The following is a 230,686-nucleotide window of genomic DNA, read 5'->3' on the forward strand; positions in this document are numbered from 1 at the left end:
CCCCCCCCCCCCCCCCCGCTTAGAACGATGTGTTCATCCATCCAGCGGTCTTCACATCGCCCCAGCCGATATCGAAATAAACGCAGCATGTCCCATTGTATGTTGCCACGATTTATCTGACGTCCTAGAAAAACCATTTTACGCTCCATAATTACGCCCGATATGTCGCTAGCTATATTAGGAAGACATCGGTGCATCGGGCTTGTCCGTATCTGCCGTGACGATGCTGGCCGTCAGCGATGCGCCCGACAGCGTGTTGCCGTCGGCATCTTTAAACTGGGTGCCGGCAGGCAGCGTAATCTGCATGGCCTGCTCCGTCGCGTTATCCAATGGGGTGCTGATCACCAACGTTTGGGCAATGGCATTGTCGGTGAGGGTGGCCGATGGGGTGTATACCGTCACGCCCGCCGGGGCGCTATTGAGGTTTAACAGGCTCACCGCATTGACGCTGGAGAACTGTTGGTCGCCAATGGTAACGGGGATGACCTGCGTGAGGTAGCCATTGCCGCTCAGCTCGATGCGGAACACCACCGGGTTACCGGATGTGGGCTGGTGCTCGGGATGGACGCCAAGGCCCAGCAGGCCATCGTTGAGGCTGAATTGCTTGCGGCCATCGAGGTTGTAGATGTACTCGGCATCACGGCCTGTAATGCGTACGGTAAGATCGGAAAGTGGCGTACCCTCCGTGTCAGATACCTGGAGCATGGTGGTGTATTGCAAAATTTCCGAGCTCACCAGGATGTTGACGTCCTTCAGCGGGTTTTCGCAGCTCTGCGTACCCACAAGGATACCGAGGCAGGCGAGCATATAATAGGTGATTTTCTTCATGGGTTGTGTTTTCAGGAGGTTTACCGAATATGTAGTCTGTAATTGACGCCCAATTGTACCTGCGGCAGTACGCGGTAGCTTTTAATGTTGCGCTCGATGATGGGGGCGTTGGCTTCATTGTCCTCCAGCAACTTGGTGCCTTTCACTCTCACGCTGGGGCTCGATAGGTAGTAGGCGCCCAGGCCTACGTTGAAGCCGAACCGGCTGTCGATGCGCACATCCGTGAGGCCGATGCCGAAATAAGGTGATACCGACTGTTTCCAGTTGACCGTGGTTTTCACCGAACCCACCATGTCTTGGTCGACGAGGATGTCGCCGTAATAGTACGGCTCGCTGAGCCGCGTGTCGATGCCGCCCTCGGCCCGTAGGAGGTAGGACGCGCCGACATTAACCACGAAATGGCGGAGGAAATGGTCGGTTTGGTAAAAGGGCGTCCAACCGAATAGGGCATGGACGTTGTGGAGCCGGGCACGCACCTTCGACTGGGTTTCGTAGTCCCCATAGGTGCCCACGATCTTGGTGCCGAACGGCATGAAGCTTACGCCGGCCTGCACGCCGAACTGGTTGCCCAATGGGTGGTAATACTCCACGCCCACGCCGGTGGTGCCCACCAAAACGCCGAACGATCGGGAAACAGGATTGGTGTATCCTGCGAGGTTGGTGGCTTGCCCATGGGCAAGCAACACACCGAGTAAGCCTACGGCAAAACAGATTGCTTGTTTTCTCATAATTAAGCACTAAGTTGCCGGGGCCGAGCGATGGCGGAACAGCATGCACAGCACAATGCGTAGCACACGGCAATACTAATAATCGAATTGTTGTTTAAGGTTGGTTGAACTGTTCGGATTGGTAGATGCCTAATGGGTTCAAGCCACGAACGGCCTATTTCCTGATGGCGTTCGTATCTTTTACAATAGTTTAAGTGATTACATTCGCTATTTCTTTTTCCTCGAAACCGTTCGGTATCCCACCGTGTCGTTTCGGAAGGCAATTATTAAGTATTTTCGTAAGAAAAAAGAAATTTTCGAATAAAAACGAATAAAATGGTTGAAAAAAAATCAGAATAACCCCATCTGGCCTTTGTCGTCTACCCGGATGTCGTCGGGGTTGGTGATTTCCAAATCCACTTTCGGTCGGGGCTTTGCCTCGGGTTGTTTTTCCTCGGTCTCGGCGGGTTTGCCTCCGGTCTCGGGAGCTTTGCCTCCGGTTTCGGGTAGTTCTGCCTTAGCCGCCGGCTTTTCCTCCGGCTTTGCTTCGGGTTGTTTTACCTCGGTCTCGGCGGGTTTGCCTCCGGTCTCGGTAGCTTTGCCTCCGGTTTCGGGAACTTCTGCCTTAGCCGCCGGCTTTTCCTCCGGCTTTGCTTCGGGTTGTTTTTCCTCGGTCTCGGCGGGTTTGCCTCCGGTCTCGGGAGCTTTGCCTCCGGTTTCGGGTAGTTCTGCCTTAGCCGCCGGCTTTTCCTCCGGCTTTGCTTCGGGTTGTTTGTCCTCGGTCTCGGCGGGTTTGCCTCCGGTCTCGGTAGCTTTGCCTCCGGTTTCGGGAACTTCTGCCTTAACCGCCGGCTTTTCCTCCGGCTTTGCTTCGGGTTGTTTTCCCTCGGTCTCGGTAGCTTTGCCTCCGGTTTCGGCGGATTTGCCTCCGGTTTCGGGTACTTCCGATGCCTCCGCTTCGGCGGTGAGCAGCGTCACTTTCGCTACTTCATGGGAGGTAAGCCGGTTGCCCTGCGCTTTCATGCCTTTTACGTCGACAATGTCAACCAGGTTCTGCTCTACACTTTCGGCCGTGCGCGATTTTCCCTTGCGGATATCTACTTGCACGATGGGCGCTGCGGCATTGGTAATGAGGATCAATTTGGAGCCCGGCTCGTCGTTGATGATCAACGTGCGCTTGCCGATGGGCAGGTCGTCAAACATGAAGCGCTTTACGTAGTATATGCCCGACTTGCCATCGCGGTGCACCACGCTGTATACCCGTTGGGGGTGGTACTGCTCGATGCGGAGCATCTTGTCTTCAAAGTGGTTATTGAGGTCGAAGCTGGTCAGCTCGTAACTGCCGTCGGCCATCACCGTGAGGATCTTGTCGTCGCCGTCGAATTCCCCGAGGTACTGGCCGCGCCCGTCGGCATTGAGCCGCTTGAGTACATCATCGAACCACACTTTGCGCCCAGCTAAGGTGGATACGCCCTTGCTTTTCAACGTGATTTTTTTGAGGGGATATTTGGTCACGATATTGCCCTGCGAACTCCGGCCCTTGATGGCCACCTCGGCAAAATCGATGTCGAATTGCAGTTTGCGGAGTTTCGACTGGGCCTTGAGCTGTATACCCACTACTTCAGCTTCGCCATTGGGGTTAGCCGTAAAATACTGTATGCGCGATCCTTTCTCGCCTTTGGTGAGGTCGTATTCCTTATCGCGCGTAACGCCCATCACCGAAAAGCGTTTTACATAAGAGGTGCCTGTTTTGCCATCGCGGTAAATGAGGTTGTACACCGTGCGGTCGTCGCCCTTTTTGAACACGGCCACGTGGATGACATCTTTGCCCACAAACACCTTGTCTTGCACTTTGGTCACCAGGAATTTGCCGTCGCTGCGGAAGACGATGACGTCGTCGAGGTCGGAGCAGTCGCCCACATATTCATCCTTGCGCAGGCCGGTGCCCACAAATCCATCCACCCGGTTTACGTACAGCTTTACGTTGGCCAGGGCCACCTGTGCGGCTTCGACCCGGTCGAACGCCCGCAGCTCGGTTTTCCGTTCGCGCCCTTTGCTGTATTGTTTTTTGAGGCGCTCGAACCACGCGATGGCATAGTCCGTGAGGTGCCGGAGGTGGTGGCGTACCTTTTTGATTTCTTCGTCTAGCGCGGCCATCTGCTCATCAGCCTTTTTTACGTCAAAGCGGGTGATGCTGCTCATGGGCTTATCGATCAGCTTGCGGTAGTCCTCGGGCAGTATTTCGCGGTAAAACTGGTCGAAAAATGGGGTGAACAGGTTGGTGAGCACCTGCACCACCGTGTCAAAGTCGCCCGAATTTTCGTAGTCGGTGTGCTTGTACATCCCTTCCTGGATGAAAATCTTGAGCAGGCTGCTGAAGAATATTTTCTCCTGCAGCTCTTTGAGGCGGATTTCGAGTTCCTGCTTGAGGAGGGCTTTTGTCTGTTTCGTATTGGCGATGAGGATGTCGTTCACGCTCATGAAGTACGGCTTATCGCCCTTGATCACACACGTGTTGGGCGATATGGATACTTCGCAGGAAGTGAACGCATATAGGGCATCGATGGTCATATCGGGCGAGATGCCCGGTGCGAGGTGCACCATCACTTCCACATGCTGCGCCGTGTTATCCTCGATTTTCTTGATTTTGATTTTGCCTTTATCGTTGGCGGTAACGATGCTGTCGATGAGCCCGCCGGTGGTGGTTCCGTAGGGGATCTCGGTGATGGCGAGTGTTTTTTTGTCGCGCTCTTCGATTTTGGCGCGCACGCGGATTTTGCCACCACGCTGGCCTTCGTTGTAGGCCGAGCAATCGGCATGGCCGCCGGTGGGGAAGTCGGGCAGCAGGTTGGGCCGACCGCCTTGCAGTACCTCGATGGAGCCATCGATGAGCTCGATGAAGTTGTGGGGCATGATCTTGGTGGCCAGTCCCACGGCAATCCCTTCGGCCCCTTGGGCCAGCAGGAGCGGGAACTTAACGGGCAGGGTAACCGGTTCGCGGTTACGGCCGTCGTAGCTGAGTTGCCACTCGGTGGTATCGGGATTGAACACCACATCGTTGGCGAATTTGGAGAGCCGCCCCTCAATGTACCGCGGTGCGGCGGCCGAGTCGCCCGTGATGGGGTCGCCCCAGTTGCCCTGGCGGTCGATGAGCAGGTCTTTCTGCCCGATCTGCACCATGGCATCGCCGATGGATGCATCACCGTGCGGGTGGTACTTCATGGTGTTACCGATCACGTTGGCGGCTTTGTTGAACCGGCCATCGTCCATCTCCTTCAACGAATGCAGGATGCGCCGCTGTACGGGCTTGAAGCCGTCATTGATGTGGGGCACAGCCCGGTCGAGGATGACATAGGAGGCGTAGTCCAGGAACCAGTTTTCGTAAAGCCCCGATAGGGGGATGGTTTGGCTGCCGCCGAGTTGATCTGTCGTATCATTGTCCCCGCTATCGCCGGGTACGGGGTTCGTTTCGTCGCTCATGAAATCGTGTCGCTGTTATCTCCGTTAATCGCGACCCAAACTTAGTCAAAGTTGGTTTTTTTCGCAAGTCTCATTTTTTAACGGGTGCAAGACAGATTACCTTCGGTGGGCACTTCGTGGTTTTCCGTTGCTTGTTTGTTTTTTTACTAAAAATATTATCTAAATATCGATCGAATTACTTATATTTGAAAATCAATTCTGTGTAATAAATTAATTATCAACCCCGCGCAAATATTGTTTGTTTCAATATTAGCATTATATTTGCGCTTAACTTATATGTTAAGTTGTTTGTCCGGTTAGTCAGATTAAGAAGGTTATCCTTTAGGAAAGTCTACTATTATACGGCGCATATAGAAGGTGCTGATCATATCGAGTTTCAGGATTTTCTGATTCGTATGGGCGATAATGTCGAGTATAGCGAACAACTCGGTAAGATATTACAATATATCAAAGAAATAGGAGATAAGTATGGTGCACGTAAGGAGCATTTTAAACATGAGCGGAGTGCAGATGCGCTACCGCCACCATACTACATTCAACCAGGCAAACCAAATAGATATGGTTTACGTTTATATTGTATAAGGCTTAGCAATGGAATCGTCGTCCTGTTGAACGGCGATTTGAAGACGGAGAATAACCCAGAAGGCTGCCCCAATTGCCGCCGGCATTTCCGTTTTGCCAATGCGCTGGCTCGCAAACTTGATGAAGCAATCCGTACTAAGGATATTATTTTAAATGGAAAAGAACTCGGAATGGGAGACGATTTCGACGTGGAATTGTAAAAACAACAAAGACCAACGGAATAAATGAAACGACCAGAAGTAATAAACGATTTACCCCTGTTTGACGAAATTCTTGCCAATACCAGTCAGGAATCCAAGCTTTATGTAACCCGCTCGCTCGCTATTGCCAATCAGATTATTACGGTTTTGGAGGAGAAAGGCATGAAGCAAAAAGACCTTGCTTTATTACTTGGAAAGAAGGAGGCAGAAGTGAGCCGTTGGTTAGCAGGATTTCATAATTTTACCATCAAGTCTATAACAAAGATTGAATCTGCCCTGGGCCAACAACTTATTTTCACCGAATCAGAAATCCGAGCAGGACGGACATCACCGGCTGCGATAGCCTTGCATTCCGGCGTGGGTGCGCAGGAAGTCGATATCCAAACATTAATCAGGAACAAATACCATACAACAGAAGGCTTCTGGGTGTTCCATCCTGTAAAAAAGGAGGAAGATGAAATCACTTATAGCCAGCCTCAACACAAACGCAAAATAGTAGCCTAATGATAGCCAAGCGATCACCGTTAGATTTAGCCGAGTTTGCTTTGCTTAGCCAGCAGTACAAGTTTACGCCACTTGATGATGGAGTAAATGTAATGGCTTTGATGGACGGATACGAAATTGATATCGATTTTTCCATCAGTACCCGTGACGATATCCAATTCCAATTGTATGTATCTATTGGCATTAATAAAAAAGGCGTATTGCCCGGATATACCATTTCGTTAGAAGGTGTGGGATTCTTTGATTTCGCAAACGCCGGCGACATTTCAAAGAAGGAAAAGGGAGAATTTTTGCAATTTTCCGGCATCAGCATCTGTATCAACCAATTGCGCGGCATTATTATTTCACTTACATCCAACGGGCCATTAGGCAAGTACCTCCTGCCTTCTATTGATGTAAATGATTTGCTGGCCGAAAAGCTGAAGACAATATCGAAAGGTGGCGCGAAATCACCCAATGCGTCGAAGACATCCCCAAAAAAATAATGGTACCGGATCCATATTCGAGAAGACATCTTGAACCAATCTCGTCGAACTTCCGACCGATAAAATAACTCACCCAAATATTCGTGTCAAGGATGATTCTTGTCGACATCTTGATACCGTTCTTTCCTCACAGCCGTACTTTCCGCTACAATTTCCGAGAAAGCTATCTTGTTCTTTTTAACTATTCACCACCGCCCGATTTCCAGTATACCGCACACCCGGCTGCCTCCAGCTTCAGTGCATACCCCCGCGTCCCTAATAACGCAGGCGCATCCGCAGGAGCATCTTCCAGCACTACCCATGTCGGAAGGTGCTGAACCGCTTGCCAGTCGATGTTGGCACCAGGGGATACGATCAGCACATCATACCTTGCAAATGCAGGCATGTCGGCAACAAACCGGAGCGCATAACGGTTTACCGTAAATGTATGTTGCGCGGCAGCTACCCGCTCCGCATCACGGTCCCAGCCCGTTACCTGCCGCAGGGCACTGTCATACACCAACAGGAAATCCAATACGCCATAGCCACAGCCCAGGTGTAAGAACGTGCCCTTGAGCGGCAACAACCGCAACAACCGGTGGTAGCTGTCTTTGCACTGGTGGAAAACGGCCTTCACCTCCCGTTGGATGGCTTTCGGCTTGTACACGTAGTTGAGCAGAAGTTTTTTCCTGAAGTAGTCTGCCGACTCCCGCTCATTGCGCAGCGCCCGGAATTCCTGCCTGAAATACGCGGAAATCTTCTTGGTCCGCTCGGCATAGCCGGTACCGAAGGCGGTATCGCTGGGTTTGATCCGCGGCAGGAACTGCATCGTAATCGGCCCCGGCTTGAGCATGTTGTCGTTCTTCGGCAGTGAATGGGCGTTGCCGTGGATCAGTACGGGTTGGATGTCGACCTGCAACTGCTCGGCCAGGTAGAACGCACCCTTGTGGAAACGCTGGATGGCCGTGGTGCGCGACCGTGTGCCTTCGGGGAATACGATGACCGAATAGCCCTGGTCGATTTTCGTGCGCAGCTTCTCGATGTCTTCGGGCTGGTTCCCCGATGCGGGATGGGCACCCACCATGCGCATGGCACGGCCGAAGAAAGGGGAGTTCAGCTGGCGGTCGTTCATCATGAACACCTGCCTGGAATGCAACAGGCCCATGGTGGGCGTATCCAGGATGGAAGTGTGGTTGGCAATGATGATGGCGGGCGACCGGTGCGTGGCGTCGTCGCGGCCGATGACTTCCATACGGATGCCGGGCGTGCGGTACATCAGGTTGTGGAAAAACAGCTGCAGCACCCGGTGGAACGCCCTGAATTTTTTCTTCTTGCTGAGGGGAACAATGGGGATGAGCAGGCGCCCCAAGATGCTGACAGCCATGCCGCCCAGAAAGAAATAACCGAAGGTAAAACACGTGAGGACGAAGTTGACCAGCCGCCATGGGGTGTTGCCATTGGCTTGCGGCCCGCTGATGAACAAGCGGAAAAGATAGGGCTGTATGGAAAACGACATGAGCACCACCACCAACAGCCCGATCAGGGGGATGATGGAGATGGAACGGATAGCGGGGTGCTTGGCGAAGACCAGGATGCCAAAACAGAGGATGGTGGCCAGGGCCGACATGACGACACCCGATTTGTAGGCGGGCATGTCCGCGCGTCCGTAGGTGTATTGTTCGAGCAGGCCCTTGGTGACAAAGATGGAATAGTCGACCCCCAGTCCGAAGATCAGCGTGGTGATGATGATGTTGAAGGCATTGAAGTCGACTCCCAGCAGCCCCATGAGGCCGAGCGTAACCAGCCACCCGAGGAAAATGGGAATGTTGGTAACCAGCGTGAGCTCCAGGCTACCGAAAAAGAGGAAGGTAACCACGAATACGGCGATGGAGGCAATGAAAAAGAGGGTGTTGAAGTCCGCCTCGAGGTTGCCCAACAGCGTTTCCTGCACGTGTTTGCGGTCGATCGCCAGGATGCCGCGCTGTTCGTCGGTAAAGGACTGGGTGAGCTGCGGCGCCCGCTCATCGGTCACCTTCACCACGGTGGTCACCGTGGTGAGTTGTGGCCCGTGGCTCATGAATTCGGCCAGAAAGAGGGTGTCGAGCAGCTGCCGGTCGGCTTCGTCCAGCGGTTCGAACGGCCGTTCCAGGGTTTCGAAAAAGGGCTGGAACAGGTTGTCGTTGAAGCCCGCACGGGCACCTTCGCTCAGGAGCTGCTGCCGGAGGTGCGCTTTTTTGCCGGGCGACCAGAACCGGTTCCACCGCTCGATCTTTTCCTGTTGCTGGTCCGGGGCGGCGGCCATGCCGCCGACCGACTGGAAGCCGAGGATAGCGCCGTCGTCTTCGAGCTGCTCCAGTTGCCGGAAGAGATCTGCATTGCGTGCCAGGACCTCTTCCGGGGTGCTGCCGTAGGCCACCAGGTAAATCGACTTGGCCGCATACTGCGTCAGCGAGTCGAGCCGTTGCTCTGCCCGCTTGAGGGATTCGGGCTGGTAGTTCAACGCCGCCAGATCGTCGTTGAAGCCCACCCGCTGGAAGGTGAACAGGCTCACGAGCGTGAGCAACGCGCCGATACCGAGTATCCACTTGTTGCGACTGAAGTCGTACTGTGCGATGGCATCGATGAAGGTGTTCTGCCGGAGCGTAACCTCGTGCCGCGGCGAATATACCTGCGGGATGAATACCAGCGAGAAAAGTGCGGCCCCCAGCACGCTCACGGCGGCGAAGATGCCAAGATCTTTCAGCACGTCGGAGTGGAGGAACAGCAGGCACAGGAAATCGACGGCCGTAAAGATGGCACACATCAGCAACGGTTTGGTGGTGCTTTCAAACAGCCGCTTCACGTCGCCGGTACCGCGGTAGTGGGTGAGGATGTGCAGGGAATAGTCGAGCGTAAGGCCGAGTAGTACCGAGCCGATGCCGATGGAGATGGCCGATATGGTGCCTTTGAGCCAATAGAGCACTACCATACCCAGCAGGCTGCCGAAGGCGGCGGGAAGGATGATGATGAGCGGGATGGTGGCCCGCCGATAGAAATAGATGAATAGCGCGACCAGGGCAATGAGGGCGATGGACAGCGTATTGCGGATATCTTGTTTGATCTGCTGGGCATTGGCCACCGCCATGGCGGTGGCACCGAAGTATTCGGCGGTGGCACGGCCTGCGAACGTGGTGTTCAGCCGGGCGATGGTCTCGTCGAGGATGCGGATAAACTCGGTGTTCCGGGCCGTTTCGCTGGCGCCGGCGGTGGTGGTGATGAAGGCGAGTAGGTGGTTGCCGCCGTCGGCGATGAGGTAACCATCGTCGAGCGCAATGCCTTCGCCCGATTGCAGGCGCTGCAACTTGCGGAGCCCCAGGAAGGTGAGTCCCAGCGGGTCTCGCCGGAGCATGGGGGCGGTAACGAAGCTTTGCGGGGCGGTGATGGCTTGGTAGGTGCGGTCCACGATGGCCGCTACCGAGTCGGGCCGTAGCAGCGAATCGATGCGCTGGTAGTCGCTTTCATCGAGGAAGAGCGGCAGGTTGTTAGCCACCACGGCCATAAGGTCGGTGAGCTGGTCGTCTTCGAGCCGCACCTGCAGCCGCTCGATGTAGGGAGCGGCGGCGTGCCCGATGGCCGTGGCAAAGCTATCGGCATAGGCCTTCAATGCCGCAATATCGCCCGTATCGGACGCAGCGATGTTGATCACGGTTTTATCGGCAAAATTGGCCGACCGCAGTACGGCACTGATGGTTGCACTGCCCTCGCTGGTGGGGATGAGCTTCGTGATGTCTTCTTCAAACCGGATGCGGCTGGCCCAGTAGGCCAATAGCACAAACAGCAACGGTACGGTGATATGGAACACGGTGCGGTGCTCCTTTAGGTAGCGGTATATAGAATAAAAAAACGAAGCCAACGTGCGTATCTTGTATTTTGGCAAAGGTAGCAGATTTCCGGCAACCGCACGCGCTCACATGCTCACAACTTCACAACCTCACAACCTCACAACCTGCGCCACGTCAGCAGAAAATAACTCCCCGTTCCCAATACGGCCGCACTGGCCGTAGCGAGCACCAAACTTCCCAATACATACTCCTGGAGATGCTGCTGGATGAACGGCCGGTAGGTGTCGATATCCTGCCAATGGAACCCATCAACGGCGGGCGTACCGAGCAGGGCGATGCCGATTTGCAGGCATGCATAGATGATGAATGGGATGAGCGGCGGAAGGCTCACGTTGGAAAACGCAAACGCGATGAGCTTGTTGAGCCTTAGCACTACGGCCAGGAACAACACGAGCACTGTGTGGAACCCCCAGAAGGGCGACAACCCCACCCATACGCCGAGCGCGACAGACGAGGCCTTCTTAAGGGGCGAATCGGCACTATGCAGCAGGTCTTCCAGAAAAAAACGGCGGAACCCTTTCTCGCGGAAGGTGCGCAGGTAGTTGCGTGGCCGGATGTAAAACAGGGTCACCAGCACCAGCCACGTGTTGAGGATGCTGATGCGGGTAAAATCGCGGAAGGGCCGGAAGTGGGATACCCGTTCGGCAGGATCATACAACACCCGGATGGGCACATTGTGGACCGGGACGCCGCGCCAGGCGGCTTTGACGATGACCTCTACTTCAAACTCGAATTTGGTGGTATAGAAGCGGATGCTCTGCAATTCCCTGAGCGGGTACAGCCGGAAGCCCGACTGCGTGTCGGACAGTGTGATGCCGGTTTCAAACCGGAACCAGAAGTTGGAAAACCGGTTGCCGAAGCTGCTCTTGCCGGGGATACCTTCGCGCTCCATGTTACGGTCGCCAATCAGCAGGGCCATGCCATCGGCTTCGATGGCGCGTACGAATATGGGGATGTCGTCGGGGAAATGCTGGCCGTCCGAGTCAATGGTAACGGCGTAGTCGAAACCGCGGGCGATCGCCTCACGGAAGCCGCTGCGCAGGGCGTTGCCTTTCCCTTTGTTGTGTGGCAGGTGGACGATGTGGATGCCGGGATATCCCGTAAGGATCGTTGCGGTGGTATCGGTAGACCCGTCGTTAACGACGATGATTTGCGTGGTGTGCCGAAGGACGCCGTCAATCACCCGCGCCAGCGTTTTCGCGTTGTTGTAGGTGGGAATGATGACACAACCGTTGATGGAAGTGAGTGCCTCGTTACTGGTCATTCAGGTTCATTGTTCAGTCGGTTGAAAACGAATCGAAATAGCCATTTATCATGGCTTTCAAGCCGGCATCGTCCACCGAAGGCAGTGCCTGCTCGATGAATTGGCGGTCGGATTCAATGTTGCTGTTGTATTTCAGGAACTTGGGCAGGTGTTCCTGTACACTGAGCCGGATGAGCCGGATCTCGGCGTTCTCCGGTGCATCGGCAACAGCCTGCTCGATCCAGGGCACCGCCTCTTTCACTTTCGGCCCCCGTGCGGTGAGCTTCTCGTATCGGGCCAGCAGCATGAGTCCGGCCCCTTTGTACGCCACCAGCACCGGTTGGTCATCTTTTGTCACCTCGGCCAATGGCTCGTAAAACGCCTGGGCCTTTTCTTCCGATTGGGTCGCATCGCGGTAAAGCAGTCGCAGCGTATCGAGGTCTTGTGCAGAAACCACAACAGCGTAAGTAACCAGTACAAGGAGCGCAAATAGCTTCTTCATAGCCTAAATTTTTTGGAAAACACCGCTGAACTTCAAGGCAGTGGTGTCTTCAAACGATGTGGTGCTCTTCACGGTGAGCTGCCCATCTTCTTCTTCAACATCCAATTCGACCTGAATGTTTGGATGTTCCTGCGGATTGATGATGGCCATGAACTTGACGTTCCGGGCCTTTTTCAGCATCAGCGGGGCTGCCGCCCACTTTTCGGCCAGTTCCTTGATGATTTGCATCATGCACACACCGGGCGTAACCGGGTTGCCGGGGAAATGGCCCTGGAACACCGCATGGCTGCCATTGAGGGAAATCGATGCCGATACCTTGGATCCGTCTGCGGTGAATGCGTCGAGCGCGTAAAAATCGTGTAACAGCGACATAAAGAGCAAAAGTAAAAAAGAACGGGAATATAAACGGATTTTTGTTAATATTGACCGATTTACGATAACACGCGTATGAAACTGCTGACAATTTGCTCACTTTTAATGATATCCCCGCTGATGATCCTTGCCCAACACATTCACTTACTTGCTGGTACGTACACCCAAAACGGTAAAAGCGAAGGTATCTATGTATATGATTTTGACCTTGAAACCGGCGAAGCGACGCAGGTGAGCAGTATGGCGGCCGAAAACCCGTCGTTTTTGGCGCTGAGTGCCAACGGTACGCATGTGTATGCCGTTAACGAGAACGGCGACGGGAAAGGGGCGGTGAGTGCGTATGCCTACGACGACGAGACCGGTACGCTGACGTTCCTGAACCGGCAGCTGACGCAGGGCGACCATCCGTGCCACCTGACGACCGATAGGGCGGGGACCCATGTCATTGCGTCTAATTATTCGGGGGGTAGCATCAGCGTGTTCCCCATTGGCCCATCGGGCAGCTTGGGCGGCATGGTGCAGCAGATTCACCATGAGGGGAGCGGCCCCGACCTCAAGCGGCAGCTGGCTCCGCACGTACATTCTGCTTTTTTCAATCCAGACGAAACGCAGCTGTTTGTGCAGGACCTCGGCACGGATAAGGTGAACATCTACGATTTCCGGCCGGAGGAAGCCAGCGAGCCGCTGATTGCCGCGGCGCCGCCTTTCATCGCCACCACGCCCGGCGGTGGCCCGCGCCACGTTACGTTCTCGGCCGATGGGCAATTCATCTACCTGGTGGAGGAGATGGCGGCCACGGTGGTGGTTTACCAGAAACAGGGCGACGATTGGGAAGCGATCCAGGAGGAGCCGATAAACGAGGCTGGTTTTGCCGGTGCCGATGGTGCGGCAGACATCAAGCTATCGCCCGACGGCCAGTTCTTGTATGCGTCTAACCGCGGTGATGCCAATACGTTGGCGATTTACAGCGTAGACACCGCATCGGGGAAATTGACGAAGGTGGCCAACCAGTTGGTGCTGGGCCAGGGCCCACGCAATTTTACGCTATCGCCCGATGGTGAGTACCTGCTGGTGGCGAATCAAAATACCGATGAGGTGGTGATTTTTGAACGGGATGGGACTACCGGGCTGCTTTCGGATACCGGTAAGCGGATAAAGGTGGGATCACCGGTTTGTTTGGTTTTTGTGAGTTTGTGAGCATTTTATTGTGAGCAGGTTAGTTTTTTGTGAGCATTTTATTGTGAGCAAGTGAGCATTTTATTGTGAGTTTGTGAGCATGTAATTACCCCTCACAGGTTCACAATCTCACAGTCTCACAAGTTCACAGTCTCACAAGTTCACAATCTCACAAGTTCACAATCTCACAGAGTCTCACAACCTCACAGATTCACAAAACCTCATCCTTCGTCTCCCCACCTTCAAGCTCATGCGTCTCTTCATCATACTTCCCAGCGAGATCATCTTGCACCGTCCCTTCCCATTGCCCCGTCTTAATTAAATACGCCGTACGCGCAATGAGATGAGCGGCCACCGGCGCCGTGAGCACCAGGAAAAAGATAATGGCCAGCGCCTTCGTGGTAACGGACACCTCGTCCGGAAAATAAAATGCAGCACTGAGCAGCAACAGTCCACCACCCAATGTAGCCGCCTTCACGGTAACGGACAACCGCAGGTAGAAATCGGGCATCCGTAAAATGCCAACTGCCGCGATGAGAATGGCCACTGCCCCGATGGTACAAAGCAAGCCGATGAGGATATCGATCATTTACGCCCCCTTTTTTCAATGTAATAGGAAAATGCGATGGTGCCCAAAAAGGCGATGAGGGCCAGGATCATGGCCACATCGATCAGCGTGGACTTGCCGGTGCTGATGCTGTAAACGGTGATGACACTGATGCCGATGGTGATGAGTAGATCCAGCGCGATGACGCGGTCTACGATGTCGGGACCTTTAAACAGCCGGATGAATACCAGCAGCAGCGATACCGCCAGTATCGGTAAAATCACATAATCGATGTAGGTGTCTAATGTCATCGGATAATCTCCAGTAATCGCCGCTCAACGCGTTCCTTAATCTGTTCGATAAAATCTTCCTTACTCTTCATGTACATCGCATGGATATAGATGGCCTTCCGGTCTTTACTCACGTCGATCACCAAGGTGCCGGGCGTTAGCGCGATCATGGTAGACAGCATGTTGATTTCGAAATCGCTCTTGGCTTCCATGGGGTACTTGACGATGCCGGGCCGCATGAAGAACTTGGGTGTTACCACGTCGTACGCCACCTGGATGTTGGCTTTCACCATTTCGTAAAGGAAGTACAAGATAAACCCGATGATTTTGGGTACCCGGTTGAAGTACCGCCGATCGCTTTCGTTGCGGTTCATGAGCCACAGCAGGAAGAAGCCGACGGCAAAACCGAACAGGAAATTCGAGTAATACAATACCCCTGTCAGAGCGACCCAGGTAAAGGCGAGTAACAGGTTCATCAAAAAATGTTTAACCATAGCTGTACCGTTTACCGTGATTCCTCCGTTCCCAAAACTGCCTCGATGTAAGGCGTGGTGTCTTTCATTTCGCCGGCGATATGCTTGGCCACCGCCGTGATGTTTTCGGCGCCCAGTCCGATGTATAGCGTGATGCCGGCCAGAAATATAATCGGCCCCATGAGCAGCGATTTCCGGAAGGTGCTCAACGGCTGGAAATCGTCGGTATGTACCGCCTCGCCTTCCGCCGTGGGCTGGTCTTTCCAGAATACCTTGGCCCACATGGCCGAGATCACATATAACGTAGCAAAGCTACCGATAATGATGGCCGCTATCAATGCATACTGGTTATCCATAAACCCGGCTTCGAATAAATGGATTTTCGGCCAGAAGCCCGACAGTGGGGGGATGCCCACCAACGAGAACAGCACGAGGGCCATGACCAGCGACAAGAGCGGGTACTGGGCGTATAAGCCGCCGAGCCTGTCCATGTTCATCGTGCCGCGGAGTTTACGGATAAGGCCGGCGATGAGGAACATGTTGGTTTTGACCATGATGTCGTGGAACAGGTAGAACAATGCGCCCGTGAGGGCAACTTCCGAATACATGCCCAAGCCGCCCACCATGAATCCGATGTGGCAAACGATGAGGTAGGAAAACATCCGGCGGATGTTGTTTTTGATGACGGCGCCGAAGGTACCGGTAAGGATGGTAAAGATGGCGATGCCGATGAGCAGCGTGCGCGTGAACTCATCGGGGATGAAGATGAGCGTAAACATCCGGAACAGCGCATAGATACCCACTTTGGTCAGCAAGCCGCCGAAGATGGCGGCGACGGCCGATGGCGGGGTGTGGTACGATGAGGGCAACCAGAAATACAGCGGGAATACCGCCGATTTGATGCCGAAGCCGGTGATGAAGAAAATGGCGGTAATGTCTACGAGGGCCTGGTTTTCCAGTGCGGCCACCTTGAGCGACAGGTCGGCCATGTTGAGTGTGCCCGTGATGCCGTACAGGATAGCGATGCCGGTAAGAAAAAACGTCGAGGCCAGGATATTCATGGCCATGTACTTCACCGATCCCTCGATCTGCGCTTTGCGGCCGCCGAGGGTCATGAGCACGAACGATGCGATGATGATGACCTCAAACCACACGTAGAGGTTGAAGATATCGCCCGTAAGGAACGCACCGTTCAGTCCCATCAGCAGGAAATGGAAGATGGGGAAGTAGCCGTAGATGATGCGGCCACGCGCGATGCCGGTAGCGGAGAAGACGGACACGGCGAGCCCCGAGAAGGAGGTGAGGAGCACCAGGCTGCTGCTGAACACATCGGCGACGAACGTGATGCCGAAGGGCGAGTCCCAGCCTGCGGCCTGCATGGTGAGGATGTCGCCTTGCCACACGGTGGTAAACAGCCGGATGGCCACCAACATGCCAACGGCGCTGCCGGCGATGCTGATGATGCGGTGGGCAATGGTTTTGCGCCAGAAAAACAGCAGCAGGATGGCCGTGAACAGGTGGACAACAACTGGAAAAACGATGGTGTTATCAATCATATATCTTCTTCTTCCGGTGTGTTCAAATCATCAAGGTCGTCCGAATTGACCAGCACGTACACCCGTTTGAGCAAAACGATGGCGAACGACTGAATGCCGAAACCAATCACAATGGCCGTTAAAATCAAAGCTTGTGGCACGGGGTCGGCATATATATCGGTGAATAACTTCGCTGCACCATCAATAACCGGCGGCTTGCCTTTGGTGATGCCACCCAGTAGGAAAATGAGCAGGTTGGCACCGTTGCCCAATAGGGTGATGCCCACGAGCAGCTTCACCATGCTGCGCCGGAGGAGCATGAACATGCCGGCGGCGTACAGTACAGCGATCAAGATGATGAATACGATCTCCATGGGTTACTCGCTATATTGGGCAATGGTGAATAAGATGGTGAGGACCACGCCGATGACCACGAGGTAAACCCCGAGGTCGAAAAACAGGGCCGAGCCGATCATGCCGATAACGGGGAATGGCTCGTTGAACCATAGGCCGGTCATTACGGGCTCGCCGCCGAGCATCGGCGCGATCATGCTGAGTGCCGCCAGCCCCAGCCCCAGCGGGATAAACGCATTCGGGTGGGTGCGAAGCAGCTTGAGGGTGGCGGCATTGCCGTGGGTGAAGCTGTGGAGCACAAAGGCAATGGCCGCAATGAGCCCGCCCACAAAGCCACCGCCCGGGTGGTAGTGCCCCCGCAGTAAGATGAATATCGAGAAAAGCAGCAGAATGGGCAGCAGGTAACTCGATGCCGTTTTTAAGATGGAACTGTTCATATCATTCTTTCTCCGATGCTTTAAGTCGTAATTTCAATAAACTGACCACGCCGATGGCGGCAATGCTCAATACCACGATCTCAAACATGGTGTCGAGCCCCCGGAAATCGACGAGAATCACGTTGACCACGTTTTTTCCTTTCGCCAGCGTGTAGGCATTGTCGCCGTAGAATTTGCTGACCTCCTGGTCAACGGGTTGGTTCAGCACCTGTATGGCGATCAGCGCGATCATCAGTCCGAAGGACGACGCTACCAGCCCATCGCGTAATCGTATCCCGCTATTGGCAAAATTGAGGAACGGCGGTAGTCGGAACAAGACCAGTACAAACAATACCACGGTAAGGGTATCGATACTGAATTGGGTCATGGCGAGGTCGGGTGCGCTGTAAAAAACAAACAGCAGGCACACGCAGTAGCCGAGTACACTGGTAGCAACCACCACGGTGAGGCGCGACGAGGCGGTGACCGTGATGTATACCGCCGCGATGAGGATGACCGCTACCACCACTTCGTAGAGGCTTACGGGCGAAAGCTCGTCGAGGGTAAGGTGGATCGGTCCGCCCAGCACCAGCCTTACGGCGAATAAGATGACGGCGGTTACGATAATGCGCAACAGGTATACCCGTAGGTAGCCGTTGTGTAGGGTGCGGGTATACCGGATGGCTATTTTACGGGCGAACCGAGCCAGCTGGCCGATCACGTGCTTGGGTGCTAATGTCTGGTAGCGTTCGATGTGGGCCAGGCTGGTCGCCGATGGCTGCCGGACGAAATACAGCACCGTGCCGCACACGAGGGTGATGCCGCTCAACAGCAATACCAGGTTGAAGCCGTGCCAGAGTTTCAGTGGCGACTCGATGGCCGATTGGTGCATGGCCTGCGCGGCAGGGTTGAGCAGCGCGGCGTCGGCCAGCCAGGGGGCGCAGCCGAAGACGACACCGAGGATACCCAGCAGCAGCGGCGCACCCCATAGGAGGGCGTGGGGCAGGTGCACGTGGTGGTACCGCTCGGGGAGGGTGCCCGTGAACGGCTTGATGCCGGCAAGAAAACCTGCGCACAGCAGCAGCACATTGGTGCTTACCGCCAGGGCGGTAAGCACCAGGGTTAGGATGCCGGTAGTGTGCAGGGTCGCCTCATAGATAAGGTCTTTGCCAATAAAGCCGAAGGTGAGCGGGATGCCGGCGCTGGATAGGGCGGCAAGGGTGCCGGCGATGGCCAGTGGCATCAGCACCTTGCGCAGGCCCGATAGCTGCGTGATGTCGCGCGTGCCCGTCTCGTGGTCGATAACGCCGGCGGTCAGGAAAAGCGCTGCCTTATAGAGCGCATGCACCAGGATAAAAACCGATGCCGCCAGGAGCGACTCGGCAGTGCCGATGCCGATGAGGAAAACCAGCATGCCCAGGGCCGCGACGGTAGAATATGCTAAAATTGACTTGAGATCTGTACGGAAGATGGAATGGAAGGCGCTGTAGAGCATGGTGATGCCACCGATGGCGACGAGCGGGTACATCCATAAGTCGGTGCCGCCCAATACCGGCTGCAGCCGGGCGAGGAGATACACGCCTGCTTTGACCATGGTGGCCGAATGCAGGTAGGCCGACACCGGCGTGGGTGCTTTCATGGCGCCGGGGAGCCAGAAGTGGAACGGGAACTGGGCCGATTTGGTGAAGGCGCCGGCGAATACCAGCAGTAGGATCAATCCATAAAGGGCGTGGCTTTTCAGGTATTCGCTGGTGCCCAACATCTCTTGGATGGAGTAGCTGCCCGACAGGTGGCCCATCAGGATCAATCCCGCCATGAGGAGGAACCCACCACCGCCGGTAACGCCCAACGCAATCAGCGAGCTTTTGCGCGAGGCGGCGTTGTCGTTGTTGAACCCGATAAGGAAAAACGAGCTGATGCTGGTGAGCTCCCAGAAGATGAAGAGCAGCAGCACGTTGTCTGATAGCACCACGCCCAGCATAGCGGCCATGAAGAGGCTGAGGTAGGCATAGAACCGATCGAGGTACTTGTGGCCCTTGAGGTACGGCGCGGCGTAGAGAAAGACCAGCGACCCGATGCCGGTAATCAACAGGCTGAACAACAGGGAGAGGCCATCCAGGTGGAAGTCGAAATTGACGCCCAGCGACGGCACCCACGGGTGATGGAAATGGACGGTTTGGCCCGCTTGGATCGTGGGGATGAAACTCGCAAAATAGGCGAATAAACCGATGGGCAATACCGACGCCAATATGGCTAGCTTGCCCTTGAGGTATTTACCAAACGGAATATATAAAATGGAAACAAGCAGGCCTGCAAGTACAGCTATCAGCATCAATCAACATCGTTTTAATCCTCGTTGTACGAGGGTACTAAAATATATAAATTTATACAAGAGGGCCGTATTAAATTTCAAATAATAGGATTTGTTGCAGGTTCTTCTTAATATTGGGTGTTTTCAAGATACATCATGAACACAAACGACGACAGATGAAGATAACGATATTGGATGGGTACCCATTGAATCCGGGCGACCTGGACTGGGCATATTTGGAGCAATACGGAGACCTGACCATACACGAGCGTACCGCTGCGGCGGAGGTGGTCGAGCGGGCATCGGGCGCATCGGCCGTACTGACGAACAAGGTGCCGCTGGGTGCCGATGTGCTGCGCCAGCTGCCCGACCTGAAGTATATCGGCGTGCTGGCCACAGGGTATAACATCATCGACACGGCCTATGCCAAAGAACACGGCATTGTGGTTACCAATGTGCCGGGGTATAGCACCTCGTCGGTGGCGCAATTGACGTTTGCCCTCCTGTTGGAGCTCTGCCACCACGTGCAGCGGCATAGCGACCGGGTGAAGGAAGGCAAATGGGCGCAGTCGCCCGACTTCAGCTTTTGGGACTACCCCCTGATGGAGCTGGCGGGAAAGACCATCGGCATTGTTGGCTTCGGCGACATCGGTAAACAGGTGGCGGATATTGCCACGGCATTCGGTATGCAGGTGGTGGCCCAAAGCCGTACGGAGACCGACCAGTCGCACCGGAGCAATTTCCGATGGGTGGGATTGGACGAACTCCTGGAGCAGGCCGACGTGGTGAGCCTGCACTGCCCGCTGACACCACAAACCCAGGGGTTGATAAACGCGGATACCTTGTCCAGGATGAAAACGAGCGCCTTCCTGCTGAACACTTCGCGGGGGCCGCTGGTGGAAGAGGAAAGTCTGGCGGCGGCCCTGAATGCCGGTAAGCTGGCCGGTGCGGGGGTGGACGTACTGGGGGTGGAACCCCCGAAAGCCGATAACCCGTTGTTTGCGGCGAAAAACTGTTTGGTAACGCCGCATATTGCCTGGGCGACGAAAGAGGCCCGGGCCCGCTTGATGGGTACTGTCGACGAGAACCTGAAGGCCTATTTGGCCGGCCGGCCCATCAACGTGGTTAATCCCTAGGCGATGCATATCCTGATTGCTCCGAACGCGTTTAAGCACGCCGTAGACGCGGCCACGGCGGCGGAAGCCATCCAGCGTGGCCTGCAAGACAGCCGACTGCCCTGCACCAGCGAATGTTTTCCCATTGGCGACGGCGGCAACGGCACCTGCCGGTTGATCATCGACCGCCTGAAGGGTGAGCTGGTGGCCCTGCCCGTATTGGATCCGCTGGGACGGCCCGTAACGGCTGCGTTCGGCGTGGTCAACGGTGGGAAGACGGCCGTTATCGAGATGGCCGATGCTACGGGGTTACATCTGCTGGAACCGGCGGAGCTGGATCCGCTGCATGCCCAATCGTACGGTACTGGCCAGCTGATCCGTGCGGCCCTGGACCATGGTGCAGGGGAAATTATCGTCGGCATGGGTGGGTCGGCAACGGTGGATGGGGGCAGCGGGATGCTCCGGGCCCTGGGGGCGCGGTTTCTCGACGGTGCGGGGGAGGAGATTACGGACCTGCCGTTTGGGCTGGAGGCGCTGCACACCATTGACCTATCCGGCTTGGACCGGCGGCTGCAAGAGGTGCCGGTAACCGTACTCTGTGACGTGGCGAACCCCCTGTTGGGACCCCATGGCGCGGCCCATGTATTCGGTCCGCAGAAAGGGGCATCCACCGCGCAGGTGAAGCAGTTGGATAAGCTGCTGGCCCGCTATGCTGCCGTGATACGCGACACCACGGGGGAAGATGTTTCGGCGCGCCGTGCCGGTGGCGTGGCTGGTGGGGCCAGCGCCGGACTGGCAGGCCTATTGGGGGCAACGCTGGTCGACGGCATTGATTACTTCCTCGACTTGACCCGGTTTGATGCGGCCTTGTCGAAGAGCCACCTGGTGATTACCGGTGAAGGGAGCATCGATAGCCAGACCTTGCAGGGCAAAGGGCCGTACGGTGTGGCCAGTCGCGCCAAACGGATGGGCCTGCCGGTCATTGGCTTGGCGGGCCATATCCCGACTACAGTGGGCGACGACCTTGCGGCCTATTTCGATACGTTGGTGGCCATTGGCAACGGGCCGTCGTCGCTGGAGGCGGCGCTGGCCGCCACCGCCGATAACCTGACCCGGACGGCAACGCAATTGGGGAACTTGCTGGCCGTTTCGCCGTGAATTTTTATGTTTGCCGGAAATCCATTAACATTGCTCATTCATTAACATTGCTAATTAAGATACTGAAATGAAGAAAAACCGATTGTCGCTATTGATGATTTGCCTGGCGTGCGTTTTCGCCGTGGGCAGCGTTGCGCAGGAAACGCCCTATGAAGCACCCAAGCTGACTAACCCCGATTCGTGGTCGCTCGTGTTGATGCCCGACCCGCAAAGCTATGTGAAGTTTGAACGCAACCAAGGGGTGCTCGAACTGATGACCGGATGGATCAGTGAGCAGATCGAGCCGCTGAATATCGGGATGGTGCTCTGCACGGGAGACTTAGTGGAACACAACGACTGGCTGAACCCGAACGGTACACAAGCCAACCAAGCAGGCAAGGAGCAATGGACGGCGGTAGCGGGGGCTTTTGACCGGCTGGATGGCAAAGTGCCGTATGTGGCGGCAACCGGCAACCACGACTATGGCGTGAAAAGCATCGAGTATCGCCGCACCAATTATAACCAGTACTTTCCGGTGGACAAGAATCCGCAATCGCAAAAGCTGCTGCGCGACGTGGGGATAGACAACGACGGATACCCGTCGCTCACGAATGCGACCTATGAATTTACGTCGCCCCATGGCCGGCAGTTCCTCGTGATGGTGCTGGAGTTTGCTCCGCGCGACACGGTGCTGAAATGGGCGCTCAAAACCGTCAACCAGGAACGGTATGCCAACCATACGGTGATTTTGCTCACCCACTCGTATCTCAACTCGGCGAGCGAGCACATTGTGAAAGAGGGCTATCCGATTACCGATGGCAACTATGGTGCTGCGGTATGGGAAAAACTGGTGAAACCTTCGAAAAACATCCAGTTGGTTTTCAGTGGCCATATCGGCAAGCCCGACGATATATTGGGGCACATCGGTTTCCGCACGGATACCAACGCCGGCGGCAAAAAGGTACAGCAGATGGTGTTCAATGCCCAGGCATTGGGCGGTGGCTGGCACGGCAACGGCGGTGATGGCTGGCTGCGTTACCTGGAATTCCTGCCGGATGGCAAGACGGTGAAGGTGAAGACATTCTCGCCCTTGTTTGCCATATCGCCCGCCACGCGGCACCTGGCTTGGCGTACGGCCGACTATGATGCATTTTCGTTTACGCTGGACTAAGCGTATTGGGATGTGGATGATGCCGGTCTAATGGGTCGGCATCATCCGTATTCTTCCGGTTTTTACCCCCTCAACTTCTCCGCACCTTCCTTGATTTCTTCTACCACGGCGGGGTCTAGCAGCGTCGTGATATCACCCAGATTGGATGTGTCGCCTTCGGCTATTTTCCGGAGGATACGCCGCATGATTTTGCCGGAGCGGGTTTTGGGCAGTCCGGTGACGAACTGGATTTTATCGGGCTTTGCAATAGCGCCGATAATACGGGCTACCGTTTGGTTGATGTCTTGACGGGTAAGGTTTTCGTCTACATGGTGGCCCGAGGCAATGATGTAGGCATATATGCCCTGGCCCTTTACAGGATGGGGATAGCCCACGATAGCCGATTCGACCACGTCGCTGTGCATGTTGATGGCGTTTTCCAGCTCGGCCGTGCCGATCCGGTGGCCCGATACGTTCAACACATCATCCACCCGGCCGGTAATGCGGTAGTACCCGTCTTTGTTGCGCAGGCAGCCGTCGCCCGTAAAGTACATGTTCTCGTAGGTGGAGAAGTAGGTCTGCCGGCAGCGTTCGTGGTCGCCATAGGTCGTGCGGATCATGCCCGGCCACGGGAACTTGATGCACAGGTTGCCGCTCACGTCGTTGCCCTCCAATTCCTTGCCGTTCTCGTCGACCAGTACCGGCTGGATACCGGGGAGTGGCAACATGGCGAAGCTGGGGATGGTGGGCGTGACGCCCGCAATGGGAGAAATAAGGATGCCCCCATTTTCGGTCTGCCACCACGTGTCGACAATCGGGGCTTTGCCCTTGCCGATTTTCTCGTTATACCAATGCCAGGCTTCTTCATTGATGGGCTCGCCCACACTGCCTAACTTACGGATGCTGCTGAGGTCTTTTCCGTCGACATACTCGTCGCCCGCAGCCATCAGTGAACGGATGGCGGTGGGGGCCGTATACAAGATGTTTACCTGGTGTTTCTCAACGATGTCCCAGAAACGTCCCGCATCGGGCCACGTGGGTACGCCCTCGAACATCAATGAGGTGGCGCCTTGCGACAGCGGACCGTAAATGATGTAGGAGTGGCCGGTGATCCAGCCGATGTCGGCGGTACAGAAAAAAACTTCGTCGGGCTGGTATTGGAATACATTGGCAAACGTATAGCCCGTGTACACCATATAGCCACCGCAGGTGTGTACCACGCCCTTGGGTTTACCCGTAGAGCCGGATGTGTAAAGGATGAACAACATATCCTCGGCGTCCATCTCCTCGGCGGGGCACGTGGGATTGCCCTGGGTTTCCACTTTCGTGATTTCGTCTTCCCACCATACATCGCGCCCTTTGATCATGGATACCGGCGTGCGGGTGCGGGTGAGCACGATAACGCGATCGACCGACTTGCACTGCACCAACGCATCATCCACGATGTTTTTGAGCTCGATGGTTTTCGTACCGCGGAACCCGCCATCTGATGTGATGACCAGCTTGCAGCCCGTGTCATTGATACGGTCGGCGATGGATTGTGCCGAGAAGCCACCGAATACCACCGAGTGGATGGCGCCGATACGGGCACATGCCAGCACGGCGATCACCAGCTCGGGTACCATGGGGAGGTAAATGCATACCCGATCGCCCTTCCGTACGCCGTTATTTTTCAGTACGTTGGAAAACTGCTCTACCTTCTCAAGCAGTTGCTTGTAGGTGAGCACCCGGTGGGCTTCGTTGGGATCATTAGGTTCCCAAACAATGGCCGGTTTGTCGCCCAGCTGATAGATGTGGCGGTCCAAGCAGTTTTCGGTGATATTCAGCTTGGCGCCCTCAAACCATTTGATGGAAGGTTCCTTGAAATTCCAGTTTAATACATTGTTCCACTTCCGCCGCCAGTAAAAGTGGTCGGCAATCCCTGCCCAGAATTCTTCAGGTTTTTCTACGCTATTTTGGTAAACCTGTTGGTATTCATCAAATGATTTGATTTGTAAATTCATATTTAGTTTAACTTTTTTGTGTTATTTTGTCGGACAATAAATTGGCCTATTCGGTATATAGAGCGGGCTAATTTACATACTTTTTGCAAAAAAGCGAATTTTCTGCCCGTGCTGCCGAATTACTATCGACGATTTTTGGATACTTTGCTCTTTAGCAATGTGTTTATCGCCTGTTGTGCCGTGGCCCAGGGGGGGATGACGTATCTGGTGCTTTCGTTGCCGGTAGATTATACCGTGCTGGCTATCCTGGGGTGTGCAACGCTGGCGCTGTATAACTTCAGCATGATTTTGGCGCGGCCGCGCCACCCGCAGTCATCCCCATTCCGGCGGGTGCGGTGGGTATTCGGGCATGAGCGGTCGCTGTGGGTGTGGACGGGCGTGGCGCTGGTGGTGGCCTTTGTGCTCGGCTTGCAACTGCACATCCCTTCGTTTATCCTGTTGGGGGTGATGGGGGTGATGGGCGTGGCCTATAACCTGCCGATTGTGCGGGTGGCGGGCGAAGAGCGGCGGGCAGGGCTGCGGCAGATCACCGGATTGAAGCTGTTTTACATCGGCTTGGTATGGGTGATGAGCAGCGTGCTGCTCCCTGTAGCGGAGGCGTACCACGATGACCTCGCTATCGTATGGCCCCACGTGTGGCAGCTGATGGCATGGGTGTTCCTCTTTGTGGTGGCGATTACCATCCCGTTTGATATCCGCGATATTTACCAGGACCGGTATTACAGACTGAAAACCATCCCCGTGTTGTTTGGCGAACGGAAGGCGTTGGTGCTTTCCACGGCATTGCTGGCCGTGCAGATGGGATGGGTGTGGCTTAGCGACCACCCGTTGGACATCCGGCTGGCATTGGTGGCTGCCTCGGGCCTGTGCCTATTCTTTATTCTGGTGCCGCCGGTTAAAAAGGATGAGTATTACTATTTCCTGGTGCTCGATGGGATGCTGATAGTGCAGTTCCTAACGGTGTGGTTGGCCCAATGGGTATGACAGCCGAAGTTATGTTTATTCCGCGGAATCCTCAATAAGACCGATCACTTTCTCCACCAGCACATCAGCGATTTTAAAGTAGCTCTCCACGCTCCAGCCGGCCACGTGGGGGCTGCAAACCACCCTGTCGTGCGCCATGAGCGGCTCGTACCAGGGCTGTTCGGCCAGTGCCGGAAATTTCTCGACGGGCAGCACATCGAAGGCTGCGCCTAATAGCCGCCCGGCATCGAGGGCGCTTAATATGGCGGGTATGTGAACGATTTCGCCCCGGGCACCATTCAGGAAGAAGATGGGTTTGCGGAAGCGGGCGAGGTATGCGGCATCCACCATGCCACGGGATGCGTCTGTGAGTGGAATGTGCAGGCTGAGCACATCGGCTTGGTCGGCCACCTCTTCCATGGTTGCCTCCGTGGCGTATTCGTCGCTGAATCCGGTTTTGTATTTGTCGTAGGCAATCACCTTCACGTCGAAGCCCGCCAGCTTACGGGCCATGGCGCCACCATTATTGCCGTAGCCGATGAGGGCCACCGTGCGCCCCGCCAGCTCCAGTCCGCGGTTCGCTTCGCGCAGCCACAAGCCGTTTCCGATTTCGGCGTTGCCGCGGTAAAGGTTGTTCATCAATCCCAACAGCATGCCGACCATGTGCTCGCCCACGGCGTTCCGGTTGCCTTCGGGAGCGTTGACGAGGGCAATGCCTTTTTTCCGTGCGTGGGCATCGTCGATGTTGTCCATGCCGGCGCCACCCCGTGCGATGAACCTGAGCTCGGGGGCGGCATCCATAAATGCCGCATCGACCTTGAACTTAGAGCGGATCACCAACCCCGTATATTGATGGATGATCTGTAACGCCTCATCTTTTCCGATGGTGGGCAGGTAGTCGAATGCAATATTTTTTGCGGTGAGCTTTTCAGCGAAAACGGGGTGGATGTCGTCTACAATAAGCAGCCGGGTAGGGAGTTTAGTCATATTCGTTGAGCAATGTCGTTGGTTAATGTGATGAAATCGGCTACAGCAAGCCGTTCCGCCCGCAAATCATAAAAGGGGTTTTCGCCCATTTTATCTTTGGGAATAACGCCCGATAGCGCATTCCGCAGGGTCTTGCGGCGCTGGTTGAAAGCGGCTTTGACCACGCGCCAAAACAGCTTTTCGTCGCAGTCTAGCGGCGTTTCCCAATTGCGCGTGAGGCGGATGACGCCCGAAAGCACTTTGGGTGGCGGGTTGAAGGCGCCGGCCTTGACCGTAAAGAGGTATTCGACGTCGTAATAAGCCTGTACCAACACGCTGAGAATGCCATATTCCTTGCCCCCCGGGGGAGCGGCACAGCGCTCGGCTACTTCTTTCTGGAACATGCCCACCACCTCGGCCACCCGCTGGCGCTCGTCTAACACTTTGAACAGGATTTGGGAGGAGATGTTGTAGGGGAAATTGCCGATAATAGCCAACTGACCGGTCATGTACGCATCGAAATCGAAGGTCAGGAAATCGCCATGGATGAGCCTGTCGCCAAGTTCGGGGTACCGCTCATGCAGATACGCTACGGATTCGCTGTCGACATCGATGAGTAACGTTCGGTAACCTTTTTCGGTTAGCAGGAAGTCGGATAGGATGCCCATTCCCGGCCCTACTTCCAACACGGTATCGTAGCCCAGTTGTGGCCGCAGGGCTGCCACGATCTTGGCGGCTGTCTGTTTATCCGTTAGGAAATGCTGCCCCAGGTGTTTCTTTGCGCGGACGCTACTCATGGTGTTGGATTGCTGTAAGCCGAGCAAAAGTAACCTTTTTTTGCAACTTTGCGGATTGCATCCTAAAATTCCTACTTTTCCGCTATTCAAATCGCTTCTCAGCGGCAGCAGAGAGATCGCTAACGTTGCTTTTTTTTTATTAAGGCGATTATAATTGCATATAAAAGCAACTTTATCTAAGTTTGGTAGCCAAAGAATAAAGTTTGGTAGCCAAAGAATACATGGGATATGAGTGATAAACTGAAAATAGGGATATCGATAGGCGACGTCAATGGCATCGGGCTTGAGGTGATTATTAAGTCGTTGATAGACAGTAGGGTGCTGGAATATTTTACGCCGATTGTTTATGGGAGTACGAAAGTGGCGTCGTTCCACCGTAAGGCATTGGGCATTAATGATTTTAGTTTCAATGTGATTGATGAGGTGCAGCAGGCGCATCTGAAGCGGGCGAATATCATCAACTGCTGGCAAGACGACGTAAAAATAACCCTCGGCGAGGAAAATGAAATTGGTGGTAAATATGCATTCCTGTCGCTGAAACGGGCGGTGGACGATCTGGTGGGTGGCGATATCGATGCCTTGGTTACCGCCCCGATCAATAAGCATAATATACAGCGGGAGGAATTTGATTTTCCGGGGCATACCGAGTACCTGCAAGCAAGAACCGAAAGTAGCGATGCCCTCATGTTTATGGTGAGCGACGAGTTGCGCGTTGGGGTAGTTACGGGGCACATTCCGGTGAAAGATATTGCACCGAATATTTCGACGGAAGCGATCGTATCCAAGTTGGCCTTGATGGATGCCAGCCTGAAGCGCGATTTCTGGGTGCGCAAGCCGAAGATAGCCGTATTGGGGTTGAACCCGCATGCTGGCGATAATGGCCTGATTGGTACGGAGGATGAATCGATTATCGCCCCGGCTATTGCCGAGGCGAAATCAAAAGGTATCTTTTGTTTTGGCCCTTATCCGGCCGATGGCTTCTTTGCATCGGAGACCTATACGAAATTTGATGCCGTATTGGCGATGTACCACGACCAGGGTTTGATTCCGTTTAAGCATATTGCTGCCCGTGGTGGGGTCAATTTCACCGCTGGGCTGCCGGTGGTACGCACCTCGCCCGACCATGGTACAGGATACGACATCGCCGGCAAGAATGTAGCGTCTGAAACATCGTTTCTCGAGGCTTTATTCTCGGCCGTACACATCGTCGCCCGTCGGCGTGAGCAAGATGTGCTGTTGTCAAATCCATTGGTCTCTAGGCGCTTGTCGCGCGATCGGGATTAATCCCCGCATTGGAGCAAGGGATTAGCCGACGAATATGTATTTTTGCCGTCAAAATACGAATTGCCGATGGCCGAGACAATCATGAGCGAATACCTGGACCACCCGATATTCGCTCTGCTGAGCGACGTGGCGAGTGAAGTGGGGGTGGACTGCTTTGTAGTGGGGGGATATGTGCGGGACCGCATCATGGGGCGCGATTTCGGGAATGATATCGATGTGGTGGTGGTGGGCAGTGGTATTGATTTTGCCACGCACGTGGGTAACCGGTTGGGGGCGAAAGTGGCGGTGTACAAGAACTTCGGTACGGCCTCCCTCCATCACGAAGGGCTGCAACTCGAATTTGTGGGCGCCCGGAAAGAATCGTACCGCGCCGACTCGCGCAAGCCCATTGTGGAAGACGGCACGTTGGCCGACGACCAGAACCGGCGCGATTTTACCATCAATGCCATGGCGCTGTCGCTCAATACCGCCGACTTCGGCAGGCTGCTCGACCCGTTCGACGGGCGTACCGATATCCTGCACCGCATCATCCGGACACCGCTCGATCCCAATGAAACCTTCTGCGACGATCCATTACGCATGATGCGGGCCATACGCTTTGCCACGCAATTGAATTTTAAGATCGATATGCCGGCCATCAAGGCGATAGCCGATAATAAGGAACGGATTAAAATCATTTCGCGGGAGCGTGTCATCGACGAGCTCAACAAGATGGTGTTGGCAGAGAAACCTTCCATCGGTTTCAAATACCTGTTTGACGTAGGTCTGCTGCAGCTTGTCTTCCCTGCCATGGCCAACCTCTATGGTGTGGAGGTCATCAACGGAAAAGGCCATAAGGATAATTTTTACCACACGTTGGAGGTGCTGGATAATGTGGCCGAGCTTAGTGACGACCTGTGGCTCCGGTGGGCTGCGATTATGCATGATATTGCGAAGCCGGCTACCAAACGCTTTGATAAACGGCACGGGTGGACGTTCCACGGCCACGAGGATAAAGGGGCCCGTATGGTGCCAAAGCTCTTTGCTGAACTCAAGTTACCGCTCAACGAAAAGATGCGTTTTGTGCAGAAGATGGTCGCCCTGCACCTGCGTCCTATTGTATTAGCGCAGGATACGGTGACCGATTCGGCGGTGAGGCGGTTGCTGTTTGAGGCGGGAAACGACACCGATAGCCTGATGCTGCTGTGCCATGCCGACGTAACCACCAAAAACGACTATAAAAAGAAGAAATACCGGCAAAATTTTGAGCTCGTTAAGCAAAAGCTGAAAGATGTGGAAGAGCGGGATCAGATCCGCAATTGGCAACCTCCCGTAACGGGCCAGGATGTGATGGACGCGTTCGGACTAAAACCCGGGAAAATGGTAGGAACCATTAAGAATGCGATCCGCGAAGCGATATTGGAAGGCGATATTCCCAATAGCAGGGAGGAAGCTTATCAATTTATGCTGGATAAAGGGAAAACGCTGGGGTTGAAACCAAAGGTGGAAGTGTAGGGATATTTTTAGATATTTTAGATATTTGTACCAGTTCAGGTAAAACAAACTGAAAGGAAGTATTATGGCTATCTATCGTTTTAGAGTTTCATTTGAAGATTACGATGACGTGACCCGCGAAATCGATGTGCTGCCGAAGCATACCTTTTTAGACCTCCATAAGGCACTGCATGCCACTACGGGCTACGATCCCGAGTTGTCGTCTTCATTCTACGTAAGTAACGACCGGTGGAAAAAGGGAACGGAAATCGCCTATTTGCCCAGTGAATTGAAAAAAGGGCAAGGCGTGGCATTGATGGAAGACTCGAAATTGAACAAGTTCGTGAACGACCCCCATCAGAAATTCTATTATGTATATAACCTTGGCCGCCCGCTTGATTTCCACGTGCAACTGATCAAGATATTGAAAGAGGAGGAAGGCAAGGTTTATCCCGCACTGTTCAAAAGTACCGGGCAGGTTCCGAAATTGCCCGGTGCCAAGGTTGTTGCTGATGATGCGGCCGCGAAGAAGGAAGACGATGCATACGATTTCCTGGGCGAGACGGAATACGGCATCAACGAGGAGGAAGATTTGGATATGCTGGATGAAGAAGAGCAGGAGGGCGGAAAAGAGGATGGGAATGAGGGGTATGAGGAAGAATATTAATGGCTTCGGCGAAGACATTGGTGTGCGTGGTTGGCCCCACCGCAGTAGGGAAAACGGCCGTGGGTATACCGCTTGCCCAGCATTTTCAAACCGCCATCCTTTCCGCTGATTCGCGCCAGTTTTATCGGGAAATGACCATTGGCACGGCCAAGCCTAGCGACGATGAGCTGGCTGCGGCGCCCCACCATTTTATTAACTCCCACCACATTACGGAAGACTATTCGGCGGGCGACTTCGAGCGCGATGCGCTGGCGCTGCTCGAGAAGTTGTTTTTGCATCATGATGTGGTGATCCTGGTGGGTGGTTCGGGGTTGTTCGTCCGCGCGGTTTGCCAGGGGCTGGACGATTTGCCGAAGGCACTGCCGGGTGTGCGCGACCGCCTGAATACCCTTTACCGGGAACAGGGGTTGGAGCCGCTCCAACGCTTGCTGCAGCAGGTGGATCCGGCATATTTCGATGATATGGACAACCAGAATCCGCAGCGGGTGATCCGTGCACTGGAGGTGTACGAAAGTACGGGTACGCCGTTCTCCCATCTCCGGCATGGACAGGCCGCGGAGCGCCCGTTTGATGTGGTTAATATTGGATTGGATACCGATCGGGAGCTGTTGTACCAACGCATCAACTCCCGGGTGGATGCGATGATGGCGGCCGGATTGCTGAACGAGGTGGAATCGTTATTGCCGCACCGTGAAAAGCCGCCATTAAAGACCGTGGGTTATGCCGAATTATTCGACTATCTGGACGGGAAGTGCACATTGGAAGATGCCGTGGATAAGATCAAGCAGAACACGCGGCGATACGCGAAACGCCAGCTCACGTGGTTCCGAAAGGATAAGACCACGGTATGGTTCGCACCCGACGACATAGCCGGGATGATTGCCTATATTTCTTCGCGAATTAGCCTACAATGACGTTCCACCCGAATTCATCATCGATGCGACCGTAGCGGAGGTCGTTGAGGTATTGGAGTACCCGGTTTGAAAACTCGCGTTGCGCGGGGTCGGGTAACGTATATACCTTACCTTCGAAGCCGATTTCGGAAATCGGTGTAAGGGTGGCTGCGGTGCCAGCGGCAAACGCTTCGGTGACGCTGCCATTTTCGATGCCATCGATCAATTCCTGTACAGATACTTTACGCTCTTCGGCCTGGTAACCCCAGTGCCGGGCGATTTCGATGATGGAACGGCGGGTGATGCCGTGCAGTATCGTTTCTGCCGATGGCGTAATGATGGTATCGCCTACCCGGAACAGCAAGTTGGCCGTGCCGGCCTCTTCAATGTATTTGTGTTCGTTGGCGTCTGTCCACATCAGCTGGTCAAAGCCTTCGGCCTGGGCCAGGCGGGTGGGGTGGAGTGACAAGGCGTAGTTGCCCGCATTTTTCGAAAAACCAACACCACCGGAAGCAGCCCGCGTGTAATGCGTTTCGATTTTCAGGCGTAGCGGCTTGTTGTAGTACGCCCCTACCGGCCCGGTGATTACGATAAATTTATAGGAGTCCGAAGGGTGTACCCCTAAGGCGGCCTCTGTAGCAAACATAAAGGGGCGGATGTATAGCGAAGAACCCTCGAGTTGGGGTACCCAATCGCGGTCGACGTCGAGCAACGCTTTAATACCGCCGACGAACAGTTCTTCCGGCAGCTCCGGCATTTCCAGTCGCGCGGCCGATTTATTGAACCGTTCGAGGTTTTTGTCGGGCCTGAAGGTGCTCACCGTGCCATCGGCAAATTTGTAGGCTTTCAAGCCTTCAAAAATGGACTGGCCATAATGGATGGCCGATGTGGCCGGACTCAGCGTCAGATCGCCGTAAGGCACGATATCCGCGTCTTGCCACTGGCCGTTGGCGTAATTTGCCACCAACATGTGGTCTGAAAAAATTTGACCGAATTTTAGGTTGTTGAAATCCACTTGCGGCAGTCTTGACTGTCGCGTTTGCTCCACCCGGATTGCTGTTGTTGCTGCCTCGCTCATAGCTATGTGATTAGGGTGGCAAGTTAGGAAAAAAAGCGGATTGGAAGAAACGATTTCATTCCGATCCGCCTTTTGGTGTTTATTCAGATTGGTCGTCCGTCGACGCGTCGGGGGCATTCCTTTTCACCGACTCGATTCCTTTGTCGCGGCCCGACGCAGATTCGTACATTTCACTCGACCCGATAATTTGGCCGTTGCCGGCTTTGAGGTTGAAGAAGGATTTTCCGTTTTTGGCCTCTTTCCGGTCGTAGCGACCGTCGTCAGTACTGTTTTTCTTTACCGACTCGATACCGTTAAGGCAGGAAGCTTTGGTGGTGTACCCCTCGCTGGTTAGAATAATTTCGCCGTTGCCGGCCTTCAGGTTGAATTGAAATTCTCCGTTCTTGCGTGTTGAGATGACAAATTTTCCCATGGTTTTACTGATTTTGATTTATGATAAGTTAACTAAATACGGATGTTTTGTAGGCTAATTTAAGGAACTGTAGCTAAAATCAAAATTAAATTTCAGGGAAACACCTCCAAGATCCCAGTTGATGGAGCGCTGGGGAGAACGTTACGTGTTGAAGCTTACCACGATAAAAAACAGGATAAGAAGGATAATCGGCAGGAATAAAAACGGAATCCCGAAACAGGATTTTCGTATCTTGAAAGATGACGGTATCAGTGCTATGGTCCCGGGTGAGTTCTTCTACGGCGTTATAATAACGACCCATAAAAGGGAACACCTGCTCCGCATTGGTGAAGACCATATTATTCCCGTCACCCTTACCAAATTCATTGTCGAACGGGGCCTTCTTAAGCCAGGCATGTAGACTTCTTCCGGTACGTGCCTTTACATCTTCATCCCAAACAAAATCTTTTGTGATACGGGTCTGACGATCACACGAAATCAGTAGCGTGCATGCGAACAGCATAACGATGGTGCGGTGAATGTGGGTTGAAATAGTTCTCTTCATGATGGTTTAAAATAATACTCAAGTGCTTAGCTCGCTGCCTTCAATCTACCGTGGTGCCGGCATGGATCGCCCAAAGTAAAATCATAATTTTAAGCATAGGCAACAATGTTCATAGCGACCTGGTTATACTGAGACAAATTTCTTCAAAAAGGAGGACTCGGCCTATCCCCAAAAACCACTATTTTCTTATTCCGATTTTGATATCGTATGGACGTGGTCTACATTTGATGGGTAATAGCGACTGACCCAAAACTGGTTTAACGAAAAAAGCCGATCAATTCCTTGACCGGCTTGCTGGTAGGGACAAGTTGTCGAATGTCGAGCCTTTTGGAGGACTATAAGGCTGTTTTGGACGCGAAGAATTTGTTCCAACAGGTCAATCACTAAACTTCTAAAATTTAACTAATCCGAGAAGTTTGTAAAAACAGGCGAATTAGCCCTGAAAAAAATGTGCAGCCAGCAAATGTTTCCTTAGCTTATTTTGTAGAAGCTAAAAAACAAATTCTTAGGCACCTAAGTGAGCCGATATGAGCCGATAAGAACCGATAATGAACATGCAGGCTTTTTTTGAGATCACGGATGATTTTTATCCACTGAATTTATGATTACGGAGAAATTGATCCATATCGGATATCTCGTCCTATGAAATCGGTTGCCTGTGATTGGCGAAGTAACCCATAAACTGATTGATATTGATCCCCCTTTTCTGCATGTCAATACAAATATACGGCAATAAGAGAAATTTGCTGCCAAAAATTTGTGGGCACGCCCAAATCAACCAGCAACAAGGCAGGGGGCATTTAAAAGTCCCAGCTCCGGCGTATTTAGGTTGCTGTCTTGAAAAATTTATATATTTATTGAATTAGCTTGAAAAGCTTGTACAATATAGTGTGATTGCCTTGAAAAACTTGTGCGTTCACTGGAAATGCAGGTCGTAAGCTTGAAAAATTTGTAACAGGACAGCGATGGACAAGGACACCCCGATACACCTGCAGGAAATTATCTTTTCCTCAGACGAACCCCGTATCAGCAGGGTCATTTTATCCGCATGCTGCAAAGGGCACAGCAATTCAGCGCCACCATCACCGGTGCGGATATGGACATGATGCAGCAGGTATTGGAAGCAAGTAATGCTTTTAAGGAGGGTGAGGAACACATCCTACGCATTGCCTCGCCGCCAAGCAACCCATGGGAACCAGACGAGGACCGGCAGGATAACGGCCGGAGTGTCCAGCGTTAGTTGTAGCAAGAAAACAGATGAAAATCGAACCCCTAGAATAAATTTGTTACTCTGGTATGTCGCTTATTTTTAGAAAGATATAATGAAAAAAGAAAAGGTTATCAGTGTAAAACTGATAACCTTTCTTTCGTGGTAGAGGGAACTTTACAAGTGTCGAACTTTGTGGAGGATTATGAGGCCATATTAAACGCAAAGAATCTACTCGGATAATTCAAATATTTTTATTCCAGCAATTTATTGTTGATTTAGGTCATTAATTACCTAAAAGCATTTTATACGCTTACATGCGCCTTCCTGTAATAAAGAAAGTTATTCTTTGCTATTTAAAAATATAATCGTAATATTGCGATGTTAAAGAAAGATTATGGGGCTTACGAAATCGGAAATATTTACGGCCGAACAGAACAAATTGGCTGCTTTGTTTAAAGCCTTAGGGCATCCGGCTAGGGTTGCCATTCTTCAGTATATCATCAATCAAAAAGCCTGTATCTGTAATGATTTAGTCGATGAATTGGGATTGGCGCAAGCCACCATTTCACAGCATTTGAAAGAGCTAAAGAACATAGGCATTATCCAAGGAACGATTGAGGGCAAAGCAGTTTGCTATTGCATTGATGAAAAACTGTGGAAACAAATCCAAGCGGAATTTAACGCATTCTTTAATCAAGAAGTAAAAGTAACCGGTTGCTGTTCATAATATTTTTTTAACCCTTATCATCGTAATATTACAATATATAATTTAGTATAAATTTTCAACTTACATTTATGAAACTATCAACAATCAAAGAAATCCTGCCAATACTGGACAATGTTGAATTTCAGTTAGCAAACGGAACGTCTGTCCCCGAACACTTCCACGTGACGGAAATAGGGCAAATCACCAAACATTTTATTGATTGCGGTGGTGTAATCCGTACAGAGAAAACGGTAAACTTCCAATTGTGGGACGCCAACGACTATGAGCACAGATTGAAGCCGACCAAGCTATTGAACATCATCAGGTTATCTGAAGAAAAATTAGGCATTGAGGATGGCGAAATTGAAGTAGAATACCAAGGTGAAACGATTGGCAAATTTGACTTGGATTTTGACGGCCAGCATTTCATCTTAAAGAACAAACAGACGGCTTGTTTGGCAAGCGATGCCTGCGGTATTACTGCGGAAAAACAAAAAGTAAGGTTATCTGAATTGAACAGCACTTGCTGTACGCCGAACTCAAATTGTTGCTGATTTACAATAATAGCAGATGAAAAATTTCAATAGAAAAACCCACTGGGAGAATATTTACGAAAGCAAACCTTTGGAAACCGTAAGTTGGTATCAGTCCAATCCGGAAACCTCGCTGAATTTTGTCAGTCAATTCAATTTGCCAACCTCAGCTAAAATTATTGACATTGGTGGCGGAGATAGTTTTTTTGTTGATCATTTGCTTGAGCTGGGCTACGAAGATATTACGGTGGTCGATATTTCAAGCGTAGCTATAGAACGGGCAAAAGTAAGATTAGGGGATAAAGCCAATGAAGTAAAATGGATTGTCAAGGATATCTCCGACTTTATACCAACAGCACATTACGACTTTTGGCACGACAGAGCAACATTTCATTTTTTGACGGACCAAAACGAAATTGATCATTATTTAAAAACCACGACCAAGGCCATTTCCAAAAATGGGATTTTAGTAATCGGTACCTTTTCCGAACAAGGCCCTACTCAATGTACCGGTATAGAGATTAAACAATATTCAGAACAGACTATGACAGATTTGTTTCAAAATCATTTTCAAAAAATGGGCTGTATTACCGTTGACCATACGACACCGTTTAATACTACTCAGAATTTCGTGTTTTGCAGCTTCCGTAAACGATAAATGCCATCAAGATGTTTCAAGCCATATCAGAAACAGCACAGCTATTGCAATTACAAAATGTCAGCAAAGAACGCAAAGACACATTACAGCCTTTAATTGATTTTGTACAGCAAAAAGCAAGCATCGGAGCAGACATAAACCTCAATTTTATCTGTACACATAATTCACGTAGAAGCCATTTGGCACAGGTATGGGCGCAGGTGGCAAGTGTGTACTTCGATATTCCGAATGTACATTGCTATTCTGGCGGTACGGAAGAAACGGCACTATTCCCGAAAGTAGCGGAAACATTGACCGACCAAGGTTTTAATATTTTCAGGATTGCGGAAACCGCTAATCCGGTATATGCCATTAAATACAGCCATGATGCATTGCCTATCATCGGGTTCTCCAAGAAATACGATAGTCCTTTCAACCCTTCATCGGCATTTGCCGCTATTATGACCTGCTCGCAGGCAGACGGCGGATGCCCATTCATTGCTGGTGCGGAAAAGCGGATACCCATCACATTTGAAGACCCCAAGATTTCAGATGGTACGTCCGAACAGGCACGGGTATATGCAGAAAGGAGTTTACAGATAGCGCAGGAAATGTGCTACGTTTTTTCGAGGATTAAAAGATAGCTGATGCAGCCGAAACTAAAGTTCCTTGACCGTTACCTTACTTTATGGATATTCCTTGCAATGGCGGTAGGTGTAGGATTGGGATATTTCTTTCCCAATATTTCCGATGTAACAGACAGCTTGTCCATAGGTACAACTAATATTCTGTTGGCAATCGGATTGATTTTAATGATGTACCCGCCATTAGCAAAAGTGGACTATTCCTTGTTGCCCCGCGCATTTAAAGACACCAAGGCAATCGGCATATCCTTATTGCTGAATTGGGTTATCGGTACGGTATTGATGTTCGGTTTAGCCGTTCTGTTCTTACGGAACGAACCCGATTACATGACGGGTCTGATACTGATTGGTTTGGCAAGGTGTATCGCAATGGTCATCGTTTGGAGTGACCTGGCAAAAGGGAACAGAGAATATACGGCATTGTTGGTCGCATTGAACAGTATCTTTCAGATAATAAGTTATAGTTTCTTTGTTTGGCTGTTCATCAACGTATTGCCGAACAAATTGGGGTTAGCCGATTTCAACGTAAGCGTATCCATGAAAGAGGTAACCGAAAGCGTACTCATATATTTGGGCATTCCTTTCTTCGCAGGCTTTATAAGCCGTTATGCATTGGTAAAGTCAAAGGGTATGGAGTGGTATAATCGGAAATTCGTGCCAAAAATATCGCCCGTTACCTTGTATGCGTTATTATTTACCATCGTATTGATGTTCAGCCTGAAGGGAGACAAGATATTGGAGTTACCAATGGATGTTGTAAAGGTGGCTGTACCGCTGATTATTTATTTCATGCTGATGTTTTTCGTAAGCTTCTTTGTCAACAAATCATTGAAGGTTCCTTATGACAAAAACGCTTCCATTGCATTTACAGCCACAGGGAATAATTTTGAATTGGCGATAGCCGTGTCGATCGCGGTATTCGGCATCCATTCGCCACAGGCATTTGTGGGCGTTATCGGCCCACTCGTGGAAGTACCAATATTGATACTGTTGGTGAGGGCAAGCCTGTGGCTAAAAAAGCGATATTACACATAAATTCCTACGGATCATTCGCGAAACATCTTGTTTACCATAGTGATAGGAGTAGGTTTATTAAGTTTCCAAGAAAATAGTCTATTTTAGACTGGAAATACGATCAATGAGGAAAGCTGTACATAGACACGTTGCCGTAAAGGATAAGACTGAGTCGCACCAGCACATCAAAATCGCGGAGTTCCGGAAAAATGTACGCAAAACGAATCCGCATAAGCACAACAGTTATTTTGAATTCGTCTTATTACTACGGGGCAGCGGTTCGCATACCATTGACGGCAGGTCGTATGCTGTGAATCCCCCAGTATTGTTCATTATCCGCAGGGAGCAGGTGCACCATTGGGAACTTGATGATGAGCCAGAGGGGTATGTACTGATTATCAAAAAACAGTTTATCGACGACAGTGTTGACAAGGCATTGAAGGAGCTCTTGTTGCGGATGAGCGGCCATAGCTGCCTTTACCTGGAAGACGCCACCCCCGTCGCAGCGCTGTTCGGATTGTTGCTGGCCGAATGTCAAAAACCGGCTCATGGAAACGCCGAGGTGAGGGAAGGCTTGCTCAAGGCTCTTTTAGGAATTTCGTTGCAACAAGCACCCTATCCCAAAAAGCAGTCCGGGGCCAAGACGGATATCTATCAGCGTTTTGAAGAGTTGCTCGGGCATACCGACACGCTTCATAACAGCGTGGCCCATTATGCGCTTTTGTTGAATACGACCCCCCAGAACCTGAATGCAGTCTGTCGCAGAGTAACCGGTGAGCCAGCGGCTTCGGTACTGGCCGCGCACCTACTGGGCGAGGCTAAGCGCCTGCTGCTTTACACGGATCTCACTGTGGGCCAGATCGCGGGCTGCCTGAATTTCAAGGATGATTCGCATTTCATCAAATACTTCAGGAGGCATATCGGATCCACCCCCCAAGCATATCGGCAATCGGCATAGGTTGGCCACTATACCGCTAATACCATCATATTTTCAAATACACCATAGATCTCGGTCGGTGCGTGTTAATTTTGTTATGAAAAGCAGACACACAGATGAAAAATATACTGAAAACAGACGGGTCATCAACAACCCTCATTATCCGTTTGATGGTGGGGGTTGTATTCCTGTCAGAGGGCATACAGAAGTTCCTGTTTGGGGAAACACTCGGCGCCGGGCGGTTCGCCGAAATAGGCCTGCCCAATCCGGAGTTCCTGGGACCTTTTGTGGGGAGCTTTGAGATTACCTGCGGTACGCTGGTACTGTTGGGGTTGCTTACCAGACTTGCCGCCATCTCGCTGCTTTGCATCATGCTGGTGGCCATGGCTACCACTAAAGCAGATACCTTTGCCAATGCGGGTTTCTGGGCGATGATGCATGGCAGCCGTACTGATTGGGCCATGTTGTTAGGCAGCCTTTTCCTGCTTATCCGCGGTGGCGGGCGCTGGTCCGTTGATCGTAAAATCGGTGGCTGATGGAAATCCTGATCCTGTCATTGGCCGCTTTCCTTGTAGCGGTGCTCACCTTTTTCTCGGGGTTTGGCTTGGGCACCATCCTCACGCCGGTATTCATGGTCTTCTTTCCGGTAGACCTGGCCATAGCGCTCACAGGCGTGGTCCATTTCTTCAATAACCTGTTCAAGCTGGCGCTGGTAGGCAGGCAAGCTGACCGGTGGGTGACCATACGCTTTGGGGTACCTGCGGTTATTGCCGCTTTTTTCGGCGCATGGCTGATGCTAAGGATGAGCAATCTGCCCCTGTTGTTTTGCTATAGCCTGGGTGGCAATGTCTTCGAGGTTTATCCCGTTAAATTCACCGTCGCCATCCTGCTCATCGTGTTTGCCCTGATTGAGCTGTTTCCCTATTTCAACTGCTTGGCGTTCGGCCGTGATAAGCTACCCCTCGGCGGTGCGTTGAGCGGCTTCTTTGGCGGCCTTTCCGGCAACCAGGGAGCCCTGCGCAGCGCCTTCCTGATCAAGGCCGGGCTGTCCAAAGAAGCGTTCGTGGGCACGGCCGTGGTCGTATCGGCGGTTGTGGACCTTACGCGGTTATCAGTCTACGCCACGCGGTTTGCCGCATCGGACCTTCATGACAACCTCGTGCTGGTGGGTTGTGCCATTGGCGCCGGTATCCTTGGCGCGTATGTCGGAAACCGGCTACTGAAGAAAGTAACGCTGAATTCCATCCAGGTACTGGTAGCGGTTATGCTGATTGCCGTTTCGCTTGCGTTGGGGGCGGGATGGATTTAGCCGCTCCTATTTGACTTAGAACTCCTTCTCTCCGAATTCGCTTGCGGGCAACTTGATTTGACGGGTTAGCCGATTCAGGTTGAACGAAAGGTTGAGCATGATCACATCGGTTTCATAGATGTAATTGGTCGTGGTGTAGAGGTCAGGCGCCCAGGTGGTGATCCGCTGCTCGTTGCTGGGCAAAATACCCATCCCGATGTTCTGCCATTGCACAAGTGCCGTCAGTGCGCCATCCATAAAGGTATGCTTCAACGAGAGGTTGGGCGAAAGGAAACGCGAATCTTCCCCCTGTACCGTCGGCCGGGCAGACAGGTAATTTACGTTGCCCTGGATACTGAACTGCCTGGTCAACTGAAAATTGGCATTGCCGTTGATGGAGTATACCCAGGCCTGGTTTTCACGGGCTTCGGCATAGTCCAGAACGACCCCGGTTGTCCGGCTATGGTACATGTTGGCACCCAGGTACAGCTGCGCCCATTTAGCCGGGGTATAATTGGTGCCGAGTTCAAAGCCGATGCGCCGCGCCCGATCGGCATTGGTGAAAACGCGGTTCAGGATGGTATCCGCGAATACGCTGTTAACGCGCTGGATAGGGTTTTTGATGTCCTGGAAATAGGCGGTTGCAAAAAAAGAACCCTGCTTAAATTCGTTGATAATCCCCAGCTCTGCCAGATAGATAAACTCAGGCAACAGGTTCGCGTCGCCTTGTTCCAGCGTTTCCGAATGTTCCCGTTCGGGAATGGGGTTCAATTCGAAGTTGCTGGTCCGCTGCACCCGCCGGCTGATACCGGCTTTGGCCTTCCATCCGCCATCAAAATTATACAGCGCGCTTGCAGATGGAAACAAGTTGTGCAATGCCAGCAGGTAATTATCATCATCGATGGAGCTGACGTCCAGATCGCGGTTGGCATATTCATAACGTAAGCCGCCTACATACTCCAGTCTATCGGACTTGCCCGAATACTGGGTATAGACCGAATGGATCTGATTGATTGCCTTCACATCGCCCGTAAACTCCGGTACAGTCGTGAAATCCGTTTCACCGGTTTCCTTTACCGAATATACGAATCGGCCATCCTGCATATCCAACCGGTACTGGTAGCCGCTTTCCAGTGTCCCCTGTCCAACAGGCATAGCAAGGTCAACCTTTCCGCGGAATCCATCCAGCGGATTCCGGTACGTGCTCTCCGTATTCTGTATGGTATCCGCGCCCACGATGTTCCGGTTAAGCGTCGAGCCATTCAGGCCGGCGTGTTCATACAACGCAGAAAAACTAAGCTTGGTACCACTTGAAAAGGTATGGCTGTAATCGAGATTTCCCAGGATGAAATCGCCCTGTTTGTTTTGCAGGTTGGCGTTGAAATACCGGTGCCGTCCAATGACAGTACCGGTGCCGACCTCGGTCGTGACGTTGTCATAATCAATATCCGCAACCCGATCCTGGAATTTATGGCCGGCGAAGAAGCCGGCTGATAGCTGGTTGCGGGTGTTCGGCGTGAAGATGACGTTGAACCGGCCGCCGTAGTTGTATTTATCAAAGCTGCGCTCACCATAGGAGGGAAACGACGTTTTCCGGTTACCGATGATGGTAAAGACATCCCCGTCGCGGAGACCGGCGTTGTCGTTGCGGAGGTAGTTGGCCCCAGCCGAAACATCCCATTTGCCTTTCCGGAAGTTTGCCGTTACATCAGCGCCGTAGCGTTGCTGCCTTTCGGCATTGCCGTAGTCATTGGTGGATGGTAGCCCCCCCTGGATATTGGTGATGAGCGCAAACCCATCATCCGCCCCCTTTTTTGTAGTCACGTTGATGATTCCGCCCCTGCCGTCCGGATCATACTTGGCCGAGGGCGAGGTAATCAATTCGATGTTTTCAACCTGATTTGCCGGAAGCTGGCTAAGGAATGTGGCGGCATCGGTCTGTACGGGTTTCCCGTTGACCAGCAAAAGGAATCCCTGGGCACCCCGCATGGTGATCTGGCCCTGACCGTCTACCGAAACCGACGGCATATTACGAATCACATCGATGGCCGTACCTCCTTTGGCGGCCTCGAATTGCTCCGCCCGGTAAACCTGCTTATCGATCTTGTTCGCGCTTTGCAGCTGCCGACCCGTTACCTGCACTTCATTTAAGAATTGCGGGTTCACGTTGAGCGCGATCTGGCCTAAATCGACGGCTTGTTTATCGGCAACCGCGACGCGCAATGATTCAGCCGTCTCGTAGCCTAAAAATTGCAGGCGCACGAAGTAATTACCCGGCTTCACCTTATCAAATAAAAAGCTGCCATCAGCATCGGAAAGCTGGCCGTTAACCAGGGAAGAATCTTTGGCAAGATGCAACGACACGCTGACAAAAGCTAATGGGCTTTCAGCCGCTTTATCGAAGGCGACACCTTTGAGGGACCCCGTTTGTGCGGTAATCTCTCCGGTCAGTAAAACCAGTACGCAGGCGAGCAGTAGGTATATTTTCTTCATTCTCTGTCCAAGATGATATTGATAGCTAATTAATATTGAGCGCCGCAAAGTTAATCGGTTAACCTGCCGATTGATGGTCTATTTGAAAATATGTTGGTACAAACCAACGTAAAGGAGTTGGTCCGAATTGGCCACGGGAAGGTAAAGTTACTGGGGGCGTTACAAAAGATTTCGACCTGTAAAAAGTCACCGCCGGACAGGTGCCTCAGATGGCAGAACTAACCATCGATGAGAACTTTTGTGAACCATGGTCGGGCGTCGCGAGTATTTTTCATAATCCTTTGGCAAAATACCCCTTAGATCCGAATTCTCAGACTTAAACGGCTTTCCCCGAACCGCCATCCTTTTCATCCGCCCGTTCAGTTTTGCCTATCTGCATTGCTAGAAAATCTCTTAAGACATATTGATATTTTGGTGGGTAAATTATCTTAAACCTTTTCCCAGTCGTTATTTGTTAGATAACTGAACTTAATATTTCCCGTCTTATGAAATCAGCTTATTTATACGTGCGAGGCAACACTGACGAACAAAAGAGGAAAGGTTATTCTTTGCCGGAACAGGAAGACCGATTGTTGAAATACTGTGAATCCAACAATATTCTTGTTAAAGGGATTTATCGTGAGGATTTTTCCGCAAAGAACTTCAACCGGCCTGAGTGGAAGAAGCTAATTTCCGTAATTAAAAAGGAGCGTGGCAGGGAAGAGAAGAATATCCTATTTATCAAATGGGATCGGTTCAGCCGTAACATACAATACGCATATGAGATGATAGGAATATTAAGGAAATACCATGCCAAAGTGATGGCTATTGACCAGCCGGTTGATCTGGATATTCCGGAGAGTTCGGTGATGCTTGCCGTTTATCTATCGGTCCCGGAGGCGGAAAATAGCAGGCGTGCAATGAATACCGCAAATGGAATGCGTAGGGCAAGGCAAATGGGGAGACATCCTAACAAAGCGCCAGTAGGATATGTAAATCTTACAACAATGGACGGAAAAAAATATATCGCTCCAAAGCAGCCTGAAGCTGGCATTATCAAATGGATATTCCTTCAGCTTGCAAAAAACATCTACAAAATGACAGAGATAAGAAGGATGGCCGCCACACAGGGCTTTCACTGTTCATCATCCAATTTTTCCAAGCTTATCCGTAATCCGGTCTATTGCGGTCTGATTCCGGTAGTGTTAGGTGATAACGAAAAGGAGATGGTGAAAGGGAACCATCAACCCCTCATATCCACGTCTATTTTTTATCGGGTACAGGATATTATAAATACAAAAGTAAGGGGGTCAAAAAGGTCCGAAGAGCTAAAAGCTGCTTTTTTTCTTACAGGTTTTTTGACTTGTCCGCTTTGTGGTAAAAGGATTTGCGGTAGCTTTTCCAGAGGGTCGAGATATAGGTATCCTTATTACCATTGTCGAGGAAGATGTAGAACCAGAACCAATGCTTTTTTGCTAAACTACAGTTATGAAAGCCAACTTCGACAGCTTAAGCTTTCGAAGTTGGCGGTCCAACTTTTTAATTATATTTTGGATGATGCTAATCTAAATACGAGTAAGACTGCTTGTCTCAACGAAAGAGCTGGTATCCTGAGGCAATTAGCTAGGCAACAATTAGCACTTTCCAAGGCCAGAAAACTATTTGTTGAGGATATGTTGAAGTTTGACGACTATAGCGAATTCAAAAAGGAATACTTGGCAAGTTGTGCTCGCCTAAAAATAGAACTAGGTAATAATATCGAAAAGCTTAAAGGCATTGACCTGCAACGCCAGTTGGATTACGGCGGCTCCTTATTAGAAATTTTCAGGGGATACGAACTATTTGATACGGCAGATAAAAAATACCTTCTTAAATTCATTCCGCCAGCAAAGGTGAATTTCGTAACGGGTGAGCTTTCTTTGGAACTTAGCAGTGCATTATCAAAAATACTGGTATTGAAATAAGGGTTTAAATTATTAGAATGAACTTTGTAGAAAGAAAGGTTTCGGTTAAACGGACAATTTCAATTCTTTCTAAGAATGGTATTGAAGTTGACGAACAGGAAGCCGGTGTTATCTTGGATTTTCTCTATCTAATAGCAAAGAATTACGGAAAGAGAGAGCCTGTACAAGACGCCTATATCCCAAAGGAGATGTCGAACACCCTAAAAACATCATCAGGTCACTGATAATATAACTTTTTAGACTGATTGGGATAAAAGTATAAGGAGTGTTGTAGTGATTGTCGAACTGGCTTTGGCTAACTAGTAATAGTCTGGGCTACAGGCTTTTATTGGCATAAAAAAGGGAAACTACCATGGTATGGTGTTTCCCTATGTAGAGGGAACTTTACAGATGTCGAACTTTCTGGAGGATTGCGAAGCCATATTCAACGCAAGGAATCATCTCGATTAAGCGCCTTATTCAATTGGCGTGTTTCCAGGCCGGAAGCAGGCTATTTTTTGTTACGATAAATTGTGCCGACAATTCAGGATTCTTAAGTTAAGTCAAGTACAGGGCGTTAATACCTTTTGACACAATAATAAGGCTCATCATAACACCTTAAGGAGCTAGGTTTCAAAAAGGTGATTAACGACCATTCTGATATTTTACGGAATGTAGCTGACCTACCAACTTATTTTAACAAACGTTAACGAATGGAAGCTGCTTACAAATATCAATGAGATAATTAAACGGGATCATAAGGTAGCATAGGCAGCCTTATTTGAATCTTTTTAGCAATTTGTAAATCTCAAACCATAATACGGACACCATCGCAATGGCTATACAAATCCCCAATTCGGCTACACGAAGCGGAGTTACTTCAAAGAATCGGGATAGCGGCTCCACGTATAAGATGGCAAAGAGTATGACCAACACTAGCATCGTGATACCGATGAGCAAGGGATTCCGACGCGTGAAGCGCTCGAAAATGCTGTAGAAGAACGAGCGGTTGACGAAACTCAGTAGGATATTTGCGAAAATCAGTGTGGTAAATACCATCGATCTCGTTTTTTCTTCGCTTCCGCCAGTCTGGGCGGTTAGCTGGTAGGCAAATAACACACCGGCAGTAATCGCCAACCCCTGGATAACGCTGATGACCAGTTCGCCTCCGTTCAAAAACGTGTCGGTCATAATCCGCGGCGGCCGCTGCATGGTGTCCCGTTCCATGGGTTCATTTTCATAAACGATAGAGCAGGTTGGTCCCATGACCAGCTCTAGGAAAATCACGTGGACAGGTGTGAAGATCTGCGGGAATATCCAGCCCAGAAATAGGGGAAGGGATACCGTTAAGATGATGGGTATGTGGATGGAAATGATATATTGGATGGCTTTTTTGATGTTGGCGTAAATCCGCCTTCCCGCTGCAATGCCGGTAATCAATTTGTCCAGGTCATCGTTGGTTATTACTAGGGCGGCAGCTGATTTGGCGATCTCCGTCCCTTTGTTGCCCATAGCCACCCCAATATGGGCGGCTTTTAGGGCCGGACCGTCGTTCACCCCATCACCCAACATTGCCACCACTTCGCCCCGTTTTTTAAGTGCATTTATTACGGCCAGCTTGGCTTCGGGAAACATCCGTGTAAACAGTGTGGTACGCGCCGATAGCTCTATCAATTCTTCTTCGGAATGGTTGACTATATCACTGCCATTTACTGTCGGAGCGTTATTGGTAATGCCAGCCTGAGCTGCGATTGCATTCGTAGTGTCTGCGTTATCACCCGTGATGACTTTGACGGTGATCCCGGCATCATAAATCCGCTGGAACACGTCTTTGATGCCTTTCTTGGGTGGGTCGTAAAAGACGGTCAGCCCGAGGAGTTCAAACGGGAAATCCTTCTGTTTTTCCGGAAAATTATCCCCTTCAAACCGTGATGTGGCTACAGCCAGTATGCGATATCCCTGCTGCGCGAATCCTTTGATCCGGTCTCTCACCCGCTCTTTTTGACCAGCTGAAAGCCGGGATACGTTGAGGATGGCTTCAGGGGCACCTTTGGCGGCAATGATGCGGTCTCCGCTGGCATCCCCAAAAAGGTGCGTCATCATCGGGGGTTTCCCTTCGAGGGGATATTCATGGAACATGTGGTAGGAGCCCCGCAGGTCGTTTAGTTGCGTTTGTTCATATACGCTGTGTAGTGTTTTCTCCATGGGGTCAAAAGGAGCCGGTTCACTGCTCCACATGGCATAGCTGATGAGAGTCGACAGGTTTGGATCGTTAAAGGATTGGTTGTCATACGTCTTATCAGCTTGGAAATCATACAGACTAATCAATTGCATAGAATTCTCGGTAATCGTGCCTGTTTTGTCGGTGCAGATAACCGTGGTGCTACCCAACGTCTCCACGATGCTGCTTCGCTTGATGATGATGCCCTGCTGCATCAGTCTCCAGGCACCCAAAGCCATGAAGGTGGTAAATGCTACTGGGATTTCTTCGGGTAGTACCGACATGGCCAGCGTAAGACCGTTGAGCAGGCTCGCAATGAAGTCTCCGGTTTGATAATACCTGAAGAGGCAGACCATCAGGAAAATGATAATACCGATGATGGCCATCGTTTTTACGAATCGGGTGATCTGGATCTGTAGGGGAGAGGGTTGCGCTTTTATGGTCAGCAGCGATTCGCCGATCTTGCCGACGCGGGTTTCTTTTCCGATTTCCGTTACCTTGAAAACAGCCAGCCCGGAAACGGTAAGCGTACCGCTGTATACCCTGTTATCTTCCGACCGGCTGTCCTTGAATACCGAGAAACTCTCGCCGGTAAGCGAAGCTTCATTGACGGAGAAATCGTTGCTGTGTACAATGCGCCCATCGGCATTGATGATTTTTCCTTCTTCGGTGATACAGAGATCGCCCACGGCAATCTCGTGGGTGGGGATGTCAACGACAGTCGAATTCCGGATTACCCGGCTCAGCGGTTCATTGAGCTTTTCCAGCGCTTCCAGTGTTTTTTTGCTGCGGTTATCCTGATAGAAAGAAACGGCAGAAACGGCAACGATGGCCGCAAACATAAACGCCGCTTCGCCGTAATCGCCCACAACCACGTAGATGAGTGAGATGACACCGAGCAGGATCAGCATCGGTTCTTTCAAGATATCGATGAGCAGCGACCGCCAGGAGCTTTTTGGCGCGGCATCTAACCGGTTATAGCCGTATTGCTTCCGGGAAGCGGCTACTTCACTGTCGGTAAGGCCTTTCAGGTGGCCGGGGATATGATAGGGCATACTGCTGATTGTAATGGCACGTTAAAGTTACGGATTATTCGATTGGGTTGGGTATGGGGTGCAACCGAACGGAAGTTCACCGTGTGAAAGCCGTATACACAACGTAAGAATGCAGAAAATAAAGGAAAGGCAGCCAGGGATACTGCCTCTGGCTGCCTGCCATTCAAAACACTTCACGGTTGTTGGCTTATACAGAAATGGATATATTGTCATCCACCTCAGTGACGCCGGGAGAAGCCCACACAGCTTTTTCAACTTCTTGCCGCTCGTACCAAGTACTTGCTTTGCCGCTCAGTATCACCTTTCCTCCCTCGGTACGGACGCGGATGTTATCGGCATTGACGTTGGCCCTACGCTGGAGTGCTTGTCTAATGGTTCTTTCAATGTCGGTTTTTTCCAATTGGGGTTTTAAGTTAATCAGGTTACTTACGCCTCGAATGCCCGAGATATCCCTTACGGCTTTGTACGCTGCATCTTTTTGGAATTGCCAATCAACAGTGCCTTCTAGTGTCACCCAGCTATCGTCGACTTTTATTTTTAGTTGGGACTCAGGCACCAGACTATTCCATTTGAAGGCGTTCAGGATGGTTGCTGCTATTGCGGTGTCATCATGGCGAGCGAGTCCATTGGTTAACCGGACCTCAATGTCCTCGGCAACCGCCTGCACGCCGTTAACCCGCTTCGCCGCTTTTTCGGCTGCGTATTTTTTTGAAAAACTATCCACATATCCGCTGAGTGTAACCACCCCTTCCTTTGCGGAAACACCGATTTCGGAAGCCGAGATCAATGGATCCCACTTCAGTTCATCGATTACATCGCGCTGCAATTGTTCATTGGTTTTCATCGCTTTTTTTGTTTAAATGTTTATAAATATTTACCGCTAAGCTATGTCGTGTTCAGCTTGGATCCCGATGACAATCGTCATGTCTACCTGTGATTTTTAACAGCCTATCAAAATACCGGAAACTTCTCCATTGCTTGGGAATAAATAAGCATGGGTACTTCCATTTTATTCATCAGTTTTTGGGTAATACTGCCTTTTATTAACCGATCCCAGAAGCCATGCTTACTATACACGATGGTGAAAAAATCACATGACGGGTTCTTGCTCAACCTATGCAAGGTGTCCGATACGGAGCGGCCTTTGACACGCCGGTAATATAGCTTAGGATATCCAATATTGGTGGACGCTTTGGTCAGGAATTGCTGGGAGACATCTGAGTGGTGTTCATGAAATCCGTTTTCATTCGACACATATACCAATGAGATCTGCGCGTCGAAATGCGTGCACAGGCTACTCAGCGAACGGAGCACTTCCATATGGGCTTTATCGAGATCCGTAGCAAAGATTACTTTGGTGGGGTTTCGGTAATCCTCACGCTCCGGCACGACCATAACGGGGCAGAGGCCCAACTCAAGCACTTTCAGGACGTTGCTTCCCAGAAAGAGCTGAACTGCTTTACCGGCCCCGTGCATACCCATTATGATCATGGCGATATCCCGGTTAGCCATGATGTTGTTCTGAACGACATCCGCCAGATCACCCACTTCACTGATGCACTTTATTTTCGGGAAAAATCTTGTTGCATCCGGCCGAACAGCATGTGTTATCCGGTCGGCAAGTGCCGAAAGTGATGCCAAAGACTGCTGTTTCAAGGAAAAATAGTCTTCGATCGACCACGCTATACGAGCTGCTGCAGGAGATTGTTCCGGTAATGCAAACGTATGACACAATGCGATATCGGCATTGATGTTCATAGCAAGGCCTACCGCATACATAGCCGCATTGTCGGCCTCATCTGAAAAATCGGTAAGCACTAGGATTGTTTTCATAAAATTGTCGGTTGTGTGTTATACCGTATCTTCGGCCCTTTCCCGGACGACCCTGCTCCGTAAAGAATTTGTACCGTCTCTTAACCGACGGAAAAGGTGAGCCGACGGTCCTTCGGAAAGAATTCCCTTTTTCGTCAGCATGTTGGCATGGGCAATGGCCACGTGGCGCCACGCCGACGGCGCCATCAACTGCAGTGCCAATTTCCCCATCCGCTGACGGATCAACGGCATTGCAAGCAGCTCGGTGATTGCGGCAGTAAATTGTCTGGGTTGCTCAAAGCCCACGAGCGTGCCGATGTCCTCGGTAAGTACTTCCTTTGCGTGGGGAATACGCGTGGAAATCACCGGACACCCGCAGCTCAGGGCATAGGCAAACGTGCCGCTGACGGCTTGGTTGGGGTCTTTGGAGGTAAAAAGATAAAGATCGGACAGCGAAAGGTATTCAAGCAATTCTCCAGTCGGCATATACCGATCAATGAAACGGACATGCGCCTCCAGTTTCAATTCGCGAACAATCGACTTCAGGGTATTGCGATAAGCTTCCCCTTCGCGCTTAATAACTTCCGGGTGGGTTTCTCCGATGACCAGGTACTGGGTGTCGGGAAAGCGTGCAATTACTGGAGGGAGGGCCTGAAGGGCGGTTTCGATACTTTTCCCCTGCCCCAGCAGCCCAAAAGTGGTCAGTATATGTGCATCTTGGGACAATCCGTATCGCTTCCGCAGCTGTTGCTTGGTCTCAACGTTTGGTAGGGTATGGATGCCATGCGGTATAACGGTTATTTTCCGGGGCGCTACGTCATAGTATTCGACCAGGATCTCCGCAGAATGGTTAGTCATCACAATGATGGCATCCACCGCGTTTGTAATTGCGCAGACCGTTTTCTTGAGCGCGGCGTTAGGCGATGGTAATACCGAATGGAAGGTGATGACCACCGGCTTCTCTAGGCGGTAAAGCAACAGCATGAGGTTATCGCCGTAATCCCCGCCGAACAGTCCGAATTCGTGCTGCACAAACACGCCCGTTATCGCTGGATTACCATTGATTTCCCGGGCAATGTCCGCATACGCTTCCTGCGACGATGCACGCAGCACATACCGGACATCTGGCCCGTAGGCGATGCCACCGCCATCGGGGTCCAATGCACAGATTACGGGTTCAAATGATTTGCCGGCATATCGTTGCAGCGAATCGATCAGATCCTTGCAATAAGTCGCTATACCGCACTCGCGGGGCGGGTAGGAGGTGATGAATACGATTTGATCGTTCATGTCAGCAATTATTAACGGTTAATTTTTGATTTCAACAACGCGCCCAGAAGTTCCTTCATGCTCAGCGACGCAACCGCCACCCGGCTATCCGCGGCGCCGTAATAAATATAGAGCCGGTCACCGAATACTGCAGTGCCGGTAGGGAATACCACGTTCTTCACATAGCCATTTTTTTCCCATTCCGCTTCCGGAGAAAAAAGCGGGTGAGGAAGACGGGCAATTTCGCGACGGGGGTTATCCCTATCGAGCAAAGCTGCACATGCATGGTAGACATATCCTTCCGGGCCGTCGTGCACACCGTGGTAGATCAACAGCCACCCTTCATCCGTAAGCAACGGAGGGCATCCGCCGCCGATATAACTGGATTCATGGGGGTAGAGGGGTTCCATTACAACTTGGTCTGAAAAATGGAGCAGGTATTGTTCCCAAAACTCAGGGGTCAGGTCTCGGGGGATATCCTTTGCGAGCACAAGCTGAATACCCGGACGGATCCGGTGAAGAAAAGCCAGGTTTCCATCAATTCGTTCAGGAAAGAAGACAATGTTCTTATCCCATACATTCATGGTATCCGCCGGCAAGCCGCGGACGATGTATTCACGGTATTCCCTGAAGTACTTTTCGTTTATTTTAAGACCGCTTTGCACCAGTTCACCAAACCGCTTAAAGCACAATTGGGGCACGATGATCCCTTTTTTCTCGAAATTCCGGAGGTCATTCGAAACCGCCAATGCGCCCAGGGCGTTAATGCCGTCATAAGCCGTGTATGAGAGATAATAAGTGTCTGCTATCTTAACTACGCGGGGATCTTCCATGCCTTGGCTTTCATAAGGATGCTGTGGTATGATGAGCGGTACCGCATCGCGCTGCACCACATCAAGCGGGCCGTGCAGCCGGCAGTAGCCGATGGTGGAGAAGTTCCCCCTTCGGACCGCCCTATAGAGCAGGTGTACATCGTCTCCCGACTGCCATACCGCCGGGTTGATGACCGCGACATGCTCAAAACCCAGGGCGCTTTTTTCAAGCAAAACACCTTCTTTTTTTACGTTAATCATGTGCTTGGTTCAACCGATAGATATCTTCAAAAATCAGCGTGTCCTGCGCCTGTTTTACTTTCAGGTCATAACGGAAGCGGACTTCCGTGCCTACGGGTGCATGATAGTAGACGTACCATGCATCGCCTTCAGCCGTCCCCACGCAACCATTTGAATAGGCTTTGCCCAGTGTTTCCGGATTGGAGGTAGGATGGATCAGCGCACCTTGGCGTATTCCGTTAATCATGGGTTCGATCCACGGTATCTGTGGCATGGTGGTCCGTTGGCCATCGTCTCTTCGGGTAGTAGTGTACCTGCGGCCGCTCACCGGATCCACAAACCACGGGTTGCGCTCGATACGTACAATTTCCCCCTCGCCGATCGGCGTACGCAGATCTACAGTTCTGCCCGCGGTGGCCAGGTAGCGCTTGGCATTGCGGCCAACACGTACAGGGAACGTATATTTCACACGGTCGTACTCGGTGATCCGAAGTTTGAATTCGGGGATATTTACATCGATTACGGTATGATCCAAGCGTGCCTGCACGTCTGTCGCTGCCGACCGGTCCGGTATCCATAGGGTGTCGCCCTTATGGAATACAGTCATCTCCCGTTGGTCATAAATGAACCTACCGAGCTCCAGTTGTTTATAATAGTCGAGACTGGCCAGTGTATCAATAATCCAGGAGTTGCAGTTAATCAGTTGGTGCTCGCTGATCACGTAATCCAGCGTATCGTTACAAGCGGATAACAGGCTATCCAAAAAGGGGAAATACGCGGCCACCTTGATATCCCGGGGTACAATGACATGCATCCGTTTTACGGAATCTGTTTCTGCCCTCGGCGACAACGGGATATCAGCAACCCGCTGCTCCGCGCACCCGGTAAGGGCATGGCATAAACTAATAAATAGGAATTTCAACAGCATGGTTGCTCCATTTAATACACGTCCATAATCCGATAGGTTTGCGGGCCAAAGGCAAAAGATTCGCCTTTTCTTTTGCCGGACATCGCGCTATATAGCGGACTTTTCAGGGAAACCCCGAAAATCGGCATCCCCTCTGCGTGAAATCGCTCGATGCTGACCGACACATAGAAAATCCCATTGTCCGTTACCACTGTGCTACCCAACCCTACCACATCATGCTTTTCGTTGCACCCGGGGAGCATATCCTCCAAGATTTTCAGTTCTTCCTTGGCAAACGACAACTGGTCGGTTAGCTGGCGGCGTCGCAGGGCCACTTCCTCCACAAGCCCCGGCTGGTCCGCCCCCTCCTCGCGCGATCCACTTCCGGCGAGTTCATCAATCCCCCGGTTGAAGTCGGCGATCAGTTGCCGTTGTTTCGCGAGGCAGGCCTGCAGCATTTTTTCTTTCGCCGGCATTTGTTCTATGATTTGCTTTTCTGTTTTCATCGCGTTTATTTAATGGTGTTATATTCGTGTTCTGACCGTGATCCTGATCGATATCCCCTTAACATGCTGGATATCATTGACGGCATTGAAGGCGGCAACCTTTTTGCAATAGTCGTCTACCTCACCCTCCAGTGTTACCCAAGCGTTATCGACCGTCACGTTGATCCGCTCACCAGAAAGCCGCGGATCCGACATAAACGTATCGGCTATCTCCGTTGCGATCTGGTTGTCGTTGTCAGCTACTGGGCACACCACCTGCAAATCCATTGCTACGGCTTTCACCTCCCTGATCCGACTGACCAATCGCTCGGCCGACCTCTTTTCCGACGTGTCCCGCACGCAACCGCTCAACTTCACCACGCCCCGGTTTACATCCACTTGGATATTGTCGTTTGCCTTGAGCATCTCATCCGATCTGATTAATCCCAGTATGGCTTTCCTTATTGCAGCATCTGATTTCATGATCCTCTTATTTTATCATTTCCAACTCCAAAGGTGACTCAACCCAGCCAAATAATGAACGATGATTATCTGAAGCTTCGATGATTTTCGTCATTTATCTACAGTCCATGCCGCCATACCTTAGCCAAAAAAATACGAGTTATGAGTTTAACAGTTAGAAAAAAGAGCAGTCTGCCATCGGCGATGTCGGACTGGCTGTCGCCGATCTCTTCGCTATGGGATCATGATTTCTTCGATTCAGATCTGGGCTTTTTCAACCGGCGGTTGGGGATAAGCGTCCCATCCGCAAACGTTTCAGAGACACCCAAGGCGTTCATGCTGGAGCTGGCGGCCCCCGGCTTGAAACGGGATGACTTCAAGCTGGAGGTGGAGAACCACACCCTCACGGTGAGTGCCGAGAAACGGGAGGAAAAGAAAGACGAAAAGAACGGTTATAGCCGCCAGGAATATTCGTTCGATTCGTTCAGCCGTTCGTTTACATTGCCAGAGCATGTGAAGGAAACGGATATCAACGCCTCATATGCCGATGGCGTCTTGAAAATCACGGTTCCTAAGATCAAGGAAACCACCGAGCAACCGGTCATTGCCATACCTGTTTCATAAGGATGCAGGCAAGTTGGAGCCGGATCCGAATCCCAAATTCGGATCCAGCTTTTTTACCCCACCGGGGTGACGGACACGCCCTACTTTCCGGCGCCCTTCATGAAGAAAACAGGCACGATTGGCCTATGGGCAACCGCCTTAACCAACTGTTTTGAAAACAGCCGATTGAAGAACGTCTTATCGACAGGTGTCATCACCAATGCATCCAGTTGCTCCCTATACACCATGCGGTTGATGCCCAGCGGGAGGTTGCGAGAAACGGCAAGCGTGAAGTGCAGTATAGAGCCGGATCCGCTGGTTATCTTTTCGAAGCGTCTCTCCCATTTCTGCAGTTTTTTGGTTTCCTCTTGTTTCCCTTTCTCATAGAGGTGGAAGAGCGTGATATCCGTTGGCCGCCCAATCAATTCGGTAAAACTCTCCAGTGCGGTGATCTCTGAGGGGTGGTAGTTGACCGCAAACCCCACCCGGTCCATCAGAAATGTTGAAATCCCACGGGGTATGGCCGCCACCGGAACAGGCGATGACCGGATAACGGCGTAGGTGTTGCTCCCCATCATGGTGTATTTTAGGCCTGTGGCTCCGTGCGTACCCATAATCACCAAGCCTATTGCTTTCTCCGCTGCAACCTTCGCAACGGTACCGCCAACCGTCCCCTCACGGTTCTCTCCGGAAACCGAAATGCTCGGAAACTGTTTCTGTAGCCTCGCGATGAGGCTCGCCAACTGTTCGTCGGCGGCATTCATGATTTCTGCCCACGCCGCCCCGGTAACGCCCGGATAGACCGATACGGCATAATAACCATCGTACACGTGCAACATATGTAATTTCCAGCCGCGTTCGGTGGCCATGCCGGCCGCGTACAATGCGGCGTTAAAGGCATGCTGTGAAAAATCCGTGGGTACAAGCAGTGTTTTCATGTCTAATTGATTTCTAAGGATGTAACTTCATCCGAACCGGGTTTATATGATATAACCTTACGGTTTTCTGGATTGACACTGTGTGAGGTCTGCCACTTCTTCGTTAATGCTCTGCAGCTCGTCTTTCAGCCTGTCCCTTATCTCTTCAAGCTTATCCTTGCCGTCCGCCCATGCATCATTTGCCGAATGGAAAAACCGCCTACCCTTACGGGCAATATACCTTCTCGTTCTTTCCCCTTTGTTCGGCGCGAATAAAGCGCCGACAACCACACCGGCTGCAAAAATGCCGGCGATACCTAATAGTACTGTTTCTGATCGTTTCATGGTTATGCTATATTTTGTTAAACCGACTGCTAATGTAGTCTCGTTTTCGAGTTTTTTGCACTGACATCGGTCATGGAACGTTATGATTTTTGGCAGGCAGGGCGCTGAATACCGATACATGGAGTCAAACCAGCAGGATCTGCATGATTTCGTAGATGGAGAGCGTGCTTTTCAGGTTATGCTTGACCGCGAAATCAACGTAGGCTTTGTCCATTACACTTTTCGTCGCAAGATATCCAGGCGACCATTACTGCTAACCAATATCAGTGGCGATGCTGATTTTTATCACGGACATTGAGGAGCATTCTGAACACCTTTACCGGAAAAAGAAACCATGGGCACCCTTCTTTCATTCAGGATTTTTACGCTGCTCTTTTGCACCGCAGCGATTGTCGCCAGCGGGCAGGTAGCGGTTGACAACGCACCCTCTGCTTCCGATCAGGCCCCATCCATCGGCACGGTAATTAAGCAGAAACTTACCGACAGCCTTGAGGTCCTGGCATTACATTATCCCAAATCGGTAAAGCGATACTATGAACATCGCCGTTTTGAACCCGCTTGGATAAAGCCGCAGGGCGTTACCGGCCAAGCATGGGACGCCATGCTCCTCTTTGATTGCGTGCTGCAATACGGGCTCCTACATGCGGACTACCACCCACAAGAACTCCTTTATGAGCAAATGGACAAATTTGCGAAAGCGCGCCCCTCGGGAAGCAACCTCGAGAAGGCTCACTTCGATATTATGCTGACCGACGCACTATTGGCGTTTATGAACCACCTGCATTACGGCAAACTCAATCCACGTTACCCGGCCGATGCAATAGACAAGGGGTATATGGGCGGATTTGATGCCGGAACTGCTTTAGTAATGGCCTTACAGCAGGACGATTTTATGCGTGCGGTCACCGGAGTGCAACCTTCTTCTGCAGCATACACGCACTTGCAGGAATACATGAAGCTAGTCACCAGCCAATACGCCGGCGATTGCTATGAAGTACCTGAAGGTGATATCCGGAAAATAGCCCTCAACATGGAGCGTCTCCGCTGGGTGGAACGCAGTGATGACACATACATTCATATTAACATCCCATCAGGCACGCTAGTCTTCCACCGACCGGACAGCAGTTACCTTTTCCGGGTGGTCTTCGGAAAGCCGGAAACCCCAACTGCCATGATCCAGAGCCATATCCGGTATTTTTATACGGCGCCCGAGTGGAAGGTCCCCCATCAGCTATTCATCAAGCACCTCCTCCCGATTGCGCTGGAGGATAGCAATTTTCTATCAGAAAATCGTTTCGTAATTTATGACCGTAAAGGAAATTACGTCAGACCGAATGAGCACAACCTTAGGCAAATAAATCGGAATCCCGAATCGTATTATGCCAGGCAGTCAACTGGTACCGACAATTCCCTCGGTCATATCGTATTCCGGTTCGCTAATCCCTTGGGTGTTTATTTGCAGGACACGCCCGATCAGCAGGTGTTTCATCAAGAAAGGAAAGCCGTTAGCAACGGCAATATGCTGGTCGAAAGAGCCGATAGGTTGGCGTCGCTATTATTAGAAACGGAGGGAAAAAAGCGAAATGTTCAGCGATTGCAGAGGTCCTTATCTGGATATACACCCATGACTTTCACGCTGAGAAAGTCGGTCCCCATCTCCATAACCTATCTTACGTGCGAAATAAAAGACGGCTTGTTGGTGTTTTATGACGATGTCTACGGCTTGGATCCGGTGCTGGAGTTGGCCTACTTCCGGTAATCAAGAATACCTAATGGCTTACCCGCTTCAATTTTTCCATATCGAGGATTCCGATACCCCGATCAGTCAAACTGATCAGCCGCTCATCCCTGAAATCAGCAAGTGTACGGTTCAGGGATTCCAGTGCGGTCCCGACGATGTTAGCAATGTCTTTTCTGGATACCGTAATCAGCGCTACCGATTTATCACCTGTGTGTTGCTGGTCAAAAAGGTATACCAGCGATGATGCCACCCGTTGCCGCACCGATTGATACGCGAGTTCCAGCATTCTTTTCTTGGCTTCAAACAGGTTATTGGCCAATATCTTGATAAACCGGGCCGCGACTTCACGGTCTGTATGTATCAGTGTCTGGAAATCCCGTTTGGAGATGACACCAACTTCCGTATCTGTCAGCGCTATCGCACTTTCCGTGTAAAGCGTACCCTCCAGCAGGGTAACATGACCAACAAATTCACCTTCACCCAACATGCCGGTGATCAATTCCTTGCCATCGGGATTCATACTGCTGGTTTTCACCTCGCCGCTGATGATGTAATAAAGTTCGTTGGGGCGTTGTCCCTCCATGAATATATGATCTTTCTTTTTGAAAGCCTTGCGTGGCCGCTCCGGGGAAAGGCCCTGGAACCCCGTGAGCTGGTTTGCTTTATCCAGGAAATCGTCGAGCCCCCCCAAGCGGTTATCGAAGGTCGTTCTCAAGTGCTCAGCCTTTTTCAGGCGCAGGGCAACCGCCTCCAGCAACTCCAACCCGTCAAAAGGCTTTACGATATAATCATCAGCTCCCATGGCCATGCCTTTCCGGAAATCAGCTTTTTCCGATTTGGCGGTCAGGAAAATGAACGGGATATCCGCGGTGTCCGGATGTTTAGCCAGGACGTGGAGTACACCGTAACCATCCAACTCGGGCATCATGATGTCGCATAGCACCAGATCCGGCTTATGCTTGAGGGCCTTCTCCACCCCCGATTTACCATTGAGGGCCGTTAATACGTCGTATCCGCCGATTGATAGGATATCGGCGATATTCTCACAGATTTCTGTGTTATCTTCGATAACTAAGATGTTGACTTCCATAATATTACAATTCGTTTTGTTAGTTTTGTGGTTTTACTTTTGGGAAGAAGCACTTTCATCGGTGATGGGTATCGAAACGGTGAAGGTGGTGCCGCCCGGAGCAGCGCTTGTAAACGAAATCTTGCCGCCCATCATATCCACATAACGTTTCACAATATGCAATCCCAAGCCTGTACCGTTGATATTCTGTACATTACCGGCACGGAAGAACCGATTAAATAGGTGTTTTTGCTCCGCTTCAGGGATACCCATCCCATCGTCGGCCACCTCTAGTATAAAATTGCACCCGATCATACGGGAAACAATGGTAATCCCGCCGTCATCAGGCGAAAATTTTATGGCATTGGAAATCAGGTTCATCAGGGTATTGCGAAGGCCGTGCTCATCTAAAAGGACCGGCGCCGCCTGGCCTTTATGCCGGTATCGGATGGTTTGCCCCGGCTTTTTCACCGCCTCCATTTCGTCGATAATTTCCATGATCCAGCTGCGCACATCGATATAGGTGTACATCGCGTCCACTTTCCTCTCTTCCATCTTGCTGAGCGATAGAAAATCGTTCAGGATGGACGTCATGTTGTTCACTGCCCGCTTGATGCGGCCAATATGCATTGCCTTTTTCTCTTCGAATTTATCGCTCTTGTAATTTTCGAGCAGGAAAAGCGAGGAAAGGATCGTACTCAGGGGCGTCCTGAATTCATGGGAGGCGATGGTGACAAACCGGGATTTCAATTCGCCGAGCTCCCGTTCCTGTTCCAGTGCCGCATTCAAGTCGACCTCCATCAACCGGAGGCTTTCATTGGTTGATTTCAGCTGGACCAGCGCAGCTTCCAGATCCTTGGTTCGTTCGGCAACCCGGATTTCCAGCTCTTCGTTCAGTCGCTTGGTCTGTTCCTGTTCCGTGCGTATCTGTTCAGCGGCCTTTTTACGCTCGGAAATATCGTTTATAAAAGCGATCACGATGGTGTCGGCATCTGCCTTGAAATGACCGAGGCTGATCTCCACGGGGAATTCGTGCCCGTCTTTGTGGAGTGCGAACAACTCCATCCCAAGGCCCATCGGCCGGTTGCGTGGACCTGCACTATAGCTGTTCCGATTTGCAACGTGCTGTGACGCAAAACGCGATGGAATCAGCTTTTCGACCGTACAACCAATCACTTCGTCTCTTCCGTATCCAAACAGGTGTTCGGCATAGCCGTTGACCATGATGATGTTCCCGGCTTGGTTTACCATGAGCATGCCTTCAGTCGCGTTTTCAAACATGGCATCGAGCCTGGCCTTATCCTTCAGCTCTACAGCAAAATGTCGCTTTTGGCGGTGCATGAAATAAACAACCAGCCACACGGTGCAGATCGCGATAAGGCTCCCCGAAAAGGTCGCCATGCTCCAATCGCTCCGGCCGATTGACAGCCCATAGGCCAATAGGACGGCTACCGTAGCGACAGTAGCCAAAACATTGTAGTATTTGCCGCGGACGCCCAACCAAAGGAAATATAAAAAGAAAAGAATATAAGCCACAGACCTTCCCATTCCGCTACCTGGAAGCGCTATCACGCCGATGGAGACGACAACGATCAATAACACGCCGATCGCAAAAAATCGAAAATTCGAATCCATCTTCCGTAATTTCATGTCTGCAGGGTGAGTACCGGAACCCATTACCTTTTATCCACGCGTGGATAGGACTGTTTCGGCCATGTGCTGGGCGTACTTTTGCTGTTGAATTGTTCATAACAAACTTCCGAAAAAACAACCAATTAAAGAAATCTAAAAAACGGGTGATAACGTACATCCAAAAATGGGATAAGAAAAAAAGGTAATGACTGATTTTCGTTACGGTAACCATTGATTTTTGTCATGATCAGCACATAGCTCCATCGCACGTTCAAAATAACTGAAGGGGTACGGTACGGATGATCGAAAAACATGCTGATTAAAATCATCTTGCGATGTGACGTTGATTACCGCCGATCCTTAATGCGATGAATAATTTTGCCTTACGTACAACGGTAAAGGAATTTATACAAACATATCATAATCATTAAAAACATATCACAATGACAAAGCTTACAAACAAGGTAGCTGTTATCACAGGCGGCTCGGGAGCGATCGGTTCCACTACTGCGGGATTATTTTTGAGCGAGGGGGCAAAGGTTGTACTCGTGGACATCAATGAGGAAGCGCTGCAAAAGGTCACGTTGGAACTGAATAGTCCGAATGTAAGCTATGTAGCCGCAGATGTCACCAAGGCGAACGACGTACAAAGGTATGTTAGGCATACGGTAAGCACTTTTGGTAAGATTGACATCTTTTTTAACAACGCCGGAGTTGAAGGGATCGTAAGTCCCATTATCGATTATCCGGAAGAAGCCTTCGATAAATTAATCAGCGTCAATGTAAAGGGCGTTTGGCTGGGCATCAAGTATGTTTTGCAGGAAATGAATGACGGCGGCAGTATCATTAATATGTCTTCCGTTGCAGGCTTGATAGGATTTGAATCCATGAGTGCGTACGTAGCCAGTAAACATGCGGTTATTGGTATTACCCGCACCGCTGCGCTTGAAGTGGCTTCCCGGGGTATTCGCGTTAATACTATCCATCCCTCGCCAGTAGACAACAGGATGATGCGTTCGCTGGAAGAAGGATATGCTCCTGGGGCGGGGGAAAAGGCCAAAAAATCATTCGAAGCTTCCATTCCGATGAAAAGATATGCAACAAACGATGATATTGCCAAGGGTGTCCTGTTTTTGGCGTCGGATGATAGTAAATTCATTACCGGTACGAAACTGGTGGTGGATGGTGGAATGACCATGGCTTAGGATCTTCCGCTAACTAATGGTCGTTTGATGGCTCAATGACGGCAATGGAGAGATTGGGCTGTTTGCGCTTGTGCTGAGCGGCAACCATAATGCCTGCCGTGCCTCCTCCGATAATCAATATTTGATAATGCGATTCCATGTTGAACGGGATCAAGTTATCGTGTTAAAGAAATATAGGTGCGATTGTCATCTGGCGCAGTTCTCACGCATCTGGTTCTTCTGAAAATAAGATACTCCGATTTGATGCGGGGGGCGCTATTCGATCACCGGTTTTCATTCAATAATCGCTCCAGCTCATGAGCGGGAAATACCCCCGATTGACGCCATTTGACAGCGCCGTTTTTGAATATCATCAGCGTAGGTACCCCTCGGATTTGGTATTGCCCTGCTAGCTGCGGATTTTTATTCACGTCGATCTTGATAATCGCTGCGGTGTCACCGATGCGTTGTTTCACTTCTTCCAGAATGGGCGCCTGTATGTGGCAGGGACCACACCATGTGGCAAAAAAGTCGACCAAGACCGGCTTGTCGCCATTAATCAATTCTTGAAATTTATTCATATTCGATTCAGTTAACTTCTTCGTATTCAACATTTGTTTTGCAGGATGGTTTATGCTTCGGCGGGCGTACCGTACAGCCGCCTGCACCACACCCTACGTTGAACAGCGCCAGCGCAGCGAATGCGCCTCCCATTACCGTGAGCGGTATGATATTGCCGCGTAAGCCTTCTACGACAATTAAAATACCCAATGCCAGCCGTATCACGCGCATCGGGTTCCAGTTTGTTAGTAATGTTCTCATCGTTTTATCCATTGAATTCATACAAAGATGGCTATTTCTAGTTGGGGCGCGAGTGACTTTAGTCACGGTTGGTTGTTCCGTCTGGCTGCCCGCGGTGCTGTAGTTCCAGGTCGGTCGTTAGTCTTTCGCTGAACCGATACCGGCCGGTAAACCGGAACCAAGTATTCGTGGGGGTCTGTCCCGACAGCGCGGTAGGGCAGACCAACAGGCAAATTACGGGCAACAGGTATCCCTAATGATAATTCGCAATATTCATTATTGAGTGATGACCGGTTGGCTTTTGCTCCGCCACTGGGACATGCCACCCGAGAAGTTCTGTACATCCTTGAAACCATGGGCTGCCAGTACAGACTGGGCAATGGCTGCACGTGCACCGCTTTGGCAGTGGATGACCAGTTGTTTGTTCCGATACAGTTGATCCAGGTGGTCGGCAATCGTACCGACAAACAGGTTGATGGCACCCGGTATGTGCCCCACCGCGTACTCGGTAGCATTGCGTACGTCTACCACCTGTACATCGTCCCGACCAAGCAACGACTTGAACGTATCGATGTCGATGATGTCGCGCGTTTCCAGTGCAATTCCGAGGTCTTCCTCGCCGGATATATACCCAAGGATGTTGTCCATGCCGATACGCATGAGCTTACGGGTCAGGTCTTCGACTTGGGCATCATCGGCCACAAGCACGAGCTGCTCGTCATATCCGACCAGCCAGCCTACCCAGGTAGCAAATGATTGGCTGTTTTCGATGCTGAGGCTCCCAGGTATGGCCCCAGAGGCATGTAGATCTTTCGGTCGGGCGTCAATGACACGGGCACCACCGCGGTATGCCGACAGGAATTGGTCTTTCGTGAATTTGGGGTGCCGCGGTACTTCGGTCAGCAAGGGGCGATCCACCTTGTTGAGCCTTTTCATCACAGCAAAATACTTCGGCGGCTCGGGCTGGCCCGTCAGTAGGTAATCGGTAAACGCTCGTTCATCGCTTTCGAAACGGAATGCCCAGTTCCGTATCAACTCATAGCCCACGGTGGTGCCGGGTACCGCGCCGAGTGCCTTGCCGCAGGCCGATCCGGCACCGTGTCCCGGCCATACCTGCACATAGGGGGGAAGGCTGCTGAATTTCGTCAGCGACTGGAACAGTTGGTGTGCGCCGATGTCTTGTGTACCCACCAATCCTGCCGCTTTTTCCAGAAGGTCCGGACGACCGATGTCGCCCACGAAGACAAAATCGCCCGTGAAGAGCATGATCGGCTCATCCGTGGCCGGATGATCACGCAGTAGAAAGCTGATGCTCTCCGGTGTATGTCCAGGCGTGTGGATGATGTCCAGGGTGAGGTTGCCCACTTTGATCGCACTGCCTTCCCGCAGTCCCTTGTGTGCGAATTGGTACTGCCAGTCCGGGCCGCCCTCGTCCGAAAGGTACATCGTCGCCCCCGTCAGTGCCGCGAGCTCGCGTGTGCCGGAAAGGAAATCTGCATGGATATGCGTTTCCGTGACGTGCGTAATACGAAGTCCGTTCTGTTTTGCGATGTTAAGGTATGTATCCACATCGCGCTTAGCGTCGATAACGATGGCCTCGCCAGTCGCCTGGCATCCAATCAGGTAGCTGCCCTGGGCGAGTGATTGATCATAAATGTGTTGAAAAAACATAGCTTTTTAGTTAATTGAAAATTGACAATTCAAATGGTCTTTTCCATTAATGCGGCAAGTCATCCCGTAATCTACCGTAAATCCAGGTGCCCGCGATCGCACTGAGCAGCACGATGGCTACCACGGTAGCACCTGTGCCGATCTGGACAAACAAGGGGCCTGGACAAGCACCGGTGAGACCCCAGCCTAAGCCGAAGATCACTCCGCCGTAAATCTGCCCTTTGTTGAATTTTTTCGGTGTAAACGTGATGGGTTCGCCGTATATGGTTTTGATGTGAAACTTCTTGATCAACCAAACGGATAGGATACCCACCACCACCGCCGACCCGATGATCCCATACATGTGGAACGATTGCAGGCGGAACATTTCCTGGATGCGGAACCAGCTGATGACCTCGGCTTTCACAAAGACAATCCCGAATAGGATGCCCACGATCAGGTACTTCATGTTGTGATACCATTTGTGTTGCAGTTGCGATTCATTGATGCACATGGTATCCTGTGTGCGTATTTCGAAATCCGTATGCTTTATTGGTGAATTATTCATTAGCTGTTATCCTAAAATAAATGGTAGAAATAGATTGGCCATTAAAAACCCGCCGACCATAAAGCAGACGGTCGCTACGACCGAGGGCCATTGCAGGGTACTTAACCCCATGATGGCATGTCCGCTGGTGCACCCACCGGCATAGCGGGAGCCGAAACCGACGAGGAATCCGCCACCGACCATCATGATGAGGCCTTTCGCCGACAACAGGTAATCCCAGCTGTAGAGCTGTTTCGGCACCATGCTGGAATAGTCGTTGATGCCATATCCGGCGAGTTCATTAACTAAGGCAGGATTGACCACAACGGGGTTAGGATCTGCCAGTAGCCAGGTGGCGATGGCTCCGCCACCAAATGCGCCGATGACAAAAAAGAGATTCCAGAACTCCTTTCTATAGTCGTATCTAAAGAATTTGATGTTCGAAGGAAAGCACGTTGCACAGGCATGGCGCAGATTGGCCGAGATGCCGAAGTGCTTGTTGCCAAGAACCAGGAGTGTGGGGACCGTGAGACCCACCAACGGGCCTGCGATATACCACGGCCACGGTTGTTTCAACCATTCAATCATAAGCGTTCGTTGATTTTTTCATTATACATGTTGTTTGTGAATTCGTATAAAATCGCGTCATTGTACAAAGATATCGATAGCAGCCGCCTCGATTCAGTGACTTCTGTCACGTTCGGCTATGATGGTTAAAGAAAAAGTTCGTTGATGAGGATATAGATGCTCATGAAAAGCACAAACCACCCAAACCCCTTTTGCAGCTTGTGACCGGATACCTTGCCGGAAATCCCGTTGCCTGCGTAAAACCCCAGGATGGCCAAGCCGGTAACGGCAATCAAAAACGGCCATTCGATAGGTATATTGACTACATCGCCGGTGAATCCAATGAGGGATTTGGCCGCGATAATCAACAAAGAAGTGCCAACCGCCTTTTTCATGGACAATTTGCCCAGCAGTACGAGAGCAGGAATGATAAGGAACCCGCCACCGGCGCCTACCAGACCGGTAAGTGTGCCGACCAGCATTCCTTCCAAAAGGATCATCGGATAATTATAGCGGATTTCAGCATCGTCCGCGCAGTCCTTACAAGGCCTTTTCCGGATCATGGAGATGGAAGCTGCAAACATCATTATGGCGAACAACAGCATGATAGCCATGGGTTTGCCAAAGGCAAAATCGCCGATGGTAAAGACGGTATCCGGGATTGCGGGAACCAGGTATTTGCGCGTGGCGTATACAGCTGCAATGGCGGGAGTGCCGAATAGGAAGGCCGTCTTGATGTCCACCAAACCCTTGCGGTATTTGGGCCATGCACCTACGAGACTAGTAGCCCCCACAATGAATAGCGAATAGGCGGTAGCCGTAATGGGCGGGAGTCCAAAAAGATAGACCAATACAGGTAGGGTGAGTATGGAGCCGCCGCCACCGATAAGGCCCAGGGCAATGCCAATAAACAATGAAGCGAAATAACCGACAATTTCCATTTTTGCGACTGTTGAAAGTAACTACCGCAAAGGTCGGTCATGGTAAAGCCTATGGTCGGTGACCACGGTCACACGGTTCATAGGAAATTGTCACAATCAATCCAGTAGTTGAATGGAGTTGCGTTGGAGGATTACGCTGCCGTGCTGTTCCATCTTTTTGAGCAGCCGGGAGATTACTTCCCTAGAAGAACTTAAGTCGCGCGCAATTTGTTGGTGGGTAATATACAGTTCATTGGAACCCTGCTGTCTGCTAAGCTTTTCTAGGTGGTATTCCAGCCGTTCGTCCATGCTTTCGAACGCGATGTGATCGATGACCTCCAGCAATTCCTCAAAGCGGGAACGGTAGGTTTCCAGGACAAAATAATACCATGTCTTATAGTCCCGCATCAGACCGTCCATCATCGCAATCGGAACCAACAGTGCCGTTGTGTCTTCGACGGCAGTGGCCAGCACTTCGCTTTTTTCCTGTTTGGTGGCGCATATAATTGATAGTGCACATGCACTGCCCGGTTCCAAATGGTAAACGAAAAACTCACCTCCGTCGTCCCCTTGCCGGTATACTTTGACGAGTCCCTCAACAATCAGCATAGTGGATTTGAAATACTGTCCGGTCTGTATCAACTGCTCGCCGGCAGCGAAGGTTTTAAGCTTGCACTGCTCGGTCAATGTATATTTCAGGTCTTTTTCAAACTGATTGAAATGCCGATCCAGAAAAGTTTTTACGGTCGTTTGCATTGTTAAGGGATCAATTGATAATGCTTGTATGCGGAATATCGCCAATCAATTATTGATACAAAAGAACGGTTAATCAATTGTATTAACAAATGCTTGATGGACGCATGATGTCGGAAACGCCCACTTAATTTAACAGGCATGTGGCTGAAGAAAATGCCCGTCAACACCGACGGTCCTTTGGCAGTAGGTTGAATATACCCAGCATGATCCAGTGGCGGATGGTTGTTTTTTCTACCAGGTGGACCATGTCACCAAAATTTGATCTAATAACGTAGCCAGCGTTAAGCAAACAAACCGTCCGCTTATACAAACACCTTGCCCTTTACGATGTTTAACCGATCTTGCTTTTCCATGTGTTTCATGGTCCGGATAAAGTGCTGAAACAGACGAGCGGAAACAGTTCACGGCCATGATTTCCTTCGTGAAGAAGTATAGAGGTAAGATATCCTACATCCTTGTGTACAGCCTTGAGCGCTTCTCGCGCAATGATAATTCTATCTGGCTCACTAATGAGCTGAGGAAACTAGGCATTGAAATTGTCTCCGTAACGCAGCCCATCGATACTTCTAATGCATCCGGACAAATGCAGCAGAAGATGCTTTTTTTGTTCGGCGAGTTCGACAACCAGCTGCGTAGACAGAAGTGCATGGCAGGTATAAGGGAGATGCTCCTTCGCGGAGACTGGCCAACCAAACCACCTCTCGGTTACGATATCATCCGGCAACACGGTAAGCGCAAGATTGTCGCCAATGCCAAGGGTCGGCTCATCCGGCAGGCATTCGAATGGAAAGCCTATGATAACCTCTCCACGGAGAGTGTTAGGGCAAAGCTTGCCGAAAAAGGGTTTAAGGTCGGCAAACAACATATGTCCAATATCCTGCGGAACCCGTTTTATTGCGGCCTGATGGCGCACAACATGCTGGAAGGTAAGGTGGTGGAAGGTAATCACGAAAGACTGATATCTCGGGAAGTATTCCTGAAGGTGAACGGCCTGCTGAAAGAAAACCATCAAGGATACACCGTCAAAGAGGAAAACGCCAATATCCCGCTCAAGCGATTTCTGATTTGCGATCATTGCGGAAAGCCCCTCCGCGGCTATATTGTCCAGAAAAAGAATCTACACTATTACAAATGCTGCACAAAAGCCTGCAATAACAACAAAAGCGCAAAGGTTCTCAACAGCCTTTTTGAAAGGATCCTGGACGCGTTTAAAATCGATAGGGCAACGGATGTTATTGATCTGATAAAGCAGCAGACCGTGGCCGTATTCAATCAGTTGACCGCCGGTAAGCAAGATGACTACCAACATCTGCAGCAACAGCACCGGGAAATCGTAATCAAGATCAATAGACTCGAGGAGAGATATATCGAAGAGGAAGTAGGGGGTGAACTGTACCACAAATACCATCAACGATACAACGATGAAAGGAAAGAAATAGAGGAAAAACTGATGACGCTGTCCCGGCAGGTGTCGAACCTTGATGATAGCATCGGATTCGTTATCAAATTCGCCCTTGAATTGCCTTTAAAGTGGGTTTCTGCCGATTATAACACCAAGCAGCGCATCCAGTTTTTACTCTTCCCTCAAGGCATTAGGTACAGTAAGAAAACAGATGAAAGTCGAACCTCGAGAATAAATTTGTTGTTTTTGTATATTGCTTATTTTCAGCAAATTACAACAAAAAAAGAAAAGAGGCATACCAGAACTGGGTCTGAATTTTGCCTCTTTTTCCACTTTGGTAGCGGGGATTGGACTCGAACCAATGACCTTCGGGTTATGAGCCCGACGAGCTACCAACTGCTCCACCCCGCACTGTTTTTTTCAATTCTTTTTCCGAATTGGACTGCAAAGATATAATTTGTTTCTTTGCAAAGCAAATTAGATTTAAAAAAATGCCCTATAAAGCAGGTTTCGTCAGCATTATCGGAAAGCCCAATGCGGGTAAGTCTACCCTAATGAACGCATTAGTCGGCGAGAAGATGTCAATCATCACCCCCAAGGCCCAGACCACCCGGCATCGTATTATCGGTATCGTCAACGATCCCGACTATCAAATTGTGTTTTCAGACACGCCTGGCGTAATCAAACCGGCCTACACGCTGCAGACATCCATGATGAGTGCGGTGCAGGGTTCTTTGATCGATGCCGATATCATCCTGCTGGTTACCGATATACACGAACGATACGATGAGAGCGAAATCATCGAGAAACTGAAGAAAACAGAATCGCCGGTTGCCGTGCTGATCAATAAAATCGACAAGTCCACGGCAGAGGAAGTGAAAAGTAAAATTGCCTATTGGCAAGAGACGGTGTCTCCTAAGGTAACGCTAGCCATATCTGCGTTGCACGATCACAACATCCAAGCGGTAATGCAATTTATCCTCGACCATCTGCCCGAGCACCCGCCGTATTATGAGAAGGATGCTCTTACTGACAAGAATGAGCGGTTTTTTGTGTCGGAAATCGTCCGTGAGAAAGTGTTCAAATTGTATGAGAAGGAGATTCCATACAGCACCGAGGTAGTCATCACCGCATTTAAGGAAGAGCAATACGTCACACGTATCAGCGGAGAAATTATTGTCGAGCGCGATTCGCAGAAGAACATCATCATTGGCAAGGGTGGCAGTATGATCAAGAAAGTAGGGACCTATGCGCGGCAAGATATCGAGGAGTTCCTGCAAAGGAAGGTGTTTTTGGAGCTTTTCGTGAAAGTGATTCCCGATTGGCGGAAAAAGGACAATTACCTGAGGCGGTTTGGTTATGAGCGATAGGGTGCTATCAAAAAAATAACATACGTAGGGCGCTTAGTTATCAAATAATTAATTACCTTTGCAGCCCCGCAGCATAAGGCTACCGGGAACTATGTTGGATACATAATTAATAAAAAGAATGGCAGTTAAAATAAGATTGCAAAGACACGGTAAAAAGGGAAGGCCTTTTTATCACGTAATAGTAGCCGACTCGCGTTCACCGCGCGATGGTAAATTTATCGAGCGTATTGGTTCTTATAACCCCAACACGAATCCAGCAACCATCGATTTGAATTTCGATAAGGCTCTTGATTGGTTGGATAAAGGTGCGCAGCCTACGGATACTACCCGTGCGATTCTATCGTACAAAGGGGTGCTTTATAAAAAGCATTTGTTGGGCGGTGTGAAGAAAGGCGCTTTTGATGAAGCCGCTGCTGACGCCAAATTTGAGGAATGGCTGAAAGCTAAAGGGGAAAAAATACAAGGCAAGGAAGAAAGCTTAGCCCAAACGCAAGCGGAAGTTAAGAAAGCTGCATTGGCTGCCGAAGCGAAGCGCAAAGCGGCCGTAGCTGCCGCTGTAGCTGCGAAAAACACGCCACCTGCAGAAGAAGCTCCAGAAGCTGAGGAAGCTGCTGCCGAAGAGGCTGTCGCTGAAACGGCACCAGCGGAAGAAACGGTTGTGTCTGAGGCTCCTGCTGCGGAAGCAACCGAAGCTGCTGCGGAAGAAGCGGATGCACCTGAAGCAACCGAAGCTGCTACCGAACCCGAAGCTGCTGCCGAAGAGGCCGCTGCCGACGAAGAAAAGAAAGCGGGAGAGTAGAAGTTTACTCATCGAGCATGGAGAAGGCCGCTCTGGAGGGAGATCAAATCCACCCCGAGCGGCTTTTTGTTTTTTGGCCAATAAAAGCAAGTTAACGGCGTGGCATAATGGAAATCACCGACCACTTTTATATTGGATACATCAGTAAAACCCGCGGACTGAAAGGCGAGGTGCAGCTGTTTTTTGAGTTTGACGACTACAAAAGCCTGGAACTGGATGTATTGTTTCTGCAAGTGGGTGGTAAGCTGGTGCCTTACTTTGTAGAACGCTCGAATGTATTGCCCAACCGTACGGCCTACTTGTTTTTTGAGGATGTAGACCATATCGATGCTGCGAAGGGGTTGGTCCGAAAACCGGTTTACCTGCCCAATGACAAATTTCCCGAACGGGACCCCGACGATTTCCGCCTGACCGATTTGAAGGGGTTTGTGGTGGTCGATAAAACGTATGGCACACTGGGTGAGATCATCGAAGTGCACCAATACCCCCAACAGTACGTAGCTGCAGTCATCCATCAAGAGAAAGAGGTGTTATTTCCACTAACCGATGCGTGGTTGTTATCAATCGATAGAACGAACAACATCCTCGAGGTAGATCTACCCGACGGCCTCATCGACATTTACTCATAAAATCCACGCGATAAATTCACTTTGCTTTAAAGAAGAATTTGGCTAAGTTTGGCGGCTATTTAATAAGGGTTAGTGTATGAAAATAAGCGAACACATTAAAAATGCCAAGGGGAAGACCCTCTACTCATTTGAGATACTACCGCCCATAAAAGGACAGAGTATACAGTCTATTTTTAATGCCATTGACCCTTTGATGGAGTTCGCACCTCCTTTCATCGACGTTACCTACCTGCGCGAGGATTACATTTATAAACAACATTCCAATGGGCTGTTGGAAAAGGTAGCCTACCGGAAGCGGCCAAGTACCGTGGCCACCTGCGCTGCCATTATGAATAAGTACAAGGTCGATGCCGTGCCTCACCTCATCTGTGGTGGGTTTACCAAAGAGGAAACGGAGAATGCCCTTATTGACTTGCAGTTTCTAGGTATTGACAATGTATTGGTGCTACGGGGCGATGCACGTAAAAGCGACAACTCCTTTATCCCCACCCCCGGAGGCCATGCGTACGCTTCGGACCTACTGCAGCACGTGGTAAATCTGAATAACGGCCGATACCTCCACGAAGACCTGGAAAACTCGGAAAAAACCGACTTCTGCATCGGCGTGGCTGGATATCCGGAAAAGCATTTTGAGTCGCCAAACCTGGCTACCGACTTCAACTACTTAAAAAAGAAAATAGATCTGGGAGCCGACTTTATCGTTACCCAGATGTTTTTCGACAACAGTAAATATAAAGCGTTCGTTGACAAATGCCGGGCACACGATATCCATATACCCATCATTCCGGGGTTAAAGCCACTTACCAATAGCAAGCAGCTGGTCAGCCTTCCCAAGATTTTCCACCTCGATATCCCGTTGGAGCTGAGCGAGGCCGTACACGCGTGCAAATCGGAAAAGGAAGTGCGTGATGTCGGGGTTGAATGGATGATCCACCAGTGCAAGGAACTCAAGGCGATGGACGCGCCGGTATTACATTTCTATACCATGGGCAATCCGGGGCCAACTAAACGAATTATAGAGGCGGTTTTTTAAACCGCCGCTCTTTATTTCTTATTCACTTCCTTTGCCCACGTGTCCCGCAGCGTTACCGTCCGGTTAAATACCAGCTTACTGGGTGTTGACTTGCTGTCGAGCGTGAAATAACCTTTTCGGATGAACTGATAGCCTTTTCCTGGGATTGCATGCAGTAAATCGGGCTCCACATACGCGTTTTCGATGACGTGCAGGCTTTCTGGGTTGATGGTTGCCCGAAAGTCTTCTTCGGCTGCTGGATTTTCTACATTGAACAAGCGGTCGTATAACCGCACTTCAACGGTTTTGGCGTGGGGTACACTCACCCAATGGATCGTTCCCTTTACCTTGATGCCGCTGGTGTCTTCACCGCTCTTGGATTCGGGGATATACGTACAGTGGATTTCGGTGACATTGCCTTCCGCATCCTTCAGAAAGTCCTCACATTTGACAATATAAGCATGTTTCAGCCGAACCATCAATCCCGGGCCCAGCCGGAAGAATTTCTTGGGCGCGTTTTCCATGAAGTCTTCCCGCTCAATCCACAACGTGTTGCTGAAGGGGATGCTACGGTTGCCCTCGCCATCGTCGACCTCGGGATTGTTTTCGCCGGTCAAAATTTCCTCCTTCCCTTCAGGGTAGTTGGTGATAACGAGCTTAATGGGGTCGAGCACCGCCATCCGGCGCCATGCCGTTTTGTTGAGATCCTCGCGGATACAGAATTCCAGTAATCCCACATCGATGATGTTTTCGCGTTTGGCTACGCCGATGCGATCGCAGAAATTGCGGATACTTGCCGGTGTATACCCCCGGCGACGCAATCCGCTGATGGTGGGCATGCGGGGGTCGTCCCAACTTTCTACATATTTCTCATTCACCAACTGGAGCAACTTCCGTTTGCTCATCACTGTATAGTTCAGATTAAGCCGTGCAAATTCGTACTGCTTGGACGGGAAGATTTCTAATTTTTCAATGAGCCAGTCGTAGAGCGGCCGGTGGGGCACAAATTCGAGGGTGCAGACCGAGTGCGTGATCTGCTCAATCGAATCACTTTGCCCGTGTGCAAAATCATACATCGGGTAGATACACCATTTATCGCCCGTGCGATGGTGATGCGCGTGTTTGATGCGGTATAGCAACGGGTCGCGCAAGTGCATGTTGGGGTTAGCCAGATCGATTTTGGCCCGCAGTACTTTTGCCCCGTCGCTGTATTTTCCATCACGCATTTCCTCCAGCAGGCGCAGGTTCTCGTCCACGCTACGGTCGCGGTAGGGTGTGGGTCTGCCGGGCTCGGTGGGTGTGCCCTTGGCGGCAGCAATGGCTTCCGGCGAACTGTCGTCCACATAGGCCAGCCCATTTTTTATGAGTTTGACGGCAAAATCGTACAATGTATCGAAGTAGTCGGAAGTGTATAATTCTTCCGCCCATTCAAATCCGAGCCATTTGATGTCGTTTTTTATACTTTCTACGTATGCCGTTTCTTCGGTTACCGGGTTCGTGTCGTCGAAGCGCAGGTTTGTTTTTCCGCCGTATTTTTGGGCCAATCCGAAATTGAGTACAATGGATTTGGCATGACCGATATGCAGGTAACCATTCGGTTCGGGCGGGAAACGGGTAAGTACCCGGCCGTTGTGTTTGCCGCTCTGGATATCTTTCTCGATGATTTCTTCTATGAAATTGAGGGACTTTTCTTCATTTTCCATGGCGCAAAGGTAGCTGTTTTGGTCGAAAGTAAGGCATGGCCAAACGTGGAGGGTATAGTGATAAAAGCAAAAAAATAAACCTTACTGAAGCAATTATGTCTAATTTTACGTCTCTCTTAAAAACAAGCAGGTATGGTTAAATGGTACGCGCTCTTTTGTTGGTTTTTGATGATCCCTTTTTTGGGAAATGCGCAGCGCAAGCGGCCGCAGGTATTGGTATATGGTTACGGGGCGGATGCTTATGCAGCAGCGGTCCAGTCGGCCATGTCGAATTTAAATACCGTTTGGGTGGTCAATGGCGATCGGATCATGCCCGAATTGACCTCGGAGTTCATTTCGCTGACGAATAATGCCCATCTGGATGCGGGGATTTGGGCTAACCTCTTAGCGGGAACCAAAAAGGAAAAGCCGAGCGATTCGCTATTGGCTGTCGTGAAGCGGCGAATAAACCCGCAGCTGGTCCAGAATGCCGTAGACAGTATACTGAAATCGTTCAGTAACCTAACGGTCATCGAAGGGAGCACCCTCCGTTCGGTAAAGAAATCGGGTAAAAACTGGCGCGTGGAACTGGATGACCGAAGCCGTTTCAAGATACGCGCCGTGGTCGATGCGTCTACCGATGCACAGCTGTACCGCATGGCGTATGCCACGGTAGACAGCTTCCGTGTCCGAAAAGATATTCCGGCCGATTATTTCCAGTCGGTACCTTATAGGGGGCTTGCCCGCACGGGGGTAGCGGTTGGCGAGCGGGATGGGCACGGGTACACGCTGCCATTGGGAGCGCTGGTGCCTGCAGGTGAAGAAAACCTGTTTTTGACCCGGTATATACCTGCGGTACAGCAGCTAACTACCGGCGCCGAAACCGATATTCCGTTGTTGATGCATGTAGGACAGGCGGTTGGTGCAGCGGCAGCATATACGGCGTTTTTTAAAACGACACCGGATAAGCTAGACGCCCGCAGTGTGCAAGGCGAGTTGTTGCAGTATGGGGCACGGCTGATGCCGTTTGTGGATGTGCCGTTGGAAAATCCACATTTCGATGCCATCCAACGGGTCGGCGCCACTGGCCTGTTGCTCGGTAAGGTAGGTGAAGATGGGCAGCTCCATTTTCACGGCGAGGCCGCGGTCACTGCTAACGAGGTGCAGCCCGTGCTCAATGACCTGTTTTCGAGGAGCCAGATTTGGTTTATTAACCACGGTGACGTCGATACCCTCACCATGGCCGACTTGTTCAGCTATATCAAGTTTGTGGGTCAACGGGGAGACGAACTGGAAGAGCAGGTGGAAAAATACTGGAAACGCCGATACCATTTCGAAGGCGAATATGATGAAAAGCAGCAAGCCACACGAGCGCATGTGGCGGTATTGCTCGATGCCTACTGCGACCCGTTCGATGTGAAAGTGGGGCTGGATGGTTCCATCCAGCGATAGCTAAGTTAGACTGATTTGCCGTTTTATACTCTCTTCCAAGGAGATGATCGTTTCGGTCCTTTGTATACCTTTTACGGCCTGTATGTCTTCATTGAGTACTTTTCGTAGATGGGTGGTGTCGCGGCACACGATTTTGGCAAACATACTGTAGGTACCGGTGCAGTAGTGCAGCTCAACGACCTCTTTCACTTGTTTCAATTGTTCCACAGCGTGGTTGTATTGCGAGCCTTTTTCGAGGTAAATGCCAAGGAATGCGGTGATATCGAAGCCGATTTTCTGGGGGTTGATGATCAGGTTGGACCCCCGTATAATGCCTAGCTCTTCCATCTTTTTCATGCGCACGTGGATGGTGCCGCCAGAAACAATCAGTTTTTTTGCGATTTCGGTGTAGGGTATGGATGCGTTGTTCATCAAAATAGACAAGATCTGGGTGTCTAAGTTATCTAGCTCGTAATTGTCGTTCCGTTTTTCCATAATTGTTGCGGTAATTAGCTCAAATTGTTTTTTGGGTATTTGTTCAATTTAACGTTATAATAGGTGTTTGTTGCCAATTCTTCAAAATTAGGCACTAAATTCCGATTATTTATGAAAATATTTCAATTTGTTAATGCGACGCGTCAAAACCGTATCTTTACCTAGCACAAGTTGCTTCATTCATACATATGGAAGACGTCAAGATTTCGCGGAAAAAGCCGGTATATGCCGTTACCCCGTCATTGCGCAAATACCTGCGCCATTACGAACGGGAGGCACGTATGCCCATCGGTTATGATCATCTGCTCGATTTTTACGAGACGTTACCGGTAATTGATAAGCATGGCCGCGATACCTTATGGGAAACCCCTATCTATCCGCCACATGTTCAGGAAAACTTATATAACGGACTGAAAATCATTTACGCGGAGCTGAAGGCATCGGGCAATACCCGCATTGTGGAGCATAAATACATCGACCGTGTTGAATACTGCGCTTTTGGCAACACGCACCCGTTCCGGATACGGATTGTGAACCGGCTGAATGATGTGTATGATTACTTCTACGTAAAGCAGGCCGATGCCTCGCGCATATATGGGTTGGAGTTGGAACAGATCATATCGCCCAACACCGTGAATTACCTGGTGGGGGGGCAGACCCTTGTGGAAGAACATATCGTGGGGATACCCGGAGATGTTTTTACGAAGTCGCTGATGCATAATCCGGACTATAACCCCAAGCGGATCGCCAAGGAGTTCGTGAAGTTTAACGAACGGTGTATCATTACCTTGCTGGGCGATATGCGATCCTATAATTTCGTGGTGCAGATTACGCCCGATTTTGATGATTTTCAATTCCGTATCCGGGCCATCGATTTTGACCAGCAGTTTTATGAGGGCAATCCCAAAATATATATGCCCCAATACTTCAAAGACAACCTAGCTTATGTACAGTTGTGTATGGAGCATTTGACCGACCGTACGGCACTCCAATACCAACAGGAAGAGCGATCATCTATTGTGCACCGGGTGCGCAGTGAGCGCCATCGCATCGCCGCTTTGCGCGATGTTTCGAACACGGAAGAGCTTTCTACTCCTGAGAACGTAAAGCAGTTGAGGGAAGGGTATGCCGCCTACTACGACAACGACCAATACCTGAAATGCCATACCATGACCGATATCATCGAACTCAATATAAAGAATGTCATCAGGCAGGTGAAACTTTAAAGCGTCACTTTAGTCGGTCGGTATTGTCTTTTACAAACGCCGCCCATCCGGAGTAGTTACCTTTTGAGCCGGCCATCCGTTGGTTTTGGAAGGCGTGGCATACGGCGGCCGCCAGTCCGTCGGTGGCATCTAAAAATTGGGGGGTCTCGTCAAATTTAAGCAGGGTCTTCAGCATGGCGGCCACTTGTTCTTTGGTGGCGTTCCCATTGCCGGTAACGGATTGCTTGATTTTTCGGGGCGCGTATTCGAAGATGGGGATGTTGTTATTCAAGGCTGCCGCCATGGCGACGCCCTGTGCACGGCCCAGCTTCAGCATAACTTGTATGTTTTTGCCATAAAAGGGAGCTTCCAATGCCATGCAATCGGGTTGATACTGTTCAATCAGCACACTTATTTTCTCAAAAATACGCTGCAATTTGAGCGCGTGGTCGTCCAAGTGGTCCAATTTGATGACGCCGAGATTGATCAGCGACAGCTGCTTGCCGACTTCTTTGACGATACCATATCCCAGAATGGCGGTACCCGGGTCAATGCCCAAAATAATCCGTTCGGTCGTTGCCGCTTTTTGCATCATGCAATATTAGGACTTTTCTGTACAATTTACGGGTTGTTTGCAATTATTACACCCTTATATTGCTGTACAGCGCTGCAAATCAACGACCCGCCACTGGGGGTCGTTGATGATTTTAACAAACCCCAGGGTCACTGGCTGAGGTCGAGCGCAATGGGTAACGTGTAGGCCACGCGGACTTCGCGGCCGTTCTGGACGCCGGGTGTCCACCGGGGCGATGCTTTTAGCAACCGCACAGCCTCGTCACCTGTGCCGAATTTAAGGTCGCGCACAATCCGGATATCGGTAAGCGAGCCGTCGCGCTCTACAATAAACGAGAGGATGATTTTGCCTTTCACGCCCGATTCGACCGCCCGAGCAGGGTATCGATAGTTTTTCTGTACATAGTTAAGAAACGCTTCGATGCCGCCCGGAAAGGCCGGTTCGATCTCTACAGAGACAAAGGGGTCGTTTCCCGTGCCCGCCGTTTCCGTAATCATGGCATCGCCATCAGCATGGCCCGCAGGTATGTCGATATGGATATCCGCTCCGGGGTCGCCCGTGATGGTTTCCGGCCCGGGGTTAGCCAGCTTGAGTGTTTCGGTCGACGGCGGGTCTTCTGTAACCCGATTTGCGCTAACCACCACCGGCGGCGGCATACGGACTTGACTTGTGCGGGGTAGCGGTCGCTCCGCTGCCGGCGGCTCGGGAAGCGACTTGTCAATAGGCGGCGGTGGCGTCAGCTCGATAACGGTTGTTTTTTCAAGCGGCTTTACATACGCCGACGTGCCGGGGGAGCGTTGTTGGTGAATAAGCGGGGCCCATAGAAGCACGACAAAGGCGGTTGATGCGATAAACAATGCGACGGCGGCGCTTTTGGACGCGTCGCGGCGTAGCACGTAAGCGCCATATCGCTTATTTCGCCCCTCGAAAATGATATCCAGCCAAATCTGGCCAAAAATATCCTGCTTTGGATAATTCATAACGATTAAGATTAGTGAACAAAAAAAGAAACAAACGGCCGTTATGTTTTATCCAACAGGAAGCCAAATACTTCCCGTTTTACTATGGATGCGTTTCGCGAGTCAATTCCATAAACCATTCCATTGGGAATGGAACAGATAAATTAGTAACATTGCACGCTAGAATCATTCGGGTTTGACGAACAAAACAAAGAAGACGCTGGGCATTGTACTGAAGGTTGCCATTTTGGTCTCGGTGGCCTGGGTGCTCTATCAAAAGCTCAATGACCACCAAAACCTGAAAGCGTTTGAGCGGCTGATGCATAACCTGGGTACCCACACGGTGGTGACTACCTTGTCTGTAGTTGTGGTGCTGATGTTTGCTAACTGGCTGTTGGAGGTGGTGAAGTGGCAGTACCTGTGCCGCCCTATTGAGCGGATAAGCTTCTGGCGGGCTACGCAATCGGTTTTCTGCGGATTATCGTGGGCCGTTTTTACGCCGAACCGTATTGGTGAGTATGGCGGGCGCGTGATGTTTCTGCAGCCCCGCAAGCGGATTTTTGGCGTTGTAGCCATGGGTGTGGGGGCGTTGGCCCAATTGGTGCTGACAAGCGTAGCGGGTTCGCTCAGCATTGCGTGGTTTGTTAACCAGTTTTTTGAAGTAAGCACCCTCGGCGGTATGGCCATCTGGCTATTGGCCGGCCTGTATGCGGGCTTTTTCCTAATGCTGTATTTTAACGTGCGCTGGATTAACAGTTGGATGCAGCGGATGAAGTTCCTGCGCAAATTCCATCGCTTTTTTGAGATTCTGACCCGTTATGACCGGGGCGAACTCACCATTGTGTTTCTAAACTCACTTGCCCGATTTGTTATCTTTACATCGCAATATTGTATCCTGATGTTGGTCATTATCCCCGACATCGCGTTCCTGCCCATGCTGCTGCTTATTTTCATCCTGTTTTTTGTACAGGCCGCTTTGCCTACGCTCGACTTGTTTGACTTCGGTGTACGCAGCGTTACAGCCAGTTATTTGTATGCGCATATTACCGATCAGGATATCGCGGTGATGGCAATCGCTTCTTGTGTTTGGTTTATTAACCTTATATTGCCCGCCATTTTGGGATCTGTGTTTGTCTTAAAAATAAATTTCTTTGGCGACGCAACTAATTAGCATCGCATTAGCTGTATTCACCGGAATATATGCGGTGCTGGTATGTTACATGCGGGCAGGGTGGTCCGCTTTACCGTTCGTCGCCAAGAAGGGAGTTCCGAAAACGAAGGTAAGTGTGCTGATTGCGGCACGCAACGAAGCGGCGAATATCGGCCGTACCCTCTCGGATATCGTGGCTCAGGATTTTCCGAAAGAGCTGCTTGAGGTTATTGTGGTAGACGACCACTCCACGGACGATACAGCTGCGGTGGTGCGCTCATTCGCCGAACAGGGCGTGAAACTCTTGAAGCTTAACGAGTCGGAACCATTGAATTCTTACAAGAAAAAGGCAATTTCCTTAGCTATCGAGAAAGCAACGGGCGACTTCATTGTAACCACCGATGCCGACTGCCGGATGGAGAAGGATTGGCTGGCGACGGTCATTACCTTTGCTGAAGAAAAAGGGCATGTGTTGGTTTCCTCGCCGGTGGTGTACTCCCAGCAAAAGGGGGTTTTTGAAGAACTGCAAACACTGGAGTTTCTATACCTTATTGGCCTTGGTGCCGCTGGTATTGGAAAAAAGCACGCTTCGACCTGCAACGGTGCTAATCTTGCATACCGGCGCGATATCTTCTACGAGCTGGGAGGGTTTAATGGTATCGACCACCTCGCATCGGGGGATGACGAACTGTTTTTACATAAAGTTGCCGGGAAATACCCGGATCGGATAGGGTTTTGCAAATCGAGGGCGGCGATCGTATATACCGATGCAAAAAGTACCCTCGGAGGATTCATCAACCAGCGGCGGCGGTGGGCATCCAAAAGTACGCACTATAAAAACAAAGGGATTGTGGCGTTGGGCTTGGCGATCTGGACGTTCAACCTCTTACTGTTGGTTACGGGGCTGGCCCCGCTCTTTTTCGACGTTGGCCGTGATGCTGTGACTGGATTTCTTATCGCCGTAACCTTGAAATTGACGGTGGAAGCATTCTTCCTATATCCCCTGTGCCGGTTTGCCAACCGGGTAGATTTATTGATTTACCTGCCCGTGTTAACCCTCCTACATATCATTTACATCGTTTATATCGGTATCGCGGGCAATTTGGGCAAATACCAGTGGAAAGGACGGCGGGTCAATTAGTTCGTTATCTTTCCCCTGATTTTCGCTTCAGCTTCCGCGACCACATCTTCCGCATTGCGGCCTTGGGGCTCAATAGGGTCTAGCACTTCCCACGACATCCGCGTGAACGTATTGAGGGGAAAAAAGCCGTAACGGACCATTTGCCAGGAATGGTTGATGACAATAGGTACTACAAGTACCTGTGGCACTTTTTTCAATATGGTAGCAATACCACCCACATTGAACGGCTTGACGATGCCCGTTTTGGCCCGCGTTCCTTCCGGAAAGATAAAAGCCGACCAATTTTTGGTTTTCATGTTACTGGCCAACTTCAGTATTTCGGCAATGGATTGTTTGGGGTCTTTCCGATCGATGTTTGCCGCACCGCCATGGCGCAGATTGAACGATATGCTGGGTATCCCTTTCGCCAACTCGATTTTGGAAATGAATTTGCCGTGGTGTTTGCGTAAGAAAAAAATCAGCGGCGGGATATCATACATGCTTTGGTGGTTGGCCACGAAAAGGATGGGTCTACCGACCGGCAAGTTCTGCCGGTTAATAAACGTTACCGTGTTTCCCAATACGTAATAGGTAGAAAGCAGGCAGAGGTTTAGCGCCTCCACGCACCGCATGTGGGCACGATACCCACCCAGTTTGAGGCAAAGCCATTGGATAGGGTGGAACACGGTAATGATGATGCCGAATAGCAGGTAAAAAATAGGGGAGAGGATGTAGCCGGTGAATTTTCTCATGGATTAATGGTTTCACGGAGTCGTTACCGCGACAGGTAATATTTTGCCATTGAAAAGCCGATGGCCGGTGAGTGCAAATTGGGCGATATAAGCCCCCATCTCCTGCGCGGTGACAGGCGATTGATATTGGGGGAACGCATTGGCCAACATTTCTGTTTGGGCCGAACCTAAGGCCAAACAGTTTATTTTGATCGCTTGGCCTTCAAGTTCCATGGCTAAACATTCTGTAAGTGCGTGCAGCGCGGCCTTGCTAGCTGAATAGGCTGCCAGGCCGGGAAACTTGGCGCTCCCCTGGAATCCGCCCATGCTGCCGATGTTGACAATATGACCATTCCGTGGCATCAGCGGTAATACGTGCTTTATCATACCTACGTGACCTAGCAAATTACCTTCCAACATCGCTGAAAAGTCCTTTATGGACGTGTTTTCAAAGGATTTGTTGACAAGTACACCCGCGTTGTTGATCAACGTATCCACTTGTCCGAGCGTTTCATACACATAAGGAAGGAACTCCTTTTCATAATCGCCGTGAATGATGTCAAAAACCAGGGCATGAATCGAAGCGTTGGGGAATTGCTTACGTGCCGTTTCTTGCATTTTTTCCAACCCATCCCGCGAACGAGCAACAGCGACCACGCGGTGCCCTGCCTGGGCCAGCGCCAATGCCGTTTCGAAGCCGATACCTTTACTTGCACCCGTAATTACAATAGTTGCCATACTGTTTATATTGATTCAATTATTCTCATCATTATCCAAACGCTCCAAGTCGGCGGCTGTAGCCTCAGGGAGCTTGTCTTCGCCCAATCCTTGCGGGCGGAAAATAAAGTATGCCCCCGTAGCGGCTAACAGGGCAGAGGTTAAATAGAACAATAAGCTGATAAGGAGCGCAAGGTTTTTGTCTAAGTTGAAGTAAGCTGCGCCAAACACGAATACCATTTCGCGCGCCCCAAGCCCACCAACCGTAAAGGGCACTACCGCGACCAACGACGACACGAGAAACATCAATAAATAAGGTGCGAATTTGCCTTCGAAACCCAGCGCATAAAGCAAGAAAATCGCACAGATTACCTGCATCGACTGTACGCCCAACGCTTTGAGGTGGGTGCGGAAAAAACGTTTGCTGTAGTCGGAAAAGTATCGATGTATAATGCTATAATATACAATCGACCCGATAATGACAACAACGATAGGAACTTGGCTTGGGATCTGGAGGTGCGGGATGAAAATGACCAGTGCTGCAGTAATTAAGCACAAAGCCCATAGTCCGCTTAGTCGATCAAAGAATACGGCTGAAAGGAGTTTGCGGCCTTTTACCTCAAACTTGCGACGGAGGAAATAAATCTTGTAACCGTCGCCACCAACTCCGCCCGGCAGGAAAAGATTATAAAATAGCCCCAGTAGGTACAGCCTGAAATTGTACCGCTCGGAGAGGGCCAGGCCCACGCCTTTGAAAAATCCGTTGAGACGCGAAGAAGCAATCACGATCGAACATCCGTACGCCACGAAGGCGAGGGCCAGAAAAATGGGATTGGAGCCGGAGATGGTTTGCCCAATAAATTGCCAGAAGCTGAGCGGGTACTTGTCAGACCCCGCCTTGCTGTTTTCGATTGCTTGTTCGCGATAATCGGCCTCCACCTTGCTGAATACCCAGTATAATGCCACGGCGGTAATGCAGACCTTCAAAACGGTCTTCGATATTCGCCATATTTGCTTTTTTGTCATGGAAGGCTAGTAAAAGCCTCAAAGGTAAAAAAAGGCAGCGATTATCGGGCCATGCATTAGCCGAAGATAATGGGATAGAGCCGCACATACACCAGCATGACGTATACGATAAGGAGTGCAGCGTTCAGGGAAAGCATCCAGTTGAGGTCCGTTTTCTGGTATTTACTACGGAGCGTGAGGAAAAGCAGTACCAGAAAACTAGTAAAAAGGAGTCCGGGGAATATAAGAGCCCACTTGTTTTCGATATATACGAATGTTTCACTGTATGATCGAGTGGTTTCCTGTTCGAGAACTACGGGTGCAAAAGCAAATAAGAGAAGCAAAATGAATAGCCGAACCAGTATTTTTGCCGTAAATTGACTGATGGTATGGTTTTTGGACTGGATTGCCATGCGCAGTGGATCACTTTTTTGTAAACAAACATACGTGAATATCTCTTATGGCGCATAAAAATAATTCATTTTATAGCTGAATCCTTTATCTTTACATCATGATAAGGCTTGGGTAAAGCTTGATTTTGTAATCCATTAGTTAGTTTAATACCATGAATAAAACGTTATTTTTCTTCGTAGCCCTTGTATCGGCCTCTTTTTTATTAACTTCTTGTACAGCCAAGCAAGGTGCGGTAGACGGCGCACCGTCCGCGGCATCGTGGCGAAAAGGGGTAAAAGGCCAATGGGTATTATACTCGGTAGATAAGGAAAATTTTCCCACCGCATATAGTGTGAAGACCATCTTTGAAGAGGCTCCCGCCGAATGTTTTATCGGCAGTGTATGGAATTTACCCAATAATGGGAAAGGTAGCATCACATTCGATGCCGAAGGGACGCTTTGCGCACCTGGAGCCGTGCGGAACATTGTATGGTCCGTTTATAATCCGGGTAAGGGCAATGGAGAACCCAAATTCCAGTTCAAGAAGATTTATCCCGGCGATAAGCCGAGCAACGTGACCGCCGGGTACCGGTTAGACTTGTCGTATGCCGACACGGATCAGTTAACGATGCGGATGCCGTTGGATTTGGATGGCCAGACGGGGTATTTAGTGTTCAATTTCGAACGCCTCCAATAAGAATAATTGTGGTACTATGTAAATAAAAACGTTATGAGAGCAATCCTATTATCCCTGTTGGCGGTAATGACCCTGTCTACCGTCACTATTGCACAGCAAGATAAAAGCAAACGGGCTAGTCCGCCGGACAGCACTACCGTAACGACCGATGACGGTATAACGATTGACATCCATTACAGTAAGCCTTCGGTGAAGGGCCGCGAAATCGGTGTTGAGATTGCGCCTTTCGGCAAGGTTTGGCGCACGGGCGCCAATGAGGCCACCACCTTTGAGGTAAATAAAGACGTATTGGTGCAGGGACAGCCCCTGGCTGCCGGAAAATATAGCCTCTATTCCATCCCCGGCAAAGAGAAGGTTACCCTTATTTTCAATAAGACCTGGGACCAATGGGGTACGCGCTACAACGAAAAGCAGGACGTGTTGCGCGTAGATGCAACACCTTCACAGGCTGCGGGGGATTCGGTGGAACAGTTCACCATTACCGGAGATAAGGACGGTACAGTAACCCTACGGTGGGGTCTGTATACTGTTCCATTCTCGGTCGTGGCACCATAGCCGCGATCTTTCACCTTTTTGGGGCAGTTCGTTTAAAAATTGATAGCTTTGCCTTTCTGTTTATTAGAAGGATAAAAAGTGAAAGGTATTATTTTGGCCGGAGGGTCCGGCACACGGCTACATCCATTGACGCTGGCTGTAAGCAAGCAGTTGATGCCGGTTTACGATAAACCGATGATTTACTACCCTCTCTCTACCCTGATGCTGGCAGGCATCCGCGAGGTACTGATTATCTCGACGCCACACGACCTGCCTGCTTTTCGTAAGTTGTTGGGCGATGGGTCTCAGCTTGGTTGTTCGTTTTCTTATAAAGTGCAGGAGGAGCCCAATGGGCTCGCCCAAGCCTTTGTAATCGGCGAAGACTTTATAGGCAATGATAAAGTAGCACTGATACTGGGTGATAATATTTTCCACGGCGAGGGGCTGTCGCGTTTGCTGCAGCAGAGTGCCGATTCGGAGGGCGGAGTGGTCTTCGCTTATCCGGTTTCCGATCCCGAGCGATATGGCGTGGTCGAGTTTGATGACGACCACCGTGTCGTATCCATAGAAGAAAAGCCATCGCAGCCCAAATCCAATTATGCCGTGCCTGGATTATACTTTTACGATAATTCTGTGGTTGACATCGCCAAGCGTATCCAGCCATCACCGCGCGGTGAATATGAGATAACCGATGTAAATAAAGTCTACCTCAACCAGGGTCGATTGAAAGTAGGGATTTTCAGCCGCGGCACCGCATGGTTAGACACGGGTACCTTTGCCTCCTTGATGCAAGCCGGTCAGTTTGTGCAGGTTATCGAGGAACGGCAGGGGCTGAAAATCGGTTGCATTGAAGAAGTGGCCTACCGTATGGGCTATATCGATGCGGCGCAGCTCGATGCTATTGCTCGTCCGCTTTTGAAAAGCGGGTATGGACAGTATCTTTTAAAATCAGTATTGAAACAACATCATTGACCGCATGGCTAAGACCGCATTAATTACGGGCATAACCGGGCAAGATGGTGCCTATCTGGCCGAGCTCCTTCTTGAAAAGGGGTATATCGTTCATGGGGTGAAGCGCCGAAGCTCGCTGTTCAATACAGACCGCATTGATCATTTGTACCAAGATCCACACGAGTCCAACCGTCATTTCACCTTGCATTATGGCGACCTTACCGATGCTGCCAACCTGATCCGTATTGTACAGGAAACACAGCCCGACGAAATCTATAACCTGGCCGCTCAAAGCCATGTGAAAGTGAGCTTCGATACGCCCGAGTACACGGCAAATGCCGATGGGTTGGGTACCTTGCGGCTATTGGAAGCTATTCGCCTGCTAGGCCTTGGTAGCCGATGCCGTTTTTACCAAGCGGCAACCTCCGAATTATATGGGCTGGTACAGGAAGTGCCGCAAAACGAGCAGACCCCCTTTTATCCACGTAGCCCCTATGCGGTTGCCAAGTTATACGCCTACTGGATTACCGTCAATTACCGTGAGGCCTATCAACTCTATGCTTGTAACGGTATATTGTTTAACCATGAGAGCCCAATCCGGGGTGAGACATTTGTAACGCGAAAAATTACTCGGGCAGTTGCCCGCATTGCACTGGGGTTGCAGGACAAGCTTTTCCTCGGTAACCTGTCGGCACAGCGCGACTGGGGTCATGCGAAAGATTATGTTGAGGCGATGTGGCTCATGCTGCAACAGGAGAAGGCCGAAGATTATGTGGTAGCTACAGGCATTACCACCACCGTGCGCGACTTCGTACGGCTCAGTTTTGCCGAATTGGGCATCGACGTTGAGTTCAGCGGGAAAGGCGAGCGTGAAAAAGGGGTAATTATCGATGTTGACGAATCGCAGCTCGCCGCGCTGGGCATCGATACCGCAGGCATCAAGCTTGGACAAACCGTGGTGAAGGTAGATCCCACCTACTTCAGGCCCACTGAAGTGGATATGTTAATCGGCGACGCAGCCAAAGCCCAACGCCAACTCGGTTGGAAGCCGAAGTATGATCTTGAGGCGTTGGTAAAAGACATGGTACATGCCGACCTTCGGCTGATGCACAAAGAAGAATACCTGCGTAAAGGCGGTTTTTAACGCGTTTGGATTAGGCGGTGCATGTTGGAACAATTTTTGCATTGTGTTGCATGGCTGTGTTAGCGGCGGTTTTTGGTCTATAAACCATGCAAGAAATACATACGATGCAAGAGAAAGGCACCGAATCCGTTCCGGAAGAATCGAGAAAGGATTCCACCAAGATTTACTTCTTTGTGGTAGCTATTGCTGCGCTGCTTGCAACCAATGTATATTTTTACGTTAAGTACAAAACCACGGACGATAAGGTTTATGAGCTCACGGATGAAAAAGTGAGCATGGAAGCTGAAATAGACCGTATCGAAGCGGAGCTGGACCGGCTGACGGATGATAACATTGAACTTAATGCCGCGCTAAAAAGTGCCCAAGATAGTGTGCGGTCTACGATCGCGACACTGCGGGCGGAATTGGCCCAAAGTAATCTCACGCGCGAGCAGTTGGGTAAAGCGCAGCAGGAAATCAACCAACTGAAGCAACAGGTATCCAGCTACATGCATGAAGTTGAATTGCTCCGCAATCGAAATGCCCAGTTAGTCTCAGAACGGGATGAGCTGAAGGAAGAGATATCGACATCTTCTGACCGCCTGGCCGAGCTCGAGGCGCAACACACCGATTTGGTCGGTATGGTGAAGCTGGCTTCGGCTATCAAGGTTTCGAGCATATCCATCAACGGTATACGGCAACGTAGTAACGATAGGGAGAGCGTAGAAGCACGTGCGCGTCGGGTAGATGAATTCCGGATCGATTTTACACTGGCGGACAATCCGCTGGCCGAAATCGGTGACCATGATGTCTATATGCGTGTTATTGACCCTAATGGTAACCTGCGAATCGCCGAAGATTATGGGCTTTTTGAAGTAGATGGCAGGCAGATGCAGTATACCTACAAAACAACGATAGGTTTTAAGAACGATGGTGCTGCCTATACCATCGACTGGGCTGATACCCGGGGCTTCCAGAAAGGAACCTATACCATTCTACTTTATGCCGATAACGCAGTAATGGGGCAAAGCAGCGTTGTATTGAAATAACCTTGCCGGATCAGACCACCGAATGCTGCGGGTTTATCGATGGAATGCGTAAGTAGAACGTCGTTCCCTTCCCTACAAAAGTTTCGTACCTGATGCTGCCCCCCATTCCCTCTAGTGCCTGTTTGACGAATGCCAGACCCAACCCGGTGCCTGAGCTTTTTGTGGTGAAATTGGGCTGGAACAACTTCTCCCGCGCTTCGGGGTTAATACCTTCGCCATTATCCTGAATCGCTATGGCAACGTAATGGTCTGCGTCATAACTGACCGCAATATTGATTTGGCACCGCCGTTTGGTAATGGCCGCCTCAATCGAGTTTTTGATTAAATTGTTGAAAGACCTCAGCAATTGGTCGCGGTCGCCCTGTATGGTGATGGCGCTTTCGCCGCAGGCGTTTGTCATCGTAATCCGTACACCCACATTATTGCGAAATACTTCGGCCGCTTTAGCCAGGATGTCTAACACATCCACCTCCTTGAGCTGCGTATCGGGCATCTTAGCAAATTCCGAAAACTCGGACGCGATAAGGGAAAGGCTGTCGATCTGTTCAATGAACGACTCACTGAATTTTTCAAAGCGTTCTTCAAATCTGAGGTCTTTTTCCTTCCAGGAGCGCTCCAGCTGCTGGATGCCGAGCTTCAGTGGCGTTAGCGGGTTTTTGATTTCATGGGCTACCTGTTTGGCCATTTCGCGCCAAGCCGATTCGCGCTCAGAGCGCATAATAGTGTTGGCACTCTGCTCGAGTGCAACGATCATCAGGTTATACTCTTTGATAAGGCTGCCGATTTCGTCGTGCCGTTTCCAGAAGATAGGTTCGTTGGGCTGTCCAATGCTAGTCTTGGCGAGGCTTCGCTGTACCAGCGCAAGCGGTGCGGTAATTTTGTTGGCCACAAACACGGCGAATAGACCGAGTACGAGAATAACCAAGGCGTAGATGTTGATGAGGGTATTGAGCAGAAGACCTACATTCTGGTCAAATTCTTTCCGGTAGCTGTAATGGGGTAAGCTGAGGAAAGCCACAGCCTCGTATTCGTCGTTTCTGATAGGCGCATATGCAGCGATAAAATTCAATCCGCCAATGTGCTCGTGTTGTAAAAATTCAGATCGCTGGTACCGGGCCATATGTAACCAAGCGCGCGGTTGCATGTAGCGCGAAAGGAGGCGGAGGTCATAAATACGCGGCTGCGTGGAATAGATCAGCTGTCCATCTGTGTCGTAAAGATTAAGGTCGGCTGCAACAGACTCGGCGATGGTGTTGAACTGTTCATCTGCCGACAAGCCCCTGTTCAGGTCAAGCTCCCTGAGCCAACGAGATTCCAGCCGGGAGGCGATGTCTACCACATATTGCAGCACTCCATTTTCCTGTTGTTTTCTAAACTGGCTACTGATGCTGAAGAACGTAATAATGCCGGCGACAATCAAAGTGGTGACCACCGCTACAACCATAAATGTTTGGATACGCGTACTGTACAATATTCTGTTCGAAAGGATGAGGAAACTCCATCGGAGGTTACGCAAACTGAAATCATTGCTATTGAGCGTCAGCACCAGCCAACGTGCGATGAATGCGAGCATGGCGAATAGCAGGAACACGAGGAAGACAAACGATAGCCCCGCCAATTGCATCCAACTGCTGCGTTGTGGGCTGCTTACCACAATCAAGGTGCGACTATTGGGGCGGCGCATCATATGCTCGTAGTTGCCGTCGGTGCCCAACGAGATAAACTTGCGTTGTTCCGTTGGATAGGCGTCTGCGGATAGCGGGTAAACATAGTCGCCATATTGGCTAACTAAATTGCCGTGCCGGTAAAAGGCGTAAGAATACCCGGCAATCAATTCCGTTTGCTGTTGGTCGATTCTGCTATCGGCGAGAATATCCGGGTAGGAGGCTAGCTGGCTGAAAGAGCGGTTTTGCAACTCGATGAGCAAGATGCCCAGTAGTTCGCCGTCTTCCTGTACCGGCAATTGGGCAAAGTATTCAAAATTGCCGAATCGGCTGTTTCCGCGGTAGAAGTTTTCGGAGACCTTAATGGCGCCCGAAATGACCTTTTCCCGGTAGGTTTGTCGTTTACGGGTGGAGCTGTTACCAATGGGCACCCAGTCTGTATTGTATTCGTTTGCCACAAATTCATAGCGCGAGAGGTATCCGCTTAAGTAGGTCCTTTTCAGGTGTTCGTTGAGCAACTCGCGGTTTTCGTTCCGAGGCCTTTTGAAATAATCGATGAGGGTGGGGTCCTTCACGATTTCTTTTTCCAAATCGTGGAAAAGTGCAATGGCATTTGCGTCATCAACGGCCTCCAATCGGGAAATGGCAATTTTTTGCTTTTCCTCTTTTTTGTAGCGTTGAAACTGGCCGTGTTTTATCGCCGTAATGGAGGCCAGTAGCAACAACGAAGCAATAAATACCGCTAAATCAAACCGGCGCTCCCGCTTAATATACCATGCCCGCAATCCAATCAATGTGCTCAATAAGATGAAGGTAAGGGGTGGGCTGCTGAAGGAGAAGCCATCCAAGCAGATGAGTACTCCGGCAATAACCACTACCGCTATCCCGATAAGAAGCAGCCGTTTCTGATTGGGGATGAGGGCGTGTGCGGCGGCTACCAGCAAATCGATGAGCAGCATGAGCGACATCATGCTCAAGCACAGTGCGAATATGCCAATCCAGCTGTAAAAGCTGAGATCCAGTATATTGGTTACGTCAAAATTGATATCCGAATTGGTCACCAATCCCGAAAACACATTAGTCATCGCATGGCTGACGCCATAAATCACAGCGCCGAGGATAAAGATGATCAAGACGCTCCCTACTTTGGTGCGCCCCGCAGCAGGGAAGTGTAGCTGTTTCCTGAAGGTGTATAGGTAGCCGATGAACCAAGTAAATGCGATGATATTGAGTAAGAGTCCGCCTAGATGGGGAAAGAGGAAGCTGGAAGCGAAATTACGCGAATCGAATAGCCCCGTATAAAAATGAGAAGACAGCCAACCGTAGCTGAGATCCAAATAGCGGATGCAGGCCAAACAACACCCAAACAATACCACCGAGGACCAGACCCACCCTTGTCTGCCCAACCATATGCACATGATATTGAGCAAAAGCACCACGGAGAGCCCAGCGAGCATCCACATGGCCAGTTCCAGCTTGGAAAAAAAAGTGTCGTGGCGACCTTCGCTCAGCTTCACCGAAAAAAGGTACTCGCCGGTAATGCTTCTGATGTTATAGATCAAGTGGTCGTTGTAGTCGGCAATCTCCAGGTTATCGGTTTCAATTAGGTTTTTCGAAAATCGGTCTTGCAGGTATTCATTGTTCTTTTGGAAATTGGATTTTATCGGGATCAGAAATAATACCGAGAAGTTGCCCGAACTTTTTTTGACCGCCTCGTACCAACCGTTTCCGGTTTTGATAATGGCCACGCCGTCGGTGATGCCGGCATCGGTTTTTGGAACAGATTTGTCTGTACCCCAAATAGCCAGTTCACTGTTTACGTAAATAAATGGATAGATGTCATGCTGTTCCACGAAGAAATCGAGTATTTCCTCGGCCTGCTTTACATCGGTCTCCATTGTTTTGAGCGTCTGGAAGCGGCTGGTGTCGTTCAGGAAGTCGAATACGATCTGCTCTTTTTTGTGGAGGTTGTTTTGGATGTGCCTACCATCGAGGAGCAGGATTTCCTCTTCATTAAATGTGAGGTTTATGGTGACGGCGGTGCCTATGAAGCATAACGTCAACATCAACAATAATAGCCGTATTTTGACAACCGTACTCACCGTTTATAGCTGCTAATTTACATAAAAATAGAAACCCCCACAATATTACGCAATTGTGGGGGTCCCGGAGAAGAAATAAGCGATTGGCTTAGTGCACTTCTACATCCTTGAATATTTTGGCGGTGAGGTATTCGCGGTTCATCCGCGCAATATTGGTCAGTTTGATACCTACCGGGCACTCGGCCTCGCAGGCCCCCGTATTGGTACAACTGCCAAAACCTTCCGCATCCATTTGTTCAACCATGGCCTGGGCGCGACTGTACCGTTCGGTCTGACCTTGGGGTAACAACGCGTATTGCGATATCTTGGCCGATACAAACAGCATGGCTGAGGAATTTTTACAAGCAGCGACACAGGCCCCGCACCCAATACATGTGGCCGATTCGAACGCTTCGTCGGCTATCACTTTTGGAATGGGAATGCCATTTGCATCGGGTACACCGCCCGTGTTTACATTGACATACCCGCCGGCTTGTTGTATACGATCGAATGCGGTGCGGTCTACTGCCAAATCCTTGATAACCGGAAATGCTGAAGCGCGCCACGGTTCGATGACAACGGTTTGCCCGTCATGAAAGCTCCGCATATGGAGCTGGCAGGTAGTGGTCAATTGTTTTGGACCGTGCGGTCGGCCATTGATATAAAGTGAGCACATGCCGCATATGCCTTCGCGGCAATCGTGGTCAAAGTGGATAGGGTCTTCGCCTTTCCGTACCAGCTCTTCGTTCACCACGTCTAGCATTTCCAGGAAAGACATGTCTGGCGATATGCCATTCGCTGGGTACGTTACAAACTTGCCCCGGGTATCGTTATTCTTTTGACGCCATACTTTGAGCGTCAGGTTCATGTTTCCACTCATGATTTTTTGCTTTATGCTATACTTCGTTTCGCGCTATGTGCTACGGCCAGCAACTGATGACTAGCGACCTACGACTTAATTACTTGTAACTTCGTTGTGTCAATTTAACGTATTCAAACTCGAGCGGTTCTTTGTGTAGCGTTTCCGCTTGGTCGGCCCCTTTATATTCCCATGCCGCTACGTAGCTGAAGTTTTCATCGTCGCGTTTCGCTTCGCCTTCTTCGGTTTGGCTTTCATCGCGGAAGTGGCCCCCGCACGATTCGCGGCGGTTGAGGGCATCGTCTACCATCAGCTCACCCAGCTCGAGGAAATCCGCTACGCGGCCGGCTTTTTCGAGCGACTGGTTCATTTCCTCATTTTCACCCAGTACGGTTACATCGTCCCAAAACTCTCGCCGTAGTTCTCTGATGAGCCCTTTGGCTTTGATAAGGCCCGCCTCATTACGTGCCATGCCGCAGTATTCCCACATGATGTGACCGAGCTTTTTGTGGATGTCATCCACCGTTTTATTTCCTTTCAGCGAAAGCAGCCGGTTTACGTGTTCTTCTACCTCTTTTCGGGTTTTTTCGAAATTCGGATGATTTTTATCAACGGGGGCGAAACCCAATCCCGCGAGATAATTGCCCACGGTGTAAGGGATAACGAAATAACCATCGGCCAAGCCCTGCATCAGTGCCGACGCCCCCAGCCGGTTAGCGCCATGGTCAGAAAAATTACACTCGCCCAGTGCATACAGCCCCGGAACGGTCGTCATCAGGTTATAGTCTACCCACACACCGCCCATGGTATAATGTACGGCCGGATAGATGCGCATGGGTTGCTTGTACGGATTTTCATCGGTAATCTGGTAGTACATATCAAACAGATTGCCATATTTGGCACGTACCGCATCTTCCCCCAGTCGCGCGATGGCGTCTTTAAAATCAAGGAATACCGCTACACCCGATGCCCCGACACCCCGGCCTTCGTCTACCACCTCTTTCGCATTGCGCGATGCCACATCGCGCGGCACGAGGTTACCGAAAGAAGGATATTTACGTTCCAGGTAATAATCGCGGTCTTCTTCTTTGATATCCGCGATTTTAATTTCGCCTTTGCGTAGCTTCTGCGAGAGTTCGATTGTTTTCGGCACCCACACGCGACCGTCGTTGCGCAACGATTCAGACATCAGCGTCAACTTAGATTGGTGATCGCCCGTTACCGGAATACAGGTGGGGTGTATTTGCGTATAACACGGGTTGGCAAAAAATGCACCCCGTTTGTGGGCCCGCCATGCCGCGGTGACATTACAGCCCATGGCGTTGGTAGAGAGGTAAAACACATTGCCGTAGCCGCCGGTACATAACAGTACCGCATGGCCTTCGTGCGACTCGATCGCCCCGGTGACCATATCGCGTGTAATGATGCCGCGGGCGTGGCCATCGATGGTGACCAAATCCAGCATTTCATGCCGGTTATACGTTTTCACTGTGCCTTTGTGGATTTGGCGGTTCAGCGCCGAGTAAGCACCGAGCAATAGCTGCTGCCCCGTTTGGCCACGCGCATAGAATGTACGCGAAACCTGGGCACCTCCAAACGAACGGTTGTCGAGCAACCCGCCATATTCACGGGCAAAGGGCACGCCTTGCGCCACACATTGGTCGATAATATTTACCGATACTTCGGCCAAGCGGTGTACATTGGCCTCGCGCGAACGGTAGTCGCCGCCTTTTACCGTGTCATAAAACAACCGGTAAACGCTGTCGCCATCATTTTGGTAATTCTTAGCAGCATTAATACCGCCCTGGGCAGCGATGGAGTGTGCCCGGCGCGGGCTGTCCTGGTAGCAAAATGTCTTTACATTGTAGCCAAGCTCGGCGAGAGACGCCGCAGCAGACGAGCCGGCCAAACCGGTACCAACCACAATGATAGTGTATTTCCGCTTATTGGCCGGATTGACCAACTTCAGGTTAAACTTATGTTTCGACCATTTTTCGGCCAATGGCCCTGCTGGTACTTTCGAATCTAACATCACAAAATAGCTAGTTTGCAAAAAAGAAATATAACGGCATGGCCGCAAACCCAATGGGAATAACTACGCCGAACAACCAAACGCCAATGAACCGGATAAGAGGTGCATACTTTTTATGGTCCCAACCCAACGTTTGAAATGCACTCTTGAATCCGTGAATGAGGTGGAACGAGAGTGCTCCCATGGCGATGACGTAAAATGCCACGAGGATCCAGTTGCTAAACGCGAATTGGACCTGCTTATACAGGTCTTTGGTCTTTAACACTTCAATATCGTTGTCAACATACTTCACATAGTCGGTGTATTCTTCGCCAATCAACTCCGTTACTTTGGTTTCTTGGGTGGCTAGATCGGTTCGGTATTCCACGTAAGGCACTCCATCGTTGTGGTACTTCCACCAAAAATTACTCATGTGGGTGACAATGAAGACCAATAAAATGGTTCCCAGTATTCCCATGTTCCGGGAGCTCCAGGCGCTATTTGCAGACCCGTTATAGACCGCATAGCCTACCGGCCTTGCCCGTTTGTTTTGTATGGTTACGATCAGTGCATAAATGGCGTGTATAACGATAGACGCATAAAGCAAATACGAAACGATTTTAATCGGCGTGAAATGCGTCATAAAATGCGCATAGTCGTTAAACGCTTTCCCTTGGTCGTTATAAAATAGCTGAAGGTTACCGATGAGGTGGACAATCAGAAATGTGCACAAAAACAGACCGGTTAAGCTCATAACAAGCTTCTTCCCAAGCGATGAGGAAAGCAGTGGTTTGGACTTATTCATTCTCCTCTGAGTATTTAATTTTGGTAAGCAAATCTACCAATTGATTCAATACGTGGGAAAACAAACAAGCAAAATCCTTAATTTAGAACTGTTCTAATGTTTTTAAGGAAGATAAAGCAAAAGCGCCACGCGGGTAATCGCGTGGCGCCAAGTGTATTTTTGCTAACAGCAGTGGTTAAAACAACCGGTAGCCGACACCTACGGTCCAGAGGTTAACCTTTTGCGGAGCACTGTCATTCTTGCTCAATTCGCTCAGTCCGTGTTCGTAACGAGCATCAATGCGGAAATTGCTGATATCGAGCCCAAGTCCGCCGGTTACTGCCCACGCTTGGTTTTTGTATTCGCTGAACTCAGGAACTTGTGCCAGCGCGTCACCAATATTTTTGTCGACAACGAATGACACTACAGGACCGGCAACGATACGCAATCCGGCAGGTCCGAAGCCGATACGCGTTCCCAGCAGCAAAGGCAGGTCTAGCGATGTAAAGCTCACTTTACCTTCTTCGTTTTCTTCGACTAGTTTGGCTTCCGAGCTTTTGCCGGTTAAATATAACTCAGGCTGAAAGTGTATCCCTGCTCCGCCAATACGTGCCCAAACACCCGCTTGGTATCCCGTACGGGTACTTGCATCCAGCCAATTGCCTTCGTCAGATTTCAAGCTGGAAAAGTTAAGGCCCGCTTTCACCCCAAACTGAAGGCTTGGCAGCAATTGAGCGTTGGCGCCGAAAATCGTAGCGGTTACGAGAAATGCAATAATAAGGTACTTTTTCATAGCATAATCATTTTTAAATGTTTATTCGTGTACTGTTGTGCAACCTTAGCAAAATTCAAGCCGAAAATTGTTGCAATACCGGTGGTTTAGGGTATCGTCGGGACTGATTTAGGCTTCCCTTACCCCAGGTTTACTTATTCTTTACCTGTTATTTACCACGTAGGTAAAGCTTTGGTAAGGAATAGGTAAGGAAAAGGTAAAGAATAGGTAAAGAACTGGTAAGGAAAAGGTAAGGAACTGGTAAGGAAAAGGTAAGGGAGAAGTAAGGCAGTACTAAGTGAGTGGTAAGGAAAAGGTAAGGAACTGGTAAGGTTACGCGTAAAAACAGTGGCCATTTGCACATCAAAGCAACATTCGCTAAATTTGTGGCAAATCAATCGTATATGGCGGCTATCAAAATCACCCCAGAGGAATGGGAAATAGCGAAGGCAAAGTTCCAACGCAAATATAATCATCTTTCGGATGAAGACCTCGCTTTCGAACCGGGGAAAGAAGACGAGTTGATCGGCCGGTTGGCAAAGCGCGTGCGGCGGAGCCCCGATTACATCCTCTTTACCTTGAAAAAGGGGATCGCCGATTTAGAAAGTAACCGGTTATAACGAAATCTTTGGCGCACGTGAAGGACGAGATTTCATGGCATGATTTTGAGAAGGTTGAACTGCGCGTCGGCACGGTCATCGCCGTCGATGAATTTCCAAAGGCGCGTAAGCCAGCCTATAAGCTGACCATCGATTTTGGAACAGCAATCGGGATACGCCAGAGCAGCGCCCAAATTACCAAACATTACGGTAAAGAAGAATTGGTCGGAAAGCAGATTATTGCTGTGGTCAATTTCCCAAAGAAGCAGATAGCCAATTTCATGTCCGAATGCTTGGTGACCGGTTTTGCCGACGAAAATGGGGATATCGTGCTGAGTACGGTGGAGCGACCGGTGCCAAATGGGGCCAGATTAATATGAAATACGTCAACTTTGAAGATTCTGGAGACGCTATCCCCGATGAGGTGTATATGCGAGAGGCACTCCGTGAAGCGCAGAAGGCGCTTGAGCAGGATGAGGTGCCTATTGGCGCGGTAGTGGTTGCCGGTGGGCGGATTATTGGGCGTGGCCATAACCTCACCGAGCGGCTGAACGATGTGACCGCCCATGCCGAAATGCAAGCATTTACCGCGGCTGCTAGTTACCTCGGCGGCAAATATCTACGCGATAGCACCTTGTATGTTACCATAGAACCCTGTGTGATGTGTGCCGGTGCCGCTTACTGGACGCAGGTCGGTCGAATTGTCTTCGGTGCACGCGATGAAAAACGTGGCTTCTCGAAATTCGGCAGCCAAGTATTGCATCCCAAAACAACCCTGTCCCATGGTGTGTTGGAAGCGGAATGCGCCGACCTAGTTACGTCATTTTTCCGTAATAAACGGACCCGTCGGTAATTTGAAACCGTGGCTGCAAACAAAACGGCCCAACAAATGTTGATATTACGCCGTTCTCGCCACAATGAGTGAGGGTAAGGCGGCAGGGTGGTTGCAATTATCTGCAACTTTGACTAAGTTTGTCCAACACGAAATTATTAATTTTTAACTTAAAGGAACATATACTATGGCTTTTGAATTACCGGCGTTACCCTACGCCACAGATGCACTGGAACCCCATATCGATAAAGAAACGATGGAAATCCACCATGGCCGCCACCATAAGGGCTATGTAGATAACCTCAATAAGGCGATTGCGGGAACCGATGCCGAAAACCTATCACTAGAGGACATCTGCAAAAACATCTCGAAATATAGCGGTGCCGTACGCAACAACGGTGGTGGTCATTACAACCATTCCTTGTTTTGGACCATCCTGTCGCCAAATGGCGGTGGTACTCCTTCTGGTGACCTGGGTGCTGCTGTAGACGAAGCCTTCGGTTCATTTGATGAGTTGAAGAAGAAGTTACAGGAAGCCGGTGCTACCCGGTTCGGTTCGGGATGGGCATGGCTTGTGGTGGATGGTTCGGGCAAATTGCAGGTAACCTCAACCCCCAATCAGGATAACCCCCTGTTTGATATTGCCGAGGTGAAAGGTACACCGATCTTGGGTATCGACGTGTGGGAGCATGCTTACTACCTGCAATACCAAAATAAACGCCCGGGATACCTGGAGGCTATCTTCAATGTAATCGATTGGGATGCCGTAGCCAAGCGCTATGCCGATGCGAAATAAGACGTAACAGCATAAAACAAGAGCGGCCATATCCGGTATATGCGCCGCTTTTTTTGTCTGTCGTCTATTGTCTAGTGTCTGTTGTCTAATGTCTATTATTTTATGGCTCACCAAAAAGCAATTGTCCTTAACGGCGTCAAAGCGCCGTTGGTGTTAACAGAAGTACCGGTTCCAACGGTCGGCCCGGGCGAGGCCCTGGTACGCATCAAAGCTGCCGCCTTGAACCGACGGGATTGGTGGATACAGCAAGGGCAGTATGCCGGCCTTCAATTTCCAATTGTCCTGGGCTCGGACGGTGCAGGTGTTGTGGAGCAGGTGGGAGGTGAAGACCAAAACCATTGGATAGGCCGCGATGTTGTGATCAATCCATCTTTTGCATGGGGCGATAAGGAGGCCCATCAAGGGAGATCGTTCCACATCCTCGGACTGCCCCAAGATGGCACCTTTGCAGCATTTGTACGTGTGCCCGTGGTCAATTTGCACGAAAAGCCCGCGCACCTCTCTTTTGAAGAGGCAGCTGCATTGCCGCTCGGTGGATTAACAGCCTACCGTGCACTCTTCAGCCGGGCTGCCCTAAAAAGCGGCGAGAAGGTGTTGGTAGTAGGGGCTGGCGGTGGCGTAGCCACCTTTGCGTTGCAGTGGGCGCTGCATGCGGGCGCCACGGTATTTGTTACGTCTAGTGCACCGGCCAAGATTGAGCGGGCCATGGCCCTGGGTGCTGCGGGTGGTGTTTTGTATACCGATGACAGCTGGCCTCAGCAACTCCAGGAACAGGCCGGCGGCTTCGATATCATTGTAGACAGTGCCCTGGGCGAGGGTGCGGTTCATTACCCCGACTTGGCTAATCCCGGTGGTAGGATTGTGTTTTTTGGTGGTACGGCCGGGAATATACCCGCGTTGAACGCGCGCAAGCTATTTTGGAAACAACTGTCGCTATTGGGCACCACGATGGGTTCGCCGGGCGACTTTGCCGACATGTTAGCGTTCGTAAACCACCATGGTGCCGTACCCGTGGTACATGCAACATACCCCTTGGAAGAAGCAGAGGTTGCCCTGCGCCAAATGGATCAATCGACCCAGTTCGGTAAAATCGTATTAACGGTAACCGCTACCTAAAATGGTGTATTTTACGTGTTTCCCTCGCAAAGCCGCCTAAGCATTCGTATCTTTGTTTATAGAAAGGAACCGAAATAATGAGGTTATTATTTATGTTAATGGGCGGGATGATGCTACAAGCAGCGTGCTCGCAAGCCACCGACTCGAAGGCTAGCCAAACGCAGCTGTTCACGGCTAGTAACGATTCACTACCCGGGATAGATACCGCCACGTTTGCGGGTGGATGTTTTTGGTGCACCGAAGCCCAATTCAAGCAGTTGGCCGGTGTGGATACCGTGATCTCCGGCTATACAGGCGGAAAAGTTGCCAACCCCACGTACAAACAGGTAACCACCGGACGTACGGGCCATGCCGAGGCCATCAACGTGGTGTATCGGCCTGGTGAGATTTCCTACGACGAACTGCTTGAGGCATTTTTTACCGCCCATGACCCCACCCAGCTCAACCGGCAGGGCAATGATATCGGCACTCAATACCGATCGGCTATCTTTTACCACGACGAAGCCGAGAAAGAAAAGGCCGAGTATTACATCCGCCGGTTGACGGAGGAAAAGGTCTATGATCAACCTCTTGTAACTAAACTGGAACCTTATACCGATTTCTATATCGCCGAAGATTACCACCAGAATTACTATAATCTTAATCCACAGCAGGCATATTGCCAGTACGTCATCGTGCCCAAGTTGGAGAAGTTTAAAAAAGTATTCAAAGAGCGGTTGAAGAAATAATGATGAAATTCCCTTTCCATACTACCGTAGTCGTATTTTTTCTGATCGTTTATATTGGCGCCAACACGTCCACCGCTCAACAATCATTCCCCGCGACGATTTCTTATGAAAATGCGCTCCAACGTGCGCAGCTCGAGGATAAGTTGCTGTTTCTGGTCGTCCATCAGGGAGACAGCCTATTGTCGCGGTTTCCTACGTCTTTTTCCACCAACGTACGCCAATCCCTGGCGGACCGGTTTGTGTCGGGCGTGATACCGTTGGCACCGGATAGCATATACCATCCGCTCCACCAGATGCTCCACTTGCGAGGCTCCATATACTTATTCACCGATCCGGATGGTGTGCCGTTACTGCGTTACAACCGGCCGATCGATAATGAAGATACCCTGATGAAGCTAATCGATTCGGTGCGCGTTATCGCCGAAGGCGAAACGATGGGTAAGCTGTTGCACCAGTACCATAAAGGCGTGCGGAACCGAACCTTGCTGACGGCTTTACTCAAGCAATACCAAGCATTAGACTTATATACCGATCAGCAGGTGCTGAACGATTACCTCTCCATGTTGACCGTGCAGGAACTGAACAATTTCGAAACGGTCGTATTCCTGCTGGGTTGCGGACCGTCTTACAACAGTAATGCGTATCGTTTGGCCCGCACCAACGACAAGATGGTCGACAGCCTGTATGCCGCACTGCCGCTACCGGAGCGGAAAAGAATCAACGGGCGGATCATCGAACAGACGTTCCGCGAATCATTGGATAAACGCGTTTACAACCATGGTGTTGGCCGGTTTGCTGCCGGCACTTGGCGCCCCCACTACTTACGTGTGGGGATGGGACAGTCGTATTATTCGATGGAATACAAACGGCTCTTAAAAGACACGACTGCTTACATCAATGCCGCACGGAATTACTACAATGCGTTTTACTACCGTGTTAGCCCGGATTCGTTGGCTAAACTGGACTTTGCCTATCAACAAGGGGATGACATACCCGATCGGGGAAACGTATTGGACAGCGCGGGGACGATTGCTTTTCTGAAGTGGCTGCCGAAACGACGTAAGCGGTACGAAAGCGAGCAGGCGCGTGGCCTGAACGTTGCAGGGCGCCAATTCCTGTTTTTTGGTATAGGCAACCTGAGCGCCCTATTCGACGCCATCCGGTGGCAGCAGAAAGCAGTAACCCTCCGGCCCGATAACCCCTGGTATCGCCATACGTTAGCCATGCTGCTCTATCAGGTAGGCTTCTACGCCCAGGCAGAAGCTGAGCAGAAGCTCGCCATGACTTACCTGGAGAAAGATCCGATCCGCCACCAATATATGCACGATATCCTCGCGCAATTGCAGGCACGGACATTATGATTGTTCGCGCTTTTCGGGGGGCGGCGGGGATAGGTTAAGCCGGATGGGGATGTTATATTTGACCCGGACCGGCACACCCCGCTGGTAACCCGGTGTCCAGTGCGGCGATTTCTTCAAGACTTCCACCCCAGCCGTACCGGTACCATATCCCAGATCGTTCACGATCTCGATTTCGACGGGTGCACCAGCGGTATCCACTACGAAGCTAATCAGCACCTGCCCGTTTACGCGTGCGCGGATTGCCTCCTTCGGGTATCGGTACCTTTTTCCGATAAATTGCATCAGGTTTTGTATCCCGCCGGGATATTCGGGCGAAACTTCCTGATTGTCGTAAGGGAACTGTTGGCCGAGGCTGTCGGTCGTCATGCCCTTTGTAACCACCCCACGGGTATACCATTCTTCAAATCGGTACCTCCCTTCCCGGAATGTACCTTCCCAGCGCCCTTCGCGAAGGCCGTCTGTATACCGGCCACGCTCGACATCGGAATCGCCGATCGTGATTTCCGCGTCACCATTTCCATCCTCCACATACGTGTTTCCCAACGAATCGGCATAGTACAGCATTCGGGTCCGTACCTCATGGTCTTCCTCGCTTCCTTCGTCCATCGGGAGGTAAGTCGTGCGTTCCTTTAACACACCGTTCCGATAGTAGTATAACGCCGTGTCGGCAGGCCGGTTTTCGACATAACGGACCGCCGATGCCAACGCGCCGTTGTCAAAGTAGGATTCAACCAGCCCCACAAAGTTGATACGCCGCGGGTCCGCCGTTTTGACAAACCCGTGGCGCTTCAGGTTTCCATCGGGGTAATAGTCGTTCAGTTCATGCACCCCTTCGTCATTGGGAGTAATTTGTATGATATTCGTATACGCTGCGGAATCTTTATGCGCGGTGTGGCCACCGTTTTCCTTTACGTAGGTAACGATGGTCTCTTGAGCCAGTACACGCATACATGGTATACACATCGCCAAGGATAGCCACGCGAGGGTTACCAACCCGGTGTTTAAAGTTTTCATATTCGTCATCATAATCATGCGGAAAAAATCAATGCATATTACACTTTTTTTCGAATTTATCGGCTGACGCCACGTAATATTTTGTACCCTTACTGTTTCCGTAATGCACTTTTAAGCCGATAGATCAGAGAAAAAATCAACGCGTTTAACATAAAAGTTTGATCAAAGGTGTATCTTTACGGTTAAAGCAACAAGTAACTAGCTCATTTCATTAAACCTGATTAAATTTATGGAAAGAAGGGAATTTATCCGTAAAGGTATGATTGGCGCCACCGGTGCGGCATTGACAACGACCGGCATGAGTGCAAAATCCTACGCCTCAATTCTTGGGTCCAACGAACGGGTTAATGTGGCGGTCATCGGCATACGCGGAATGGGCCAAAACCACATCGAGGGTTACTCAAAGCTTAAAAACGCGCGGGTGACCGCGCTATGCGACATCGATCGGAATTTTTTTGAACCCCGAATCAAAAAACACTTTGTGGACAAGGGGCTGGAAAAGCCAAAGACATATACCGATTTGCGTGTCTTGTATGAAAATAAGGAGGTCGATGCCGTTTCCATTGTGACGCCGAACCATTGGCATGCGTTGGCCGCGATATGGGCGATACAAGCAGGCAAACATGTTTCTGTCGAAAAACCGTGTTGCCATAATATTTACGAAGGCCGTAAGTTAGTGGAAGCCGCAGAAAAGTACTCGGTCATTGTGCAGGATGGGGCCGAGCAAAGGAGCAACCCCTGTGCGGAAAGCATGGCTGATTTTTTGCATGCCGGGAAACTGGGTGAAGTGTATATGGCCAAAGGCATTTGCTATAAACGGCGCAATACCATCGGGCGCACGCCAGACGAACCGATTCCGCCAGGTGTAAATTATGACCTGTGGTTGGGCCCGGCGCCCGAACGCCCGTTTTCGCAAAACCGCTTCCATTATAACTGGCATTGGAATTGGGATTATGGAAATGGCGATATCGGCAACCAGGGGGTTCATGAGATGGATATCGCCAGGTGGGGGCTTAATGTTACCTTGCCTACCCGGATCACCTCAATTGGCGGCCATTTCATGTTTGACGATGACCAGCAAACACCCAATACGCAACTCACTGTCTTTGAATTCCCAAACGCCCAAGGTGGCGGCGACGCGAAAAAGCTCCTGCAATTTGAAGTGCGCCATTGGCTTTCAAATTCTGAAGGAATCGACGGGGAAAACCCGAATGACAACACGTATATGGTAAGTTCGGATAATGAGGTAGGTAATTTGTTTTTCGGATCAAAAGGCTACATGACTAAAAACCTCAATCAATGGCAAACATTTATGGGCGATAAGAAGGAACCGGGGGAAAGCGGAAAAGGTTTCGGTAACCACTATGCAAATTTTATCGATGCGATCCGGTATAACGACCAAAAATTGGCAAAAGGAGACATTAGGGAAGGGTTTTATTCCTGTGCGCTCATCCATCTTGGCAATATTGCGTATCGCTTGGGGCGAACACTGGATTTCGATCCAGTAGCCATGAAATTCATCAACGATCCGGAAGCCGATGCGATGCTCACCCGCGAATACCGGTCGCCTTTTATCGTTCCGGATGTAGTGTGAAAGCTCTCTACCGCTATGGGCTGATTGTATAATACCTCTAATGAAGCTAAAATGAAACTACATGATTGAAGACCAACGCATTTATTACCCTAGTATTAGACAAAGTTGGGGAATCGCCGGAATAACCATACTATCAACGCTGGTATTTAGTCCCGTCAATCTTATGCTCAATAAAGCGGTCGGAAAGGAGATTACTTTTTTAGTTTATTATTTATTAGCAATGGGGGTTCCATTCGCTATCGTTCACTTCATCAGAAATAAACGGACAGGAGTAAATAATTACAATTTCAGTCTAAGTTCAATAAAAGTAATGGGATTAGTTTTGCTCGCTACGGTTGGGCTTCAGACCGGCATAACCTCGCCGATCGTTAATTTAATACCGATGCCTGAGTTTGTGCAAAAGATATTTCTTGAATTTGCAGATCAAAAGGGTATCTATGCTTTCTTGGCCATAGTCATTGCCGCACCTATAATAGAAGAATTGATTTTCAGAGGGATTATTTTAGAGGGACTTTTACAACGATATTCTCCAGTTAAGTCAATTATTCTATCCAGTATTCTATTTGGCATCGTTCATTTAAACCCGTGGCAGTTTGTTAGTGCTTTGGTAATTGGGTTGTTTTCAGGTTGGGTATATTACCGAACAAGAAAACTATCACTATCAATCTTGATTCATTTGGCAAACAATCTTTTTGCTTTTATAGGGACGTATTCTATGGATGCGGAAACGATGATGAATAAATCGCAACTAGAATTATATGGCGGTTTAATAAACTTCATCTCAATAACTGCTGGAGCGATATTGATTTCAATAATTAGTATTTTCTTCTTGAGAAAAGAATTCGGTAACTCCGTCAAATAACCCTGAAGGAAGACTATCAAAGATGGTTAAAGGACGTTTAAGCCGTAACTAACAGAAACCTAAAAGAGTTATTTATTTACGGGTATTTATGGATGTGTTTTTGGGTAAGTCAGTATTTGTGGGTATATTTGGGTAATTTTATGACTATGAATGTCGCTTCGTTAAAAATTACACCAGAGATACTGGGCTTAATTGCTGAGATAGATGAGTTTAAAGGCGCATGGAAAGCGCTCGGGCAGCTGGCGCCGGAGCAGCTCACATCGTTGAGGCGGGTTGCTACCATCGAAAGTATTGGATCGTCTACCCGTATCGAAGGCAGTAGACTCTCCGACCGTGAAGTGGAGGCGTTATTGTCCAATCTCCACATCCATCAATTCGAACATCGGGATGAGCAGGAGGTCGCTGGATATGCCGAGGTGATGAATACTATTTTCGAACACTACCAAGAGATTCCGCTTAACGAAAATTACATCCGTCAGCTTCATCGCGATTTGCTGAAATTCAGTGATAAAGACTCACGCCATCGTGGTGAATACAAAAAACACAGCAATCAAGTAGAAGCTTTCGATTCAACCGGCAAAAGTGTAGGTGTTGTTTTCGTTACGGCCAGTCCTTTTGATACACCGTTGCGCATGCAGAATTTGGTGAAATGGACACGTGCCACATTAGACACAAAGTCGCTTCACCCCCTTTTGGTATGTGCAATATTTGTCGTTGAGTTTTTGGCCATCCACCCGTTTCAGGATGGCAATGGCCGTCTTTCACGTGTTTTGACAACCTACCTTTTGCTACAAGCCGGATATTTGTATGTACCCTACAGTTCGCTTGAAGCCGTCATTGAACACAGCAAAGAGGCTTATTACCTTGCGTTGCGGCAAACCCAAGGCACATTGCATGAAGACACACCCGATTGGCAACCTTGGGTACTGTTCTTCCTTAAAGCGTTGCATCAGCAGAAGCACCGGCTGGCAGCCAAGGTAGCCCGCGAGCAATTATTGCTTGGGCAATTACCTGCGCTATCCCTTCAAATTCTGGAATCTGTGAAATCACGTGGACAGGCGACTATCAGCGAGCTGGTCGTCTTTACCCAGGCTAACCGTAATACGGTAAAGAAACATTTGGAAAATCTAGTGCAGGCCCGTCACTTGGCTAAGCATGGCACAGGTAAAGGCACCTATTACACATTAGGTTAATAGTTTTTATTAATATTTGTAGCTAATTTCAGGATAGATTACACCGTCATTTGTCAGCAACCTTTGGTAAGGGTTTCCAGCGGCCAATTTGTGGAATATGAGAGAGTTTTACCAACCTTATCCGGACTTTAACGAATTCGCTACGCACTGCGTAGGGAATCTAAGCTCGACAAACATCCGGCTGATTATGCGGTTATCGTATTGCCCACGCCTATTTGTGTGGCCTCCTTACTGAAACGAAATCAAATCCTGCGTCCCTTAAAGTAGCTGTATAGCGTTCTAGGCTCTTCGGTTTATGCCAGTTTTGAATAATCGGTGTCTGTTTTCCTTCATTCGCAGCGACAGCTGATAGCACAACGGTCAATTTTTCTTGGACCCTCAATTGCACCCTCATTTGCACCCTCAAAGTTGTCATTCAGAAAATTGGGATGGATTCTCAAAATGACCTGAAAATAGCTCCGATCCTCATACGGTAATTGTTAAAAGCTCGAATCCAGTGTGTCTAAAATGTTCATTGTGGTGTCTACACTGGTGTATCTGCCACTATACATTCGGAAACAATATCCGGTTTTCGATGGAGATTTGTTATTTGTCCGAAAGCGACGTGAATTATTTCCAGCTCAAGTCGCCTCTCCCAAAGAAGCCCGGAAGTTGGCATACGAATATGTTTCGGATACCTTCGATCAATTGGTGGAAGATTCCCTTAGACGAAACGAGACGTTTGTTTATGAGGGGCGTTTTACCAATGATTCAACAAAACTCACGCTTTAGCAAGTAATTAGCTATTTTTGTATGATGGCTGTAACTATTTCCGTAAATAACGATATCCTTACATGGGCCATTGCCCGTGCCGGTTATGAATTGCCCGACTTCGCCGAAAAATATCCGCGGATTAGCGATTGGCTTAGCGGTGCGAAACAGCCTACCGTAAAGCAGCACGGCTACTGAAGCGGAACGAACAGACCATTAAAAACAATGTGCACTTGGCTAGGCTAAAATTGCGGAAAATGCTTGAAAAAAGCAGGAAGGAGGGTTGGAAGTAATGTACAAGCCGATAAATATCAAACGGATCATCCGGCGTGGGCTGGAAGGCAAATTGACTGGACAGGAGGCTGCGGTACTCAAATCGGCCCGGCTGATCTACGAAGAAAATGAACTGCTGGAGTTGGAGATGGATGTGCTGGAGGAAATGGCGGCGGAATGCCCGAGGGGTGTATTCCGGCAACGAAACGTCGATGCAGGAGCGATCATCCGCGCAGAGCGGAAACAATATATCCGTCAGTTGCTCACCGGAGGTATGCGGGTGTGTGCCGGTATTGCGGTGCTGTGGTTGATCGGGGCGGGTGTATTGGCCCTCAACCAGTGGTGGAGCGAGCGGACGTTGCCGTCGGCCTACGAAAAATTGGTCATGGCCGGCTACCGGATTCCCCCATCCGAATTTGCCTGTACGGTTTACTGGGGCAATTCCGTTACGGTAGTGGGCAAGGAGAGCCGGGGGCGGCTGGGCCGTTTTGGAGACAAAGAGTTGCGCCGCAGCGACAATGGCGAACTCGAATTGGTTCGGTTGCCATCGCAGTTCGCCTTTTCGGCAGGTCAACAGCCAGCTATTCGGGTGGTCACCGGTGCCCAGCAGCAATGTGCGGTGCGGCTTCCGGATGGGAGTTTGATACGGTTGGATGCTGGATCTAGCTTTTCTTATCCGACGGAGAAGCGGGGCGCTCCGAATACCGAAATCAGCTTGGCGGGCCGGGCGTTAATCCGGGTACGCGAACATACAGATCGACATCCGCGGACCGTCGTGCTCCGTACAGCCAATGGATCAATGACTACACAGAAGGGGGAATTTGCCGTGCTGGCCAACCGAACGGACACGCGGGTGACGCTGCTGGAGGGAAGGGTGGAAGCCCAATTCCCGATCGATGACGGGTACCGGGTGCTCACCAATGCGGGCGATCAAGTTACTTACGACCGCTGCTGCACAGATGCCGAAGGGAACATTAACATGACGCTCTCCGGTGTTACTCGGGTGGACCCGTGGCAGGAGGTGGCATGGACCACAAAAGAGCGGAATTACCGGAATGTCCCGCTTCGAGCCTTCGTTTTGGAGATGAACCGGACGTATAACCTGGGGGTAACGAGCGTAAGCTGCATTCCCGAAACAAAAACCATTACGGCTTCGATACATTTCAAGGATCCGGTAGATAAAATCTATGGCTACATCCGGAAGGCCGGATTACCCATGTACGAAAGTAATGGCATGATTAGCTTCTGCGGTCCGGATCTCGACCCCGGCCCGCTGCGGTATCTGGATGGGATAGGCGACTCGCTGGACTTGATGGATGTGTTGCATGGCCGTGAAAGGTTGGCTTGGGTCACCAGATCTAAAAAGATGGGCAACATGAATGTTTATAACGGATATAATCGGTAACCAGCGGTTCAATGCCATGCTGCCTGAATAGCGATGCGATTTGCCCGCGATGGTAGGTGGAATGGTTGATGACGTGGAATAACGTATCCTTTACCGTGTTGACGAATGGTTTGCCTGCGGTGGTCCGGTAAGCGATTTCGCTCATAAGATCGCATGCCTGGAGGATGTGCTGGGTCTCTTCGTGGTTGAGCCGATCTACCGTAGCAAATGTATCAATGCCATGATCATCCCATACACCGTATTCTGTTTTTTTTCCCAGCATCCGATGGTTCCAAATATGATGTGCGTTCAGAATGTGGCTGAATAACGCAATAGATTTGGGATCAACGCGTGCGGATTCGTGTTCAAAAATATGGGCTAGTTGCTGGTTGCAATGCTGGTTATATCCAAATAGCTCGTCGAAAAAAGATTTCATACAAAACAAAGGTATGAAATATGAGCTTAAATGCTTTTTTGGAGTATCCCGGTGTGATGATGGAGATTACCTTGAACCTTTCATAAACGGCGGAGTAATTCCTGATGCGGGCGCGGGGGTTGTGCATTTTTTTCTTATTTTCGCCTGTCTGAAAGGGTGTGGTACAATTATCTACACCAATAACAGCTGCATTTTAGTTACTAATCGAATATGAAACGTTTCACAGTATCGTACAGTCTTGCGCTCTTTCTTTTACTCATCACTGCGTTTAACGGTGTTGCGCAGTCGCGTGTAGATGAAATACGGCAGTCACTACTTAACCCCGAACTCGACGAAGTGCTGGTGGTCGCCCATCGGGGCGATTGGCGTTATGCACCGGAAAATTCGCTGGCAGCCATATCAAACGCCATCGAAATGGGGGTAGATGTAGTGGAAATTGACGTGCGGAAAACGAAAGATGGGCAACTGGTCCTGATGCACGACAAGACCTTAGATAGAACCACTACAGGGAAAGGGAACGTCAGCGACTGGACGCTCGACTCCATCAAAACACTGTGGCTGAGAAATGGCGCGGCCGTTAAGACCAAGCACCGCGTTCCCACCCTCGAAGAGGCGCTCGTGCTGGCGAAAGGAAAAGCCATGCTCAACCTCGATAAAGCCTACGGCGTGTTTGATGAGGTGTATGGCGTGCTCGCCAAGACGGGTACGGCAGACCATATCATCATGAAAGGCAGCCAACCCGTGCAGCAGCTGAAATCGCAGTTTGGCCACTATCTGGAGGAAATCCTATACATGCCAGTTGTTAATCTCGATCGTGATAATGCCGCAGAGATAGTATCGGATTACGTGACGCAGCTCCAACCGGTGGCCTTCGAACTGGTCTATAAGTCAGACACCAACCAGTTGACGCATACCCTGGCGCGCGACCTGGATGGCAAGAGCTTGATTTGGTACAATACGTTATGGCCCTCCCTGTCCGGCGGCCATGACGACGATTTTGCACTCGAAGACCCCGACAAAGCATACGGCTATTTGATTGATACGCTGCGCGCGCGGATTATCCAGACGGATCGGCCCGCCTATCTGATCGAATACCTACAAGAACGCAAGAAAGAAGGAAAAGTAGGAAAATAATAACCATGATGATATCAAAAAAAACGATCCAGCTACTGGGTTTAAGCGTTGTTTTACTGTTGATGAGCCACCTGAAGGTACAGGGGCAGGAGAAGAAATATGATGTGGTCGTTTATGGCGGCACCTCTGCGGGGATCGCCTCGGCCATCCAGGCATCCCGGATGGGCAAATCGGTCGTGTTGATCGAACCGACCCACCGCCTCGGGGGGCTGACCACCGGCGGGCTCGGGCAGACCGATATCGGTAATAAATATGTGATCGGCGGCATATCTCGCGAATTCTACCAGGGCATACGCGAATATTACGACGACCCGAAAAGCTGGAAATGGCAACGGCGGGACGAATACGTGGATAAAGGGCAAACGCGGACGGCCGACGGGGAAGATGCCATGTGGACTTTTGAGCCTTCTGCCGCCGTCGAAGTGTATCGCCGAATGCTGGCAGACGAAAAGGTCGATGTGGTATACGACGAACAGTTGAACCGGGAAACGGGTGTCAGCAAAAACGGCAACCGTATCGAATCGATCGAAATGGAAAATGGCGCACGGTATGTCGCGAAGATGTTCATCGACGCCACCTACGAAGGGGACCTGATGGCGGCAACGGGGGTTAGCTACCACGTGGGACGGGAGGCCAACAGCGAATACGGCGAAACGCTGAACGGTGTGCAGGCCAATAAAATAAGCCGAACACTGAACTGGACGCTTTCTAAGAATGCGTATAACCACAACTTTATTGACCGGGTAGATCCCTACATCGTGAAAGGCGATCCGGAAAGCGGGTTGCTGCCATACATCACCGAAGGGCCCCCAGGGGTGGATGGCGAGGGCGACGACAAGATACAGGCGTACTGCTTCCGGATGACACTCACCGACCACCCCGACAACCGCATACCGTTTAAGAAGCCCGCGAATTACAATGAGCTCAACTATGAGCTGCTCATCAGAAACTACGAAGCGGCTACGGGCCCCATCGAGAAGATGTATACCTATGGCGACAAACTGGTGCCCTGGATTAACTCGCCCATGCCCAACCGCAAGACGGATACCAACAACCAGAAAGGGTTCTCCACCGACTTCATCGGGCAAAACCACGATTACCCGGAGGCATCTTACGAAGAACGGGAGCGGATCATCCAAACACACAGGGACTATCAGCAAGGCTTGATGTGGACATTGGCCTACCACCCACGGATACCCCAAAAAGTACGTGATGCGGTATCAAAATGGGGCACATGCAAAGACGAGTATGCCGAGGGGAGCAACGGCTGGCAACATCAGCTCTATATCCGCGAAGCGCGGCGCATGGTGGGTAGCTACGTGATGACCCAGAAAAACTGCGAACGGAAGGAGGTTGTGGAAGACCCCGTGGGTATGGGGGCATATGGCATGGACTCACACCATATACAGCGCTATGTGGATGTAAACGGGTTCGTGCAGAACGAGGGGAACGTGGAAGCACACGTAAAATATCCCTACCCGATCAGTTACCGCGCCATCGTACCCCAGGAAGCCGAATGCGGCAATTTGCTGGTGCCGGTCTGCGTGAGTGCATCGCATATCGCGTTTGGTTCGATCCGCATGGAACCCGTTTTCATGGTGCTGGGGCAGTCGGCAGCCACCGCTGCGTGCCAAGCCATCGATAACGGGGTGGCGGTGCAGGATATCGATTATGCCGCATTGAAGAGCGCGCTGCTAAGCGACAAACAGGTACTCGAAATCGAGATCGATAAATAATGCAGCGCCGTTAAGAATTCGGATTAAAATCACATCGCAATAAAAAATATGGATCGCAGAGCTTCGATACGAACAATGTTATACATCGCCGGAGGCACGTTGGTACTCCCCGCATGTTTCCGGCCATCGGGTAGGACCAGCATCGAGCTGGTTCATTTAAAAGTGAGTGAAGATGACGAGGCGCTGTTGGAGGCACTCGTTGAAACGCTGATCCCAGCAACCGATACGCCCGGTGGACGGAAATTGATGCTGCACCTTTTCGCCCTTAAGATGGTGGATGACTGCCACGGGCCGGAAGAACAACAGGCATTTGTAGATGGAGTACGTGCATTTGCGGACTGGTCACGTAACGTGCTGGGGAGCGCTTTCGTAGAAGCGGAGAAAGAACACCGGGAAAACCTGCTGAAGCAAATCGGTGAGGCCGGCGACGCTGCGGGTAAATTTTTCTCCTTGCTGAAAAGGCGGGCGATCCAAGGGTACATGAATTCGAAATACGTGATGACGAACTTGGTCAAATACGAACTGGTGCCGGGCAGGTATGATGGTTACTTTCCGATGGAAACAACCGATGGTGCAACCGTTAAAACAGCAGGGCAATAAGTATGGCAAATATCGCAATAGATAGCATCAAAGAACGTACGTTTGATGCCATCGTCATCGGGTCGGGCGCCAGCGGGGGCTGGGCGGCCAAGGAACTGACCGAAAAGGGACTGAAGACGCTGTTGTTGGAGCGGGGGCGCGATGTGGTCCACGTGAAAGACTACCCCACTACCAACCTGTACCCCTACGAATTGGACCACCGCGGTGAGACCACCCATGCCGACAAATTGGCCAATCCCATTGCCAACCGGTGCTATGCTTATAAAGAAGATTCCCAACACTTTTTCGTGAAAGACGAAGAGCACCCTTACGTGCAGGAAAAAGATTTCGACTGGATACGAGGCTACCAAGTGGGTGGCAAATCTTTGCTATGGGCCCGGCAGACACAACGGTGGAGCGAATATGATTTCGAAGGCCCTGCCCGCGACGGCTTTGCCGTAGACTGGCCGATCCGCTATGCGGATATCGCTCCGTGGTATAGCTATGTGGAGCGGTTTGTCGGCATCGCCGGTAATAAGGATGGGCTGGCTACCCTGCCCGATGGGGAATTCCTGCCCGGGTATCCGCTGAATGCGGTGGAAGACCATTTCCGGAACACGGTAGATCGGCACTTCAACGGCCGGCATATCATCAGTGCCCGGTGTGCACACCTGTCGCAACCGCAGCCTATCCATATCGAGCAAGGCCGTGTGCAATGCCAGAACCGGAAGCTGTGCCAGCGCGGATGCCCATTCGGTGGCTATTTCAGTAGTAACGCATCGACCATTCCGTGGGCCCAGAAAACAGGCAACTTAACGTTGCGCCCACATTCGGTGGCCCATTCGGTGCTGTATGACGAGACGTCGGGTAAGGCCACGGGGGTGAAAGTCATCGACACCAACTCGTTGGAAGAAATCGATTTTTACGCCAAGGTGATTTTCGTTAACGGCTCCACGTTAAATACCAACCTGATCCTGCTCAACTCGGTTTCCAACCGGTTTCCCAATGGTTTGGGCAACGACAGCGGATTGATGGGTAAGTTTGTAGCTTTCCATAATTATACCGCGCGGATCAGTGCCGAATACGATGGTTTGCTCCAATACCGCACCGATGGCCGTAACCCCGCCGGGGGCGGTTACATCCCCAACTTCAGGAACGTAAATAAGCAGGAGACGGCGTTCCTCCGCGGTTGGGCGGCAGCGTTCGGTGCCAGCCGGTACGAGAACCGCGATAGCAGTGGTATTGGCGATGCGCTGAAGCAGGGCCTCCTCAACAGCACGTGGAGCAACTGGCGGGTGCACTCGCACATGATGGCCGAGACCATCCCCAAGGAACAGAATAGCGTATGGCTCGACAAGGATAAAAAAGACAAGTGGGGGGTGCCGCTGTTGCACGTGTCTGTGGAATATGCCGAGGACGACTGGCTACGCCGGCAGGACTATTACGACCGGATGACGGAAATGTACGAGGCTGCGGGGTTCAGCAAAATCAAGACGCAGGACGATGGCCGGCGGCCAGGTAACGACATCCATGAGATGGGCGGTGTGCGCATGGGGCACGACCCGAAAACGTCGCTGCTGAACAAGTGGAATCAGTTGCACCTATGTAAGAACGTCTATGTGACCGACGGTGCCTGCATGACGTCCACAGCCACCCAAAACCCCACGCTCACCTACATGGCGCTGGCAGCACGTGCGGTAGACCATGCGGTGAAGGAATTGAAAACCGCGTAAGTTTACAAGATGAAGAAAACGATATCAATTACCCTGTCGCTCTTATTTTGGTTTGCCGCAAGTTTCGCCATGCAGCAGGCTGCAAGCGATGAGCCCTTGCTATCGCTTGGCATCATTGCCGATGCGCAGTATTGCGATTGCGAAACGGCTAATAACCGCCACTATCGCGAGTCGCTGGCAAAGCTGGACGAGGCTGTTGCCGAATTCGAGAAACGGCAGGTCGATATGGTGGTCAGTTTGGGCGATTTGATTGACCGCGACTACGGCAGTTTCCAGCCCGCCCTAGCCAGGTTGGCCCCGCTATCGATGCCCGTTTACCACGTGTTGGGCAACCACGATTTTTCGGTTGCCCCAGATCGTTTAGAAGAGGTGCCATCCATGCAGGGGATGGAAAGCAGGTATTATGCGAACAGCATAGGTAACCTCCGGTTGATTTATCTGGATGGAAACGATGTGAGTTTATTTGCCAATGCTCCGGGAAGTACCCCTTATATCCGTGCGGAAGCACTGATCGACTCGTTGAAGGTCGCCGGTGCACCGAATGGAAAGCCTTGGAACGGCGGTCTGGGCGACGAGCAGTACCGTTGGCTCGTTTCGGAGCTTGAATCGGCGGCGACCGCCAACGAACGGGTCATTTTGTTTTGCCACTACCCGCTTTTCCCCGAGTCTGAAGCGCATAACCTGTGGGGCGATGAGCGGTTGAGGGAACTCATTTTGGGTTACCCAAACGTGATGGCCTACTTCAACGGCCATCGCCACACAGGGGATTATCACCTAGCGCAAGGGGTACATTTCCTTAATTTCAAGGGCATGGTAGAGAACAGCCCCAATGCCTTCGCTATTGTTGACGTGTATGCGGATCGACTCGTGGTAACCGGCTACGGACGGGAAGCGTCGCGGTCATTGAGTGTCAGCAATGACGTAACCGGCAAGTGATCGGACGGGTAATGATCCCCGTTATAGACATCGGAGAGCACCTGGTAATCTTCCACTTCGAAATGTGAGGTGAGGAAGATGTAATCGATCCGGTTTTTCGGGGTACCTTGGAACACGCCGCCGCCCATGTTGGTGTTCTCCACACCTTGGCGGGGTGTTTTAGTGCGGTCGTAGGCATCACCAAGCAATGATTTTACAGCTTGAATCTGCGGGGTCTCCACGGTTGAATTGAAATCGCCTACACAGATAACCGGCGCGTCGCCCGCAATTTCCTTGACTTTCTGAACAATGAGGGGTCCCGATTCTCTTTTGGCTTCCTCCAGCCGCCAGTAGAAGTGCGCGTTGAAGAAGAAAAATTCTTCTCCCGTATCCTTGACCTTGAATTTGGTCCACTGGCAGATACGCCGGTCGGTGGCGTCCCACCCGATACTTGGCTCGTCGGGCGTCTCGCTGAGCCAGAAGACACCGCTATCGAGTACCTCAAATAAGGCGGTACGGTAAAAAGTGGCGCAATTATGCAAGTCCCCTTTGCCACCGTAGGGGTAGGCGGTAAAGTCGAAACCCGGGAGCAGGGCCTTCAGATCGGCCAACTGGCCGGCGTCGCCTTCCTGCGTTCCTACCACATCGAATTGGTGGGTAAGGATAACCTCCGAGACCGGCCCTTTCCGCAGGTCCCATCCATTCCCCGATGTTTTGTCTGCATCGGCATTATACCGGATATTAAACGTGGCGGCACGGAATGGGTTTCCCTCAACGGAAGGCGGTTGCTCGTCGTTGGCGGTATTGCCGCACTTTACAAAAACGAGGGATAGGACGGCACATAAGTAAATTAATGTTGTTCGCATAATGATGTATGATTTCTGGTGCAGCTAAAATACAATTATATCTACAAATGCGAAATCAAGAGACATTAAAGCTTCTTCAACCGCTGCGCCGCCTCGCCGGCAACGATCAGTCCGGCAGCCAGCATAATCACATCTTTCAATACCAGCCTGCCAGCACCCGAAAGGTAGGGGAATCCATGCCGTGGGGTCGGGAAATCACCGCCCAGGTTGGGTACATACACTTCGGGTGTGGTGATGAGGAATGTAAGGGTAACGATAGACATCAAGAACGTTAATATGCCGCCGACTAACCCCAGTTTTGCCGACCAGATGCCGGCCAGGGTCAATAGGCCAATGACGACAATAACGCTACCCAAGCCGTAAGAGAACACATAGGTGTGGTTTGTTCGGTGCCACTCGATGTGCTTGGTTACGGTTTTGCCTTCGGGGTTTTTATAGTGCTGGTATTCGGGCGCATCCTTGCTATAGAAAAAACTCATTAAGGGGCTGTTTGCCACAAACGGAACGATACCATCCGCTTCGTACTGAAAAGCCTTCAACCCGCCGATCCAAGCCATGACCATAAAGATGGCTATTCGTGCGAGATGGATGAAGGTCCGTTGGCTGCGTGCTAAAATGTCGATGATGTTGTCCATGATGCGTTATCGTTAAGCGACAAAAATAGGGTGCCTCAGCGCTGTGTAACATGGACAAATGCGGATGAGTCATGGACTTTTTTGCGCAACGACAGAAATGCCAACCCCCTCCCTGAATTTGGATGGCGAAATACCGACATGCTTCTTGAAGTACCTGCTGAAATAGTGTTCATCGCCAAATCCCAGTTGGGTCGCGATTTCCTTTACGGAAAGGTAGGTGAGGTGTAGTTGCTTTTTTGATTCCAGGATAACACGCTCTTGGATGAGGGAAGATGGGGCTTTGCCAAGCTGTTGTTTCACCCTTTTGCTGAAGGCACTCGGGCTAAGGTTTAGTTTTTCCGCATAGAAATGGATAGCGTGCTCAACGGTAAAGTGATCCTCAAGTAATTGCTGAAACAGCTTTCCCGCTGCCCCTTGCGCACTGTCGGATAGCGATACGGAGTCGATCAATTGTTTTTTTGCTTTACTGGCCAGCGCCAGTATAAGTTGCAGGTAGGCTTTGATAACCGACTCGGAAAACGTGGAGTTGGCTGTCCCTTCAACCTGCATTTTTTGGACGATAAGTTCTACTTCCTGATAGACACTTTCATCGACAGGGACAACGGGTTGCAAATAAATGTTGTTGAAGAGCAGCCCATTACAGGCTACTTCTTCCTTGTGGAATTCGATGCAGTAAAAATCGCCATGGAATAATACCCGGGTGGCAGACGTACTGGACGCCGATTTCCATGACAGGTGCTGGTAAGGGCTGAGGAACAATAAAGAAGTGGATGTGTTCTCATATACCGTAAAATCAACCACGAATTCGGCTGGAGAAGAAAGCAGAATAATCTGATAGTAAGGGCTGCCTTCCGAGGGTGGGTGGGTGTGTAAGTCTACGGTGTCTATTTGAAATAACATGCATCAAAAATAGCAGAAAAAAATCGATGGCAACGTCCGCTATTTTCGTCTGGGAACATTCCACTGTGCTGGCATGGCGGCGGTACCAGTATGGTACAGGTTGCAATGGCATAACAAAATGGGTATCATTGCCTTGATTTACTAATTAAAAACCAGTATTTATCTCGGTTATACGTCATTTATTGTTACCTATAACTGTTACGTACATCGAGCCAAATGAATCAAAATTATGTCAAACCGTCGTGAATTTCTAAAGCATTCGGCACTCATGGGTGCGGCAAGTTTGGTGCCCGCATCGGCTGCGATGTCGAAAGGTGCCTGGGAGGAGCCGCTCAACGCAGAGACCAATACATACACGGTCAGTATGCGAGGATCCATGAATATCAAATCCATCGCGCCGCGGGAGATTACCATTCCCGAGACCGGCGGGTTCCAGGTGTTGAAAGGCGATTTTCACATGCACACCTTGTTTTCTGATGGTCATGTAATGCCTGCAGACCGCGTGCGGGAGGCCGTACAAAATGGGTTGGATGTGATTGCCATCACTGACCACATCGAGTACCGACCGTATTTTAGCAAAGGTGGAAAGTGGAAATTGATTGATGAAGTAGGGGGCGACTTTAATATTGCTTATAAACTCGCAAAACCTGACGCCGACCGCCATAATCTGCTGTTGGTGCCCGGTACGGAGATCACGAAGTTCAATATGCCTCCCGGGCATTTCAATGCGCTTTTTATCGAGGACGTCAACCCCATTGCTGCCGCTGTGGCCGACTGGCGGGAGATGTTTAAGATCGCGGTCGATCAGGGCGGGTTTCTATTATGGAACCATCCGGGATGGGAAGCGCCAAAGAGCGGTGGAATTGAAAAAGGAGCACCGCTACGGTTTACCCCCGAGCACGAGGCGATTTTTAAACAGGGGATGATGCACGGCATTGAGGTGTTCAATAGCACACAACATTATCCGGTGGTATCCGATTGGTGTAACGCACGGGATTTGGCTATTTTTGCTAATAGCGATATCCATTCGAGTGAACTGAATCTTTATGGCATCCAAAATCCCTTCCGTCCGATTACGTTGGTGCTGGCTAAGGAGCGCACGGTAGAAAGTGTGCGTGAGGCGATGTTTGCGCGACGCACCATTGGCTGGGCGGCCGGTATGCTTTGGGGCCGGGACCCTTGGTTACCCGAATTATTCAAGGCATCTGTATCTATCAAAACGATCACCCCAGGCACATTGGAACTAACCAACAAGAGCTCGCTGCCCATATCCGTTTCGCTGGGGGGCGCTACGTTCAGTCTTGCCCAGGATGCTAAACAACAGGTGTACCGTGCAGCGGGAGTCGAATCGCTTACGGTTGTCAACTGGATGGTTGGTATGAATAAACCGCTGGAAATTTCACTCAATGGTATGTAGATCGTCTGATGACGTACGGCAAATTATTCATAAGTGTCTGTAAGGTACGGCTACCGATAAGGAGCGCGGGTTATATGTTTCGCAATTCCCATTTAGTGTACCTTTTCCTTTTTCTTGGTTTCGTGGCAACATCTTGCCGGAGCGACGGCCCTCCCGCTGGCGGAGGCTTATCGCCTTCTGAGGCCTTGGGCAGTTTCGAGTTGGCAGCGGGTTTCCAGATCGAGCTGATTTCGGCCGATCCATTGATTTCTGATCCGGTTGCGATGGAGGTTGACGAGTACGGCCGCATGTACGTTGTGGAGATGCACGGTTATCCGCTTGACAAGAGCGGTTCGGGCACGGTGAAGCTACTTCATGACGATGATGGCGATGGTGTGATGGACCGGAGCGAAGTGTTTGCCGGCGATCTCCAGTTCCCCACGGGCGTGATGCGCTGGAAGCAGGGCATCCTGGTCACGGATGCGCCGAACTTGCTTTACTTCGAGGACAGCGACGGTGACGGGCGTGCGGAGGTGCGAGACACGCTGCTGACTGGCTTTGCGTTATCGAACCCGCAGCACAACATGAACACACCGATGTATGGCATCGATAACTGGATCTACCTTTCGAACGAGCCTGCCGGTGTGGCGAGCGTCTATACGGAGGAGTTCAGCGACCTGGGCACGGAAGTGCATTATCCCGGTGTGGCGGGGGCACCTGTCCTTCCGGCCAACGGTGGGGGGCGGCGCGTGCGCTTGCGTCCAGACCGCAACGGGCTGGAGATGTTGTCGAGTGCGGGGCAGTTCGGTCATACGGAAGACCGTTGGGGGCGGCAGTTCCTGGTGAGCAATGCCAACCACATCTACCATGAGGTTTTCCAGGCGGAGTACCTTGACCGCAATCCGGGGCTCTTGATTCCAGGAGTGACGGTTTCCGTTTCGGACCACGGCCCCGCGGCTGAGGTCTACCCGATTACGGTGAACCCGGAGCACCAGCTGCTGACGGATCTGGGTGTTTTTACAGCTGCCTGCGGAATCACGTCCTACCAGGGTGGCCTTTTCCCAGCACCTTTCGACAGCGTGGTCTTCGTTGCCGAGCCGGTGGGCAATTTGGTGCATGCGGATCTTGTGCGGGAATCGGGGGCTACGTTCACGGCCTCGCGGGTGTACGAAGGCAAGGAATTCCTTGCCTCGCGTGACCCGTGGTTCCGTCCGGTGAACCATTACGTGGGACCGGACGGTGCGCTGTACGTGATCGATTACTACCGGCGCGTGGTGGAGCACCCGGAATGGATGGCCGAGGGCGCTGCCGAGTCGCAGAACCTGTACGATGGCATCGACCGCGGGCGGATCTACCGGATCACGCCCAAAGGTACGCCCGCTGCGCTGTGGACGGGCGGTATGTCCCTGGGCGATGCGACGGACGGGGAGTTGGTGGGTTACCTTTCGGATAAGAACCTGTGGTACCGCCGCACGGCGCAGCGTTTGCTGGTGGACCGGAAGAGCACGGCGGCGATCCCGTTGCTGCGGGATATGCTGGGCTCGCCGGAAGAGGTGGGCCGGCTGCATGCCGCCTGGGCGCTGGAGGGTCTGGGTGCGCTGGAGGAAAAAGACGTCCTCGGATTACTGGAAGACCCGGTTGCGGGCATTCGCGAGAACGGGATCAAGCTTTCGGAGTCTTACCTTTCCTCGGGCGCGGTACGGCAGGCACTGACGGCCCTGCAGGGCGATGGCAACGGCCGTGTCCGTTTCCAGCTGCTCTGTACATTGGGCGGGGTGGACGATGCGGCAGTGGCCAAAGTGCGTGAGTCTATGCTCTTTGCGGGGCTAGGCGACCCGTGGATGCAATATGCGGCCCTGTCAGCGGCCTCGCCGGATTACAAAGGCCTGCTCAACACGGCGATCGGCGATTATAGTGAAGGTAACCACGCCTATACGGACCTAATCCAGCGGGTGACGTCGATGTCTGTTGCCACGGCGGGTGCCGCTGATATGAAGGCGCTGATCAATCGGGCCCTGCAAACGTCGGGCGGTGACGGTTCGTGGCAGGCGGCGCTGCTTCGAGGCCTTGCCCAGCGGGGCGGGTCGCACACGGCCTCTCGCCAGCTGGAGCTGGAACGCCGGCGGCTGGTGGGGGCGATCTACGGCCACCGCTATGAAAGCGTCAGCTGGGCTAGCCTGGAGCTGCTGGGCCGCATCGGCCTACCGGGCGATGGTTCGGCCAAGCCGGTCCTTGATAGGTCGGTTGCATTGCTGGGTGATACCAGCTTGGGGGATCACCTGCGGATCCGTGCAATCGAGTTCGTTGCGATGGTTTCCCCCGAGGACGCCGCGGATAAGCTTCCGGCGCTGCTGTCGGCCGCTGAGTCCGCGGACGTGCAGCGGGTGGCCGTGCGGGCCCTTGGGCGCGTCGGGGGTACGGATATCACGGCCTGGCTGATCGACCGGTGGGGGGAACTTCCGCCGCCGGTCCGCGAGGAGACGGTCGGTATCCTGTTTGCGGGAGAGGGCCGCATCACGCAGCTCATTGAGGCGCTTAAGGCAGGCACGATTGAGCCATCGGCTGTCGGTTGGGGTCAACAGGTGGGGTTGATGGCCCAAGGCAACGATGAACTGCGCCGGCGTGCGCGTGCGGTCTTCGCCCCCGATGCTGTGAGCGAAGAGGAAAAGGAGAATACCGTGGCCAAATACGAAAGCGCGCTGGACAACTCCGGAGACGTGGAGAAGGGGCTACTGCTCTACCAGCAGCATTGCGCGCCGTGCCATCAAGTCGGCGGAGAGTTCGGTACGGCCTACGGACCCGATCTGGCGACCATCCGCAACCGGGCACCTGATGCGATACTGAAGGATATCCTTGATCCGAACCTGTCGATCGCCGACGGCTTTGACCTTTGGGAGCTCACGATGGCCGACGGCGAAGTCCGGCGTGGCATCATCGGCTCGGAGACGCCGACCTCGGTCACCTTGCGTGTCTACAACAAAGCGGACGAGGTAATCCCCCGGAGTGACATCGCTTCAATGAACTCGTTGGCCATGTCGCTGATGCCCTCGGGCCTGGAACACCAGATTACGCCCGAGGAGATGGATGACCTGCTGACCTTTATCAAAAAACTGAATTGAACATGAAAAGAATAATCGTTTCCCTATTCATTTTGAGTGGGTTTCTGGTTCCCGCCCACGCGCAGTCGTTCCGTGCCGCGGTGAGCAAGGTGGATATCACGCCCAGCGACTCCCAGCAGCTTTTGGGATACGGAGCCCGTAAATCCACGGGAGTCCACGACCGGATCTACCACCGCGTTGCGGTGATGGATGATGGTACGACCCGTTTTGTATTGGTATCCTCGGATATCTGCCTGGTCTCACCTTCTGAATACGATAGGGTGGCTGTGCTGCTGGAGCAGCAGCTGGGCATCCCTCCTGAAAATTTCTGGTGGTCGGTGACCCACACACACTCGGCTCCGGAAGTTGGCCCTCCGGGGCTGGCCGAAGCATTTCTGGGGGAGCGCTATACGCATGCGTATGACAAAGCGTATACCGATGCGACGACAGCCAAATTAGTGGATGCCGTAGCTGATGCAATCGATCGGTTGGAGCCCGCACGGCTCTCGGTGGGCTGGGGGCATGCCAACGCGAACATTAACCGCCGTGCGCGACGGGCCACTGGCGAGACCTATCTGGGGCTCAATCCGGATCTGCCGGTTGACCGGCGCATCGGCATGTTGCGACTGGACAGGCCGGACGGTTCGCCCATCGCCATCATGGCCAATTATGCGATGCATGGCACGGTGATCGGCGGTGAATGTACGCTGATCAGCGGTGATGCGCCCGGTATCGTGGCTGATTATGTGGAGCGTGAAAGCGGTGCCACGATGCTGTTCATCAATGGAGCGGCGGGCAACATCGCGCCGATATACAGCACGCAGCCCAATCCGTTCCGGCTGCCGGAGTTTGAGGTGTTGCTGGGCGACCGTATTCTGGAGGCGAATGAGCGGATGCCCGAGGGCAGCGCAACCGTTGTTTTCAGAACAGGCAAAACCGTGGTTGAAACGCCGCAGCGGGAAGGTTTGAACTGGCCGGAATACCTCGCCGATTACAGCGGGGAGAACAGCGTAGGCGTCAAAGTGGTGAAATTACCGGTCCGTTTTCTGAAAATCAACAGCGATATCGTCATCTGGAGCGCTCCATTGGAGCTGTTCTGCGAGATTTCCAACGAAATACGCGAGCGGTCACCGTTCCCCTACACGTTCTATTATGGGTACACGAACGGATGGCTGGGGTATCTGATGACGGATGCGGAGATTCCGTTCGGCGGTTATGAGACCACGGTGACCCCATTCAAGCCCGGTGCCGGCCAGGATTTGATCGATGCGGTGCTAAGCTATATTGAAGGGGATTTGAGTAAGCCTTAGGATGGCTTGCTTTGGCGGGGCATGATACCCAGCCTGAACACACAGGGCAGACCACCCGTTTGGATTTTCTGAATGCTTTGGGCGAATACCTTGCTGCGCATGAAGAGGTATGGGTGGCTCCTGTTGGCGAGATTGCTAGTTACATAACGTCAACCCGTACGAATGGGAAGGTTGGTCAGTATCGGATGAAGAAGCAGGTAAGACCATTAACATGCTGGTAGATGGAGAAGAGCTAGCGGTGACATCGAGAAGTCTGGCAGTTGGGAAACCTTCAAGACAGCCATCGTGGGTACCGTCGAGATTAGCGAAGGCAAACACCGGTTTACGGTGGTTCCTGCCGATCCGGATCTTGCCGGCCCTTTGTTGGACTTGCGGACGGTACGGCTCATCCCTCAGCGGTAATCCCAGTATGGTACAGGTTGCGCCTTTTTTGGTAAAAAGGTATGTTCGCTGGTGAATGATGGTTGTTTGGTAACCAGTTAACCTTGCAGATAATGACAGTTTTACGCCTTACGCTACTTTTGGTGAGTTTATTCCCCTCATTGGTCGAAGCACGACCTCATCCGATAGCGAAAGAACGGCCAGCTTCTTTAGATTCTGGATATCATGCGTTCCATGGCGATATCCGACAATCAGGTCCCGAAATAGGAAACCCGGCCGACAACATCAACGTTTGGAACTATGCCGCGGAATGGCACGGTGGTATAGAAAAGCAGCCGGCCGATTATTTCCATGAAAATTTCCCCTACGTCCGTTATGTCCAGTTGATGACCGCTGTCGGCGGAAGTGAGCAACGTGATTTGTTTAAAGATCCGCTGGACCGGTCGGTAACCGACGACTATGATTTCTCACCCTTGATCCGGGCATGCCGGAATATCGTGGGCCAAGGGCTTATACCACATCTGAAATTAGGGAATGTACCGTTAAAATACTCGGCAGATCCTGAAATCAGCAAGGATTTTGGAGTCAATGTGCGCCCCCCATACGATTACGGTCTATGGCATGGTTATATCAAGGCAATGATGCAAACCCTCGTGGAGGAGTTTGGCGAAAAGCAGGTGCAGGCGTGGCGTTTCGGTGTGATTACCGAGTATGAGAATAAGTCGTGGTTCTCGGTTGACGACGATCCGGAGAAAACAAAGGATGCTTACTTCAAGCTGTACGACTACACCGTAGATGCGCTGGAACAGGTGTTGGGGAAAAATATCTGCGTAGGAGCACACAGCATGACAGTCTCTGAAGGGCTTTGGGATGAACGGCAACTCATTGCCCATTGTGCCCGTGGAAAAAATAATTGTACCGGAAAGACAGGCACCCGACTTGATTTTTTGGCTGCGTCGTATTATGATGAACGCCCAGGTAAACAGGTGGTTGGTAGTGCTTCTTTCGTAGAGACGATCGACCACTTAAGAGCGACAGCCATAAAGGAAGGTTTTGATCAAGTCTTTTACGGAATAGATGAAGGACGCATCCTTAACGGGCTTGATGGGAAATCCCTATTTCCGAGGGCCGTTGGGCAGACGTGGCAAGCGGCGTATGACGCTCGGATGTACCGGATGATGCTGGATGCCGATATCGACTATTTCAGCCATTGGGCTTATACGTCGCACGGTATTTTACCGGGTGTTCCATCTGTTTCGGACCAAGCATCGGCGTTATTTTATAAAATGGATGGAAGTGTCCGTCTGCCACTGGAACACAGTGCCGGAGAAAAATTGGCGGGTGAAGATGTGGGTGCTGTGGCTGCATGGGACAAGCATAAGAGGAAATTATATCTCCTAGTCTACGCTTACTCAGATTCCCTCCATCATACCGCAACCCGCGAGATATCCTGCGTAATCAGCGGAATTAAATCGAAAAGCGGGGAATTGTCGGCCGTGCGGAGCTTGATTAGCGACGATTCGAATTTTTTTGACGAATGGCTCGCTGACCGGGAACGCATGGGGATCACGGCCGACGATTTCGGCTGGTCATCAGATAGCTTCGTTATTCAGCCACCCACATTGAAAGACGGTAAACATGTAGCGTTTTTTAATAGCCGGGTGCCTTTTTACCGCTCCCGGGCCCAAGTGCATCCGGTACAGGAAATGCTCGAGGTGAAAGATGGAGAATTGCATATCCAAACCGATATTCCACTTCATGGTGTAATGCTTTATGAAATAACAGTCGAATGAAAATCATTAAATCGATCAGAATGAACATGAAATACCTTCTTTTATTTGTAAGCCTGACGGGCTATTCGTCTCTGTTGGTTGCGCAACAGCAAGCGAACACGGTGGAACAGATCCCGATTCTGGCCTGGTACGGGGTTTCCCCCGAGGAAAGCACAGTGGAACGCTACGAAGAGCTACGCCAGTCGGGGATTACCCACAATTTCACGTTCTTTAGCAGTGTAGACGAACTCGCTGTGGCCATGGAATCAGCCCAAAAGGCAGGTATAAAAATGATCATCCATTGTCCCGAACTCGCAACCGAACCCGAAAAGATCGTCCGGCGGTTTAAAGACCATCCGGCGTTAGCTGGTTATTTTCTGCGGGATGAACCCGGACGTGCCGATTTCCCCGAATTGGGGGAATGGGCAAGACGCATCCAAGCCGTTGACGACGAACACTTCTGTTATTTGAACCTCTTTCCTAACTACGCATCGAAAGAAGCATTGGGCACCGAAACGTATCGCGAGCACGTGCAATTGTTTATCGAAGAGGTGCCGCTTCAGTTGTTGTCGTTTGATCATTACCCCATCGTGGTGGATGGCTCCGGCAACCGGACGATGCGCCCGGAGTATTACGAAAACTTAGCGATTTTTTCGGACGAGGCAGATAAAGCGGGGAAACCATTCTGGGCATTTGCGCTGGCTGTGGCCCATGAGCCTTATCCCATTCCCACACCTGCAGAGATCAGGGTACAGGTGTATAGCAATTTAGCCTATGGGGCGCAGGGTATACAATATTTCACTTATTGGACACCCAAACCGGGTACGTGGGATTTTCATCACGCGCCGATTGATTATGATACCCAAAAGCGAACGGAAGTTTATGACTATATCACGCAAATGAATCGTGAAATCCGAGGCCTGTCTAAGGTGTTCTTGAACGCAAAGGTGATATCGGTAGCACACACGGGCGACTCGATTCCTCGCGGAACACACCGACTGGAAAAATTGCCTGATGTGATTACCAAATTTGAAACGGAGGGAACAGGGGCAGTCGTGTCGTTACTGAAGAACGAAAACACCTCTTACCTGGTTATTGTGAACCGCGATTTCCAGAAAAGTATGTCTGTGACCATCGAGGGCGACGAGCGACTAAAGCGCGTATTGAAGAATGGTCGCACCGTCGATGCCGACGCTTACATCAGCACGCTGCCGGTAGCCCCGGGCGATATATTGGTTTATGCTTGGCAGCCATAATATAAAAATGAGAAGCATATTGTATCTTTTTTCGGTCGTATGGGTGCTCTTTTTGGCGGGGTGCAATGTTTTCAAGCGCACGTCTAAACCGGCAGGTGCCCGTGCTGAAATACGCATGGACAATAAGTTGCCTACCTTGTATGTGGATGGTGAGAAACGGCCACCCTTTGCCTATATGTCTTATCTTGGCGAATTGTACTCACTTATGTTACGATCTCTTTATTACTTTGGCTGTGTATGTTGGTTCATCGTTGGATGGTCAGATGGGGCTTCAGCGGGTATTCCGCAGGCTGGGTCCGGTGATGGTGCTAACGAACCATTGGTGTTGGTTGCTCAGGGCAAGAGCGCATATTCGATTGTTGTGGCAGATACCGCATCATCTGTCGAAAAAAAGGCAGCCACTGAGTTTCAGCGGTTATTTGCGCTGAGCACAGGTATCGAGCTGCCTATTATTTGGGACGGCCCACCCGAAGGCGCATTTGAAATCCTGATTGGGCGCGTGGCGAAAAAATACCTGGAAGAGGAAGCAGCTGGCAACTTGGGGGTAGATGGGTTTCTCATCAAATCCAAAAAGGACTTACTGCTCATTAACGGGGGCGGTGGAAAGGGTGTTTTATATGGAGTTTATTCCTTTTTTGAAAAACACCTCGGGTATCGGTGCTATTCACCGGATGTATTCAAATTCCCGACGTTGACCGAAATCGAGTTCGCACAGCCCATAAATGATCGGGAGGTGCCAAAAAATCAGTATCGAAACGTTTATTACTACGTAGCCACGGATGAATTTTACCGCGACTGGCATAGACTGCATAACATGAAGCCCGATTGGGGGCTGTGGGTGCATACGTTCGCGACGCTCGTTCCTCCCGAGACCTACTTCGCAGAGCATCCGGCGTATTTTGCACTTATTGATGGCCATCGAACCGCTTATCAGGAAGATGGGCACCTCGGTGCACAGCTGTGCTTGAGTAATCCGGATGTGCTGCACGTGGTGGTTGAAGCACTAAAAAAACGGATGGCGGAGAATCCGTCGGCCAAGTATTGGTCGGTAAGTCAAAATGATACCTATCCGGAAAAAGGGTACCAATGTGAATGTGAAGCGTGTGCGAAGATTGACGAATACACGGGGTCGCCGAGTGGTTCATTGGTAACGTTTGCCAATAAGGTTGCCGCTTATTTCCCCGAAACGAACATATCCACATTGGCCTACCGCTATAGTCGGTCGGCGCCCGAACACCTGACGCCGGCCCCCAATGTGAACATCATGCTGTGCACAATCGAGAGCGACCGTCATATCCCTATTGCTGCGGATTCAACAAATGATACGTTCAACAAAGATTTCGAAGATTGGGGTAGGTTAACCGGAAACATCCTGATGTGGGATTATGTCGTTCAGTTCGCTAACCTAATGGCACCTTTTCCCAACCTGGATGTATTGCAGCCAAACATCCAGTATTTTACAGATAACCACGTTAACGCACATTTTCAACAAGGCAACATCTCCAAAGGGGGGGAGTTTTCAGCGCTTAAGCCATATTTGATTGCGAAACTTCTTTGGAACCCCGAAATCGATTTGGAGCGTGAGATCGCCGACTTCCTGCATGGCTATTTCGAATCAGCGGCACCGTACATCCATGAATACATACGCCTAACCCATGATGAGTTGAAGAAATCGAATCTCCCGTTAACCATTTACGGTAACCCCACGGATCACCTAAAGGGGTTTCTGAGTCCCGAGTTATGGGCACATTACGACGAGTTGTTCCGACTGGCGGAAAAAGCGATTTCATCCGATAGCTTGGTATTGAATCGGGTGAAGCTGGCCCGGCTTCCATTGAGTTATGCCTTGTTTGAGTCGGCCAAGAAGTTAGGCCGTCAAGAGCATCGGGCTTTTGCCCAACATGGCGACCAATGGATCATAAAACCCGAAATGCAGGAGCGGATGGATGAGTTCCTTCTGCTTTGTGAGAAAAATCAGCTTGTGCATTTAAGGGAGGGGGGCGGTAATCCGGCCGACTATATCCACGAGTTGAAGGAGCTTTTGTCGGATAAATGCATGGAGTAGATATCAAGAAACTGTTTTGTAACCCATTGAAACGAAATTTATAGGTAAATATGAAGATAAATCAAACCCGTCGGAAATTTATTGCCACAGCCGTTTCAGGCGTCGCTGGCGCAGCAGTAGCACCCATGGCCTTGGCCACAGAAAAACCGGGGCCGTCTAAGGAATCAGCTTTGGGTACCCAAGGCGCCCCTGCCCCGAAACCGGTGCCCCCGACAGGCGAACGGGTTGATCCGTCCGAATTTATAATCTTTCCTTGGGGCAGGATGCCTCACGCTCCGGCAGAAGGTGCATGGGGCGACATCGTAGATATGGATGCGATGATGAATGACCTCTACCATTGCGGATTCAATACGAGCGGGTTCACAGACGCCAAATACCTCAAATATGTCAGAAACAATCATCTAGCGGGGATTTTGTACGCTGGAATTGATGCAACGAAAAAAAACACGCAAAGCGAGGCGGATGAAAAGATCCGGACGTTTTTGGCATCCATTACCGATCCGGAAGACCGCAAGGCTGTGCATGCGATTTACCTTCGCGACGAACCGAATGCGGCATTATTTCCGCAATTGAATACCTGGTCTGAAGCCGTAAAAAAACAGGGTATATTACCATACATCAATCTCTTCCCAGACTACGCCCCGCCAGCGCTACTCGGCACGGCGGACTATGAAGCGCACCTCGATAGCTATGTGGAAACCTGCACCCCCCCGTACATCTCGTATGATAACTACTCGCTTTTAGAGGGGGGACGATTGGATGAAGATCGTTTTTTCGGTAATATCGAAGCGGTTCGCAAAAAGTCGCTTCAAGTGGGAATCCCGTTCTGGAATGTCATTTTAGCGAATGGGCATTTCAATTACGCCGAACCCTCAGAGGCTACATTGGCTGTGCAGGTCTATGCTACGTTGGCGTATGGCGGCAAGGGCATTGGGTATTTTACTTATTATACACCACAGGTCGGCAATTATCGTCTCGCGCCAATCGACCGTTTCGGATACCGTACGAAGACCTGGGAGATGATGCGGCACGTGAATCTCCAGATTCATTCGTTGGCTCCGGTATATGGCAAATTGAAAAGTGTCAACGTGTTCCATGCCGATCGTGTCCCGCGGAACGGTCAGGGTGCCGAGTCGGCCAAGCTCGTCGAATCGATTAGCGGCACTTCGTTGTTAGTCGGTGAATTTCTCCATCCCGATGGAAAGCCGTATGCCCTAGTGGTCAACAAGAACATGCAATCATCTGTTACATTTGATGTTCAATTCAAGGAAAAAGGCCGGACGATGCTCGTTAGCCAGTTCGACCAAGGCCGGGTTCCGTTTACGGGCGAACAGAAATGGCTGGCACCGGGGTGCGGTGCGTTGCTGACCGTGGAATGATGATTCCACGTAGGTTTTCGGTGGTTTCTTATTCGCACCCATGGATTTTGTGAAAAAGTTTACCTACGTTTGTAATCAAAGCATTATAAACATAGCACCGTACCCGTTACTCCTGAGGTTCTCATCACCGGTAAAACGGGAAAGAAATGGATCGAAGCTACAAAGACAGGAATTTTTCTGCTACAGACGAAGCGCTTATTTTGCTCATTCAACAGGGCGATCGGCAGGCGTACGCGTTATTTTATGAGCGCCATCGTGCCGCGATGTATTTATCGGCCTACCATTTATTACGCGACGATGAGGATGCGCATGATGCCGTGCAGGAATTATTTGTTACGGTGTGGCAGCATGCCGATCGTATTGACCCGACCGGTAACATTAAAGGGTATCTTTACACGGTGCTGCGCAATAAGATCCTTACCGCGATGAGCCGCAGTAAACATTTTCAAGAGTATATTAGCTCATACCTCGCCTTTGGGCAGCTATCGGTGAGCGCCACGGAGGAAACTGTTCTTGCGCGGGAGCTGGAGCAAATATTGGAAGAAAAAATTGGCCAATTGCCGCCCAAGATGAAGGAAGTATACGAACTTTCATGGAATGACCACCTAAGCAATAAGGAAATCGCTGAGCGCATGTCCATCAGCGAGGGTACTGTAAAACAGCATAAACACCAAGCCATGCGTATTCTGCGTGGTAAACTCCAGCGATTGGTATCGGCATTATTATTTTTTTAGAAAAATCTCAAGTCGACTATAACCTTTGTCCCTCTCGTTAGTATAGTTCTTTAAAGGGATGAGAACCTTTGGAGTCCAATTGTAAATTTTAATGCAAGAACGAGAGAAAATCAGGCAATTATTTGAACGGTATCGTTCGGGCCGGTGTACACCTGAAGAGTTGACGCGCTTGCATGCATGGTTGAATCAATATGCAAAAAATGAAGCTCAGGGTCTTGATGATTTAGAAGAGTCGTACAACGCCGAACATGCAATAAAAAAAACGCGATGGCTGCGGTGGTTTCCTTATGCAGCTGCGGTGATTATCGTAACGCTCGTTAGTGTATGGTATGTTGGCACCGACCCAGCAGAAAATCTAAAACCTAAAATCGCAAACTTGAAACCCGGAGATATCGCACCGGGTGGGAACCGTGCTACACTTACATTGGCTGATGGTCGCTCGATTGATTTGAGTGAAGCCGAGTCGGAGATTGTGGTGGGAGGTGAACATATTTCGTATGCCAGCGGATCGGAAGAATTGGTTGATTTAAAAGACGAAGAGATTTCCCTGCTTGTATTGGCCACACCTAAAGGGGGGACTTATCAAATTACACTTTCAGATGGGACTAAAGTGTGGTTAAATGCCGAATCTACGCTTAAATACCCTTCACGATTTGTAGGAGAAGAACGCGTGGTCGAAATTGAGGGCGAAGCGTATTTTGCCGTAACGAAGGACTCAAACAAGCCGTTTAAAGTGCATAGCCGAGGTCAGCAAATTGAAGTGTTGGGTACAGAGTTCAACATTTCGGCCTATACGGATGAACACGATGTGAAAACGACCTTGGTAACGGGAAGTGTTGAGTTGAAAGTGAATGCCAGCGGTGAACGTATGGCGTTAGTTCCCAGTGAGCAAAGCGTGCTTTCGGGAGATATGATCACGAAGCAGACGGTGGATGTCGGGCCCTATATCGCGTGGAAGGACGGCCACTTTAATTTTGATAACACAACATTAGCAGACATGATGAAGCAAATGGAGAGGTGGTACGATGTGGAAGTGATTTTCGAAAGCGGAGTGCCGAACGAACAGTTTAGCGGAACGATGTCGCGGGATGTTTCGTTACAGACGGTGCTGGAATTGCTGCACATTTCTGGCATTAACTACCGTATACAGGGAAACGATCTGATTATCGAATAATATAAATTACTAACGATATAAAACCGATACATATGAATATGAAAGATACCACGTAACTCAAAGGTTTGAAAACATACAGGGAAGACGCTTCACCATCCTCCCTGTGATGTTGGATAACGCTTTTAACAGCAAGTAGAAACTAACTTTTATTATCCAATCACTGCAAACTTAGCCATAAGACACGTATTGCGCAAACGGTAGGTGTGTTTATAAATAAGTATGCGGTGGCAATTATATGCCATGAGTATGGAAATTCATTCCCACTATCGGGAAATAGTGAGACTAAAACGAAAACAATTTTTTCGAATCATGAAATTGACAACACTTTTCGTGTTGATCGGGTGCCTCCACCTCAGTGCCGCATCGTATTCGCAAACCATCACGTTCGAAACGAAGAGGTACTCAATGAGGGAAATCTTCCAAACGATACAAAAGCAAACCGACTATTCGGTTATTTACAATGTTCGCTTCTTAGCACATACCCATCCGGTCGAAATGACGGCTGGACAGGTGCCACTACTCACTTTTTTAACCGATGTGTTAAAAGACCAGTCGCTGACTTTCGATGTGCGAGAGAAGACCATCTTGATTGGCCGGGCGAGGCCCGAACCGATCGAGATCCGTAGTTATCAAGAGGCAACCCCCCCAAATCGTATAATCGCAGGTAAAGTCACCGATGATCTCGGGAACCCTTTGCAGGGCGTAACCGTAAGCGTACAAGGCTTAAATGCGGCTGTACAGACCGATGCATCGGGGAATTACCAAATCGAAATCCCAAGTGGAGGCACTGGTTTGGTTTTTACGATTGTCGGTTTTGAATCCAAAGAGCAAAGCATCAACAAAGAGAACATCATAAACGTGGTAATGACTCCTGTTGTCGACAATTTGGATGAAGCGGTGGTTGTTGCTTTTGGTACACAGCGTAAGGCCAGCGTTATTGGGGCAATTACCACCATTTCGCCAAATGAATTAAAGATGCCGGTTTCTAAAATTAGCAGCAGCCTAGCTGGTCAGATGGCGGGTATTGTCTCCGTACAGGGTACGGGTGAACCCGGGGCGGGTGCGTCTTTCTGGATCCGTGGGGTCAGTAGCTTTGGAGCGAATAATCGACCACTAATCCTTGTAGACGGTATCGAAAGGCCATTAGACTTGGTCGATCCGGAGGACGTGGAATCGTTCTCCATTTTGAAAGATGCTACGGCAACTGCCGTTTATGGTGTCCGCGGTGCAAACGGTATCGTTTTGATTACTACGAAACGTGGTAGAAAGACGGAAAAGCCGATAATTAATGCCCGTTTTGAAAGAGGCATACTTCAACCCACCAGTGTGCCCGAATTGGCCAATGCATCCCAATGGATAGACTATTACAACGATATCAATTTTGAGGGTTCATCAAGGTATGCTTATCCTCAGGGACTCAAAGATCTGTATGTAAATAAGGTCGATATGGATATTTATCCAAATGTGGATTGGATGGATGAGATTTTTAAAAATACGACCACTAACGATCGGCTGAATGTCAATGTAACTGGGGGCGGCGATATAGTTAGGTATTATGTGTCGGGGTCTTACCTTCGGGAAAATGGTATCTTCGAACCGAATAAATCGCCCAACTACGACCCTTCCGTAAACTACGACAAAATCAATTTCCGATCAAACCTAGACATCAGGCTGTCGCCTTCCACCGACCTGAGTTTGAATCTTTCCAACCAGTATGAAACCAAAAACAGGCTTGGCGTGGATATGGCCCAGATGTACGAAATGGTGTTGCACACCACGCCGATTGCCATTCCGACCGTTTATTCCGATGGAACCCATGCGCAACCGTTGGTCGGCCGAAATCCTTACTACGCATTGAATAGTACCGGTTTTTCGGAGGACTTTTGGAATAACGCACAGTCGTTGGTAAGCCTCACCCAGGATTTTTCCAACATGGTGACCGAAGGCTTGAAAGCGAACGTCAAGTTTTCCTGGGATGCTTTCAATGGATCTACCTTAGATAAGCGCAAAAACCCCGCAACCTATTATGCAACGGGCAGGGATGCGGAAGGAAATTTGATTTTGCATAAAAATGCGGATGGAAGTGACTATCTCTCGTTGGCACGTTCAAACCGCGGCGAACGTACGATTAATCTGGAGTCTTCCTTGACCTACGATCGATTGTTGGCAGACAAACACCGTGTGGGAGGATTATTTCTATTCAATATGCGGCAACGGACGAATAATTTTCCCGGTGATTATATAGCCGCATTCCCGTTCCGGAACATTGGTGTTGCCTCTCGGTTTACCTATTCCTTCTTAGATCGCTATTTTATCGAAGGAAATTTTGGTTATAACGGTTCTGAAAATTTTGCGCCCGGAAAACGCTTCGGATTCTTCCCGTCGTTGGCATTGGGGTACATCATCAGTAATGAAGACTTTTTTAGTGAACTGTTACCCACCATCAGCCATCTGAAAATCCGCGGATCGATGGGGGAAATTGGCAATGATCAAATAGGTGGCGACAGACGGTTTGCTTATAACTCGGAAATGGCATGGACGGGCGGATACCATTTTGGAAGCACAGGGCAACAGTGGCGGGGTGGCATCGCTACGGGGCACCCGGGAAACCCGAATGTCTCTTGGGAAAGTGCCATTAAACAGAATGTTGGCATCGAACTCGGTTTATTCAACAAGCTGACCATAAATGCCGACTACTTTTCTGAAAAACGCGAGGGCATTTATATCCTCCAGGAAAGTGTACCTTCTATTGTGGGCGTTAATGTTCAACAGTATGTAAACCTGGGCCGTATGAAGAACCAGGGTGTCGACGCCTCGTTTGAGTTTTCACACCATAGTGGCGACTTTGCCTTTCAAGGACGGGGGAACTTTACGTACAACCGCAATAAGAAATTATTTGACGATCGGCCAACACCTATATGGGCGTACCAAGCTGAAGTCGGCCAACGGTTATACCAACAGCGGGGTTTGGTTGCCCTGGGGTTATTCGAATCTGAGCAGGAAATAGCCAACAGCCCTGAACAGAAATTTTCGACCGTACAGCCGGGAGATATCAAATACAAGGATATCAATGGTGATGGTGTGATCGATTCCTACGATCAAATCGCCATTGGTGACACCCACATACCCGAATTGAATTACGGATTCGGTGCCAGTATGTCGTACAAGGGATTTGATGTGTCGGTATTTTTCCATGGTGTGGGCAAAGTGACCCGTATTATAGGCGGTGGACCGCTTTACGGGCAAAGCGGCAATATCCTCGTGAATGGCCAAATCTATTCGGACGTTGCGGATAACAGATGGTCTGCCCGCAATCCAGATCCAGATGCAACGTATCCCAGATTGTCCATGATAGAAAACAGCAACAATCGACAGCCCTCTACGTTCTGGCAACGCGACATGAGTTTTATCCGACTAAAGAATGTCGAACTGGGATATTCCTTGCCGAAGCGCTGGGTAACCCCGGTAAACCTCTCTAAAGTGCGTTTCTATATGCAGGGACAGAATGTGTTGACCTTCAGTAGTTTTAAATTGTGGGATCCGGAGTTAAATACTTCATATGGCGGTATCTATCCACAAATGCGCATATTTAATTTTGGGGTGAATATCATATTGTAAGCAAGATGAAAATATACATATATTTAATTTTAGGAATCGTATCGTTAGGTTTACTTGGTTCCTGCGAGAAATACCTGGATGTAGAACTTCAGAACCAGATGAGCCTGGAAGAAGTTTTCGACAAAAGACAAACAACAGAGGCTTATTTGGCCCAGATCTACGGATTTCTTCCGAATGAAAACGACATGATCGGTGGTGAAGGGGGGATGGTCCCGTTAAGTGATGAAGCGTTATTCTCTTGGTTAGCCTGGGTGCCTTGGCTAAATATTAATATTGGATCCTGGGGGCCGACAACGGGCGATTACCAAATTTGGGAGCATAATTATCGCGGAATAAATCAGGCCACCATTTTCATGAATAACGTGGATAAAAACGGTGAACTCAACCAACAATCCAAGGACGTCATGAAGGCCGAAGCTCGTTTTTTACGGGCCTATTTTTATTTTTGTTTATTACGGCGGTATGGGCCCGTATATATCTGGGGAGATCAAGATTCGGATATACTTATTCCCTCCGACTCCGTTGACCGTCACCCGTTGGCGGCTAATGTCGACTTTATCGTGTCGGAGTTTGACAAAAGCATTGCGGTATTGCCCACACAGATTACCGACCAAGCGTGGCTAGGTCGGGTAACCAAAGGAGCCGCTATGGCGGCTAAAGCCGAACTGTTGCTTTATATGGCTAGGCCATTATTTAATGGTACGGAACTGTACCGGGGAATGAAGAATAGAAAAGGCGAGTTCTTATTTCCGCAGGCGCCGGATCCTAATAAATGGGAGCTGGCCGCAAAAGCGGCGAAAGACGTGATCGATTTGAACCAATATGCCTTATACGAGGATCATACCGAGGCAGATCCATTCAAGAAGGCCATCAAATCGTATATGGGTATTTATTTCGATAAATGGAACTCCGAGATTATCTGGGGTAGATGGATAAACAGTGGATTTGATTACAATGTGCGGACGGCCCCGCCTCGGGTGGTAAAAGAAGGATATGGTGGGTTTGCCCCGTCATTGAAGTTGGTAGATACATACCCGATGGCTGCCTCGGGTCGCTTTCCGATAACCGGATATGAATCTAATGGCGCACCGATTATCGATTCAAAATCGGGCTACCGGGAAACAGGGTTCACCGAAAACTTCATCCATCCACTGGATGATTTTGCGCCTATCAAAGCGCATAATAGTGTGGTAGGCCGAGACGCTCGTTTTTATGCGTCTATATTAGCAAACGGTATGTATTGGATCAACACCTTTCACGGCGAAAAGCTCGTTACCTTTTATACGGGTGGTACATCATCCTTTACCCAAACGGGAGATTGTGTGAAATCCGGCTACCTATGGCGTAGGATGAGCGACCCGACCAACGATATTGAGCAAGGACAATGGGGGCAGTTTGCGTGGCCGTATTTTCGGCTAGGTGAAATTTATCTGGATTATGCCGAGGCTTGCAATGAGAAACCCAATCGTGAGGAAGCCGAAGCGTTGACCTACATCAATTTGATTAGAAAGCGTTCGGGTTTAAATAACCTGGAAATTGCGTATCCGGAAGTAATCGGTAATCAAGAATTATTACGAGAATTGATCAGAAAAGAGCGAATGGTTGAGCTGGCTTTTGAAGGTCACCGTTACCACGATTTGCGTACGTGGATGTTGGCTGAAGAAGAGATGAACGACGCGTTTTATACGCGTAATCTGACCTCCACATCTTATGAAGGTTCTTGGTCGCGTACCACATCTGTCTTTCCCGGCAGTCGGGTGTTTCAACCGAAGCACTACTTCTTTCCGATTCATCAGGACCAGCTAAGCGAGATGCGAAACATTACGCAGAATTACGGATGGTAAATGAAGCAGCAATTATGAATATCAAAATAAAACAGTCTGTCGGACTACTAATAAGCATTATCGCAATAAGCCTTTGTTTATCCTGCGAAGACACGATGCTCAATAACATGGTGGATGATGAGGTCTATCTACTAGATGAAGGATTAAACGAAGTAAATATTTTCAATTTTGAGCAGCCGATTATTCCGATCCACGTCATTAAGTCGGGTGCGGGGCAACGTGCAATACAACTGCGATTGGCGATTGACCCCGATCTATTAACTGCGTACAACGAAGGTAATGGAACCGCATACAAATTGTTGGATCCAGCGGTGTATCAGCTTAAAAATTCGTCGATTGACATGGAGTCGGGCACATACGATGCCACTTTTGAGTTAGCATTCGATAGTGAAAGGTATACAGAAGAGACAAACAGCGATCCCGACGCCCTTTTTGCCATTCCATGCACCGTAACGGTTTTGAATCCGATGGAAAATGATCCTCAAGAAATGCAGACGATCATCGTTCCTAAGGTATCAGAACCTTATATGCAGTTTGCGGCCGCTGGTTTTCGGTCAGACATCAATACCATTACGCCAGCCAGTTCATCCCATCTTTGGTATTATTTGAAAGTGGAGTTGAATTATCCAAATCATCATGACGTGAATTTTACGGTTGGCACGGCGAAAAACCAGGGGCAATTGATCGAGCAATATAATCAAGAACACGGAACAGGCTATAAACCGTTCCCCGAATCCGTTTATCAGGTAGAGGAAAACCCTGCCGTACCCAAAGGGACGGACTATGCAGCATTGAGTTTCCAGATTTTTAAAGACGGACTTGTTAGCGAAGGTGTGGCATATGGTGATTACATGCTGGCGTTAGAAATTGATCACGTATCGGCCAACAAAATTCATCCAGTTAATAATTATGTAGTCATCCCATTTTCTTATCATGAATAGACGATCATTTATCAATAGCGTTGCTGTAGGAGGGACTGGTTTAGCAGTTAGCCCTTCAGTTTTCAGTTTGGTTGGGAAACCGCAATCGACCATTAAATTGGCATTGATTGGAAAGGGGGGAATGGGGACCGCAGACACCAACACGGCGATTCGGGTTCCAGGCGTGGAGCTGGTGTCCGTCTGCGATATTTATGCCCCACGGTTGGAAGACGCTAAAAAGCAGTGGGGGCAGCATATACGGTTGGAGAAAGATTATAGGGAGATTCTGGAGGATGATCAGATCGATGCCGTAATTATTGCAACCCCCGACCATTGGCATCAGAAAATTGCTGTAGAGGCACTCAAAAAAGGAAAGCATGTATACTGCGAAAAGCCGATCATCCATAAAAGATCGGAAGGAAGGGCATTGATCAAAACCCAAAAAGAAAGCGGTAAGATTTTTCAGATGGGAACGCAAGGCGTGTCTGCGGTGGGCACACATTTAGCAAAAGCACTCATCGAATCAAATATCATCGGCGAAATCAACTTCGTAGATGCCCGGTTTTCTGCGGCGCCCTCCCCGTTAAATGGCTTCCGTCCGCCGGCGCAAGCAACATCCGAGAATATTTGGTGGGACCAGTTTTTGGGTCGCGCACCCAATGTGCCATTCACTCCGCAACGTTTTTTTGCATGGCGAAATTGGAGCGATTACGGCACCGGACTGGCTGGCGATCTATTTGTGCATGTGATCGCCAGTGTTCACTTTATTACGGGTTGCTCAAAACCCAAAAAAGTATATTCAGACGGCGACATACTGTATTACAACGATGGCAGCCGTGATACGCCGGATGTTATCTACTCCTTGTTTGATTATGAAAACAAAGCAACGGCCGCTCATTTCAAAATGTCCCTAGGGGCGAATATTGTAGATGGTGTTTCCAAAGAATGGGGAAGTACCGACTTCAAAATCGTTGGGAATAAAGGCAGTATGCGCGTTAATTGGGATGCGGTTACGGTAAAAACGGTAAAGGAAACGGAAATCAACGGTGTGGAGAATACGCTTAGGCAAATAGGCGGATTCGGGGGCATTAAAAAAATATCCGACAATGAGTATGCTTTTTTGGCGAAGCCTGATTTTCCTGACGCTCATTTTCTTCATTTCCAGAATTTCTTTGACGCCGTACGTGATGGAGGACAGAACATAGCAACCGTGGCGTTCGGTGTCGATGCATCATCCGCAGCATTATTAAGTTTTGAAAGCCAGGTAAAGCGGCAAGTTGTTTAATATAATATCAAGAATACCATTTTTATGATACGTAGAATGATCAGTTTGATGCTTGCTCTGGCCTTTATTACGCTGGCTGGAGAAGTATATGCCCAATCGAAGAAAAATGAAAAAGGATTTTTGGTTCTATTTGACGGAACCAATATGGATGCTTGGCAAGGAAATACCCAAGAATATGTGCTGGAAGATGGTTGCATCGTTATGCAACCTACGCAAGAGATGGGTGGGAATTTATACAGTAAAGATCAATACAGTGATTTTATACTACGCTTTGAGTTTTTGCTGACTCCTGGGGCTAACAATGGTTTGGGAATCCGGCACGATATCGTACCGAATGACAAAGGATACAGCGGTATGGAATTGCAGATTTTAGACAATGAAGATCCACAATATAAAGACTTGAAACCTTACCAATATCATGGTTCTGTATATGGTATTTCTCCCGCAAAAAGGGGGTATTTGAAGCAGTCTGGCGAATGGAATACACAGGAAGTGATAGCAAAAGGAGATCACATAACGGTTAAGGTAAATGGCAAGGTGATTTTAAGAACGAACCTAAAAGAAGCGGTAAAAAACATGCCTTCGGATAGTTATTCCAAAGCGGTTTTCAATCCATCGGGCCATATCGCGTTTTTAGGACACGGTTCTGTTGTGAAATTCAGAAATATAAGAATCAAGCCATTGTAAATTTCTAAGAACTATTGCACCACCTTATTGGCGCAAGCCGAGCTCGCAAACGCCTCCGGCTTCGCTTTAAACACAAAACCCATGCTGAGGATATAACCCATGGCGTCGTGCAGGGCTTGGTTTGATTTGAACATCGGGTTGGTATTGATATCGGCATGCACCTCGAGGTCTACATGGTACCGATCAAGCAAATCGCAGAGGGCATACGCAATCTCTATCGAGCGTTGTACTTCGGCAAGCATGCGCTCCTTGATGCTCATTTTTAATCGGGTGCGGTCTTGATGGATGTACATAAAGCCACCCTTGCCTTCGCGGACAAATACAATGACGGTAGCGAATTCGGTTGTGCCGCTCTTCACTTGCGAGTCGGTGCCGATGCAGACTTTGAGCTTGTTGCCCAACGCATACTCGCGGGCAATGGTGTTGGATACTTCATCAAGAATGGGTTGGCGTAAGGGTTCGCCACTGAATTTTTTCCAAGTCATAAAATTGGTTTTAATGAACGATACGGAAAAGAACGCTATAGAAAGCGAGTTAAAGGTAAAGATAAAAGTTCCTTAATGCCAATAACTTAGTGTGAAGTTTTTATAAACAATTAAGTAGTTTTTAACAATTTAAGAACTACTCCTTCGCTCCATATGCCAGATCGCCAGCGTCGCCCAAGCCCGGTACGATATACGCCTTACTGGTGAGCTCACTGTCGATGTCACCAACCCAGAGTTGGGCATCTGGTAAAAACGCTTGTACGTGGGCAATGCCTTCTTCACTTGCGATGGCCGAAACGATGATGAGCGATTTGATGTTGAAGTCGTCAAGCAGCTCTTTGCAGGTAAGCACCATGGTTCTACCCGTGGCGAGCATGGGGTCCACGAGGATGACGATACGGTTATTGAGGTCTACGCTGCTTACGTATTCTTTGCGGATTTCGAACGCACCGCTTTTCTTCGTTTTGCGGTAGGCGCCAATGAACGTGCTCTCCGCTTGGTCGAATATATTGAGCATCCCTTGGTGCATGGCTACGCCGGCCCGCAGAATGGTAGCCAATACGGGTTGCTCGGCAAGGAGCGTGGTTTCTGCGAAGCCCAAGGGGGTTTCCACTTCTACAGGCTCATAAACGAACGTTTTACTGATCTCGTAGGCAAAAATCTCCCCCAGCCGCTCCAGGTTGCGCCGGAATCGCATACGGTCCTGCTGCACTTCGATATTCCGTAGCTCGGCGAGGAAATGATTGGCGATGCTGTCCCGCTGGGTTAAGATAGTAAGCATATTCAAACGTAGCTAAAGTTGTGCGGATATGCAACCAAGCTGTGTTGCACACCCACTGCATAAACACAACATTGAACGATTGGTTTTATTAACCCAAAGGTTTTTTCTTCAGCAACACCACGGGAACGTCTGCGATATTGAGTAGTTTCTTGCTGACACTGCTATGGAATAGCCGTTCGAGGAAGCCGTAATTGCGCGACCCCATAAGGATAAGGTCGATCTGGTTCGCTTTTACGTATTCGAAGATGCCATCCGCCTTATCGCGAGCCTCACCTATCATTTCAAACGCGGGATCCACGACGTCGAGCATCCCAAGCAGTTCGTCTTTACTTTTTAGCTTGCCGGGCGTTTGGCCGTGTGTAGCGGGGTCTACATGAACGATATGCAACGAAGCTGCTAATCGACGGGTTAATCGGATAATGCTGTCCACGGGTGTTGTATGACGTACATCTCTTAGGTCTGTGGCGTACACCATCTGGTCGATAGGATGGAAACGATGATCCCGCGGTACGATAAGCAACGGTGCCGAGCCCGATTGGGCTACGGTTAGGGTGTTATGGCCAATCAGTGTGTTTTCAATATCGGAAAGACCGGCGATGCCCATCACGATAAGCGATACGGCATACTGGTCTACAATGGCGTCAACCCCTGCTTCAACGGGTTTGTCGTCTGAAAGGAACATGAAGCCGTCGGCCGATAACGTGGAGGGTACCCGTAGCTTCGCCGCCATTTTTTCCAGGTGGCGGAGGGTAGACGATCGGTACCCCGCCTGCTCGTCGAAGCCATCAGGCGGTCTGTGGGCGTAAGAATGGTAAAAAATGACGTTTCTCGCCCGGAGATGGCCGGCCATGTCAACCGCATATTGGGCTGCGGTATACGACACGTCGGAAAAGTCGACTGGAACGAGAAACGTCTTCACAGCATGATTATTTTTTTTGCTTATCGGCGTAACCAAATACCTTCTGCAGTAAGGGTGTAGTACGGGCGCCACCCAAGTTATCCCGTATTTTCAGCTCTTCCTGGGCCACTTGGTGAAACAAGCCGTCTATCGCTTTCCCGGTAACGTATTTGGTCAAATCAGTTTCTACTTTTTCACTCACCAGCGGAAGCTGGTTGTAACGGGTTACCACGGCACTCCAATACTGGGCCACGTTGTGTTTGCCGAGGGCACCCTCTACGATCGGACTGAACCGCTTGGCCAGCTCATCGGTGGTGGTGCGCTCGAAAAATTGCGTGGCCGCATCCTGCTGGCCACTTAACAAGATGTTGGTTGCGTCGCGGATGGTCAATTTGGAAAGCGCCGATACGAATACGGGTGCTGCCTCATTCACGGCGCCCTCTGCGGCGCGGTTGAGGCTTTGGATGAGGTTGTCGCACAGCGAGCCCAGGCCAATGCCACGGAGGGCGCTTTCTACCTTCTGGGCTTCGGGCGGCATCAGTATCTTCACCGCGGCATTACCCAAGAAGCCATCGGTAACCGACAGCGACTTGATACTGCGATCAAGCCCTTGGCTCAAGGCTTGTTTGATGCCCGAGGCGGCCTCGTTAGCGCTGACGGAGGAAGAACTTGAGCTACTGTTCGAGGTTGACGAACCCCCAGAGCCACTGCCCGTAGACAATTGGCTAAGCGTATCGCACTGCGTGAACAGCAGTAAACAAGACGCTAGTGAAAGTGTTTTTAAGCTGTTCATGGTATGGTGTTTCTTAACGTTGGCAAATCAATATTATTCGTAATGCACAGTTGCCATTACCGGAAAGTGGTCAGACGGCGTTTTCCCCCCGTCATAGGTATCCGTAAGGATGCCATACCTGATGACGCGGAACGGCTTGGAAAGGAAGATATGGTCGATGCGACTGTCGCCTTTCCGCTTTATATTGAAGCCGCTAAATGTCGCGCTGGGCGCATACCTCAGTTCCGCGAGCTCATAAGCATCGGTTACTTCGCCGCCCTCATTAAGCACCCGGTAACTTTCGTTGTGTTGGTCCACATTGAAATCGCCCATGATGATCATCGGTATGCCGGCACCCAATTCGTGTGCTTTCGCGATGATGAGCTTGGCACTTTCCTTCCGCGCTTCTACGCCCCGGTGGTCAAAGTGGGTATTGAATAGAAAAAATGTAAAGCCCGTTTGCTTATCCTTGAAAAGACCCCACGTGCAGATGCGCGGTAGGACTGCATCCCACCCTTTGTTGGGCGTTTCGGTATTTTCGGAAAGCCAGAAGTCCCCATTCTTGATGATTTCGAACCGGTCCGACCGGAAGAATATGGCCGTATGTTCGCCGCCGTCCTTGCCGTCGTCGCGACCTACGCCGAAGTATTCATAGCCGGGCAGCATGCCAGAAAGGTCTTCGAGTTGATGTTTTAGTCCTTCTTGGGTACCAAAGATATCGAAACCATGAAATTGGATGAGCTTCGCCAAATGGGGCGACCGGTCCTTCCAAAGGTTGCCGGTATCGGTAGGTGCATCGTACCGGATATTGTAGGTGGCCACGTTAAACTCCTGGGCAGTAGCGATAGCCAAACCCGTAACCAAGAAGGCGATGATAAAGACAATTCTGTTCATATGCTCCTTACTCTTTATTCCTTAATCTTTAATTCTTGCTCCTTCTTCTCTTCTTGTTTTCCTTTTTGAACTGCTTGATCACATCATTCAGTAAAGCGGGCTGGTCCGTAGTGATAAATTCTACCTGCTGGTTTAACATCGTGCGCATGTCTTCTTCGGTATTAACTGTCCACACATTTATGGCCAGTCCAAGATCGTGTGCTTCTTTTATCCACGTCGGATTTTTCTGGAAGACTTTGAAATTGTAATCCAGGCCTGCAAAGCCATCCTGCTTGGCTTGGGCAGGTGTGATATCGCCACTGAGGTAGTATACCTTGGCCTTGGGGTCGAGTTCCACGATACGTTTGCAGGCGTCGTAATCAAATGCGATGTATTCTACATATTTCTGGGCGCCCAGGCGCTTTACCAATTCCACCGTCAGGTCGGCCGACTCCAGGGTGCGTTCTTTCCCCAGCTTGGATGTTTTCAGTTCGTAGATGAGCTTTGTTCTTTTCTGTTTCATTCCTTCGCGGAGATAGGCTTCAGCGGTAGGGATAAGCTCGCCATTGGGGTGTTTTTTGGCCAGCAGCTCGTCATAGGTGGCGGTGCCGATGTCGATGCCGTAAAAGTCATTGTCGTGGTTTACCACCAGTACGCCATCTTTGGTAAGGTGTACGTCAAACTCGGTGCCTGCACATTTCAATTCAATGGCACGGTGCAGTGACGCGATGGAGTTTTGCGGAAATCCTTCGACTTTCCATGCCCCGCGGTGGGCAATGACTTGCGTTACGGATTGGGCAGAAGATACGTGCCACATAGTACATACGATTAACGTGCAGAAAATACGGATAAGGGGTTTCATTCTTTATTTTTTTATAACATCGGATTGTGCTAATCAACCTGATTAGTCGGGTTAAAGGTAAACATTTTATCAAACGGGTGAAATCGGGGTGGCAATAATTTAGAAATCTATTGTAACTTTATGGCTTCAAATGCATCTTAATGGAAATGTACGGCAGGTACTCGTTTTCAAAGTTGCCCATCGAATGGATGTGCTGGGTGTCAGCGTTGTTCTTGCTCTATTTTTCGAATCCACATGCACATCATTTTTCACTGTGCCCGTTGGATAACCTGGGCGTGGCGTGGTGCCCGGGATGTGGGTTGGGGCGTTCCATCGCGCTATTATTGCACGGTGAATGGCAGGAGTCGATCCGGTTGCATTGGCTAGGAATTCCTGCTTTTTTGGTCATCGTACATCGTATTTATAATTTATCAAAGCGAACATATAATCATTGGACTAATACATACCAACATGAGCAACCGTAATATACTGATGACCATCAGGGGTATCTCTCCCGAAGAATTGATGTTCTTGGAGCATACCACCAAGACGTTTACCGAAGAGCAAACGAAGCATTTCGTATTTATCTACGATAACAAACGGAAAAATGCACAGGACATCCTATTGTTTACGTTATTGGGTTTCCTTGGCTTTGCAGGTATCCAACGTTTTGTGATCAATCAGGTGGCCATGGGGATTATTTATTTCCTTACATTGGGCTTCTGCTGGATCGGCACCATCGTCGACCTGATCAACCATAAGAGCATGACCGATGAATATAATCAACGCGTTGCCCGCGATACGGCAATGATGGTGATGGGAGGATATGTATAGTTTCTAAGGAGCTACATCTCCCCATTCCTTATAAAACTGCTTAAGGTATTGTTCCATGAATTGGTGCCGCTCTTCGGCTATCCGCTTCGCTGCAGCCGTGTTCATTTTGTCTTTCAGGAGCAGCAGTTTTTCATAAAAATGGTTGAGGGTAGGAGCAGTGCTGTTTTTGTAAGCTGCCTTATCTTGGTCAGGTTGTGGCGGAATACCCGGATTATATAATTCCCGATTCTTAAATCCACCGTAATGGAAAGCGCGAGCAATGCCTATTGCGCCCATGGCGTCCAATCGGTCAGCATCCTGAACAATTTCAAGTTCCTTGGAATGAAAAACTACGGTTCCTAAGTTGGCCTTGTAAGAGAGGTTGCTGATGATTTGCTGTACGTGAGCGACGGTCTGTAGAGGCACCCCGATGCTGTTAAGGAACTCGCCCGCTATTCGCGGACCGATGGTCTCGTCGCCATCATGGAATTTGCTGTCGGCAATGTCGTGTAGCAACGCGGCGAGCTCACAGACTAATCGGTCGCCCGTTTCGTGCTCCAACAATAGCTTCACCTGGTTCCATACGCGCAGGATGTGCCACCAATCGTGCCCGGCCTCTGCTTGGGCAAGCTGTTTGCGTACAAAGTCGGCTGTTTGATCAATATATGCGTGCATCAGTCTTTTTCTTCCGTGCGCGGCCTGCGGCTCCCTTCATATATTTCGTATTCGAGCAGGCGGCAGTCGAGTTTGCCGTTGTAGAATTCCACCCTCCGCGAGGTGTGGAGCCCTATTTTCTTGGCCAGGTCTGGATTACCGGTAAACACATATCCCCGTTTTCCGCGGCAATGTTGCTTCAGGAAATCACCGATGCGGCTGTAGGTGGCCTCCAATTTCGTATGGACACCCATCCGCTCGCCGTATTCGGGATTGAATACCACCACGCCGGCACCTTCGGGAAGCGGTGTGTCTGCAAAATCACATACATGGAAGTCGATCAGCTGATCAACGCCGGCGGTCTTGGCATTGGCTTGCGCAATGTCCACGGCTTCCCTTGACAGGTCAGAAGCAATGATGGTTGCTGTTGGTTTTTTGTTGACCTGTTCTTTCAGCCGCCGCCTTTCGGAGAAAAATACCTGCTCGTCATACCCTAGGATATGCATAAAAGCGTAGTTCATCCGGAATAGGCCAGGCTTGCGGTTAGTGGCGATGAGCGCCGCCTCGATAGCCAGTGTGCCCGACCCGCACATGGGGTTCACAAAGGCCGACTCGCCATCCCATGCCGTAGCATAAACCACACCGGCGGCTAGCGCCTCCAGCATCGGCGCTTTGCCCGGATGCTTACGGTAGCCATGCTTAGCCAGTGTTTCCCCCGAAGTGTCGAGGTAGATTTCTGCCTCGTTATCCTGCCAGTAAAGGTGCACCACCGTTTTGTGCTGATCGGGGCCACTATCCGGGCGAAGTCCCTTCTTGGCTTTGATGCGGTCGGCAATCGCATCCTTTACTTTAAGGTTGGCGAATAGGGGTGTGGTAATGGTGGGATTGTTTACGTTAGAGGTTACGGAAACATAACCATCAAACGCAATCAACTCTTCCCACGCGATAGCAGATAGCGCTTTATAAAGTTCATCGGGATTACGTGCCGGAAACGCTGCCAACGAGTAAAGCACCTGGCTGGCACAATGTAGGTTAAGGTTCAGCCGGATGCAATCGTTGAGTGTAGCGGTGAGCTCCACGCCGGTGGCAAAACCACGCTTGATATCGAATCCCAACTGCCGTACTTCCGCCTGTAAATAGGGCGAGAGTTTTCGGTTGCAGGTAATGATGATTTTACTGGGGGTGTTGAAAACTTCCATAAGATTTTGGCAAAGGTACTTATTAATGTAAGTAAAAAATGTCTAATTTTACCATTTCATTAACAACACGTAATTATAGTAACCGGAATGACGGAACCTAACCGGCAGCAATTGTTTAGTTGGGTTTTGGCAAAAAGAAAGAAGTAATGGAAATAAGAGGAAAAGTACACGAAATTGGCGACGTGCAGCAAGTGACCGATACATTTAAGAAGCGGGATTTAATCGTGCAGTATGCGGAAAATCCGCAGTTTGTCGAGTATATCCGGTTCGAGGCGACCCAAGACCGGACGTCGTTGTTTGATAGCTTGAATGTAGGCGATGAGGTAGAAGTGTCTTTCAATCTCCGTGGGCGTCCGTGGACGAATAAGGATGGGGTAACCAGCTATTTCAATTCGTTGGTAGCGTGGCGAGTGGCTAAAGTGACTGCCGAGCCCGTTCAGGCCGGACAACCAAGCGGTGCCCCGCAACAAGCTGCTACGCCTCCTACGGTCGATATCTCTGCCGATGATGGGAAAGACGATGACTTGCCATTTTAAGGAATATAGTTTGAGTTGATTTTAAATCGAGAAGTGTCCCGCCAACCGGCGGGACGCTTTTTTTAGTGCTTGTTATTTATCAATTCGACTTCATTCCCACCGTTTTCTCGGCACACAGGTGATATCGGCTGTTTTGTATAAGCGGAGCGGCCGTGGGTCGTAGCGGTTTTCGAGTGTCAGCGAATCAGCACTATGCCGTACAATTTTGAACCGTGGAAGGTATTGCCCGATCCGATAACAGCCCGACATTTTCGGCCGCCAATCTGGGTCCGTATACTGGCCATCCACAATGAGGCTATCGCCCCGCACCACGTATATCCCTTTGGCATATTCAACCCACTGCCCGCCGTTGTAGCATGAATCGGCAATGTTCCTAACCTTTGAAGTAACATGCATAGTGGCATAGATGGAATCGCAGGTGAACTTCAGTTCGTACAACGTGAACTGGAGCAGTGCATCCTGCATCGGGATGCTATCTTGCACCCATACCCCTTGCAGGTAATCGGCTCCGTGATATTGCATGTCTGAATTGAAGCGGCAGCCACCCGCCAGCAGAAAAAGCATACTGGCCAAAAATAGCCACTTCACTTATTTCAGCCCCCCAATCATGTCTCCAGGCCGTACCCACTCATCAAACTGCTCGTTGGTCAATAGGTCCAATTCGAGGGCGGCTTCCCGTAATGATTTGTTCTCCTTGTGTGCTTTTTTAGCAATTTTGGCAGCGTTTTCGTAACCGATATGCGGATTGAGCGCCGTTACGAGCATCAGTGAATTTTCGAGGTGCTTCTTAATACCATCGCGATTGGGTTCGATGCCGATAGCGCAATGGTCGTTGAAAGATACGCAGGCATCGCCGATAAGCCGGGCGGACTGCAGGAAGTTGGCTGCCATGACCGGTTTGAACACGTTCAATTCGTAATGGCCGTTGGCGCCGCCAAAAGCAATGGCTACATCGTTGCCGATGACTTGCGCGGCTACCATGGTCAGGGCTTCGCATTGTGTAGGATTTACTTTTCCCGGCATGATGGACGAGCCCGGCTCGTTTTCCGGAATGATGATCTCGCCGATGCCGGACCGCGGGCCGGAGGCCAACATGCGGATGTCGTTGGCGATTTTATGCAGCGACACCGCCAATTGCTTCAATGCACCATGGCTTTCCACAATAGCGTCGTGCGAAGCCAATGCCTCGAATTTGTTGGGTGCCGTAACGAACGGCAACCCCGTAAAATCAGCGATATACCTAGCTACGTTTTCCGCATATCCCTTCGGAGTGTTGATGCCCGTGCCTACGGCGGTACCGCCGAGGGCAAGTTCGGAGAGATGGGCCATGGTATTGCGGAGTGCTTTGAGTCCATAATCAAGCTGGGCTACATAGCCCGAAAACTCCTGTCCAAGAGTAAGTGGCGTAGCGTCCATTAAGTGTGTGCGCCCAATCTTCACCACTTGGGCGAAAGCCTCCGATTTGGCTTTCAACGTATCGCGCAATTTTTCAACGCCCGGTATAGAGGTTTCCACCAGTCGCTTGTAAGCGGCGATGTGCATGGCCGTAGGGTACGTGTCGTTAGACGATTGCGATTTGTTGACATCGTCGTTGGGGTGGATGAGCGGCTTCCCTTCGCCGAGCTTATGGCCTTGAAGTACGTGCGCACGGTTGGAAACCACCTCATTCACGTTCATGTTGGACTGGGTGCCCGATCCGGTCTGCCAGATGACCAAGGGGAATTGGTCGGCCAGCTGGCCCGCGAGTATCTCATCGCATACCTGCGCAATAAGGTCACGCTTTTCTACAGGAAGTACGCCGGCCTCCGCATTGGTATAAGCGGCGGCTTTTTTGAGGTAAGCAAACGCTTCAATGATTTCACTGGGCATGGAAGCCGAGGGGCCAATCTTGAAATTGTTGCGGGAGCGCTCTGTTTGAGCACCCCAGTATTTATCGGCAGGTACTTGCACCTCGCCCATCGTATCGTGTTCTATTCGGTATGACATGGAATCGTTATTTTGATATGCTGCAAAGGTACGAAGATACAGGAGATGTGAAAATGTATCTCATGAACCTTTATGCCGCTGGCTCAGCAACAGACCTGCAACGCCGATAAGGAGCGTACCGGCCGCGACCGCCAGCAACAAGGGCACATGATGGATAGGTGTGCGCGCCAATCCCGAAATGCCCTGCGCCATCAAGAGCAATTCATTCAGTATAACGCCAGCCACGAAGACGATGGTCGACGCGATGGCTAGGCGGTTGATTTGCAGCAAGCCACCGATATAGCTGTACGCCATGATGAAAAGGCTGATGACAGCCAGTAAAACGAGGTGTAGGTAACCGATGACAATGGGGCGAAAACTGTAACTCAATTGGCTCAGTGATGGAATGACCGATAGCCCTTGTAGAACAAACTTGATGATCGCAGCGGTAGCCACACCAATAAGCAGCCATTTTGCCACGGCGGTGAATGAACGCCCGAACACCAGCCGATGTGCCACACAGCTACGCAGCCACTGTGCCCAAGCGATGCTTTGTGCCACCACCGCCGCTACCGCACTGGCGTAAAGCCAGGCAGGCATATCCCACCAGAGTACCGAAAGTAAGTAATTGATCGGGCACGTTAACGCGAATAACCAAAATATGGCCGTTGGATGTTTTACAGATACGCCAATACGATTGAACCCATGTTGCACCAGCGCCATGCACGCAAAGAAAAACCAGCCGTTGTACTGGAAATGTAAGTAAAAATATACCGAGGCGAGTTGTAGCCGGGAGTCCATATTGTTTGACGTCATGAGGTGGGCCAGGTAAAATGTACCTATGGATGACAACACGAGAAACAGCAGTGCTGCCCGAAGCCAATGAAAGGCAATGGAATGACGGCCGCTGTTCGCCATATCTCGCCAACACATCACTGCAAAAACGTAGGAAACCGCGACGGTTGCCGTTGATGCCATAATGGAGTAAAGCCCATAGCCTTGGAGAAAGAAGCTGATGAGCATGCCGTAGCTTGCCAGCAAGTTGGCAATAACCGTGAGTTGATACCGCCAAGGTAGCTTTTCGTGTTGTTGCCGGTTGAAAACCATCGCCGCTACCAACACCATCAATGCATGCGACACCCACCCGGCGAACGCGAAATGGGAATGGGCATGGAGCAGGAATTTCTGGTTGATTACCGGCATGGGAAGCAGCACTTTCATCCGCATCAACAGGCCGAGCGCGGCAACCAATACGAGATTGAAAAATGCCATTAGTACCCATTGGCGCACAGTGATACGGTTAAGGGCCGCCGTCAGACCCCGTCGGCCGGAACGAATACTTTGCCTTTTACGATGCATAACTTGTCCTCTTGTTGCAATTGCTTGATGGCCCGGATGACCGTTTCAACCCGCAATCCGAGCATGTTGGCCAGTTGCTGCCGGGTAACCATCAACCGGTTGCAGTCTTGGCATATCAGCTTTCCGTGCCGGTTAAAATAATAAATTAACTCAACAAGTGCACTTTGGGGATTGTTTTTAGCTAGCGCATTGAACAAAAAAACCTTGAAACGTAAATGCGAGACCAAAGACTTGGTAAACGTCAAGTGGATGTCGGGATGTTCAGCCAGCAGTTCATGGAACGAGGCACCCCCTAACCGTAGGAGGGTGCAGGACGAATCAGCCACGGCGCTGGCCCCATAGGGCTCCCCATCGAAAAGCGGCAACTCACCGAAAGCTTCACCAGCTTCCACGATTTGGTGAAGTACTTCTTTCCCATTGTCGTCAAAGTGCGACCACCTGACCCTACCCGAAACCAATTGATAGTAGAATGTTGCCGGGGCGCCTTCATTGAAAATGGTTTCACCCGCCTCGGTATACCGATAGGTGGCGCCTTTTTCGAATAGTAAATCGGTGTCGATCATGATATGTTGAGATTAAAACAGTATCAACATTTCGTTAGCAATAAGCGATAGATACAAAAGTAATGGCTGGTATACGAAGGCCACATGACTGTTGTCAACTGTAGAAGTGACAACAATCATATATCATCAGTATATTGTTGAAAGGTAATTAGTTAATGGTTTCCTGATATGGACTTGTGCGATATAACAGGTTGTTTTGTGACCGTACGCATAAAATCGCTGGCGCATGCTAGTTAGTTTTGCTTCGTACGAAACAAAAGACATAATAAGAAAAACAATTCGTGCGCTGATGGGTTACCATGAAATAACCCTAAAAAATAAAAAAATGAAAAAGCTACTGGTTCTACTAACGCTGGGAATTGCGCTGTACGCATGCTCCCAAGGAGGAAAACAAAACAACGACAACAATGCGGCCACCCAGTCTACGGCTAACCCCGAAGACTACGATCCTACGCGGGGTGAAGGAAAGTTTGAAAACGTGGACGTAGGCGACAACTTGGACGTGGCCATGGCCAAGGAAGGCAAAACGATTGCTGACCTGAAATGTGCAAGCTGCCATAAATATACCGATGAACGGCTGGTCGGACCCGGATGGGCTGGCGTTACCGAAAAACACCGTCCAGAATGGATTATGAATTTTATTACCAACCCCGATCCGATGATCGATAAAGACCCCGAATTACAGGCGCAGTTGGAAATCTGTTTGGTGCGCATGCCCAATCAGAACCTTTCCGACGACGATGCACGTAAGATACTGGAGTTCATGCGTGAAAATGACGGGGTACAATAGCGATACTTATTGATCACTAAATATATCGTATAATGAAACCAAAACAATATCTCCTGTGGATGGCCGCCGTAGCCGCGGTGTCGCTGTCCTTCAATGCTTGCAGGCCCAAAGGTGCGGGAAGCGCCGTTTCTGGAAATGCGGCCCAACGGACGTATGTGCCCCCAGGGCAGTATGACGAGTTTTATACCTTCACGTCTGGTGGGTTCAGCGGGCAGATGAGCGTATATGGCTTGCCCAGCGGCCGGTTATTCCGGGTAATCCCCGTTTTCTCGGTCGACCCCGAAAAAGCATGGGGGTTCAGCGAAGAATCCAAGCCTATGCTGATGACCTCCCATGGCTTCGTTCCCTGGGATGACCTGCACCACATCGAATCGTCTTTCACGGATGGTATGCCCGATGGCAAGTGGGTGTTTGCCAACTCCAACAATACGCCACGCCTGGCCCGGATAGACCTCACGACGTTCCGCACGGCGGAAATCATTGAAATTCCCAATACGGGCGGTAACCACTGCTCGCCGTTTACTACGGAAAACTCGGAATATGTTATCGCGGCAACGCGCTTCAGCGTACCGCCGGATGGGCCCGAGGGCGATGTGCCTATCGATTCGTACAAGGAAAATTTCAAGGGCCACATCAGTTTCGTAAGCGTGGATAAAGAAACCGGCGAATTCGATATCGCGTTCCAGCTTAAAACCCCCGGTCTGAACTTCGACTTGTCCGGTGCAGGAAAAGGTATATCAGGTGGATGGCTGTTTATTAGTTGCTACAACTCAGAACAGGCCCACACCTTGCAGGAAGTCAACGCCTCGCAAAACGATAAGGACTTCATCATGGCCATCAACTGGAAGAAAGCGGAAGAATATTTCAAGGCAGGACGGGGTACCAAGCAAACCAATGTGCGCTATGCGCACAACAAATGGGATGAACATACCCATAGTGCCACCCACGAAATTAAAACCGAAGTTACCGTATTGGATATTGCCGATTTCGACGACTTGGCATATTTGCTCCCCTGTCCGAAGTCGCCCCACGGAGCTGATGTGAACCCCACGGGCGAATACATTGTAGGCAGTGGTAAACTCGCCGCGTTGATTCCAGTATTCAGTTTTGAGAAGTTGCAAAATGCCATTGCTAATAAGGAGTTCGAAGGCGAGCGTTATGGCGGCATCCCCGTTATGAAGTACGAGTCGGTACTGCATGGCGAAGTCCAGAAGCCCGGACTAGGCCCCCTGCACACCGAGTTTGACGCGAAGGGCAATGCCTATACGTCGTTCTTCGTTTCGTCGGAAGTGGTCAAATGGAATGTGGAATCATTGGAAGTCCTCGACAGGCAACCGACCTATTATTCCGTTGGCCACTTGATGGTGGCGGGAGGAAACTCGAAGAACCCCTATGGCAAATATTTGGTGGCGTATAACAAGATCACCAAAGACCGGTTCCTGCCTACAGGTCCCGAATTGGCGCACAGTGCCCAATTGTTTGACATTAGTGGCGATAAAATGGAACTGCTCCTCGATTTCCCGACCATCGGCGAACCCCATTATGCACAAGCCATACCGGCGGAGATGCTGATGGATAAATCGTTGAAGATATACGACATCAACGCCAACGCGCATCCACATAAAACGAATGGTGAAGCTGAAGCACGCATAGAGCGTGACGGCAATATAGTGCGGGTGTACATGACCACCATCCGGTCTCACCTCACACCCGACGTCATCGAAGGCATACGGATGGGAGATGAGGTCTATTTCCACGTGACCAACATTGAGCAGGACTGGGATATGCCCCATGGGTTTGCCATCAAAGGTGCCAATAACTCCGAGTTGCTGGTGATGCCCGGAGAAACCGTAACGTTGAAATGGACACCGGATCGTGTGGGTATCTTCCCATTCTATTGCACCGACTTCTGTTCGGCATTGCACCAGGAAATGTCAGGCTATGTGCGGGTTTCTCCGAAAGGGAGCAACGTGCCCATGACGGCCTATACCGGCACCAAAAAATAAATGACGTGAAAAGCCAATATCCTATGAAATCATTGCACAGGGCCATACTCGCAATCAGCGGCGTGGCCCTGCTTGCCGTCATCGCATTGCCGATATGGCGTATCGAACTGGATGCTGCGCAGTATCCCGAAGGGCTCGAACTGTTGATATACAGCTATAAACTGGAGGGACAGGTCGACATCATTAATGGATTGAATCATTACATCGGAATGAAAGTGCTCCATGCCGATGACTTTATCGAGTTTACCGTACTACCTTACCTGATTGGTGTTTACGGACTCGCCTTTCTTGTGGTGGGGCTTTTGGGGCGGCGACGTTTGTTATATATCCTGTTTGGGGCATTCCTGCTCTTCGGGGTCGTTTCGATGGTCGATTTTTGGCGTTGGTTGTACGAGTACGGGCACGATCTCGACCCCACGGCACCTATACAGGTGCCCGGCATGGCGTACCAGCCCCCGCTGATCGGGTTCAAACAATTGCTCAACTTCGGTGCATTTTCCATACCCGATGTGGGGGGGTGGATATTTATTTCCTGTGGTGTGCTGTTGGCATACTGCGTTTTCGCCGAATGGCGATTGGTTAATAGAATACAAGTAGTATCATGAATATCAAACGATTAATAGGTTTATTTGCGACGGGGCTGATGTTGGCCGTCCAAGCCTGTGGGGGCGGTGAGCCGCAACCCATCAATTACGGGCACGACCAGTGCGGCCATTGCAGGATGACCATCAGCGACGCGCGTTTCGGATGCCAGTTGGCCACCACGAAGGGTCGGGCGTACAATTTCGACGATGTGCAATGCATGATCGCTTTTGTGAAGGCCGGCAACGTTGCCCCGGAAGATGTGGCTGAATACTACCTGCCCGATTATAGCCAAGCAAATAAATTGCTTCCTTCGGATGGACTTTTCTTCCTGAAAAGTGAGTCCTTGAAAAGTCCCATGCGCGGCGACATCGCGGCGTTTGCGACCCGGGAAGAACTGGCACAAGTGCAAGAGACCCATGGCGGTGAGGAACTGACCTGGGCTGACGTCTGGAAATAAGTGGAACGTATCAATGTTAAGGCCTATTTACCGTGTTTTTAGTGCGTGTGTTTGCCTGATGGTGGGCGGCGTGGGATATGCCGCTACCATCCAGGTTGGCCCGTCGCATCCTATAACTTCCATTAAGCAGGCATTGGCGCAGGCAGCGGCAGGCGATACCATCCGAGTGCACGGTGGTATATACCGGGAGGGCAATATCGAAATCCGAAAGGCTGTTGCGTTGATCGGCGTGGGTAACCCCATCATCGACGGTGAAAAGGAACATGAACCTTTTTCCATTTTCGCCCCCTATGTAACGATAAGTGGGTTTACGGTCAAAGCGTCCGGCCAATCTTCCATACGCGATATCGCAGCCATCAAGGTCTACGATACACACCACATAACCATTGCGGACAATACGCTTGACGATAACTTTTTCGGTATCTATTTGCAGGCTTCCCAGCAATGTACAGTGCGCAACAATCGGCTTACGGCGTATGGCGAGACCGAACAGCTCACCGGAAATGGGATACACAGTTGGAAAAGTGACAGCCTTCAAATTGTCGGTAATACCATTGTAGGCCACCGCGATGGGATATACCTCGAGTTCGTCACGCACACGGAAGTGCGTGATAATGTCGCATCGGATAACCGGCGGTATGGGCTCCACTTTATGTTTTCGCACGAAAACGGTTACTACGGGAATACCTTTTCCCGCAATGGCGCGGGTGTGGCCGTGATGTATACCAAACGGGTACGCATGGAAAACAATGTATTCAGCGAGAACTGGGGCGATGCGGCCTACGGATTGTTGCTTAAGGATATCACCGATAGCCACATCGAGCACAACGTGTTTTCCCGAAATACCACCGGGATACTGATGGAAGGAAGCAACCGTGTGCAGATACAGCGTAACCAGTTTGAAGCAAACGGCTGGGCGATGAAAATGCAATCCAGCTGTATGGACAACATGCTTACACAGAATAATTTTGTGCAAAATACATTCGATTTGGCGACCAACGGATCATTGAAACTCAATACCTTTGTGCGCAATTACTGGGATAAATACGAAGGGTACGACCTCAATAAGGACAAGGAGGGGGATGTTCCCTATCGGCCGGTCAGCCTGTTTTCTATGGTGGTGGAGAAGTACCCCGCAGCTATGCTACTGTTCCGGAGCTTCATGGTTACGCTGCTAGACCGTACCGAACGGGTGATGCCCAGCCTTATCCCCGAAGATTTGAAGGATGATTTTCCGATGATGAACCCCGTCGCCTTATGATTACCATACAACAACTATCCAAGCGGTTTGGCAAACTGCAAGTGCTCGATGACGTTTCACTCACGTTGTTGGGCGGGGAATGCGTAGCCCTGATCGGCCCCAATGGGAGCGGGAAAACGACGCTGATCAAAGCGATACTGGGCATGGTTGTACCGCAATCGGGGACGATTCTTTTCAAGGGGAATCCGATTGGCTGGCAATGGGAGTACCGGCGCGACATTGGTTACATGCCACAGATAGGCCGGTATCCGGAAAATATGACCATTGGACAGGTGCTGGACATGATGCGCGATATCCGCAAAATGCCGGAAACAGCGTTAGACAAGGATCTTTTCAACGTGTTCGAACTGCATAACATGCTCGATAAGCGCATGGGTACATTGTCGGGCGGAACAAGGCAGAAAGTGAGCGCCTGCCTGGCGTTTATGTTCAAGCCCGAGGTGCTCATCCTCGACGAACCCACCGCTGGTCTGGATCCGGTAGCCACCGAATTGTTGAAAGATAAAATATTAGCAGAAAGAAGTAAAGACAAATTGATTGTCATTACCTCGCACGTGTTGAGTGATTTGGATGATTTGGCCAGCCAGGTCATCTACATGCAGGATGGGCAGCCGCTATTCCACAAATCATTGGCTGTTTTGAAAGAAGAAACGGGCACCGACAAACTGGGCAAGGCCATCGCCAAGGTCATGGCCAAAGAAGCAACCGGGAGGGGGGTAACGGTATGAACAAGATTGTAAAATACGTCATCGCAGACCTGCTGCGCAGTCGAACGGTCATGGTATATGCCGCAGCCCTGCTGGTGTTATCTTTCAGTGTGTTCAGTATTGAAGACAACGCCGATAAAGGGGTAGTCAGCCTGCTGAACATCATCCTGTTCGTCGTCCCCTTGGTAAGCATCATTTTTTCGACGGTGTATCTGTATAACAGCGCAGAATTTATCGAATTGCTCGTTAGCCAACCACTAAAACGCCGAACGATCTGGCTGAGCATATTCACCGGACTGGCCGGTGCCGTGGCACTCGCTTTCCTCATTGGCGTAGGCATACCCATCCTGCTTTATGCGTTTACCCCTTCGGGAATTATATTGCTGCTTTGCGGTACGTTACTATCCGTGGTGTTCGTGGCGATCGCCCTATGGGCGGCGGTGCGTATCCGCGATAAGGCAAAAGGCATTGGCCTGTCTATCTTGCTATGGCTTTACTTCGCGCTGCTTTTCGACGCGCTGGTGCTGTTTATCCTGTTCCAGTTTGCCGATTACCCGATTGAAAAGGGCATGGTTGCCGTATCGATGCTCAATCCGATCGACATTAGTAGGATATTGATTTTGTTGCAGGTCGATCTATCGGCAATGATGGGCTATACCGGAGCCATTTTCCGGAATTTCTTCGGAACGGGGTGGGGCATGGCGATAACAACCTTGGTACTATTATTATGGGTCACGGTCCCCGTGTGGTTTTCCACGCGGTTTTTTGAACGACGCGACCTCTAATCATACAGCAAATGACAACGCAATGTCAAAAAATAAAGTAGTAAATGAATAAAGGACAAAAATGTCCGATATTAGTAGATGTTTAACAAATAAACGAAAGAATCATGATTAAAACAGCAGTATTGGATGTGACGCAGCTAGAACCGCGGTTAAAACATCCCACCATTTTCGAACATTTCGACGCATTGGAACAAGGCGAAAGCTTCATCATTCACAACGACCACGACCCGCGGCCGCTTTATTACCAATTGCTAGGCGAACGCGGTAATATTTTTACTTGGGATTACCTGGAATCGGGCCCTGAAACGTGGCAGGTACAGCTAACCAAACCGGCTGCCGAGGCAGCGGAAACTGTTGGCGAGATTGCGGCGAAGGATATGCGCAAAGCTGAGGTATTCAAGAAGCTGGGCATCGATTTCTGCTGTGGCGGAAAGAAAACATTGAAGGAAGCCATTGCAGAGGTAGGGTTGACCGAAGCGCAGGTCAAGGAGGAATTGGAACGGTCGGAAGCTGCTGGCGGCGGACAGGCTACGCACGATTTCGATTCGTGGGATCTAGGTTTTTTGGCCGACTACATTTATAATGTACATCATAAATATGTCCGCGAAAGTGGCCCTGTCATAGAACAATTAGCAGAAAAGGTGGCATCGCGCCATGGTGCCGTGCATCCAGAGCTTTTCGAATTGTCAAAAGGTTTAAAAGAGCTGATGGCCGACATGTATAACCACCAACAAAAGGAAGAGCGTGTACTATTTCCGGCCATTAAAACCCTGGAAGCCAACGGTGAGCCGGGACAGATGACCATCGGAATTGAAGGGCCGGTACACATGATGGAGGCAGAGCACGACTCCGCAGGCGACGAACTCAAGGCGTTACGGAAATTGACGAAAGATTATGAGCTGCCGGCCGACGCGTGCAATTCCTATACCTATCTCTTCGAAAAGATCAAGGAATTTGAGAACGACCTCTTCCAACATATTCATTTGGAAAACAATATCCTGTTTCCCAAGGCATTGAAATTGGAAAAAGAACGCTTGAGTAGCGCCGGGGCATTGTAGGGAGAAAATGTTATGGTTATCAACGAACATACTCGGGTATCTGAGGTGATTAAGGCCAATGCCGACAGCATAGCCGCGATAGCGGCATTGGCCAAGCCCCTGCGTAAATTGAACAATCCACTGCTGCGGCGGGTGATGGCGCCGCGGGTGACGTTGGCCGAAGCAGCCGCCATTGGCGGCTGCGCTTTGGCGGATATCCGGGCAGCGTTGGAACCGCTGGGTTTCCACTTTGCAGCAGATAAATCTGCTGCGGGACCGGAGATACCCAAGCCGACGCAGCAACCCGACTGGCTCGCTGGCGCAAGCGCTACGGAAAAGGACCTTTTTGACGTGCGCGGCATCATCGAGTCCGGCGATGACCCCCTGAAGGCAATCGTTCAACGATACCGCGCGTTGCCACCGGGAAACCTGTTATGTATCATTAACTCGTTTATCCCATATCCGCTGCTCAGTTTGCTGGAGAAAAAAGGTGCTATAAGCTATGTAGAAACCGTGGCCACAAATGAGCACCATACCTGGTTCTTCAAACCGGGGGCGCCACAGGAAGAAACGGAAACAGCGGCCACAGACCGTGTGGTGATGCACGACGGTCCATCATTCGGGCAAGTGTTGGAAGCTTATCCGGAAGCACGGCGCGTCCAGCTGGATGTGCGCCCGCTACCCATGCCACAACCCATGGAAACCATCCTGGAAACGTTACCTACATTAGCGCCTAACCAAGTGCTGTACGTACAGCATAAACGGGTGCCCCTGCACCTGTTGGAAGAACTCGCCGACCAAGCGTATACCGCACACATCCATGAGGTGGACGAGGGGGACGTGCGGATGTTGATTGTTAGTAGTTAATAGTTAGTATTTAGTACATAGTACTTAGTATAGTAGTGAGTAGTTAGTACGTAATACTTAGTATGTAGACGGGGAGCAGGGATTAAGGTTCAAAGGATTAAGAAACAGAGCGCAAACAGCAAAAAAGCAAAACAGCAAACACCAAACAGCAACTAGCCATGGCAGACATCAGTATCGGAAAAGCTCCTCATCCCATAGCGGTATTGCCGTTTTATGGTACCGGAGCTTTATGCTTCGCGGCACTGGCCATACTGCTTTTTTTAGGGGCCGGCGAGCTGACGGGGCATCATTTCAGTCCGCATCTACTGGCCATCGTACATACTGCGGCATTGGGCTGGGGTACGATGGTCATCTTTGGCGCTGCTTATCAGCTGCTGCCGGTTATCTGTGAGCGCGACCTCTACAGTGTGCCCTTGGCCGTTGTGTCATACATCATGCTCACCTTGGGTGCCCTGCTATTGGTATGGTCGTTTTGGGTATTCGAGGTGGGTGCCGTGATGATTGCCGGCGGCGGGTTCGTGGTAATTGCTGCCCTGCTCTATACCATCAATACCTGCGTTACGGCGGCCCAAAACCAACGGACTACGCCCCAGCAGGCATTCATTGTGAGCTCGGCCCTGTGGCTGCTTATTACCGTTACTATTGGGCTGCTACTGGCTATCAACCTACGCTATACGTTCATACCACGCAACCACCTCGACCTATTGAAACTCCACGCCCATGCCGGGCTCGCAGGATGGTTCCTGCAGCTCATCACCGGGGTAAGCACCAAGCTGGTGCCAATGTTCCTATTGGGCAAATCAAAGCGCGAGTGGTTACTGTATGCGGCGCTGGTGCTGCAGAACGTCGGATTGGTGTTGTTCCTTGTCGACGGGTATTTCAATCCCATCACGGCAAAGATGCTGGTTTATGGCGGTATTGTCGCGTTGGGTACGCTCGCGTGGTTGCTTTATCTCACCGATGCGTATCGCAACCGCTTGCGGCGGAAAGTAGAGTTGCTGATGAAGCATGCAGTCCTTTCATTCGTGTGCTTGATAGCCGGTTTTGCGCTGATCCCGATAGCCTATTACGTCTCGGATACGCGGTGGGTATCCCTTTACGGTACGTTCCTTTTCCTCGGATGGATTACCGCCATTATCCTGGGCAAAACATTCAAAACCCTGCCATTCATCGTTTGGAGTAGCCACTACCGGCACCTCAACGGTAAGGTGAAGGTGCCGCTCCCCAAGCAATTGTATAGTGAACGGCTTACGGTGTGCCAGTTTTACCTATATGTCGCGGCCTTCGTGTCGCTTGTTGCGGGAATGGTGATTGATTATACACCGGTTATACGCGTGGCACTGTTGCTTTGGATCATACTCGCTGCCGTATATGTGGTGAACGTGGCCAAAACGATTTTTCATAAACCGATGATTACAGATGGAGATAAAACTCAATGATCCGTTTGCCGCGGAATTACTGAAGGCACAGACGGCGCTGATGCAGGTCATCGATCCGGAGCTATACGTCAATATCGTTGATCTCGGCCTGGTCTACGGTGTCGATTTTACCGATGCGAAGAAAGCGAAAGTGACCATGACCCTCTCCACGCCCGGTTGCCCCATGGGCGATGCGATTACAGGAGGAGTGGAAAATGCGTTGGAGGCCGCTTTTCCGGACCGGGAAATCGAGGTCGACATTGTATGGGAACCCCGATGGAACTACCACATGATTACCGATGAGGGCAAAGCCCAGATGGGCTTGGAATAAGGACGATTTGACGAGGATAATCCTTGTCATTTATAGCGGTGACCACCATCACATGATGGGGGCTTGGAATCGCTAATTTTGCCATACAGACATATACACGATGAACGATACCCATCAACACACGTTCCATATACCCGTCATGGGATTGGGCTTTACCATCGATACGCCGCTGAAAGTAGCCCGGTTTGGCATTTCATCGGCACTATCGCTGGCGGACGACCACCTGGTGGAGCAGATGCGCGAATTTTATGCCACTCAATTCGGGCAACCCTTTACCCGCATTTCGCAAAAAGCTGAAGACGGCAGGGCCAAGCGGATTACGGCATATCTCGACCTCCTACAAGACATAATCGATGCGCAGATGGAGCAATTGTGCACGAACGCCTTCGAGGCAAATAGCGAACTTGACCGTTACTTCGAGCTATTGCCAGAAAGGTCGCCGGCCAAGCGCGACTACCTTGCCATGTGTGCCAGCAACGGCGATCAACGCGCGAAACTGGCCGTTAAGCTCCGTGCCACCGTTACCGCGGGAGCAGTCGATGTAAATATCATGACGAAAGTGGATAAGACCAATTACGCGCCTGATGGCACCGCTTTGCCGCCTGAATATTCGGACGCGTTGGCCGCATTACGGGGATTTGCCCAGAGTAAACTGCGATCATCCGTTATCCTATCAGCTGGGCTTAATCCCCGTCTTTATAGTTATTTTGAGCAATTCGACGATTTTTTCCCCGCTAGTGACGGGGCACTTGCCAAACGCATCACGCTCAAAGTGAGCGATTATCGGTCGGCATTGATCCAGGGTAAGTTGCTCGCCAAGAAAGGATTGTGGGTATCTGAATTCCGGATTGAATCCGGCCTGAACTGCGGTGGGCATGCGTTTGTGAGCGATGGTATGTTGCTGGGACCAATCATGGAGGCTTTTAAAACACAACGTGAGGGGCTTTATGCCGAACTGAAAAGCCTATGCGACGCAGCGCTCGGACGTAAGCAACGGCTGGGATTCCAAACCGACCCCGTGCAACGCATCACCGTACAGGGCGGAATCGGTACGGCGGGAGAGGACCGCTTTTTATTGGATTACTACCAACTGGACGGTACAGGGTGGGGGAGTCCGTTCCTGCTGGTTCCCGAAGCGACCAATGTGGATAGCGACACGTTGGGGAAGTTAGCAAACGCGGCGCCCGGCGATTTCTACCTGAGCGATGCATCACCCTTGGGAGTGCCGTTCCATAATTTCAGGCCAAGCAGTTCGGAAGAACAACGGAAGCAACGGGTTGTCCGGAATCGGCCCGGTAGCCCATGCCACAAGAAATTCCTTTCATTTAATACGGAGTTTACCGATAAACCCATATGCACCGCATCCCGGCAATACCAGCACCTGAAACTCAAGGAGGCGCGGATGAAGTTCCCCGACGAGCAAGCCTACCAAAAAGCGGCAGCAGCGATTGTAGAAAAGGACTGTCTGTGCGAAGGGCTTGCCGCACCGGCGGTACTCACCAATGGCATACCGCCCAAGCATAACCTCAAAGCGGTGACGATATGTCCGGGGCCCAACTTGGCCTACTTCTCCCAAATCACATCGCTCAAGGAGATGGTCGGCCATATTTACGGTACGGCCAACCTGCTGAACGGTCGCTTCCGGTCAAACCTGTTCGTCAACGAGCTGCGTCTTTATATCGACTACCTGAAAAAGGAAATTGAGAAATACCAGCATGATTTTACCGAAAAACGAAGCACCCACTACCAGGCATTCCGCGATAATTTGCTGGGCGGCATCGCCTATTACCGGTCCATCATGCCGGCCATGCAACACTATGCACAAACCAATATCGACGATATGAAATCCGCCATGGCCGCGGCGGAGAAAACATTGCTTCAACTGGTTTTTAGTGCTAAAAAACCGATGGTGCAGCCTACTTGAGGCGCTCAGAAACAATATGGATGTGATCTCCAACAAACGTGGGGTCGCTTAGCGTGTTGATAAAGGAAATAAGATCTTCTTTTTCCTGCTCGCTTAGCGGTATCCGATTGCCATTTGCTTTCAGGCTCGGATCGAGGTTGTCGGCCGCCAAGACACCGTTATCAAAGTAATCCAACACGGCTTTCAGTGTGGGAAACTGGCCGAAGCTGCCATAAGGCGCCGTATAGGCTGCATTTCGCAAAGACGGCACCCTGAAACTCATGTGTTCTTCGGCCCTGCCGGTAACCCGTGCACGGCCGGCCTCTTCCGTGCTGGGATTCACAGGAAAGCCGACATTCCGGAAACTTTGGTCGGTGAAGAGCGCTGTGCTGTGGCAACTTTCGCATTTTTGTCGGAAAACCTGGTGGCCCCGAGCCTCGGTTTCCGTAAATTCCTCGCCTTCGTTCCGTATGACCCGGTCGTATTTGCTGTTTGCGGAAATCAGCGTATACTCGAATTGCGCCAGACTCCGGTATATCCGGTCGGGCGTGACCTGGTCGTCGCCAAATGCTTTTTTAAACAGGTCTCGGTATTCGGGAATCGCCTTCAGTTTCCGGATAACCTCCAAAATCGAAGAGTTCATCTCCTCGTGGGTGATGATGGGAACCAGGGTTTGGCGTTCTAATTGGAGTTTGCTGCCATCCCAATTATAGAATTGCATAAACGCCAGGTTCTGGATGGGTGGGGTATTGCGGAGCCCAACCCGGTCGTGAATCCCTATGGCTTGTGGATGGTTATCTGCGAAAGCATTTGACGGGTTGTGGCAGTTAGCACAGGAGATCGTGTTGTTTCCGCTGAATTTTTTTTCATGAAACAATTTCTCTCCCAACTCCACACCATATTTCGTGGGTTTATTGCCAGCTACCGAACCGTTCAATGGCGGAAAACCAACCGGTATGTCCAATGGGATTTCCGGGTTAACTAAAGGTGTGGGCGCAAGAATGTCATCCCTGTTACAAGATAGTAACAGCCATAGGATAGCCAATAGCACCAACACCTTTTTCATTACCTCGTTAGTTTTCTACACCACCGATGGAAAACATGCCCGTCATGTCGCTCGTTCCATTCCCACCCAGGTTGTCGACGAATTTCACCATTTGAACGGCTGTATGGATATTCGGGGTGGCATTATCGCCCATTTCTGTCCCTGTGGTAAGCGTAATCGTAATGGTTTTTCCGCTCAATAGCTTGTCAAAATCGGCTTTGATCGTGATGTTAGGTGCGTTCCGACCCACCACTGCATGGGTGCCCAGATCCAATGTGATGTCCCGGTATGCGTCGACACCCTGCGTGTAAGCCCCTTCTTCGCCTTCCACCGTGCTTCCCGTATGAATAGATAGCTGTTTATGGTCGGCATCATAGAACCCCTCGATTTTGGTAAATCGGTAGCCAGCACCCCACTCCCACATCATTTCGGTGTCGTTAGCCCCGGCATCCGCATAGAAATTGGGAAATCTTGCCTCATCCAATGTATTCAGTTCCGGCTTGACACCCAATCCGAATTTGAGCTGTTTGTATTCGCCAGCGGGGATATTGCTCAGCACATAGTCCAGTGTCTGCGGTTTGGCGTGGTTCACCACAATCGCCCCCTTATCCAAATCGTTGATGTGGTAAGGGATTTTGTTGCCGTCTGCTTTCACCAAACGGATGTTGCTGATTACGTATTTCAGTTCCGAAAAGTGATGCACCTGTCCTTCGGCCGATGTATTTACCGTAGCGGTAGATGACGTAGCATCGCCCAGCACAATGGGTGTGTTTTTAAACGTGTTGTTGAAATGCAGCGTGATGTCATTGGCAACAGGGTTGTTATCATCTTTGCTGCAAGCTGCCAGCGCCACTAGCGCGACGAATACCAGGGAAAATGTTTTACGTATGTTCATTTTGAATAATTTTTAGTTGTTCTTAAAATTTAAAAGTCAACGAGCTGAACACGTTGCGTCCCATCCGAGGGATGTTACCCCAATCGGCGTAGGTGCTGTAATAGGCATTGAACAAGTTTTCTGCCCCTACCTGCAACGTGGTTTTGAAATTTTTGAAGTTGAAGGTGTAATCGGCGGATATATTCCAAATCCGATAAGCTGGTGTGAGGTCTTCGCCGTATTCGGGGCTGAAATTTTCCTGCGCCAAATCGCCATGCAGCGCAGTTTGGATACCAAAACGGTTGTGCATAAAATGAAGGGATGATTGATAACTCAGGGGGCGGATGAACGGCAGATTCCCATCTTGGTTGTCCATGGCCCGCGCATAGGTGAGCATTCCTTTCCAGTGGAGATGCGGTAGGATATCGTAATGCGCATTCAACGATAGGTTGTACAATTTCGCGTGGTCTAGCGAGGTGTATCCCTTCACGCCGACCGATTGATAGTTCATCGGGCTGCCCAAGCTTAAGATCCGACCTACGATGTAATTCCTGATGTGGAAATAGTTTGCCTTGGCTGCGATGCCCATCCGTTCGTTTTTAAACCCAGCGCTTGCGTTAACCTCATACGAAACCTCATTTTTCAAATCGGGGTTTCCGATGTAATCGTAACGGTCAAAGCTGTTGTAGATGTAATATCCGTATGCTTCCGAGACGGAAGGTGCCCGGTGCCCATAACCCGTTCCGACCGAAAAATCAAATCGGTCGATGCGGAGTTGGTAACTGGCATGTAAGCCCGGCAATATCCTGTTTTTCTCCTGCGGAGTACCGGGGTAGAAAATCCAGTTGAACTCGACATATTTGGAACGGTTGTAATTCCACCCCAATGAGCCACCGAAATTCAGCGTGCTCATTTCCGAGATATCCCACACATTGTTCATCGAAAGCCCGGCAAAACGGGTGGTCACCCAAGGCCAGCTGTAGGCAAACATTGTTTTCTTGCTCCGATCCTGCGGATACATCGTCATCTCGGCGATCGACAGGTTGTTGTATACATTCAGTTGGATGTCGCCCCGGTAATCCCCGCGCTTCAAATTGGTCTGGGAAACCAGTCCATAGGTGGTACTCCATCCCGGCATGTCCATGTGCACCAGGTTTTCGGGGCGCTTGGTATCATCCATATAATGTTCTACCGCATTGAAATAAAGCTTGGTGTCCCAGGCCCGTATCCATCCGTCTTCGAATAACTGCTTGTAAGCGGCGGAGGTAATGATGGCCCGCGACCGCCACAGATCCATCGGCAGTGCAGGGAAACCGACATCGTCGGCCTGATCGAAAATAGCATCCATCCGTACCGAAGACAACGTACCCGTTTTGTATGCCAATCCCAACGACGTGTTGAATTTCTGGTATTGCGAGTGGTTTACCTCGGCATCGATGCCATTGTAATAGTTACCTGCCTTCCGGAAGGAGATGCTTCCGTCTGCCACAAACTTATCATCTGCATACGACAGGTTCCCCAGGTTGAAGAACTGGTTGTTGTTGAACTCAAAGCCGGTTTGGTAAGCTCCACTCCATTTCCTTTCACCTGCCGGGCCGAATGGGGTGCTTTTCCTTTTTAGGTCAATGCTGCCCGCCACCGTGGCGCCGTGCAGGCTACCCGCCTGACCGGATGTCACATCGATGGTAGCGAGGTTGTTGCTTTCCACATACGACGTTATCGGATCCATTTTGTCGGTACACGCGCCAAACACGTGCATGCCGTCGATGGTCACTGTCGAACGCTCCGTACTCATGTTATTGAGCAGGGGTTCCCAGGCAAAGGCACCCCGTTTGATGAAACTGATGTGTTCGGTAGACGCCAGGAATTCGTCCACCGACACGGCCATTTTCAGTTCGGTCTCGATTTTCCGCTTGGCGATAGCGGTGACGCTTACCTCCTCCAGGGTTTTAACGGTGTCGCTTTCCGAATGCATATGCTGTGCACGGGTGTTCAATCCAAGAAAAAGAACCGGAAAAAAGATAAGGAGCTGCTTCATATCCTTAGAATAAAACGTCGATGTACAATTCGCTCTTTACGCCTTCAATACCTGGCGTGAAATCCGTCGGCACTTCGGTCCCTTTGACGATTCTGCCGTCCTCGTTCTGCATGATGAAATTCAGCGTCCAGTTGCCCGTCATGGTGTAATTGACCACGCCATGGTACAACCCATCGGTTTGTTGGGTCAAGTCCACGTTATTGGGCGACGAATGGTTTCCCATAGAGGGCTCCGGCATGCGTGGGTCTAGCATCAGTGTATAGCCACCTACCTCGGTATATGATAACAGGGAAGGGTCGGTGCTATCCAGCCGATAAATACCCGCCACCAATTCGTTTTCGGCAACTTTCGGCCGTAGCGGTGCCACCAACGCGATGATATACTGTTCGTCATCTTTTCCTGTAAATGCCGTCATGTTCAAGTTTTTGTTGGGCTGCTCCTGAACCGTGATAGGAAGTTTCGCCGTAAGGGTTTGGTTGGCAACGGTAAAGCCGATGGCTAACGCCCAAGTTCCGTCCACATGGCTTTCACCTGTAAAGACCGAATAGCCCGAATAATCGTTGCTATCGGGCCTGTACGCCAACTCGTATCGATGCGGACAAGAGCCGGTTCCGCCGTCGGCATCGGTTGTGATGGGCAAAAAGGTGACGTCAGCAACATCAACCTTCCCGTTCGTTGTGTTATCCGTGATTTTCACACGGATTTCATTGTAACCCTTATAGAAAGCACCGTGCAGTGCCTCCACGCTGATATCGTAGCCTCCAATATGGATGTTGGCGGCCTCTTTAAACACGTTATGGCCGGGAGTAACCGAATCGGTAACCCCTTCGTAATCCGTTTTTTCTTTGGTACACGATAGTGCCGCGAAGCACACCGCACCAAGAAAAAATAATAATTCTTTCATGTCGTTGTTAACGAATGTCTGGTGAACGATGGTTGGAACAACCTTAAGCTATACCCTATGGATAAGGCTAGCTAATGGGGGGACGGAATACGGCGGTGTGGTAATTAAACCCGTAGTCAATAAGGTAAGGTGAAAAATGGTTTTGGTCAATTACTTCCCGCGGCTGGGGCAAGGTGAGTGCGATACGCCCGTTATGCACATACAGCGAACTGTATTCGTATAGCACTACATTCTTCTTTGCCTCCTTATCCTCTTTTTCTTCTATTTTCTTCATCAACACACACTGGCCATCGCAATGAAGTTGAGGTTTGTCTTTATTGATACATTTCGCGATATAGTCGGGCAAGTGGATTTGATACTCCACAGCCATGATACTGCGATAGAACGATTGCAGTGTCAGCGCGACAAACAGGATATATGCACAAAAACGTATCAAAGTCTGTTTACTTTCTTGCCTTAAGCATTCGCAACAAAGATAACGAAAGAATCGGTGCGAGAAATGACATCCGTCATTTTTATCGGCATATGCGTATACTAACCGTCGATCAGCTGCGGCTTGGCCACCTTCATGCCCGTAATAGATAGCACAATAGTGGCTGCGGCAAGCAGGAGAAAAGGGATTTCCCAGTTCCCCACCCAGTCGTATAGCGCACCAAAGAGCGGCGGACCTGCGGCAGCAAGGGCATAGCCGAAAGACTGCGCCATGCCCGAAATGCGGGCAGCCTCGCGGGTGGTCCGCGTTCGGAGAACAAACCACATCATGACGAGGCTAAAGGCCAACCCCGAGCCCAGTCCGAAAAGGATCACCGCAGGGATGATGAACTGCGTGCGCCAGCCAATAATCAGCACTACACTCAGTGCCAATGTACCACCGATAAACCATATCAGCGGCGTATGGTCCTTCATCCGTCCGATGATGATGGGCCCTATAAACATGATGGGCAATTGGGTGAACTGGATGAACGATAATATCCATCCCGACGTTTCGGACGCCATGCCCCAGTCCTGTAGCACCACGGGCAGCCAAGCAATAGCGCAATAGAAAAGCAGCGACTGGAGCCCCATAAAAATGGTGATGAGCCAGGCGAGCCGCGACCGCAGCATCGATGTGCCCGTGTGCTGACGAATCACGGACCGATCGGCTGATGCATCGTCCGAACGACGCTTCAATTGCGGAGCCCAAAAGATGATCGCAATGACGGAAAAGACAAGCCAAACACCGATGGACCCCTTCCAACCCTGACCTGTCCAATGACCAATGGCGATACTGAATCCGGACGCTAGCGATGCCGTAATGTTCATTGCAACACTATAAATGCCAGTCACCAAGCCGATCTTTTGTGGAAACCGCTGTTTGATAAACGGGGGTACGAGCACATTGCCAAATGCGATACCACACCCTACGAGTGCCGCGCCAGAAAACAGCAACGCGATGTTCGACGATGCCCGGACGAGCAACCCCAACCCAATGGCCCATATCGCCGCCCAAAGCAGCGTTTCAATGTGCCACTTATCGGCGAGTTTGGAGGCGACCGGCGACAGTACGGCGAACGCCAATAGCGGGATGGTGGTGATGAGGCCTGCCAATGTGTTGGACAGTCCCAAAGCATCTTGAATCTGTGGGACCACCGGCCCCACACTGGTAATCGGCGCCCGTAGATTAGTGGCTACCAGGATAATGCCAATTAACAAAATGATTTTATTCCATCGCGCCGTTAAGGCTGTTTGCTCCTTTACCATGTCAAAATATGAGACCCTATCCCGTGCGCCGGCGAAAGTAGGGTTAATTTAAGTGATGTCGCAATGGATTCCGCATTTTGACAATAGGATTATCAATACACGATGGGGTGAGGATTTCCACATTTTGCCTGCGGTGTGCATATCTTTTTCTGCCGATTGTGCGTACGGTCATAAAGTAAACCTGTGGGTTGGGCCTAATTTTGTGTCTCACAATAACCATAGGAACAGCATGGAAAAATACGTCATCAAACGAAGTGGGGCCTACGAGCCATTTGTACCCTATAAAATCGAAGACGCCATTGCAAAGGGCTTCGAAAGCGTATCCCTTCAGCTAGACGGGGAAGTGTACAACGCTGTGATGGCATCGTTGGACCACAAGGATACCTGGGCGGTGGAAGAAATCCAGGACCGCATCGAAAAGGCCCTCTACGAAAGGCAGCACTTCGAAGCCATGCGCTCTTTCATGTTGTACCGCCATACGCGGAAGTTACAGCGTGAGCACATCCATGGTTTTAACGAAGACACGACTTATGTAGATAGCACACAGACCATCGCGGAGTACATCACCCAGACCGATTGGCGCATCAACGCCAACGCCAACGTTTCTTATTCCAGCGCCGGATTGATAAATAATACCGCTGGTAAGGTGATTGCCAACTATTGGTTGGATAAGGTGTATAGTAAGGAAGAGGGATATGCCCACCGGAACGGCGATATCCACATCCACGACCTGGATTGCCTCACGGGCTACTGTGCCGGATGGAGCCTGCGCGTATTGCTCAACGAAGGGTTCAATGGCGTACGGGGCCGGGTAGAGAGCCGACCACCGTCCCATTTCCGGGAGGCCCTGGGGCAGATGGCCAATTTCCTGGGCATCTTGCAGAGCGAGTGGGCCGGTGCCCAGGCCTTCAGTTCGTTCGATACTTACTTGGCTCCCTACGTGTTCAAAGACCAGTTGCCCTATACCGATGTGCTGAAGGCCATACGCAGTTTTGTGTACAACGTTAACGTGCCGGCACGGTGGGGGCAATCGCCCTTTACCAATATCACGCTCGATTGGAATGTGCCGGAAGACCTCAGGGACCAAATACCCACCAGACGGGAAATACATCTTTTCGAAGGGTTGCATGAGGAGACCCTACGGCGTTTGGCGCGTGAACGGGGGGTTGAAGTATTGGAAGACCTGTGCTACAAACATTTCCAACCCGAAATGGATATAATCAACAAAGCCTACTATACGGTTATGACCGAGGGCGACGCCAATGGGCAACCGTTTACCTTCCCCATTCCCACCGTCAACATCACGGAAGATTTCGATTGGCAAAGCGAGAATGCCACGCTCCTGTTCGAGAACACCGCCAAAATCGGGTCATCCTACTTCCAGAACTTCGTGGGTAGCCAGTATATGCTCGACGAAGCGGGCAACCGCGTGGAAAATCCAGAAGCCTACAAACCCAATGCGGTGCGGAGTATGTGTTGCCGGTTGCAGCTGGATTTACGAGAGCTGCTCAAGCGGGGGAACGGCCTGTTTGGAAGTGCCGAGATGACGGGCAGCATCGGTGTGGTCACCATCAACATGGCGCGGCTGGGCTACCTGTACAAGGGCGACAAGGCCGGCCTGTACCAGCAGCTCGACCATTGGCTCCAACTGGCAAAATCTACCTTGGAGAAAAAGCGGGCGTTCATCCAGGAACTCTACGACAGGGGATTGTATCCCTATACGAAACGTTACCTTCCGCATTTCCAGAATCATTTTTCGACCATCGGCGTCAATGGCATGAATGAGATGATCCGTAATTTCTCGGCCGACCGGCACGACATCGTTTCGGACGAAGGGATGGCATTCGCCACCGCCATCCTCGAACACATCCGCATGCGCATGCGCGAATTCCAAGAAAGCACGGGCAACCTGTATAACCTGGAGGCCACGCCAGCCGAGGGGACGACCTATCGCTTCGCCAAGGAAGACAAAAAGCGGTTCGCCGACATCCTGCAAGCCGGTCAGGGCGAAAATATTTACTACACCAACAGCTCGCAGCTGCCGGTCGATTATACGGAAGACCCGTTTGAAGCATTGCTGCTGCAAGACAACCTGCAGTGCAAGTATACCGGCGGAACGGTATTGCACCTGTACATGAATGAGCGGCTCAGCTCGCCCGATGCCTGCCGGAATTTCGTGCGCACGGTGATCAGCAGCTTCAAACTGCCCTATATTACTGTTACGCCGGTATTCAGCATCTGCCCGGTACACGGATACCTCAACGGCGAGCACGAATACTGCCCGAAATGCGATGATGACATTTTAGCAACTCACCAACATACAATAGAAAATGGATACACAACAGCAACATGACCTGGTTTTGCAGCAAAACCAGGAGAAACGAAGCAAATGCTTGGTTTACACACGGGTAATGGGATACCACCGTCCGGTCGAGAGTTTCAATATCGGAAAGAAAGGGGAACATCGGCAACGGACGCACTTCACCGAACGTCGTGCAGACACCCATCTATAGCATCACGCCCTTTACGTTATTGGATTACCCCGGTAAGACAGCCTGCATCTTTTGGTTTGCAGGCTGTAACATGCGCTGCGTGTACTGCTACAATCCCGACATCGTGCTAGGGAAGGGCCGCATGTCCATTGCGAAGGCGCTGGAGTTCCTCCGGTCGCGAAGGGGTTTGTTGCAGGGCGTCGTGTTAAGTGGAGGGGAGTGTACGTTGCACCCCACGATTTTCCCCCTATTGGAGGCGGCCAAGGGATACGGATTTAGTGTAAAAGTAGATACCAACGGTTCACGGCCAACGGTGTTGAAGACGTTGATCGCGCAGCAATTGGTCGATTATGTCGCTCTGGATTTCAAGGCGCTTGAACGTCGATACCAACCGATTACCCAATCGGAGCTGTTCCTCCAATTCGCCGAAAGCCTGGCCCTGCTAAACCGTTCTAAAGTGGCGTTTGAGGTACGCACTACGGTGCATAGCGAATTGATTACGCACGACGACCTTCGGGAGATGGTTGGCTTCTTGCAGGAGCATGCCTACAAAGGCACGTATTATATCCAGCATTATGTAAACGGGGTCCCGGTGCTCGGCACGCTAGGCCGGTCGCTGCGCGACGAGAATCCATCGGCTTTATCTCTGGGTGATATACAGGTGGTAGAGCGCTGTTGATTCCTACACGCCGGTCGAGGCGGATACAAAAAAGCCCCGGTACCTGTGGTGGCATCGGGGCGCTGCGTTTTTTACAATGCGCTTCTATTTGCTGAGGTACATCGACTTCTTGGCAACCATCTCGCGGAAAAACGGATCTTCTAAGTCCTTGATGAAGCGGATGGCTTCACCAGTGGATTTCATCTCTGGGCCGAGTTGCTTGTCGACATCGGGGAATTTATCGAACGAGAAAATCGGTTCCTTGATGGCGTAGCCCTTCAGTTTGCGTTCAATGTTGAAGTCCTTGAGTTTGTTGGCGCCCAACATCACCTTCGTGGCGATATTGACGTAAGGTACGTCATAAGCCTTGGCGATGAACGGCACCGTACGCGATGCCCGGGGATTGGCTTCGATGACGTATACTTTTTCATCCTTTACGGCAAACTGGATATTGAGCAAGCCACGTACATTCAGGGCCTTGGCGAGTTTGATGGTGTATTCCTCCATCTTGCGCTGTACGTTTTCAGACAGGCTGAAAGGCGGCAGTACCGCGCTCGAATCGCCGGAGTGGATACCCGCCGGTTCAATATGTTCCATCATGCCGATGATATGCACATCTTCCCCGTCGCAGATGGAATCAGACTCTGTCTCTTCGGCCCGGTCGAGGAAATGGTCGATCAGCACCCGGTTGCCGGGTAGGTTACGCAAGAGTTTCACCACCGCGGTTTCCAGCTCGTCGTCGTTGATGACGATGCTCATCCGCTCGCCGCCGAGCACGTAGCTCGGCCGGACGAGTACCGGGTATCCTACATTTTTGGCTACCTCGAGTGCTTCTTCCGCACTCTCCGCCACGCCATATTTGGGGTAGGGGATATCCAATGATTTAAGTAAGTCGGAGAAGCGGCCGCGGTCTTCGGCGAGGTCCATGTTGTGGAAAGAAGTACCGATAATCTTGATGCCGTTGGATTCGAGTTGCTCGGCCATCTTCAGGGCCGTTTGTCCGCCCAGCTGTACGATAACCCCTTCGGGCTTTTCCAGTTCGATGATCTCACGCACATGCTCCCAGTAGACCGGCTCGAAGTAGAGCTTATCAGCCATGTTGAAGTCGGTCGATACCGTTTCGGGATTGCAATTGACCATGATCGACTCGTAGCCGGCCTCCTTGGCGGCCAGTAGGCCGTGCACACAGGAGTAGTCGAACTCGATACCCTGGCCAATGCGGTTGGGGCCTGAGCCAAGCACGATGATTTTTTTCTTATCGGATACGACCGATTCGTTTTCTTCTTCGAAGGTAGAATAGTAGTAAGGCGTTTGTGCGGGAAACTCCGCTGCGCAGGTATCTACCATCTTGTACACCCTACGGATGCCCAATTCCTTCCGTCTGTTATAGACGTCGTCTTCAGATACGTTGGTGAGCAACCAAGCGATCTGCTCGTCCGAGTAGCCCTTTTGCTTGAGCGTAATGAAGAAATCTTTGGGGATATTATTGAGTTGATAGCGGCGCAATTCCGTTTCGAGGGCTACCAACTCTTGTATTTGCACGAGGAACCATTTGTCGATATTGGTCGCTTTGCGGATAGACTCCAACGGTACACCCAGTTCGAAGGCATCCTTGATGTGGAAGAGGCGGTCGCTGCTGGGATGCTCCAGGCTATACATGATTTCCTCCAGGTTGCGCAGCTGTTTGCCGTCTGCACCGAGGCCGTGGCGACCCGTTTCGAGGCTCTGGCAGGCTTTCTGCAAGGCTTCGATGAACGTGCGGCCGATGGCCATTACCTCGCCTACCGATTTCATCTGCAGGCCAAGTTCGCGGTTCGCTCCCTTAAACTTGGCGAAGTTCCAACGGGGTACCTTTACGATCACATAATCCAGCGTAGGCTCGAAATAGGCCGACGTATTCTTGGTAATCTGGTTTTCGATTTCATCCAGGTTATAGCCAATGGCCAGCTTCGAAGCGATTTTGGCGATGGGGTATCCTGTTGCTTTCGAGGCCAGTGCCGACGAGCGCGATACGCGCGGGTTGATTTCGATAGCAATGATGTCTTCATTTTCGGGGTTGACTGAAAACTGTACGTTACAGCCGCCGGCAAAGTTGCCAATGGCGCGCATCATCATGATGGCCTGGTTGCGCATTTCCTGGTAGCAACGATCGCTCAAGGTCATGCCCGGTGCCACGGTGATCGAATCGCCGGTGTGTACGCCCATCGGGTCGAAATTCTCGATGGTACAGATGATGATCACATTATCGGCGCCGTCGCGCAGCAACTCCAACTCAAACTCTTTCCAGCCCAATACAGCTTGTTCTACCAGCACTTCGTGTGTGGGCGAGGCCTGCAATCCGCGACTGAGTGCTGCTTCGAACTCCTCTTTCTTATGTACGAAACCGCCTCCGGTGCCGCCAAGTGTGTAAGAGGGCCGTATAACCAGCGGAAATCCGATTTCTTGCGCTGCTTCCTTCCCCTCAAGGAAAGAATTGGCGATTTTGGATGTGGCAACGCCAACGCCGATTTCGACCATCAGCTTGCGGAATTCTTCCCGGTTCTCGGTTTTTTCGATGGCCGCTACGTCCACGCCGATAACCTGCACATTATACTTTTCCCACAGCCCCCGCTCCGAAGCCTCGATGCACAGGTTGAGCGCGGTCTGGCCACCCATGGTGGGCAGTACGGCGTCAATTTGTTGCTCTTGCAGAATCTGTTCGATGCTTTCGCAGGTCAGCGGTAATAGATAAATATGATCGGCAATCACATTGTCGGTCATGATGGTGGCCGGATTGGAATTGATGATGGATACTTCAATCCCTTCCTCCTTGAGTGAAAGGGCGGCTTGTGATCCCGAATAGTCAAATTCGCAGGCCTGTCCGATAACGATAGGGCCTGAGCCAATAATTAGAACCGATTTGATGGAAGTGTTTCTGGGCATTTTTCCGAACGTTTTGTCGGAGTGCAAAGGTATGTTTTTTAATGGAATAAACGATGGATAATTTAAATAACATTCGCGTCGTGTGCCAATTTTCATTCTCCACTACCTATTTTTAGGTATTTTTTTATCCTTCGATATAAATTATTTTTTGCTAACCGGGGAATATCTTACTTTTGGGCGTTTATTGTATTGTATTTATATCATAAAGTTAAAGCCATGAAAATTAAATTGACATTATTGTCCCTGTTTGTTGCGTTTGCTTTCACAGCATCGGCCCAGAGTGATTACAAGAATTCCATCGGTCTCCGGTTAGGATCGGGGTACTACGACGTCGTTGCTGCTGCATTCAAAACCTTTATCAGCGAGCCGGCTGCATTGGAGTTCGATTTGGGTATCCGCCCTTATTCGGTGGCAGGAATGAAGTGGACAAACCTTTCTCTCTCCGGCGCTTATCAGCACCATTTCCCTATCGGCGATATTGAAGGGTTTAAATGGTTTGTAGGTGGTGGCGCGGTATTGTCCAACACGTTCTCAAACTTTGATGAAAGAAGTGGGTTCAATGCTGGTATTTTTCCTACGGGCGGTGTAGATTACAAGTTGAAAAACGCACCTTTTGCGTTCTCTGCTGATATCAGGCCGACGATCACCATTGTAAGTGGTTATGATTACTACAACAGCTTTTACGCGAACGGTGGTATAACGGCTCGGTACGTATTTTAAAAATAAGCGGGTTGGCCCGTTAAATGATTGCCATTGGTTGAAGAAGCCAATGGCAATTTTTACGTTTGCATATGGTAAAATGCAAAAAGCAGCTCATCAAAATAGCCGTTGTTGGCCCTGAATCCACCGGCAAATCCACCGTTGCGGAGCAATTGGCGCGGCAACTGGGTACGGTATGCGTACCCGAGTATGCCCGTGAATATTGCCGCCACCTGAACCGGGAATACACCTTGCAGGATGAAATGAACATGTTCTACGGCCAGGTTGCGTTGGAACGTAGCTTGGTACCGCTGGCACAGAACAATGTATTGGTTTGCGACACCATGTTCCTCACCATCAAAATCTGGTGCGACCACCTCTTCGGGCATACGCCGGATGAAGTACTGCATGCACTGGGTACCGACCACTATGATTTGTATTTACTGATGGATATCGACCTGCCCTGGGTAGATGATCCGCTGCGGGATTTCCCAAAGCTGCGCGAACATTTCATGGGAGTATGGCACAACGAATTGAAAACCATTGATGCCAATTACGTCGTTGTATCGGGTTTGGACGAACAGCGGTATGAAAATGCTTGGGAAGCAGTTCGAAAATTTCTATAAATAAAAAAAGCCGCCCGGATGGACGGCTTTGTATTCGTGTAAAGATAACAATCAGCAATTCGCAAAAAAGCAAATTGGCAGAAAAGCGAATGGTTAATACCGATAATGCTCGGGCTTATAAGGCCCTTCTACCGGCACGCCAATATATTCCGCTTGGTACGGTTCCAACTCCTCCAGCTCCACGCCGATTTTGGCTAAGTGTAACCGAGCTACTTTCTCATCGAGGTGTTTCGGGAGGGTGTATACTTTGTTTTCGTAGTTTGCCGTGTTGGTCCACAATTCGATCTGGGCCAGCGTTTGGTTGGTAAAGGAGTTGCTCATTACAAACGAGGGGTGGCCCGTAGCACATCCCAGGTTAACCAAGCGGCCCTCGGCCAATAGGATGACGTCCTTGCCGTCGATGGTGTACTTATCCACCTGCGGCTTTATTTCCACTTTGGTGTCGCCGTAATTATTATTCAGCCAGGCCACATCAATCTCGTTGTCGAAATGGCCGATGTTGCATACCACGGTTTTATCTTTCATCGCTTGGAAATGCTCGCCGCGGACGATGTCGCGGTTACCTGTTGTCGTCACCACGATGTCTGCTTCTTTAACGGCAGTGGCAAACTTCTTCACTTCGTAGCCTTCCATGGCAGCTTGCAAGGCACAGATCGGGTCGATCTCGGTAACGATAACCCGTACACCGGCACTGCTCAGCGATTCGGCCGATCCTTTGCCTACGTCGCCGTATCCGGCCACTACAGCCACCTTGCCGGCCAGCATCAGGTCCGTTGCGCGACGGATGGCGTCGACGAGCGACTCGCGGCAACCGTATTTATTATCGAACTTAGATTTAGTCACCGAGTCGTTTACGTTGATCGCCGGGAGATGCAGGGTGCCGTTCTTCATCCGTTCGTATAACCGGTGTACTCCCGTGGTGGTTTCTTCGGAAAGGCCCTTGATGCCGGGGATCAGTTCGGGGAATTTATCAAAAACCATGTTGGTGAGGTCGCCGCCATCATCCAATATCATGTTGAGCGGCTGGCGGTCTTCGCCGAAGAACAGCGTTTGCTCAATACACCAGTTGAACTCGTCTTCGGTCATACCTTTCCAGGCATATACCGGAATACCTGCTGCAGCAATGGCAGCGGCGGCATGGTCTTGCGTGGAAAAGATGTTGCACGATGACCAGCTCACTTCGGCACCCAGTTCAATAAGGGTTTCGATGAGAACAGCCGTTTGGATGGTCATGTGCAGGCAGCCCGCGATACGGGCACCAGCCAAGGGCTTGGCGGCACCGAACTCCGCGCGGAGCGCCATCAGGCCGGGCATTTCGGCTTCGGCCAACTCAATTTCTTTACGGCCCCACGCAGCCAAGTTGATATCTTTTACCTTATAAGGTACATAAGTGGTGTCTATCGATGACATATTGTATTGTTTTGTGAACTGCAAAAGTATTGGTTTTGACGGTGATATTCAAACTTACTTGGTAGCTTGCCGTTAAAAATTGACAATGAACTGAAATTGGTGATTTGCTTTCCGCCTGTTCACGTGGTATCTTTGCAACTATATTTTAAGTAGACACTAACAGAAAGGACGAAGCAATGTATCCGGAATACTTAGTAGCGCCGATGCGCAGTGAACTTACCAATGTAGGTTTCGAAGAATTAAAAACCCCCGAAGAGGTAGATACGGCCATCAAACAGGAAGGGACCGTATTTGTGGTGGTTAACTCCGTTTGCGGTTGTGCGGCGGCCAATGCTCGCCCAGCGGCGGTGGCGGCCATCAAGAATGAGAAACATCCGGACAAGACGGTTACCGTATTTGCTGGTATGGAGAAAGATGCTGTAGACAAGGCGCGCGATTACATGTTGCCTTATCCGCCATCATCGCCCGCCATGGCGTTGTTCAAAGACGGCAAACTGGTGCACATGATTGAGCGTCACCAAATTGAAGGCCGTCCGGCACAGATGATCGCCGATAACCTAGTAGCTGCTTTCGACGAGTACTGCTAAAAGAGACGTATTTTAAACGTATTATTAAAACAGGAAAGGCGCCGATGAGGCGCCTTTCCTGTTTTAATTGGTATGCGGATGCTCCGCTAACGGTAATCGACCGGTCCGCTGATGGTGCTTACCGCCCCGCGTTGGGGAACGATGGTTACCTTAATCATGCCACGCTGGGTTTTGGCAAGTGCGCTTTCCACCTCGTCTGGTGAGTTGACAGGAACATCGTTGATATGGGTAATCACTTGCCCGCGTCTGATATTCTGGTAGTCGAACCACCCGCCTTCATGTACTTGCGTAACCGTAACGCCGGAAGAAACGCCCAACTCCTTTTTCTTGGCATCTGTGGCGGGCACAAAGCCTGCTCCCAATTGATTGTAGAGTTCGGTTGCACTCCGCTTAGCTGCGGTTTCAGACTCCTCTTCGCGTTCGGATGCATTAGTGTCTTCCTTTAACGTAACGGTTACATCACGCTCTTTGCCGTCGCGTTTGTAGGTGAGTTTTACCTTGTCGCCCGGACGTAGGCGGTAGATACGTTCCTGCAGATCTGATGAGGAAGTAATCGTACGCCCATCGAGTTTGGTAACGATGTCTCCGGCCTTGAGGCCAGCCTCTTTTGCCGCACCGTCTTCTACCACATCGATGATGTACAGCCCGTTCACGTCGCTGATTTCCAGTTCTTCTGCCGCTGCAGGATTGAGTTCGCGGAACGTGATGCCGATCAAGCCGCGCTTAACCCGGCCGAATTTGATGAAGTCATCGGCGATTTTCTTGACCAGGTTAACCGGCACTGCAAAGCCATACCCGGCGTACGTGCCCGTGGGCGTCATGATGTTGGAGTTGATGCCGATCAGCTCGCCCGATGCGTTGACCAGCGGTCCACCGCTATTCCCTTTATTGATAACGGCGTCTGTTTGTATAAATGATTCGACAGCCGTATTAACGATAGGTTCATCATCCGATTGCGGATATCCTCCGCGCTGTTGGTACTGCCGTTGTTGCAGTTCACGGGCGATGATGCCCGTGGAACGGCCGGTCGCGCTGACGATCCCTGCGGTTACGGTTGACTCCAGCCCTAGCGGGTAACCCACGGCCAATACCCATTCGCCGATGCGGACTTTATCCGAGTCGCCGAATTTGACGAAAGGAAGTCCCTCTTCGTTGATTTTGATCAAAGCCAGATCGGTATTGGGGTCGCGGCCGATGATTTTGGCTTCAACGAGCCGTTTGTCGGTCAACTGCACTTCAATTTTGTTCGCATCTTCCACCACGTGGTTGTTCGTCACGATGTAACCATCTTGGGAGATGATGACGCCCGATCCGGTGGCTTGAACAGGTCGTTGCCGTTGCGGCTGCCGCTGCCGTGGCATGCCGAAAAACTCTTCGAATAGATCCATCGGTGCCGCCTGACCCCTTGACCTGCCGGGGTAGGTTGTGGTGATGTGCACCACGGCCGGGGCCACCATCGCCGCCGCCTGGGTGAAATCAGGATTTCCTGTTGAAGAGACTACATTAGGCACGGGATTATTGGCGTAATGCAACTCCTGCCGTTCTTCAAACGACATCTTGTTTTCCTGCTTGCTTTCAAATAGTTTATAACCGCCCACAGCAATCAAGCCTCCTACCAGTGCGGTTAACAATGTTAATCCTAATTTTTTCATTTCGTATCCTTTAATTTTACTATATAAATACAATTTGTCCTTAAACGCACCAACGGATGCTTCGAAGCTAAGAGTGGGTTCGAAAAATGCTGGGCTCGCACAAATATGCTCAAATGTAATACCATTTGGCATGCGAAAGCAAGTGGGAGGGCATACTTTTCTGTTAAATAATGTTAAAGCGACATCGCGGAAGCTACCCGACAGCCCGTGATGAATTATTGAACGGATATACCTACCTTTGACCCGCTAACGGAAATACATGGCAACTTATACGTTTTATAAATACCAAGGCGCAGGCAACGATTTCGTTATCGTTGATAACCGTAACCTCTTGTTTGATAGGGATAACACTGATTTGGTGCGCCGTTTGTGCGATCGGCGATTTGGTGTTGGTGCCGACGGGCTGATGTTGTTGCAAGATGTAGATGGGTACGATTTCGAGATGGTGTATTTCAACGCAGACGGCCGGGAGGGGAGCATGTGCGGTAATGGAGGGCGGTGTATCGTTGCGTTCGCGAAAGATCAAGGAATAATTGGCGAAACGACCGACTTTTTGGCAGTAGACGGACAACATCGGGCCGATATCGACAGTCAACAAGGCACCGTGCGTCTGCAAATGATTGATGTGGACGCTATTGAACGCCATGGAGAAGCTTATGTGCTCGACACAGGGTCTCCGCATTATGTAGCACTTGTGGATGGATTGGCCGACTTCCCCGTCGTTGCGGAGGGACGCCGTGTGCGTAACAGCGAGCGTTACCGGTCGGAAGGCATTAACGTGAATTTTGTAGAAGCGGAGGGGGCCGGGTATTTTATGCGAACCTATGAGCGCGGTGTGGAAGACGAGACACTGGCCTGTGGCACGGGAGCTACGGCAGTAGCCATCGCCATGGCCGCACATGAGGGACAGGACGGCCCATTGGCCATCCCTATCCGGGTGGCTGGTGGCAACCTCACCATACGCTTCCATAAAAACGGGAGCCGCTTTACCGATGTATTCCTGGAGGGCCCCGCCAAATTTGTGTTTAAAGGAGAAATAACGGTATAGCCATGCCCCTGTTACGTTTCATCTTTTATTTCCACGGATTTTCATTGATCATCGCGGGGATCGCCGCAGCACTGCCGATCATATTCAAAAGTACGCCCGTTTTGAGCCCCCACTTCTGGTTGCTTTTTGTGGTGGTATTTGCTACCACGTTATTAGCTTATCTATTGAGCGACCTCGGTATCCGAAGGGGGGGGGAAATGTCTATTCTGAGCCTAATTGGCGGGCTTTTCCTGAAGCTACTGGCCTGTTTGATTGCGGTGGCCGTATTGATAATAAAATACCCTGAGAATAAGATGCTTACAGCGGTCAACTTTTTTTCGCTATATTTCTTGTTTACAGCCTTTGAAGTTAGCTGTTTGTTGCGTAACTTGCGCGACCAAAATCAGACGTAAAAAATTGGGAATAGATGGATTTTAGGCACTTTTTCGACTCAAAAAAAATCAGCTTCATTGCTATTTTCGCCGTTTTTACAACCTTTTCCGTTGCACAAACTGCCGATTCCACCACTACAGCCGCTGCTTCGGTCGCCCACGAAGTGCATGGTGAAGAAGAATTTAAGCCCACCGAGGTGATTATGGAGCATATCGCCGATGCCCATGACTGGCACATTGTGGGTCATTATTCACTTCCGCTTCCGGTAATTCTTTACACCGATAAAGGGTTTGAGTTCTTCCTGTCTTCCCAGTTTCACCACGGCGAGCACGACTACCAGGGGAAACACTATACCTACCGGTTAGTAGATAAAAAGAAAATACAGGTAGTAGGTGCAAATGGGACCGTGGATGAAGCGGCATCAAAGAAGGTATGGGATTTTTCCATCACCAAGAACGTGGCTGCCATATTCTTGTCGGTGTTTTTACTGGTGCTGATTTTCTCTTCGGTAGCCCGTGCATACAAAAAGCGCGAAGGAAAGGCGCCCAAAGGTTTCCAATCGCTCATTGAACCGATCATCCTTTTCGTACGCGATGACATTGCGCGGCCTAATATTGGTCATCGTTACGCACGGTTTATGCCGCTCTTGTTAACGATTTTCTTTTTCATCTGGATTAATAACCTGTTGGGATTGATTCCTATTTTCCCAGGGGCGGCCAACGTAACCGGCAATATCGCGGTGACATTCGTATTGGCGTTTATCGTATTGATTGTCGTCAACATCAACGGTAATAGGTACTATTGGAAACACATTTTGGCACCGGATGTACCTTGGTGGTTATACCCCATCATGATTCCAGTGGAATTGGTGGGCGTTATCTCCAAGCCGTTCGCACTGATGATTCGTTTGTTCGCTAATATTACGGCGGGACACATCATTATTTTGAGCCTTATTTCACTGATCTTTGTCTTCAAGTCGTTGGCCATTGCGCCGGTTTCATTGGCGTTTGTATTGTTTATGAACGTATTGGAACTACTTGTCGGTGTTTTGCAGGCATTTATATTTACGTTGCTCACAGCCCTGTTTATCGGCATGGCCGTAGAAGAGCATCATTAAGGAGTTTACACTATATATAATATACATTAAATTCAATTTGTTATGGTAGGTTCAATTGCGGCAATTGGTGCCGGATTAGCAGTTATCGGTGCCGGACTCGGTATCGGACAGGTTGGTGGCAAAGCCATGGAAGGTATTGCCCGTCAGCCCGAAGCTGCTTCTAAAATTCAGACTGCGATGATCATTGCAGCGGCCCTCATCGAAGGTGTTGCCCTGTTTGCAGTCGTGGTTTCTTTGATGGGATTAAATTAATCCTACAAAGCACTGAATAGAAGGCCGGACAGCCGACGGTTGGTCCGTTGTTCGGCCTTCATTTAAACAGAATCAAATTTAACATCGTATATGAGTTTTGATATTGGTAATCCGAGTATAGGATTGGTTTTTTGGACCCTGATAGCGTTCTTCCTGCTGTTGCTGTTGTTGCGGAAATTTGCTTGGAGGCCCATCATGGAAGCCATTGGTGAACGCGAACAATCGATAGAAAGTGCGTTGGCGTCGGCCGAGAAGGCAAAGGATGAAATGGCGCGGCTCACTAACGAGAACGAGCAGCTCCTTAAAGCTGCCCGGGCCGAACGGGATGTGATCCTGAAAGAAGCAAAGGAATTGAAAGATCAATTGGTTGCTGACGCAAAGGTGCTTGCCCAGGCAGAAGGTGCCAAGCTCATTGACCAAGCGCGGAAGGAGATCGACGACCAGAAGAAACAGGCATTGGCGGAGGTAAAAAACCAAGTGTCGTCGCTATCGTTAGACATTGCGCGCAAAGTACTCCAAAGGGAGTTTGAAAACGAACAACAGCAGGAGGCATTGGTGGTCGACCTGTTGAAGGACGTAAAGTTAAATTAACTCGATCAGAGGCAAGAGCAAGAACGATATGTCTGAGTTTAAAGTTGCGTCGCGGTATGCCAAGTCACTCATTGACCTGGCACAGGAGCAAGGAAACCTTGAGGTGGTTAAAAAGGATATGGACCAGTTTATTGGCACGTTACGTGCCAATAGCGAACTGCAAGCTGTATTGAAGAACCCCATCATGAAACAGGATAAAAAGCGTAATATCCTCGATGCGTTGTTTGGTGATAAAATACACCCTTCCATCGTTGCTTTTTTCCATATCATGGTTCGAAAGGGCCGGGCCGGTATCCTATACGCCACAGCACGTGAGTTTATCCGCGAGTACAACGAAGTGAAGGGTATTGTACATGCCACGGTGGTTTCGGCCACCAAACTTTCTGCGAATAACTTGGACGCATTGCAAAAAGTAATTGCCAGTGAGATCAATGCCGAGGTCGTATTACGGAACACGGTAGACTCCTCACTGATCGGCGGGTTTGTGGTAAACGTGGGCGACAAGCAGATCGACGCCAGCATCAGCGGCAAGTTAAATAAACTGAAGCGCCATTTTGAAACGCAGGTAGTTGGCTGAGACGTTAGACAACAGACGCGAGACAACAGACATAGGCATACCGCAAACTGCAAAAAGCAAACAGCAAAAAAGCAAACAGCAAATAATAAAAGAAACCCCTAATACAAATAAGATGATAGAGGTAAGACCCGATGAAGTATCGGCAATTTTGAGAGAACAATTGTCGAGCTTTAAATCAGAAGCGGAGCTTGAAGAAGTCGGTACCGTACTGCAGATTGGCGACGGTATTGCACGGATTTACGGCTTAACGAAAGTCCAGTCCGGTGAATTGGTCGAATTTGACAACGGATTGCAAGGCATTGTATTGAATCTCGAGGAGGATAATGTGGGTGTGGTATTGCTTGGGAAGTCCGACGAGATCAAAGAGGGCGATACCATCAGGCGTACGCGCCGGATTGCCTCTATCAAGGTAGGTGAAGGCATGTTGGGCCGGGTGGTGAATACCTTGGGTGAGCCTATTGATGGCAAAGGTCCTATTGTGGGCGACACCTACGAAATGCCTATTGAGCGGAAGGCACCGGGTGTTATCTATCGCCAGCCGGTGAATGAGCCGCTGCAAACCGGTATCAAAGCAATCGATGCCATGATTCCCATCGGCCGTGGCCAGCGGGAATTGGTTATCGGCGACCGCCAAACGGGCAAGACGGCGGTGTGTATCGACACCATCATCAACCAAAAGGAATTTTACGATGCCGGCGAGCCGGTATTCTGTATATATGTTGCCGTCGGACAAAAGAACTCCACGGTTGCCAACATCGTCCGCACCTTGGAAGAGCGTGGTGCCATGCCTTACACGGTTGTTGTGGCCGCTTCTGCTGCCGACCCTGCGCCGATGCAGTTTTATGCACCCATGGCGGGTGCCGCTATTGGTGAGTTCTTCCGCGACACCGGTCGGCCCGCATTGATTATTTACGACGATTTGTCCAAGCAAGCGGTGGCTTATCGCGAAGTGTCGCTGCTGTTGCGCCGCCCACCGGGCCGCGAGGCGTATCCGGGCGATGTGTTCTACCTGCATAGCCGTCTGCTGGAACGTGCAGCGAAAATCAATAGCTCCGACGCCATTGCACAAAACATGAACGACTTGCCCGATTCGATTAAAGGGCTCGTTAAAGGCGGGGGGTCGTTGACGGCATTGCCGATTATCGAAACCCAGGCTGGCGACGTATCCGCATATATCCCGACCAACGTGATCTCCATTACCGACGGCCAGATATTCTTGGAATCCAACCTGTTCAACGCAGGTGTACGCCCAGCTATCAACGTAGGTATTTCCGTTTCGCGTGTAGGTGGTAATGCCCAAATCAAGTCGATGAAGAAGGTGGCAGGTACGTTGAAACTCGACCAAGCCCAGTACCGCGAGTTGGAGGCATTCTCCAAGTTCGGATCCGATCTCGATGCGGCTACCAAAGCCGTGCTCGATAAAGGGGTGCGTAACGTGGAGATACTGAAACAAGGCCAGTTCGCCCCGGTGCCTGTAGAAAAGCAAGTAGCGATTATCTATGCCGGTGTGCGGGGATTATTCCGCAGTGTGCCTGTAGATAAGGTAAAGGAATTTGAAGCTGAGTACCTGCAACAGCTGGAGCAACGTCATCCGGAAGTGTTGAAAGCCCTGAAAGAAGGAAAATACAACGACGAACTTACGGGTGTGTTGGAAAAGGTTGCGAAAGAGTTGGCAGATAAGTATTAATAGTTAGATGTAAGACAATAGACAACAGACAACAGACGTGTAAAAGGGAAGCGGGTCTAGTGTCTAAAGTCTAGTGTCTAAAGTCTAGTGTCTAGTGTCTAAAAAATGGCAAACTTAAAAGAAGTAAGGAACCGGATTACGTCCGTCACGTCTACACAGCAGATCACGAAGGCGATGAAGATGGTTTCGGCAGCCAAACTCAAACGGGCAACGAATGCGATTGTTCAATTGCGTCCATATGCTGAGAAGCTTCGGGATATCTTGGCCAATGTGTCTGCCAGTGTGGAAAGTGGAGCGTCGCCTTATACGGTAGACCGTAAGCCCAATAACGTGTTGGTGGTTGTTATTGCTTCCAACCGGGGTTTGGCCGGTGCTTTCAACACCAACGTGATAAAAACGGCCAACCAACTGATAGCCGAGCGGTACAGCGAGCAATTACATGCTGGGAATGTGCGGGTGATCGGCATTGGGAAACGTGCGCAAGATTATTACCTGAAGCGCAACTACCAAGTGGTGGGCAATCATAATGATTTATTCCTGGCGCTTAATTTTGAAAACACCTCCAAGATTGCCGAAGTCATCATGGAAGGTTTTGCCGAAGGAGCATATGATCGGGTAGAATTGGTGTATAACCGCTTCAAGAATGCCGGCGTTCAGATACTGACGACCGAACGGTTGCTTCCGCTATTGCCTACTGCGGAGGTTTCCGACGCATCGGAAACTGCCGTTGATTATATCATTGAACCCTCCAAAGAGGAAATTGTTGAAGAACTCATCCCCAAGGCCATTCGGGTGCAATTGTATAAGGCGGTGCTGGATTCGCACGCCTCTGAGCACGGCGCGCGGATGACCGCTATGGATAAGGCTACCGATAATGCCGGTGAGTTGCTCAAATCCCTGAAACTCTCTTACAACCAAGCACGCCAGGCGGCGATTACCACCGAACTAACAGAGATTGTGAGTGGTGCCGCTGCGTTATCTAACGGATAGGTGATTTCGGGACAAATTGCTTACTAAAAAGGACATTCGATGTCCTTTTTTTGTTCACGGCTACGCGCAGACACAAAATACCTAATATTAGGTATATATTAGCGAAAACAAACCCGCTATATTTGTGTTGTTCTTCACGTAGCATGCGATACCACTCTTTGGCCTGGTTATTGAGTATTTGGAATCGCAACGTGCGTGGGAGATTAATGTGTTTTAATCATTTATCTATATTTATTGTAGCAGTGTGGGGCAAGCTTGGCTGATTTTTATGCCAACAGGTAAGGGCTACATTATCCGGCTTACATGAAAGAACTAATACTTCGCTTCAAAACAGTACCCCGTTGGGCCATATTATTACTGGATCTACTGATATTAACTTGGTCGTTTTCGCTATCTTATTTTATAGCCAAGCAATTTAATTTCCACGAAATAGTACGTGGGCATTTTTTTATCTATACAGCAATGTATAGTGGTATTGCGTTGCCCGTCTTTTTCCTCATGCGTATACATACCGGTTTGATCCGGTATTCGGATACGCGGGATATGTTGAAGATATTTTCTGCGATGTTATTTACGTCGGCAGCGTATCTCATGGTGGTTTTTTTAATCCTCGGACCACTGTTGGGTATTCACGATGCCCAATTGGGTTTGGTGATGCTCATCAATTTTTTCATTGCGACGTCCTTGCTCATCATGCTGCGGATTACGGTGAAAAACATCTATTTCATATTGATGCGCAAAGCACAGGATGTAGATACGGTACGTGTATTGATTTATGGGGCCGACCAGAATGCAGTGATGGCCAAACAGGCCTTGGAGAACAGTACGGAATCGAAGTTTATTATCATTGGCTTTATTGACACCAACCGCAGTAAGTTGAATAGTTATATTGAACGGAAGCGGGTTTACCATGTGAAAGATTTGCCGGCGTTGAAAGACCGGTATGCGATCGATCAGATGATTTTTGTGAAAGATCATTTGGGAAGCCGCGACAAGAAAGTCATCGTAGAACGGTGTCTGCGGCTTGGTATTAAAGTGCTGACCGTCCCACCGGCGTCGGAATGGGTTTCGGGAAGATTGCGGTTGCAACAGATTAAGAATCTTCGTATCGAGGACTTGTTGCAGCGCGCACCGATTAAGATCAATAACGACAAGATATGCGATGACCTGTGCGGCAAACGTATTTTGATTACCGGGGCTGCCGGCTCCATCGGTTCTGAGATTGTCCGCCAGGTATTGCGCTACGAACCCCAGGTGCTTGTGCTCTGCGACCAAGCGGAGTCGCCCATGCATGAGATCCAGCTGGAAATCGAGGAAAAGTTTCCGAGCAGCAATGTAGTGGTGGCCATTGCCGATATCCGGAACCTGGAGCGGATGCATCAGATTTTCAATGACTACCGCCCCGAATTGGTCTACCATGCTGCAGCATATAAACACGTGCCGATGATGGAACGTAATCCCGGAGAAGCGGTGAGCACCAATATCGGTGGCACGAAAAACATCGCCGATCTGTCGATCCTCTTCGGGGTGAAGAAATTCGTAATGATATCTACGGATAAAGCCGTGAACCCCACCAATGTGATGGGAGCCTCGAAACGTATTGCCGAGATTTACACCCAGAGCCTTGATGGTCAACAGTCCTTGCAGTTCGTTGATTCGGCGTCGGGGCGGAGTTCGACGGTGAAAGGTACGCGTTTTATTACCACCCGCTTCGGGAATGTACTCGGGTCGAACGGATCCGTCATCCCCCGTTTCAGGGCGCAGATAGAAAAAGGCGGACCGCTGACGGTGACCCACCCTGAAATCACCCGGTATTTTATGACCATACCCGAGGCCGTGCAGCTTGTTTTAGAGGCAGGTACGATGGGACAAGGTGGCGAAATCTACGTATTTGATATGGGTAAGCCCGTCAAAATCGTTGATTTAGCACGGAAGATGATTCAGCTAGCGGGCTTGAAGCCCGATATCGATGTTGAAATCATCTATACCGGATTGAGAAGCGGTGAGAAGCTGTATGAAGAGCTGTTGAACGATGGTGAAAAGGTGTTGCCTACCCACCACGATAAAATCCATATTGCCCGCGTAAACTCGGTTGACTACGAATACGCCAAGCGTATTATCTATGAGCTTGTTGCATTGAACGAAAGGAAGAACAGCAGTGGCGTGGTTAGGAAGATGAAGGAAATCGTCCCCGAGTTTGTCAGTAAGAACTCACCCTTCGAAGCATTAGACTCGGTGAGTTAAGCACCCCGATTCACCACCTAATCAGTGCGCTTGCCCACGTAAAGCCCGACCCAAAGGCGGCTAGGCAGATCAGGTCACCGGGGTTTATTCTCCCCGCCTCCCAGGCCTCACACAGCGCTATGGGGATAGAGGCAGCGGTGGTATTCCCGTACTTCTGGATGTTGTTGAAAACCTGAGTGTCTGACAACCCCAATAATTTCTGAACATATTGGCTAATCCGTAAATTGGCTTGGTGAGGTACCAATAAGTCGATGGCCTTTTCAGAGAGGTCATTGGCAGCCAATGCTTCTTTGATCACTTCGGGGAACTTAACAACAGCTTTCTTGAATACCGCCGGCCCATCCATATAGGGCAGGGCGGCACCGTTGTCCAGCTGTTCGGCCGTAAGGAAAAGGCCGCCCAATTCCTGGTCGGGAAACGGCGTAGTGTCGTCTTCGCCCAGCCATTTGTTGGCATGGGCTCCCGGATAATACATCGCCAGGAGCTCAGCGTCGGCGCCATCGCTATGGAGATGGGTACTCAGGATACCTTTGCCCTTTTCTTCAGTAGGCTGGAGCACCACGGCTCCGGCACCATCGCCAAAGATGACCGATACGTTACGGCTGCGGGTCTCGAAGTCCATGGCGAACGAATGTTTTTCACTGCCCACCACCAGGATGTTTTTGTACATGCCCGTTTTGATGAACTGGTCGGCTACCGATAGCGCATACACGAATCCCGAACACTGATTACGAACATCCAGCGCACCCACTTCCCGCATACCCATTTCACGTTGCAGCAAAACGCCACAGCCGGGGAAATAATAGTCGGGGCTTAATGTCGCAAAGACGATAAAATCGATATCCTGTGCGGTTGTGCCCGCTCGTTCTATCGCTACCTTGGCCGCTTCGATGGCCATGGTTGTGGTCGTCTCGCCGTACCGGTCGGCGAAACGACGCTCCTGGATACCTGTCCGCTCCCTGATCCATTCGTCGCTCGTTTCCATGAAACGGGTTAAATCTGTGTTGGTGTACACGTTGCTGGGCACGTACATGCCGATACCTGCTATCTTTGAGTGATACATATGAAGCTGTCTAAAACCGGGTTCTTTGATACAATTGTACGGAAATTTTATAAAAAGACGTAACTTTGTATCATGACGGTCGAAACGCAGGAAGAAACCTTTACACTAGATCAGATATTGGCCGCTGTAACCCCCGGTCACCGCTTAATTCTATGGAATGATGAAACCAATACGTTTGATCACGTGATCAACTGTTTGGTTAAGCATCTCCAGTATACAGAAACAGAGGCCGAAGATATTGCGTGGAAGGTGCACAATGACGGGAAATGCGCGGTATTGGAAGGCAGTTATACCGAAGTGGAAGTGTACCGCAAAATACTTAAATCTGAAGGGCTCACGGTAAGCGTGGAGTAACAACTGACATCTTAAGGTAACAATGTACGCGATGCAGCTCACTAGCTGTAATAAAGCGGTTACCATCGGCAGCAGATTACAATAAAAGCACAATCTTTGCAGCCGTATAGATACTATTATATTAGAAAACAAACAGATGAATGCTTCACGGATGATGAGGGAGATTAAAAAATACATTGGGCTATTGCTGGCTTTTGCTTGGCCTTTTTTTGGGTCTGCACAGCAACCGCACGGTACGATATCGGCGGTAGTGATCGACGGTACGTCGAAAAAGCCGGTTGGCTTTGCCAGCGCTGCGCTGCTCACCCAATCCGACAAATCGTACGTGGCAGGGATGCAGACCGTTGAGGATGGCAAAGTCGTTTTTAATGACGTCGACCCCGGGGTTTACGCCATCAGGGTTTCGTACGTGGGCTATGACAATTACCTGCAGGAAAATATAACGGTGGTAGCGGGACAGCGAGCTGACTTGGGTAACCTGTTGCTCAATGCCTCGGGAGAAGTGCTTGAGGAGGTTGTGGTGGAAGGTACGCCGCCACCGATGGAGCTGGGCATCGATCGTAAGATATTCAATGTTGCCCAAAGCACCCTGAGTGTTGGTGGCACAGCCACAGACCTTCTGTCTAACGTACCATCCCTGCAAGTGGATATGGATGGGACCGTTAGTTTACGCGGTTCCAGTAGTGTACGCATCTTGATCAATGGGCGCGAGTCTGCCTTGGCAGGTAGCGATGTGTCGCAATTCTTGCAGGCATTGCCGGCTAATGCCGTGGAGCGGATTGAGGTGGTGACAAACCCATCGTCGAAATACGATGCCGAAGGCCAATCGGGCATTATCAATATTGTGCTGAAGAAAAATACCTACTTGGGCTTCAACGGTTCGGTAAATGCTTCCGGCGGGTCCTATAACAATTATATGGCTGGCCTTAACCTCAATTTTCGGAACCGGAACTTCAACTACTACGGTGGTTATACGTTCAACCGCCGGAATATGATGGGCGGAGGTGTAAATAACACCGAGATTCTGAGTAATAACAGCCAAACCAATAACGTGAGTGAAAGCGCACGGCTAGGCCTCAATCACAGCGTTCAACTAGGCATGGATTATTACCTGGGCGAGAAGACATTGATTGGCTTAGCGGGTAACCTGAGCCTGCGTGGTAATGACCGTAACGAAGATTTATTTTACCAGTACCTCAACCACCCCCAGCTATCGGGCAACAGCAGCAGGTACTCCCGCCAGGATGAAGATGACCTGGGATATGAGGTTGCATTGGATGTGAAGCGCGAATTCCAGCGCGAAGGGGAGGAGCTGTTGGCGAACTTCGCCTTTGGGTACGACGGTGAAGAAGGCGTAAATAGGTTTAACCAAGACTATACGACGCCCCCGGAGGAAATGTATGAGCTTATGCGCATCAATGACACAGAGGAAGATGGCCGAAACATGAATATCCAACTGGATTATGTCCTTCCTTTTGACGATAACCATAAATTCGAAACGGGTTACCGCACCACCGTGCGCAGTAGCTTAGAACATCAGTATTCACGGGTAGATTCTACCAACGGCCTGCAGCCGGATTACTCGGTAAGCAACGATTTTGATATGACCAGCAGCGTACACGCGTTGTATGCCAATTACCAGAACAAGCTCACCGATAATTTGGGTTATCAGGTAGGGCTCCGCGCCGAACAGGCCTATCTCGATACGGAGCTGGGGCTGCTCACACCGGGATTGTCTGAAGAGGATCGTACCTCGACCGGCCGGTTGGATTATTTCCGCTTGTATCCCAGTGTGTTTTTAACGCAGGAGTTTGGTAACAAAAACCAGGTGCAACTTAGTTATACGCGCCGCGTAAGCAGGCCCCGTGGTTGGCAGGTGAATCCTTTCGTGGATGTGTCTGATAACCTGAACCACCGCCAAGGGAATCCCAACCTGCTGCCCGAGGATATCCATTCGTTCGAGCTGGGTTACACGAAAACATGGCCGTCGTTATTGGTTACCTCGTCGGTGTACCATCGGATGGTAAACGATGTTACCCAGCCCATCATCCGCGAGGTAGATGAAAATACCGGCGTTACCCTGATGCAATGGCAAAATATAAGTCGGAATGAATCGACCGGACTAGAACTGATTTCGCGGGTGGACATCTCTAAAAAGTGGGACGTTATGGCCAACGTAAATGCCTACCACACCCGTTTCCAGGGCAGTGAGGAATTTGATATCGACGGTTCTGAAGGTTTCAGCTGGAATGGTAATGTGATGACGAATTATCGATTTACCCCGATATTTTCGCTGCAGGCCAGGTTTGATTACCGCGCTCCCCGTATCATGGCCCAGGGGAAGACGATTGAAAACTATGTAATCGATGCGGGGCTGAAGCTCGATGTGTTGAATCGCAAAGGCAGCATCATGTTCAATGCCCGAGATCTCTTGAACCAACGTCGGTTTGGCGGATTTACCACCAGTAACGGCGTGCATCGTTACTTTGAGCACCGATGGATGCGGCGGACGTTCACGCTTTCATTCAGCTATCGCTTTGGCGACCAGACCCTCAAGCGTGAGGATCGCAAACGTAACGAAGGTATGGAAGACTTCAGCGGTGGCGGCGGTGAACAGCAGTTTTAAAACAGTTGTTTCAGCTCATCTAGTGTATTGATGCTTTGCTTGATGTCTGAAGGTACTACCGCGTTGTTAGGATTGAAATAAATAGCGTCCATTCCGACATTCTGGGCACCTCTGATGTCTGCATCCAAGCTATCGCCAATCATTACACTGTTTGCTATGGTCGTGTTGGCATTGCCAACAGCATGATGAAAGATTTGCGGATGTGGTTTATGTACGCCCACGACCTCCGATATCACGATCGTTTTAAAATATTTTTTCAGGTCGCACGTGGTGATTTTGGTCTCCGAGGCATCACCGAATCCATTGGAGATAAGGTGTAGCGTATATTTTTGCTGCAGGTAAGCGAGCGTTTCGTGCGCATGCGGGAAGAGATTGGTTTTTTGGGGGCATAACCGAAGGTAGTCTTCCTCAAAAGCCGCAGGGAACCATTTGGGGTCGACGCCGAACTCGCGGAAGGTGTCTGCAAAACGCGCCACGCGGAGTGCGGCTTTGGTAATTTTACCATGATGGTATAGTGCCCACAGTCGGTGGTTATTCCGGTTGTAAGTGTCGATAAATACCGGGGCAGACTCGATTCCGAAGCTGCCGAAACGATAGGTGTCAAACAGCTCCATCAGCGTTTCCGCAGCGTTCTTCTCGAAATCCCAGATGGTATGATCCAGGTCGAAGAAGATATCCGTTTTGCCCGTGTGCTGCATGGGGCAAAGATAGCTATTCTACCGGATATGGAGCTTTCGCAGCTGTTCACGTATGTATTTCCCCGCAGGTGTGAGTTGTTCCGGGGTCCAGTTGCCCGAGATGGGCGCGCCGGGGGCAAGTATGGCGGTGGTTTCATCCTTAAAAGCGTGCTTCACGCTTGGCTTTTAGGATAAATCGGGAAATTTTGCTCTGGAGTCAGAATTATTTAATGATTATGGCTTGGGGCATCGTATTATGGATGAATAACTCGCTGACTTGACCAAATAATTGGTTACGGGAGCGACCTTTGGTTTACTATATTCCTGCCAAATGATTACCACCCCCGATGCAAATGACGGCGAAAACAAGGAGAATAATGCCGGCCCATAGAAACCGAAGCGTTCGCTTGCCCACCAATTTCCATTCTTTCAACCATAGCCCCCACAGATTGCTGAAAATAATAATCGCCGCCATGTGGAGGCTCCAGCTTGCGAAGTCGTATTGCCCCATCTTGGTGGCACCTATGCCATAAAAGAAGTATTGGCCATACCACATTACGCCACTGAGTAGCGCCAAAAAATAGTTGCGCACCTGTATAGATTTGGGATTATTCGTAAAATCCGAATAGGTCCGATTTTTGACGGTTTGAATGACGGAATAAACTGCATTGGTGGTGAAACCTCCAGCCAGCGCAAACACAAATATAGGGATGTTCATGAATACAACAGCGGTTCCGGCACTTACTGCTTCACGCGCAATTGGTTCTCCTGCGTTGATTGCGAGTGCCATAAAAGCGCTCATGACGCCCCCAAGAATAGCCATCGTTAGCCCCTTAACGGCGGAAAACTCCTTGACGGCTTCTTTTTTTTGGTCTCCGTTTAATTCGGCGTCTTTCAAAACGCCAGCATAGCCACAGAGACCGATGCCGACGACGGTCAAGATAAATCCGACTAGTATGATAATCCCGGGAAGGCTTGACACCAACATGCCCATTTTACCATCGAGGTAAGCGGGAACCAACGTTCCAAAGATGGCACAGACACCCAAGGAAATGGATTGACCAAGCGATAACCCCAGATATCGTAAACCTAGACCCGACATCAGGCCGCCAAATCCCCAAAGTGCGCCGAAGAAATACGTCCACCATTTGCTGTCTGCCGGACTTCGTCGCAGGGTGTCAAACAAATCGGTGGTCGTTACCCATCCGCCGATCGTAGGCATAATTATCCATGCAACGAACCCCAGGACTATCCAATAAGTGCTCCATGCCCATTTCCGGACCCTGCTGTAAGGTACATAGAAACTAGCGGACGAAAACCCGCCAATGGAATGAAATATAATACCTATAAGTTGTTCCATGAATTCAATTGTTAATAACGTATTTCGTGTTAACCGATACACAAAGCGTCGTGCCCGGAAATATGATATCGGGGCAACCCCCCACGGCTTCTATTTCCATAAAGCCATTCGAATCGCTATATATGCTGTAACGAACGCCCCGCGGATCGGGAGGAACTGATGGTGGAGCGTCGCTAATGTCGATATAGGACTGCCCAGCAGCAAGCGCCTCAGCTTGGCGATGGACAAACAGATTGATCGATGGATTTCGGAAGGCAATCCAGGGTACGATTTTATCTAGGCCGATCTGGAACCGCTCATTACCTTTTGTGGGAACGTAGCAATATGACGCATCAAACCTACGCTGATCGTTGACCGAATGATCATACAGGTCCCACATCGCCGACGCGTCGTAGGAAGGAAAAAACACTTCACAACCGTCGTCACAGTTAAACTGGCAGAGCGTCCATGGCGCTAACAGAACTTCGGTTTTGGAGAGCGCTTGCGTGCCGCAATACGTGATACACTCCCGCACGTTAACGTCGATAGCGTTCAGTGCAGGCAGGATGCTTATTTGCCGTTCGAATACCGTCGGTATTCCTTTTCCTTGGTTGTTAACCAAATCTATTTCACTCATGATGGTTGCACGATTTCCACCGCTTTCACCCACCTGAAAGCGTGCAAATCGGATTGCGGGCGGCACGCGCCATTGACCTGTTGCATACTGATAACCGCATGCCGTACCTTCCGGCGCCGGCCAAAGCCCGTCGCCTCCTGGATTTACGTATTGGCTACTCGTGCGCTCCGCAGAAATAGCGTGGGTATTCACCCGATTAACAATTTGTCCGTTCAACACGGTAAACAGCCGGCCTTCCAGATCTAGCGCTGCGATAACGCCGCTGTTCTCGTTTCCAATGATATGAATCCGTTTTCCTGCATTTTTAAATGCAGCTATAAGTTGTGTGGCCTTCATGATATCGAGCGACTAATATTCCTTCGTTAACGCAGAAGCAGTAAGGAACCGGCCTCCGCCCTTCTTGAGCAATCCGCATAAGACGTCCAGCTGCTTTACCGCGACCGGGCCGCAGTTCTCAGTAATGAAAGATAGCGGGGTAACACTGCATTCACCGAAATCAATCGCTCCCTGAGGCATGGGAAAGAATTCCCAGGGGTGCAGGTAAAAGCAAAGGACCGGGCGCTCTCCGGTCGAGTTCACGTAGTCGACGAATCGCTCCGCTTGATCCATCATATATGACGCGGACTTCGTCCGATACAACGGCCATTGATCGCGATCGCGTTGGTAGGGGTCCTTAGTCTCCATACTCATATCGCAGAAATTCGGGATTTCGAGCAATTTCATATTACCCCGTTTCGTCCAATCGGTCGAAGAGGGGTGATAGGGCGTTAAAGGTTCGCCATAAAAGTATAATGGCAACGAGGCATCGGAAACGTACCCGAGCTTTTCAAGTACGTTCGCTACCGTGGTGCTCCCCCATAATCTTGGGCAGCGAAAACTTACCGGCTGCGTCCCACAAATGTCTTTTATTATCGAGGTTGCCCGCACTAGCCGCCCTTCTACTTCCGACTCGAGGATGGGCCAGTTGTTGGGCAACGGAAAGATAGGATCGCCCAGTGTCTCGTGAAATAATCCGTGACAACCTGTTTCGTGCCCTAAAGAATGTATACGGCGTACGATATCTGGATTCGTCTCTGCAGCGTGCCCCGTCCAATAAAATGTGGCGGGAATTCCGTGCTTTTCCAACACAGAAAGAAGGTGGTCCGAACCATATTTTACGCCTTCATAAAATGGGGTATAAGACCCAATGTCTGTCTCCATATCAAAACCAAGAACGACATCAAAGGTTGTACTATCGATTTCAGAATAATTAAATGTGTTGGTCTTCATCGTTGTGAATTAATCGTTTAGGAATAATGCATCCATCATCGGGCTAAGCGGTACGGGGCCGTCGGCAGTTATTTCATAGCCGGTCTCGATGCGCACACCATGGAATTCCGGATGCCCGAAGAAGCTAATGTCTATGCACACCATCATGCCTGGCTGGAGTACGTCGTTACTTTGCGGACCGAAGAAAGGCGACTCCGCTTCGTGGAGCCCGATCGTATGAACAAATGGGCATACCAAATAGGGGGAGAGCTCCAGCTGGTCAAAGAAAGCCCGCGCAGGCGCATCGATTTCCCTACCGGTTTTACCCACAACCAGTTGCGCTTTGGTCAAGCGGAAAGCCTGCTTTAAATGTTGGATGCAAGATTTCTGCCGGTCTGTATAATTACCATCCGCGGCAATTACATCGCCAACCACGCCAGCGTAGCCATTTACTTTCGGCGAAATGCCAACCATCACCAATTCACCACCCACGATAGGCTTGATACTCGCGGTAGGTACGACGGCATTGGATCGCGTGCCACTCCCGACGATGGTGCTGAACCCGAAGCCGCTTGCACCCCGGCTGCGAGCGGCGTGCTCACCAGCGGCGGCTATGTTGATTTCCGAAACACCGGCCTTTATCTGTTCTTTCATTGCGTGATAAGACTGATCGGCTAAGCGGAAGGCCGCGCGGATTTGTTCGCGTTCCCAACTCGATTTCGTATAGCGAAGTGCCGTGTATGCCGGAGTGATATCAACCAGCTCCACGCCGGAAAACCCTTCAGCTAACTGCCGATAGCACCCGAACGGCATACGGTCGCCACCAACCAAGCCAACGCGCTTTACCGTACCCAAAAGCGCGTTGAGCTCAGCGAACAGCGTGTGGAAATCGATTATTATGGCGTTCGGATATTCTTCATCAGGCACCATAAATACCGGAAAATTTCGCGTGTCCTTAATCGCACTATCCAGTTTTGCGAAAGGCTCACTTTCCGGGCCACCCAATATCATCGGACTTCCCGTCTTGGGCACTAGGACCGCACCGCTTTCGAATTGTGGACACCACCCGGTCAGGTACCAACCGTTACCGATGTTAAACTCGTCGTAATAAATCAATGCGACGTCCACATCGCTTTCGGATAAGATGTTTTTGACTTGCAAAACCCTAGCATCGCTTTCTTTTTGAGTTAGATACATCATACTTTTTGGTTTATAAAATGAAACAGATATCCCCACTTGGACATATACATAAGCCCATTTAGGGAAAGATTACAGAAAAAAGTGTTTAAACGATTACCCTTTTTTGATACCAGCTAACCACTCATCTAACAGATATCGGCAGTTTAGCACCTTCTCTGCCAGATCCGCAGGTATATAAAAATAATGATTAGACGCTTCAAAGCCTAACGTCGAGTCTTTTCTTTGCAATGCCAGCATCCGCTTGGCCAACTGGATTTCGCTGTTCAGGATTTCTTCTGTCGCAACAATGGTCTGTTGACGAGTCGCCTCACTATCGGCGTTTAGCTTATCCCTCAACGTTACGAATGTCGCCTGATTGGCGACGCTTCTGTAATGAATTGCCACGGTCTCGGCCACACGCAGTTCCCGTTGCAGGGCAGGCCTGTGTTTTTGCCTGACTTTAATCGAGTTCAGTTCCATATTCAACTCCGCTAGGGTCTTGTCAAAACCATCGGCGATTTTCAGCAATTGGCTTATGAAAACATCCATGGGGTAGTTCCCGGCCCATTTGGCGATGTCATCATAAGGGATGCCCACCATGGTGGCGGCGTAATGCGTCTTATCTCTCCATAAAAGATTTGCGGGCCCCACCTGAAAAGGTGCGAAATACAACCCGGGGCCGAATGGAAACTCGCGAAATGCGGCACTGAATTTTTGCCATGCACGCACGACCGCAGGGCTGGCGGCTCCATATCGCCGGTTAGCTACCAATTGCATGGCGGCCAAGGGGGACAATTGTGGGTCGCGGCCGATAACGGAAACCACTTCGAGGTTCGGCGACGGGAACCCGCCTAAGCTCCATCCCAACATAACGCCATCGACGTCGAGATCCCGTAGATTCGCTGCATGTGTGGCTACATTTTCAAGTACAGGGATGTAAGGTATCGCAGCAATTTCCCAGGAGTTGTTTGCCTGAATTTTGGCAATCGTTTTTAACCCGCTTTCTTTTGCGATTTTCCAGTGCCGTGTTGCCCGCGGGCCCGGTCCGATGACCGACAGCGAATACTCGCCAATGCCGCTTCTAATGCCACCCCGCTCGATCTCCATATCCCACTCGCTGACGCTCATAAAACGTATTTCTTTGTTGAGCTTCGGAATCAGATCTTCCGCCCAATCGTTGAGCCACCCCCAATCCCACGTAATTAAGTGAGGCTTTTCCACCATCCGGCTTTTTGGGTCACGCCGATATTCGGATATGCCCTTATCGATGCCTTGATGATAAAGGTTGTTTAATTCAGCGATGACCTCGGCGGGCTTACGTTTGCTACAGCGTGGACATTCACCCCCTCGGTAATGGGACCAGCAATTAGTCGGGTTTTCAGAGGCGGATATTGAGAAAAATCCAGCTATACCCGGCACGGTCTTCGTAATGAGCGCAATAGAATCGCTGATGTACCGCTGCACATCGGGATGGCTTGTACATAGTGACGCATGGCCCCCATTTGTAATCCCTTTCAAATCCGGATACTTCTCAAAAAAGCTCAATGGCATATTCCGGGGTTCATTCAGATATAAGTAAATTCCAATACCAAATTTTTCGGCTCTTTCAACCAACTTCGCTAAGTTTCCCAGTCGCTTTTCGTAATTCACACTGATCTCTGGCGCCCATGGGAATGGGGCGAGTGTGGATAATACGATATGCATCCATGTACTGTCCATACCGGAGTCAGCCATTTTCTGAAGATAGCCATCCGGATACGAATTTATTTCAGGATTAAGGAGCGGATCTCCGAATAACGCATAATACGCGTAACCAAACCGAGGGCTGAATTGGTTTCGGCCCTGGTCTATGGGCTGCGCGTTTTTACTGGGTTCCGAAAGCTCGTTTACAAAAGAAAATAAGGGTTGATTTTGAACAGGCATTCCTTCCGGAAATTCTCTCTCAATGGCGGTGTTCAACCGTGCTGAAGCATGCTGCACGTCTTGCGTAACGTGTTCATTATAATAAACAGGTTCACATATGGGTTTATGGCTACCGAGTTTGATGTAGAAAAAATCGTCCTCTTGCAAAGTGAATGTGAGTTGCTCTTCCGTCCAGCCCAGTAATTCCAGCAGTTGTGTTCTAGGCAGGATATGCCAGTTGCACCGGATAATCGTGAGGTAGCTGCGTTTGAGCTGATCTTCGGAGATGGGGTGGGGGTTGCGCAGCCCCATTTGCTCGCCGAGTTTGCGGATCGCTTCCGGACTTGCTTTCACCACTGCGGCAAGGCGTTCTAGCGGCACGAGCGTCCAGTTACGCCATATAAAAGCGTGCAAAGTACTCGGAAAATGCCAGAGACGGAGGGCCGTACCATCTTGAACATGCGTGGCTCGCGCTCGGAATGGCACCGAAAAGTTGAGAAATACGCCGGACATCAACAGCGAGCTTGCCTGAATGAAACCGCGGCGTGAAAAATTTGATGGATTTTCTTTCCTATTCATAAAATGATCGTTTAAATCTAGTTAAAATGTTCAGGTAATCATGGTTATTCGTATCCAAATACTGAAAACTCGGCCAATGTGGCGAAAAAATACAGTCCCTTGGTGCCGACAATCCGGATATGTCTCACCTCGGGGAGGCCGCTCACGAGGAATGACTGGGCTTCGTTTTTCTGCTCTAAGCTATATGATCCATAGCTTGACCACGATACGCCATCTATACTTCCCTCAATCCGAAAATCGCGCAACCCTTCGGTATTGTTTTGGCGGCCGGTAAGCTCGACTCTAGTGAGCGTAAGGGCTTTTTGCATGTCAACAACAAACCAGTGTGGATAGTCGGGTTGTGCCCCGCCGGTATATTGGGTGTGCCAAAACGTGTTAATATCATCATCTATCAGGAACGTTGACGGCCCACCGCCGCGGACAAGTTCTGCAGTGGGTTCATAGGAGCTGGCCATGATTGTCCAATCGGTCTTGTCTACTTCACGAGATATATCGGTAACCAGTGAAAACTCAGTATAAAATGTATCAATTGCTGCTGAATCCGGCAGAAATAAGGTCCTATATTCGTAGTTGCTGCCCTTTTTCAAATCGGTGATATAGGTTATCGCCTCATCCGTCGCAATCCGAATAGTCTTGGTGGCGTTAAACGCATCCGTATATTTAATCTCTGTCGCAAAGGCGCCATTTTGTATGTCCGCAGTACCCCAATTTATCATTAAATCATCATTGGAAACTACTTCCGAATAATTTCTGATTTGAGGCAGAAGGCTTTCTTGATAACTGATTCCAAACGATCTTGCAATTAATTCTACCGGAACTGACGAATTGCCTTGCTCATCATATGTTTTAATAATGAACGAATAGCTTTTATCAGCTAAATGATCGATGATAATCCGTGTGGTGTCCACAGGGTCGGTGAGGTCTACATGGATAGAATCAGCAAAATTATCCCAAAATATACGTGCCTCGATTACGTTGGGATCCGCAACGCGGGGTATGGATATCATGACCCGATGATGTCCACTCTGGATTACCGGATTATTGATTTTGCCCACGTATGTAATCCCTCCGGGAACAAGGAACTGCTTAAACGTGCTGTCATTCTTCTGGCAACTAATCATTATTATTGACGCAATTATAATTGCCAATACCTTTATACCATTGATTTTCATATTTGTTCTTTAACGGTGATGAAGCGATCAGATTTTCACAAGCACTTATTTTCTCGATTCAAGAACTCGCAGGCTTGTTTTATTCATCCCGCGGTGCGCGCCGCAAAATCATGATCGTTTCATACATTCATTTAATAAGTGAATTAATCGATAACCTGCCCCCAAAAGGAGAGTTCAGAGATGACCACCTGGCCTGATGAGCCGTACGTTTCAAGTGTTTTAAAGCGGATATAGCGGAATGGGAGCGTAGAGTTTTCCAGCTCAAAATCTTCGCCATTGAAATGCCCATAATTTTTGTCGTCGTCGTTGGTCTGCCCAAGGGGTAGGCCGGACGGTTTAAACGATTTAAAGTCGCCCAACTTTGTCCAGTTGTTCCACCCGCCATCCGGGTCGGGATTATTTGACCCCCACAGTTCGAACGTCTTCACTGCTGAACCACTATACAAGAATAAGTTGGATACCTGATGCGCCTTGAACCGGCTAATAACAACATTTCGTCCCAAGTCAATGGTAAACCATTGCGGTAGGGTAGAATTATTTGACGAGGAGAAAAGTCCATACCAGTCAATATCCGTGTCCCACAGATTACTAATCGGATAAATCGGTTCTGCAGGCTGCCACGTATCAGTTGGTAAACGGACTTCCGCAAACTTATCAGTGGGTATCGGTTCTTCAAATAACGGCGTTAGCGCCTTGACTAATGTGTCTGACTTGTTTTGCCAGCGATCCCGTACATACACCGCGAAGTTCATTTCGTCTGGGTCATAGCCTCTAATCGAAAACTTTCCCTCGTTCGCTCCGGTATAGAAGGTATTTATCTCTGCCCAGGTGTTTTTTCCTGTGGTGTCAGCGATGACGACCAGCGCTAGGTTGGCTTCGGATTCATTTATAAAGCTCACATTAATGCCGCCAAATGTGGCACTGAGCTCGAGGTTTTGGAAAACACTGACAACGGGGGGAGTGAGGGGGCGAACAGTAATGGTAATCGGGTTGGAAGATTTTCCATTTTTGCCCACACTAAATATATTCACTTCGTGATCATCGGTATCCCCAAAACCATCCAATTTCAGTGTGTCTGTAAAGCGCGACGCTGTTGTTTCATGGACCACACCCTGTTGTGTTTCATAAACTGCTTTGACAAAGGATAAATTGGGGTCTTTGGGTATTTGGTAAGTGACGAGCGCTCCGCCCGGCGTGGCTTTAACAAGCACGTCACTGATCTGGGCCGGGGCGGGTGCTTTAGCGTCGGTATAGTCTGGCCGTTCTTCTTTCGAGCAACTGAAAAAAAGAAGGATATTCAATATAGTTGCGTAAATTAAGATATGTTTCATCTGAATGATTTTAAGATTATGTGCGTCCTAACCCAGCTTTTCGAAGTGGAATATTGACGGGATTTCATTGCCATCCTAAATTTTGAACCAAATTCCTGTTTACCGTTAACATACGTTCACTAAGTGGCAGGAAATAGTCTTTCGTGCCGAACGACTGGTTAAAGACCACGCGGGGTATATAATACGCGGAAACACTTTCCTGCGATAGATTCCAAGATTTGATTGCCGTATTCAGTACGTCTGGCGCTATTTTCCACCGCCGCAGGTCCCAGAACCGTTGTCCTTCAAAGGATAATTCTATTAATCGTTCGCGCTGGATGATCTCGCGCATCCCGTTCTGGGTTGTGAACTTAATGGGATTGGTGGAAAAATTGCTCCACGAATCCTCCACCGAATTAAGCCCCGCACGACTGCGGATCTGGTCGACATAATGATAGACTTCATCTCCTGGGCCAGAAACCTCATTCAACGCCTCTGCATACATCAGATACAAATCAGCTAAACGTATAATAGGCCATGGGTAAGAATTTACCGAATAGCTGGTGAGGCTAATGACGTTTTGATAGTGTATGACCTTTTTGATAAAGTAACCGGTAACGGTCCCTACATTATCTCTTATCGTGCCGTTTCGTTGTTTGAACTTCGCTTCGATATGCAACAACTCGGAGACCTTATCGTCATCATATTTACCCTGACCATACCAGATACCACCATCGAAACCTAAATTGGCATAGAACCTCGGCTCCCTGTCAAAATGTAGCGCCGCGGTTGTATAGTTTTGTTTGATATACAATTTATCTTTCTCCTCACTGGTTCGCAAATTATACCGATTATCATAGGCCCACGTTTTGTCTTCCGCGATCGGCACGCCATTGGCCGAGTAAAACATCTCGGCAATTTTAAGCGTTGGCGAGAACAAGCCTGTCATTCTAGGGTTGTCTAGTGTCAATGGATCAAGCCAGGTGGTGGCTAATCGTTGAAGGTTATCTGTGTCTGTTTGTGTGTTTCCCCAGATAATTTCACTGTTCCATCGTTCACATACCGCATTTCTAATGCTCATCTGCGTATTTATCGTATCGGAGAGATTGTATTGCTGAAAGGATTGCTCGAATTCATAAAGTTTTATCCCCACAGAATGGCATAAATCAATGGCTTCTTTACATGCATCGGCGGCAGCTGTCCATTTATCTGCAGAGTAAGTTGGGTCGAACAGATCACTTCCATCGATGTTTTTAAAGTTTGCATAATCTGTATTGCCGTTGAACAATGGACTCGCGGCAGTTACGAGTACTTTCGCCTTCAATGACAAACAGACGGGACGGGTAATACGCCCCATTTCGGCGGCTGGATCATTGATGATATCGGGTAGATAAGGGGCCGATTCATCAAGTAGTTGAACGATATAATTAAAGGTAGTATCGACATGCTGCCGCATGAATTTAACATCGGTTGCATCGATGGCGACGTTTTCGTGTACAGTGACAATCGGCCCGTACAGCCGCATCAGATAAAAATGATAGTAGGCTTTCAAAAACGTAACTTCGGCTTTCCAGCGGCGTTTGTCTGTTTCGTTCAGGTCTGGAACTTGATCAATATTTTCGATAAAAATATTACAGTTTCTTATCCCCTGATACAGCTGACCCCAATGGCCATTGCCATACGGATTTACGACATTCTGAAAACCTCTCGCCACATTGAAATAGTAATTCCCGATGTTGGGATGAATCCACAGTTCATCGCCCCCTGTCATCGCGATATCCAAGTTTATATCGCCATCGCGAGGAAGGTAGGAGTAGCAGGTGAAAAGAAATTTTTCAGCCTGTGTGCGTAAGGTAAATGCATTTTCAATCGTCGCTATGTTATCCGGTATAACGTCGAGGTATTTGCTGCATGACATGAATGTCAGCGTAGAAGCAAATATGATGACGTAGATGAGCTTATACATGTTAAATGTTTTGCGTAGTAAGTAATGCATGATACGGAGAAAATTAATTGAAGGTCATATTGATACCTATGTTAAAAACACGTTGGAGAGGATAGCCTAAGCCGTTGCCTCCCATCTCAACGTCCCACAACTTAAATTTACTGAAGGAGATCAAGTTGGTAGCGTTTAGGTACACACGCAAATTATTAGTGCTGATTCGCGAAAGAATATGAGCCGGCAAACTGTACCCGAATTCAACCTGTTTCAACCGTAAAAAGCTACCATCTCGCATAAACCAGGTGTTCGGTTGTACATTGTTTTGATTAATCGTTGGGCTCAATCTTGGCCACAACGCGTGCACATCCCTGCGGTCTTCCGACCAATAGCTATCCGCATAGGCCTTCAACACCTGGGTTTCATTTTGAAAGGGCGATGTGGCACCGGCGTCGATCCAGAAAGCGGAATTTGACAACCCTTGGAAAAATGCGGATATATCCATCCCTTTGTATCCTAACGAGAAGCCGAAACCATAGACAATCTCCGGCAGGATGGGATTCCCGATGGGCACCATATCGGCCTCGGAAATACGTCCGTCGGCGTTCACATCCAAGTATTTGATGTCTCCGCCCCCATACTCCCCGAATTGCTGCGGAGAGTTAATAGCTTCCGTATCGTCAACAAACAAGCGCTCCGCGATGTACCCGTATGTTTGATAGATCGAATGACCAATGCGGCTGCGATACCATTCATCATACTCCGCTTCGTCGAACACTTTGTATTTGCTCGATGCATAGGTGAAATTTCCTCTCGCTGAAAGCCATAACCCGTTGTAAAACGCATGTTGGTAATCGAGTGACGCATCAATGCCCTTACCCGACGCCTCGCCTACATTCGCTCGGATAGGCGCAGCAAAACCCAGTTCGGGAGGGATGGTCGACCGATCCATCAGAATATTCCGGCGGTCCTCCCAGAAGTACTCCATCTGGATGTCTAGCTTGTTAAATAGCCCAAGTTCGAGGGCAAGATTTCTTTTAACGGCGGTTTCCCAGGTGATGTCATTGTTAGCATACCGGGAAATGGAGACGCCGCTTAAGCGATAGGGCGTCCCGATGCCATTGCCAAAAACAGCTCCCCGACTTCCATCGTTCATATTTACGTTTGATAAGTAGAAGAAGCGGTCCCGCGGTGCTCCAATGGCATCATTTCCTATCATGCCATAAGTTGCTCTTAGTCTTAAGTTAGAAACGATCTCCTTAATCGGTTCAAAAAACTTCTCATTGGATATACTCCACGCTATTCCTGCTGAAGGAAAGAAACCGAAACGGTTGGTTTTATAGAAGCGCTCGGATCCATTGTAGCCGAAATTGAACTCGAAATAGTAACGCCTGCCGTAGTTATATGTGGCCCTGCCAGACAACCCTAGGTTCCGGAAAGGAAGTGACAATTGCAGGTCTCCGGCGTTTGCGTTCAGCTCCTGCCGCATGATATACACCAACAACCCGCTCAGGCCGTGTTTGTCGTTAAGCGTCCGATCATAATTCAGCATTGACTCCAGGTAAAAGGAAGAACTGATCAGCTTCGGACCTTCACTATAACCTAAATATTCGGTTGCTTGTTCCGGGTTGACATTTTTGATGCGATACGCATCGGATAGCTGGTCATATCCACTCAGGGTATAAAAGAACGGGTTGTAAAATCGATTGACATCAAAGAATGCCGTTCGGTTCGTGTTGAGCATGGTGCGGAACGAAAGTCCGTCCGTTATAAACCGCAGGTTCTGTTTCACTTCAAATTGAGCTTGCATAAGCGACCTGGAATATTCTTTATATCCTTTTACCATGTCAGCGTATGGATTGGTAAACGTGCCCTGATCGTAATTGCCGAACATGATATGATTCACATACTGATGGTTGTCATCGGCAGGATAATAAGCCGGGAATAGTACGGGATTGGACCGCATCACTTTATTGAACATGGTTGTCCCACCGTCAATCGGTCCGTTATAATCGTCGAAATTCCCACTCAACCGTACCGTCAATTCAGAAGTCTTGGTAAGATCGATGGTTACGTTGCTTCTAAGCATGTAGCTTTTGAGGCTGATATTGTTGTTAAAATTATTACGGCGGTCAACTTTTAGGATGCCATTGTCATTGTTAAATGACCCCGATACGAAATACCGGGCGACCCCTCCTCCACCGCTGATGTTCAGGTTAACCCGTTGGTTGGTGGTATATTCCTTAAATAAGAGGGCGCGCCAGTCATTTGCTGGATAAATATACGGGTTGGCACCGGCCCTCGTCTTTGCAATCTTTTCATCAGAATACCGTATGGCGCCCAGCGGATCCCGGGTCCGGACCGCTTCGTTTCCCATTTCCATATACGTGATGGGGTCCGCCAGCTCAACGTTTTGGGTTGGTGCTGAAATCGAGTTCTCTAAGCGTATGGCAAGTTTGGCGGGGCCAACTGCTCCGCCTTTGGTGGTTACCAGTATGACACCGTTGGCGCCACGGGCACCATACACAGCCGTTGAGGTAGCGTCTTTCATGATGGAGAAGCTTGAGATGTCATCCGGCTGAAGCCTAGCTAAGTCTGTTGCGGTGAGTTCAATTCCATCAATGAGAATTAAGGGTGACGTCTTGTAGCCGAAAGTAGTGACACCGCGGACAAAAAAATCGGCGTTGTCCTGTCCTGGCTCACCGCTTCGCTGATAGGCGATTATGCCGGCAGCCCTTCCGGCAAGCGCTGTCGTTAAGTTGCTCGAGGGGACCTTAAGCTCGTCCGGTCGAATCGATGTCACGGACCCTACCATATCCGTCCGTTTTGACGAACCACCAAATGCCGTAACCACCACGTCGTCTAATTGAGTTGATAGCTCGCTGAGCACGACGTCCACAACTTCCTTTCCCGTTGAATTGATTTCTTGGGTATCAAAGCCGACCATGGAAAAAACCAGTACAGCATCAAGCGGCACGTTTAGTGTATACCGTCCGTTTTGGTCGGTGGTGGTAACATGCGAGGGGTTCGATTTTATCGCGACAGTCACCCCGACCAGTGGATTCCCTAAGCTGTCCGTTACGCCCCCGGCGACTATCTTCTCTTGCGTTCGGTAATCTTCTAACGGTCGACGCGTTTGGCGCGAAGGACGAATCCGTTTGTCGATTTTGGTGAGAAATATGGTTTTGTTTTCTACAGTGTAGCCTACGGATCGATCCTTCAATACGACGTCAAGAAAGTCCCGTAAAGGCATGTCCTCCGCATGTATATTTACCGATATCCGCTCCGACATTATGGCTCTATCTCCTGTAACGCCATATTCGGTCTGCTTCCGGATGGCATCGACCACTTCTCTCATGGTGAGGTTTGACCCCGAAAGAGAGATGGTTTGTGAGTACGTGTTCGCGCTAAGCTGCAGAAATCCGAACAACCATAAAAACGCAGTTATTTTCATAACCGATAAAATGGTATTAAGTCTATTCATTTATTTTCCGTCTACTCAACCAAAAAACTTAGGTGTTTTTCCAGTGTATAGGAAAAGACAGGTATTTGCTGGGAACAGCAAATTTGTTTAAGTTTGCTTGGTTTTGGATAAGTGATATAATTTATTTACGCAAAATGGATAATATTTAATGTATCCGAGACTCATGCAGGAAAGGGGCCGAATCCTTTCCTGTTTTTTTAGGTTATGTTTTCATGGTAAGCGCTCCTTTTCTAATTTAGTTATCATTGTTAGTTGGTTTTAGTTTTATGATTTCAGGTCTTCGTTTTATCAGCGATGATCAACCGTTTCCCGTCGATTCGGTAGGCTACTTTGGTCGATTCCAACAGTCTTAAAATCGTAGACAGGTTAGCATTCCGCACCGCGTCTCCGAAAAATTCCACCTGCGGAATCGTTCCTTCATAAACGATGTCGATGTCATACCACCGGCCCAATTCGGTCATGACCTGCCGGAACGACTTGTTCTCAAAATTGAATCTTCCTTCTCTCCAGGCAATTTCGGCCGAAAGATTAGCCGTTTTCTTATATAATGATGCGGAATCATACGATAACACGCTTTGTTCCCCCGGCTTTAGCACCAATTCCGTCACCTGGCGATCGCGCCGCCGCGAGCTGATATCGCTTTGAATCTTAACAACGCCCTCCACCAACGTTGTTTTGACCCGCATATCTTCAGCATACGCATTGACGTTAAACGAAGTGCCTAACACGATGATACGCTGGCCGTGTGATTTAACAATGAAAGGCCATTTTCTTTCGCCTTCGCTTTCCGTGACGTCAAAATAAGCTTCCCCTTCAACTTCCACTTCGCGACTATGCACCCCGAATTTGCTAGGATATTTCAAGGTAGTGGCTGCATTAAGCCAAACTTTCGTTCCGTCGGACAGAACAATTTGATACTGCCCCCCCGGCGGCGTTGTTAAGGTATAGGTGTCACTTGGTGATAATGGCGCATCAGAAGCGCCGTCCGCGAATTCTACGATTGATCCATCGTCGTAATTGATGGCCTTTTCGTTAAAAATAATCCCCGCTTTTGAGCTATCCAAATCGATTTGTGTTCCATCCGCCAACACAAGCTTGGCTTGGTTGTAACCGGGAGGAATGTCAGTCATAGCGACCGCATCCATCGCCTCATGCTCTCTGGTAGAGAAATAATAATATGCCGTGAGGCCGAATAGAAATACAGCGGCTGCCGTGCGGACAAACGTCATCCAAGACCTCCGTTTAACATTTTCGTCAAAGGTGATTTGCTGCTGTTCTCCCGAATCTATCACGTGTTCGATTCGGGCAAACACCCTTTTTGCCCGTTGGTCAAATAGCGCCCAATCCGGTTCATGATGTGGCGTGCTACCCAGAAAACTATCGACAATTTCATGAAGTTCCCGGTCGCTGCACGATTCCAGAAAAACCATAAGCTTCTCCTGGTCGTCGTCCGAGATGGTATTGTTCAAATACTGGTTGTAGAGTAGTTTTATGTAGTCAAGACGATCCAAATGTATCTCCCCTTTTCTCACATTACGCTTGGAAACGGAAAGTTAACTAGTGCGAAGTAAAAAAATTAAAAGATAGTCATCGCCAACAATAACAACAACGGGAGATGCACGTTCCGTAAATACTCTTTAATCACCTGCATACCCTTCACGAGGTGGTTGTTTACGGTATGCGGACTGATGTTTAGGATTGCGGCTGCCTCTTTGTGTGATTTACCCTCCAACTTACATAATTGAAAAACCAGCTTGCACTGCGGGGAGAGTAACTCGATGGCTTCGTCAATCATTTGCCGGGTTCCTTTTTCGTCTAGGTACTCCGTCGTTACATCATCAACTTCGCTTTGTTCAAGCTGTAGCTGCTTGTGGGCAGCAGCGGTACGGTATTTCCGCCTGTAGTGATCTACGACCATGTGCCGGGCAATGCGGTGCAGATAGGCTTCAAATGATTGTGAAGGATCAATCTGTTCCCGACGGGTCCAAACTTTGATAAACAGTTCCTGCAATAGGTCATCTGCCTCATCCGAATCTTTTAGCATGATTTCTAATCGCCAAAGCAGTTGACGACTATAACTATGGTAAAGGACTTTGTAAGCCTCCCGATCCCCTTGCACCAATCGCCGTAATAGTAATTCGTCATTGTTGCGTTTAAGAGTTGACATTGAGACTGTGGGTTATATAAATGGTGGTTAATGATAACATCACCTGACAAGTTTAATCATTATTTTCATAATAAAGAAAGAAATCACTTTTTTCTAAATTGGTAAATTAAGTCTTTGTCAACTGGAGACTTCATTGGTCGTGCGATATATCATTTGCTAAGTAAAAAAATGCAGTAATTGTTACAAGATTGACGGTTGCAGAGATTTCTTATGATTGCCGCTTTTAACAATATTTCCAATTTCAACATGATATTCAAACGAAAGAAGAATTGTACGCTGCTGGAGTTCAGAGATTTCAGGGACACGTGTTTATATTTAGACCCGCCCGAGGAGTTTCCTAATATTGTCATAATGTCACCTGCAGTTTGTAACTAACCGATGTAAATCGATACTTTTGTGATTGCTTTTCGGGAGTTTGCTATGCGGAAACCTTTGGTACTGTTTTATTTCCTTGTTTTTTATGCCACGGCGCAGCTGGTATGGTGGGGTGTACTGCTTATCGAAGCCCAGCCCCACAGGCAGGTTATGATTATTGGCGAGGGTATTTTCTTTATGCTGATTTTCGTCGTCGGGGCGCTTAGGCTGAAAAAGGCGTTCGTGCGTGAACATAAAATACAACATCAGCAGCGGAACTTTTTGCTGGCGGTAACCCATGAGCTCAAATCGCCACTGGCATCTATCAAGTTAGCCATCGAGACCATTCTTAAACGGAACCTGAGCGACGAACAGCGAAACCAATTCCTGTCTAACTCACTGAAAGACATCGAACGACTGGATGATCTGGTAGGCAACGTGCTGATTGCCACAAAACTCGAAAATCTGCGCTACAATTTTCCCAAAGAAAATATCGACCTGAGTGATCTCGTTAAGAATGTGGCAGGCCGCCTGCAGATCCACTCCTGCACTACGCAGGTAATCAAAACCGACCTCCAACCGGGCTTGGAAATCGAAGGCGACCGATTTGCCATTACCAACGTGGTGACCAACCTGATCGAGAATGCAGTGAAATATTCCCCCCCGTGTGCGCATGTATCGGTAAAGCTTGCGCAGGAAAGCGGCAATGTAATATTCAGCGTGGCCGATCATGGTATTGGGATTGCAGACAACGAAAAAAGGTTGATTTTCAATAAATTTTATCGGGTGGGTAGCGAAGATACCCGAAAAACGAAAGGCACCGGTTTGGGGTTATACATTGTGAAGACCGTGCTTGAGCGGCACCGGGCACAGATTAGCGTGAAAGATAATACGCCGTCGGGTAGTATTTTTGAAGTTATATTTAACAACCATTATGCAACAAACTAAGCAACGCATTCTATTGGTAGAAGATGAGGAGCACCTGTTGGATGCCATCAAACTCAATCTCGAATTGGAAGGTTACCGGGTATCTACCGCTACCGATGGGAAAAAGGCATTGAAGATCTTCAAGGAAGAACGATTCAACTTAGTGATATTGGATGTGATGATTCCGGAGATCGATGGTTTTCAGGTGGCTGAAACCATAAGGCTGCAAAACACCGATGTGCCCATTATGTTCCTTACGGCCAAAAACAGTAGCGAGGATCGTATTACCGGACTCAAAAAAGGGGCTGACGATTACCTGGTGAAGCCGTTTAATCTGGAAGAGTTGATTTTGCGGGTAGGTATTTTGGTGCGCCGGGGGATGAAGGGCGATGACCTCAAAGAACTCAATTCCTATCAGATTGGCGACAAAACCATATATTTTAATTCTTTTGAACTCCACCAGGCTGATGGGACGGTAACGTCGCTCACCAAAAAAGAAACCATGTTGCTCAAGCTGCTTATCGAGCGCCGAAACGAAGCGGTATCGCGCGAGCAAATATTGGAAACGGTATGGAACTACGATGTGTACCCTTCTACGCGGACAATCGATAATTTCATCCTCACTTTTCGGAAGTACTTCGAACCCGACCAGAAACACCCGATATATTTTCATTCCATCCGTGGGGTAGGTTATAAATTTACCGACAATCAGCAGGCATCATGATGACCTCCCGGGCACGTGCCATTGTGTTGGTACTTGCATTGTTTTTGCTGGCTTGGACATTCTACACCGAGGCCTATCAAGTGGCAGCGATGGTGGCCGGCGCTATGGGCTACTTAATTTGGAGCCATTACCGAGAGGGTACCGTCTTTATCGCCACTCAAGCATTCCAAAAGAAAAATTACGAGAAAGCACGACGGTTGCTGGCAGATATCAACAAACCGGAGTACCTACGTAAAGGGCGGCGCAATTATTACGAGTTTATGTGCGGCAATATTGCATTGAAGGCGGAAGATTACGACGCGGCCGAGCGGCATTTCCAGATTGCTTCGCGGCTACCGTTCCGCCGCCCGAACGACAAGGCTATTATTCTGGTCCATTTGGCAAACATCAATCTCCGTAAAAAGGATTATGAAAGGGTGCGGGCCTATGTTGAACTAGCGCGCAAATTGGAGGTGACCTCCCGCATCGCACAAATTATCAATAAGATCGAAAACGAAATACCAAAGGAATAAGCGTGACAAATAGACTACAGAACGATTTACTCATCCGGGCCGCCTTCTCCCAACCCACCGAGCGACCCCCCGTATGGATGATGCGGCAAGCTGGCCGGTTTATGAAGGAATACTGGGCCATCAAAAACAAGTATTCATTTCTCGAGATGTGCAAGACGCCGGAAATTGCCGCCGATGTAACCCTATTGCCGGTGGATTTGCTGGGGGTGGATGCCGCCATTTTGTTTTCAGATATCCTCGTGACGGGTGAGGCTATGGGCGGGCAGTTAAGCTTTGAACAGGGCGTGGGCCCCCGCTTTGCCAACCCGGTCCGCACGCAGGCAGATGCAGAGGCGCTGCGCACCGATGTGCTGGACAAGTTACAGTATGTGGGCGATGCTATCCATGTTGTTCAGCAGCGCTTGCAGGGGCGCATTCCGCTCATCGGGTTTGCCGGCGCACCGTTTACCGTGCTGAGTTATCTTGTAGAAGGTGGCTCGTCGCGCGATTTCAAGCGCACCAAGCTGCTGCTCAATAACGAGCCTGAGCTGGCGCACCTTATTTTACAAAAAATTGCCGACGTGACAGTCGATTACCTCAATATGCAGATCGCTGCCGGGGTAAATGCGGTACAGTTGTTCGACAGTTGGGCCCAAGCGCTTTCGTGGGGCGATTACCAAACATTTGCCCATGCGTATAATGTGCAGATTATTTCCAAGCTCGACAGGAAGGATATTCCCGTTATTTCCTTTTGTAAGGGCAGTTCGGTGTTTGCACCGCTTATGGCAGAAGCCGGCCCCGATGTAGTTTCCGTGGATTGGAATGCGGATTTGCGCAATGTCAAAGATAGCTTACCACAGGGCGTGGCGGTGCAGGGTAATCTAGATCCGTTTGTTTTATATGCCGATAAAAAGGTCATCAAGGAAAAGATACTACGCTTGTTTGAGCGCATGCGTGGGCAGGACGGGTTTATCTTCAATTTAGGCCATGGTATCATGCCCGACATCCCATTCGATAACGTAAAATACGCGTTTGAGGTGGTGAAAGAGTTTAGGTATTAGATTTTACCCTTTACGTTGGTTCCATGCTGTATCTCTACGCGAAAGCCATACACATCATCTTCGTTATCTGCTGGATGGCCGGGCTGTTTTATATGGTGCGGCTGTTTATCTACCATACGGAGGCAAAGCAGAAGCCGGCGACGGAATATGAGGTGCTGCATCGGCAGTTTGTGGTGATGGAGCGCAAGCTATGGTGGATCATTACCACACCTGCCATGTACCTCACGGTAGGGGCGGGACTCGTGATGCTCTATGTTAACCCGGCACTTTTACAGGCCGGGTGGATGCACGTGAAGCTGACCTTCGTGCTCGGCTTGGTGGGGTACCACTTCGTATGCCAGCGCGTGATGTTCAACCTGCGTACCGAAGTGAATACGTGGACTTCCACACGGCTGCGCTTATGGAACGAACTGGCTACGGTGCTGCTGTTTGCCATTGTTTTTGTGGTGGTGCTCAAAAGCACCATCAACTGGATCTACGGGGTGGTGGGCTTGCTGCTGTTCGGTGTGATGCTGATGGTTGCCGTGAAGCTCTATAAGAAAATCAGGGAGCGGGGGTAGTAGATTGCAGCGGCTTGGCTCATGAGCGGAGCGCTGTTGCTAACGAGCAAAACTTTTCCGCTCATAAGCAAAGCTTTATTGCTAATGAGCAAAACTATTCAGCTCATGAGCAAAGCCTTATGGCTAATGAGCAAAACATGAGAGCTCATGAGCGAAGCCTTATTGCTAATGAGCAAAACTATTCAGCTCATGAGCAAAGCCTTATTGCTAATGAGCAAAACTTTAAAGCTCATAAGCAAAGCTTTATTGCTAATGAGCAAAACTTTTCAGCTCATGAGCGAAGCCTTATTGCTAATGAGCAAAACTTTTCCGCTCATAAGCAAAGCTTTATTGCTAATGAGCAAAACTTTTCAGCTCATGAGCAAAGCCTTATTGCTAATGAGCAAAACTTTTCAGCTCATGAGCAAAGCCTTATTGCTAATGAGCAAAACTTTATAGCTCATGAGCATAGCGTGGTAGTTAATACGGATTACTCATTAAAAGAGAGGTATTTGATTTCCGTGTATTCATCCAGCCCATGCTTAGAGCCTTCGCGGCCGATGCCGGACTGCTTGACCCCACCAAATGGCGCAACCGCATTGGAAACCAATCCCGTGTTGATGCCTACCATACCCGATTCTAGCTGCTCGGCTATCCGCCAGCATCGGTTTACATCCCGACTGTAAAAATAAGCTGCCAAGCCGAATTCGGTATCGTTTGCCTTGGCGACACCCGCTGCTTCGGTCTTGAAGCGAAACAGCGCACACACCGGGCCGAACGTCTCTTCATGGGCTATCAGTGAAGATGAGACTACATCCGCCAGCACCGTAGGCTGATAGAATAGGCCTTTCTTTACCTTACCACCAGTAAGGAGCTCAGCTCCGCCGTCGATGGCATCTTTCACATGTGCTTTAACTTTCTCCAGTCCGTCTTTGCTGATGAGCGGTCCTACATCCACTTCCTCATCGAGACCGTTACCGGTTTTTAGTTTCCTAACGGCCGCAGTTAATTTTTTGGCAAATGCATCAAAGGCGCCATCCTGCACGTAGAATCGGTTAACGGCCACACACGTTTGACCCGAGTTGCGGAATTTGGCCGTGATTGCCCCCTTCACAGCGGCATCGATGTCCGCATCGTCAAATACGAGGAACGGTGCATTTCCACCCAGTTCGAGCGAAACCTTTTTAATGGTGCCGGCGGCATTGGCCATGAGTGTACGGCCCACTTCCGTAGACCCGGTAAACGATATCTTCCGTACGAGCGCATTGGTGGTGAGCTCCTCGCCCATGCCTTTGCTATCCTTGCCCGTTATCACATTAAATACACCGGATGGGAAGCCCGCTTCGTGTGCCAAACGAGCCAACGCCAACGCGGTCAGTGGCGTTTGTGAAGCCGGTCGTAACACCACGGTGCAGCCGCTGGCTAAGGCGGGGGCCACTTTCCGGGTAATCATGGCGAGTGGGAAGTTCCATGGGGTAATGGCGGCGACAACCCCTACGGGCTGGCGGATGGTGATGAGCCGTTGGCCAGCTTTGGTGGCGGGTATGGTTTCACCATAGGCACGTTTGGCTTCTTCGGCAAACCACTCGACGAAAGAAGAACCGTAGTCTACCTCGGCGAAGCTCTCGCGCAGCGGCTTGCCGCTCTCCATGGTCATGGTGCGTGCCAGGACTTCCCGATGTGCCACGATGAGCTCGTACCATTTCCGCACCATGCGGCTGCGCTGGGTTGCGTCCGTGTTTCGCCAATCGGCCCATGCCTCGTGCGCGTAATCGATCGCCTTTTTGCAGTCGGCCCTGGTAAGATCCGGAACGACTGCGATGGTATCGCCCGTGGCGGGGTTAATAACGTCGAATTTTTTGCGGCCTGCGAAGAATTTGCCGTTGATGTAGGCCTGGCCTGGTGGTGATTTTAATGTCATAGCCAAAATATAAATCCAGTCAATTATATCAACAACGACCTTTCACTAAGGTTTTGATCGGTTGCATTGTCACTTCCGCAGGATTTTCAGGAAGATTGGCGGAATCAAGTCCTTGACGAATTGCCTGACTGGATTAGGGCGGGGCTGGTCATGATTTACAAGTTCGTCTCCCGCATGCCCTTCGCGCGCTTTGAAGATGGTACTGTGCTGGGTCAAGCCCTCGTCAACCTCTTCTTTGGGCCGACCGTTGGAATAATAATAGAGCGCCAAGGATTTTCGGCTACGGTCTTCTGGGCAGTCGAGCGGATTGGGGTGGCCATGGTAGGAAAACGTTGTGGTAGAAAAAACCGCCAATGTATTAAATTCAGGGAGGATTTTCTTTTCGCAACGGGTCATCGACTTGTCCCAAAGCTCGAAATGTCCACCATACGCTTCTTGCCAGTCCTTGTTGAGATATACCAAAGCGTTGATTCGCCTGTCTAACTTCAATATGGGATGCTTGTTGAAATCGGCGTGGATTTTCAATAACCCGCCCCGTTTGATTTCATGCAATCCGCCGCCCACGAAATATGGATCACCGATTAACGGTTCCCGGATGCCGGTGAGTTGTTGCAGGAATTCGAGGAAGGGCTGTGAGTTGAGAAAATGCATGAATCGTTTGGTCTCCTCACCAAACGGATGTTCGCCTTTTCCACCCAGTTTTTTTTCATTTGGATTGTCAAATTTCACAGCGTCTTTTTGGGCCAAGTCTGGAAACTCCCCCAGTACCTTTTCTAATATATCGGGATTAAAAAAGTCCTTGAAATAGATGTTGGGGAAAGGCGATGCGTGTGCATATTGGTCCGCATGGTCGCTAGCAACAGTTGGCAAATTCAAGTATTGCTCATTGATATAACGCGTCATTTGTAGTTATTTAAACAATATGTGGCGCTAGTTATGCCAGTTGGGGTGGAACGTTCGCGCTTTCATGGTCAAACTTAGAAAAGTTTGTGGTCCAAAACAAACATTTTCAATTGCCTACCAAGCGTTGAAAATAGACATTTCGATGAATTCTACCAAAATAAACGTTTCTTTGCAAGACATAACATTCGATGTCCGAAATAGAAATTGAAACGGAAAACAATCATATTATTCATCCTCCGGTTTACCAAGTTAGCTTTTTCTGTAATCGGATTATCATTAGCGGCCAAATACTTTGGTGTTTCTTTAGATCGCGACATGTGGCTCATTGCCCTAAACTGCATTGTGGTAGTCAATTTAGCGGTTTGGGGCCCGATTAATGAAACGTTCAGAGCTAAATTTATCATCCTTAGGGAAGAACAAGGCGAAAAGCGTGTTTTGGAGCGAGCTCGGTCATTGCTGGCGGTTACGCTGATCGTTACCTTGGTCCTCATTGGGTGTTTGTTTGCATTCCCGTATCCGATTGCGCGCTTGCTTGCACCCGCTTATGGGGATGAGCAGATTGCTGCATTGGTGTTGATGCTGCTGGTTGTTACCCCGTCCTTGTTGTTTGATCAATTCAGCCAGCTGGGTATTAGTATACTCAATGCCTACAATTCTTTTTTTGTGCCCGAAATCTCCAATTGTGTCGCAGCTTTGGTCAATGTCGTCAGCATGGTTCTATTGGCTCCCCACATCGGCATCTATGCATTGGCGGTCTCCTATTATATTGGTTTGGTGTTGATGCTTTCGCTCGTGGGCTATGAAGTATACTTACGGAAAGTGCCTATTTTCTCAGGAGGTATAAGGATAAAGCTAGGAGATTTCAAGCCATTTTTTATTTATGCATTACCCTTCTTTATCCCTTATTTTTTTATTCAAGTCAATTTCCTTGTGGAGAAGTCCTTGGGAAACCTATTGGGCGAAGGGGTGGTTTCGATACTTGATTATTCGCGTAAGTTTGTAGATATCCCCATCAATGTACTGACCAGTGTATTGCTTACCATGCTGGTGCCGGTATTGTCCAGTCGGTTTGCGAAGCGCGACCCTGTGGGTTTTTTGGCCGACTTTAAGCAAATTTACCAATTCGGCTTTCTCATTGTCACAGCGCTGATTGCATTGCTATGCACCTCGGCCGAAGAATTGATAGGGATAATCTTGTATCATAAAGAACAAATGTCGTTCGAGGCCATCCTGAAAATCAGTGACCTGGCTATTTATTATGCATGGTCAGCCTTGGTCAATTTTTTCTATATTATATTTGGATTGGCCCTGCTAGCAACGAATAAGGGCAAAATTTATGCTTTTTTTGGGGTGCTTGCCCAGCTGATTATGATCGGGTTGAATTTTTTGTATTACCAGACATTCGGCGTATACACATTTCCGCTCACCTTCATCGTGGCGCACAGTGTTTCCGCTGCGGCATTATTTGTTTATTTTCCCTATCCGCACCGGCGCAGCCTTTTTGCGGTTACGTTGAAGTACCTCATTTACCTGGTTACGGTAGCGGTGGGAAGCTACTTGCTGACGGGGCTTATTCCGCATAGCGTAGGTAACTACATGGTATTTATTGCCAACGGCAGTATCATTTTGATCAGTATGTTGACTTTGCTGTTTATATTGCGTCTGGAAGAGCGGCTGTTTGTGGTGCAGTATTGGCAAAAGGCGGTGGGTTTAATCCAAAAAAGCAGATCAAGAAAATAGGGGAGACATGGCGGACGTAACGGTATCCTTTATCATTGTCAATTTCCGTACGCCGGATTTGGTGCTGCACTGTATCGCGTCAATTCGCGAACATACCAACACGCAATCTTATGAGGTCATTGTTATTGACAATGCATCGGGGGATGACTCGGCAGAGAAATTGGCGAGCGTACCGGGTGTAACGTTGGTGGCCAATGCGAAAAATGTAGGTTTCGGAGCGGCGAATAATCAAGGTGCGAAGGTGGCGCACGGAAGATACCTGTTTTTTCTCAACTCAGATACGCTACTGTTATGCGATGCTGCCGATAGATTTGTTCCGTTTATGGACCGTCCGGATAATGCCCATGTGGGCTGTTGTGGCGGTGATCTGCTAGATGAAAAGATGGAAAAACAAGCCTCATATGGCAATTTCCCCTCGCTTATGGGGATAATTTTCGAGATTGGCCTTCACCGGTTTTTCCGGCGGAAGTTTAAAGAGGAGTTTTCGATAGGTGTTAAAAATGAGCGCTCCCAGGAACGGGCCGTTGATTATGTATCGGGAGCCGATATGTTTGTTAGGAGGGAATTATTCGACAAGTTGGGCGGATTTGACGCTGATTTTTTCCTTTATTTTGAAGAAACAGAGTTTGCATATCGGATGAAAAAGGCGGGATATCTCTCCATGTTGTTGCCGGCGGTCCAGATTGTCCATCTCGAAGGGGCTTCGCACCAAACGAGGGCGCTGATGAGTCTGGTAAAGGCGAAGTATTTCGAGTCCAGTCGGCTTAAATTTTTCCGAAAAACCAAAGGTGCCGCTACAGCGCTATCGGTAAAGGTTCTACTGGCTACGCAGGCGCTGGTAAGGGCATGCTGGCACCGCGACCGTTATTACCTTAAACTATTTCGTATACTTGTAAAATCGTGACTGAGCTACGCATGAAAAGGATCCTATTGGTATTCGGTACCCGGCCCGAAGCGATAAAAATGGCGCCGGTGATAATGGCGCTTTCTAAATATCAGACGGCTATCGAGGTTGGGGTTTGCGTTACCGCCCAGCATCGTGAGATGCTCGACCAAGTACTCGGATTTTTTGACGTGAAACCTCAATTCGACCTTAACCTGATGCAACAGAACCAAAGCCTTTTTGGGCTTACTGCCGACATCATTAAGCGGATGGAAAGTGTGCTGCATGAATTCCGGCCTGATATGGTGCTGGTGCATGGTGATACGAGCACATCAATGGCGGCGTCACTGGCATCGCATTACGCGAAAATACCTGTAGGGCATGTGGAGGCCGGTCTCCGAACGTATCAACGTTATGCGCCGTTTCCGGAGGAAATGAATCGCCAGCTAACGGGTAAGCTTGCTACTTATCATTTTGCGCCAACGGAAGGAGCGAAGGCCAACTTGCTGAGTGAGGGTATTCCGTCCACGTCGATTTTCGTAACCGGAAATACGGTTGTCGACGCCCTTTATTGGTCCAGTAAGGCACTGGAACATTATGAAGATGATGAGATTGCCGCCTTGAAAGCATTGGTTAATCGGAATAAGAAATGTGTTTTGGTAACGGCACATCGTCGCGAAAACCAGGAAACCGGGTTGTACAATATCTGTGATGCGTTGGTGCGGTTAGCTGCCCACCCCGATACCGAGATCGTATTTCCCGTACATCGTAATCCGGTGGTCAGGAAAATTGTCTACGAGCGGTTGGCTCATATCGATAATATTAAATTAATAGACCCGTTGGGTTATCCTGCATTCATATGGCTCATGTTGGAGGCTCATTTCATTATTTCGGACAGTGGTGGCATTCAAGAGGAATCTGCTGTACTGGGAAAACCGGTACTGGTTATGCGTGATTTTTCGGAGCGCCCCGAGGCTATCGGTGCGGGCTCAATGAAACTTGTTGGAACCGACAAGGATCGTATTTACAATGAAGCCATGGCATTATTGGATGACGACGTGGCTTACCAGCGCATGGCCACCAAATCGTCGGTATATGGGGATGGGCAAAGTGCCGACCGCATTGCGGGGATCATTGCGGACCTAAAACATTAGACCATGTTGTTAGTGCTTGCCAATTATCCGGACGAAAAAGCGCGATACGAGGGGATGTCTCAGCGCGTCATTGCAATCGATCAATTATGCGCAACCCGGGAGCGCCGCTATTTAACGGTTTCTCACCGGTTGTATTGGAAAATGGAGACCGAACAGTTCGCTGATGGTGGGATACAGTACCGCTGCAATATTTTCCGGCACTTTTCACTGATTATCAGGTTGATTAAACAGGCCGACACCCTTTATTTTCATTCGGTTATCAATGTGTTGCCCCTTTTACCATTCCTTAGCTTTATCCGGCGAGAGGCGCACGTTGTACTAGATGCCCATGGCGTTGTTCCAGAAGAACTCCACTATCAGGGAGCAGCAAGGAAAGGGAGGCTATACGGTCTTGCTGAACAACGGATATTCCGACGGGTAGATACCGTGGTGACGGTCTCGGATGTGATGACTGCTCATTTCCGCCGTAAATATCCCGAATGGGAAAGTCCGGCAATGCGATATCCGATATTACCGGCCCACTTACAGAGCGACCCGCCGATGGCCGGCGCAACGCCCGACAACAAGGTGCATGTGATTTACAGTGGCAACCTCCAATCGTGGCAAAATGTTGATCTGTTGATTTCGCTTATCAAAGAGAACCGATCTGATCGCATTAAGTATACGTTGTTGACGGGGCAACCGACGGATTTGAAAAAGCGGCTGTTGGATTTGGGTGTACAGCTTGGTAGTAACATCGAGGTACTCACCGTTTCGCCCCACGAATTGCGCGGGTATTACCAATCGGCGCATTACGGATTTATACTGCGAGACGATATGTTGATTAACCGGGTAGCATGCCCCACAAAGATGGTCGAATACCTTTTTTATGGCATTACACCGATTGTCAAAAGTAGTCACATTGGTGATTTTGAGGCAATGGGCTATGAATACCTCCGTTATCAGGATTTTTCGGCAAATTTGCTGGTTAGGAAAAGTAAAAAGAATAGGGAACTGATGATGCGGTATGTTTCCGATTTACGTAAGGTCAACTTCGAACAATTGATAGCTTGTGAACGATAGTCCGGTAGTTTCTATATTGATGGCTACGTTCAATGGCGGGGCGTACCTGCGCGAACAGCTCGATTCGCTGATCGGGCAGACCTATACATCTTGGCGCTTGGTGGTGCACGATGATGGGTCGACCGATGATACGTTGCTGATACTGGGTGAATATCAACGCCGGGACCCACGTATTTCAATCATGGACGATGGTGTGACCAATCTAGGGCCGGCAGCCAATTTTCTGCACCTCATGCGGCATGTAGAAGCTCAATTCTACATGTTTTGCGATCAAGATGATATTTGGCTTCCCGAAAAAGTTAACCATATGGTTGCCGGTATTGCCAAGTATGAAGGGCCAACGGTGCTGTACACGAATTCTTATTTATATGTAGGAGACACGGCGATAGCACAAAAGTCGACCGTAATCCACCCCAGTACCCTGCGCGACACGCTGTTTTTCAATTCAGGCATTCAAGGGTGTGCTGTGATTTTCAATCGTCAATTGATGGACATCCTGCGACCCTTTCCGGATACCATTGCCATGCACGACCACCTCATCACGATGGGCGCCGTTACGTTTGGCCAAATTGTTTATTTGGATGAGGTACTGGTTTGGTATAGGCAGCATAGCAAAAATGCCACAGGCAACCAGCCGCGAGGTACTTTTCGCAAATTGATTTCCTTTTTGGCGGTAAAGAAGCCGGTCATCAGTCGATCCCATTATTACGCAAATGAAGCATTCTATGCACACTACCGGGAGCTGATTGATGTTGCCAAAAAGGAACTTTTTCAGGCCTATTTCCGATACACTTCGAGTCGATCGGTATTAGAAAGGTTGTTTATTGTGTTGAAACATAAGTTTGCATTGGGTAATAAAAGAGGACTTCTGTTGGTTAAAACCATGATAAGAACACCAATTGACTGATTTGGCAATGAGCGGTAAACCCAACCCATACGTCACTGTTTTCACACCTGCTTATAACAGGTGCGGTTACCTGGGTCTGCTTTATGAAAGTTTGAAAGAGCAAGATTTTGATAACTTCGAATGGGTAATCGTAGATGATGGGAGTACCGACGGCACAGGTGAGGCGGTGAGGCGTTTTATCGCCGACAACGAGATCAATATCCGCTACCATTACCAAGAAAATGCAGGTAAGCATGTCGCCGTTAATAAAGGGGTGCAGCTAGGCAAAGGAGAGCTGTTTTTTACGGTAGATAGCGATGATACGCTCGCTCCACATGCGTTATCAGCCATTGTCCAACAATGGCAGGCCGTTCTTGAATTGCCCGAGGCAGACAGCTATGCTGGGGTTTGCGGGTTACGGGTGCATGAAGACGGTAGGGTGATCGGAGGCGCGGTAGATTACGAGGTTATGGATGTGTCGCCTATCGATTATCGATTTAAATTGAATTACAAAGGAGATAGAGCCGAAGTAATCCGTAGGTCTATTATGGCACAGTACCCCTATCCTGAGATTGCCAACGAACGGTTTTGTGCCGATGCGCTGACCCTCAACCGTATAGGGTGCCGATACATGCTTCGGTATTTTAAAGACGGTATTTATGTCTGTGAGTATTTGGCCGGAGGGATTACCGACTCTTCTGTGCAACTTCGAAGGGATAGCCCGAAGGGCGCCTGCCTGTATTATGCAGAAATGGCTGCGCTGCCGGGACTAACAAAAATACAGCGGCTAAAAGCCGCACTGAATTATTGGCGGTTTGCGGTTTACGACAAACAGACACCGTTTAGAGACCATCGGCGAGCAATTGGCTCATATTGGTCTTACATCATGTTTCCAGCAGCATGGATGCTGAAATTGGTTAGTAATTGAGCTGTCATTTAAGCGATGATACCATATTATATATTATTTATCGTCACTTTCTTATTTACCGTCTTTGATTTTATACAATCACGGTATGTCAGGCTGTGCGCTTATATACCCCTTTGTTTGTTGCTGGTAGGTTTCGTGGGCCTCCGTGCGCTGGGCGTCGATAACGACGGATTTGCCTATCAGGACGCATTTCGCTTGGTAGGCGAGAAATACAGTTGGCTCGATTTGCTGCTTGGAAATTATGACGAGACGATGGAGCGGGGATACTTATTATTCAATAAGTTGGTTTATACCTTGGGTGGTAATATTCATGTGGTTTTTATGGTCATGGCATTCCTCACCGGTTTATTGAACTTCACGTTGATCTACAAATACAGCCCAATGCCATTTCTGTCTGTTTTAATATACCTATGCTTTTTTTACCTGTATCGGGATTTTACGCAAATTCGATATGCGTTATCGGCGGCGATGGGCTTTTGGTCGATCTGTTTTTTTGTCGATAAAAAATATTGGTGGTCTTTCGCGTCGGTTTTCTTCGCAGCATTTATACATAGCTCCGTGCTTATTGTGCCCCTTTTTTACTTGCTGTATGTTTTTATGCGGAATTATCCCTTTTATTTGGTTTTGCCAGTAGTTGGGTTGATCATCGGTTTTTTTGATCCCGTGATGTATCTATTCGCGCTAGGTGGGCTTCCACCAACGTTGGCCGGGTACGTGGAGCAAGAGGAGTTTGGGGAGAGTGGCTACATGCTCTCGGCAATAGCGGAAATTTTTATATTAGGCATATTTTATTATCGGAGTAAGCTGACAACGTTCTATGGTGAGCGGACCATCGATCTATTTATGGTCGCTTTATCTTTGGGGTCGTTCATCAACCTCATGTTTATTTCGTTTGCGATCATGCAACGCTTATCTTCCTTGCTTTTTACGGTTATTGCTTTGGTGATGCCTTACCTATTTTGTGTAATAGAAGACGATATAAGGGACCGGAACCTCGGTTTATTAATCAGGGTGGTTTTTATGATATTCGTGCTTTACTATGGATTGAAAATGATCGATATTGATTTGGTCAGACCTTACGCTATTGTATGATTCCCAAAATAATACATTATTGCTGGTTGAGTGATGATCCTTATCCGGAATTAATTGAACAGTGTTTTACCAGTTGGAAGCAGAACTTGGTAGGGTACGAACTGCATCGGTGGGATATCGGGCGTGCACCGAAAGTACCGTGGGTGTTAGAGGCATTTGAAGACAGGAAATATGCTTTTGCTGCCGATTATATTCGGTTCTATGCTTTATATCAGATGGGCGGGATTTATTTAGACGCGGACGTGGAAGTCTTTCAGTCGTTTGATGCCATGCTAGCGAATCGGTCTTTTATTGGGTATGACACTATGGGCGATATCGAAGCGGCCGTGATCGGAGCCGAAAAAGGGTGCGGCTGGGTCAAGGCTTGCTTGGATGCATATGAGGGAAAACATTTTAAACGAGAAGATGGCAGTCTGGACATGGAGACAGTACCTTTCTTGATCCATCGCATACTCCGGCAGCGTTACAAGCTACAACCAGATGCGTCGGATATGGTGCAACACTACGAGGACTTAAGCATCTTTCCTGCGGTATATTTCTCTCCGAAGAACCTGTTTACGAAGAACATTGAGGTGGGAGTAGAGACCGTGTGCGTACATCATTTTGAAGGGCAGTGGGTGAAGCATACCCCCTTGTTTGCGATGAAGCATATGATGCATCGGCTGGTGCTGTTCCTGTTGGGACGACGGGCGCATCGGAGGGTCGCCCATGCCTTCAGGAAGCTTTTGGGCATCGGACAATAAGCATTGCGCAACATGCTATTGATAGATATTCTGCTATCTTTGTGGGGTTCGCGGAGGAATTGGCATGGCGCAAATACAGACACCCTCATCGCAGCAATTGATTACCATGTCGAATAAAATATGTTTGGTTTCAAATACGTCTTGGAGCTTCCTGCGGTTCCGAACGGATGTGATCCGGTCGCTGGTAACTGCCGGCCATGAGGTGCTGCTGCTGGCTCCGCCCGATGAACACACGGAGCAATTGGCGGGGTTGGGTGCACGGGTTATTCTGCTGAAATCGCTATCGAGAAAAGGACTTAACCCTATAAAGGACCTCATGCTGTACAGGGAATTTATGCATATATATCAGGAGGAACGGCCCGATTTGGTGTTCCAATATACGATAAAGCCCAATATCTACAGCACCCTGGCGGCACGGCGCTACCGAATACCCACCATTGCCGTGATAACGGGCCTGGGGTATGCATTCATCAGCAAAGGGCTGGTTACCTTCATGGCGAAGCAACTTTACCGGCTGGCCCTACAACGTGCAAAAAGCGTATGGTTCCTCAATAATGATGATTTTCAATTTTTCGTTACACGTAGTCTGGTCGATAGGAACAAAGCACAACAAATCCCGGGCGAAGGCATTAACTGTTATGACACGTTTAATCCGGAGCTCATCGCAGACGCTGATCGGAGTGTCTCCACGGTTAAATTCTTGTTTATCGGCAGGTTGCTTTATGACAAAGGAGTGGCGGAATATGTGGCTGCCGCGAGAAGGATAAAAAAGGCTTATCCAAACGCTGTATTTTGGATCATGGGATACCTAAATGTAGACAACCCCACGGCTGTTCAACAAGCGCAGCTTGATGAATGGGTGAGCGAAGGGACAATAACGTATTTGGGCGCATTGGATGACGTAAGACCGACGATTGCTGCTTGCGACTGTGTGGTCCTTCCCTCGTACCGGGAAGGCATGTCCACTACACTGCAAGAAAGTGCCGCCATGGGCAAACCGCTTATCGCCAGTAATATTGCGGGGTGTAAAGAGCTTGTCGATGAAGGTGTTAACGGTTTTCTGTGTCAGGTAGCCAATGTCGATAGCCTTGTGTCGTGCATGGAACGAATACGCAGCATGTCGCCGACGGAGCGCCAACTGATGGGCTTAAACGGGCGGGAAAAGATGGTCAAGGAATATTCGGTCGATCGTGTGATTAAAATTTATCATGAAACCATAGCTGACGTAACACGGCAACAAAAAGACAACAAAATAAAGCAAATCTCTTAGTACGCAGCAAAAAAAACAGTTTATTTGTGGTAATTTAGAAGAATGGATTTTGATTTTGAGTTTTAAGGTAAGCAGATCAGGTTGATGAAGTATAGCTATTTTTATGTTACGAGTATTCTTCTGATGGCTTTAGTTGGCTTGTTTGGCGGCCCATCTTTCGGACAGAACATCAGTGCTACAGATTTATCTAATGTCCGTGTCGATGATCTGTCGGATGATCAGATTCGTTCGTACTTGAAACAGGCCGAAGCGTCGGGATTGACTGAAAACCAGATGGAAGCAATTGCGCGGGAGCGCGGGATGCCGCCGATGGAGATCCAGAAACTGCGTGAGCGAATAGCCAATCTCGATGGGACCGAGGCCGACCAGCGTACGTCGTCAGCATCATCGGAAATACGAACTGAACGGGGTGTCATTGATTCCCTATCGCCCCCCACAACCACGGACACCGGCACACCTGCGGATTCGAACCGGAACGATGACTTACGTATTTTCGGTGCCAGCCTGTTCCAGGGGGCGTCGCCCGTTTTCGAACCGGACTTGCGTATTGCTACTCCTCAGAACTACGTAGTCGGTCCGGGCGACCAGATTTTGATTGATATATATGGCAAGTCGGAAGAAGACCATACCCTCTCTGTTAG

216 protein-coding genes, 1 tRNA gene and 1 pseudogene (1 of these 218 cut by a window edge) are annotated in these 230,686 nt (G+C 50.0%); 119 read left to right on the top strand and 99 right to left on the bottom strand.

Features of this window, described 5'->3' with window-relative positions; translation table 11 throughout:
* Positions 1-177 precede the first annotated feature (177 nt).
* From U9S71_RS06795 to U9S71_RS06805, 3 genes are all read right to left on the bottom strand, one after another.
* Entirely contained in the window at positions 178-828 is a 651-nt protein-coding gene (locus tag U9S71_RS06795) for a hypothetical protein (protein WP_326326226.1), read from the bottom strand.
* A gap of 20 nt (positions 829-848) precedes the next feature.
* A complete protein-coding gene (locus tag U9S71_RS06800) occupies positions 849-1,556 on the bottom strand; it encodes a hypothetical protein (protein ID WP_326326228.1) in 708 nt (235 codons plus the stop codon).
* A 330-nt stretch (positions 1,557-1,886) separates the two neighbouring features.
* A complete protein-coding gene (locus U9S71_RS06805) occupies positions 1,887-5,015 on the bottom strand; it encodes a DNA gyrase/topoisomerase IV subunit A (RefSeq protein ID WP_326326230.1) in 3,129 nt (1,042 codons plus the stop codon).
* Positions 5,016-5,410: 395 nt separating this feature from the next.
* Here U9S71_RS06805 and U9S71_RS06810 point away from each other — a divergent pair, with 395 nt between their 5' ends.
* From U9S71_RS06810 to U9S71_RS06820, 3 genes are read left to right on the top strand one after another with little or no spacing between them, the layout of a single operon-like run.
* Positions 5,411-5,797: a hypothetical protein gene (locus tag U9S71_RS06810; protein WP_326326231.1), complete on the top strand. Its 387-nt coding sequence runs from the start codon at positions 5,411-5,413 to the stop codon at positions 5,795-5,797.
* Positions 5,798-5,821: 24 nt separating this feature from the next.
* A complete protein-coding gene (locus tag U9S71_RS06815; protein ID WP_326326233.1) occupies positions 5,822-6,301 on the top strand; it encodes a helix-turn-helix domain-containing protein in 480 nt (159 codons plus the stop codon).
* Complete coding sequence (locus U9S71_RS06820) at positions 6,301-6,786, top strand: hypothetical protein (protein WP_326326235.1); 486 nt, start codon at positions 6,301-6,303, stop codon at positions 6,784-6,786. The genes U9S71_RS06815 and U9S71_RS06820 overlap by 1 nt, the downstream gene beginning before the upstream one ends.
* A gap of 181 nt (positions 6,787-6,967) precedes the next feature.
* Here U9S71_RS06820 and U9S71_RS06825 read toward each other — a convergent pair whose 3' ends face one another.
* The 4 genes from U9S71_RS06825 to U9S71_RS06840 form a co-directional block, all read right to left on the bottom strand.
* Entirely contained in the window at positions 6,968-10,681 is a 3,714-nt protein-coding gene (locus tag U9S71_RS06825) for a 1-acyl-sn-glycerol-3-phosphate acyltransferase (protein WP_326326236.1), read from the bottom strand.
* Positions 10,682-10,743: 62 nt separating this feature from the next.
* Positions 10,744-11,910, bottom strand: a complete 1,167-nt coding sequence (locus U9S71_RS06830; protein WP_326326238.1) for a DUF2062 domain-containing protein — start codon at positions 11,908-11,910, stop codon at positions 10,744-10,746.
* 13 nt (positions 11,911-11,923) lie between these two features.
* Positions 11,924-12,391 carry a hypothetical protein gene (locus U9S71_RS06835; RefSeq protein ID WP_326326239.1) on the bottom strand — a complete coding sequence of 156 codons (468 nt, stop codon included), beginning with the start codon at positions 12,389-12,391 and terminating at the stop codon, positions 11,924-11,926.
* Positions 12,392-12,394: 3 nt separating this feature from the next.
* Positions 12,395-12,763 carry an ApeI family dehydratase gene (locus tag U9S71_RS06840; RefSeq protein ID WP_326326240.1) on the bottom strand — a complete coding sequence of 123 codons (369 nt, stop codon included), beginning with the start codon at positions 12,761-12,763 and terminating at the stop codon, positions 12,395-12,397.
* Positions 12,764-12,838: 75 nt separating this feature from the next.
* Between U9S71_RS06840 and U9S71_RS06845 the strand changes: the two genes are divergently transcribed.
* A complete protein-coding gene (locus U9S71_RS06845) occupies positions 12,839-13,960 on the top strand; it encodes a lactonase family protein (protein WP_326326242.1) in 1,122 nt (373 codons plus the stop codon).
* A gap of 190 nt (positions 13,961-14,150) precedes the next feature.
* On the opposite strand, the gene mnhG is transcribed toward U9S71_RS06845, so the two are convergent.
* The 7 genes from mnhG to U9S71_RS06880 are packed head-to-tail and all read right to left on the bottom strand — an operon-like array spanning position 14,151 to position 19,886.
* Entirely contained in the window at positions 14,151-14,528 is a 378-nt protein-coding gene (gene mnhG / locus U9S71_RS06850; protein WP_326326243.1) for a monovalent cation/H(+) antiporter subunit G, read from the bottom strand.
* A complete protein-coding gene (locus tag U9S71_RS06855) occupies positions 14,525-14,797 on the bottom strand; it encodes a cation:proton antiporter (protein ID WP_326326245.1) in 273 nt (90 codons plus the stop codon). The genes mnhG and U9S71_RS06855 overlap by 4 nt, the downstream gene beginning before the upstream one ends.
* Positions 14,794-15,270: a Na+/H+ antiporter subunit E gene (locus tag U9S71_RS06860; protein WP_326326246.1), complete on the bottom strand. Its 477-nt coding sequence runs from the start codon at positions 15,268-15,270 to the stop codon at positions 14,794-14,796. Before U9S71_RS06860 ends, U9S71_RS06855 begins: the two co-directional genes overlap by 4 nt.
* A gap of 11 nt (positions 15,271-15,281) precedes the next feature.
* Positions 15,282-16,805, bottom strand: coding sequence for a proton-conducting transporter transmembrane domain-containing protein (locus U9S71_RS06865; RefSeq protein WP_326326247.1), 1,524 nt, complete (start codon positions 16,803-16,805; stop codon positions 15,282-15,284).
* Complete coding sequence (locus U9S71_RS06870) at positions 16,802-17,158, bottom strand: Na+/H+ antiporter subunit C (RefSeq protein WP_326326248.1); 357 nt, start codon at positions 17,156-17,158, stop codon at positions 16,802-16,804. Before U9S71_RS06870 ends, U9S71_RS06865 begins: the two co-directional genes overlap by 4 nt.
* A gap of 3 nt (positions 17,159-17,161) precedes the next feature.
* Positions 17,162-17,575, bottom strand: coding sequence for a Na+/H+ antiporter subunit B (locus U9S71_RS06875; RefSeq protein WP_326326249.1), 414 nt, complete (start codon positions 17,573-17,575; stop codon positions 17,162-17,164).
* Position 17,576: 1 nt separating this feature from the next.
* Complete coding sequence (locus U9S71_RS06880) at positions 17,577-19,886, bottom strand: putative monovalent cation/H+ antiporter subunit A (protein ID WP_326326250.1); 2,310 nt, start codon at positions 19,884-19,886, stop codon at positions 17,577-17,579.
* A 155-nt stretch (positions 19,887-20,041) separates the two neighbouring features.
* Between U9S71_RS06880 and U9S71_RS06885 the strand changes: the two genes are divergently transcribed.
* The 3 genes from U9S71_RS06885 (at position 20,042) to U9S71_RS06895 (ending at position 23,288) form a co-directional block, all read left to right on the top strand.
* Positions 20,042-21,001 carry a D-2-hydroxyacid dehydrogenase gene (locus U9S71_RS06885; protein WP_326326251.1) on the top strand — a complete coding sequence of 320 codons (960 nt, stop codon included), beginning with the start codon at positions 20,042-20,044 and terminating at the stop codon, positions 20,999-21,001.
* A gap of 3 nt (positions 21,002-21,004) precedes the next feature.
* Positions 21,005-22,138 carry a glycerate kinase gene (locus tag U9S71_RS06890; RefSeq protein WP_326326253.1) on the top strand — a complete coding sequence of 378 codons (1,134 nt, stop codon included), beginning with the start codon at positions 21,005-21,007 and terminating at the stop codon, positions 22,136-22,138.
* 67 nt (positions 22,139-22,205) lie between these two features.
* Positions 22,206-23,288 carry a metallophosphoesterase gene (locus U9S71_RS06895; RefSeq protein ID WP_326326255.1) on the top strand — a complete coding sequence of 361 codons (1,083 nt, stop codon included), beginning with the start codon at positions 22,206-22,208 and terminating at the stop codon, positions 23,286-23,288.
* Between the two features lie 62 nt (positions 23,289-23,350).
* On the opposite strand, the gene acs is transcribed toward U9S71_RS06895, so the two are convergent.
* The gene (gene acs / locus U9S71_RS06900) at positions 23,351-25,270 is read right to left on the bottom strand and encodes an acetate--CoA ligase (protein WP_326326257.1); all 1,920 of its coding nucleotides are present in this window, start codon (positions 25,268-25,270) and stop codon (positions 23,351-23,353) included.
* A gap of 135 nt (positions 25,271-25,405) precedes the next feature.
* Between acs and U9S71_RS06905 the strand changes: the two genes are divergently transcribed.
* Complete coding sequence (locus U9S71_RS06905; RefSeq protein WP_326326258.1) at positions 25,406-26,254, top strand: UbiA family prenyltransferase; 849 nt, start codon at positions 25,406-25,408, stop codon at positions 26,252-26,254.
* A gap of 15 nt (positions 26,255-26,269) precedes the next feature.
* Here the strand turns inward: U9S71_RS06905 and U9S71_RS06910 are convergent, their stop codons facing one another.
* Both U9S71_RS06910 and rsmA read right to left on the bottom strand, forming a co-directional pair.
* Positions 26,270-27,220 (bottom strand): NAD(P)-dependent oxidoreductase, encoded by a 951-nt coding sequence (locus tag U9S71_RS06910; RefSeq protein ID WP_326326260.1) that lies wholly within the window; start codon positions 27,218-27,220, stop codon positions 26,270-26,272.
* Positions 27,217-27,996: a 16S rRNA (adenine(1518)-N(6)/adenine(1519)-N(6))-dimethyltransferase RsmA gene (gene rsmA, locus U9S71_RS06915; protein WP_326326262.1), complete on the bottom strand. Its 780-nt coding sequence runs from the start codon at positions 27,994-27,996 to the stop codon at positions 27,217-27,219. Before rsmA ends, U9S71_RS06910 begins: the two co-directional genes overlap by 4 nt.
* Positions 27,997-28,224: 228 nt before the next feature.
* On the opposite strand from rsmA, the gene pdxA reads away from it, so the two are divergent.
* The 4 genes from pdxA (at position 28,225) to miaA (ending at position 32,334) form a co-directional block, all read left to right on the top strand.
* Positions 28,225-29,280, top strand: a complete 1,056-nt coding sequence (gene pdxA / locus U9S71_RS06920) for a 4-hydroxythreonine-4-phosphate dehydrogenase PdxA (RefSeq protein WP_326326264.1) — start codon at positions 28,225-28,227, stop codon at positions 29,278-29,280.
* A gap of 81 nt (positions 29,281-29,361) precedes the next feature.
* Positions 29,362-30,774: a CCA tRNA nucleotidyltransferase gene (locus U9S71_RS06925; RefSeq protein ID WP_326326604.1), complete on the top strand. Its 1,413-nt coding sequence runs from the start codon at positions 29,362-29,364 to the stop codon at positions 30,772-30,774.
* 64 nt (positions 30,775-30,838) lie between these two features.
* Complete coding sequence (locus tag U9S71_RS06930; RefSeq protein WP_326326265.1) at positions 30,839-31,420, top strand: IS1096 element passenger TnpR family protein; 582 nt, start codon at positions 30,839-30,841, stop codon at positions 31,418-31,420.
* Entirely contained in the window at positions 31,420-32,334 is a 915-nt protein-coding gene (gene miaA, locus U9S71_RS06935; RefSeq protein ID WP_326326266.1) for a tRNA (adenosine(37)-N6)-dimethylallyltransferase MiaA, read from the top strand. Before U9S71_RS06930 ends, miaA begins: the two co-directional genes overlap by 1 nt.
* Here the strand turns inward: miaA and U9S71_RS06940 are convergent.
* From U9S71_RS06940 to U9S71_RS06950, 3 genes are all read right to left on the bottom strand, one after another.
* Positions 32,321-33,391 carry a branched-chain amino acid aminotransferase gene (locus tag U9S71_RS06940; RefSeq protein WP_326326267.1) on the bottom strand — a complete coding sequence of 357 codons (1,071 nt, stop codon included), beginning with the start codon at positions 33,389-33,391 and terminating at the stop codon, positions 32,321-32,323. The two genes, miaA and U9S71_RS06940, sit on opposite strands and share 14 nt — an antisense overlap.
* Before the next feature lie 79 nt (positions 33,392-33,470).
* Positions 33,471-33,803 (bottom strand): YegP family protein, encoded by a 333-nt coding sequence (locus U9S71_RS06945; protein WP_326326268.1) that lies wholly within the window; start codon positions 33,801-33,803, stop codon positions 33,471-33,473.
* 85 nt (positions 33,804-33,888) lie between these two features.
* Positions 33,889-34,347, bottom strand: coding sequence for a hypothetical protein (locus U9S71_RS06950; protein ID WP_326326270.1), 459 nt, complete (start codon positions 34,345-34,347; stop codon positions 33,889-33,891).
* A 1,048-nt stretch (positions 34,348-35,395) separates the two neighbouring features.
* Between U9S71_RS06950 and U9S71_RS06955 the strand changes: the two genes are divergently transcribed.
* The 9 genes from U9S71_RS06955 (at position 35,396) to U9S71_RS06995 (ending at position 41,337) form a co-directional block, all read left to right on the top strand.
* Positions 35,396-35,587 carry a hypothetical protein gene (locus U9S71_RS06955; protein WP_326326271.1) on the top strand — a complete coding sequence of 64 codons (192 nt, stop codon included), beginning with the start codon at positions 35,396-35,398 and terminating at the stop codon, positions 35,585-35,587.
* 364 nt (positions 35,588-35,951) lie between these two features.
* Positions 35,952-36,284 (top strand): ArsR/SmtB family transcription factor, encoded by a 333-nt coding sequence (locus U9S71_RS06960; RefSeq protein WP_326326273.1) that lies wholly within the window; start codon positions 35,952-35,954, stop codon positions 36,282-36,284.
* Between the two features lie 68 nt (positions 36,285-36,352).
* Positions 36,353-36,817, top strand: a complete 465-nt coding sequence (locus tag U9S71_RS06965; RefSeq protein WP_326326275.1) for a DUF6428 family protein — start codon at positions 36,353-36,355, stop codon at positions 36,815-36,817.
* A gap of 16 nt (positions 36,818-36,833) precedes the next feature.
* The gene (locus U9S71_RS06970; protein WP_326326277.1) at positions 36,834-37,454 is read left to right on the top strand and encodes a class I SAM-dependent methyltransferase; all 621 of its coding nucleotides are present in this window, start codon (positions 36,834-36,836) and stop codon (positions 37,452-37,454) included.
* Positions 37,455-37,465: 11 nt separating this feature from the next.
* Positions 37,466-38,077 (top strand): arsenate-mycothiol transferase ArsC, encoded by a 612-nt coding sequence (locus tag U9S71_RS06975; protein WP_326326278.1) that lies wholly within the window; start codon positions 37,466-37,468, stop codon positions 38,075-38,077.
* A gap of 3 nt (positions 38,078-38,080) precedes the next feature.
* Positions 38,081-39,112: an ACR3 family arsenite efflux transporter gene (arsB, locus tag U9S71_RS06980; protein ID WP_326326280.1), complete on the top strand. Its 1,032-nt coding sequence runs from the start codon at positions 38,081-38,083 to the stop codon at positions 39,110-39,112.
* A 103-nt stretch (positions 39,113-39,215) separates the two neighbouring features.
* Positions 39,216-40,049, top strand: coding sequence for an AraC family transcriptional regulator (locus tag U9S71_RS06985; RefSeq protein ID WP_262250066.1), 834 nt, complete (start codon positions 39,216-39,218; stop codon positions 40,047-40,049).
* Positions 40,050-40,144: 95 nt separating this feature from the next.
* The gene (locus U9S71_RS06990) at positions 40,145-40,564 is read left to right on the top strand and encodes a DoxX family protein (protein WP_262250067.1); all 420 of its coding nucleotides are present in this window, start codon (positions 40,145-40,147) and stop codon (positions 40,562-40,564) included.
* Positions 40,564-41,337, top strand: coding sequence for a sulfite exporter TauE/SafE family protein (locus U9S71_RS06995; protein ID WP_262250068.1), 774 nt, complete (start codon positions 40,564-40,566; stop codon positions 41,335-41,337). The genes U9S71_RS06990 and U9S71_RS06995 overlap by 1 nt, the downstream gene beginning before the upstream one ends.
* A gap of 15 nt (positions 41,338-41,352) precedes the next feature.
* Here U9S71_RS06995 and U9S71_RS07000 read toward each other — a convergent pair whose 3' ends face one another.
* Positions 41,353-43,809: a TonB-dependent receptor gene (locus tag U9S71_RS07000; RefSeq protein WP_326326285.1), complete on the bottom strand. Its 2,457-nt coding sequence runs from the start codon at positions 43,807-43,809 to the stop codon at positions 41,353-41,355.
* A gap of 485 nt (positions 43,810-44,294) precedes the next feature.
* Here U9S71_RS07000 and U9S71_RS07005 point away from each other — a divergent pair, with 485 nt between their 5' ends.
* Positions 44,295-45,752, top strand: a complete 1,458-nt coding sequence (locus U9S71_RS07005) for a recombinase family protein (RefSeq protein WP_326326286.1) — start codon at positions 44,295-44,297, stop codon at positions 45,750-45,752.
* 17 nt (positions 45,753-45,769) lie between these two features.
* On the top strand, positions 45,770-45,976 hold the full coding sequence (locus U9S71_RS07010; RefSeq protein ID WP_326326288.1) for a hypothetical protein: 207 nt from the start codon (positions 45,770-45,772) through the stop codon (positions 45,974-45,976).
* A gap of 532 nt (positions 45,977-46,508) precedes the next feature.
* Here U9S71_RS07010 and U9S71_RS07015 read toward each other — a convergent pair.
* The 8 genes from U9S71_RS07015 to U9S71_RS07050 all read right to left on the bottom strand — a co-directional run bounded on the left by U9S71_RS07015 (position 46,509) and on the right by U9S71_RS07050 (position 55,015).
* Positions 46,509-49,007: a cation-translocating P-type ATPase gene (locus U9S71_RS07015; RefSeq protein ID WP_326326289.1), complete on the bottom strand. Its 2,499-nt coding sequence runs from the start codon at positions 49,005-49,007 to the stop codon at positions 46,509-46,511.
* Between the two features lie 187 nt (positions 49,008-49,194).
* A complete protein-coding gene (locus U9S71_RS07020) occupies positions 49,195-49,851 on the bottom strand; it encodes a BON domain-containing protein (RefSeq protein WP_326326290.1) in 657 nt (218 codons plus the stop codon).
* A 107-nt stretch (positions 49,852-49,958) separates the two neighbouring features.
* Positions 49,959-50,840, bottom strand: coding sequence for a universal stress protein (locus tag U9S71_RS07025; protein ID WP_326326292.1), 882 nt, complete (start codon positions 50,838-50,840; stop codon positions 49,959-49,961).
* Between the two features lie 18 nt (positions 50,841-50,858).
* Positions 50,859-52,109 (bottom strand): glycosyltransferase, encoded by a 1,251-nt coding sequence (locus tag U9S71_RS07030; RefSeq protein WP_326326293.1) that lies wholly within the window; start codon positions 52,107-52,109, stop codon positions 50,859-50,861.
* Between the two features lie 11 nt (positions 52,110-52,120).
* Positions 52,121-53,161, bottom strand: coding sequence for a glycoside hydrolase family 130 protein (locus U9S71_RS07035; RefSeq protein ID WP_326326295.1), 1,041 nt, complete (start codon positions 53,159-53,161; stop codon positions 52,121-52,123).
* Entirely contained in the window at positions 53,154-54,068 is a 915-nt protein-coding gene (locus U9S71_RS07040; protein WP_326326297.1) for a L,D-transpeptidase, read from the bottom strand. The genes U9S71_RS07035 and U9S71_RS07040 overlap by 8 nt, the downstream gene beginning before the upstream one ends.
* 11 nt (positions 54,069-54,079) lie before the next feature.
* Positions 54,080-54,553, bottom strand: a complete 474-nt coding sequence (locus U9S71_RS07045) for a hypothetical protein (protein WP_326326299.1) — start codon at positions 54,551-54,553, stop codon at positions 54,080-54,082.
* Positions 54,554-54,571: 18 nt separating this feature from the next.
* A complete protein-coding gene (locus U9S71_RS07050; protein ID WP_326326301.1) occupies positions 54,572-55,015 on the bottom strand; it encodes a BON domain-containing protein in 444 nt (147 codons plus the stop codon).
* Between the two features lie 141 nt (positions 55,016-55,156).
* Here U9S71_RS07050 and U9S71_RS07055 point away from each other — a divergent pair, with 141 nt between their 5' ends.
* Complete coding sequence (locus U9S71_RS07055; RefSeq protein ID WP_326326303.1) at positions 55,157-55,618, top strand: Hsp20/alpha crystallin family protein; 462 nt, start codon at positions 55,157-55,159, stop codon at positions 55,616-55,618.
* Between the two features lie 80 nt (positions 55,619-55,698).
* Here U9S71_RS07055 and U9S71_RS07060 read toward each other — a convergent pair whose 3' ends face one another.
* Both U9S71_RS07060 and U9S71_RS07065 read right to left on the bottom strand, forming a co-directional pair.
* Positions 55,699-56,535: a universal stress protein gene (locus tag U9S71_RS07060; protein WP_326326304.1), complete on the bottom strand. Its 837-nt coding sequence runs from the start codon at positions 56,533-56,535 to the stop codon at positions 55,699-55,701.
* A 57-nt stretch (positions 56,536-56,592) separates the two neighbouring features.
* Positions 56,593-56,859, bottom strand: coding sequence for a YtxH domain-containing protein (locus tag U9S71_RS07065; protein WP_326326305.1), 267 nt, complete (start codon positions 56,857-56,859; stop codon positions 56,593-56,595).
* Positions 56,860-57,193: 334 nt separating this feature from the next.
* Between U9S71_RS07065 and U9S71_RS07070 the strand changes: the two genes are divergently transcribed.
* Positions 57,194-58,618, top strand: coding sequence for a L,D-transpeptidase scaffold domain-containing protein (locus U9S71_RS07070; protein ID WP_326326306.1), 1,425 nt, complete (start codon positions 57,194-57,196; stop codon positions 58,616-58,618).
* A gap of 10 nt (positions 58,619-58,628) precedes the next feature.
* Here U9S71_RS07070 and U9S71_RS07075 read toward each other — a convergent pair whose 3' ends face one another.
* The gene (locus U9S71_RS07075) at positions 58,629-59,690 is read right to left on the bottom strand and encodes a response regulator (protein WP_326326307.1); all 1,062 of its coding nucleotides are present in this window, start codon (positions 59,688-59,690) and stop codon (positions 58,629-58,631) included.
* Between the two features lie 33 nt (positions 59,691-59,723).
* Positions 59,724-61,304, bottom strand: a complete 1,581-nt coding sequence (locus U9S71_RS07080; RefSeq protein WP_326326308.1) for a sensor histidine kinase — start codon at positions 61,302-61,304, stop codon at positions 59,724-59,726.
* A gap of 440 nt (positions 61,305-61,744) precedes the next feature.
* Here U9S71_RS07080 and U9S71_RS07085 point away from each other — a divergent pair, with 440 nt between their 5' ends.
* Positions 61,745-62,506: an SDR family NAD(P)-dependent oxidoreductase gene (locus tag U9S71_RS07085; RefSeq protein WP_326326310.1), complete on the top strand. Its 762-nt coding sequence runs from the start codon at positions 61,745-61,747 to the stop codon at positions 62,504-62,506.
* Between the two features lie 13 nt (positions 62,507-62,519).
* Here U9S71_RS07085 and U9S71_RS07090 read toward each other — a convergent pair whose 3' ends face one another.
* The 9 genes from U9S71_RS07090 to U9S71_RS07130 form a co-directional block, all read right to left on the bottom strand.
* Entirely contained in the window at positions 62,520-62,645 is a 126-nt protein-coding gene (locus U9S71_RS07090) for a lycopene cyclase family protein (protein WP_326326311.1), read from the bottom strand.
* Positions 62,646-62,769: 124 nt separating this feature from the next.
* A complete protein-coding gene (trxA, locus tag U9S71_RS07095) occupies positions 62,770-63,066 on the bottom strand; it encodes a thioredoxin (protein WP_326326313.1) in 297 nt (98 codons plus the stop codon).
* 7 nt (positions 63,067-63,073) lie between these two features.
* Entirely contained in the window at positions 63,074-63,307 is a 234-nt protein-coding gene (locus tag U9S71_RS07100; RefSeq protein WP_326326315.1) for a hypothetical protein, read from the bottom strand.
* A gap of 58 nt (positions 63,308-63,365) precedes the next feature.
* A complete protein-coding gene (locus U9S71_RS07105) occupies positions 63,366-63,530 on the bottom strand; it encodes a hypothetical protein (protein WP_326326316.1) in 165 nt (54 codons plus the stop codon).
* Between the two features lie 32 nt (positions 63,531-63,562).
* Positions 63,563-64,957 (bottom strand): MBL fold metallo-hydrolase, encoded by a 1,395-nt coding sequence (locus U9S71_RS07110; RefSeq protein ID WP_326326318.1) that lies wholly within the window; start codon positions 64,955-64,957, stop codon positions 63,563-63,565.
* A gap of 46 nt (positions 64,958-65,003) precedes the next feature.
* The gene (locus U9S71_RS07115) at positions 65,004-65,504 is read right to left on the bottom strand and encodes a DUF6691 family protein (protein WP_326326320.1); all 501 of its coding nucleotides are present in this window, start codon (positions 65,502-65,504) and stop codon (positions 65,004-65,006) included.
* A 6-nt stretch (positions 65,505-65,510) separates the two neighbouring features.
* Entirely contained in the window at positions 65,511-66,059 is a 549-nt protein-coding gene (locus tag U9S71_RS07120; protein ID WP_326326322.1) for a YeeE/YedE family protein, read from the bottom strand.
* A gap of 137 nt (positions 66,060-66,196) precedes the next feature.
* Complete coding sequence (locus U9S71_RS07125; protein ID WP_326326324.1) at positions 66,197-66,991, bottom strand: sulfite exporter TauE/SafE family protein; 795 nt, start codon at positions 66,989-66,991, stop codon at positions 66,197-66,199.
* A gap of 96 nt (positions 66,992-67,087) precedes the next feature.
* Positions 67,088-67,726 (bottom strand): Crp/Fnr family transcriptional regulator, encoded by a 639-nt coding sequence (locus U9S71_RS07130; RefSeq protein WP_326326326.1) that lies wholly within the window; start codon positions 67,724-67,726, stop codon positions 67,088-67,090.
* Between the two features lie 409 nt (positions 67,727-68,135).
* Here U9S71_RS07130 and U9S71_RS21005 point away from each other — a divergent pair.
* Positions 68,136-68,672 (top strand): annotated as a pseudogene (locus tag U9S71_RS21005) (recombinase family protein); the annotation flags it as partial.
* Between the two features lie 171 nt (positions 68,673-68,843).
* On the opposite strand, the gene U9S71_RS07140 reads toward U9S71_RS21005, so the two are convergent.
* Complete coding sequence (locus U9S71_RS07140; RefSeq protein ID WP_326326328.1) at positions 68,844-69,137, bottom strand: hypothetical protein; 294 nt, start codon at positions 69,135-69,137, stop codon at positions 68,844-68,846.
* 326 nt (positions 69,138-69,463) lie between these two features.
* Positions 69,464-69,539, bottom strand: a tRNA-Met gene (locus tag U9S71_RS07145).
* An 80-nt stretch (positions 69,540-69,619) separates the two neighbouring features.
* Here U9S71_RS07145 and era point away from each other — a divergent pair.
* From era to U9S71_RS07165, 4 genes are all read left to right on the top strand, one after another.
* A complete protein-coding gene (gene era, locus U9S71_RS07150) occupies positions 69,620-70,498 on the top strand; it encodes a GTPase Era (RefSeq protein WP_326326329.1) in 879 nt (292 codons plus the stop codon).
* Positions 70,499-70,616: 118 nt separating this feature from the next.
* A complete protein-coding gene (locus U9S71_RS07155) occupies positions 70,617-71,297 on the top strand; it encodes a 30S ribosomal protein S16 (RefSeq protein ID WP_326326331.1) in 681 nt (226 codons plus the stop codon).
* A 107-nt stretch (positions 71,298-71,404) separates the two neighbouring features.
* The gene (gene rimM / locus U9S71_RS07160) at positions 71,405-71,926 is read left to right on the top strand and encodes a ribosome maturation factor RimM (RefSeq protein WP_326326332.1); all 522 of its coding nucleotides are present in this window, start codon (positions 71,405-71,407) and stop codon (positions 71,924-71,926) included.
* A gap of 76 nt (positions 71,927-72,002) precedes the next feature.
* Positions 72,003-72,959 (top strand): methylenetetrahydrofolate reductase, encoded by a 957-nt coding sequence (locus U9S71_RS07165; protein ID WP_326326334.1) that lies wholly within the window; start codon positions 72,003-72,005, stop codon positions 72,957-72,959.
* A gap of 11 nt (positions 72,960-72,970) precedes the next feature.
* On the opposite strand, the gene U9S71_RS07170 is transcribed toward U9S71_RS07165, so the two are convergent.
* Positions 72,971-74,641 (bottom strand): glutamine--tRNA ligase/YqeY domain fusion protein, encoded by a 1,671-nt coding sequence (locus U9S71_RS07170; RefSeq protein ID WP_326326336.1) that lies wholly within the window; start codon positions 74,639-74,641, stop codon positions 72,971-72,973.
* A gap of 168 nt (positions 74,642-74,809) precedes the next feature.
* On the opposite strand from U9S71_RS07170, the gene U9S71_RS07175 reads away from it, so the two are divergent.
* Complete coding sequence (locus U9S71_RS07175) at positions 74,810-76,072, top strand: FAD-dependent oxidoreductase (RefSeq protein WP_326326337.1); 1,263 nt, start codon at positions 74,810-74,812, stop codon at positions 76,070-76,072.
* On the opposite strand, the gene U9S71_RS07180 is transcribed toward U9S71_RS07175, so the two are convergent.
* Complete coding sequence (locus tag U9S71_RS07180; RefSeq protein ID WP_326326339.1) at positions 76,073-76,546, bottom strand: Lrp/AsnC ligand binding domain-containing protein; 474 nt, start codon at positions 76,544-76,546, stop codon at positions 76,073-76,075. It lies immediately after the preceding gene.
* A gap of 182 nt (positions 76,547-76,728) precedes the next feature.
* Between U9S71_RS07180 and U9S71_RS07185 the strand changes: the two genes are divergently transcribed.
* Positions 76,729-77,772: a hypothetical protein gene (locus U9S71_RS07185; protein WP_326326606.1), complete on the top strand. Its 1,044-nt coding sequence runs from the start codon at positions 76,729-76,731 to the stop codon at positions 77,770-77,772.
* Positions 77,773-77,776: 4 nt separating this feature from the next.
* On the opposite strand, the gene ruvC is transcribed toward U9S71_RS07185, so the two are convergent.
* Both ruvC and U9S71_RS07195 read right to left on the bottom strand, forming a co-directional pair.
* Entirely contained in the window at positions 77,777-78,343 is a 567-nt protein-coding gene (gene ruvC / locus U9S71_RS07190) for a crossover junction endodeoxyribonuclease RuvC (RefSeq protein ID WP_326326608.1), read from the bottom strand.
* A gap of 131 nt (positions 78,344-78,474) precedes the next feature.
* The gene (locus U9S71_RS07195) at positions 78,475-79,305 is read right to left on the bottom strand and encodes an energy transducer TonB (RefSeq protein ID WP_326326341.1); all 831 of its coding nucleotides are present in this window, start codon (positions 79,303-79,305) and stop codon (positions 78,475-78,477) included.
* 175 nt (positions 79,306-79,480) lie between these two features.
* Between U9S71_RS07195 and U9S71_RS07200 the strand changes: the two genes are divergently transcribed.
* Entirely contained in the window at positions 79,481-80,455 is a 975-nt protein-coding gene (locus U9S71_RS07200; RefSeq protein ID WP_326326342.1) for a lysylphosphatidylglycerol synthase domain-containing protein, read from the top strand.
* Complete coding sequence (locus U9S71_RS07205; RefSeq protein WP_326326344.1) at positions 80,436-81,575, top strand: glycosyltransferase family 2 protein; 1,140 nt, start codon at positions 80,436-80,438, stop codon at positions 81,573-81,575. Before U9S71_RS07200 ends, U9S71_RS07205 begins: the two co-directional genes overlap by 20 nt.
* On the opposite strand, the gene U9S71_RS07210 is transcribed toward U9S71_RS07205, so the two are convergent.
* The 4 genes from U9S71_RS07210 to U9S71_RS07225 are packed head-to-tail and all read right to left on the bottom strand — an operon-like array spanning position 81,572 to position 84,420.
* Positions 81,572-82,306 carry a lysophospholipid acyltransferase family protein gene (locus tag U9S71_RS07210; RefSeq protein ID WP_326326345.1) on the bottom strand — a complete coding sequence of 245 codons (735 nt, stop codon included), beginning with the start codon at positions 82,304-82,306 and terminating at the stop codon, positions 81,572-81,574. The two genes, U9S71_RS07205 and U9S71_RS07210, sit on opposite strands and share 4 nt — an antisense overlap.
* Before the next feature lie 12 nt (positions 82,307-82,318).
* A complete protein-coding gene (locus U9S71_RS07215; RefSeq protein WP_326326347.1) occupies positions 82,319-83,023 on the bottom strand; it encodes an SDR family NAD(P)-dependent oxidoreductase in 705 nt (234 codons plus the stop codon).
* Positions 83,024-83,038: 15 nt separating this feature from the next.
* Positions 83,039-84,028, bottom strand: coding sequence for a lysylphosphatidylglycerol synthase transmembrane domain-containing protein (locus U9S71_RS07220; RefSeq protein WP_326326348.1), 990 nt, complete (start codon positions 84,026-84,028; stop codon positions 83,039-83,041).
* Positions 84,029-84,084: 56 nt separating this feature from the next.
* On the bottom strand, positions 84,085-84,420 hold the full coding sequence (locus U9S71_RS07225) for a hypothetical protein (protein ID WP_326326350.1): 336 nt from the start codon (positions 84,418-84,420) through the stop codon (positions 84,085-84,087).
* Between the two features lie 152 nt (positions 84,421-84,572).
* Here U9S71_RS07225 and U9S71_RS07230 point away from each other — a divergent pair, with 152 nt between their 5' ends.
* The 5 genes from U9S71_RS07230 to U9S71_RS07250 all read left to right on the top strand — a co-directional run bounded on the left by U9S71_RS07230 (position 84,573) and on the right by U9S71_RS07250 (position 88,754).
* On the top strand, positions 84,573-85,097 hold the full coding sequence (locus tag U9S71_RS07230) for a hypothetical protein (protein ID WP_326326351.1): 525 nt from the start codon (positions 84,573-84,575) through the stop codon (positions 85,095-85,097).
* Positions 85,098-85,130: 33 nt separating this feature from the next.
* The gene (locus U9S71_RS07235; RefSeq protein WP_326326353.1) at positions 85,131-85,652 is read left to right on the top strand and encodes a DUF2911 domain-containing protein; all 522 of its coding nucleotides are present in this window, start codon (positions 85,131-85,133) and stop codon (positions 85,650-85,652) included.
* A 78-nt stretch (positions 85,653-85,730) separates the two neighbouring features.
* On the top strand, positions 85,731-86,603 hold the full coding sequence (rfbA, locus tag U9S71_RS07240; protein WP_326326355.1) for a glucose-1-phosphate thymidylyltransferase RfbA: 873 nt from the start codon (positions 85,731-85,733) through the stop codon (positions 86,601-86,603).
* A 4-nt stretch (positions 86,604-86,607) separates the two neighbouring features.
* Positions 86,608-87,726 carry a GDP-mannose 4,6-dehydratase gene (gmd, locus tag U9S71_RS07245; protein ID WP_326326357.1) on the top strand — a complete coding sequence of 373 codons (1,119 nt, stop codon included), beginning with the start codon at positions 86,608-86,610 and terminating at the stop codon, positions 87,724-87,726.
* Between the two features lie 86 nt (positions 87,727-87,812).
* Positions 87,813-88,754, top strand: coding sequence for a DUF8428 domain-containing protein (locus U9S71_RS07250; RefSeq protein ID WP_326326359.1), 942 nt, complete (start codon positions 87,813-87,815; stop codon positions 88,752-88,754).
* A gap of 10 nt (positions 88,755-88,764) precedes the next feature.
* Here U9S71_RS07250 and U9S71_RS07255 read toward each other — a convergent pair whose 3' ends face one another.
* From U9S71_RS07255 to U9S71_RS07275, 5 genes are all read right to left on the bottom strand, one after another.
* Positions 88,765-92,484, bottom strand: coding sequence for a sensor histidine kinase (locus U9S71_RS07255; protein ID WP_326326360.1), 3,720 nt, complete (start codon positions 92,482-92,484; stop codon positions 88,765-88,767).
* A 124-nt stretch (positions 92,485-92,608) separates the two neighbouring features.
* Complete coding sequence (locus U9S71_RS07260; protein WP_326326361.1) at positions 92,609-93,379, bottom strand: succinate dehydrogenase/fumarate reductase iron-sulfur subunit; 771 nt, start codon at positions 93,377-93,379, stop codon at positions 92,609-92,611.
* Between the two features lie 79 nt (positions 93,380-93,458).
* The gene (locus U9S71_RS07265) at positions 93,459-95,390 is read right to left on the bottom strand and encodes a fumarate reductase/succinate dehydrogenase flavoprotein subunit (protein WP_326326363.1); all 1,932 of its coding nucleotides are present in this window, start codon (positions 95,388-95,390) and stop codon (positions 93,459-93,461) included.
* Between the two features lie 10 nt (positions 95,391-95,400).
* On the bottom strand, positions 95,401-96,174 hold the full coding sequence (locus tag U9S71_RS07270; protein WP_326326365.1) for a succinate dehydrogenase cytochrome b subunit: 774 nt from the start codon (positions 96,172-96,174) through the stop codon (positions 95,401-95,403).
* A gap of 175 nt (positions 96,175-96,349) precedes the next feature.
* On the bottom strand, positions 96,350-96,946 hold the full coding sequence (locus U9S71_RS07275; protein WP_326326367.1) for a porin family protein: 597 nt from the start codon (positions 96,944-96,946) through the stop codon (positions 96,350-96,352).
* A 383-nt stretch (positions 96,947-97,329) separates the two neighbouring features.
* On the opposite strand from U9S71_RS07275, the gene U9S71_RS07280 reads away from it, so the two are divergent.
* The 7 genes from U9S71_RS07280 (at position 97,330) to U9S71_RS07310 (ending at position 102,357) form a co-directional block, all read left to right on the top strand.
* Complete coding sequence (locus tag U9S71_RS07280) at positions 97,330-97,545, top strand: CsbD family protein (protein ID WP_326326368.1); 216 nt, start codon at positions 97,330-97,332, stop codon at positions 97,543-97,545.
* An 8-nt stretch (positions 97,546-97,553) separates the two neighbouring features.
* Positions 97,554-97,904 (top strand): tRNA-binding protein, encoded by a 351-nt coding sequence (locus tag U9S71_RS07285; protein ID WP_326326370.1) that lies wholly within the window; start codon positions 97,554-97,556, stop codon positions 97,902-97,904.
* On the top strand, positions 97,901-98,377 hold the full coding sequence (locus U9S71_RS07290) for a nucleoside deaminase (RefSeq protein ID WP_326326371.1): 477 nt from the start codon (positions 97,901-97,903) through the stop codon (positions 98,375-98,377). Before U9S71_RS07285 ends, U9S71_RS07290 begins: the two co-directional genes overlap by 4 nt.
* A gap of 166 nt (positions 98,378-98,543) precedes the next feature.
* Positions 98,544-99,152 carry a superoxide dismutase gene (locus U9S71_RS07295; RefSeq protein WP_326326372.1) on the top strand — a complete coding sequence of 203 codons (609 nt, stop codon included), beginning with the start codon at positions 98,544-98,546 and terminating at the stop codon, positions 99,150-99,152.
* A gap of 102 nt (positions 99,153-99,254) precedes the next feature.
* Entirely contained in the window at positions 99,255-100,268 is a 1,014-nt protein-coding gene (locus tag U9S71_RS07300) for a zinc-binding dehydrogenase (RefSeq protein WP_326326373.1), read from the top strand.
* 77 nt (positions 100,269-100,345) lie between these two features.
* Positions 100,346-100,996 (top strand): peptide-methionine (S)-S-oxide reductase MsrA, encoded by a 651-nt coding sequence (gene msrA, locus U9S71_RS07305; protein ID WP_326326374.1) that lies wholly within the window; start codon positions 100,346-100,348, stop codon positions 100,994-100,996.
* Positions 100,996-102,357, top strand: coding sequence for a hypothetical protein (locus U9S71_RS07310; RefSeq protein WP_326326376.1), 1,362 nt, complete (start codon positions 100,996-100,998; stop codon positions 102,355-102,357). The genes msrA and U9S71_RS07310 overlap by 1 nt, the downstream gene beginning before the upstream one ends.
* On the opposite strand, the gene U9S71_RS07315 is transcribed toward U9S71_RS07310, so the two are convergent.
* Positions 102,352-103,371, bottom strand: a complete 1,020-nt coding sequence (locus U9S71_RS07315) for an energy transducer TonB (protein ID WP_326326377.1) — start codon at positions 103,369-103,371, stop codon at positions 102,352-102,354. The two genes, U9S71_RS07310 and U9S71_RS07315, sit on opposite strands and share 6 nt — an antisense overlap.
* Positions 103,372-103,600: 229 nt before the next feature.
* On the opposite strand from U9S71_RS07315, the gene U9S71_RS07320 reads away from it, so the two are divergent.
* The 5 genes from U9S71_RS07320 (at position 103,601) to U9S71_RS07340 (ending at position 109,448) form a co-directional block, all read left to right on the top strand.
* Positions 103,601-104,965, top strand: a complete 1,365-nt coding sequence (locus tag U9S71_RS07320; protein ID WP_326326379.1) for a Gfo/Idh/MocA family protein — start codon at positions 103,601-103,603, stop codon at positions 104,963-104,965.
* 61 nt (positions 104,966-105,026) lie between these two features.
* Positions 105,027-105,827, top strand: a complete 801-nt coding sequence (locus U9S71_RS07325; RefSeq protein WP_326326380.1) for a CPBP family intramembrane glutamic endopeptidase — start codon at positions 105,027-105,029, stop codon at positions 105,825-105,827.
* Positions 105,828-105,973: 146 nt separating this feature from the next.
* On the top strand, positions 105,974-107,020 hold the full coding sequence (locus tag U9S71_RS07330; RefSeq protein ID WP_326326382.1) for a Fic family protein: 1,047 nt from the start codon (positions 105,974-105,976) through the stop codon (positions 107,018-107,020).
* Positions 107,021-107,812: 792 nt separating this feature from the next.
* Positions 107,813-107,968, top strand: a complete 156-nt coding sequence (locus tag U9S71_RS07335) for a hypothetical protein (protein ID WP_326326383.1) — start codon at positions 107,813-107,815, stop codon at positions 107,966-107,968.
* A gap of 94 nt (positions 107,969-108,062) precedes the next feature.
* Complete coding sequence (locus U9S71_RS07340) at positions 108,063-109,448, top strand: FecR family protein (RefSeq protein WP_326326610.1); 1,386 nt, start codon at positions 108,063-108,065, stop codon at positions 109,446-109,448.
* Here U9S71_RS07340 and U9S71_RS07345 read toward each other — a convergent pair.
* Positions 109,402-109,863, bottom strand: coding sequence for a DinB family protein (locus tag U9S71_RS07345; RefSeq protein WP_326326385.1), 462 nt, complete (start codon positions 109,861-109,863; stop codon positions 109,402-109,404). The genes U9S71_RS07340 and U9S71_RS07345 overlap by 47 nt on opposite strands.
* Before the next feature lie 210 nt (positions 109,864-110,073).
* Here U9S71_RS07345 and U9S71_RS07350 point away from each other — a divergent pair, with 210 nt between their 5' ends.
* Genes U9S71_RS07350 through U9S71_RS07370 form a run of 5 tightly spaced genes read left to right on the top strand, consistent with a single transcriptional unit; the run spans position 110,074 to position 115,981 of the window.
* The gene (locus tag U9S71_RS07350) at positions 110,074-110,997 is read left to right on the top strand and encodes a glycerophosphodiester phosphodiesterase family protein (RefSeq protein ID WP_326326387.1); all 924 of its coding nucleotides are present in this window, start codon (positions 110,074-110,076) and stop codon (positions 110,995-110,997) included.
* A gap of 5 nt (positions 110,998-111,002) precedes the next feature.
* Positions 111,003-112,733 carry an FAD-dependent oxidoreductase gene (locus tag U9S71_RS07355; protein WP_326326388.1) on the top strand — a complete coding sequence of 577 codons (1,731 nt, stop codon included), beginning with the start codon at positions 111,003-111,005 and terminating at the stop codon, positions 112,731-112,733.
* Between the two features lie 48 nt (positions 112,734-112,781).
* Positions 112,782-113,333 carry a gluconate 2-dehydrogenase subunit 3 family protein gene (locus U9S71_RS07360; RefSeq protein ID WP_326326389.1) on the top strand — a complete coding sequence of 184 codons (552 nt, stop codon included), beginning with the start codon at positions 112,782-112,784 and terminating at the stop codon, positions 113,331-113,333.
* A 2-nt stretch (positions 113,334-113,335) separates the two neighbouring features.
* Positions 113,336-115,045 (top strand): GMC family oxidoreductase, encoded by a 1,710-nt coding sequence (locus tag U9S71_RS07365; protein ID WP_326326390.1) that lies wholly within the window; start codon positions 113,336-113,338, stop codon positions 115,043-115,045.
* Positions 115,046-115,054: 9 nt separating this feature from the next.
* Positions 115,055-115,981 carry a metallophosphoesterase gene (locus U9S71_RS07370; RefSeq protein ID WP_326326391.1) on the top strand — a complete coding sequence of 309 codons (927 nt, stop codon included), beginning with the start codon at positions 115,055-115,057 and terminating at the stop codon, positions 115,979-115,981.
* On the opposite strand, the gene U9S71_RS07375 is transcribed toward U9S71_RS07370, so the two are convergent.
* From U9S71_RS07375 to U9S71_RS07385, 3 genes are all read right to left on the bottom strand, one after another.
* Positions 115,924-116,826 (bottom strand): endonuclease/exonuclease/phosphatase family protein, encoded by a 903-nt coding sequence (locus U9S71_RS07375; protein WP_326326392.1) that lies wholly within the window; start codon positions 116,824-116,826, stop codon positions 115,924-115,926. The genes U9S71_RS07370 and U9S71_RS07375 overlap by 58 nt on opposite strands.
* A gap of 65 nt (positions 116,827-116,891) precedes the next feature.
* Positions 116,892-117,461 carry a DUF417 family protein gene (locus U9S71_RS07380; protein ID WP_326326394.1) on the bottom strand — a complete coding sequence of 190 codons (570 nt, stop codon included), beginning with the start codon at positions 117,459-117,461 and terminating at the stop codon, positions 116,892-116,894.
* 69 nt (positions 117,462-117,530) lie between these two features.
* Complete coding sequence (locus tag U9S71_RS07385; protein ID WP_326326395.1) at positions 117,531-118,361, bottom strand: helix-turn-helix domain-containing protein; 831 nt, start codon at positions 118,359-118,361, stop codon at positions 117,531-117,533.
* 229 nt (positions 118,362-118,590) lie between these two features.
* Between U9S71_RS07385 and U9S71_RS07390 the strand changes: the two genes are divergently transcribed.
* The 14 genes from U9S71_RS07390 (at position 118,591) to U9S71_RS07455 (ending at position 141,280) form a co-directional block, all read left to right on the top strand.
* Positions 118,591-119,778, top strand: coding sequence for a PHP domain-containing protein (locus tag U9S71_RS07390; RefSeq protein WP_326326396.1), 1,188 nt, complete (start codon positions 118,591-118,593; stop codon positions 119,776-119,778).
* Positions 119,779-119,852: 74 nt separating this feature from the next.
* The gene (locus U9S71_RS07395; protein WP_436410307.1) at positions 119,853-122,876 is read left to right on the top strand and encodes a PVC-type heme-binding CxxCH protein; all 3,024 of its coding nucleotides are present in this window, start codon (positions 119,853-119,855) and stop codon (positions 122,874-122,876) included.
* A gap of 2 nt (positions 122,877-122,878) precedes the next feature.
* Positions 122,879-124,165: a neutral/alkaline non-lysosomal ceramidase N-terminal domain-containing protein gene (locus U9S71_RS07400; RefSeq protein WP_326326398.1), complete on the top strand. Its 1,287-nt coding sequence runs from the start codon at positions 122,879-122,881 to the stop codon at positions 124,163-124,165.
* A 494-nt stretch (positions 124,166-124,659) separates the two neighbouring features.
* Positions 124,660-126,339: a GH39 family glycosyl hydrolase gene (locus U9S71_RS07405; RefSeq protein WP_326326399.1), complete on the top strand. Its 1,680-nt coding sequence runs from the start codon at positions 124,660-124,662 to the stop codon at positions 126,337-126,339.
* On the top strand, positions 126,336-127,574 hold the full coding sequence (locus U9S71_RS07410; RefSeq protein WP_326326400.1) for a beta-galactosidase: 1,239 nt from the start codon (positions 126,336-126,338) through the stop codon (positions 127,572-127,574). The genes U9S71_RS07405 and U9S71_RS07410 overlap by 4 nt, the downstream gene beginning before the upstream one ends.
* A gap of 7 nt (positions 127,575-127,581) precedes the next feature.
* Positions 127,582-129,639 carry a glycoside hydrolase family 20 protein gene (locus tag U9S71_RS07415; protein ID WP_326326402.1) on the top strand — a complete coding sequence of 686 codons (2,058 nt, stop codon included), beginning with the start codon at positions 127,582-127,584 and terminating at the stop codon, positions 129,637-129,639.
* 50 nt (positions 129,640-129,689) lie between these two features.
* On the top strand, positions 129,690-131,018 hold the full coding sequence (locus tag U9S71_RS07420) for a hypothetical protein (protein WP_326326404.1): 1,329 nt from the start codon (positions 129,690-129,692) through the stop codon (positions 131,016-131,018).
* 146 nt (positions 131,019-131,164) lie between these two features.
* Positions 131,165-131,752, top strand: coding sequence for an RNA polymerase sigma factor (locus U9S71_RS07425; RefSeq protein WP_326326405.1), 588 nt, complete (start codon positions 131,165-131,167; stop codon positions 131,750-131,752).
* A gap of 91 nt (positions 131,753-131,843) precedes the next feature.
* Positions 131,844-132,926, top strand: coding sequence for a FecR family protein (locus U9S71_RS07430; protein WP_326326407.1), 1,083 nt, complete (start codon positions 131,844-131,846; stop codon positions 132,924-132,926).
* Positions 132,927-133,235: 309 nt separating this feature from the next.
* On the top strand, positions 133,236-136,544 hold the full coding sequence (locus U9S71_RS07435; RefSeq protein WP_326326408.1) for a SusC/RagA family TonB-linked outer membrane protein: 3,309 nt from the start codon (positions 133,236-133,238) through the stop codon (positions 136,542-136,544).
* A 5-nt stretch (positions 136,545-136,549) separates the two neighbouring features.
* On the top strand, positions 136,550-138,388 hold the full coding sequence (locus U9S71_RS07440; RefSeq protein ID WP_326326410.1) for a RagB/SusD family nutrient uptake outer membrane protein: 1,839 nt from the start codon (positions 136,550-136,552) through the stop codon (positions 138,386-138,388).
* A gap of 14 nt (positions 138,389-138,402) precedes the next feature.
* Positions 138,403-139,329 carry a DUF1735 domain-containing protein gene (locus tag U9S71_RS07445; protein WP_326326412.1) on the top strand — a complete coding sequence of 309 codons (927 nt, stop codon included), beginning with the start codon at positions 138,403-138,405 and terminating at the stop codon, positions 139,327-139,329.
* Entirely contained in the window at positions 139,322-140,593 is a 1,272-nt protein-coding gene (locus tag U9S71_RS07450) for a Gfo/Idh/MocA family protein (RefSeq protein ID WP_326326414.1), read from the top strand. Before U9S71_RS07445 ends, U9S71_RS07450 begins: the two co-directional genes overlap by 8 nt.
* Positions 140,594-140,617: 24 nt before the next feature.
* Positions 140,618-141,280 carry a 3-keto-disaccharide hydrolase gene (locus U9S71_RS07455; RefSeq protein WP_326326415.1) on the top strand — a complete coding sequence of 221 codons (663 nt, stop codon included), beginning with the start codon at positions 140,618-140,620 and terminating at the stop codon, positions 141,278-141,280.
* Between the two features lie 11 nt (positions 141,281-141,291).
* Here the strand turns inward: U9S71_RS07455 and U9S71_RS07460 are convergent, their stop codons facing one another.
* The 6 genes from U9S71_RS07460 to U9S71_RS07485 all read right to left on the bottom strand — a co-directional run bounded on the left by U9S71_RS07460 (position 141,292) and on the right by U9S71_RS07485 (position 145,906).
* The gene (locus U9S71_RS07460; RefSeq protein ID WP_326326416.1) at positions 141,292-141,765 is read right to left on the bottom strand and encodes a ribonuclease H-like YkuK family protein; all 474 of its coding nucleotides are present in this window, start codon (positions 141,763-141,765) and stop codon (positions 141,292-141,294) included.
* Between the two features lie 136 nt (positions 141,766-141,901).
* The gene (gene upp / locus U9S71_RS07465) at positions 141,902-142,546 is read right to left on the bottom strand and encodes a uracil phosphoribosyltransferase (protein ID WP_326326418.1); all 645 of its coding nucleotides are present in this window, start codon (positions 142,544-142,546) and stop codon (positions 141,902-141,904) included.
* Between the two features lie 88 nt (positions 142,547-142,634).
* Complete coding sequence (locus U9S71_RS07470; RefSeq protein WP_326326419.1) at positions 142,635-143,465, bottom strand: universal stress protein; 831 nt, start codon at positions 143,463-143,465, stop codon at positions 142,635-142,637.
* Positions 143,466-143,472: 7 nt separating this feature from the next.
* Positions 143,473-144,237, bottom strand: coding sequence for a DUF4197 domain-containing protein (locus U9S71_RS07475; RefSeq protein ID WP_326326420.1), 765 nt, complete (start codon positions 144,235-144,237; stop codon positions 143,473-143,475).
* Positions 144,238-144,270: 33 nt separating this feature from the next.
* A complete protein-coding gene (locus U9S71_RS07480; protein WP_326326421.1) occupies positions 144,271-145,110 on the bottom strand; it encodes an endonuclease/exonuclease/phosphatase family protein in 840 nt (279 codons plus the stop codon).
* 28 nt (positions 145,111-145,138) lie between these two features.
* Complete coding sequence (locus tag U9S71_RS07485; protein ID WP_326326422.1) at positions 145,139-145,906, bottom strand: glycerophosphodiester phosphodiesterase; 768 nt, start codon at positions 145,904-145,906, stop codon at positions 145,139-145,141.
* Between the two features lie 233 nt (positions 145,907-146,139).
* Between U9S71_RS07485 and U9S71_RS07490 the strand changes: the two genes are divergently transcribed.
* Both U9S71_RS07490 and U9S71_RS07495 read left to right on the top strand, forming a co-directional pair.
* A complete protein-coding gene (locus U9S71_RS07490) occupies positions 146,140-146,415 on the top strand; it encodes a DUF2752 domain-containing protein (RefSeq protein ID WP_326326611.1) in 276 nt (91 codons plus the stop codon).
* The gene (locus U9S71_RS07495) at positions 146,402-146,764 is read left to right on the top strand and encodes a TM2 domain-containing protein (RefSeq protein WP_326326424.1); all 363 of its coding nucleotides are present in this window, start codon (positions 146,402-146,404) and stop codon (positions 146,762-146,764) included. Before U9S71_RS07490 ends, U9S71_RS07495 begins: the two co-directional genes overlap by 14 nt.
* 3 nt (positions 146,765-146,767) lie before the next feature.
* Here the strand turns inward: U9S71_RS07495 and U9S71_RS07500 are convergent, their stop codons facing one another.
* The gene (locus U9S71_RS07500; RefSeq protein ID WP_326326425.1) at positions 146,768-147,418 is read right to left on the bottom strand and encodes an HD domain-containing protein; all 651 of its coding nucleotides are present in this window, start codon (positions 147,416-147,418) and stop codon (positions 146,768-146,770) included.
* Positions 147,418-148,596, bottom strand: a complete 1,179-nt coding sequence (locus U9S71_RS07505; RefSeq protein WP_326326427.1) for a THUMP domain-containing class I SAM-dependent RNA methyltransferase — start codon at positions 148,594-148,596, stop codon at positions 147,418-147,420. Before U9S71_RS07505 ends, U9S71_RS07500 begins: the two co-directional genes overlap by 1 nt.
* Positions 148,597-148,742: 146 nt before the next feature.
* Here U9S71_RS07505 and U9S71_RS07510 point away from each other — a divergent pair, with 146 nt between their 5' ends.
* The gene (locus U9S71_RS07510) at positions 148,743-149,132 is read left to right on the top strand and encodes a DUF3127 domain-containing protein (RefSeq protein ID WP_326326429.1); all 390 of its coding nucleotides are present in this window, start codon (positions 148,743-148,745) and stop codon (positions 149,130-149,132) included.
* 90 nt (positions 149,133-149,222) lie between these two features.
* On the opposite strand, the gene U9S71_RS07515 is transcribed toward U9S71_RS07510, so the two are convergent.
* The 4 genes from U9S71_RS07515 to U9S71_RS07530 are packed head-to-tail and all read right to left on the bottom strand — an operon-like array spanning position 149,223 to position 153,019.
* Positions 149,223-149,720, bottom strand: a complete 498-nt coding sequence (locus U9S71_RS07515) for a fumarate hydratase (RefSeq protein ID WP_326326430.1) — start codon at positions 149,718-149,720, stop codon at positions 149,223-149,225.
* Positions 149,721-151,118: a class II fumarate hydratase gene (gene fumC, locus U9S71_RS07520; RefSeq protein ID WP_326326432.1), complete on the bottom strand. Its 1,398-nt coding sequence runs from the start codon at positions 151,116-151,118 to the stop codon at positions 149,721-149,723. It abuts the gene before it with no gap.
* 60 nt (positions 151,119-151,178) lie between these two features.
* Positions 151,179-152,369 carry a hypothetical protein gene (locus U9S71_RS07525; RefSeq protein ID WP_326326433.1) on the bottom strand — a complete coding sequence of 397 codons (1,191 nt, stop codon included), beginning with the start codon at positions 152,367-152,369 and terminating at the stop codon, positions 151,179-151,181.
* A gap of 41 nt (positions 152,370-152,410) precedes the next feature.
* On the bottom strand, positions 152,411-153,019 hold the full coding sequence (locus tag U9S71_RS07530) for a Crp/Fnr family transcriptional regulator (protein ID WP_326326435.1): 609 nt from the start codon (positions 153,017-153,019) through the stop codon (positions 152,411-152,413).
* Positions 153,020-153,344: 325 nt separating this feature from the next.
* Here U9S71_RS07530 and U9S71_RS07535 point away from each other — a divergent pair, with 325 nt between their 5' ends.
* From U9S71_RS07535 to U9S71_RS07590, 12 genes are all read left to right on the top strand, one after another.
* Positions 153,345-153,809, top strand: coding sequence for a c-type cytochrome (locus U9S71_RS07535; RefSeq protein WP_326326436.1), 465 nt, complete (start codon positions 153,345-153,347; stop codon positions 153,807-153,809).
* A gap of 32 nt (positions 153,810-153,841) precedes the next feature.
* Positions 153,842-155,815, top strand: coding sequence for a Sec-dependent nitrous-oxide reductase (gene nosZ / locus U9S71_RS07540; protein WP_326326437.1), 1,974 nt, complete (start codon positions 153,842-153,844; stop codon positions 155,813-155,815).
* A gap of 23 nt (positions 155,816-155,838) precedes the next feature.
* Complete coding sequence (locus U9S71_RS07545; RefSeq protein ID WP_326326438.1) at positions 155,839-156,420, top strand: hypothetical protein; 582 nt, start codon at positions 155,839-155,841, stop codon at positions 156,418-156,420.
* Entirely contained in the window at positions 156,417-156,857 is a 441-nt protein-coding gene (locus tag U9S71_RS07550; protein ID WP_326326440.1) for a nitrous oxide reductase accessory protein NosL, read from the top strand. The genes U9S71_RS07545 and U9S71_RS07550 overlap by 4 nt, the downstream gene beginning before the upstream one ends.
* 13 nt (positions 156,858-156,870) lie before the next feature.
* Positions 156,871-158,118 carry a nitrous oxide reductase family maturation protein NosD gene (locus U9S71_RS07555; protein WP_326326441.1) on the top strand — a complete coding sequence of 416 codons (1,248 nt, stop codon included), beginning with the start codon at positions 156,871-156,873 and terminating at the stop codon, positions 158,116-158,118.
* Positions 158,115-158,846 carry an ABC transporter ATP-binding protein gene (locus tag U9S71_RS07560; protein ID WP_326326443.1) on the top strand — a complete coding sequence of 244 codons (732 nt, stop codon included), beginning with the start codon at positions 158,115-158,117 and terminating at the stop codon, positions 158,844-158,846. The genes U9S71_RS07555 and U9S71_RS07560 overlap by 4 nt, the downstream gene beginning before the upstream one ends.
* Complete coding sequence (locus U9S71_RS07565; RefSeq protein WP_326326445.1) at positions 158,843-159,610, top strand: ABC transporter permease; 768 nt, start codon at positions 158,843-158,845, stop codon at positions 159,608-159,610. The genes U9S71_RS07560 and U9S71_RS07565 overlap by 4 nt, the downstream gene beginning before the upstream one ends.
* 104 nt (positions 159,611-159,714) lie before the next feature.
* Entirely contained in the window at positions 159,715-160,668 is a 954-nt protein-coding gene (gene ric / locus U9S71_RS07570; RefSeq protein WP_326326446.1) for an iron-sulfur cluster repair di-iron protein, read from the top strand.
* Positions 160,669-160,680: 12 nt separating this feature from the next.
* Positions 160,681-161,514 carry a DUF2249 domain-containing protein gene (locus U9S71_RS07575; protein WP_326326448.1) on the top strand — a complete coding sequence of 278 codons (834 nt, stop codon included), beginning with the start codon at positions 160,681-160,683 and terminating at the stop codon, positions 161,512-161,514.
* A 158-nt stretch (positions 161,515-161,672) separates the two neighbouring features.
* Positions 161,673-162,953, top strand: a complete 1,281-nt coding sequence (locus U9S71_RS07580) for a hypothetical protein (protein ID WP_326326450.1) — start codon at positions 161,673-161,675, stop codon at positions 162,951-162,953.
* Positions 162,934-163,263, top strand: a complete 330-nt coding sequence (locus U9S71_RS07585; RefSeq protein WP_326326451.1) for a metal-sulfur cluster assembly factor — start codon at positions 162,934-162,936, stop codon at positions 163,261-163,263. The genes U9S71_RS07580 and U9S71_RS07585 overlap by 20 nt, the downstream gene beginning before the upstream one ends.
* Before the next feature lie 100 nt (positions 163,264-163,363).
* On the top strand, positions 163,364-165,187 hold the full coding sequence (locus tag U9S71_RS07590; protein WP_326326453.1) for a hypothetical protein: 1,824 nt from the start codon (positions 163,364-163,366) through the stop codon (positions 165,185-165,187).
* Here U9S71_RS07590 and U9S71_RS07595 read toward each other — a convergent pair.
* The 6 genes from U9S71_RS07595 to U9S71_RS07620 all read right to left on the bottom strand — a co-directional run bounded on the left by U9S71_RS07595 (position 165,180) and on the right by U9S71_RS07620 (position 171,767).
* Positions 165,180-166,232, bottom strand: a complete 1,053-nt coding sequence (locus U9S71_RS07595) for a cytochrome-c peroxidase (protein ID WP_326326454.1) — start codon at positions 166,230-166,232, stop codon at positions 165,180-165,182. The genes U9S71_RS07590 and U9S71_RS07595 overlap by 8 nt on opposite strands.
* A 7-nt stretch (positions 166,233-166,239) precedes the next feature.
* Complete coding sequence (locus tag U9S71_RS07600; RefSeq protein WP_326326455.1) at positions 166,240-167,106, bottom strand: MbnP family protein; 867 nt, start codon at positions 167,104-167,106, stop codon at positions 166,240-166,242.
* Between the two features lie 22 nt (positions 167,107-167,128).
* Positions 167,129-169,123 (bottom strand): TonB-dependent receptor plug domain-containing protein, encoded by a 1,995-nt coding sequence (locus tag U9S71_RS07605; protein ID WP_326326457.1) that lies wholly within the window; start codon positions 169,121-169,123, stop codon positions 167,129-167,131.
* 4 nt (positions 169,124-169,127) lie between these two features.
* On the bottom strand, positions 169,128-170,027 hold the full coding sequence (locus tag U9S71_RS07610; RefSeq protein ID WP_326326458.1) for a hypothetical protein: 900 nt from the start codon (positions 170,025-170,027) through the stop codon (positions 169,128-169,130).
* Between the two features lie 67 nt (positions 170,028-170,094).
* Positions 170,095-170,463 (bottom strand): hypothetical protein, encoded by a 369-nt coding sequence (locus U9S71_RS07615; RefSeq protein ID WP_326326460.1) that lies wholly within the window; start codon positions 170,461-170,463, stop codon positions 170,095-170,097.
* A gap of 98 nt (positions 170,464-170,561) precedes the next feature.
* A complete protein-coding gene (locus U9S71_RS07620) occupies positions 170,562-171,767 on the bottom strand; it encodes a CynX/NimT family MFS transporter (protein WP_326326462.1) in 1,206 nt (401 codons plus the stop codon).
* 229 nt (positions 171,768-171,996) lie between these two features.
* Between U9S71_RS07620 and U9S71_RS07625 the strand changes: the two genes are divergently transcribed.
* From U9S71_RS07625 to U9S71_RS07635, 3 genes are read left to right on the top strand one after another with little or no spacing between them, the layout of a single operon-like run.
* Positions 171,997-174,120 carry a ribonucleoside triphosphate reductase gene (locus U9S71_RS07625; RefSeq protein WP_326326464.1) on the top strand — a complete coding sequence of 708 codons (2,124 nt, stop codon included), beginning with the start codon at positions 171,997-171,999 and terminating at the stop codon, positions 174,118-174,120.
* Positions 174,098-174,280, top strand: coding sequence for an anaerobic ribonucleoside-triphosphate reductase (gene nrdD / locus U9S71_RS07630; protein WP_326326466.1), 183 nt, complete (start codon positions 174,098-174,100; stop codon positions 174,278-174,280). The genes U9S71_RS07625 and nrdD overlap by 23 nt, the downstream gene beginning before the upstream one ends.
* A complete protein-coding gene (locus U9S71_RS07635; RefSeq protein WP_326326468.1) occupies positions 174,261-174,938 on the top strand; it encodes an anaerobic ribonucleoside-triphosphate reductase activating protein in 678 nt (225 codons plus the stop codon). Before nrdD ends, U9S71_RS07635 begins: the two co-directional genes overlap by 20 nt.
* A gap of 84 nt (positions 174,939-175,022) precedes the next feature.
* On the opposite strand, the gene carB is transcribed toward U9S71_RS07635, so the two are convergent.
* A complete protein-coding gene (carB, locus tag U9S71_RS07640) occupies positions 175,023-177,839 on the bottom strand; it encodes a carbamoyl-phosphate synthase large subunit (RefSeq protein ID WP_326326470.1) in 2,817 nt (938 codons plus the stop codon).
* Between the two features lie 216 nt (positions 177,840-178,055).
* Here carB and U9S71_RS07645 point away from each other — a divergent pair, with 216 nt between their 5' ends.
* Together U9S71_RS07645 and U9S71_RS07650 are read left to right on the top strand one after the other, a co-directional pair.
* On the top strand, positions 178,056-178,559 hold the full coding sequence (locus U9S71_RS07645) for a hypothetical protein (protein ID WP_326326472.1): 504 nt from the start codon (positions 178,056-178,058) through the stop codon (positions 178,557-178,559).
* A 71-nt stretch (positions 178,560-178,630) separates the two neighbouring features.
* On the top strand, positions 178,631-179,164 hold the full coding sequence (locus U9S71_RS07650) for an ATP-binding protein (protein WP_326326474.1): 534 nt from the start codon (positions 178,631-178,633) through the stop codon (positions 179,162-179,164).
* A gap of 93 nt (positions 179,165-179,257) precedes the next feature.
* On the opposite strand, the gene ahcY is transcribed toward U9S71_RS07650, so the two are convergent.
* Positions 179,258-180,574 (bottom strand): adenosylhomocysteinase, encoded by a 1,317-nt coding sequence (gene ahcY, locus U9S71_RS07655; RefSeq protein ID WP_326326476.1) that lies wholly within the window; start codon positions 180,572-180,574, stop codon positions 179,258-179,260.
* Positions 180,575-180,750: 176 nt separating this feature from the next.
* Here ahcY and U9S71_RS07660 point away from each other — a divergent pair, with 176 nt between their 5' ends.
* Complete coding sequence (locus U9S71_RS07660; protein WP_326326477.1) at positions 180,751-181,161, top strand: BrxA/BrxB family bacilliredoxin; 411 nt, start codon at positions 180,751-180,753, stop codon at positions 181,159-181,161.
* 86 nt (positions 181,162-181,247) lie between these two features.
* On the opposite strand, the gene U9S71_RS07665 is transcribed toward U9S71_RS07660, so the two are convergent.
* Complete coding sequence (locus U9S71_RS07665) at positions 181,248-182,813, bottom strand: Do family serine endopeptidase (RefSeq protein WP_326326478.1); 1,566 nt, start codon at positions 182,811-182,813, stop codon at positions 181,248-181,250.
* A 259-nt stretch (positions 182,814-183,072) separates the two neighbouring features.
* Between U9S71_RS07665 and dapF the strand changes: the two genes are divergently transcribed.
* From dapF to U9S71_RS07710, 9 genes are all read left to right on the top strand, one after another.
* Positions 183,073-183,861 carry a diaminopimelate epimerase gene (gene dapF, locus U9S71_RS07670; protein ID WP_326326480.1) on the top strand — a complete coding sequence of 263 codons (789 nt, stop codon included), beginning with the start codon at positions 183,073-183,075 and terminating at the stop codon, positions 183,859-183,861.
* Between the two features lie 2 nt (positions 183,862-183,863).
* Positions 183,864-184,253 carry a hypothetical protein gene (locus U9S71_RS07675; protein WP_326326481.1) on the top strand — a complete coding sequence of 130 codons (390 nt, stop codon included), beginning with the start codon at positions 183,864-183,866 and terminating at the stop codon, positions 184,251-184,253.
* Positions 184,254-184,267: 14 nt separating this feature from the next.
* The gene (gene atpB, locus U9S71_RS07680) at positions 184,268-185,350 is read left to right on the top strand and encodes a F0F1 ATP synthase subunit A (RefSeq protein WP_326326482.1); all 1,083 of its coding nucleotides are present in this window, start codon (positions 184,268-184,270) and stop codon (positions 185,348-185,350) included.
* 42 nt (positions 185,351-185,392) lie between these two features.
* Entirely contained in the window at positions 185,393-185,602 is a 210-nt protein-coding gene (gene atpE / locus U9S71_RS07685; RefSeq protein ID WP_325636436.1) for an ATP synthase F0 subunit C, read from the top strand.
* A gap of 90 nt (positions 185,603-185,692) precedes the next feature.
* The gene (locus tag U9S71_RS07690) at positions 185,693-186,193 is read left to right on the top strand and encodes a F0F1 ATP synthase subunit B (protein WP_326326483.1); all 501 of its coding nucleotides are present in this window, start codon (positions 185,693-185,695) and stop codon (positions 186,191-186,193) included.
* 28 nt (positions 186,194-186,221) lie between these two features.
* Positions 186,222-186,770 carry an ATP synthase F1 subunit delta gene (gene atpH / locus U9S71_RS07695; RefSeq protein WP_326326485.1) on the top strand — a complete coding sequence of 183 codons (549 nt, stop codon included), beginning with the start codon at positions 186,222-186,224 and terminating at the stop codon, positions 186,768-186,770.
* A 112-nt stretch (positions 186,771-186,882) separates the two neighbouring features.
* A complete protein-coding gene (atpA, locus tag U9S71_RS07700) occupies positions 186,883-188,457 on the top strand; it encodes a F0F1 ATP synthase subunit alpha (protein WP_326326486.1) in 1,575 nt (524 codons plus the stop codon).
* Positions 188,458-188,562: 105 nt separating this feature from the next.
* Positions 188,563-189,447 (top strand): ATP synthase F1 subunit gamma, encoded by an 885-nt coding sequence (gene atpG / locus U9S71_RS07705; protein WP_326326488.1) that lies wholly within the window; start codon positions 188,563-188,565, stop codon positions 189,445-189,447.
* A gap of 303 nt (positions 189,448-189,750) precedes the next feature.
* Positions 189,751-191,691, top strand: a complete 1,941-nt coding sequence (locus tag U9S71_RS07710) for a polysaccharide biosynthesis protein (RefSeq protein ID WP_326326489.1) — start codon at positions 189,751-189,753, stop codon at positions 191,689-191,691.
* Between the two features lie 10 nt (positions 191,692-191,701).
* Here U9S71_RS07710 and U9S71_RS07715 read toward each other — a convergent pair whose 3' ends face one another.
* Positions 191,702-192,754, bottom strand: coding sequence for a 3-oxoacyl-ACP synthase III family protein (locus U9S71_RS07715; RefSeq protein WP_326326491.1), 1,053 nt, complete (start codon positions 192,752-192,754; stop codon positions 191,702-191,704).
* 72 nt (positions 192,755-192,826) lie between these two features.
* Here U9S71_RS07715 and U9S71_RS07720 point away from each other — a divergent pair, with 72 nt between their 5' ends.
* Positions 192,827-193,108 carry an ATP-dependent Clp protease adaptor ClpS gene (locus U9S71_RS07720; RefSeq protein ID WP_326326492.1) on the top strand — a complete coding sequence of 94 codons (282 nt, stop codon included), beginning with the start codon at positions 192,827-192,829 and terminating at the stop codon, positions 193,106-193,108.
* A gap of 136 nt (positions 193,109-193,244) precedes the next feature.
* Positions 193,245-195,734, top strand: a complete 2,490-nt coding sequence (locus tag U9S71_RS07725) for a TonB-dependent receptor (RefSeq protein WP_326326494.1) — start codon at positions 193,245-193,247, stop codon at positions 195,732-195,734.
* Here the strand turns inward: U9S71_RS07725 and U9S71_RS07730 are convergent.
* The 13 genes from U9S71_RS07730 to U9S71_RS07790 form a co-directional block, all read right to left on the bottom strand.
* Positions 195,731-196,432 carry a YjjG family noncanonical pyrimidine nucleotidase gene (locus U9S71_RS07730; RefSeq protein ID WP_326326495.1) on the bottom strand — a complete coding sequence of 234 codons (702 nt, stop codon included), beginning with the start codon at positions 196,430-196,432 and terminating at the stop codon, positions 195,731-195,733. The two genes, U9S71_RS07725 and U9S71_RS07730, sit on opposite strands and share 4 nt — an antisense overlap.
* Before the next feature lie 18 nt (positions 196,433-196,450).
* Positions 196,451-196,588, bottom strand: coding sequence for a hypothetical protein (locus U9S71_RS07735; RefSeq protein WP_326326497.1), 138 nt, complete (start codon positions 196,586-196,588; stop codon positions 196,451-196,453).
* A gap of 139 nt (positions 196,589-196,727) precedes the next feature.
* Complete coding sequence (locus U9S71_RS07740) at positions 196,728-197,771, bottom strand: L-rhamnose/proton symporter RhaT (protein ID WP_326326498.1); 1,044 nt, start codon at positions 197,769-197,771, stop codon at positions 196,728-196,730.
* Positions 197,772-197,775: 4 nt separating this feature from the next.
* Positions 197,776-198,723 (bottom strand): DUF6786 family protein, encoded by a 948-nt coding sequence (locus tag U9S71_RS07745; protein WP_326326499.1) that lies wholly within the window; start codon positions 198,721-198,723, stop codon positions 197,776-197,778.
* A gap of 12 nt (positions 198,724-198,735) precedes the next feature.
* Positions 198,736-199,656: a polysaccharide deacetylase family protein gene (locus U9S71_RS07750; RefSeq protein ID WP_326326501.1), complete on the bottom strand. Its 921-nt coding sequence runs from the start codon at positions 199,654-199,656 to the stop codon at positions 198,736-198,738.
* A 9-nt stretch (positions 199,657-199,665) separates the two neighbouring features.
* A complete protein-coding gene (locus tag U9S71_RS07755; RefSeq protein WP_326326502.1) occupies positions 199,666-200,835 on the bottom strand; it encodes a Xaa-Pro peptidase family protein in 1,170 nt (389 codons plus the stop codon).
* Between the two features lie 93 nt (positions 200,836-200,928).
* Positions 200,929-203,295: a hypothetical protein gene (locus U9S71_RS07760; protein ID WP_326326504.1), complete on the bottom strand. Its 2,367-nt coding sequence runs from the start codon at positions 203,293-203,295 to the stop codon at positions 200,929-200,931.
* A 44-nt stretch (positions 203,296-203,339) separates the two neighbouring features.
* Positions 203,340-204,416, bottom strand: a complete 1,077-nt coding sequence (locus U9S71_RS07765) for a DUF4998 domain-containing protein (protein ID WP_326326506.1) — start codon at positions 204,414-204,416, stop codon at positions 203,340-203,342.
* A 194-nt stretch (positions 204,417-204,610) separates the two neighbouring features.
* Entirely contained in the window at positions 204,611-205,798 is a 1,188-nt protein-coding gene (locus U9S71_RS07770) for a DUF5000 domain-containing lipoprotein (protein WP_326326508.1), read from the bottom strand.
* Between the two features lie 64 nt (positions 205,799-205,862).
* Positions 205,863-207,743: a RagB/SusD family nutrient uptake outer membrane protein gene (locus U9S71_RS07775; protein WP_326326510.1), complete on the bottom strand. Its 1,881-nt coding sequence runs from the start codon at positions 207,741-207,743 to the stop codon at positions 205,863-205,865.
* Positions 207,744-207,786: 43 nt separating this feature from the next.
* Positions 207,787-211,200: a SusC/RagA family TonB-linked outer membrane protein gene (locus tag U9S71_RS07780; protein ID WP_326326512.1), complete on the bottom strand. Its 3,414-nt coding sequence runs from the start codon at positions 211,198-211,200 to the stop codon at positions 207,787-207,789.
* A 272-nt stretch (positions 211,201-211,472) separates the two neighbouring features.
* On the bottom strand, positions 211,473-212,669 hold the full coding sequence (locus tag U9S71_RS07785; protein WP_326326514.1) for a FecR family protein: 1,197 nt from the start codon (positions 212,667-212,669) through the stop codon (positions 211,473-211,475).
* Between the two features lie 107 nt (positions 212,670-212,776).
* Positions 212,777-213,367, bottom strand: a complete 591-nt coding sequence (locus U9S71_RS07790; protein ID WP_326326516.1) for an RNA polymerase sigma factor — start codon at positions 213,365-213,367, stop codon at positions 212,777-212,779.
* A 420-nt stretch (positions 213,368-213,787) separates the two neighbouring features.
* Here U9S71_RS07790 and U9S71_RS07795 point away from each other — a divergent pair, with 420 nt between their 5' ends.
* The 6 genes from U9S71_RS07795 to U9S71_RS07820 all read left to right on the top strand — a co-directional run bounded on the left by U9S71_RS07795 (position 213,788) and on the right by U9S71_RS07820 (position 217,922).
* A complete protein-coding gene (locus tag U9S71_RS07795; protein WP_326326517.1) occupies positions 213,788-214,669 on the top strand; it encodes a sensor histidine kinase in 882 nt (293 codons plus the stop codon).
* Positions 214,656-215,372, top strand: coding sequence for a response regulator transcription factor (locus U9S71_RS07800; protein ID WP_326326519.1), 717 nt, complete (start codon positions 214,656-214,658; stop codon positions 215,370-215,372). The genes U9S71_RS07795 and U9S71_RS07800 overlap by 14 nt, the downstream gene beginning before the upstream one ends.
* Positions 215,369-215,884, top strand: coding sequence for a hypothetical protein (locus U9S71_RS07805; RefSeq protein WP_326326520.1), 516 nt, complete (start codon positions 215,369-215,371; stop codon positions 215,882-215,884). Before U9S71_RS07800 ends, U9S71_RS07805 begins: the two co-directional genes overlap by 4 nt.
* A 2-nt stretch (positions 215,885-215,886) precedes the next feature.
* Positions 215,887-216,924, top strand: coding sequence for a uroporphyrinogen decarboxylase (gene hemE / locus U9S71_RS07810; RefSeq protein ID WP_326326521.1), 1,038 nt, complete (start codon positions 215,887-215,889; stop codon positions 216,922-216,924).
* Between the two features lie 23 nt (positions 216,925-216,947).
* Positions 216,948-217,484: a protoporphyrinogen oxidase HemJ gene (gene hemJ, locus U9S71_RS07815; protein ID WP_326326522.1), complete on the top strand. Its 537-nt coding sequence runs from the start codon at positions 216,948-216,950 to the stop codon at positions 217,482-217,484.
* Between the two features lie 147 nt (positions 217,485-217,631).
* Positions 217,632-217,922 (top strand): hypothetical protein, encoded by a 291-nt coding sequence (locus tag U9S71_RS07820; protein WP_326326523.1) that lies wholly within the window; start codon positions 217,632-217,634, stop codon positions 217,920-217,922.
* Positions 217,923-217,953: 31 nt separating this feature from the next.
* Here U9S71_RS07820 and U9S71_RS07825 read toward each other — a convergent pair whose 3' ends face one another.
* On the bottom strand, positions 217,954-219,384 hold the full coding sequence (locus tag U9S71_RS07825) for an NAD-dependent succinate-semialdehyde dehydrogenase (RefSeq protein ID WP_326326524.1): 1,431 nt from the start codon (positions 219,382-219,384) through the stop codon (positions 217,954-217,956).
* A gap of 69 nt (positions 219,385-219,453) precedes the next feature.
* Entirely contained in the window at positions 219,454-220,287 is an 834-nt protein-coding gene (locus U9S71_RS07830; RefSeq protein ID WP_326326526.1) for a 2OG-Fe(II) oxygenase, read from the bottom strand.
* 204 nt (positions 220,288-220,491) lie between these two features.
* Here U9S71_RS07830 and U9S71_RS07835 point away from each other — a divergent pair, with 204 nt between their 5' ends.
* The 10 genes from U9S71_RS07835 to U9S71_RS07880 all read left to right on the top strand — a co-directional run.
* Entirely contained in the window at positions 220,492-222,027 is a 1,536-nt protein-coding gene (locus tag U9S71_RS07835) for a lipid II flippase MurJ (RefSeq protein ID WP_326326528.1), read from the top strand.
* Between the two features lie 7 nt (positions 222,028-222,034).
* The gene (locus U9S71_RS07840) at positions 222,035-222,931 is read left to right on the top strand and encodes a glycosyltransferase family 2 protein (RefSeq protein WP_326326530.1); all 897 of its coding nucleotides are present in this window, start codon (positions 222,035-222,037) and stop codon (positions 222,929-222,931) included.
* Between the two features lie 11 nt (positions 222,932-222,942).
* The gene (gene wecB / locus U9S71_RS07845) at positions 222,943-224,064 is read left to right on the top strand and encodes a non-hydrolyzing UDP-N-acetylglucosamine 2-epimerase (protein WP_326326532.1); all 1,122 of its coding nucleotides are present in this window, start codon (positions 222,943-222,945) and stop codon (positions 224,062-224,064) included.
* Between the two features lie 3 nt (positions 224,065-224,067).
* A complete protein-coding gene (locus tag U9S71_RS07850; protein ID WP_326326533.1) occupies positions 224,068-225,126 on the top strand; it encodes a glycosyltransferase in 1,059 nt (352 codons plus the stop codon).
* Positions 225,116-226,033, top strand: coding sequence for a glycosyltransferase family 2 protein (locus U9S71_RS07855; RefSeq protein WP_326326535.1), 918 nt, complete (start codon positions 225,116-225,118; stop codon positions 226,031-226,033). Before U9S71_RS07850 ends, U9S71_RS07855 begins: the two co-directional genes overlap by 11 nt.
* Positions 226,034-226,040: 7 nt before the next feature.
* The gene (locus U9S71_RS07860) at positions 226,041-226,940 is read left to right on the top strand and encodes a glycosyltransferase family 2 protein (protein WP_326326537.1); all 900 of its coding nucleotides are present in this window, start codon (positions 226,041-226,043) and stop codon (positions 226,938-226,940) included.
* Positions 226,941-226,955: 15 nt separating this feature from the next.
* Positions 226,956-228,032 (top strand): EpsG family protein, encoded by a 1,077-nt coding sequence (locus U9S71_RS07865; protein ID WP_326326539.1) that lies wholly within the window; start codon positions 226,956-226,958, stop codon positions 228,030-228,032.
* Positions 228,029-228,775 (top strand): glycosyltransferase family 32 protein, encoded by a 747-nt coding sequence (locus U9S71_RS07870; protein ID WP_326326541.1) that lies wholly within the window; start codon positions 228,029-228,031, stop codon positions 228,773-228,775. The genes U9S71_RS07865 and U9S71_RS07870 overlap by 4 nt, the downstream gene beginning before the upstream one ends.
* Before the next feature lie 64 nt (positions 228,776-228,839).
* Positions 228,840-230,045, top strand: coding sequence for a glycosyltransferase family 4 protein (locus tag U9S71_RS07875; protein ID WP_326326542.1), 1,206 nt, complete (start codon positions 228,840-228,842; stop codon positions 230,043-230,045).
* Positions 230,046-230,129: 84 nt separating this feature from the next.
* A protein-coding gene (locus U9S71_RS07880) for an SLBB domain-containing protein (RefSeq protein ID WP_326326544.1) crosses the window boundary here: on the top strand, positions 230,130-230,686 show its 5' end (the start). Its footprint extends 1,954 nt past the window's final position; the window shows 557 of its 2,511 coding nt (coding positions 1-557); the start codon lies at positions 230,130-230,132; its stop codon lies beyond the right edge, outside the window.

It is taken from the genome of Parapedobacter flavus, assembly GCF_035818675.1.
Classification (GTDB): Bacteria; Bacteroidota; Bacteroidia; order Sphingobacteriales; family Sphingobacteriaceae; genus Parapedobacter; species Parapedobacter flavus.

Bases quoted from the DNA above. Each gene is read 5' to 3' on its own strand.
- U9S71_RS06795 (WP_326326226.1), bottom strand. From the start codon at position 828: ATGAAGAAAATCACCTATTATATGCTCGCCTGCCTCGGTATCCTTGTG.
- U9S71_RS06800 (WP_326326228.1), bottom strand. From the start codon at position 1,556: ATGAGAAAACAAGCAATCTGTTTTGCCGTAGGCTTACTCGGTGTGTTG.
- U9S71_RS06805 (WP_326326230.1), bottom strand. From the start codon at position 5,015: ATGAGCGACGAAACGAACCCCGTACCCGGCGATAGCGGGGACAATGAT.
- U9S71_RS06810 (WP_326326231.1), top strand. From the start codon at position 5,411: ATGGGCGATAATGTCGAGTATAGCGAACAACTCGGTAAGATATTACAA.
- U9S71_RS06815 (WP_326326233.1), top strand. From the start codon at position 5,822: ATGAAACGACCAGAAGTAATAAACGATTTACCCCTGTTTGACGAAATT.
- U9S71_RS06820 (WP_326326235.1), top strand. From the start codon at position 6,301: ATGATAGCCAAGCGATCACCGTTAGATTTAGCCGAGTTTGCTTTGCTT.
- U9S71_RS06830 (WP_326326238.1), bottom strand. From the start codon at position 11,910: ATGACCAGTAACGAGGCACTCACTTCCATCAACGGTTGTGTCATCATT.
- U9S71_RS06835 (WP_326326239.1), bottom strand. From the start codon at position 12,391: ATGAAGAAGCTATTTGCGCTCCTTGTACTGGTTACTTACGCTGTTGTG.
- U9S71_RS06840 (WP_326326240.1), bottom strand. From the start codon at position 12,763: ATGTCGCTGTTACACGATTTTTACGCGCTCGACGCATTCACCGCAGAC.
- U9S71_RS06845 (WP_326326242.1), top strand. From the start codon at position 12,839: ATGAAACTGCTGACAATTTGCTCACTTTTAATGATATCCCCGCTGATG.
- mnhG (WP_326326243.1), bottom strand. From the start codon at position 14,528: ATGATCGATATCCTCATCGGCTTGCTTTGTACCATCGGGGCAGTGGCC.
- U9S71_RS06855 (WP_326326245.1), bottom strand. From the start codon at position 14,797: ATGACATTAGACACCTACATCGATTATGTGATTTTACCGATACTGGCG.
- U9S71_RS06860 (WP_326326246.1), bottom strand. From the start codon at position 15,270: ATGGTTAAACATTTTTTGATGAACCTGTTACTCGCCTTTACCTGGGTC.
- U9S71_RS06865 (WP_326326247.1), bottom strand. From the start codon at position 16,805: ATGATTGATAACACCATCGTTTTTCCAGTTGTTGTCCACCTGTTCACG.
- U9S71_RS06870 (WP_326326248.1), bottom strand. From the start codon at position 17,158: ATGGAGATCGTATTCATCATCTTGATCGCTGTACTGTACGCCGCCGGC.
- U9S71_RS06875 (WP_326326249.1), bottom strand. From the start codon at position 17,575: ATGAACAGTTCCATCTTAAAAACGGCATCGAGTTACCTGCTGCCCATT.
- U9S71_RS06880 (WP_326326250.1), bottom strand. From the start codon at position 19,886: ATGCTGATAGCTGTACTTGCAGGCCTGCTTGTTTCCATTTTATATATT.
- U9S71_RS06885 (WP_326326251.1), top strand. From the start codon at position 20,042: ATGAAGATAACGATATTGGATGGGTACCCATTGAATCCGGGCGACCTG.
- U9S71_RS06890 (WP_326326253.1), top strand. From the start codon at position 21,005: ATGCATATCCTGATTGCTCCGAACGCGTTTAAGCACGCCGTAGACGCG.
- U9S71_RS06895 (WP_326326255.1), top strand. From the start codon at position 22,206: ATGAAGAAAAACCGATTGTCGCTATTGATGATTTGCCTGGCGTGCGTT.
- acs (WP_326326257.1), bottom strand. From the start codon at position 25,270: ATGAATTTACAAATCAAATCATTTGATGAATACCAACAGGTTTACCAA.
- U9S71_RS06910 (WP_326326260.1), bottom strand. From the start codon at position 27,220: ATGACTAAACTCCCTACCCGGCTGCTTATTGTAGACGACATCCACCCC.
- rsmA (WP_326326262.1), bottom strand. From the start codon at position 27,996: ATGAGTAGCGTCCGCGCAAAGAAACACCTGGGGCAGCATTTCCTAACG.
- pdxA (WP_326326264.1), top strand. From the start codon at position 28,225: ATGAGTGATAAACTGAAAATAGGGATATCGATAGGCGACGTCAATGGC.
- U9S71_RS06925 (WP_326326604.1), top strand. From the start codon at position 29,362: ATGAGCGAATACCTGGACCACCCGATATTCGCTCTGCTGAGCGACGTG.
- U9S71_RS06930 (WP_326326265.1), top strand. From the start codon at position 30,839: ATGGCTATCTATCGTTTTAGAGTTTCATTTGAAGATTACGATGACGTG.
- miaA (WP_326326266.1), top strand. From the start codon at position 31,420: ATGGCTTCGGCGAAGACATTGGTGTGCGTGGTTGGCCCCACCGCAGTA.
- U9S71_RS06940 (WP_326326267.1), bottom strand. From the start codon at position 33,391: ATGAGCGAGGCAGCAACAACAGCAATCCGGGTGGAGCAAACGCGACAG.
- U9S71_RS06945 (WP_326326268.1), bottom strand. From the start codon at position 33,803: ATGGGAAAATTTGTCATCTCAACACGCAAGAACGGAGAATTTCAATTC.
- U9S71_RS06950 (WP_326326270.1), bottom strand. From the start codon at position 34,347: ATGAAGAGAACTATTTCAACCCACATTCACCGCACCATCGTTATGCTG.
- U9S71_RS06955 (WP_326326271.1), top strand. From the start codon at position 35,396: ATGCTGCAAAGGGCACAGCAATTCAGCGCCACCATCACCGGTGCGGAT.
- U9S71_RS06960 (WP_326326273.1), top strand. From the start codon at position 35,952: ATGGGGCTTACGAAATCGGAAATATTTACGGCCGAACAGAACAAATTG.
- U9S71_RS06965 (WP_326326275.1), top strand. From the start codon at position 36,353: ATGAAACTATCAACAATCAAAGAAATCCTGCCAATACTGGACAATGTT.
- U9S71_RS06970 (WP_326326277.1), top strand. From the start codon at position 36,834: ATGAAAAATTTCAATAGAAAAACCCACTGGGAGAATATTTACGAAAGC.
- U9S71_RS06975 (WP_326326278.1), top strand. From the start codon at position 37,466: ATGTTTCAAGCCATATCAGAAACAGCACAGCTATTGCAATTACAAAAT.
- arsB (WP_326326280.1), top strand. From the start codon at position 38,081: ATGCAGCCGAAACTAAAGTTCCTTGACCGTTACCTTACTTTATGGATA.
- U9S71_RS06985 (WP_262250066.1), top strand. From the start codon at position 39,216: ATGAGGAAAGCTGTACATAGACACGTTGCCGTAAAGGATAAGACTGAG.
- U9S71_RS06990 (WP_262250067.1), top strand. From the start codon at position 40,145: ATGAAAAATATACTGAAAACAGACGGGTCATCAACAACCCTCATTATC.
- U9S71_RS06995 (WP_262250068.1), top strand. From the start codon at position 40,564: ATGGAAATCCTGATCCTGTCATTGGCCGCTTTCCTTGTAGCGGTGCTC.
- U9S71_RS07000 (WP_326326285.1), bottom strand. From the start codon at position 43,809: ATGAAGAAAATATACCTACTGCTCGCCTGCGTACTGGTTTTACTGACC.
- U9S71_RS07005 (WP_326326286.1), top strand. From the start codon at position 44,295: ATGAAATCAGCTTATTTATACGTGCGAGGCAACACTGACGAACAAAAG.
- U9S71_RS07010 (WP_326326288.1), top strand. From the start codon at position 45,770: ATGAACTTTGTAGAAAGAAAGGTTTCGGTTAAACGGACAATTTCAATT.
- U9S71_RS07015 (WP_326326289.1), bottom strand. From the start codon at position 49,007: ATGCCCTATCATATCCCCGGCCACCTGAAAGGCCTTACCGACAGTGAA.
- U9S71_RS07020 (WP_326326290.1), bottom strand. From the start codon at position 49,851: ATGAAAACCAATGAACAATTGCAGCGCGATGTAATCGATGAACTGAAG.
- U9S71_RS07025 (WP_326326292.1), bottom strand. From the start codon at position 50,840: ATGAAAACAATCCTAGTGCTTACCGATTTTTCAGATGAGGCCGACAAT.
- U9S71_RS07030 (WP_326326293.1), bottom strand. From the start codon at position 52,109: ATGAACGATCAAATCGTATTCATCACCTCCTACCCGCCCCGCGAGTGC.
- U9S71_RS07035 (WP_326326295.1), bottom strand. From the start codon at position 53,161: ATGATTAACGTAAAAAAAGAAGGTGTTTTGCTTGAAAAAAGCGCCCTG.
- U9S71_RS07040 (WP_326326297.1), bottom strand. From the start codon at position 54,068: ATGCTGTTGAAATTCCTATTTATTAGTTTATGCCATGCCCTTACCGGG.
- U9S71_RS07045 (WP_326326299.1), bottom strand. From the start codon at position 54,553: ATGAAAACAGAAAAGCAAATCATAGAACAAATGCCGGCGAAAGAAAAA.
- U9S71_RS07050 (WP_326326301.1), bottom strand. From the start codon at position 55,015: ATGAAATCAGATGCTGCAATAAGGAAAGCCATACTGGGATTAATCAGA.
- U9S71_RS07055 (WP_326326303.1), top strand. From the start codon at position 55,157: ATGAGTTTAACAGTTAGAAAAAAGAGCAGTCTGCCATCGGCGATGTCG.
- U9S71_RS07060 (WP_326326304.1), bottom strand. From the start codon at position 56,535: ATGAAAACACTGCTTGTACCCACGGATTTTTCACAGCATGCCTTTAAC.
- U9S71_RS07065 (WP_326326305.1), bottom strand. From the start codon at position 56,859: ATGAAACGATCAGAAACAGTACTATTAGGTATCGCCGGCATTTTTGCA.
- U9S71_RS07070 (WP_326326306.1), top strand. From the start codon at position 57,194: ATGGGCACCCTTCTTTCATTCAGGATTTTTACGCTGCTCTTTTGCACC.
- U9S71_RS07075 (WP_326326307.1), bottom strand. From the start codon at position 59,690: ATGGAAGTCAACATCTTAGTTATCGAAGATAACACAGAAATCTGTGAG.
- U9S71_RS07080 (WP_326326308.1), bottom strand. From the start codon at position 61,304: ATGGATTCGAATTTTCGATTTTTTGCGATCGGCGTGTTATTGATCGTT.
- U9S71_RS07085 (WP_326326310.1), top strand. From the start codon at position 61,745: ATGACAAAGCTTACAAACAAGGTAGCTGTTATCACAGGCGGCTCGGGA.
- U9S71_RS07090 (WP_326326311.1), bottom strand. From the start codon at position 62,645: ATGGAATCGCATTATCAAATATTGATTATCGGAGGAGGCACGGCAGGC.
- trxA (WP_326326313.1), bottom strand. From the start codon at position 63,066: ATGAATAAATTTCAAGAATTGATTAATGGCGACAAGCCGGTCTTGGTC.
- U9S71_RS07100 (WP_326326315.1), bottom strand. From the start codon at position 63,307: ATGAGAACATTACTAACAAACTGGAACCCGATGCGCGTGATACGGCTG.
- U9S71_RS07110 (WP_326326318.1), bottom strand. From the start codon at position 64,957: ATGTTTTTTCAACACATTTATGATCAATCACTCGCCCAGGGCAGCTAC.
- U9S71_RS07115 (WP_326326320.1), bottom strand. From the start codon at position 65,504: ATGAATAATTCACCAATAAAGCATACGGATTTCGAAATACGCACACAG.
- U9S71_RS07125 (WP_326326324.1), bottom strand. From the start codon at position 66,991: ATGGAAATTGTCGGTTATTTCGCTTCATTGTTTATTGGCATTGCCCTG.
- U9S71_RS07130 (WP_326326326.1), bottom strand. From the start codon at position 67,726: ATGCAAACGACCGTAAAAACTTTTCTGGATCGGCATTTCAATCAGTTT.
- era (WP_326326329.1), top strand. From the start codon at position 69,620: ATGCCCTATAAAGCAGGTTTCGTCAGCATTATCGGAAAGCCCAATGCG.
- U9S71_RS07155 (WP_326326331.1), top strand. From the start codon at position 70,617: ATGGCAGTTAAAATAAGATTGCAAAGACACGGTAAAAAGGGAAGGCCT.
- rimM (WP_326326332.1), top strand. From the start codon at position 71,405: ATGGAAATCACCGACCACTTTTATATTGGATACATCAGTAAAACCCGC.
- U9S71_RS07165 (WP_326326334.1), top strand. From the start codon at position 72,003: ATGAAAATAAGCGAACACATTAAAAATGCCAAGGGGAAGACCCTCTAC.
- U9S71_RS07170 (WP_326326336.1), bottom strand. From the start codon at position 74,641: ATGGAAAATGAAGAAAAGTCCCTCAATTTCATAGAAGAAATCATCGAG.
- U9S71_RS07175 (WP_326326337.1), top strand. From the start codon at position 74,810: ATGATCCCTTTTTTGGGAAATGCGCAGCGCAAGCGGCCGCAGGTATTG.
- U9S71_RS07180 (WP_326326339.1), bottom strand. From the start codon at position 76,546: ATGGAAAAACGGAACGACAATTACGAGCTAGATAACTTAGACACCCAG.
- ruvC (WP_326326608.1), bottom strand. From the start codon at position 78,343: ATGCAAAAAGCGGCAACGACCGAACGGATTATTTTGGGCATTGACCCG.
- U9S71_RS07195 (WP_326326341.1), bottom strand. From the start codon at position 79,305: ATGAATTATCCAAAGCAGGATATTTTTGGCCAGATTTGGCTGGATATC.
- U9S71_RS07210 (WP_326326345.1), bottom strand. From the start codon at position 82,306: ATGAGAAAATTCACCGGCTACATCCTCTCCCCTATTTTTTACCTGCTA.
- U9S71_RS07215 (WP_326326347.1), bottom strand. From the start codon at position 83,023: ATGGCAACTATTGTAATTACGGGTGCAAGTAAAGGTATCGGCTTCGAA.
- U9S71_RS07220 (WP_326326348.1), bottom strand. From the start codon at position 84,028: ATGACAAAAAAGCAAATATGGCGAATATCGAAGACCGTTTTGAAGGTC.
- U9S71_RS07225 (WP_326326350.1), bottom strand. From the start codon at position 84,420: ATGGCAATCCAGTCCAAAAACCATACCATCAGTCAATTTACGGCAAAA.
- U9S71_RS07230 (WP_326326351.1), top strand. From the start codon at position 84,573: ATGAATAAAACGTTATTTTTCTTCGTAGCCCTTGTATCGGCCTCTTTT.
- U9S71_RS07235 (WP_326326353.1), top strand. From the start codon at position 85,131: ATGAGAGCAATCCTATTATCCCTGTTGGCGGTAATGACCCTGTCTACC.
- gmd (WP_326326357.1), top strand. From the start codon at position 86,608: ATGGCTAAGACCGCATTAATTACGGGCATAACCGGGCAAGATGGTGCC.
- U9S71_RS07250 (WP_326326359.1), top strand. From the start codon at position 87,813: ATGCAAGAAATACATACGATGCAAGAGAAAGGCACCGAATCCGTTCCG.
- U9S71_RS07255 (WP_326326360.1), bottom strand. From the start codon at position 92,484: ATGTTGACGTTATGCTTCATAGGCACCGCCGTCACCATAAACCTCACA.
- U9S71_RS07260 (WP_326326361.1), bottom strand. From the start codon at position 93,379: ATGAGTGGAAACATGAACCTGACGCTCAAAGTATGGCGTCAAAAGAAT.
- U9S71_RS07265 (WP_326326363.1), bottom strand. From the start codon at position 95,390: ATGTTAGATTCGAAAGTACCAGCAGGGCCATTGGCCGAAAAATGGTCG.
- U9S71_RS07270 (WP_326326365.1), bottom strand. From the start codon at position 96,174: ATGAATAAGTCCAAACCACTGCTTTCCTCATCGCTTGGGAAGAAGCTT.
- U9S71_RS07275 (WP_326326367.1), bottom strand. From the start codon at position 96,946: ATGAAAAAGTACCTTATTATTGCATTTCTCGTAACCGCTACGATTTTC.
- U9S71_RS07280 (WP_326326368.1), top strand. From the start codon at position 97,330: ATGGCGGCTATCAAAATCACCCCAGAGGAATGGGAAATAGCGAAGGCA.
- U9S71_RS07290 (WP_326326371.1), top strand. From the start codon at position 97,901: ATGAAATACGTCAACTTTGAAGATTCTGGAGACGCTATCCCCGATGAG.
- U9S71_RS07295 (WP_326326372.1), top strand. From the start codon at position 98,544: ATGGCTTTTGAATTACCGGCGTTACCCTACGCCACAGATGCACTGGAA.
- U9S71_RS07300 (WP_326326373.1), top strand. From the start codon at position 99,255: ATGGCTCACCAAAAAGCAATTGTCCTTAACGGCGTCAAAGCGCCGTTG.
- msrA (WP_326326374.1), top strand. From the start codon at position 100,346: ATGAGGTTATTATTTATGTTAATGGGCGGGATGATGCTACAAGCAGCG.
- U9S71_RS07310 (WP_326326376.1), top strand. From the start codon at position 100,996: ATGATGAAATTCCCTTTCCATACTACCGTAGTCGTATTTTTTCTGATC.
- U9S71_RS07315 (WP_326326377.1), bottom strand. From the start codon at position 103,371: ATGAAAACTTTAAACACCGGGTTGGTAACCCTCGCGTGGCTATCCTTG.
- U9S71_RS07320 (WP_326326379.1), top strand. From the start codon at position 103,601: ATGGAAAGAAGGGAATTTATCCGTAAAGGTATGATTGGCGCCACCGGT.
- U9S71_RS07325 (WP_326326380.1), top strand. From the start codon at position 105,027: ATGATTGAAGACCAACGCATTTATTACCCTAGTATTAGACAAAGTTGG.
- U9S71_RS07330 (WP_326326382.1), top strand. From the start codon at position 105,974: ATGAATGTCGCTTCGTTAAAAATTACACCAGAGATACTGGGCTTAATT.
- U9S71_RS07335 (WP_326326383.1), top strand. From the start codon at position 107,813: ATGATGGCTGTAACTATTTCCGTAAATAACGATATCCTTACATGGGCC.
- U9S71_RS07340 (WP_326326610.1), top strand. From the start codon at position 108,063: ATGTACAAGCCGATAAATATCAAACGGATCATCCGGCGTGGGCTGGAA.
- U9S71_RS07345 (WP_326326385.1), bottom strand. From the start codon at position 109,863: ATGAAATCTTTTTTCGACGAGCTATTTGGATATAACCAGCATTGCAAC.
- U9S71_RS07350 (WP_326326387.1), top strand. From the start codon at position 110,074: ATGAAACGTTTCACAGTATCGTACAGTCTTGCGCTCTTTCTTTTACTC.
- U9S71_RS07355 (WP_326326388.1), top strand. From the start codon at position 111,003: ATGATGATATCAAAAAAAACGATCCAGCTACTGGGTTTAAGCGTTGTT.
- U9S71_RS07360 (WP_326326389.1), top strand. From the start codon at position 112,782: ATGGATCGCAGAGCTTCGATACGAACAATGTTATACATCGCCGGAGGC.
- U9S71_RS07365 (WP_326326390.1), top strand. From the start codon at position 113,336: ATGGCAAATATCGCAATAGATAGCATCAAAGAACGTACGTTTGATGCC.
- U9S71_RS07370 (WP_326326391.1), top strand. From the start codon at position 115,055: ATGAAGAAAACGATATCAATTACCCTGTCGCTCTTATTTTGGTTTGCC.
- U9S71_RS07375 (WP_326326392.1), bottom strand. From the start codon at position 116,826: ATGCGAACAACATTAATTTACTTATGTGCCGTCCTATCCCTCGTTTTT.
- U9S71_RS07380 (WP_326326394.1), bottom strand. From the start codon at position 117,461: ATGGACAACATCATCGACATTTTAGCACGCAGCCAACGGACCTTCATC.
- U9S71_RS07385 (WP_326326395.1), bottom strand. From the start codon at position 118,361: ATGTTATTTCAAATAGACACCGTAGACTTACACACCCACCCACCCTCG.
- U9S71_RS07390 (WP_326326396.1), top strand. From the start codon at position 118,591: ATGTCAAACCGTCGTGAATTTCTAAAGCATTCGGCACTCATGGGTGCG.
- U9S71_RS07395 (WP_436410307.1), top strand. From the start codon at position 119,853: ATGTTTCGCAATTCCCATTTAGTGTACCTTTTCCTTTTTCTTGGTTTC.
- U9S71_RS07400 (WP_326326398.1), top strand. From the start codon at position 122,879: ATGAAAAGAATAATCGTTTCCCTATTCATTTTGAGTGGGTTTCTGGTT.
- U9S71_RS07405 (WP_326326399.1), top strand. From the start codon at position 124,660: ATGACAGTTTTACGCCTTACGCTACTTTTGGTGAGTTTATTCCCCTCA.
- U9S71_RS07410 (WP_326326400.1), top strand. From the start codon at position 126,336: ATGAAAATCATTAAATCGATCAGAATGAACATGAAATACCTTCTTTTA.
- U9S71_RS07415 (WP_326326402.1), top strand. From the start codon at position 127,582: ATGAGAAGCATATTGTATCTTTTTTCGGTCGTATGGGTGCTCTTTTTG.
- U9S71_RS07420 (WP_326326404.1), top strand. From the start codon at position 129,690: ATGAAGATAAATCAAACCCGTCGGAAATTTATTGCCACAGCCGTTTCA.
- U9S71_RS07425 (WP_326326405.1), top strand. From the start codon at position 131,165: ATGGATCGAAGCTACAAAGACAGGAATTTTTCTGCTACAGACGAAGCG.
- U9S71_RS07430 (WP_326326407.1), top strand. From the start codon at position 131,844: ATGCAAGAACGAGAGAAAATCAGGCAATTATTTGAACGGTATCGTTCG.
- U9S71_RS07435 (WP_326326408.1), top strand. From the start codon at position 133,236: ATGAAATTGACAACACTTTTCGTGTTGATCGGGTGCCTCCACCTCAGT.
- U9S71_RS07440 (WP_326326410.1), top strand. From the start codon at position 136,550: ATGAAAATATACATATATTTAATTTTAGGAATCGTATCGTTAGGTTTA.
- U9S71_RS07445 (WP_326326412.1), top strand. From the start codon at position 138,403: ATGAATATCAAAATAAAACAGTCTGTCGGACTACTAATAAGCATTATC.
- U9S71_RS07450 (WP_326326414.1), top strand. From the start codon at position 139,322: ATGAATAGACGATCATTTATCAATAGCGTTGCTGTAGGAGGGACTGGT.
- U9S71_RS07455 (WP_326326415.1), top strand. From the start codon at position 140,618: ATGATACGTAGAATGATCAGTTTGATGCTTGCTCTGGCCTTTATTACG.
- U9S71_RS07460 (WP_326326416.1), bottom strand. From the start codon at position 141,765: ATGACTTGGAAAAAATTCAGTGGCGAACCCTTACGCCAACCCATTCTT.
- upp (WP_326326418.1), bottom strand. From the start codon at position 142,546: ATGCTTACTATCTTAACCCAGCGGGACAGCATCGCCAATCATTTCCTC.
- U9S71_RS07475 (WP_326326420.1), bottom strand. From the start codon at position 144,237: ATGAACAGCTTAAAAACACTTTCACTAGCGTCTTGTTTACTGCTGTTC.
- U9S71_RS07480 (WP_326326421.1), bottom strand. From the start codon at position 145,110: ATGAACAGAATTGTCTTTATCATCGCCTTCTTGGTTACGGGTTTGGCT.
- U9S71_RS07485 (WP_326326422.1), bottom strand. From the start codon at position 145,906: ATGTGGCACGTATCTTCTGCCCAATCCGTAACGCAAGTCATTGCCCAC.
- U9S71_RS07490 (WP_326326611.1), top strand. From the start codon at position 146,140: ATGTGCTGGGTGTCAGCGTTGTTCTTGCTCTATTTTTCGAATCCACAT.
- U9S71_RS07495 (WP_326326424.1), top strand. From the start codon at position 146,402: ATGAGCAACCGTAATATACTGATGACCATCAGGGGTATCTCTCCCGAA.
- U9S71_RS07500 (WP_326326425.1), bottom strand. From the start codon at position 147,418: ATGCACGCATATATTGATCAAACAGCCGACTTTGTACGCAAACAGCTT.
- U9S71_RS07505 (WP_326326427.1), bottom strand. From the start codon at position 148,596: ATGGAAGTTTTCAACACCCCCAGTAAAATCATCATTACCTGCAACCGA.
- U9S71_RS07510 (WP_326326429.1), top strand. From the start codon at position 148,743: ATGGAAATAAGAGGAAAAGTACACGAAATTGGCGACGTGCAGCAAGTG.
- fumC (WP_326326432.1), bottom strand. From the start codon at position 151,118: ATGTCATACCGAATAGAACACGATACGATGGGCGAGGTGCAAGTACCT.
- U9S71_RS07525 (WP_326326433.1), bottom strand. From the start codon at position 152,369: ATGGCATTTTTCAATCTCGTATTGGTTGCCGCGCTCGGCCTGTTGATG.
- U9S71_RS07530 (WP_326326435.1), bottom strand. From the start codon at position 153,019: ATGATCGACACCGATTTACTATTCGAAAAAGGCGCCACCTATCGGTAT.
- U9S71_RS07535 (WP_326326436.1), top strand. From the start codon at position 153,345: ATGAAAAAGCTACTGGTTCTACTAACGCTGGGAATTGCGCTGTACGCA.
- nosZ (WP_326326437.1), top strand. From the start codon at position 153,842: ATGAAACCAAAACAATATCTCCTGTGGATGGCCGCCGTAGCCGCGGTG.
- U9S71_RS07545 (WP_326326438.1), top strand. From the start codon at position 155,839: ATGAAATCATTGCACAGGGCCATACTCGCAATCAGCGGCGTGGCCCTG.
- U9S71_RS07550 (WP_326326440.1), top strand. From the start codon at position 156,417: ATGAATATCAAACGATTAATAGGTTTATTTGCGACGGGGCTGATGTTG.
- U9S71_RS07555 (WP_326326441.1), top strand. From the start codon at position 156,871: ATGTTAAGGCCTATTTACCGTGTTTTTAGTGCGTGTGTTTGCCTGATG.
- U9S71_RS07560 (WP_326326443.1), top strand. From the start codon at position 158,115: ATGATTACCATACAACAACTATCCAAGCGGTTTGGCAAACTGCAAGTG.
- U9S71_RS07565 (WP_326326445.1), top strand. From the start codon at position 158,843: ATGAACAAGATTGTAAAATACGTCATCGCAGACCTGCTGCGCAGTCGA.
- ric (WP_326326446.1), top strand. From the start codon at position 159,715: ATGATTAAAACAGCAGTATTGGATGTGACGCAGCTAGAACCGCGGTTA.
- U9S71_RS07575 (WP_326326448.1), top strand. From the start codon at position 160,681: ATGGTTATCAACGAACATACTCGGGTATCTGAGGTGATTAAGGCCAAT.
- U9S71_RS07580 (WP_326326450.1), top strand. From the start codon at position 161,673: ATGGCAGACATCAGTATCGGAAAAGCTCCTCATCCCATAGCGGTATTG.
- U9S71_RS07585 (WP_326326451.1), top strand. From the start codon at position 162,934: ATGGAGATAAAACTCAATGATCCGTTTGCCGCGGAATTACTGAAGGCA.
- U9S71_RS07590 (WP_326326453.1), top strand. From the start codon at position 163,364: ATGAACGATACCCATCAACACACGTTCCATATACCCGTCATGGGATTG.
- U9S71_RS07595 (WP_326326454.1), bottom strand. From the start codon at position 166,232: ATGAAAAAGGTGTTGGTGCTATTGGCTATCCTATGGCTGTTACTATCT.
- U9S71_RS07600 (WP_326326455.1), bottom strand. From the start codon at position 167,106: ATGAACATACGTAAAACATTTTCCCTGGTATTCGTCGCGCTAGTGGCG.
- U9S71_RS07605 (WP_326326457.1), bottom strand. From the start codon at position 169,123: ATGAAGCAGCTCCTTATCTTTTTTCCGGTTCTTTTTCTTGGATTGAAC.
- U9S71_RS07610 (WP_326326458.1), bottom strand. From the start codon at position 170,027: ATGAAAGAATTATTATTTTTTCTTGGTGCGGTGTGCTTCGCGGCACTA.
- U9S71_RS07620 (WP_326326462.1), bottom strand. From the start codon at position 171,767: ATGGTAAAGGAGCAAACAGCCTTAACGGCGCGATGGAATAAAATCATT.
- U9S71_RS07625 (WP_326326464.1), top strand. From the start codon at position 171,997: ATGGAAAAATACGTCATCAAACGAAGTGGGGCCTACGAGCCATTTGTA.
- nrdD (WP_326326466.1), top strand. From the start codon at position 174,098: ATGGATACACAACAGCAACATGACCTGGTTTTGCAGCAAAACCAGGAG.
- carB (WP_326326470.1), bottom strand. From the start codon at position 177,839: ATGCCCAGAAACACTTCCATCAAATCGGTTCTAATTATTGGCTCAGGC.
- U9S71_RS07645 (WP_326326472.1), top strand. From the start codon at position 178,056: ATGAAAATTAAATTGACATTATTGTCCCTGTTTGTTGCGTTTGCTTTC.
- U9S71_RS07650 (WP_326326474.1), top strand. From the start codon at position 178,631: ATGGTAAAATGCAAAAAGCAGCTCATCAAAATAGCCGTTGTTGGCCCT.
- ahcY (WP_326326476.1), bottom strand. From the start codon at position 180,574: ATGTCATCGATAGACACCACTTATGTACCTTATAAGGTAAAAGATATC.
- U9S71_RS07660 (WP_326326477.1), top strand. From the start codon at position 180,751: ATGTATCCGGAATACTTAGTAGCGCCGATGCGCAGTGAACTTACCAAT.
- U9S71_RS07665 (WP_326326478.1), bottom strand. From the start codon at position 182,813: ATGAAAAAATTAGGATTAACATTGTTAACCGCACTGGTAGGAGGCTTG.
- dapF (WP_326326480.1), top strand. From the start codon at position 183,073: ATGGCAACTTATACGTTTTATAAATACCAAGGCGCAGGCAACGATTTC.
- U9S71_RS07675 (WP_326326481.1), top strand. From the start codon at position 183,864: ATGCCCCTGTTACGTTTCATCTTTTATTTCCACGGATTTTCATTGATC.
- atpB (WP_326326482.1), top strand. From the start codon at position 184,268: ATGGATTTTAGGCACTTTTTCGACTCAAAAAAAATCAGCTTCATTGCT.
- atpE (WP_325636436.1), top strand. From the start codon at position 185,393: ATGGTAGGTTCAATTGCGGCAATTGGTGCCGGATTAGCAGTTATCGGT.
- U9S71_RS07690 (WP_326326483.1), top strand. From the start codon at position 185,693: ATGAGTTTTGATATTGGTAATCCGAGTATAGGATTGGTTTTTTGGACC.
- atpH (WP_326326485.1), top strand. From the start codon at position 186,222: ATGTCTGAGTTTAAAGTTGCGTCGCGGTATGCCAAGTCACTCATTGAC.
- atpA (WP_326326486.1), top strand. From the start codon at position 186,883: ATGATAGAGGTAAGACCCGATGAAGTATCGGCAATTTTGAGAGAACAA.
- atpG (WP_326326488.1), top strand. From the start codon at position 188,563: ATGGCAAACTTAAAAGAAGTAAGGAACCGGATTACGTCCGTCACGTCT.
- U9S71_RS07710 (WP_326326489.1), top strand. From the start codon at position 189,751: ATGAAAGAACTAATACTTCGCTTCAAAACAGTACCCCGTTGGGCCATA.
- U9S71_RS07715 (WP_326326491.1), bottom strand. From the start codon at position 192,754: ATGTATCACTCAAAGATAGCAGGTATCGGCATGTACGTGCCCAGCAAC.
- U9S71_RS07720 (WP_326326492.1), top strand. From the start codon at position 192,827: ATGACGGTCGAAACGCAGGAAGAAACCTTTACACTAGATCAGATATTG.
- U9S71_RS07725 (WP_326326494.1), top strand. From the start codon at position 193,245: ATGAATGCTTCACGGATGATGAGGGAGATTAAAAAATACATTGGGCTA.
- U9S71_RS07730 (WP_326326495.1), bottom strand. From the start codon at position 196,432: ATGCAGCACACGGGCAAAACGGATATCTTCTTCGACCTGGATCATACC.
- U9S71_RS07740 (WP_326326498.1), bottom strand. From the start codon at position 197,771: ATGGAACAACTTATAGGTATTATATTTCATTCCATTGGCGGGTTTTCG.
- U9S71_RS07745 (WP_326326499.1), bottom strand. From the start codon at position 198,723: ATGAAGGCCACACAACTTATAGCTGCATTTAAAAATGCAGGAAAACGG.
- U9S71_RS07750 (WP_326326501.1), bottom strand. From the start codon at position 199,656: ATGAAGACCAACACATTTAATTATTCTGAAATCGATAGTACAACCTTT.
- U9S71_RS07755 (WP_326326502.1), bottom strand. From the start codon at position 200,835: ATGATGTATCTAACTCAAAAAGAAAGCGATGCTAGGGTTTTGCAAGTC.
- U9S71_RS07760 (WP_326326504.1), bottom strand. From the start codon at position 203,295: ATGAATAGGAAAGAAAATCCATCAAATTTTTCACGCCGCGGTTTCATT.
- U9S71_RS07765 (WP_326326506.1), bottom strand. From the start codon at position 204,416: ATGATTAGTTGCCAGAAGAATGACAGCACGTTTAAGCAGTTCCTTGTT.
- U9S71_RS07770 (WP_326326508.1), bottom strand. From the start codon at position 205,798: ATGAAACATATCTTAATTTACGCAACTATATTGAATATCCTTCTTTTT.
- U9S71_RS07775 (WP_326326510.1), bottom strand. From the start codon at position 207,743: ATGTATAAGCTCATCTACGTCATCATATTTGCTTCTACGCTGACATTC.
- U9S71_RS07780 (WP_326326512.1), bottom strand. From the start codon at position 211,200: ATGAATAGACTTAATACCATTTTATCGGTTATGAAAATAACTGCGTTT.
- U9S71_RS07790 (WP_326326516.1), bottom strand. From the start codon at position 213,367: ATGTCAACTCTTAAACGCAACAATGACGAATTACTATTACGGCGATTG.
- U9S71_RS07795 (WP_326326517.1), top strand. From the start codon at position 213,788: ATGCGGAAACCTTTGGTACTGTTTTATTTCCTTGTTTTTTATGCCACG.
- U9S71_RS07800 (WP_326326519.1), top strand. From the start codon at position 214,656: ATGCAACAAACTAAGCAACGCATTCTATTGGTAGAAGATGAGGAGCAC.
- U9S71_RS07805 (WP_326326520.1), top strand. From the start codon at position 215,369: ATGATGACCTCCCGGGCACGTGCCATTGTGTTGGTACTTGCATTGTTT.
- hemJ (WP_326326522.1), top strand. From the start codon at position 216,948: ATGCTGTATCTCTACGCGAAAGCCATACACATCATCTTCGTTATCTGC.
- U9S71_RS07820 (WP_326326523.1), top strand. From the start codon at position 217,632: ATGAGCGAAGCCTTATTGCTAATGAGCAAAACTATTCAGCTCATGAGC.
- U9S71_RS07825 (WP_326326524.1), bottom strand. From the start codon at position 219,384: ATGACATTAAAATCACCACCAGGCCAGGCCTACATCAACGGCAAATTC.
- U9S71_RS07830 (WP_326326526.1), bottom strand. From the start codon at position 220,287: ATGACGCGTTATATCAATGAGCAATACTTGAATTTGCCAACTGTTGCT.
- U9S71_RS07840 (WP_326326530.1), top strand. From the start codon at position 222,035: ATGGCGGACGTAACGGTATCCTTTATCATTGTCAATTTCCGTACGCCG.
- wecB (WP_326326532.1), top strand. From the start codon at position 222,943: ATGAAAAGGATCCTATTGGTATTCGGTACCCGGCCCGAAGCGATAAAA.
- U9S71_RS07850 (WP_326326533.1), top strand. From the start codon at position 224,068: ATGTTGTTAGTGCTTGCCAATTATCCGGACGAAAAAGCGCGATACGAG.
- U9S71_RS07860 (WP_326326537.1), top strand. From the start codon at position 226,041: ATGAGCGGTAAACCCAACCCATACGTCACTGTTTTCACACCTGCTTAT.
- U9S71_RS07865 (WP_326326539.1), top strand. From the start codon at position 226,956: ATGATACCATATTATATATTATTTATCGTCACTTTCTTATTTACCGTC.
- U9S71_RS07870 (WP_326326541.1), top strand. From the start codon at position 228,029: ATGATTCCCAAAATAATACATTATTGCTGGTTGAGTGATGATCCTTAT.
- U9S71_RS07875 (WP_326326542.1), top strand. From the start codon at position 228,840: ATGGCGCAAATACAGACACCCTCATCGCAGCAATTGATTACCATGTCG.